Origin of the sequence: Undibacterium sp. FT79W, assembly GCF_014284215.1 — a bacterium.
Taxonomy (GTDB): domain Bacteria; phylum Pseudomonadota; class Gammaproteobacteria; order Burkholderiales; family Burkholderiaceae_D; genus Undibacterium; species Undibacterium aquatile.
In genome coordinates this window covers 230,687-400,609 of the sequence record NZ_JACOGB010000005.1, presented here as the reverse complement: position 1 = coordinate 400,609, position 169,923 = coordinate 230,687, and the positions used below count along the sequence as shown (strand labels likewise).

General features: G+C 49.2%; 153 protein-coding genes, 1 tRNA gene, 2 pseudogenes and 1 riboswitch (1 of these 157 running past the window's edge). Of the genes and pseudogenes, 79 read left to right on the top strand and 77 right to left on the bottom strand.

Annotation, left to right across the window (positions count from 1 at the left end; genetic code table 11):
- The 3 genes from H8K38_RS11450 to H8K38_RS11440 all read right to left on the bottom strand — a co-directional run.
- Positions 1-231: hypothetical protein (locus tag H8K38_RS11450; protein ID WP_186884951.1), on the bottom strand; the 231-nt coding region annotated here is incomplete at its 3' end.
- 495 nt (positions 232-726) lie between these two features.
- Complete coding sequence (locus H8K38_RS11445) at positions 727-2,526, bottom strand: DUF885 domain-containing protein (RefSeq protein WP_186884950.1); 1,800 nt, start codon at positions 2,524-2,526, stop codon at positions 727-729.
- 646 nt (positions 2,527-3,172) lie between these two features.
- Positions 3,173-3,547, bottom strand: a complete 375-nt coding sequence (locus tag H8K38_RS11440) for a helix-turn-helix domain-containing protein (RefSeq protein ID WP_186884949.1) — start codon at positions 3,545-3,547, stop codon at positions 3,173-3,175.
- Positions 3,548-3,646: 99 nt separating this feature from the next.
- On the opposite strand from H8K38_RS11440, the gene H8K38_RS11435 reads away from it, so the two are divergent.
- The gene (locus H8K38_RS11435) at positions 3,647-4,396 is read left to right on the top strand and encodes an SDR family oxidoreductase (RefSeq protein ID WP_186884948.1); all 750 of its coding nucleotides are present in this window, start codon (positions 3,647-3,649) and stop codon (positions 4,394-4,396) included.
- Positions 4,397-4,503: 107 nt separating this feature from the next.
- On the opposite strand, the gene H8K38_RS11430 is transcribed toward H8K38_RS11435, so the two are convergent.
- From H8K38_RS11430 to H8K38_RS11395, 8 genes are all read right to left on the bottom strand, one after another.
- Entirely contained in the window at positions 4,504-5,793 is a 1,290-nt protein-coding gene (locus H8K38_RS11430; RefSeq protein ID WP_186884947.1) for a deoxyribonuclease II family protein, read from the bottom strand.
- Positions 5,794-5,859: 66 nt separating this feature from the next.
- Positions 5,860-6,351 (bottom strand): hypothetical protein, encoded by a 492-nt coding sequence (locus H8K38_RS11425; RefSeq protein WP_255422927.1) that lies wholly within the window; start codon positions 6,349-6,351, stop codon positions 5,860-5,862.
- A gap of 850 nt (positions 6,352-7,201) precedes the next feature.
- The gene (locus tag H8K38_RS11420) at positions 7,202-8,608 is read right to left on the bottom strand and encodes a hypothetical protein (RefSeq protein ID WP_186884946.1); all 1,407 of its coding nucleotides are present in this window, start codon (positions 8,606-8,608) and stop codon (positions 7,202-7,204) included.
- A gap of 196 nt (positions 8,609-8,804) precedes the next feature.
- The gene (locus H8K38_RS11415) at positions 8,805-9,569 is read right to left on the bottom strand and encodes a hypothetical protein (protein WP_186884945.1); all 765 of its coding nucleotides are present in this window, start codon (positions 9,567-9,569) and stop codon (positions 8,805-8,807) included.
- Positions 9,570-9,718: 149 nt separating this feature from the next.
- On the bottom strand, positions 9,719-10,012 hold the full coding sequence (locus H8K38_RS11410) for a DUF3761 domain-containing protein (RefSeq protein ID WP_186884944.1): 294 nt from the start codon (positions 10,010-10,012) through the stop codon (positions 9,719-9,721).
- 870 nt (positions 10,013-10,882) lie between these two features.
- Complete coding sequence (locus tag H8K38_RS11405; RefSeq protein ID WP_186884943.1) at positions 10,883-11,389, bottom strand: hypothetical protein; 507 nt, start codon at positions 11,387-11,389, stop codon at positions 10,883-10,885.
- 1,035 nt (positions 11,390-12,424) lie between these two features.
- Positions 12,425-13,090: a hypothetical protein gene (locus tag H8K38_RS11400; RefSeq protein WP_186884942.1), complete on the bottom strand. Its 666-nt coding sequence runs from the start codon at positions 13,088-13,090 to the stop codon at positions 12,425-12,427.
- A 7-nt stretch (positions 13,091-13,097) separates the two neighbouring features.
- Complete coding sequence (locus tag H8K38_RS11395; RefSeq protein ID WP_186884941.1) at positions 13,098-13,514, bottom strand: helix-turn-helix domain-containing protein; 417 nt, start codon at positions 13,512-13,514, stop codon at positions 13,098-13,100.
- A 78-nt stretch (positions 13,515-13,592) separates the two neighbouring features.
- On the opposite strand from H8K38_RS11395, the gene H8K38_RS11390 reads away from it, so the two are divergent.
- From H8K38_RS11390 to H8K38_RS11360, 7 genes and pseudogenes are all read left to right on the top strand, one after another.
- On the top strand, positions 13,593-13,823 hold the full coding sequence (locus H8K38_RS11390) for a DNA-binding protein (RefSeq protein ID WP_255422926.1): 231 nt from the start codon (positions 13,593-13,595) through the stop codon (positions 13,821-13,823).
- Between the two features lie 225 nt (positions 13,824-14,048).
- Positions 14,049-14,816: a TnsA endonuclease N-terminal domain-containing protein gene (locus H8K38_RS11385; protein WP_186884940.1), complete on the top strand. Its 768-nt coding sequence runs from the start codon at positions 14,049-14,051 to the stop codon at positions 14,814-14,816.
- Positions 14,817-14,832: 16 nt separating this feature from the next.
- On the top strand, positions 14,833-16,644 hold the full coding sequence (locus H8K38_RS11380) for a DDE-type integrase/transposase/recombinase (protein ID WP_186884939.1): 1,812 nt from the start codon (positions 14,833-14,835) through the stop codon (positions 16,642-16,644).
- A gap of 4 nt (positions 16,645-16,648) precedes the next feature.
- On the top strand, positions 16,649-17,506 hold the full coding sequence (locus tag H8K38_RS11375) for a TniB family NTP-binding protein (RefSeq protein WP_186884938.1): 858 nt from the start codon (positions 16,649-16,651) through the stop codon (positions 17,504-17,506).
- A 78-nt stretch (positions 17,507-17,584) separates the two neighbouring features.
- Complete coding sequence (locus H8K38_RS11370; RefSeq protein ID WP_370587090.1) at positions 17,585-18,469, top strand: hypothetical protein; 885 nt, start codon at positions 17,585-17,587, stop codon at positions 18,467-18,469.
- A gap of 3 nt (positions 18,470-18,472) precedes the next feature.
- Positions 18,473-19,378, top strand: coding sequence for a TniQ family protein (locus H8K38_RS11365; protein ID WP_186884936.1), 906 nt, complete (start codon positions 18,473-18,475; stop codon positions 19,376-19,378).
- A gap of 79 nt (positions 19,379-19,457) precedes the next feature.
- Positions 19,458-20,578 (top strand): annotated as a pseudogene (locus H8K38_RS11360) (IS3 family transposase).
- Between the two features lie 19 nt (positions 20,579-20,597).
- Here H8K38_RS11360 and lnt read toward each other — a convergent pair.
- The 17 genes from lnt to H8K38_RS11275 form a co-directional block, all read right to left on the bottom strand.
- Positions 20,598-22,193: an apolipoprotein N-acyltransferase gene (gene lnt, locus H8K38_RS11355; RefSeq protein ID WP_186884935.1), complete on the bottom strand. Its 1,596-nt coding sequence runs from the start codon at positions 22,191-22,193 to the stop codon at positions 20,598-20,600.
- Between the two features lie 10 nt (positions 22,194-22,203).
- Positions 22,204-24,096, bottom strand: a complete 1,893-nt coding sequence (locus H8K38_RS11350; protein ID WP_186884934.1) for a hypothetical protein — start codon at positions 24,094-24,096, stop codon at positions 22,204-22,206.
- Positions 24,097-24,163: 67 nt separating this feature from the next.
- Complete coding sequence (locus tag H8K38_RS11345) at positions 24,164-24,574, bottom strand: hypothetical protein (protein ID WP_186884933.1); 411 nt, start codon at positions 24,572-24,574, stop codon at positions 24,164-24,166.
- On the bottom strand, positions 24,571-24,933 hold the full coding sequence (locus tag H8K38_RS11340) for a DUF192 domain-containing protein (RefSeq protein ID WP_186884932.1): 363 nt from the start codon (positions 24,931-24,933) through the stop codon (positions 24,571-24,573). The genes H8K38_RS11345 and H8K38_RS11340 overlap by 4 nt, the downstream gene beginning before the upstream one ends.
- Entirely contained in the window at positions 24,933-25,631 is a 699-nt protein-coding gene (locus tag H8K38_RS11335) for a TadE family protein (protein WP_222610823.1), read from the bottom strand. The genes H8K38_RS11340 and H8K38_RS11335 overlap by 1 nt, the downstream gene beginning before the upstream one ends.
- A gap of 26 nt (positions 25,632-25,657) precedes the next feature.
- Positions 25,658-26,170, bottom strand: a complete 513-nt coding sequence (locus tag H8K38_RS11330) for a tetratricopeptide repeat protein (protein WP_186884930.1) — start codon at positions 26,168-26,170, stop codon at positions 25,658-25,660.
- A gap of 36 nt (positions 26,171-26,206) precedes the next feature.
- Positions 26,207-27,076: a type II secretion system F family protein gene (locus H8K38_RS11325; protein ID WP_186884929.1), complete on the bottom strand. Its 870-nt coding sequence runs from the start codon at positions 27,074-27,076 to the stop codon at positions 26,207-26,209.
- A 10-nt stretch (positions 27,077-27,086) separates the two neighbouring features.
- The gene (locus H8K38_RS11320) at positions 27,087-27,947 is read right to left on the bottom strand and encodes a type II secretion system F family protein (RefSeq protein ID WP_186884928.1); all 861 of its coding nucleotides are present in this window, start codon (positions 27,945-27,947) and stop codon (positions 27,087-27,089) included.
- Complete coding sequence (locus tag H8K38_RS11315) at positions 27,940-29,721, bottom strand: ATPase, T2SS/T4P/T4SS family (protein WP_186884927.1); 1,782 nt, start codon at positions 29,719-29,721, stop codon at positions 27,940-27,942. Before H8K38_RS11315 ends, H8K38_RS11320 begins: the two co-directional genes overlap by 8 nt.
- Positions 29,722-29,724: 3 nt before the next feature.
- Positions 29,725-31,023, bottom strand: a complete 1,299-nt coding sequence (locus tag H8K38_RS11310) for a type II and III secretion system protein family protein (protein ID WP_186884926.1) — start codon at positions 31,021-31,023, stop codon at positions 29,725-29,727.
- A 38-nt stretch (positions 31,024-31,061) separates the two neighbouring features.
- On the bottom strand, positions 31,062-32,132 hold the full coding sequence (cpaB, locus tag H8K38_RS11305) for a Flp pilus assembly protein CpaB (protein ID WP_186884925.1): 1,071 nt from the start codon (positions 32,130-32,132) through the stop codon (positions 31,062-31,064).
- A 21-nt stretch (positions 32,133-32,153) separates the two neighbouring features.
- On the bottom strand, positions 32,154-32,369 hold the full coding sequence (locus tag H8K38_RS11300) for a hypothetical protein (RefSeq protein ID WP_186884924.1): 216 nt from the start codon (positions 32,367-32,369) through the stop codon (positions 32,154-32,156).
- 17 nt (positions 32,370-32,386) lie between these two features.
- Positions 32,387-33,082: a hypothetical protein gene (locus tag H8K38_RS11295; RefSeq protein WP_186884923.1), complete on the bottom strand. Its 696-nt coding sequence runs from the start codon at positions 33,080-33,082 to the stop codon at positions 32,387-32,389.
- Positions 33,073-33,858, bottom strand: coding sequence for a hypothetical protein (locus tag H8K38_RS11290; protein ID WP_186884922.1), 786 nt, complete (start codon positions 33,856-33,858; stop codon positions 33,073-33,075). Before H8K38_RS11290 ends, H8K38_RS11295 begins: the two co-directional genes overlap by 10 nt.
- Positions 33,859-33,899: 41 nt before the next feature.
- Positions 33,900-34,670, bottom strand: a complete 771-nt coding sequence (locus H8K38_RS11285; RefSeq protein WP_186884921.1) for a hypothetical protein — start codon at positions 34,668-34,670, stop codon at positions 33,900-33,902.
- A complete protein-coding gene (locus H8K38_RS11280; protein WP_186884920.1) occupies positions 34,661-36,052 on the bottom strand; it encodes a pilus assembly protein TadG-related protein in 1,392 nt (463 codons plus the stop codon). The genes H8K38_RS11285 and H8K38_RS11280 overlap by 10 nt, the downstream gene beginning before the upstream one ends.
- An 87-nt stretch (positions 36,053-36,139) precedes the next feature.
- Positions 36,140-36,406, bottom strand: a complete 267-nt coding sequence (locus tag H8K38_RS11275; protein WP_186884919.1) for a hypothetical protein — start codon at positions 36,404-36,406, stop codon at positions 36,140-36,142.
- 476 nt (positions 36,407-36,882) lie between these two features.
- Here H8K38_RS11275 and H8K38_RS11270 point away from each other — a divergent pair, with 476 nt between their 5' ends.
- Positions 36,883-37,941 (top strand): OmpA family protein, encoded by a 1,059-nt coding sequence (locus H8K38_RS11270; protein WP_186884918.1) that lies wholly within the window; start codon positions 36,883-36,885, stop codon positions 37,939-37,941.
- Positions 37,942-38,503: 562 nt separating this feature from the next.
- Here H8K38_RS11270 and H8K38_RS11265 read toward each other — a convergent pair.
- Together H8K38_RS11265 and H8K38_RS11260 are read right to left on the bottom strand one after the other, a co-directional pair.
- Entirely contained in the window at positions 38,504-40,132 is a 1,629-nt protein-coding gene (locus H8K38_RS11265; RefSeq protein WP_186884917.1) for a methyl-accepting chemotaxis protein, read from the bottom strand.
- Between the two features lie 528 nt (positions 40,133-40,660).
- Complete coding sequence (locus H8K38_RS11260) at positions 40,661-41,131, bottom strand: cache domain-containing protein (protein ID WP_186884916.1); 471 nt, start codon at positions 41,129-41,131, stop codon at positions 40,661-40,663.
- Positions 41,132-41,446: 315 nt separating this feature from the next.
- Between H8K38_RS11260 and H8K38_RS11255 the strand changes: the two genes are divergently transcribed.
- From H8K38_RS11255 to H8K38_RS11245, 3 genes are all read left to right on the top strand, one after another.
- Entirely contained in the window at positions 41,447-42,013 is a 567-nt protein-coding gene (locus tag H8K38_RS11255) for a nucleotidyltransferase family protein (RefSeq protein ID WP_186884915.1), read from the top strand.
- A gap of 172 nt (positions 42,014-42,185) precedes the next feature.
- Positions 42,186-42,761: a TMEM175 family protein gene (locus H8K38_RS11250; protein WP_186884914.1), complete on the top strand. Its 576-nt coding sequence runs from the start codon at positions 42,186-42,188 to the stop codon at positions 42,759-42,761.
- A gap of 43 nt (positions 42,762-42,804) precedes the next feature.
- The gene (locus tag H8K38_RS11245; RefSeq protein WP_186884913.1) at positions 42,805-43,683 is read left to right on the top strand and encodes a pirin family protein; all 879 of its coding nucleotides are present in this window, start codon (positions 42,805-42,807) and stop codon (positions 43,681-43,683) included.
- Between the two features lie 200 nt (positions 43,684-43,883).
- On the opposite strand, the gene H8K38_RS11240 is transcribed toward H8K38_RS11245, so the two are convergent.
- Together H8K38_RS11240 and H8K38_RS11235 are read right to left on the bottom strand one after the other, a co-directional pair.
- Positions 43,884-44,324, bottom strand: coding sequence for a ProQ/FINO family protein (locus tag H8K38_RS11240; RefSeq protein ID WP_186884912.1), 441 nt, complete (start codon positions 44,322-44,324; stop codon positions 43,884-43,886).
- A gap of 175 nt (positions 44,325-44,499) precedes the next feature.
- Entirely contained in the window at positions 44,500-45,390 is an 891-nt protein-coding gene (locus tag H8K38_RS11235; protein ID WP_186884911.1) for a LysR family transcriptional regulator, read from the bottom strand.
- A gap of 91 nt (positions 45,391-45,481) precedes the next feature.
- On the opposite strand from H8K38_RS11235, the gene H8K38_RS11230 reads away from it, so the two are divergent.
- From H8K38_RS11230 to H8K38_RS11190, 9 genes are all read left to right on the top strand, one after another.
- Positions 45,482-46,447, top strand: coding sequence for a sodium-dependent bicarbonate transport family permease (locus tag H8K38_RS11230; RefSeq protein ID WP_186884910.1), 966 nt, complete (start codon positions 45,482-45,484; stop codon positions 46,445-46,447).
- A 350-nt stretch (positions 46,448-46,797) separates the two neighbouring features.
- The gene (locus H8K38_RS11225; protein WP_186884909.1) at positions 46,798-47,511 is read left to right on the top strand and encodes a response regulator transcription factor; all 714 of its coding nucleotides are present in this window, start codon (positions 46,798-46,800) and stop codon (positions 47,509-47,511) included.
- Entirely contained in the window at positions 47,508-49,046 is a 1,539-nt protein-coding gene (locus H8K38_RS11220; RefSeq protein ID WP_186884908.1) for a sensor histidine kinase N-terminal domain-containing protein, read from the top strand. Before H8K38_RS11225 ends, H8K38_RS11220 begins: the two co-directional genes overlap by 4 nt.
- Before the next feature lies 1 nt (position 49,047).
- Complete coding sequence (locus H8K38_RS11215; protein WP_186884907.1) at positions 49,048-49,341, top strand: DUF4212 domain-containing protein; 294 nt, start codon at positions 49,048-49,050, stop codon at positions 49,339-49,341.
- Between the two features lie 4 nt (positions 49,342-49,345).
- Positions 49,346-51,385 (top strand): sodium:solute symporter family protein, encoded by a 2,040-nt coding sequence (locus tag H8K38_RS11210; RefSeq protein WP_186884906.1) that lies wholly within the window; start codon positions 49,346-49,348, stop codon positions 51,383-51,385.
- Between the two features lie 70 nt (positions 51,386-51,455).
- On the top strand, positions 51,456-52,880 hold the full coding sequence (locus H8K38_RS11205) for a circularly permuted type 2 ATP-grasp protein (protein ID WP_186884905.1): 1,425 nt from the start codon (positions 51,456-51,458) through the stop codon (positions 52,878-52,880).
- A gap of 1 nt (position 52,881) precedes the next feature.
- Positions 52,882-53,832 (top strand): alpha-E domain-containing protein, encoded by a 951-nt coding sequence (locus tag H8K38_RS11200; protein ID WP_186884904.1) that lies wholly within the window; start codon positions 52,882-52,884, stop codon positions 53,830-53,832.
- 17 nt (positions 53,833-53,849) lie between these two features.
- Entirely contained in the window at positions 53,850-54,656 is an 807-nt protein-coding gene (locus tag H8K38_RS11195) for a transglutaminase family protein (RefSeq protein ID WP_186884903.1), read from the top strand.
- Positions 54,657-54,728: 72 nt separating this feature from the next.
- Positions 54,729-55,619, top strand: a complete 891-nt coding sequence (locus H8K38_RS11190; RefSeq protein ID WP_186884902.1) for a proteasome-type protease — start codon at positions 54,729-54,731, stop codon at positions 55,617-55,619.
- Between the two features lie 26 nt (positions 55,620-55,645).
- On the opposite strand, the gene H8K38_RS11185 is transcribed toward H8K38_RS11190, so the two are convergent.
- The 4 genes from H8K38_RS11185 to purM all read right to left on the bottom strand — a co-directional run bounded on the left by H8K38_RS11185 (position 55,646) and on the right by purM (position 59,427).
- Complete coding sequence (locus tag H8K38_RS11185; protein ID WP_186884901.1) at positions 55,646-56,203, bottom strand: DNA-3-methyladenine glycosylase I; 558 nt, start codon at positions 56,201-56,203, stop codon at positions 55,646-55,648.
- A gap of 93 nt (positions 56,204-56,296) precedes the next feature.
- Positions 56,297-56,668, bottom strand: coding sequence for a hypothetical protein (locus H8K38_RS11180; protein WP_186884900.1), 372 nt, complete (start codon positions 56,666-56,668; stop codon positions 56,297-56,299).
- Complete coding sequence (locus tag H8K38_RS11175) at positions 56,668-58,098, bottom strand: S41 family peptidase (RefSeq protein WP_222610822.1); 1,431 nt, start codon at positions 58,096-58,098, stop codon at positions 56,668-56,670. Before H8K38_RS11175 ends, H8K38_RS11180 begins: the two co-directional genes overlap by 1 nt.
- 285 nt (positions 58,099-58,383) lie before the next feature.
- On the bottom strand, positions 58,384-59,427 hold the full coding sequence (gene purM, locus H8K38_RS11170) for a phosphoribosylformylglycinamidine cyclo-ligase (protein ID WP_186884899.1): 1,044 nt from the start codon (positions 59,425-59,427) through the stop codon (positions 58,384-58,386).
- 154 nt (positions 59,428-59,581) lie between these two features.
- Between purM and H8K38_RS11165 the strand changes: the two genes are divergently transcribed.
- The 9 genes from H8K38_RS11165 to H8K38_RS11125 all read left to right on the top strand — a co-directional run bounded on the left by H8K38_RS11165 (position 59,582) and on the right by H8K38_RS11125 (position 66,555).
- Positions 59,582-60,667 carry an AI-2E family transporter gene (locus H8K38_RS11165; protein WP_186884975.1) on the top strand — a complete coding sequence of 362 codons (1,086 nt, stop codon included), beginning with the start codon at positions 59,582-59,584 and terminating at the stop codon, positions 60,665-60,667.
- Positions 60,664-61,338, top strand: coding sequence for a DnaA regulatory inactivator Hda (gene hda, locus H8K38_RS11160; RefSeq protein WP_186884898.1), 675 nt, complete (start codon positions 60,664-60,666; stop codon positions 61,336-61,338). Before H8K38_RS11165 ends, hda begins: the two co-directional genes overlap by 4 nt.
- 17 nt (positions 61,339-61,355) lie before the next feature.
- Positions 61,356-62,033, top strand: a complete 678-nt coding sequence (locus tag H8K38_RS11155) for an HAD family phosphatase (RefSeq protein ID WP_186884897.1) — start codon at positions 61,356-61,358, stop codon at positions 62,031-62,033.
- The gene (pcnB, locus tag H8K38_RS11150) at positions 62,030-63,397 is read left to right on the top strand and encodes a polynucleotide adenylyltransferase PcnB (protein ID WP_186884896.1); all 1,368 of its coding nucleotides are present in this window, start codon (positions 62,030-62,032) and stop codon (positions 63,395-63,397) included. Before H8K38_RS11155 ends, pcnB begins: the two co-directional genes overlap by 4 nt.
- On the top strand, positions 63,397-63,876 hold the full coding sequence (folK, locus tag H8K38_RS11145) for a 2-amino-4-hydroxy-6-hydroxymethyldihydropteridine diphosphokinase (protein WP_186884974.1): 480 nt from the start codon (positions 63,397-63,399) through the stop codon (positions 63,874-63,876). Before pcnB ends, folK begins: the two co-directional genes overlap by 1 nt.
- A gap of 82 nt (positions 63,877-63,958) precedes the next feature.
- Positions 63,959-64,306 (top strand): DMT family protein, encoded by a 348-nt coding sequence (locus H8K38_RS11140; RefSeq protein WP_186884895.1) that lies wholly within the window; start codon positions 63,959-63,961, stop codon positions 64,304-64,306.
- 63 nt (positions 64,307-64,369) lie between these two features.
- A complete protein-coding gene (panB, locus tag H8K38_RS11135) occupies positions 64,370-65,182 on the top strand; it encodes a 3-methyl-2-oxobutanoate hydroxymethyltransferase (protein WP_186884894.1) in 813 nt (270 codons plus the stop codon).
- Positions 65,183-65,191: 9 nt separating this feature from the next.
- Positions 65,192-65,899: an ABC transporter permease gene (locus tag H8K38_RS11130; protein ID WP_186884893.1), complete on the top strand. Its 708-nt coding sequence runs from the start codon at positions 65,192-65,194 to the stop codon at positions 65,897-65,899.
- Positions 65,896-66,555, top strand: a complete 660-nt coding sequence (locus H8K38_RS11125) for an ATP-binding cassette domain-containing protein (protein ID WP_186884892.1) — start codon at positions 65,896-65,898, stop codon at positions 66,553-66,555. The genes H8K38_RS11130 and H8K38_RS11125 overlap by 4 nt, the downstream gene beginning before the upstream one ends.
- A gap of 26 nt (positions 66,556-66,581) precedes the next feature.
- On the opposite strand, the gene H8K38_RS11120 is transcribed toward H8K38_RS11125, so the two are convergent.
- A complete protein-coding gene (locus tag H8K38_RS11120; RefSeq protein WP_255422924.1) occupies positions 66,582-66,824 on the bottom strand; it encodes a TIGR02450 family Trp-rich protein in 243 nt (80 codons plus the stop codon).
- A gap of 238 nt (positions 66,825-67,062) precedes the next feature.
- On the opposite strand from H8K38_RS11120, the gene H8K38_RS11115 reads away from it, so the two are divergent.
- Positions 67,063-69,237, top strand: a complete 2,175-nt coding sequence (locus H8K38_RS11115; RefSeq protein ID WP_255422936.1) for a gluconolaconase — start codon at positions 67,063-67,065, stop codon at positions 69,235-69,237.
- A 16-nt stretch (positions 69,238-69,253) separates the two neighbouring features.
- Here H8K38_RS11115 and can read toward each other — a convergent pair whose 3' ends face one another.
- From can to grpE, 5 genes are all read right to left on the bottom strand, one after another.
- Entirely contained in the window at positions 69,254-69,922 is a 669-nt protein-coding gene (can, locus tag H8K38_RS11110) for a carbonate dehydratase (protein ID WP_186884890.1), read from the bottom strand.
- Between the two features lie 117 nt (positions 69,923-70,039).
- Positions 70,040-70,648, bottom strand: coding sequence for a chalcone isomerase family protein (locus tag H8K38_RS11105; RefSeq protein WP_186884889.1), 609 nt, complete (start codon positions 70,646-70,648; stop codon positions 70,040-70,042).
- A gap of 288 nt (positions 70,649-70,936) precedes the next feature.
- Positions 70,937-72,055 carry a molecular chaperone DnaJ gene (gene dnaJ, locus H8K38_RS11100; protein ID WP_186884888.1) on the bottom strand — a complete coding sequence of 373 codons (1,119 nt, stop codon included), beginning with the start codon at positions 72,053-72,055 and terminating at the stop codon, positions 70,937-70,939.
- Positions 72,056-72,152: 97 nt separating this feature from the next.
- Positions 72,153-74,087: a molecular chaperone DnaK gene (gene dnaK / locus H8K38_RS11095; RefSeq protein ID WP_186884887.1), complete on the bottom strand. Its 1,935-nt coding sequence runs from the start codon at positions 74,085-74,087 to the stop codon at positions 72,153-72,155.
- A 143-nt stretch (positions 74,088-74,230) separates the two neighbouring features.
- Positions 74,231-74,794, bottom strand: coding sequence for a nucleotide exchange factor GrpE (gene grpE, locus H8K38_RS11090; protein ID WP_186884886.1), 564 nt, complete (start codon positions 74,792-74,794; stop codon positions 74,231-74,233).
- A gap of 342 nt (positions 74,795-75,136) precedes the next feature.
- Here grpE and rfbB point away from each other — a divergent pair, with 342 nt between their 5' ends.
- The 19 genes from rfbB to H8K38_RS10995 all read left to right on the top strand — a co-directional run bounded on the left by rfbB (position 75,137) and on the right by H8K38_RS10995 (position 99,155).
- Positions 75,137-76,204 carry a dTDP-glucose 4,6-dehydratase gene (gene rfbB / locus H8K38_RS11085; protein WP_186884885.1) on the top strand — a complete coding sequence of 356 codons (1,068 nt, stop codon included), beginning with the start codon at positions 75,137-75,139 and terminating at the stop codon, positions 76,202-76,204.
- On the top strand, positions 76,201-77,097 hold the full coding sequence (gene rfbA, locus H8K38_RS11080; RefSeq protein WP_186884884.1) for a glucose-1-phosphate thymidylyltransferase RfbA: 897 nt from the start codon (positions 76,201-76,203) through the stop codon (positions 77,095-77,097). Before rfbB ends, rfbA begins: the two co-directional genes overlap by 4 nt.
- Positions 77,098-77,100: 3 nt before the next feature.
- Positions 77,101-77,646, top strand: coding sequence for a dTDP-4-dehydrorhamnose 3,5-epimerase (gene rfbC / locus H8K38_RS11075; protein ID WP_186884883.1), 546 nt, complete (start codon positions 77,101-77,103; stop codon positions 77,644-77,646).
- The gene (rfbD, locus tag H8K38_RS11070) at positions 77,643-78,548 is read left to right on the top strand and encodes a dTDP-4-dehydrorhamnose reductase (protein WP_186884882.1); all 906 of its coding nucleotides are present in this window, start codon (positions 77,643-77,645) and stop codon (positions 78,546-78,548) included. The genes rfbC and rfbD overlap by 4 nt, the downstream gene beginning before the upstream one ends.
- 154 nt (positions 78,549-78,702) lie before the next feature.
- On the top strand, positions 78,703-79,488 hold the full coding sequence (locus tag H8K38_RS11065; protein ID WP_186884881.1) for a glycosyltransferase: 786 nt from the start codon (positions 78,703-78,705) through the stop codon (positions 79,486-79,488).
- Position 79,489: 1 nt separating this feature from the next.
- Entirely contained in the window at positions 79,490-80,440 is a 951-nt protein-coding gene (locus tag H8K38_RS11060; RefSeq protein WP_186884880.1) for an SDR family oxidoreductase, read from the top strand.
- Positions 80,441-80,447: 7 nt separating this feature from the next.
- A complete protein-coding gene (locus H8K38_RS11055) occupies positions 80,448-81,008 on the top strand; it encodes a sugar transferase (protein ID WP_186884972.1) in 561 nt (186 codons plus the stop codon).
- A gap of 10 nt (positions 81,009-81,018) precedes the next feature.
- Positions 81,019-82,950 carry a nucleoside-diphosphate sugar epimerase/dehydratase gene (locus H8K38_RS11050; protein WP_186884879.1) on the top strand — a complete coding sequence of 644 codons (1,932 nt, stop codon included), beginning with the start codon at positions 81,019-81,021 and terminating at the stop codon, positions 82,948-82,950.
- A 75-nt stretch (positions 82,951-83,025) separates the two neighbouring features.
- The gene (locus H8K38_RS11045) at positions 83,026-84,402 is read left to right on the top strand and encodes a phosphomannomutase/phosphoglucomutase (RefSeq protein ID WP_186884878.1); all 1,377 of its coding nucleotides are present in this window, start codon (positions 83,026-83,028) and stop codon (positions 84,400-84,402) included.
- A gap of 227 nt (positions 84,403-84,629) precedes the next feature.
- Complete coding sequence (gene waaC / locus H8K38_RS11040; protein WP_186884877.1) at positions 84,630-85,601, top strand: lipopolysaccharide heptosyltransferase I; 972 nt, start codon at positions 84,630-84,632, stop codon at positions 85,599-85,601.
- Positions 85,602-85,656: 55 nt separating this feature from the next.
- Positions 85,657-86,646 (top strand): glycosyltransferase family 2 protein, encoded by a 990-nt coding sequence (locus H8K38_RS11035; protein ID WP_186884876.1) that lies wholly within the window; start codon positions 85,657-85,659, stop codon positions 86,644-86,646.
- 49 nt (positions 86,647-86,695) lie between these two features.
- Complete coding sequence (locus H8K38_RS11030) at positions 86,696-87,595, top strand: DMT family transporter (protein ID WP_186884875.1); 900 nt, start codon at positions 86,696-86,698, stop codon at positions 87,593-87,595.
- 3 nt (positions 87,596-87,598) lie between these two features.
- A complete protein-coding gene (gene waaA / locus H8K38_RS11025) occupies positions 87,599-88,879 on the top strand; it encodes a lipid IV(A) 3-deoxy-D-manno-octulosonic acid transferase (protein ID WP_186884874.1) in 1,281 nt (426 codons plus the stop codon).
- Positions 88,880-89,113: 234 nt separating this feature from the next.
- Positions 89,114-91,618, top strand: coding sequence for an adenosylcobalamin-dependent ribonucleoside-diphosphate reductase (locus H8K38_RS11020; RefSeq protein WP_186884873.1), 2,505 nt, complete (start codon positions 89,114-89,116; stop codon positions 91,616-91,618).
- A gap of 1,203 nt (positions 91,619-92,821) precedes the next feature.
- Positions 92,822-95,848 carry an autotransporter domain-containing protein gene (locus H8K38_RS11015; protein ID WP_186884872.1) on the top strand — a complete coding sequence of 1,009 codons (3,027 nt, stop codon included), beginning with the start codon at positions 92,822-92,824 and terminating at the stop codon, positions 95,846-95,848.
- A 227-nt stretch (positions 95,849-96,075) separates the two neighbouring features.
- Positions 96,076-96,834 (top strand): molybdate ABC transporter substrate-binding protein, encoded by a 759-nt coding sequence (gene modA / locus H8K38_RS11010; protein WP_370587089.1) that lies wholly within the window; start codon positions 96,076-96,078, stop codon positions 96,832-96,834.
- Positions 96,835-96,843: 9 nt separating this feature from the next.
- Complete coding sequence (modB, locus tag H8K38_RS11005; RefSeq protein WP_186884871.1) at positions 96,844-97,521, top strand: molybdate ABC transporter permease subunit; 678 nt, start codon at positions 96,844-96,846, stop codon at positions 97,519-97,521.
- 11 nt (positions 97,522-97,532) lie between these two features.
- Entirely contained in the window at positions 97,533-98,231 is a 699-nt protein-coding gene (locus H8K38_RS11000; RefSeq protein ID WP_186884870.1) for a sulfate/molybdate ABC transporter ATP-binding protein, read from the top strand.
- Between the two features lie 111 nt (positions 98,232-98,342).
- The gene (locus H8K38_RS10995; protein WP_186884869.1) at positions 98,343-99,155 is read left to right on the top strand and encodes a TOBE domain-containing protein; all 813 of its coding nucleotides are present in this window, start codon (positions 98,343-98,345) and stop codon (positions 99,153-99,155) included.
- A gap of 15 nt (positions 99,156-99,170) precedes the next feature.
- Here the strand turns inward: H8K38_RS10995 and H8K38_RS10990 are convergent, their stop codons facing one another.
- From H8K38_RS10990 to H8K38_RS10975, 4 genes are all read right to left on the bottom strand, one after another.
- Positions 99,171-99,611: a universal stress protein gene (locus tag H8K38_RS10990; protein ID WP_186884868.1), complete on the bottom strand. Its 441-nt coding sequence runs from the start codon at positions 99,609-99,611 to the stop codon at positions 99,171-99,173.
- An 89-nt stretch (positions 99,612-99,700) separates the two neighbouring features.
- A complete protein-coding gene (locus tag H8K38_RS10985; RefSeq protein ID WP_186884867.1) occupies positions 99,701-101,275 on the bottom strand; it encodes a DHA2 family efflux MFS transporter permease subunit in 1,575 nt (524 codons plus the stop codon).
- A gap of 9 nt (positions 101,276-101,284) precedes the next feature.
- A complete protein-coding gene (locus H8K38_RS10980; RefSeq protein ID WP_186884866.1) occupies positions 101,285-102,409 on the bottom strand; it encodes an HlyD family secretion protein in 1,125 nt (374 codons plus the stop codon).
- A gap of 28 nt (positions 102,410-102,437) precedes the next feature.
- Positions 102,438-103,901, bottom strand: a complete 1,464-nt coding sequence (locus H8K38_RS10975) for an efflux transporter outer membrane subunit (protein ID WP_186884865.1) — start codon at positions 103,899-103,901, stop codon at positions 102,438-102,440.
- Between the two features lie 118 nt (positions 103,902-104,019).
- Here H8K38_RS10975 and H8K38_RS10970 point away from each other — a divergent pair, with 118 nt between their 5' ends.
- Together H8K38_RS10970 and H8K38_RS10965 are read left to right on the top strand one after the other, a co-directional pair.
- The gene (locus H8K38_RS10970; RefSeq protein WP_186884864.1) at positions 104,020-104,637 is read left to right on the top strand and encodes a TetR/AcrR family transcriptional regulator; all 618 of its coding nucleotides are present in this window, start codon (positions 104,020-104,022) and stop codon (positions 104,635-104,637) included.
- The gene (locus tag H8K38_RS10965) at positions 104,634-105,014 is read left to right on the top strand and encodes a cytochrome c family protein (protein WP_370587088.1); all 381 of its coding nucleotides are present in this window, start codon (positions 104,634-104,636) and stop codon (positions 105,012-105,014) included. Before H8K38_RS10970 ends, H8K38_RS10965 begins: the two co-directional genes overlap by 4 nt.
- Before the next feature lie 306 nt (positions 105,015-105,320).
- Here H8K38_RS10965 and H8K38_RS10960 read toward each other — a convergent pair whose 3' ends face one another.
- Entirely contained in the window at positions 105,321-105,827 is a 507-nt protein-coding gene (locus tag H8K38_RS10960) for a hypothetical protein (protein WP_186884863.1), read from the bottom strand.
- Positions 105,828-106,045: 218 nt separating this feature from the next.
- On the opposite strand from H8K38_RS10960, the gene H8K38_RS10955 reads away from it, so the two are divergent.
- A complete protein-coding gene (locus H8K38_RS10955; RefSeq protein WP_186884862.1) occupies positions 106,046-106,645 on the top strand; it encodes a purine phosphorylase in 600 nt (199 codons plus the stop codon).
- 76 nt (positions 106,646-106,721) lie between these two features.
- Positions 106,722-107,033: a hypothetical protein gene (locus H8K38_RS10950; RefSeq protein WP_186884861.1), complete on the top strand. Its 312-nt coding sequence runs from the start codon at positions 106,722-106,724 to the stop codon at positions 107,031-107,033.
- Positions 107,034-107,084: 51 nt separating this feature from the next.
- Here the strand turns inward: H8K38_RS10950 and H8K38_RS10945 are convergent, their stop codons facing one another.
- From H8K38_RS10945 to H8K38_RS10915, 7 genes are all read right to left on the bottom strand, one after another.
- Positions 107,085-107,786, bottom strand: a complete 702-nt coding sequence (locus H8K38_RS10945; protein WP_186884860.1) for an ABC transporter ATP-binding protein — start codon at positions 107,784-107,786, stop codon at positions 107,085-107,087.
- Positions 107,779-108,948 (bottom strand): FtsX-like permease family protein, encoded by a 1,170-nt coding sequence (locus tag H8K38_RS10940; RefSeq protein ID WP_222611392.1) that lies wholly within the window; start codon positions 108,946-108,948, stop codon positions 107,779-107,781. Before H8K38_RS10940 ends, H8K38_RS10945 begins: the two co-directional genes overlap by 8 nt.
- A 56-nt stretch (positions 108,949-109,004) precedes the next feature.
- Positions 109,005-110,243 (bottom strand): efflux RND transporter periplasmic adaptor subunit, encoded by a 1,239-nt coding sequence (locus H8K38_RS10935; protein ID WP_186884858.1) that lies wholly within the window; start codon positions 110,241-110,243, stop codon positions 109,005-109,007.
- 208 nt (positions 110,244-110,451) lie between these two features.
- On the bottom strand, positions 110,452-111,774 hold the full coding sequence (locus H8K38_RS10930; RefSeq protein WP_186884857.1) for a TolC family outer membrane protein: 1,323 nt from the start codon (positions 111,772-111,774) through the stop codon (positions 110,452-110,454).
- Between the two features lie 28 nt (positions 111,775-111,802).
- Positions 111,803-112,126 carry a rhodanese-like domain-containing protein gene (locus tag H8K38_RS10925; protein ID WP_186884856.1) on the bottom strand — a complete coding sequence of 108 codons (324 nt, stop codon included), beginning with the start codon at positions 112,124-112,126 and terminating at the stop codon, positions 111,803-111,805.
- A gap of 24 nt (positions 112,127-112,150) precedes the next feature.
- Positions 112,151-112,801, bottom strand: a complete 651-nt coding sequence (locus H8K38_RS10920; RefSeq protein ID WP_186884855.1) for a protein-L-isoaspartate O-methyltransferase — start codon at positions 112,799-112,801, stop codon at positions 112,151-112,153.
- Positions 112,802-112,992: 191 nt separating this feature from the next.
- Positions 112,993-113,628: a TetR/AcrR family transcriptional regulator gene (locus tag H8K38_RS10915; protein WP_186884969.1), complete on the bottom strand. Its 636-nt coding sequence runs from the start codon at positions 113,626-113,628 to the stop codon at positions 112,993-112,995.
- 668 nt (positions 113,629-114,296) lie between these two features.
- Between H8K38_RS10915 and H8K38_RS10910 the strand changes: the two genes are divergently transcribed.
- The 9 genes and pseudogenes from H8K38_RS10910 (at position 114,297) to H8K38_RS10870 (ending at position 125,172) form a co-directional block, all read left to right on the top strand.
- Entirely contained in the window at positions 114,297-114,731 is a 435-nt protein-coding gene (locus H8K38_RS10910; RefSeq protein ID WP_186884854.1) for a helix-turn-helix domain-containing protein, read from the top strand.
- 318 nt (positions 114,732-115,049) lie between these two features.
- Positions 115,050-115,949 carry a TnsA endonuclease N-terminal domain-containing protein gene (locus H8K38_RS10905; RefSeq protein ID WP_186884853.1) on the top strand — a complete coding sequence of 300 codons (900 nt, stop codon included), beginning with the start codon at positions 115,050-115,052 and terminating at the stop codon, positions 115,947-115,949.
- On the top strand, positions 115,949-118,354 hold the full coding sequence (locus H8K38_RS10900) for a hypothetical protein (protein ID WP_186884852.1): 2,406 nt from the start codon (positions 115,949-115,951) through the stop codon (positions 118,352-118,354). The genes H8K38_RS10905 and H8K38_RS10900 overlap by 1 nt, the downstream gene beginning before the upstream one ends.
- On the top strand, positions 118,354-119,886 hold the full coding sequence (locus H8K38_RS10895) for an ATP-binding protein (RefSeq protein WP_186884851.1): 1,533 nt from the start codon (positions 118,354-118,356) through the stop codon (positions 119,884-119,886). The genes H8K38_RS10900 and H8K38_RS10895 overlap by 1 nt, the downstream gene beginning before the upstream one ends.
- 1 nt (position 119,887) lies before the next feature.
- Entirely contained in the window at positions 119,888-121,663 is a 1,776-nt protein-coding gene (locus tag H8K38_RS10890) for a TnsD family Tn7-like transposition protein (RefSeq protein ID WP_186884850.1), read from the top strand.
- 31 nt (positions 121,664-121,694) lie between these two features.
- Entirely contained in the window at positions 121,695-122,897 is a 1,203-nt protein-coding gene (locus tag H8K38_RS10885; RefSeq protein WP_186884849.1) for a TniQ family protein, read from the top strand.
- 469 nt (positions 122,898-123,366) lie between these two features.
- Positions 123,367-124,134, top strand: coding sequence for an RES family NAD+ phosphorylase (locus H8K38_RS10880; protein WP_186884848.1), 768 nt, complete (start codon positions 123,367-123,369; stop codon positions 124,132-124,134).
- A gap of 261 nt (positions 124,135-124,395) precedes the next feature.
- Positions 124,396-124,608 (top strand): annotated as a pseudogene (locus H8K38_RS10875) (carbohydrate porin); the annotation flags it as partial.
- A gap of 159 nt (positions 124,609-124,767) precedes the next feature.
- The gene (locus tag H8K38_RS10870; RefSeq protein WP_186884847.1) at positions 124,768-125,172 is read left to right on the top strand and encodes a hypothetical protein; all 405 of its coding nucleotides are present in this window, start codon (positions 124,768-124,770) and stop codon (positions 125,170-125,172) included.
- A 263-nt stretch (positions 125,173-125,435) separates the two neighbouring features.
- On the opposite strand, the gene H8K38_RS10865 is transcribed toward H8K38_RS10870, so the two are convergent.
- From H8K38_RS10865 to H8K38_RS10830, 8 genes are all read right to left on the bottom strand, one after another.
- The gene (locus H8K38_RS10865; protein WP_186896447.1) at positions 125,436-125,846 is read right to left on the bottom strand and encodes a DUF4405 domain-containing protein; all 411 of its coding nucleotides are present in this window, start codon (positions 125,844-125,846) and stop codon (positions 125,436-125,438) included.
- Between the two features lie 128 nt (positions 125,847-125,974).
- Complete coding sequence (locus H8K38_RS10860; RefSeq protein ID WP_186884845.1) at positions 125,975-126,802, bottom strand: FAD:protein FMN transferase; 828 nt, start codon at positions 126,800-126,802, stop codon at positions 125,975-125,977.
- Complete coding sequence (locus H8K38_RS10855) at positions 126,799-127,344, bottom strand: FMN-binding protein (protein ID WP_186884844.1); 546 nt, start codon at positions 127,342-127,344, stop codon at positions 126,799-126,801. Before H8K38_RS10855 ends, H8K38_RS10860 begins: the two co-directional genes overlap by 4 nt.
- Before the next feature lie 59 nt (positions 127,345-127,403).
- The gene (locus H8K38_RS10850) at positions 127,404-128,762 is read right to left on the bottom strand and encodes a hypothetical protein (protein ID WP_255422923.1); all 1,359 of its coding nucleotides are present in this window, start codon (positions 128,760-128,762) and stop codon (positions 127,404-127,406) included.
- A 58-nt stretch (positions 128,763-128,820) separates the two neighbouring features.
- The gene (locus H8K38_RS10845) at positions 128,821-130,053 is read right to left on the bottom strand and encodes a cytochrome-c peroxidase (protein WP_186884843.1); all 1,233 of its coding nucleotides are present in this window, start codon (positions 130,051-130,053) and stop codon (positions 128,821-128,823) included.
- A gap of 675 nt (positions 130,054-130,728) precedes the next feature.
- On the bottom strand, positions 130,729-131,445 hold the full coding sequence (locus H8K38_RS10840) for an MgtC/SapB family protein (protein ID WP_186884842.1): 717 nt from the start codon (positions 131,443-131,445) through the stop codon (positions 130,729-130,731).
- Between the two features lie 10 nt (positions 131,446-131,455).
- Positions 131,456-134,227 (bottom strand): magnesium-translocating P-type ATPase, encoded by a 2,772-nt coding sequence (gene mgtA / locus H8K38_RS10835; protein ID WP_186884841.1) that lies wholly within the window; start codon positions 134,225-134,227, stop codon positions 131,456-131,458.
- Between the two features lie 306 nt (positions 134,228-134,533).
- Positions 134,534-135,901, bottom strand: a complete 1,368-nt coding sequence (locus H8K38_RS10830; RefSeq protein ID WP_186884840.1) for a carbohydrate porin — start codon at positions 135,899-135,901, stop codon at positions 134,534-134,536.
- A gap of 1,238 nt (positions 135,902-137,139) precedes the next feature.
- A riboswitch (yybP-ykoY riboswitch) is annotated at positions 137,140-137,250 on the top strand.
- 90 nt (positions 137,251-137,340) lie between these two features.
- Between H8K38_RS10830 and H8K38_RS10825 the strand changes: the two genes are divergently transcribed.
- The 3 genes from H8K38_RS10825 to H8K38_RS18445 all read left to right on the top strand — a co-directional run bounded on the left by H8K38_RS10825 (position 137,341) and on the right by H8K38_RS18445 (position 139,945).
- Positions 137,341-138,345, top strand: coding sequence for a sodium:calcium antiporter (locus tag H8K38_RS10825; RefSeq protein ID WP_186884966.1), 1,005 nt, complete (start codon positions 137,341-137,343; stop codon positions 138,343-138,345).
- Positions 138,346-138,737: 392 nt separating this feature from the next.
- Positions 138,738-138,902, top strand: coding sequence for a hypothetical protein (locus H8K38_RS10820; protein ID WP_186884839.1), 165 nt, complete (start codon positions 138,738-138,740; stop codon positions 138,900-138,902).
- Between the two features lie 776 nt (positions 138,903-139,678).
- Complete coding sequence (locus tag H8K38_RS18445; protein WP_255422922.1) at positions 139,679-139,945, top strand: YkgJ family cysteine cluster protein; 267 nt, start codon at positions 139,679-139,681, stop codon at positions 139,943-139,945.
- 32 nt (positions 139,946-139,977) lie between these two features.
- Here H8K38_RS18445 and H8K38_RS10815 read toward each other — a convergent pair whose 3' ends face one another.
- Positions 139,978-143,328 (bottom strand): PAS domain-containing protein, encoded by a 3,351-nt coding sequence (locus H8K38_RS10815; RefSeq protein WP_186884838.1) that lies wholly within the window; start codon positions 143,326-143,328, stop codon positions 139,978-139,980.
- A 346-nt stretch (positions 143,329-143,674) separates the two neighbouring features.
- Entirely contained in the window at positions 143,675-144,142 is a 468-nt protein-coding gene (locus tag H8K38_RS10810; RefSeq protein ID WP_186884837.1) for a hypothetical protein, read from the bottom strand.
- Positions 144,143-144,585: 443 nt separating this feature from the next.
- On the opposite strand from H8K38_RS10810, the gene H8K38_RS10805 reads away from it, so the two are divergent.
- The 3 genes from H8K38_RS10805 to H8K38_RS10795 are packed head-to-tail and all read left to right on the top strand — an operon-like array spanning position 144,586 to position 148,120.
- On the top strand, positions 144,586-145,431 hold the full coding sequence (locus H8K38_RS10805; protein WP_186884836.1) for an undecaprenyl-diphosphate phosphatase: 846 nt from the start codon (positions 144,586-144,588) through the stop codon (positions 145,429-145,431).
- 3 nt (positions 145,432-145,434) lie between these two features.
- Positions 145,435-147,279, top strand: coding sequence for a DNA helicase RecQ (recQ, locus tag H8K38_RS10800; RefSeq protein ID WP_186884835.1), 1,845 nt, complete (start codon positions 145,435-145,437; stop codon positions 147,277-147,279).
- Between the two features lie 22 nt (positions 147,280-147,301).
- Positions 147,302-148,120: a hydratase gene (locus H8K38_RS10795; protein ID WP_186884834.1), complete on the top strand. Its 819-nt coding sequence runs from the start codon at positions 147,302-147,304 to the stop codon at positions 148,118-148,120.
- Positions 148,121-148,171: 51 nt separating this feature from the next.
- On the opposite strand, the gene trmB is transcribed toward H8K38_RS10795, so the two are convergent.
- Positions 148,172-148,888: a tRNA (guanosine(46)-N7)-methyltransferase TrmB gene (gene trmB / locus H8K38_RS10790; protein WP_186884833.1), complete on the bottom strand. Its 717-nt coding sequence runs from the start codon at positions 148,886-148,888 to the stop codon at positions 148,172-148,174.
- 25 nt (positions 148,889-148,913) lie between these two features.
- A tRNA-Gly gene (locus H8K38_RS10785) sits at positions 148,914-148,987 on the bottom strand.
- Positions 148,988-149,225: 238 nt separating this feature from the next.
- On the opposite strand from H8K38_RS10785, the gene H8K38_RS10780 reads away from it, so the two are divergent.
- Both H8K38_RS10780 and H8K38_RS10775 read left to right on the top strand, forming a co-directional pair.
- Positions 149,226-149,669 carry a thioesterase family protein gene (locus tag H8K38_RS10780; RefSeq protein WP_186884965.1) on the top strand — a complete coding sequence of 148 codons (444 nt, stop codon included), beginning with the start codon at positions 149,226-149,228 and terminating at the stop codon, positions 149,667-149,669.
- Between the two features lie 61 nt (positions 149,670-149,730).
- A complete protein-coding gene (locus H8K38_RS10775; protein ID WP_186884832.1) occupies positions 149,731-150,087 on the top strand; it encodes a DUF1304 domain-containing protein in 357 nt (118 codons plus the stop codon).
- 64 nt (positions 150,088-150,151) lie between these two features.
- On the opposite strand, the gene H8K38_RS10770 is transcribed toward H8K38_RS10775, so the two are convergent.
- Positions 150,152-151,261, bottom strand: a complete 1,110-nt coding sequence (locus tag H8K38_RS10770; RefSeq protein WP_186884831.1) for a phospholipase A — start codon at positions 151,259-151,261, stop codon at positions 150,152-150,154.
- A 52-nt stretch (positions 151,262-151,313) separates the two neighbouring features.
- Entirely contained in the window at positions 151,314-152,057 is a 744-nt protein-coding gene (locus H8K38_RS10765; protein ID WP_186884830.1) for a TIGR00730 family Rossman fold protein, read from the bottom strand.
- On the opposite strand from H8K38_RS10765, the gene polA reads away from it, so the two are divergent.
- The 3 genes from polA to H8K38_RS10750 all read left to right on the top strand — a co-directional run bounded on the left by polA (position 152,058) and on the right by H8K38_RS10750 (position 158,295).
- The gene (gene polA / locus H8K38_RS10760; protein WP_186884829.1) at positions 152,058-154,838 is read left to right on the top strand and encodes a DNA polymerase I; all 2,781 of its coding nucleotides are present in this window, start codon (positions 152,058-152,060) and stop codon (positions 154,836-154,838) included.
- A 707-nt stretch (positions 154,839-155,545) separates the two neighbouring features.
- Complete coding sequence (locus tag H8K38_RS10755; protein WP_186884828.1) at positions 155,546-157,237, top strand: PAS domain-containing methyl-accepting chemotaxis protein; 1,692 nt, start codon at positions 155,546-155,548, stop codon at positions 157,235-157,237.
- 272 nt (positions 157,238-157,509) lie between these two features.
- Entirely contained in the window at positions 157,510-158,295 is a 786-nt protein-coding gene (locus H8K38_RS10750; protein WP_186884827.1) for an ABC transporter substrate-binding protein, read from the top strand.
- 89 nt (positions 158,296-158,384) lie between these two features.
- Here H8K38_RS10750 and corA read toward each other — a convergent pair whose 3' ends face one another.
- The 9 genes from corA to mpl all read right to left on the bottom strand — a co-directional run bounded on the left by corA (position 158,385) and on the right by mpl (position 167,320).
- Positions 158,385-159,359: a magnesium/cobalt transporter CorA gene (corA, locus tag H8K38_RS10745; protein ID WP_186884826.1), complete on the bottom strand. Its 975-nt coding sequence runs from the start codon at positions 159,357-159,359 to the stop codon at positions 158,385-158,387.
- Between the two features lie 176 nt (positions 159,360-159,535).
- Positions 159,536-159,997 (bottom strand): hypothetical protein, encoded by a 462-nt coding sequence (locus H8K38_RS10740; protein ID WP_186884825.1) that lies wholly within the window; start codon positions 159,995-159,997, stop codon positions 159,536-159,538.
- Positions 159,994-160,689: a monofunctional biosynthetic peptidoglycan transglycosylase gene (mtgA, locus tag H8K38_RS10735; RefSeq protein WP_186884824.1), complete on the bottom strand. Its 696-nt coding sequence runs from the start codon at positions 160,687-160,689 to the stop codon at positions 159,994-159,996. The genes H8K38_RS10740 and mtgA overlap by 4 nt, the downstream gene beginning before the upstream one ends.
- Entirely contained in the window at positions 160,689-161,543 is an 855-nt protein-coding gene (gene aroE, locus H8K38_RS10730) for a shikimate dehydrogenase (RefSeq protein ID WP_186884823.1), read from the bottom strand. The genes mtgA and aroE overlap by 1 nt, the downstream gene beginning before the upstream one ends.
- The gene (locus H8K38_RS10725) at positions 161,540-162,433 is read right to left on the bottom strand and encodes a TonB family protein (RefSeq protein WP_186884964.1); all 894 of its coding nucleotides are present in this window, start codon (positions 162,431-162,433) and stop codon (positions 161,540-161,542) included. The genes aroE and H8K38_RS10725 overlap by 4 nt, the downstream gene beginning before the upstream one ends.
- 35 nt (positions 162,434-162,468) lie before the next feature.
- Positions 162,469-164,577: a ribonuclease catalytic domain-containing protein gene (locus tag H8K38_RS10720; RefSeq protein ID WP_186884822.1), complete on the bottom strand. Its 2,109-nt coding sequence runs from the start codon at positions 164,575-164,577 to the stop codon at positions 162,469-162,471.
- A 147-nt stretch (positions 164,578-164,724) separates the two neighbouring features.
- Positions 164,725-165,345: a chorismate lyase gene (locus H8K38_RS10715; RefSeq protein WP_370587087.1), complete on the bottom strand. Its 621-nt coding sequence runs from the start codon at positions 165,343-165,345 to the stop codon at positions 164,725-164,727.
- A 2-nt stretch (positions 165,346-165,347) separates the two neighbouring features.
- Positions 165,348-165,929: a YqiA/YcfP family alpha/beta fold hydrolase gene (locus H8K38_RS10710; protein ID WP_186884821.1), complete on the bottom strand. Its 582-nt coding sequence runs from the start codon at positions 165,927-165,929 to the stop codon at positions 165,348-165,350.
- The gene (mpl, locus tag H8K38_RS10705) at positions 165,926-167,320 is read right to left on the bottom strand and encodes a UDP-N-acetylmuramate:L-alanyl-gamma-D-glutamyl-meso-diaminopimelate ligase (protein WP_186884820.1); all 1,395 of its coding nucleotides are present in this window, start codon (positions 167,318-167,320) and stop codon (positions 165,926-165,928) included. Before mpl ends, H8K38_RS10710 begins: the two co-directional genes overlap by 4 nt.
- A gap of 93 nt (positions 167,321-167,413) precedes the next feature.
- Between mpl and H8K38_RS10700 the strand changes: the two genes are divergently transcribed.
- The 5 genes from H8K38_RS10700 to accC all read left to right on the top strand — a co-directional run.
- Positions 167,414-168,037 (top strand): hypothetical protein, encoded by a 624-nt coding sequence (locus H8K38_RS10700; protein WP_186884819.1) that lies wholly within the window; start codon positions 167,414-167,416, stop codon positions 168,035-168,037.
- Entirely contained in the window at positions 168,034-168,576 is a 543-nt protein-coding gene (locus H8K38_RS10695; protein WP_186884818.1) for a TlpA disulfide reductase family protein, read from the top strand. Before H8K38_RS10700 ends, H8K38_RS10695 begins: the two co-directional genes overlap by 4 nt.
- A gap of 72 nt (positions 168,577-168,648) precedes the next feature.
- Positions 168,649-169,086 (top strand): type II 3-dehydroquinate dehydratase, encoded by a 438-nt coding sequence (gene aroQ / locus H8K38_RS10690; protein ID WP_186884817.1) that lies wholly within the window; start codon positions 168,649-168,651, stop codon positions 169,084-169,086.
- Between the two features lie 145 nt (positions 169,087-169,231).
- Positions 169,232-169,690, top strand: coding sequence for an acetyl-CoA carboxylase biotin carboxyl carrier protein (gene accB / locus H8K38_RS10685; protein ID WP_186884816.1), 459 nt, complete (start codon positions 169,232-169,234; stop codon positions 169,688-169,690).
- 65 nt (positions 169,691-169,755) lie between these two features.
- Positions 169,756-169,923 carry the start of an acetyl-CoA carboxylase biotin carboxylase subunit gene (gene accC, locus H8K38_RS10680; RefSeq protein ID WP_186884815.1) on the top strand. Its footprint extends 1,200 nt past the window's final position, so only the first 168 of its 1,368 coding nucleotides appear in the window; it begins with the start codon at positions 169,756-169,758; its stop codon lies off the right edge, out of view.

Here is a 169,923-nt window from a genome sequence, read left to right as displayed (position 1 = left end):
GCTGGTGACGACCGATGCAATCTGGTCGCCGCCCACGTCACCTATTTCGGTTGTTGGCAAACGCTTTGCTACAACCAAAACGGTTCCTAGTTCGAACGCGGAAGTATCAGATTTATCCTCAGCCCATACAGCGGAAGTGATAAATGTCGCAATAATTGCCGCATTGACTACTCGAATCTTCAATTGGGGACTGGTTGTTACAACGCGCTTTTTATTCTGATGCTTACCCATATGTCTTCTTCCGATAAAATCGTAATAGCAACTTGTATATAACGGTATTTAAAAAAATCGACGGCTTCTCGAAATGCTTGCGGCATATCTCATCGGTCTTCTACGTCGCGGTTAGCCGACAAAATTAGGTTCAATATGTGAAATTCATTGTGTAGGTTTTTTTATTGGCTTGGCAAATGCGTAATATACACTTGCATATAACGCTGTAAAGATTGCACTTGAATTCTCTTGACGAAAATCATATTTCTTAAATTGAAGGTCTTAATTGCGAAGAAACTGCATAGTTTTGCAACCAACAAACATGCCATAAATACATTGCGTGACGCTGAGCCGGCGGCGCCTATCGTCGGATGCGCACGATCGACTTGGTCAAACCGATTCGGTCGGTTCATTGGTACAATTTAGCATCGGCGGCTTTCAGTCGTTTATTGGCTTAGTCACCTGTCCAACGTGCTTCGGCACGAAGCCGCCGCCTCTGCTGACGAAATATTTGGCTTAGTTCTGCGCAACCTGTTTGCCTTGCGCAGGCACGAACTCTTCCATCACAGCCTTGTGCAGCACGGTGGGCGGCACAAGGCCTTGCGACAGCACGAAGTCGTTGAAGGCTTTGCGGTCAAACTTCTTGCGCAGTGCGACTTCGGCCGCTTGACGGGTTTCCATCAGACGCTGGTAGCCGTAGAAGTAGGACGTCGCCTGACCCGGTGCACGGAAGGTGTAGCGCTGCATTTCCTGCGTCGCCATGCCTTCGGACAAACCCACTTCATCCATCAGGAATGATTTCACCCCTTCCGGCGTGATCCCACCCAGGTTGACCATCGGATCGAGGAAGGCGCGGGCGGCGCGCTGCATGCGTGCTTGCAGGGCGAACAACTGGCCGTCCAGCGGTTCATACTGCTGCATCTCGGCTTCCGCATACAGGGCCCAGCCTTCCACGTTGACGCTGTTGAAGGCGAACACGCCGCGTGCGGTCGACACGCCGGTTTCAATCATTTTGGCAAACTGTAGTTCATGACCGGGACGGGCTTCGTGCGCGGTCAGTGTCCAGGTGCCTGCCTGATGGGTGAAGTCGTCGAACACCTTGGACTTGCCGCTGGCGTCAGGTGGCATGCCGGTGGTCAGCACGAACTCGCCATACTCGCCGGTGTTGCCGACCAGGCGCGGCGGATTCATGTGCGGGGCTGGCTGGGCGGCGTTCTCTGCCTGCGAGGCAAGGCGAATTTTGGTCTGGCGTTCCGGTAGTGTCACGATCTTGTGCTCTCGCACGGCCGCTTCGATCTGGCTCAGACGCTCCTGGTACAGCGGCATCACCTTATCCAACGGGATCTGCTGCTGTTTCAGTTCACGCATGACGGCGCGATAATCGGCGTCCGGCAAATTACGCTCCTTGGCGATCAGACCGGCGGTGATGTTCATCTGATTGCGGATTTCAGAGAACGAGGTCAAGGCCTTGGAAATCAGTTCCTGCGGGCTGATGTCCACGCCGAACTGGTGCAGGTTGTCGGCATAGATTTCCGGCGGCAGGCGGTGGTCAGCGCGCGCCAGCGGCAGCAGTGTCTTGCGTACGTAACTTTCGTTATACGAGGTCAGCTGTTTTTCCAGCGCGGCGAAAGCCGGCTGCCAGCCTTCCAGACCGCTCTTTTCCAGCTCGTCCTTGATGCCTTTGAGCAGGGTCGGGCCATCATCCAGCGACTGCATCAGCTCGGCTTTGTAAGGGCCCAGCAGCTTGGGATTGGCGTTCAGACGCTCCTGGGTGCGCTCTTGCGCCAGTTCGGTGATGGGACGGTAGCCCTTGCTCAGACCGGCATACTTTTGCAGGCGGACCACTAGGCTCTTCTGGCGTTCCTTGGGCACGCGCGGGTCCAAAATCTGGTGCACCACGCCAAACAGCAGCTGGTTCAGATCCTGGTAGGGCAGCATCAGCTTGCGCTGCAGGGCGTTCGAGGTCAACTGGTTATGGGCGGTGCCAATCAGGATGTCCAGATCCTGGCGAATCTTGGGGTCGGTCTCCGCTCTCTTGCGTTTTTGCAGTTCGGCCACTACGGCATTGGTGTCCTTAACGCTGGCGTCGTACAGGTCATGCGACATATCGGTAATCATTTCATCGTAGCCATCCACGCCCAGCTGAGTGGCGCTTTCTGGCGAATACTTGACCATCAGGTCCAGCAGCAGTTTGGCGTTGTCATTGCTTTTGGCGACCCAGGCCCGTTCTGCGCCCGTTGCCACGCCAGTCAGTGAGGCAAACGCCAGGGTGATCGCGCCGACGACGGCCCGTTTTTTCCAGAGAGATTTCGACATCGTAGTCCTTTTAGTTATGGGGTGGATAGGTCAAGCGGCGGTAGTATAAGAAAGTCCTCCGTGCAGCCGCAGCTTTATGCGACAGACAGCAGAAATACGGGAATGAACTGTTGTTTGCCCCCCGGTAGACATGGCAATAATTTCTTCCATGATGCCCCATGCCTAAAATCTTCCGTATGATCGGCCCGTTGGCATGCAACGCCACACCGATGCAACCGATCCACTCGTCCAAGGTCGAACGCACCAGCGGTACGCCCTGGCGGGTCGCGATCCACGCAAGCAGGCAAACGGGTGCAATGCCGCCATCGATGATGGCGGCTGGGATCGGCGCCGCAGTGACCGTCTCTCAGGGCCGTCACCCACTTCTTCAATGTGCAGTCCGATATCGAAAGCCGAATCGCGACCGTCTTTACCGATTGCTTCCAGTGGCTGTAAACCGTCACCACCCAATCATCCATATAAGTCGCAGGTGTGATTAAACGACGCACTGTAGGGTGGGCACGGAATCATCGCGTCCTGCGAAAGTAATCCTCTACAACTACTGCAACGGTATCACTCTCGCAAAAGCATTCCATGCACAACGAGAGTTTTTGAGGAAATGCATTGTAAACGCTGGCAGATGTTGGCACATTAGCTTGGAGTCGCGTCACTCACGTATCAACCGATCCCCATGGATTCGCATCCAGCCGGCAAGAGAGTCCAGCGTCTCCCGCAGCGTCTTGCCCAACTCGGTAATTTCATATTCCACTCGTGGCGGGACTTCGGCGTAGATCGTGCGGCAAACCAGTCCGCGCTGCTCAAACAAGCGCAGTTGCCGGGTGAGCTCCTTCTGCGTGATAGGAGCCACCGCACGTTGTAAATCGCTGAAACGTATTGGTTTGTCGATGACGATCAACCTGTACAGGATGGGAATGGCCCATTTACCGGAGATCAGGTTCACGAAGTCCACCATCGGGCAACGGCCAGCAGGTCGGATTTCTGCGGGCGTTATCTGCGCACGCACTTTCTTGAGCATTGCCATAACTATCTATTTACTCCTTTAGTATCTATCAGGTGCCTACTATGCAAAGGATACTACTGATTAGATAATATTGCTTTCAACTCAGCGGATTAACACGGTATGTCAAGACTTCAAGGCAAATACGCTCTGATCACTGGTGGCACCAGTGGCATCGGTCTGGAAACAGCGCGCCAGTTTTTGAAAGAAGGAGCCAGGGTAGCCATCACAGGACGAAACGAAAACACCCTGTTGAACATAGGCCGAGAACTGGGCGATTCGGTACTGCTTTTCCAGAGCGATGCCGGCGACATGGCTGATCAACGCGCGCTGGCGAAACAGATTGCACAACATTGGCCGCGCCTTGATGTGCTGTATGTGAATGCGGGCGATGTGACGCACCGCCCGTTACAGGGATGGGATGAAGCCGCTTATGACAGGCTCATGGACATCAATCTGAAAGGCCCGTTCTTCCTCATCCAGTCCCTATTGCCCTTGCTGGCAAATCCATCGTCCGTCATTCTGTGTGGCTCGGTCAGCGCACATATCGGCCTGCCTCAAAGTAGCGCTTATGCCGCCAGCAAGGCGGGATTGCTGTCACTGGCGCGAACCTTGTCTGGTGAACTGGTCGGACGCGGCATTCGGGTCAACGGCTTAAGCCCGGGTCCGACCGAGACTGCTGCGCTGGGCAAATTAGGTCTACCACCACAGGAAGAGGAAGTCTTGCGTGGGCAGATCAAGAATCTTGTCCCCATCGGTCGCTTGGGCACGCCGTTGGAATTGGCAAAAGCTGCTGTGTTCCTGGCTTCTGATGAGTCCAGCTTTGTCGTCGGTACGGAACTGCAAGTTGATGGTGGCGTAGGTAACCTGTGAACGAACAATTTTTTTTATTGAAAGTGTTTTCAGTTCTCCAACTGGCGACTACTGCATGAAGTTTTTTCCACCGATAGTCGCTAGTGTAAATTGCTCATGCTGAGAAGTTAAGGTCCCGTTGTGGGAGCCACGTCTCCATCCAATAGCGAACGAATGCTCTTCGATAATTCCTGGTTTTGAACAACGTAGAATAGCCCTCCTCTGCCATTCTGACTGCTTCCGCAATTGGCACCGGACAGCACACCTTGTTGGTTCATATCCCCAAAAATAGCAAAATCGGATGCGTCATCGGATACACCAATCTTTGCATGATTAAAGTTGGGACCCGCACCGCCTTTTAAACCAATCTTTGTACCTTCCCACTGACCTGACATAGCGATGGTCACAGGGCCTGGTTGATTTAGTGTGTTATCCCAGCAGGCGATTTCTGTACTTGCTGTCGTTGAGTAAATTTTTGGGCGCATCCACCAGGTCGCTGTTTTAATTGGAACAGAACCGAGTAATGAGGACACCATCTGCCATGGTGGTATATGTTTCTTGGATGGTTTTGAAATCAGACCAATACCACTGGAGAGCTGAAGACGGGTAATCTCCGTGCTGGAAGATCTGACACCCAAGCCGCTGACCAGTTGCTGAATGTCGTCAGGGCCGCCGTTACGGACGATTTGTGGGTTATTGATATCGGTGACGACACTGGCATTTTTCAGTCCTTTTAAAACGCCAATGACATCAGACTTGGTCAGTTTGACAGAAAAGAAATGTTGGCTGACTTTGATATTGTCATCTTCAACGCACCCTAAGGTATTGCCATCTGTCTTTCTGGGAAACTGCTTACTTCCGGAGGCGGGCCATGAGGGTGTTGAGACCTGCAGTACGACACCATCCCCATCCTGATTCCACGCCAGCATTCCTTTTGAATGCCCCCAAGGTGCACCACAACTCTCACCGCATCCGGCGATCTGTGGATCATCATAAAACTGATCGTTCCAGACGACATAGTAATAGGCACCGTTATAGAGCTGATCAAACGTCGCTCCTAAGGGATCAGTGACGGTATCGCCAATACACTCACCACCTTTTTTTAAACTGGGGTTTTCGTTTGTTGCATAGACAAATTGCTGGCTATAAACATAATCCTGAACATCACCGCCAAATCGGCACACCCTTTCGGTCGGTGCTTTAGCGCCGCATCCCGGAAATGTTCCGGCGTTAAATTTAAATGCAAACCACCAATTCACTGGATGTCCCGCTTCGATGAGTGGGGATGGCGATCCCTGACGTTCAGCGTCCTGGGCATAAGTAATCCCCGAGGCAATGATAACAAAGGTGGGAAGTAATACCAGCAAGCTGACTTTGGCGCTGTATCGGCGGACGGTCAGAAGGAAATTCTTTAGCATTTCAGCTCCATTCAATAATGGGAAGGTTGAAAACGTTCCTTAATTCAAGGGAACAAGTGCTGCAGCTTAATTCCAGAGCGGGCAATATGTTTCCAGGCTTTCCAGGTTGTCACTGACTGAGCCGTCTTGTTTCACGATTTTGATGAAGCCATTTGGTTTGTTTGGACTTGGAGTTTTCCCGCAGTCGGTATGAACCCAATGAATACCTTTAGTACCGTCGGTATATTCCTGACCGCAAAGCTCAACACTGTCTCCTACCGCGATTTGCTTTAACGATGGCGGTATTTTTTTGCTGTTTTTGACATATCCATTGGCGAAGACGTTATCAATTGCAACGTCATAAATATCGCCGGATTCATCGACTTTCACTTTAAGATGGGTATGAGAAAGTTCGACACCTTTGAGAAATTTTCCGCTCTTAAACTTCGGCCCAGAAGTCACCTTACCAGTGACATAACTTCCCTTCCCTGTGTCGCAGGCCATCTTGTCATCTGCCCAAGTTACAGATGAGAATGCGATTAATCCAATAACAACACTAGTTAAAATCGACGTTTTCATAGGCACCTCTAAAGAAGTGGATCGGAGAACTACGGAAGGAGTCAGTTCGAGACGGAACGGCAAAATTGATCCCGGATGCAATGCGAAAAAGAACCGGGACACATATAGTATTAACCAAAAACTTATAAATACAACTAGTTTTTTTGATAATTTGCGGTTTGTTGTAAAAAGATATTGAAGTGCAATTCGCAAACGTGACTGGACTTCCCCCGTTCAGTAGACAAATCAAGACTTTACAAACGGCTAAGCTCCGGTGCTACGCTGGACTGCGCAGTGCCGAAGGAGTACGGGAATGGCGGTTAGCTGTGTATTCCAGTAAAAACAAGCCAACCATTCTCGTTGAATGGTAGCTAGTGAATCCGATCCGCAGTAGTCCATTGATTCCAGTCGGATACCGACTGAGGTCGGTTGTAAACAGTAGAGTCCAACGGTTTAGGCGCAAGCGTAATACACCAAACGGTTAATTAACTCAAATGCTTCTTAATACGTTTATCGATGATTTACGGAAATGGTGCATTACGCCTTTGGCTAATACACCCTACCGATTGTAAGTTATTACAGGTTACGAGTTATTTAGCGGGCAGGCGTGGGGGCAGACTGCGCTTAGCGCCTCTTGAATAGTGACTGTTGAAGACTTTGGGTCAGCACACACAACGAGTAAGAACACAGTCGATATATGACTACTCCCAAACTTTATGGCACAGCACATTTTGCTCACTTTCTCGCTCCAATACACCGATGCTTCAAATCGATTTCGGTGGAGTGTGGGCAGAACACAATCACACTCATTGAGCATCCCGTGACGAACTAAATCGCCACGTTTTTATTTCGCTTGCGTCGTGACCGGACGTTAAGGGCTATCAACCGTCGTCACAGTAACCTGCAAATTCGAGACAACGATGATGCCCGAATTAAGAGTAATAGTCTGAATAGGAGCATCTATTGTCAGCGTCACAGTTTGTGCGCCAACTACTTTTATTATGGTTGTTGATGGAGTATAAGGTACTGAACGCGATAGAGTCAGCGCTGAGTTTAGACCATTCAGTATCGCATTAATTATTTTGGAAATAATTTCCTCGATCCAAATTCCAACGTCCAGCATGAGCGTGCCATGGAGCGGAGAAAATTGCATTAACCAAGCCAAACAGGTTTTAAAGTCTATAACTCGCGGATCATTTTGATCGAGAGATGGGCCATTTTCATAAGCCTGGACATTATTAAAACTAATTGTCTGAGTCCCATCAGCATCATTATTTGTTACAGTTACGCTACCGTTCCACCCCTCGGACGCGTCCATAATCCCGTCGATATACAGTTCCTGCGTTAGAAAGTTGTTCGATGCAAACGAAACTTGCAAACTAAGGTCGGTCCGCCTAGTCGTCACAGTAACTTCCAATACGGCCGGATCTGAACCGTTAACGCTGGAATTGATTCTTCCATGTGCATTAGCGCTAACCTTATTTTCCACGAGTTGACTGACCTCATTCAAAATCAATGAATCAGAAACAGCGAATAATAAATTTGAATCGGAAGGCAGAATCATTTGCGGAGAGGACGCCAAGGTCGCTTCCCACGATCCTGTAGGTGCGTCATGATTACTAAGCATGCCGCAGACGACAAGCTCATTGTTACTGTAGATTGTAATAAAATTAAATAACGTGGGTGCAATATAGGATTGGGTTGTGCTATTTAATTCATATTCCCGACTACCAAGGTTAAAACTTTGACCAACCAATTCCGTCAAAGCTGTCGAAAAAAATAATTGAAGAGCGGCAGCATCAGTATCGCTAATCTGCGTAACCTGAACATCCGTGAACACTCCAGATTGAATCGAAAGGCTGTAATTAACCGTTTCCGAATCAGATGTTGATGCCAACACCTCACTCTTTATAACTATTTTGCTGACATCACATGACGCACTGACCAAAGCAGGGCTATTACTCGATATTAAGATCATTTGTGACTGCGCACTAGGATCTGAAACGATACCAATGGGGCCAGTAAAACTGCCCGAAAACGGAACTGAAATATTGAGGCAGTTTGGATTATTAGGATCAATTGAGATATTCGATGAAGACAACTTAAAGGTGAATGTCCACGATACGTTAACAGTTGCCGTCCCATAATCAGTAGTAATTGTTTCCTCACTTACGTTACCGCTCCAGGTATTTCCCCAAAAAAATTCAATCAACTCTCGAACTGCAGTGCTATAGTTTGTCGTTGCGATTAAGAAATCCCAGCCTTGTGTACAGGACATATATATTCCTTTTGAGTCGTGAGAAATTAGTAGGTAACACGTCGATTGCTTCGGCGCTCACAAGGAGCCATTAATATTTGAAGGTCAAGGAATGGCGTGCAAATCTGATTTCAAGGGATTCGCCGCAAACAGCGTCTTCCATAGTCTCGGCGTCAATTCATGCATTCCAGCTTACCTCAGCGTAGACGAGGTCGTGCTAATGACCGAAATTGAAAGCCTCATCTGGAATTACCGTATTGAAAATTGGAAAATATTGAACTTTTGAAAAAGTGGAGAATGAACCGAAATTGGTTTCTTCATCAATTCGGAGCAAGAGGTAATCAGTTTTTGAAACCCAATATGTCACCTTCCCTTTGCTTGAGGGTATTTCAATGCCATGAACCACATTTGCCTTGGTAGATGTAAGTCGTTGAACCCTGAAGCAATCAATGCCTCTCTCAATTCCATCATCGATCCGGTAGGAATCAGATGTTGAGACCCATGTTTCATTTTTCCAAGCGGCTTCATTTAATAATATTGATGGAATGGTGTACGCGGTTCCGCCCGACACACCCGTTGCCCCTGAAATCGCATGTCCAAGACTCTCATGTGCCTCCACCTTGGAGCCGATGGTCCACCATGATTTAACTTCCTTATTTTTCATCCAAACCACATAGCTATCCGTCCCGATCCCACCAGCAGCTGGTTGCGTGAACTCAAACCTAAATTGATCTGGGCGAGAGAAAGTAGTAGTGAAATGTCGCTCAATGGTGTAATTAGTACCTGAGCTCTTGAATTCTGTAAATGAAACACCTTTGTCTTGATATGAATTCATTCCCTTGTAAGTTCCAGCAACCTTTCCCAATACCTCGAGACTGGAAGGGGTAGTTGAGATTGCTTTGTCAGGGTTGATTTCCTCGGCCTGGCAAGAAATCACAAAGGCTGTACCGATGATGAAGGCCTTGAGGTGATGTTTATTCATGGTGACGAGTCTCCATTCGGGTTGAGTGTGCGAGGCCTAAGTTGTTTTAATTTTCATTTATCAACATTAACCATCAATGATTAAAATGTCAACATATTGCAATACCTTGAAAATCGTATGAATATTACCTACAAAAGTTTTCAGCATGACTAAAGCCAGGTAGCCACGCCACCGTGACGGGAGCATGTTCCTCGATGTTTTTTACTAAAACTATAAGACCCGTCACGGCATCGAGCACTGGCACCTTGAGGAATTTTGTTGTCGACACTCTTGGCCGGCGCGTGCACGGTTTGCCCAACTTTATTCTGATAATGCCCATGCGACTTTAACTGAGATTCATCTGGTTCAACTTGCTGAAGTTTTACAGAAGATTGAAGCTCGGCGTAAACTGGCGCGGTAACTCCGAAAGACAACAGCAATGCAAATAGCCAAGCATTTTTCATCGATAGCTTTCAGTTGAGTTACTTCGTACCTGGTTTACCAGTTTCAGGATTTGCATTCCCCTTGGTTGACCAATTATTGGCCTTTGTATGGTCTGCGCTAGACCGGTTATGCGCATCCACGTGAGTGCCATCTTTACGCGTATACCTAGAAACATGTGTCTTGGAATTGCCGGTGCGGGTACCATGACCGCTATGACCACTTTCCCGTGCGGCAACTGGCAGTACAGTGGTAATAATAGCTAAAGCGGTGAAGAATGACGTAAGAATACGCATGTAATTCTCCCAAGTTATTTATCGTTTTATTTGTGTCCATGCGTTTCCGCTTAAAGGACTCAGTTTGTAAGAAATTATAAAAAAAGCTTGCAAAGAATATAAAACAACAATTAACTTAAATGCAATTAATCTAATTAAAATAGATGAACTTTATTGCAGCTTGAAGTCAGATAAACTACAAAACATTCTCAATAGGCGAACTGAGTTCACCCGTACCAGAAATACAGGAGAAACCAGACACTGCCATGAAGATGGAGGAAATGTTGTACGACAGGCTCCCGGAAATGCTGCGACAGCGAACTGAGGTCATAGTATTCAACGTTTCTCGTCAGCCAGAAAACTGAATTGCCCGGAGTTTTTAGGCAGGTTTACGACTACATCCACAAAACGAGTGATAAGCCTTATGTCGTGGATCGTTTTTGGGTGGCGGTTTACGCCCCAAAGCAGACGTCAGCTATAAAACTTCAGAAGCCGTCAGAATGAGACCGCGACCGCAAGTCTGGTTATTCTTGAGCATTCTGATATTACTATGATGATTCTTAACGCCGAGTTGATCGGCACGCTTGCGTGTCGGAATCGAACGAACTGTTAAGGATTTTATGCATTTCTATAACTTCCAAACTGAGCTAATTGCGGTTCTATTTCTTCACCTACAGTACGTGAAATATCGCTTAAACATTCTATTTTCCGAGTAACTTGATTGTCTTCGTCAATCTCAACAAATGACCAATTCGCTGGCTTAGCACTTTCCGGAAACATCAGCTCATCCGAACAGTCAATTTTTGACAATACTGAATCAATTGTACTGATTTGGGTTTCTCGTAATAAGAGAGTAATTTCCTCACGACTAATACCAAGTGAGAGCATTTTTCTTATTAGTGTCGCTTCGGTCTTACTCCCAAATTTTTCTTCACTTTTAAATAGATTGTCAATCCACGCTGTATGACCAACGGGGTAGACGGAACCTAGCCAAACTTCTCTCAAAAATGCGTACGATGTGTATTGGGGTAACCCTTCAGTGATTTCTGACCTAGCCCATTCCTCTGGGTTCTGAGCTCCCAATGCTCGAAAATGTGCTGAAAGTTCAGTTATCTTGGAATCCATTGGACGATCCTTAACGCTGATGTGACGGGGTCGCCGCCGTGAATTTAAATAAGAGTGAAGTCATCATCGGCGACTCCCCGTCGACAGTCCTGTTAGGTTCATTATTCATTCGATTTGCACACAACTATATCGGGCCACTCTTCTTTCCAAGCATCACTTTCGTCTTGCATGTGCAAATGGTCGTAACTCTCTCCCATTCGATCCATTTCATCAGCAGCAACGATAAGGAACTGTGCAATCGCACGAACCGTTTTGGAGTCGGCGGAGAGCGAAACCTCTTTTAGCTCTAGTAATCCGTACTCGTTGAGCGGTTCACCAGCTGGGTATGCATAAGCCTTCGTGTGCAGAACCTAACGTGTTTTAATTTTCATTTTGCAACATTAACCATCAATGATTAAATTGTCAACATTCTTAAATCCCCTTGAAAGCCGCATGAACATTGACTGCATTTTTTTATACTGATAATTAATACAGTATAAAAAAATCGACAAAAACATCATCCCTCAAAAACCGCGCTTGCTGGATCAGCTGCACGAACGTTTGCATTATAAGCATGATATTCCAGGTAAGCCCACAGTTGATATTGTCTAGCGTTAGCAGCATTAAAGGCACGACAAATTCTCAACTCTCGATGCAATTGAGATTTGGATTCTTAAAATTATAGGGAGAGACAATTGATCGATAACGACAGCAAAGCGTCTTCCGCTCTGATTCGGCCTTTGATTTCAGTTAGATACCGACACTCTAGGAATTATCAATTAAATTTAGGGTGACGGCTTTTAATGACCGGCAGCTTATGGCCGAACTCGGACTGTGTCCGTGAGGATAGCATCTTGCTTAGCTGAAAAATGCGCGAAATCTCACAACTTCGAACGGCGATGCCGACAATTCCACGAACATTAGCCGAGCTTCAAGCTATCCGGCTACTGGATCGCATTGAGCCGGAACGAGTGGCATGGTCTGAGCGGGAACAGACGAGTGAAATAGATGAGAATAGCGATCTCGGATTTCTATTTCTTTCCAATGCCACATCAATCAGCTCAATGAATCGCAAAGACACCAAATTTTCTTGTTTCGAAAACCGATTTTTTTCCCGGACCAAATAAAAATACTCGAAATCAGCAACAATTCAGTCGCTCCGGTAATAGCGCAGGTAGGAGTACATCTATCGCTCAGCAAGAAAACGGCTAATGAATAAATGCAAAAGATTGCAACCAACAAAAAAAATACAAAAACAATTAACGCTGTGATCTTTTGAACCGGCCTGATTAAACGAACTTCGATATTCCCCTTTTTATTCACATATAAGTTTGCATCGCTTAGAATTTTTTTTATCTGTTGTTCTTTGAATTTTCCTTCAAGCATTAACCAAATTAACTTCGCAGTAACTAATTTATTTAATTCTCGTCCAAACTTTAATGAAGCATAAGCCGCTATCAATTTGGTTGACGTCCAATCGTAAACATCGCTTTGTTCGCCGTCAGGAAGAATTAAACTGTAACGATTTTTCCAGTAGAGAAACTTCAACGACTTCATTGGATTGACGACAAAGTCCAGCGCGTTAGGTGAATACATTACTGCTCGATAAAGTCCAATTTCTTCAGATTTTCCAACTTTCATTGTGGGGAATGACATTCTCAAGGTCACAATTGATAGGAATAAAGATTCTTTTTTATTCTTTATGCGTTCAAGTATATTCATATCACCATCAATCAATAGACGTTAAAACAGTCCTTTTTCTTTCTGCTTCAATATTTCGTTGACTCTGATCATTTAGTATCGATCGATAGAAGTGAATTAATGCTGTTGTCATCACTCTTGCATCTGGACTGTCACCGAGGTCACGGACCATTTCTAACATCAGTCCAACAGCTTTCTGCATACATTGAAAATCAATTTTTTCCTCGGATTTGCTGCCTGAAAGAACGAAATAAATGTCCACGCCGTTCTTTTCACATTCAATTAAATAATCAGCGTTTGGGCATCTGTCACCGATTTCGTATCTCATAACAGAAAGTCGTCCGACGCCAATTTTTTTCCCAAACTCGGCCTGGGTCAGTCCCAAACGTTCGCGCTCACTCTTTAATCGAGATCCGACAGAACTACTATTATTTAGTAAGCGCATAGATATTAAGAAGAATATTAAATAAGAAATAGTAACATCGTATACTAAATAGAAAATTTAGTTTAGGATACGTATCAAATGAAACCATTTGGATACATAAATTTCACCATGCGTGATCTTGACCCTGAAATTATTAGTAGCACAAAAAATAACTTTGCCGCGCGCGGCGAAAGCATTGCGGAGTGGGCACGTCAAAATGATTTCAATTTGCAATTGGTTTATAAAATCTTGAACGGAAAGAGCAAGGCTCTTCGTGGCGAAAGCCATCGAATTGCAGTAAAACTGGGAATAAAACAAAAATTTGAATAATCCTGTTCAAATAACAGTTATCAAACGCAATCTTTAAAAAAGGAAAAAAATGAGCAAGAAATAGAAAACGCCACTCTCCAAAAAGGCTGAGTGGCGTCGAGTAGATAGAATATACCTACGTGTGGTGCGTCAAGTATCTCTCTCTACTCCTCCCCTGTCAAGCCTCAATTTTCTGATTTTTTAAAAATCGGAAGCCCTTTTTTTGCCTAAATTTTGCGAGGCTCTATGAAACCAAGCAGAAAGGTAGTCACGCGCTCGCCTCACCGAGTTGTTGGACTTATCGCATGCAATTGGCTACAAAAACAACCGATCGAGTACGAGAGTCAACTCGAGAAACGATTTATACAAAAAATTCTACTGACGCAGGGTGTCACAGAAGTCATCCACCAGCCGTTTCAAATTGAATATGGTAATGCATTAGAGAAAAAGTACACACCAGATTTTCTGATTACTTTTCAAGACGGAACAAAGATTGTTGTGGAAGTAAAACCAGAAAAATTCATCCCCAAATTTGCGGATACGTTTGACGCTGCCGGAGACATTCTGCAACAAAGAAATTTCAAATTTTGCGTTGTATCAGAATTGCAAATTGACATTAACGATGAACCGGAGAGTATCGATTTATTACTACGTTATGCAAAAGGTTCATTTCCTCGGTCAAATATCGAAGCAGTAAAGCAATTCATTTCCGGCACTACTACGCGTGAAATCAGCATTAAAGAAGTTTGCGACTGTACAAACAGCAGCATCCATCTTCTATTTCACTTACTTGGAAGAAGGTCACTTCGTTTTAGTAAAGAAATTTCTACGTCACCCAACACACTTATTTTAGGAAATGCAGGAGGAGAATACTATGACAATGTTTTCATTCCAGATTGGCTTAACAATACGCAATGGACTGCAAACTCTCGAGTTCGTCAGAATGATAACGGAGTCGGAAGTTCAATTCGAAGATCCCATCACACGCCGAATCTACACGTGGGCCATTTCTAAAATTACTAGTGAAATTTTGACCGGAAAACTGCAAGTGGTTGGCGGAGTCGAACGAAAAAATCATGACGTCGATTCAAGCAGTGGATTCATTTCATGTATTGATTCACTACCTGAAAAATATAAATTAGATTTTGAATTTAAGATTAAGTTAATTAAATGGCTGCAAAAATGTGGTGTGTCTCGCGGTCGAAGGAAATTAGTCGACGAAAATATAAAAAAATTTTTTGAACTGCACCCCGATATAAAAGTAAAACGTCCATCAGCCTCGGCCGTAATGGGTTGGATGCGCGAGTGGGAAATCTCAAACAACAACCCCGCTTGTTTAATTTCAAAAAATTTCCAACGCAAGCGAGTTACCAATTTATCTGATTTCATTGAACAAGAAGTTCAGAAAGTTTTAAAAGAAGAATATTTTGTACGATCACGTCCAAGCTTAGAGCGTGCTCATACGATGCTAGAGCGTCGCTTGCAAATGTTTCGCTCAAAAGAGCAACGCGATGAAAAAATTCCAGAAGTCAGTATTTCTTCATTAAGAAGACGGGTACAGGAAGTCGATCCATATATAAGGGACACGTTACGCTATGGTGCGTTTTATGCAAAAAATAAGTGGCGCTATTCGCTTCATGGAAACTATACGAATAGAGCTTTGCAAAGACTAGAAATTGATCACACGATATTAGACTTGGTTGTCATTGCGGACGCTAGCGGCATGCCACTTGGACGTCCAGTGATAACAATCATTGTAGATAGCTTTTCTGGCTATCTCGTCGGATTTTACATTTCATTCGCTGGGGCTGGTCTTGCTGCAGTCCTAAATTGCATGAAAGTCGGCTTAATGCCCAAAAATACTTTTACCGATCACGTCAACTTTCTTAAAAATCCTTGGCTAGGCTATGGCGTAGGAGAAATGTATGTTGTTGACAATGGTCTCGAATTTCATTCAAAACAATTTGTGAATGCCGCACTAGAATTGAACACCGATATTCAATATTGTCCAGTGCGACAACCTTGGTTTAAACCTAGCGTCGAACACTTTTTTCGAGAGTTGGGATTTAATCTTCCAGCCGAAGGAAAAGTACAAAAGCCACTTGCAAATTATCTACCGATCAATCCCGCAGAATCCGCAAGAATCTCATTCTCCGAGCTTTGCAACGGATTGCTAAAGTACTTTGTCGACGTCTATCCCACAAAAATAAACTCGAAGACGCTTGAAATACCGTTCGACCTATTCAAAGAAAGTTTTGAATCTACGCCTCCCCCGCTTCTTCCAACGAATCTACAAAGTCTTGGTCTTATCGCTGCACATCAAAAAACTCTTAGTGTTGGTAACGAGGGAATTGTGACTAACTACCTCCGTTTTAATTCTCATGATTTACAGTCAATGAGAAGAAAAATTTCTCCATCATTTAAGACAACTATTAAATATGACCCGGAAGATCTCGGTTATTGCTATGTGCAAAATCCAGTCGATTTAACCTGGCTTTATGTTCCGAATTGTCACCCTGAGTACGCGAACAATCTATCAATGCTACAACACAAAGCAATTCGCGATAGGCTCAAGCAATCTGCCATCCAAGGCGACAAGTACGAGTCACACTTAAGGGCAAAACTAGAATTCATTGAACTATGGGAAAGCATTACGAAGGGGCGAAAAGTCACTAAGGATATTAAAAGTGCTTTGCGATTTGGAGAGCTGACCAGCACAAAATCACTAAGTGTGCCAGAAGTAGTTGAACTCAAAAACAAAAATGATCAACTATTTACAAAAGATGAAATGAAATCTGAGGAAACATCAATACCGAGTTTTTCATCTTACTTCATGGACTAACAGAATGACCGAAAAAGATATTGAAGATACGTTAAATCAGATTCGCCTGATTACGATTATGCACCCTCAATTTAATAATACGTATTCTGGAATTCGCGCTTTGGTCAAACAAAGCCAGCGCTCAGGTTGTCCGACGGGAGGAAGCGTCACGGCACCCACAGGAACTGGAAAGTCTCATCTGATCTCTGTCATTAAGAGAGAATATATCCAAAATTCAGATCTAATTGATTCGAGTAGCGCAGTCATTGCGATATCGGCCTCAGCTTCACCAAACATCGGTTCAATGATCGATAGAATGTTACAAGAGCTTGGACATCCACCAGGAGTTCGCGCGACCCGGCTACAAGACCTTCGCTTATCCATCCTCATTAAAGCTTTGATTGATAGAAATGTACAACTCATCATTATTGACGAATTTCAACATCTTTTTCGAGGAAGGCGTGATTCGAGTGCGAATGAAATTACAGATTTATTGAAGGAAATTACTGACAAAACTCAAATCCCAATTTTTGTGTTTGGTACAGATGAACTTGGAGATCTTTCTCAAATTGATGTGCAATTCGCTTCGCGACTACCTGCTCGTTTTCAAATACGTCCATTTGTGCGAGGAGTTGAATGGCAAGCATTTCTGCGAGCGTTCCATAGGGCTTGCTCCCCCATCAACCTGTCTGTCATTTCAAGTGTAGAAGCCAAAATTCATCTAGCAACAAATGGATCACCAAGAACCTTAAAATTTTTGCTAATCGCAGCAGCCACAGTTGCAATGACCGAAGGACGCGCAACAATTGAAATCAGTGATTTAAGAAATGGATTTAGCCATATCTTCGGAACCTCGGCCTCAAATAACAATCCATTTAATTGATTGATGCGCCCATATCACCGTTTACCCGTGCAATCCCCGATTCTTGAACAAGAATCACTCATGGGGTATGTATTGCGAATGTCTGAAAAAAATCACTTTTCTGGCACTCAGTGGTTATCCAAAGTATTCAAAGTTGAGCGCATTCACCATCTATCGAGAAAGCACGTACCAACCATCGCCTGGCTGTTCGGCGAACAATCAACATCGATGGAAAATCGCTATATTGAAATCAGAATGAGTTCTTCCATGCCGTACGCAAATTTTTATGGGCATTGCGTCAGTCGCCCATTTTTTATCCGACTACGATGTCCACAGGTATGCGCAAGGTGTATCGAAGAAGAACAATTTACTAAAAAGTGGTGGGAAGTCAGCCTTGCGACAGCCTGCTTCAGACATAAACTTTTTTTAATCGAAAACTGCCAACGATGCAAAAAAAATCTTAATTGGAACCGACCTGGAATAGCAATCTGCCAGTGCGGCTTTGATATTAGAGAGTCACGTGTCATTACGTCGACAACTGAAGCGGAAGTGGTTTCTGAATGGATCGCCGCAAAAGTTGAAAATATCTATTCCAACATGATCAATAGTGATTACGATCCCCTGAAAAATTTTAGCAACTTATCTCTGGACGGTGCACTTCGGATTATTTTTGCAACTGGTTTTCGTGAGAATAAAGATCATCAATTAAGTGCAGGAAAAGCAAGGAAAATCCTTTCCATTGACGAAGCAAGTGCATGCGTTGAACGGAGTTTGCACCGATTAAAACAATCTGAAATGACAAGAGATCTACCACTAATTAGAAAGGAGTTTGTCATTTCGGGCCTGGAGCTACTTGCAAAAGAATTTCAATCCATCAATGACGCAAAGTTAGCGATGAATTTGTTAGATATCAGCAGAAATAAAAATAGCCATCAAGCTTCGCTGACAAATTTCAACCCACGGTCACAGCTACAACTGTTTTAACGAATGAACATTTATCTTTACGGAATTCCCCCCTTACAGCAGCGCGAGTCACTATATTCGTGGCTACAAAGACTAGCTCAATCCCAAGGCATGAGCTATACACAAATCACACAACTGCTTGAACTCAGTCGGATCAAAGATATGGATGCACCGAAGCTTCCCATCCATAAGAATACATTTTCGAAAATATCTAACTTCAATGAAGTTTGGTTTCAGGGTCTATTTGCGATCAATAAATCTATTCGCCAATTCAAATCCGTAAAAAAACAACTCCGAATAAATCACGATAAAAAGCCAATCACTTCTGTTTGTTGTGAATGTTTAAAAACAGATGTACTCCCATATTTTCGAATTGAATGGCGTTTCAATTTTTGGAAAGTATGCCCACTTCACGCTATCGAGTTGAACACTACATGTCCACACTGCAATAGTGAAATTATCCTATCCAATTCATTATTAACTGGATTAAATTCCGTCCCAGATCTTCGGTATTGCCAAAGCTGCTTACTTGAATTTTCAAACACGAAAAGCAAGGAGGAAATTTTTCCAGCGTTACAAGATCAGATACAAACTCAAAACAACATGATGGCAAGCATTGTGACTGGCTATTGCCAGATAGTCCCACTAAATAAGCGATTTAATCTGAATATAATGTTTCGCATTTATGAACTGGGAATTCTGCATTCAGCAGCAACTGCAGATTTTGAAGCCCCTGTTTCCTCCGACCAAAGGGAAGCGTTAATAAACTTTATCGCCAGTATGAATAAGAAAATACTCGCTCAGGAGAGGTTACATAATCGAGCAAGAAATTGGAGATCTAGAAATAGAAAAATATGCATTCCAGAATATGAACGAGTTAATTTTTACACAAAACCGAGGTTGATGTACAACGTAAAACAAGAATTTTAATTTATAGAGTACGACGTCTCCCCACATTTGAGTAGCACACGGAATTAGAGTCTAATCCCATCCAGTAAGGAGATTAGACATGAAGAAGCGTTTTTCAGAAGAACAGATCATCGGTTTCTTGCGCGAAGCGGAAGCTGGATTACCACTCAAAGAGCTATGCCGACTGCATGGATTCTCAGAGGCGAGTTTCTATCTTTGGCGCAGCAAGTTTGGCGGCATGAGCGTATCCGACGCCAAACGACTCAAGGAATTGGAAGCAGAGAACGCGAGACTCAAGCGCATGCTGGCGAATTCCTTGCTGGAAAATGAAATCACGAAAGAGGCACTGCAAAAAAAGTGGTGACCGCACCAGCACGACGTGATCTGGTGCGGCATATGGTTCAACGAGGGCTAAGCGAACGCCATGCTCTGCGCATTGCAGACATGAGTGCCAGCGCGTTGCGTTATGAGCCTCGTCCGGATAAAAATGGTGCTCTGAGAGATCGCATCATCGAACTCGCACACCGCCATCGCCGTTACGGCTCCGGGATGATCTATTTGAAGCTTCGTCAGGCGGGCTTGCAAATCAATCACAAGCGTGTTGAGCGACTCTATGCGCAATGCGGCCTCCAGGTAAAACGTCGCAAGCGCAAGAAGGTGCCGGTATCTGATCGGCAGCCATTGATTCGGCCGGATGCTGCCAATCAAGTCTGGTCAATGGACGTTGTCTTCGATTGGACTGCCGAAGGTCGTGCGATCAAGTGTTTGACCATCGTGGATGATGCTACGCATGAGTCGATTGCTGTCGTGGCAGAACGCGCTATTGGAGGATATCCTTTGACACGGATGTTGGATCGGTTAGGTTTCAAGCGAGGTCTTCCCAAGATCATTCGAACTGACAACGGCAAAGAATTCTGCGGTCGTGCCATGTTGACCTGGGCACACCGTCGGGGAGTGCAACTTCGACAGATTGACCCGGGCAAACCGAATCAAAACGCGTACATCGAGTCATTTAATGGAAGATGACGGGATGAATGTCTCAACGAACACTGGTTTGTCAGCTTGGCCCATGCCCACACTGTAATTGAATGCTGGCGGAGGGAATACAACGAGGAACGACCGAAGAAATCCTTGGGTGGGCTGACGCCGTCAGCCTACGCTAGGCAACTGGCCACGAAAGCGGCTACATTAACCCCTGACTCTAAAGCCGGTTGCTACTGAATACGGGGACACGTCGGTACTAACATATACGCACCTTAAATTTCGACTTCCTCCCTAAATAAACGAAAGGTAAAAATATTATTTGTAAGAAACATATAAACAATATAGGTCCATTTCGGAATTGCATAAACGGAGTTTTTCCGGTCATCAACTGAATTTCACCGTCCAATACGCCTGTTACATCCTCTTCTAAAGCATGGCGAATACGACCATGTTGATCAATCATGGCGGTACGCCCCGTATTCGAGGCCTGCACCACCCAACGACCTAATTCAATTGCACGCACCCGGGCTATCTGCAAATGTTGTGCCGGAGCTGCCGAACCAAGAAACCAGGCAAAGTTACTGATACTAATTAAAGTATCGCCATCACCAACTCTGTTTAAAGTCCCGATATCGAATAAATTTTCGAAACATATACTGACGCCTATTTTTTTATTGTTAATCACTAATGGGGCTTGATATGTATTCCCTGAAGTAAAGTCAGAATAATTCTGATCAAGAATTGACTCTATCCACCGGCTCCCTGTTGGAAAGAATTCACCAAAGGGGAGAAGATGTTGTTTGTCGTAACGATAGTCGTAAGCAAGAGCGGATGAACTTCCCGGCATCATTGCAATAGCACTATTCGTAGTCATTAGGCGTTCTTGATTCTGAGTGCTAATAACTGTACCTACCAAGATCGATGTATTTCGGTCGGTGGCAGTCTTTCTCCATGCATCCAACAGTTCAGGTGACTGTGAATGCCATTCGATAGGGATCGCTGTTTCCGGTAAAACTGTCAATTCTGCCTGACTGTCGCTCATCAGTTTTCCATAGGTGTGTATCGCTTGTCTTACGCCAATAGAAGAAAATTTATCTTGCTGCGATAAATTGCCTTGCATTAATCTTACCCTCAATGTCCCTTTACCCTCAGTCCATTCTATGCGTTGCAAACCTTGTCCTGCAAGATATAGCGCCGTCAAACTCAAGATTACTACTGGAATTATTTTTGTATATTCCCGCTGCTCCAATTCTTTGCAGACACTCGCCAACATTGCTGCACACAAGGCACTAAGATAAGTTAGGCCAAATATTCCGGCAATCGATGCAAACGACGACAGCGGGCCACTCGCCTGAGCATATCCCGTTGCTAGCCAAGGAAAGCCAGAAAATATATTGCCACGGAACCATTCAGATAATGCCCAAACAGATGCAGTAGTCCCACAACGTAACAGAAAATAATGAGGCTGTTCTGATCCATATTTATTTAGCGCGGATAACCCCCCCGCGGCAAGAGCAGGAAATAAACTCAAATAAACGAATAACAAACTACTCAATAAAAAAGCAATGCTCCAACTGGTATGCGAATGTCGGACAATAGCGGGAAGTACCCACCACATACCAAAAATGAACCAGCCTAAGCCAAAATAAAATCCGATACAAAAACCTTCAGCAATGCGCGCCTTCGGTAACAAAAATAAGCCAGAGAGACAAATTATCTGAAACCACCATGCTTCAACTGGCGCATAAGCGACAGTCATTAAGCCTCCAAATAAAAAAGCTAAAAGATATTTGATAAGCTTTTTTTGAAAGCAATACGTCTCTCTCTCTGATTTCTGACTACGTCCCGTCATGTCAATGAGCTTATGCTCCGCCGGGGAACGTTACTTTGACACTGAGCGGCGTAACATTTCCATTCGGAGTTTTAATTTGAAGAATGGTACTTCCCGTAAGACGTTTTGTGCCACTATCAAGGCAAACGCTAGTGCTTGGTTTAACGGGAATCAGATGTACGGACCCCTGATCACCTGTTACATAAGCGCCGCTATAAGTCGGAGCAATGTTAGGCACGCTGGACGGAAAAATATCAGTGATTTCTAATTGATCCAGAGCCGCAGCGCTCAATACAGTACCATTTGGCATAGGATTAAAGTGCCCGTCACTGATACGTAGACGCAGTAACATCGCTGAGCAACCACTATTAGTTAAAGTTATACCATCAGATACAGGAACGCTGCTGCCATCATCCAGTATTCTGGCGATATTGCTGGCAAAACTACCACTGAGAAAAATTGCCGTCTGGCCAGTCAACGCTGTGCTGGCATTGAGAGAAGAGACGGTAATAGTTGCCAGCCCCGCACGTTTTTGTGGAGCGGTAGCATCACTGTTATAACGAGGATTCTGGCTGCGAAATGTGACTACACATCCTCCATTCTGAGTATTGCACCCTCCGCGCGATGCGCTACCAATCGCACCACTATCGGTTTGAAATACCACCGGCGTATTATCTGCGACGGGATTTCCGAACCGATCAGCTAACAACAAACTAACTGTAGTCTGAGTATCGTCATAGTTGTAGCCTTCAATGTTATAGTTTGCTGCACTAAGTGAAAATGATGTTTGTGTCGGTAAACCAGTTGACACCATAATCGTGTCTGAAATCGAAGATACCCCATTTGCCAGTGTCGCCTGCACTCGCAAAGCGGTTGGCTCTACGCCAGAGTTGACGGTTGTCGTCACTGTTCCATTGCTGTCACTGACATCAGATGATTTATTCAGCGTGACAGTTTTTGTCGAGATGGTCGTAAAACTGACTGTCTGATTTGGCAGGGAATTCCCAAACTGATCGATAACACGGAATTTGATCGTTGCAGTTTCAGTGCGCCCAGACCCGCCTGCACCCTTGATCACAATCGATTTATCTGCCGGAATAATCTGGCCGACCTCTAGCGAACTCGCATCAGGTGATAACACCTGGATTTGTGTGGTCGCGGAAGTTGTTGCACCGGTAATCGCAGCTGACAAGGTATCCGTCTGTCCGCAACCAATATCCCGGTAAGTCAGTTGCGCCCGACCATTCACGGTCGACACACTGGCGGGAAAACTTGCTTTGCCAGCGACTGCACAATTTGATGTCAGACTGATAGAAACGGGGCTAGTGCTAAAGAGCGCGCCGTCACTCTTGACATCTAGAGTGATGATAGTCGACGCATACGCTTTCAGCAGAATGGGGCTAGTCACAGGTGTAACGAAATTCAAACTGAGCTTACTGTCGCCGACCATAAATGTCGCCTGTGCCTGTACGCTGTTACCGGCATAACTGGCGACTGCCTTCAGCACACCTGCGCCATATGCCGTCAGCGAGGCTGGAGACAATTTCAACTTTACACTGCCATCGGCATCTGTCATCAAACTACCTGAGCCCGGTTGAAATCCGACTAGCGTCAAATCCGAACTAAACGCCAACAGCGTATTCGGTATCGGTGCCCCCTTGCTATCAACGATACGGGCAGTGGCAATCAAGGGACTGTTAAATGTGGTGACATTACTGGCCTTACCACTAATGTCTGAGAGGCTGATGCTTAACACCGCCGCGTTGACAGGTGAACTAACAGAACCGATGGCAGGTTTTTGTCCAGGTGCATCGGCACCGCCACCACCACAAGCACTTAACATCATGCTGAACACACTGCTCAGAACTGCTGTTAACATCACATTCCGCCACTGACCTATTGCTGCTTTTGTTTTCATTTTCATATTAATCCCTGCTGATAATCCTGTTTATCCTGCTTTTTCGCCTGAAATAAATTTTTCTGAGCCCAAATTAAGGGAGCAATGCACCCAACTCACGCTTTAATGCTGCAATGTTTTCGAAGTGTCGATGTAATACACTGACAGGTTCCTGACGCACAAGCGCGACATCGGCACTACGCTGTTCGTTTTCCAATTCTTTCCGCAAAATAGCGCGCCGGTCGTTATCCCGCTCCTTTTGCGTTTGCGGGCTTACCGTTGGAAAATTCACCGGTCTTACTGCAGAACCAGCCTGACTTACGCGACCATGATTCGATATCCGTTTGCTATTCTCTATTTGCTGATTTACTGTCGGCGACACATTACTCATCAACGTCACACCAGAAGCTGGATCGACATAAGTAAATATTTCGGCACGCAGATCAGGATGTGCACAAAAGAACAACATTGCGGCAATACAGCTATGATTAAACTGAATTCTCATATATTCACTGGCCGCTGAAACATGTCATTGCGTAGCAGAGACTGCCCCGTCTGTAACTGATAGCGTTCAGCTGCGCCACTATTGAGTTCAAGGCAGGCATAGGCTTGCCGAGCCAGCGCAAATCTCCAAGGTCGCAAGCGATGTACGATCTTGATAATGTAGCCATCTCGATCAATAAACACGACATCAATCGGAAACCGCATAAATGCCGTATGGATATCTGAACAAGGGACAATCAGCAAAGCACGATCATCGTGCAGCGAGCGTCGTCCCATCAAGCCTAAAAATCGTGTAAAAAAACTGTCGGCGACATCGATCTGGAGGTCACTAACCGCGATATGTTTGCTCCAGTTGCTCATCAGAAATTGCTCTGTAACGGTGGCGTAGTCATACGTATGACGGCCTGAGAAACGATAGGAATACCACGTCGGTTATTCGGCGGCTTTCTGGCGTAACACAAGCGATCATTGATTGATGTACTGAATTGTTCCAGCAATAGTCCGACCGCTTCATCAATCATAGGAAATACCATCTCGTAACAATATCTGACTTCGATTTTTAATAACAAGGCATCTGCTCTGGTCTCTTGGGAAGAAGAACCAACGCTCATATCGTTCATCAGATTAGTCACAGGAATAACACGGCCGCTACCATGTGGATTTTGTATAGAAAAATCATTGAAGGCAGCTTTGCTCGGATTCAACACTGTCAAACTGTTCATCGACATCGCCCAATCAATAGCGGCACTGGCATATGCAGCCGACATGACCGTCGAAAAATTGCCATTGCTGACGTCGCGCAAACCATTGCTACCCAATGCACCCAAACCGCGGGCAACATATAAAGGGCTCAAAGCATTCAATAAACCCCGCTTCATTTCAGACTGATCTCCTCCCGATGCTGCGCCAGCGCGAGCCGCCGTAAATGTCGCCAGATTCACAGTATTTTTTGCAACAATGAACAATCCCATTTGCATGACGGCCATGATCAACGGGATCAACACAAAAAAGGCAACGACATAAAATTCGACGGTCGTCGCACCAGATTGCTTTTTCAATATTTTGTAAAACGAAATTACCATGATTACTTGGTCAGCGAAGTCTGGCTTTTTGTAGGCAGATTCAGCGTGTGTTCAACATCTGCAATCAGCGAGCGCAGCGCTGAGCGATTCGCATCCGATACTTGGTCGCTTTGCAGCGCCTTTTGTGCAATCACTCTGAATTCCAATAAGTGGGTCATCGCCAAATTCGCATAGGTTTTATCCATTTTCGGATCTGCGCGAATAGCTTCTTCAAACGCGTGCTGCGCCTGTTGCAGCTGGTCACTGCGCAAATACGCAATCCCCAGACGGAACCAGGCGGGAGCCACAGTAGGATTGGCCTTCACAACGGTCTGATACAGCTGTATCGCTCTGAGGTAATCCTGTACCGCCATGGCCTGCTCCGCATTGGCGCTGATCTGGCTAATTTCTACTGGCGTCAGCGTTTGTTGCTGTCCTATATTTTCAGAGTTTCTTGCACGGTTGGCGCAAGCACCCAAGGTCGTGCTGATCAGCAGAATCAATGCTACTGAAACTATTTTTTTGGTTACTGCCATAATGCCTCGCTCAATTAAATTCGTCGTTGAAATTCTTCATTGAAATGCGTTCATCATCTTCATTCCGATCGGAAACCCGAGTACGACGAAGGTGCAAGGGAAAATACATAGAATCAAGGGTCCCAACATTTTTACTGGCGCTTCCATCGCTAGTTTCTCAGCCCGCGCAAAACGCTCATTCGTACGCTGAGTCGACTGCGCACGAAGAACCGACCCCAGACTGGCACCAGTTTTTTCCGCTTGCACCAATGCACTCGTCAGCGAGGTAACAACTGATATATCCATACGTTCTTCCAATGTTCGCAAACCATCTATCCTGGTACGACCAGAACGCACTTCACGAAGCAAGCGGGCGAAAGCACGTTTCAGCGGTGAATCGGGTGTTTTTTCGACGGCGATATTGATACCGACAGTCAGATTGCAACCCGACTCAATTGCCAGAGTAAGCATGTCAAGAAAATTTGGCAGTCCTTTTAATACCTGAATTTCGACAACTTTGATTTTGTCGCGCAACCAGATTTCGAGATAAAAAAAACCGAAGACCATTGCGCAAGCAGGCAACATCAAACCGCCTGAGCCCAGCCACAGAGCAAGCAGCCAAGTAATAAGAAAGAATATCAACGCATACACAATCCTTGACGCGAACCACTGCTGAGGGGACAGCGCATAATCGAGTTCAACTTTGCGCAGTCGGCGAATGGTTTTTTCGCGATACTCAACCGATAAATAACTACCAACGTAGTACGTCACAATAGTGATCAACGGCCAAATGCGTTGCAGCATTTTGGGAGGTTTATCTGCGTAGGTCCGGTCTTCTTCTGGCACCGCGTTGACAATCCGTAGTACAAACCAAATGCTAAAAATTATGGTTAGCGCAAACAACATTGGCAATAAAATTTCTATCATATGACTTCCCTCAAACGTCAATACGCACGATTTTTCGTATCAAAATAAAGCCGACAAATTCCAGCATAAAGATGACACTTAAAACACCGTAACCTAATAACGTATTAAACAGCGGTGCCATCGCTTCTGGCTCCATCGCAGTCAACGCCCACATCAGAAAGAGCGGCAGACAACCGACGATAATTCCCTGCATTTTTCCTTGCGACGTTAGGGCATCTATTTTGTCTTCCATCGCCAGTTTCTTACGCATGGTGTCAGCAAGGCGCTCCAATGCTTCAGTAAGATTGCCACCCACTTCACGCGCAATTCGCATGCTGGTCGTAAACATCGTATATTCCTGCGACTCTATCCTTTTTTCCAACTCTTCCAGCACATCGTCAAGCGAGACACCCATACGCAACTTACGGACAACCAATCCAAATTCCTGATTGGATGGTTTCGGTAATTGCTCGGCCAGCAATCCCAGCGCCTGCTGCAAGCTCATTCCTGAGCGCAAAGCCCCCACCAGGGAATCAAGCGTGTCCGGCAACTGTCGTATCAGGGTTTTTCGACGTTTTTCTTTTAATCGCTTATGGAAAAATGATGGGCCAAACAAGCAAAAGGCGGCACCGCCGATTGCCAGCAAAAGATTTCCGGTAATGATGAGCAACAACAACGGAACGATGAAAGTAGCAGTTGCACTTATTTTTATCAGGATGGCTGTGTCCAGAAAAATGAACATGTCAGATAACTTTAAGCTAGTGCTGCTCAAGACATTATCCCGATAGCGCTGTATCAGATGATGCCCAAGTTTCCATACGACGTAGGCGAACAGAATCGCACTCAGCGCAAATCCCAATGCAAATACGGATGGCAGAAGAGGACTAAGCATTGCCAACCTGCCCCGACACATGACGATTCATTTCTTCATTGTCAGCCCCGAAGATAGACAGATCAAGATCAACACCCTGCTCACGCAACTCTTCGTAGAAGGTCGGCACATAGCCGCATGGCATAAACTGACCTCGAACTTTGCCATCATCAAAAAATCCCAAACGCTGAAAGCGAAATATTTCCTGCATTTGAATCACACCGCGCTCCATCCCGGTGATCTCTGTAATACTGGTGACTTTACGAGTACCGCAAGCAAAACGGGTTTGCTGAACGATGATCTGCACGGCAGAAGCAATTTGTTCTCGAATCGCTGTGACGGGCAAATCCATGCCAGCCATCAAGACCATGACTTCAAGACGAGATAACATATCCCGCGGCGAATTAGCATGGGCTGTAGTTAGCGACCCATCGTGGCCAGTATTCATTGCCTGCAACATATCCAAGGCTTCACCACCACGACATTCGCCTACCACAATACGATCCGGGCGCATACGCAGCGAGTTTTTTACCAGTTCGCGGATACTCACCTGCCCTCGTCCTTCGACGTTGGCTGGACGTGCTTCCAATGTAACCAAATTATCGTGATAGAGCTTTAACTCAGCTGCATCTTCGATAGTAACAATACGCTCGAATGGTGGAATCAGATTGGATATAACATTCAGTAAGGTCGTCTTACCTGAACCGGTACCACCAGAAATAATGATGTTCTTTTTCTGCTCAACGCAAATTCTCAGGAAACGTACCATCCCTTCGTCAACCGATCCGAATTTGACCAAATCGTCGACTTGTAAGCGACGCTGGGCGAACTTACGAATCGATACTGAAGGACCTTTTAGAGCAATCGGACGAATGACGATATTTACCCGTGAACCATCCTTCAGACGCGCATCACATAGCGGTGTTGATTCATCGACCCGCCGACCGATAGGCGAAACAATCCTTTCAATCACACCCATCAACGCTTTCTCACTACTGAAAGCGATATCGGAACGGCGTGACTGCCCGGCTCTTTCGACAAAAATATCTTCCGCACCGTTTACCATAATCTCGGTCACTGAAGGATCAGCTAACAAGCTTTCGAGCACACCCAGTCCAACCGCTTCATCCAGTACAAACTTTTCAAGCTCATGCGGGTCAGTCTGTGCTGGCAACGGCAATTTATCAATCAACTCTTTAATTAGCTTACTTGCAACTGCACGCAATTCCACATCACCCATGCGCGTCACGTCTTGCCGACGCAGATCCAATGTCTTAATTAACTCCGCATGCAAAATGCCGGCATTCGTTGACAACGCTAACTGATGCGCACGATCTTCTACACTTAATTGAGTCGTCAGTTTTTTTTCCTCGGCAACGCTTTCTGGTGGAGCGTTGCTTTCAGCCATCGTCGGAGGACGCTTAAGTGGTAATACCTCTGCAGTTGCAATATCTGAACTTGGATTCATAAACGCAGTATCTGCGTTTATGCTCTGCATTTTATTAGCACTCAAGGACTTGATCCGTAGAGTTTGCCCACTGACGACAATCACATCCTCAACTCTCAAAGGGCCATAACGCACGATACGTTCACCATTGACAAAGACGCCTGTAGGGCAACCCAGATCAACAATACTGAAAACCCCACTACTTTCAGTCAACACCCGCAATGCGCGCTTACCTGCAGATGCCGGTAAGGGAATCAACGATGCCGCGTCGCAACCGAGAATACAAGTGTTTTCAATACGATATTCCTGTGCGACACCATCATGCCGCTTCGATTCAACTGTCAACATAACTTACTCCGTGATGGACAAACTGGATGCTGGTTTCGGTAACATCTCGCGATCACGTATGTTTTTATTCGTATCGAATAACTTCTGCGCATTAATATCTTTGACTTCCTTATCAGGATCTGGCGTCGCCTGTATCAGCCTCGGGGTGATGATGATCGCGACTTCGCGTTTGGAAATATTACTGCTCTTGTCTCGGAACAGCCCACCCACCAACGGGACATCGCCCATTCCCGGCACTTTTTGCGTGTCGGCAGATTTTTCATAGGAATACAAGCCATTCAGAACCACGGTTTCGCCTTCCTTAGAATTGAATTCAGCAGTCGATTTCCGTTTCAAAAATCCAGGAATACCGAGTACGCTCACCGATTTGTCAACGCTGCTGACTTCAACGTCCACCTTGGCGTAAATTGCCCCGGATTTATCTGTAACCGGCGTGACTTCGAGAATGATGCCGTATTCTTTAAATTCGACGTTGGTCTGTCCAAAGCCACCTACGATAGGAATAGGGATTTCTCCGCCTGAAACAAAGCGTGCTTTCGACCCACTGCGAGTCGTCAGGCTTGGCGCAGCCAATACCTCAGCTTCACCATCTTGTACCAGTAAATTGATTCGGGAAGTGATCAGCGACGCCATCGTGACAAAGCCTTTCGGCGGCCAGACCTTGCCAGGCAAGGGTACCTGTGTGAGGTCTAGACCACTGGATTGCACACCAGGAACGTAACGGTAGAGATCATTGCTATACAAATCTGCCAGCACGCCAGCATGCGGACCGTTTACCGACGAATCCCAGCGTATTCCAAGATCGCGTGCACCTTTGGTGCTTAACTCTACAACTTTGACGTCGAGATAAATCATTTTCTCCCAGCCAATTTTTCCAATGAAATTCACAACGTGTTCTGCATACATTTTCGCAATGGCCTGCGCTCTTTCCTGATTAACGTCGCTCACCATTTCGCCTTCTAGCACGATCTTGGAACCTGCTATTCTAGCTTTGACATTTTCGACATTAGCAAGCAGGCGATTAACGTCATCCAGAATTTTTTTCATATTTGCTTCTAATACAAATACGGTCATTTCCTTTTGGCTGCCATCTTTCATCCACAAATGTAAAGTTGAAACGCCTGGCGTTTCAGCCAGAATAAGCAACTGATTTTGCGAAACAATAGATACGGAAATAATCTTTCCGTTACCGACAGCAATGCGGGTGACGGCAATGGGCAATACTTGCGCTTGTCCGCTAAACAGTTCAATTTCGTTTGTTGAAGATGCCGCAACAGCCTCAGTCATAACACTCGATAACATGAAACTGATTATCAATAAAATTACTTTAATCACGTCATTCATCCGTTTTTACTATTACGTTTTGAAAAAGGAGTATCACTGGTTGGTACAGGCTGCGATGTAATACCTAAACGACTCTTCACATCCAGAGAATTAACGGCAGCATTTGCAGACGACTTCTCAACCTGTGGTTGCATCAGTGTGCCCAGCGCCTCTGCTAACGGATTTTTTCCAACTTCACTCTGCATTTTTACACCACCTGTTTTCCCTGTACCACCGACAATAATTTCAACAAACTCGGCTGGATTACTACGATGGTTTTGCGCAGTTTGCTTAAATGTTGCCTCGTCCAGTACCATTTTCCCCAACGCCTTTTTGTCGTCTGGATTTCGCAGAATCGCCGTCAACTGGCCTAATTTTTGACCTAATAAAATTTGTTGTGCATCGGTCGGATTCACTTTCAATGTGACTGTATTAAAGTCAACATCGATTTCCTTTTGCGCGCCATTTTCAGTTCTTATGGTCTGCTTTTTGGTAATTTTCCCCGTTGCAAGAACGGGCACTGACTGTAAAATCAGACGCACATTTAACTGTTCTTTCTGCGTGCCACTGATAAACTCTGCGGCGTTGAACTGACTGCTTGGGGTTCCGTTCGGAACGGGTGACGAGCCTGTAAACATCAAATCAATAATGTCACCAGGGATCAGCATCCCTGAAATAGAACTGATTTCATCAACTGGAAACGTGATTGCACGTTCACCGCTCTGGATCGTTGTAGACAAGGCTGCACGGTCACTACGTTCGAGCCCTCCGCGGTCAATCGGATCACCGGGTTTCACCGCGTTGATCAATCGCTGGCCAGCAATGGCATCCAAAGCTTCCGGCTCAATCACACTACTGGCAAGATAACGTTCTGGAATCGAACGAACCGCAAGATTGTCTGCAGATAAGGTGCTACCTGCTGGTAACTCAACTGCAGCAACAATCACTTTTTTCGTTTTATAGGAGCCCGCAAGACGCGACTCAGCCTGCGACAAATAGGAACGCAGGTAGTATTGCGCACCGACGAAGCACAAGATGCCCAAGGTAACAGCACCACCTAGTAACAGGGTATTTTTTGAGATTTTCAAGGAAATGAACTGACAAGTAGATTAAAAAATAGAAATCAGATAACTGAATCCACGAAAAAACGTAGCGATCGAACGCGCCAGATAATCAGCAGGCGCCATGTTGTTAGTCAGTTCGTGAGGAACGAACAGAACCGCCACCAGCACACCGGTCACAATCACATATTCGATCATCGCCTGACCTTGCTGAGATTGTTTGCCAGTTGTGCCGGAGCTGAATCGGGTTTTACTTGTCGCCATAAATCAAAACCTTTTCTCTATTTGGACTGCACTATCGTATTCATCATTAACAAAGTGCCAGCTTTCTGCGCACTCAGGCTGGCATCGAATTCCTGTCCATTCCGGTTCGCAGAAAATGTCGTTAGCGTGGCACTTTTTTTCAGCACGTGACGCTCCCAACCTGCTGCTTTCAGAGACGCTTCCAACGCGCTGACGGAAGCGTCAATAGAACGCGGTGACACAGCGATGACTTGCTGTGATACTTTCCCTGCATCGCTCGAGTCGATAATCGATACGGTCTGAACATCTGCAGGCAAACGTACCGCCAACTTCGGTTCAGTAGTCTGCTGCGGCGACGTTAGCGCGACATAGCCTTCGACTTTTGCACCACTTATTTCACGTATTTGAAAACTTCTGTGCTGATTGCCTATGGTTTGATTCAACACGGTCCAACTGGCATTTTTTGTTCTTGTCACAGGATTTCGTTCAGCTTGCTTTTGCCAGTTGTCTTGTACTTGATTCAGCACACTCTCCATCGGCAAATCGGCTGTGAACGCTTTGATTTTCATTGGCGTGCCGTTCAAACGCAAATCTTCGCCTACGGCTTGCAGGCGCAGGCTGTCAGGTGTGTCCTGCCAACCTGCATTACATGGCAAAGCGAATATCAAGAATGCGCCGATCGGCAAACAGCGATATAGCTTTTGCGCATTGAGGCCAAAATGCGTCAATAGCATGGGCCACCTCCTTGGTACACTGGCAGCACGGAAGAACCCGATAATCGATCCGCAGGAACGATGTCTGGACAAATCTGCCCCGGTTTGAACTTCGAAAAGCTCGGTTCCAGTATTGCCAGAAAACCGTCGACGACGCTCAGTAAACTGCTGATATTTTGTAATGCAGACGCTGGTGTATAAGCGCGGGTTCGCATCGCAGTTTGTCTGGAGCCGTCAGCATCCCAACTATCAGTGACTAATGACGAGGTTTCTTTTAGCGTCAGATTTAATTGATTCAGCGGCGCAGGTAAAGCGGCGATATTGTTTAATTTGACGTTGACGGTACTAGTGTATAAACCACCCTGATTCAGCGCCTCGCCACCTGTCAGCTTACCAACAGTTTTGTCAAGCGCGCCAATCGAATTGGCAATCGCTGCTGCGGCTGTTCCTGGCAGAGCTGCAGCCGCTGTTGCGACTGTCACATCTTTCGGTTTATCAATCAGCCGTTGCTTATCGACATGATCGGTCCAAAATGCGGTCTGTCGCCCCCAACTCTGACCATTGCTTTTCATGTCCGCGGCCTTATATGTATTCTGATTCCAGCTGAATATCCGTGCGCGGATTTGTCCTTCAAGTTTGGTATCCGAGAAATTGGCGTTATCGTGCACAGTCCTTTCCCATGCAGCATAGCGGGCCGCTTGGATCGTATGCGCCTGAATATCATGGAATTTACCAAGATATAAGATGCCTAAAAAAAGGCTGATTGCGACGCCGACAAATACCAGAAATTCCATCATGGCTTGTCCTTGTTGAAATCGACTGTGCGCCAACTGTGCCATTATTTGATATTGAAAACCTTGGGGTCTATGGACGCGCTGACTTTCACCGAAACCGGTTCAGTAATGACGACACCGAACTGATCTTTTGCAGTCAATGCCCTGACATAACCAGCCACGTATTTACCGTCGTGGCCGATAAATTTGGTCGAACCCTGAGTTTCAATCATGCAAACCTGACCTGCAATTTGCGTCGTCGCACTTTCTGGCAAGCATTTCAATTGAATGCCATTGACCACCTTGGCATCGGTATAGATTGCGCTATTTTCCTCGCCACCTTTAGTCTCTGCTTGCACAGGCTGCGAGACACGCTCGCCATTTTCCTGAACATCAATGTGATAGCTGTTTCCGTTGTTCACAACACGTAATGTTTCCGTTTTTGCGATCGACGAGGCACAGCCGCTTTCCGGAGTCATGTCGACCTTGATGACGTTACTGACCGTTGTATGCGAATAATTTTTTCCATCGCTGACGTATGTATCTTTATCGATAATGAAATCAGCTGGAATATCAACAAACGGCTTCACTGGCAGATTTTTTATTTGCGCGAAACCGACGCAGGCGTCATACCCATTTTTATACCAGTCGCGATACTGCGCAAGGTTCTCAGGTTTTGTCACCGTTACCACCTCGTAACCCGATCCCGCTGAGCTACTGTTATTGCTATCCGGATTGGCTGAACTGCCGGAATTACTCCCACAAGCGGTAATGCCAATCACAAATGTCAGAACAATGCTTTTCTTGAGTTGACTATGGTTTTTTCTTAACCGCATGTGGAATCTCCACCTAATAAATTTGGAATTGAGATTAATCCCTTGCTGGCATCCACGATCATGCGTGCATCTTTGCCATCAGTCGCTAGGGAGGCTCTCCAGTAAGGATTAAACAGACTCGGATATTCTTCTTTTCCGTCTTGACGCGGGGAGCGGTAGGGTCGCTCAAATGACACGCAAGCAGTTGCCAACGCATACACGCCGCTACCTCCAAAATTGGGATCAGCGCTTAATTTGCTACCATCAATTAATGCAGCATTGGCTTTGAGAGCCGTGCCAGCGACCGGTATGGCTTCTTTTTTGATGACCACTTCGACAGAAAATGGCAATTTATAAGGATCTTTCGGTTGATAAGGCGGCTTTTTCAGATCTTTGAGATCGCGATATCCCTGAAATTCCGTTTTTATATTTTTAGAATTTTTTCCGTTTGCCTCAGAGTTCGCCAGTCGGCCATCTTGGTTACTCCATTCATTAATGTTGCCATGACGGCCTACCTGACTTTTTGAATTCGGAGAATAAGACTGCGCCCCCCCCCAACCTAACGGAACACGAGTATCCCATCTCCCCTTCACAAAATTCCAACTGGTACGCAGTTCTGCTGAATCTAAGCCTTTCCATGAATCAAAATTGATCAAGTCTGTTCCACCTTGTTTGCGCAATTCAAACACCGGCCATAATCCAGCTTTCCAATCGCGTGCGGTTGTGAAACCATCGCGTGAATCTAATGTAACCTGACGAATTCGGGTGCGCCCCTCACGACCACCCGGACCGCTAGATTTACTATATGTTTGGGTAAAACCGAGCCACTTCCGCTCATTATTTAAAAACAGTCCCACATTGGCCGGAGATAACTCGGCGCCGTTTAAGCGTGCGACGTTTAATGCCAGGTCTTGTGCTACGGCAGTACCAACTGCATTTAACCCTACCTGGCCGACCTGATGTTCAATCAAATTCAATCCGCGCATCGCGATATCGGCAATTGGCAAAGCGCGCTGAACAGCAGTGTCGATACCACTAATCACCCGCTGCACAGCCGAGGTAGCCGCGCCCAGATACGGAACAAATCGTGTAATGTAATTAACGTTTGTGACGAAGCGATCAAGGTAAGAAGTCCACGACCTGAGACTGACGGATTGTGCAATCGTTACCTCATTCACAACCATCGCACGATTCATATATGCTTCAAAATTCAATGTTCTGGCCTGCCAGACTGCACCGCTATATGCTGCCGCATCGGCCGCATTCATTGCCCGCATCTTGGAATTGGTCACTTGTCCAGAATTGAATGCAACAAGAAAAAGAGCAACCATCGCTGCCGCAAAGCCCATAAATATGACCAATGCCTGCCCACGGATGACTTCTTTTTTGTATTGCACTGCCATGTTTAGACTCAAGTGAAATTCAAAACATCACCGGAGCTCAAAGCTCCGGTCATTATTTTTACAAAGTAAAATCTTGAACAAGGTCAATTAGTTACTATCTTTCTCAAACTCTTTCAGATTCTTTTCTTTAGAACCTTGTTCAGTTGCCTTAGAGCCGGCATCTGTAGTTGCCGATCGTGAACCGCCACTGGCATTACCCGCCAAGGTTGCTGCGGCTACCGCGGTTTGCCCGCGAATTACGCCACCAAATGCTTTGTAAACGCCAATAGCAGCAATAGCAATTAATGCAACAATAATGATGTATTCAGTCATGCCTTGACCGAGCTGACGACGACGTGAAGTGAATGTATTCATAAATTCTCCGACGATTTATCCAAAAAAAAAGAAACGACTTAATGCCCAGAAATAATAGTGCAATATAAGAATTATTTTTTGACAATTACATTAATTTACATTTCTTTCAAATATGTAAATTTTCTTTATTCCAAAGATAAATAGTGCTATACAGATCAATTACTTAGTATCGTTTAGCATATTTCTTGTTGCTTAAAATAGTCGCAGAGAATGAAGCCTGGCATTAGAATTTCTCTCACTCTTTTAAAGGAAAACTATATGAAATATCGTTCTTTAAAATAAATAAACGATAACTTTTCGCCTAAAATACGTTACAAAAAAGAAAATTTCTTACATCTCTTTTCTTTTAATTTCTTAAAGTTACATTTTTCTTTTTTTCCTTTGGCTTCTAGTCGTTAAGCTATGCCTTTTAGCTAAAAACGGTTTGTTGGACAAACACCAGAACAGATTTTCTCCACTTATTCAATCCATTGATCATGCGTCTCTTTCCATTAGCTCTCTCCGTCTTCCTTGTCGCAGCCTTAAGTATTACGGGCTGCAAGAAAAAACCGGCAGATATGCCGGTAAGCACCCATAATTCAGCGAGCAGTAGCAGCGTCGAAACTGCTGCAACGAACACCAATTCCGTAACTCCTGCTCAGTCATCAGCCAGCCCTACATTTGATGTCAATACGGTACCGGTCTCCGGTATAGCGTTACCGCCATTTCCATATCTCGACTATCCAGAGAAACTGGAAAATGGCTATCGGCATAATAATCAGGACTCGAATTTCGATGAAGTTCAGTTGATTGCGGGACGGGATATGCGCAAGGTGGAAGGAAAAGTTTCACGGCGATTTTATCCACACACGACAATTGGGATGTCAGCAACAGGCTCCGTAAAAAATTACGAAAATGCGATCAAGTCGCTCGGTGGAGTAAAAGTGAATGAGATCACGCCAGTTGATCCCGCTTTTCTGAAATTACATAACGAAGACGAGAGCACGCTAGCCAAAAAAATGCATTTACCAGGAATCCGAAATGGTGGTCAAAATTACCAGGTATATCTGCTGCGTACCGACAAGACCAATATCTGGTTTATCGTGTCGATTTTCGATGATGAATCGTCTACCTGGTTAGTCACTGTTGAAGAAAAAGCCCTGGAACAAAGCGTCGGTCTCGTTAAAGCAGATGCGATGGCCGCAAGCCTGCAAACGCAGGGGCATATTACGCTTTATTTGTCATTCGATACCGACAGTGATGTCATTAAAACCGATAGCAAACCCGTCGTCGATGAGATCGTCAAATTGTTGCGGGCTGACGAAAAATTGCAGTTGAATATCGAAGGTCATACGGACAACGTTGGTGCTGCCGCTCATAATAAAACTCTGTCACAGGCGCGGGCGCAAGCCGTCGTTAAAGCGATCACCTCACAAGGGATAAACCCGACGCGCCTTAACGCTATTGGCATGGGTGCTGAGCGACCGTTACAAGACAACTCTAGCGAGGCAGGACGGGCAAAAAACCGCCGTGTTGAGTTGGTGAAACTGAAGTAGCGCGAGATAAATGCGACCGAAACAGTGAGATCGATAGATCCTCGCTGATTTTACGCTGTCGGAAACTTAATTACACCTAACAAAAAATAAGGGGCTGAACAAGCCCCTTATTTTTTAATCCATAAAAACCGATCGTCAGGACGCAATTACAGAATGGTTTTCGTTCATTAGTACGAAAACTTTCGATAGATATCGATGTCACGACCGGTGGTATTACATGGCACGTGAACGATGATTATTTTCTGAATGTAACCCGCCCGAAAAATCGAGCCACGGATAACAAGAGTTCTTGATGGAGCTTTTATGCAAAAGATGAATCAGAGTCACTGCTAGGCTTTGCACTTGAGACATTGGCTTCCAGCACAAATAATTTCCAAAGATGTTTTACTGAAATTGAGCCCTATGTTTGTCCTATCCGAAAAATTCAGAGTTAGCTGAACGAAATCCATAAAAGTTCAGAGTTAGCTGAATTATTTGTTCAGAATTCATTATTCAGCCAAAATATAAGTCATTGATTTTCATAAAAATGCAGTTCAGAGTTATCTGAACTTCGACAAATATGTCATTGCCCGCTCAAATATGTGGTGTGCGGATGCGTGCCGACAGCGGCATTTTTTGCCACTCTTTTCATGGTTTGCTGATGATCTCCCTGATTTAGCCGGAAGACACTGACTACGTTGGACAAATTCGCGGCCTGTTCTTGTAAGCTTTGCGCTGCGGCTGCGGCCTGCTCTACAAGTGCGGCATTTTGTTGCGTCGTGTTGTCCATTTGAATGATGGCTTGATTCACTTGTTGTATACCTGCCGATTGTTCTTTGCTGGCGTTGTTGATTTCACTCATGATGCCGGTAACATGCTTAACGCGATCGACAATTTCCGTCATGGTTGCTCCGGCCTGATCAACCAGCTTCGTTCCCTGATTCACTTTATCAACCGAGTCATCTATCAGTTGTTTGATTTCCTTCGCCGCGCTGGCGGAACGCTGCGCCAGATTCCGGACTTCCGACGCTACTACAGCAAATCCACGTCCTTGCTCACCCGCCCGCGCAGCCTCCACAGCCGCATTGAGTGCAAGGATATTCGTTTGAAAAGCAATGCCATCAATGACCGCAATAATATCGACAATTTTTTTCGATGATGTGCTGATATCGCCCATCGTGCCAACGACTTGCGAGACAACCGTACCGCCCTGAATCGCTGCATCTGCCGCTGCATGTACGAGTTGATTTGCGTCATGTGCATTCTGCGAATTTTGCTGCATCGTGCTGGTCAACTCCTCCATTGACGATGCGGTCTCCTCAAGTGATCCCGCCTGGGATTCTGTTCTGGAGGACAGATCCATATTCCCGCTGGCAATTTCGGTAGAAGCAGTGACGATGGTATCCGTGCTATCTCGAACCTCGGCCACAATTTTCCGCAAACCTTCGTTCATATCTTTTAATGCCATCACCAACTGACCTGTCTCATCGCTGGAGTCAATACGAATGTCACTCGTCAGATCACCATCCGCCACGCGGCGTGCAAGCACTACTGCTGAATTTAATGGCCGGGTGATACCTATGGTCAGATACCATGCACAAAAACTACCTATCAGCAAAAACAGGACGATCAGAGTCGTAATAAGGATGCGGCTGCTGGCCGCAATGGCATCGACTTCCTTACTGAGATGATCCACCTCTTCCTTCTGAAAATTAAGATAATCGAGTAAGGCTTTTTGAAAGGCGTCAGACATTGGTATGAATTTTTCAAACAGTTTATTCATCTCCTCTGTCTGGCCTTCTTTTTTGGCCTTTAAAATCTGGTCTCTGGTGCTGACGTAGGACTTACGTACAACAACGATGTTTTCCAGAAGTTGTTTTTCGTCAGGCGTATCGACGTTACTTTCCAGGTATTTCTGAATTTCATTATTTCGCGTGGTTGAGGTCTTAACGTCCGCAGAAAAAAAATCGCCTAATGATTCATCAGAACTTTTAACAACCGCCAAAGTACGCTTTAAGCCCGCAACGGTAACCCTGTACCACTCCTCTGTTAGACGCTCTTTTTTTAAAGGCTCCTGCATCATCGCCCTCGTACTACTCGCCACCTCGTTCAGTCGCCAAAGACCTATGCATGAAGATATTGTTGCCAATAAAAGTACTATCCCAAAACCAAAACCGAGTCGCGTACCGATAGGCAGATCTTTAATTTTCATCTTATCCTCACAAGTTAATTGAGCAGAGCGAAACTGGTTACAAAAGCTGACGACTGAGCGGATCACAACGGCAACAGGCATACTGTCATGCTCATATTACGCCTTGATATCGCTATAAAAAACTAATACATGCAAACATCAAACATACGTCCGTACTTCCTATGTATTTTTACGACAAAGCATACGAAGCAATGGCACTTTTATTTCCTACGGCTAGCGTAACGGATAACGAGAAGTGAAAACTCACTCCATTGGGAAAAATCAAATTAACAATGAAGCTGTGTGAGGAAGTTCAGTTTCAGACTGAAAATGAAATGCAAGGCTGTCAGTACCTGGCAACAGAAACAGCGCAGACTATCCAGAAGCGCTTCTGCTCCCTAAAGTAGCTAAACAATTTGGAAGTATTGAAAAGAATTTGATGCATCAGACTGGCCGCGTTGATGCATCGCAAAAGTAACGGCCAATCTGATAAGAAATGAGGTACAAGCGCAGTATTACGAATTACAAAAAAAAGTGGAACCCTCAGAATTATTTATAAATTCCACAGGCAAAGTACACGTCATCGACGCGCTCAACATAGGTACTTTTTTGTTCCAATGCTTTGGTCACAGGATTTGGCCATCTGTAATCAACCCAGCCCTTACCTTCTTTACTGGCGGCGACATCATTGATTTTTTTTACAAAGAAAACACCATCGCCATCACGCAATTCTCCCAATGGCTTACCTAGTAACTTAGGATTACCGCCATGCGCCAACGTCACGCCACCTGGTTTCACCGATCCTGCAAAAACGTAAAGATCTTTGTAGATGAACTGTCCCTTAGGATCGTTCACCGCAGCATAGGTTTTTTCCGGACCGTTGGCTTTATAAAAAGCGATGACTTTTTTGATCATTTCAGTTGCTTCCTGTGCTGTCGCCCGATCTGCGGCAACAGCCGCTCCGTGGGCAAGCAATGACAGGGAACAGGCGAAAAGAATACTTTTAAGAAATTGTCTCATGTTGACTCCGTTATATGTTTTTTAAGTTTATGTGCTCAGACACGTCTGCTATGCAGCAATATGAATACTGCTGAAACACCAGAAAATACCTCAGCGAATACCGATCTGCTTTACAAAGTGTTCTGTCACGCAAAAAACAATAACAGATTTCTTTATGGCAATGTGAGTGAAATACTGATCGCACGATTAAAATTCATTTGCTCTCTTTAACTTTGGGCTGAACACAACAAGGAGCAAGGCAAGACAAGTAAAACTTCGACAAATTCCCTTTACTATCCGCCATTGGCATTACCGACAGTTAATAGCGTCAGCAATATGAATATCAATACAAAAATAAACGACTGGATCAAGGCCGATCCAATTCGTTGGCGAGCATTAGAAGTTGCTGCTGCGCTAGAGCTGAAAGACTGGTGTCTGGCGGCTGGCTTCGTGCGCAACTTAGTCTGGGATAAACTGCATCATTATCCGCAACCAACGCCTTTATCAGATATTGACCTGATTTACTTTGACCCATCGGATATCTCTCCCGAACGAGATGCGTTTTTTGAGACGTCATTACGCTCACGATCTGCACTGAACTGGTCAGTCAAAAATCAAGCCAGAATGCACTTACGGAATAATGATCATCCCTATCTGAATACTCTCGATGCGATGTCGTACTGGGTAGAAATTGAAACCGCAGTCGGTGTTCAGTTAAGCGTTACCGGTGAATTGCTGATACTTGCGCCATTCGGGCTGAACAGACTGAGTCAACTGACAATCACACTAAACGATAAGCGTCCGAAACCTGCAGATTTTTACGCCAGAATCACCGAAAAAAGATGGCTGGAAACATGGCCGCAGTTAAAGCTTGTCAACAACAGTTTGCTGACAGATATATAGATGCTTTCAGCGTACCGATACAACAAGCTCCCGACAGTGAATCGCCGCAGCGGAACGATAATGTCGCGTTTGCAGTAAGATAAGTCAGCATCGGCCTGATCAGGCGTGAAACGGTTCATCCGAATTGGCGTTTCATTCAAAACGAATACTTGTTTTTTTATCTGGAGAACCCATGGGGAAAAATCGCCTGGAAGCATTCAGTGACGGTGTTATCGCCGTCATTATCACCATCATGGTATTGGAAATGAAAGCACCGCATGGCGAGAGCTTTGCTGCACTGATTCCCGTTATTCCTATATTCCTGAATTACGTACTGAGTTTTATTTACGTCGCGATTTATTGGAACAATCACCATCATTTAATGCATGTGACACAGAAAGTGACTGGCGGCGTCCTTTGGGCAAATTTGCACTTGCTATTCTGGTTGTCATTATTCCCCTTCGCTACTGCGTGGATGGGCGAAAATCATTTCGCCAGTGACCCCACCGCAATATATGGCGCGGTGTTATTTATGGCCGCGGTTGCCTATTTCATTCTTGAGCAAGTGATTATTGCCAACGAAGGTTCGGCATCACCTTTAAAAAAAGTACTGGGTCGCGACCGTAAAGGAAAAGCCTCCGTGATTCTGTATGGAGCCGGTATTGCAGCGTCATTCTGGGTACAGTGGATTGCGCAAGGACTCTACGTTTTGGTGGCATTGATGTGGCTCATTCCTGATCGCCGTATAGAACGCGCCAGCAATCACTGAGTTGGAAAATCTGAATCCGAGCATAGTCTGGAGAAACGCCACCATGAACAATTTACTTCGCATCCCCGGCAGGGCCACTCATCTTGTCGATGAATTTCCTGTTCGCCGTTTGTTACCGGCAGCCGCCAGACGCTCCATTGGTCCGTTTATTTTCTTCGATCACTTCGGCCCCACCACACTCGCAGCAGAGAAAAATAGTGATCTTGGAGTTCATCCGCACATCGGGATAGCGACCGTCACTTACTTATTTGAAGGCAGTCTGCTGCATCGAGATAGTCTGGGTACGGTGCAAACGATTACACCCGGTGCGATTAACTGGATGACGGCAGGCCGGGGAATTGTTCACAGTGAGCGCACAGTTGACACTGAACGTGGGAAAGAACGCCGTCAGCATGGTTTGCAACTATGGGTTGCGCTACCACCGGATCAGGAAACTGTTGCCCCATCATTTCAGCACGTGGCCGCCGCCGATTTACCGCTGATTGAACTGGAAGGCGGCGTACAGATCAGAGTATTAGCCGGCAGTGCTTTCGGCAGGACAAGTCCGGTAAAAACGCTGTCTGCCACGCTTTATCTTGATGTTTATCTGCCACCCAGACATGAATTTACGCTACCGGTTCTGGCATCTGAAATGGCTCTATACAGTCCCGAACATGTCTTAGTGATTGACGATCAGGAGGTCGCAGGACAACAACTGATCGTGCTGCAACAAACACCGGTCAGGCTATGTGCGGGGTCGTCTGGCGCGCGCCTGGTCGTCTTCGGCGGAGCGCCATTAGAAAAACCGGTACGCATGTGGTGGAATTTTGTATCAACCGATCGCGGCCGGATTGCAGCAGCGGCACAGCGATGGGACAAAGGTTTGTTTGAACAGATCAGTGACGATCAGGATCTGATCACTGCACCGCCGTGGAAAGAGTAAGTGGCAGGCGGATGCAAGCGCTGTCACTAAGTTGGCTGCTTTTCAAGCATCATACTTACCCCGCTTTGCTGACACATGGGCAGCATAAGCAGCGTCAAAGTTTTGAAGCAATAACAATACTGCGATTGCGCTGACATAAAAAAGGAGACACAGCGAATGCCGTTGCCTCCCGATGTCACCAATATGGAAATCAAAAATAATTACTTAGCGAATTTCTGCGCAAGCTGGTTGATTTTTTCTGCTCTCTTTTGCAGTTTTTCTGCTTCCTCTGCAGCTGCTTGCTGTTCACGTTTAAGTTTTGCTTCAGCCTTCGCACGTTCAGCATTATTCTTTGCACGCTCTTTCAGCATTTCTTCTGCATGCGTTTTATGCGTCTCTTCTAACGGTTCTGCCGGATTGCCATCGAGATCAAAACGTGTCGTCGCTTTAATGGTCTTTTGCAGATATCGGGTCGATTTCGTATGATAAGCAAGCACCATCCGTAAAACTTTGCGCGGGGTCTCCGGCAATCTGGCAAGGATTTGCTTGTCGATGCCTATAGCCAACGGCTCATGATTGAGAAACACCGGAAATGTCTCTTTTAAGGTGCTCAACAGGGCTTGCGCATCAGAAACGGGAATGGACTTGCTTTTGGTATTCATGACTTTAGAGAACTTTATTACAAAGGAGCAAAGCATAACATAGTGGTTCAGCACTTACCTTCAATAGTCAACTCTGCCGCCATAGGAAAATAGCCGCTGTCAGAAAAAATGCTGAATGATGTGCGCAACTGACAACAAGCAAAAACTGAAAAATAAGTTCGCGCAAGCAGCCATTTCAATCTTGCGCATGCGCTTGCAGATATTCAAGGAACGAGGTTGCGACTGGCGATAATCGCTTCCCTTTCAGATAAACAATATACCAGCTGGAATGCACGGGAAAGCTGCTGACCTTCAATACTGTCAGAGATTGATCAACTAAATGTTCACCCAACGCGTGTGCAGATAAAATCGCCAGTCCCATTTCTCCCGCGACCGCTTGCTTGATGGCCTCGTTACTGCCTAACTCCAGTCGCACGAGCGGGGTAAAGCCTTGTGCGGAAAAATGCTGATCGCAAGCGAGCCTGGTACCCGATCCTTTTTCACGCAAAATAAATCGCTCCTCGCTGAGGTTTTCCAGCGAAATCCGCTTACGTTTTGCCAAAGGATGCGACAAAGGCGCAATCACCACCAGCGGATTTGGCAAAAAGACCTGCTGTACAACGTCAATATCTTTTGGCGGGGCAGACATAATATATATGTCATCGCGGTTATCGCGTAAACGCTGTAAAACGCCATCACGATTTTGCACTTCCAATGCAATATCAATTTCCGGAAAATCACGACAAAAAGTACCCAGTAACCGGGGAACAAAGTATTTTGCCGTGCTGACTACCGCCACCCGCAAACGTCCACGCTGATAGCCTTTCAGACTATCGATACGTTGTCCAAAAGACGACCACTCGTCCGCTAACGTGCGCGCAGTTTTTGCAAGTTCTTCACCTGCCTGGGTAAGAAAGATTTTTTTGCCAATGACTTCATACAATGGCAAACCGATTTCTTCCGTCAGCTCACGCATCTGCATAGATACAGTTGGCTGCGTAACATGAAAGCTGCGTGCAACGCCACTGATACTGAGCTGTTCAGCCAGTTCCGCAAACAAACGTAATTGACGGAAAGTGACATTCATAGATTTTTACTGATGATCATAGCGATAAAAATTGATTTTACCTGATGATTTAGCCTGCGTAGTATGAGGCCTGAATTTTGAAGGGGAATTTATGTCCAGTTTGCGCGATCCAGCTATTTTATTTTTTATCTTCGGTATCTTTGCCGGCCTCATCCGCTCTAATCTGAGCATTCCTACACATATCTCCCGATTTTTATCGCTATATCTGTTAATGGCGCTGGGTTTAAAAGGAGGATTTGCACTGAATCATTCCGGCTTAAATTTACAAATCATGAGCAGTCTGGGATGTGCTGTTTTTCTGGCGCTGCTGACACCAGCGCTTGGATATTTTTTACTGAAGCGGATTATTCCTGCGCTTGATGCCACCGCAATCGCCGCCACGTATGGTTCTGTCAGTGCAGTTACGTTTATAACCGCTGTTCAATATCTGGAAAGCAGACATATAGAATATGGCGGCCATATGGCAGCGGCGATGGCGTTAATGGAATCGCCTGCCATTATTTTTGCCGTCATTTTGTCGAATACCATCCGGCGTAGGGAAACGTCGACGCAAATGGGAACGCCGTCTTCGGTCAAAGGTGTTTTGCATGAATCGCTGACAGATGGCGCGCAACTATTGCTGTTAGGCGCGATGCTGGTTGGCATCCTATCCGGCGATGCAGGTAAGGCCGCCATGCAACCGTTTTCCGGCGATTTATTTAAAGGAATGCTTGCTTTTTTCCTGCTCGATATGGGGCTGATGACAGCAAAAAGCCTCGGCAACATCAAAGGCAATTCGCCCTTGGTGATCAGCTATGCCATTCTCGCCCCGCTCTGCCACGCAACTATTGCGTTAATGCTTGCCGTGTTGCTGCAAATTCCGTACGGCGATGCCGGATTGTTGATGGTACTGGCTGCGAGCGCCTCATATATCGCGGTTCCGGCTGTGCTGCGTTACGCCATACCAGAGGCATCACCATCGCTTTATCTCGGCATGTCTCTCGGCATCACTTTCCCACTGAATATTTTGCTAGGCATTCCCGTTTATATGAACGCGGCAAAATTTGTTCTGGGCTAGTCATGATCGTTTTCAGATCTGACTCAAGCAAGCAAACTTACTTGCGTCTGATTTCCACACTGTCTGAACCTGCCACATTCAGCGATGCGCTTGAGAGGACAGATGGAAATCCAGACATATTAAAAATTTATTGTGCCTTTAAATCTACGCAGCCCTGAATTGGGCTAAAGTTGAGCTAATATTAATGGCTGGGAATGGCAATACAGATAACGGCCAAGATTGTTATCTGGAATCACCTTTGCAAACCCGCGAGACCTTACATTATCCCAAAAAATCAGAAAAATCGGTCGGCGGCACGGATACCATTTATCCATTTCCCATCAGAATCAACTTGGTTTGGAATATTCATTATGCGTATTTTATTAGCAGAAGACGACAGCGTGCTGGCAGACGGACTGACCCGCTCACTGCGGCAATCAGGTTATGCGACTGACTGCGTCAGCAACGGACAGGAAGCGGATTCTGCGTTATCGACTCAGGACTTCGATTTACTGATTCTGGATCTCGGCCTGCCAAAAATGAGCGGATTGGAAGTACTGCGCCGTTTGCGCGCCCGCAATTCACATCTTCCGGTACTGATCCTGACTGCTGCTGACTCAGTAGAGCAAAGAGTAAAAGGACTGGATTTAGGTGCTGACGATTACATGGCTAAGCCGTTTGCCTTATCCGAACTCGAAGCACGCGTCAGGGCTTTAACACGACGCGGTGCTGGCGGCGGCCCCACTGTTATTAAACACGGGCCGCTGAGTTACGATCAGGTTGGCAGAATTGCATATATCCACGAACAGATGCTGGATTTATCGGCACGCGAACTGGGTCTGCTGGAAGTATTATTACAAAGAACCGGACGCCTGGTCTCGAAAGAGCAACTGGTCGACCACCTTTGTGAGTGGGGAGAGGAAGTCAGCAATAACGCGATCGAAGTGTATGTGCATCGTCTGCGTAAAAAAATCGAAGTCGATGGTGTCAGAATTGCGACAGTCAGAGGATTAGGTTACTGCCTTGAAAAATTTTTCGTCGCCCCGTCAGCGAAACCAGCCAATCCAGATGCCGGACAACAATGAGTACAGACAGCAGCGTCGCTAATACTTCATCGAATTCTGCGCCCACTGCGTCAGAAAATATATTGTTGCAGCAGCCGGAAGAAAAAATCCAGCGCTCGTTGTTTGGCGAAATTCTTGACTGGATGCTGGCGCCGCTGTTACTGCTGTGGCCTATGAGTATTGCCATTACCTATCTGGTGGCAAAGTCGATTGCAAATCAGCCTTTCGACCGTGCACTGGAAGACAAGGTGCTCGTGCTCGCACAACAGGTCAAAGAATTTGATGGTCAGGCGATTACCCAATTATCCAAACCGGCACGCGATATTTTGCGGGCTGACGATCTCGATAATATTCATTTCCAGATAAAAAATGCCAAGGGGGATCTGATCGATGGCGATCAGGATATTCCTGCACCTGCCGATGAAGAACGACCTGCGGCCGGCAACATCCAGTTCAGAAATCTGAGTTTGCGCGGTATCGATTATCGCATCGCGTACAGTTATATCGATTTAACGCCACCGACCAAGAAAACGGTCAATCCTGAGTCGTCGCAGATCATGATACAGGTCGCGGAAACGCTGGAAAAACGCGCTGTTCTGGCGAATGAAATTATTAAAGGTGTGGTGCTGCCACAATTCATTATTTTGCCAATCGCGCTGGCACTAGTCTGGTTCGCGCTAAGCCGGGGCTTATCGCCGCTGGCCGAATTGCAACAACGCATACGCGCCCGCCGCCCGGATGATCTTAGCCCTATCGATTCGCGTCAGGTGCCGGAAGAAATCACGCCGCTGGTTAATTCATTAAATGACATGCTGGCACGTCTGGCGCAAACGATAGACATTCAAAAACGCTTCATCGCGGATGCTGCGCACCAGATGAAAACACCGCTGGCGGGTATGCGTATGCAATCTGAACTGGCATTACGACAAACCGATCAGGAAGAAATACGGCGCTCACTATTGCAGTTATCGACCAGCTCAGAAGCAGCAACCCGCCTCATCAATCAATTGCTGACGCTGGCTCGCGCAGAAAACCTGACCCCGGCCACCCGACCTCTGGAGCAGGTGAACTTAAATGAACTGGCGATGAATGTCGTTCGGGACTGGATACAGGCATCATTTGCAAAAAAAATTGATCTGGGTTTTGAGCAACCCGATTTTCCCATCATCATATTTGCGAATCCATTGATGCTGCGGGAAATGCTGAGCAATCTGATCGACAATGCGATCCGCTATACCCCTGCAGAACACAGTATTACTGTCAAAGTCAGCATGAATGAACAGCAGGCGCTGGCGATCATCGAAGTAGAAGACAATGGTCCCGGCATCCCGGTCGCTGAACGTGAACATGTATTTGAACGTTTTTACCGCATCCTCGGCAGCAATGTACAAGGCAGCGGACTTGGTCTGGCCATCGTCAGGGAAATCGCCCAGCAACATGGGGCGCAAATAGAAATTCTAGATAACCCTCATCCTCAGGACCCGCAATTTCCCGGTACCGTTTTCCGCATTTCGTTCAGATTAAACCCCTTTGATGAATTCATCGGCGAAGCGTGAAATGAAGACGCCATCGACATCGACACCGGAAACAAAGTCTGCGCCACATCATTATTGGCGACGCACCAAACGGCTGACTACGGCTCTGTTGTTATGTTGGGGATTGCTCAGTTTTTTTAGTCTGTTTTTTGCGCGGGAACTATCCGAATGGCATTTCTTTAACTGGCCACTGTCGTTTTATCTGGCAGCACAAGGATTGACGCTGAGTTACGTTCTGATCCTCGCGATTTACTCGATAGGCATGCGCTGGATACAACACCCCCGACAAGACGATAAAAACGATAAAGACGAATAAGCACATGTCGCCACAAAAACGATTTACACAGAGATTAACGTCCTACTATCTTTGGTATACCTTACTTTTTTTTATCTTTCTGATCGTCTTGACGATACTGGAAAAAGAAGGCGTTCCACGGGTCTGGATAGGCTATCTGTTTATGTTCGCCACCATCGTTATTTACGCTGGCATAGGCTTGGTCAGCCGAACCTCGGACATTGCTGAATACTATGTCGCCGGAAGACGAGTGCCAGCAGTATTTAATGGCATGGCAACCGCAGCGGACTGGATGTCTGCCGCCAGTTTTCTGAGTCTTGCCGGCGGGCTGTATTTACAAGGCTTTGATGGACTGGCCTATATCATAGGCTGGACCGGTGGATTTTGTCTGGTTGCGATGCTGATCGCACCCTACATCAGAAAATTCGGCCAATACACGATTGCAGATTTTCTGGGTACGCGATTTTCAGGTAAACCACATACCAATATCGTGCGTATTCTGGCGGTACTGGCGACAGTGTTCATTTCTTTTATCTATGTCGTGGCGCAGATTTATGGCGTCGGTCTGATCACTTCGCGCTTTACCGGAGTCGATTTTTCTGTCGGTATTTTTCTGGGATTAGCCAGCATACTGGTTTGTTCATTTCTGGGCGGTATGCGTGCCGTCACATGGACGCAGGTATCGCAATACATCATCATCGTGATCGCATTCATGATACCGGTCGCCTGGCTGTCAGCCAAACATACGGATAATCCATTTCCACAAATATCCTATGGTGCATTTTTACCAGAGCTGGCAAAAAAGGAAGCTCAGTTTGATAAGAGCCCCACGGAAAAAGAAGTCAGGGACATTTATAAATTACGTGCAGACGAATACGATAAAAAAATTCAGCAGTTGCCTGAATCATGGGAATCCGGGCGCGCCGAGCTGCAAAAAAATCTGGAAGAATTAAAAGCCGGGAATGGCTCATTAATTGCGATCAAAACCGCCAGTCGTGCACTGGCGAACTACCCAGCATCGCCAGCTGATGCAAGAAATAGCTGGGCGGAAGCGCGCAATTCCTATCTGTTGAAATCCAGGCCGGGCTTTGCACAATACACGCCTTATGCTGCCAAAGATAAGGCTGAATCCGATATCAAACGAAATAATTTCATGGCGCTGGTGTTGTGTCTGATGATGGGTACCGCAGCCCTGCCCCACGTGCTGACACGCTATTACACTACACCCTCAGTGACAGAAAGCAGAGACTCCGTATTCTGGTCTTTGTTTTTCATTATGCTGCTGTACATCACGATTCCTTCGCTGGCGATACTCGTGAAGTACGATATCTATAACTCGCTGGTTGGCAGCGAATTCTCCAAGTTACCTTCGTGGGTCACGTATTGGGCAAACATTGACAAACTTAACCCGTTGGTCAGCATCACCGATATCAATAAAGACGGCATAGTGCAACTTGCGGAAATCGTCCTTGATGGCGATATCATCGTTCTCGCCACGCCGGAAATTGCTGGCTTACCTTACGTTGTTTCCGGTCTGGTCGCTGCTGGCGGGCTGGCGGCGGCACTGTCAACGGCAGACGGATTGCTGCTGACTATTTCAAACTCTTTGTCGCACGATATCTATTACAAGATTATTGACCCCACGGCATCTACACAAAAGCGGGTGACGATTTCAAAATTACTGCTGCTGGTCGTTGCGCTGATTGCGGCCTATGTGGCATCCCTCAAACCAGCCGATATTTTGTCACTTGTTGGTGCGGCCTTTTCTGTCGGCGCATCGACACTGTTTCCCGCACTAATATTGGGCATATTCTGGAAGCGCGCGAATCGTCAAGGCGCTGTTGCGGGCATCATCACGGGCTTTTTTGTCTGTATTTTTTATATGGTATTCACCCACCCATTATTTGGTGGTAGTCCGGCCAATCAATGGTGGCATATTGCACCGATATCAGCCGGCGTATTCGGTGTTCCTGCAGGATTCATTGCCATGGTGATCGCCAGCCTGATGACACCCGCACCCGATCACCACACTACGGAACTGATTGACTATATCCGCGCGCCCTGATCACACGATGGAGTTTGCTTGGCACGCTTCTTGATATAGCTAAGTTGACTCAGTAATCGTGGAATGGGACATGGCAAAATTCTTTAATGAAATGACGGCCGAGACCATCGGCACAGCAGATTCGACGCGTGAGCATTATCGCGAATTCCATCACTGGTTAGCGAAGCAATCGCCGGAGCGCCTGCAACGCAAACGCGCCGAAGCCGATCTCAGTTTTCGTCGCGTCGGCATTACCTTCGCTGTCTATGGCGACGATGCGGGCACAGAACGCCTGATTCCTTTCGACATCATTCCCCGTATTATCCCCGCCAAGGAATGGGCGCTACTGGAAACCGGGCTGGTACAGCGAGTGAAGGCATTGAATATGTTTATTCATGATGTCTATCATGATCAGAACATCATTAAAGCCGGGATTATTCCACCTGAACAGATCTACAAAAATGCGCAGTACCGGCCTGAAATGCAAGGCGTTTCTGTTGCATCAGATATCTATGCACATATCGCCGGCGTCGATATTGTGCGTGCCGGCCAAGGTGAATTTTACGTATTGGAAGATAATCTGCGCGTACCATCCGGCGTCTCCTATATGCTGGAGGATCGCAAAATGATGATGCGGCTATTTCCTGAATTATTCGCCAAAAACAAGATTGCTCCGGTAGACCATTACCCGGATATGTTGCTGGATAATTTGCGCTCAGTGGCGCCGATGGGAATCGACAATCCAACCATCGTCGTCATGACGCCAGGTATGTATAACTCCGCCTATTTCGAGCACGCATTTCTGGCGCAACAAATGGGGGTTGAGCTGGTCGAGGGTAAAGATCTGTTTGTTGACGATAACGCCGTGTATATGCGCACGACGCGAGGGCCAAAGCGTGTGGATGTAATTTATCGCCGGGTCGATGATGATTTTCTTGATCCGCTCGCATTTCGCCCGGATTCATCACTTGGTGTTCCAGGTTTATTATCGGTCTATCGCGCCGGTCGCGTGACCCTTGCCAACGCGATTGGCACAGGGGTTGCTGATGATAAATCGATTTATCCTTATGTCACGGATATGATCAAATTTTATCTGTCTGAGCAACCGATACTGAATAATGTGCCAACGTATCAGTGTCGCAAACCGGATGATCTTTCCTATACCCTCGCCCATCTTCCTGAATTGGTCGTCAAAGAAGTTCATGGTGCAGGTGGCTATGGCATGCTGGTTGGCCCGGCTTCAAGCAAACAACAAATTGAAGATTTCCGTCAGCGCCTGCTTGCCAAGCCAGAACGCTATATCGCGCAACCGACGTTAGCTTTGTCGTCATGTCCGACTTTTGTCGACAGTGGCATTGCTCCGCGCCATATTGATTTGCGGCCATTTGTATTGTCTGGCAAGACGATATCAATGGCACCCGGCGGACTGACCCGGGTCGCGCTGGAAGAAGGTTCATTAGTCGTGAATTCGTCACAAGGTGGCGGCACCAAAGACACCTGGGTATTGGAGAACTGACATGCTGAGCAGAACCGCTGATCATTTATTCTGGATGGCGCGCTACACAGAACGCGCTGAAAACACCGCCCGCATGCTGGACGTGAATGTGCAGACGTCCATGTTGCCGCAATCTGCAGAACATGCAGAAAATGGCTGGCGTGCCATGTTGGGTATCTCGGAGTTGCAATCGTCGTTTGATTTCCACTATGGCATCCTGACCAAAAAAGATGTGCTCGATTTCATGGTGCGTGACCCGATGAATCCATCCTCGATTGCGTCCTGTTTAAAAGAGGCCAGAGAAAACGCACGTGCGGTGCGCGGCACGCTGACAACCGAAGTATGGGAAACCCAGAATGCAACCTGGTTATCGATGCAGGAAAAACTCGCGAGCGGCATCGTTGAGCAAGACCCCAGCCAGTTCTTTGAATGGGTCAAATACCGTTCACATTTATCGCGCGGTGTGACGCTGGGAACGATGTTAAAAGATGAAGCGGTTCACTTCATACGCCTCGGAACATTTTTGGAACGGGCAGATAATACCGCACGTATTCTGGATGTGAAATTCCACGGCACGAAAGCTAAGGGACAGCCGAAGGACAGCATACAAAAGGATTTTTATTACTGGGCAGCATTGCTGCATTCCGTTTCCGGATTCGAGATCTATCGCAAGGTGTATCGCGACGTCATCACACCGGAACGCGTGGCAGAATTACTCATGTTACGGGGCAATATGCCGCGGTCTTTACTCGCATGCATGGATGAAGTCGTTGCCAACCTCGCGGTGGTCAGCAATGATGTCTCAGCAGACACCGAGCGTTTCGCCGGAAAGCTGCATGCGGAATTAAAATTTGCCACCATTGAAGACATTCTGAACGCCGGACTACACAACACGCTGACGGAATTTCTGGAGCGTATTTTTGAATTAGGCAATCGCATCAGTCGTGATTTTTTAGTACCTCTGGCTGCCTGAAAGCACCAACGTTCACTATGCAACTCCATATCCGGCATCAGACCAAATATATCTACTCCGCACCGTCGTCATACACGATACAGCAATTGCATCTGACGCCACGTACGGAGTTGCATCAGCATATAGCGCAGTGGAGCATTGTCGCTGCCGGACATCGACATGCATACACTGATGCGTATGGCAATCAATCTCATACGTTGACCATTACTGAACCACATCTGGAAGTCAATATACTGGCGTCGGGCATCGTCAATGTCAGAAATCCGGATGCCGGACGTATCACCGACGCCGAACCATGGTCGCCACTAATATTCACCATTCCCACCCAGCTCACGGAAAGCAGTGCGGAAATTCAGGCGTTTGCGAAACGCTCTTTACCTCGGGAACAATCGGCCTCCAGCCGTGAGCTCCTTTATCTTGCAGAGCAGATAAGGAATGCGGTTGCCTATCAGACCGGCAGCACTGTCGTTACCACTACAGCCAACGATGCCTTGTTAATGGGACGAGGCGTGTGTCAGGATCATGCTCATTTATTTCTCGCTTGCTGTCATGTCATGGGCATACCTGCCCGCTATGTCTCAGGATATATCGATCCGGAATCCAGCGATCATGCTGAAAGCCATGCCTGGGTAGATGTCTGGGCACAAGACCATGATTATCACGGCTGGATCAGCATCGATGTGACCCACGTCAGACTGATGACAGACTCTTATTGCCGCCTTGCTATCGGTCGTGATTACGATACGGCTGCACCGGTTCGCGGCATACGGCGCGGCGGCGGTATTGAAACATTAACGGTCAGCGTACAGGTGACGCCGCAATAGCGTGTTGCATGACAGTTCAATGATGGCCTGAGGTAAAATCCTGACTTATACATACTCTACTCACGATTTAATATGACTTACTGTGTAGGCATACGCCTCGATGCTGGGCTGGTTTTTCTCTCTGATTCCCGCACGAATGCGGGCGTGGATCAGGTCGGTACATTCAGAAAAATGTCTGTCTTTGAGAAAGCGGGCGAACGCATGATGGTGTTGATGACGGCGGGGAATCTGTCGATTTCACAGTCCATACGCGAATTACTTTCTGAGTATCAGGATGCGAATGGCAATACGATCTGGAACGTCCAAAGCATGTACGATGCTGCGCGTATTCTTGGTGAAGCCGTGCGTGTCATACATCAGCGTGATGCCAAAGCCTTATCCGAATTTGGCATCGACTTTAATGTCAGCCTGATGTTTGGCGGACAAATCAAAGGCGAACGTTGCCGGCTGTTTCAGATTTATTCTGCCGGCAATTTTATTGAAGCGCACAACGAAAACACTTACTTTCAGATCGGTGAGGCTAAATACGGCAAGCCGATTCTTGACCGCGTCATCACCCCCGCAACCAGCCTTGACGATGCGGCAAAATGTGCGTTGATTTCTATGGATTCCACGCTGCGCTCTAATATCTCCGTCGGTCTGCCCTTGGATCTGCTGGTCTATGAAGATAATCATCTGGCAGTATCACGCTTCGTCACCATCGATGAAAAAAATCAGTATTTTCAGATGATCAGAAATAGCTGGGGGCAACAATTAAAAACCGTCTTCGAAGGAATAAAAGCGCCGGTCTGGGATATCAAAGCTTCCGCAAGCAATCTGACCGGGCATCAACCATCAGCTTCAGCGGCCAATGCTCATAGCAAACCTGTGATGGTTGCGCATCCGGATAAAACTTCCGGTACGTCCACAATGGGAAGCCTGCAATCCTTCGCGGAACAACGCAGCAATCCGCATCAACACTGATACTTTCTTTGTACTAAAGTAGTCGCTCAGACTGAGGACTGGCGCCAGTCGCAGTCTGCTGCGTGATCCTGCACCATACCGATGGCCTGCATATACGCATAGATTATCGTTGAGCCGACAAACTTAAATCCTCGTTGGCGCAGATCCTTGGAAATACGATCAGACAATGGCGTCGTTACTATGCGCTCACCATGATTCAGTATCGGTTTGCCATCGACATATGCCCAAAGATACTTATCCAGACTGCCTACCTCCTCGCATAGTTGCAGATACGCTTTGGCGTTACTGATGGTCGCTGCGACTTTTAAACGATTACGCACGATGCCCGGATTGGCCAGTAATTCCGCCACCTTTTCGGCGTCGTACTGTGCGATTTTTTTTGCGTCCCAGTCATCAAAAGCAATGCGGTAACTTGCTCGCTTATTCAAGACGGTTTCCCAGCTTAATCCAGCCTGAGCACCTTCCAGATTCAACATTTCAAACAAACGGTTTTCATCATGACATGGGCGCCCCCACTCGTTATCGTGATAGGCAATGTATAAGGGATTGACTGAGTTGGCCCAAGAGCAGCGTTTGACGTTCATCTTTCATTTTCCAATCTGTACGTGATCAGTTGGGATATCGATCATCAACTTCCGGCCGGAGATGCGCGAAAGTTGATGTTCTCATTACCTGATTTATTTCACCTGACAGCGGGCTGTATTCAAAAGGCGACGTTGTCCCGAGTTCAGATGAACCAGCCAGCATTGCGTGCCATTCGTCTCTAGCCTGAAGCGATGCGGTATTTCCAGATCACGCCCTTGTATCAGCTCACCATACTGGTTCGTCTGATGTTTGCGCTCAATGATCACTTCGCTGCTTTGTATGAAATCAGAAGCAGATAAAGTGACGTCAGAAAAACCGCTCATACTGCTGATGGCAGCACCTAACTCCTGCATCACTACAGCATCAGAAGCCAGCAATACCGCCGCTTTGTCAGGGGAAGCAGCAGTGAACTGACATGCCGACAGCATCAGAATACTGGCGGCAAAAGTAAGCTGATATCTCATCAGTGTGGCATCGCCGCGAGAATACGCATTTCCTGACTTGCCGGACGTATCAACTCATAACCGGGCTCGGCACCAAGCACATTGGCACCAGCAGAATTAGCCGGGCACAAACCTGTCTGACGATAAGATAAAGCCGTTTTGAGCATCGTTTCATTTGCGTCGCCACGCAGATGAGTGACATCGTCGGACGCTTTGCAGGTCGGTGAAAAGCCGTCAGCATAATCACCAAACCCTTTTTGATTCACACCTTTAAACTGAATCGCGAAATAGGTGTACGAGCAATTGTCCTGAGGAACGAAACCATAAGGTTTACCACGTGTCAGATCGCCGATCAGATCAACTGCAACATCAACTCCGCGCAAACTGTTAATAATCGATTCGCTGGCGGAAGCGGTATTCCGTGTGACCAGCAGGGTGACACGTTTTAAACCCAGATATGGAAGCTGCTCGTTCGCCGTCGTGACCGCATAGAACGGATATACCGTATTTTTTGCAGCGAGCTTGTCATTGTAAGTCAGCTTTTCAAATATCAGTCCGTTGGTCGTTGCCGGCCCGGCGATCATATATGCCAGCTGACTCGCAACATACAACAGGCCACCGCCGTTGTAACGCAGATCGATGACGAGATCCGTGACGTTTGCTGCTTTCAGTTGCTTGATGGCGGCAATCAGCTCCGCTTCGGATTTCGCGATATGTGTATCAAACGTGAAATAGCCAACCGTACCAGATGCAGTTGGAATAGTCTTCACATTCAACACTGTTGACGTCGAATATGTCGCAGGAGTCAGACTAATCTCTGCGGCGCCGTTGAATCCTAATTTATGCGCCACCACTTTGGTTGGCGAGAGGATTTCATTCAACGCAGCTACGCCGTCAGCAGTCGCCTCTGTGGCAACAACGCCATCAATCGAAGTAATGATATCACCACGCTTGATCCCGGCCAATGCAGCAGGGGAACCCGGCGCGACATCAGCGGCGAGAAACATGCGTGACGGTGCCGTACCTTTTGCCATCCATTTAATACCGTAGTCCTGAGCGATACCTGATGATGACGCATTCCAGGAGGCGGTTGTCTGCGCCCCGTGAAACTGATCAACACTCGCTCCGGAACTGGTTTTTGCATTCGTTTTCAGTACATCGAAGTAGAGTTGTGGCGTCGCATAATTTGCGGCCACGATATTGGAAGGTATATCGGCGTACCAGAGATAAGTTTCGTCGACAAACGAACGTAAATAAGATTTTTCGTTCTCGACGGTACCCTGACGATCGCTGGTATTAGCGCGGGGATTGGCACAAAGATTTGCCAACGTGGATGATGGCGGAAAACCTGAATTACCCGGTGGCGTAGTGGTGCTATCACCACTGTTACCGCCTCCACCACCACATGCGGCCAGAATACTCAACAAGCTCAGTGAGATTATTTTTCTCATTTTAATTAATTAATTAACATTTAAGTGACCTTTAACAAAATCCAGTTTCAGATTCTGCACCGAACAACAGCAAATAAAGTGTAAGTTAATTAATTAAAAATGAGCAAGTTGATTATTAAATTTATTAAATCAAGGAAAATCAGGGACTAAAACTATTTCCCTGATTTACCTTTTGTTTGATTCAAAAACTGACGCAATTTATCCCGGCAAGGGATAGTGGCGCAGACAGTGCCAATGTAGGGTCAAAAGTCGCAAGGCCGCTTGGGCGTTGCATAAGTTCTACGCTTAAACAACGATAGTCGGATGTTCATTGCCTTCGCGGGCACGAATTTCACCGATACGATAAACCGATTCGCCAGCGGCGCTCAGTTGTGCCATCGCTGCATCTGCGTTTTCAGCAGACACAATCACCACCATCCCGATACCACAGTTGAATACACGATGCATTTCGGCATCTGCCACACCGCCGTGTTGTTGCAGCCATGTGAATAATGGCGGCAGAGTCCACGCATCTTTATGCAGGACCGCAGTCAGTTTGTCACCCAGCACGCGAGGCACATTCTCGACCAGACCACCGCCAGTAATGTGTGCCATGCCTTTGACTTCCAACGATTCCATCAGGGCCAGCAAAGGTTTCACGTAAATACGTGTCGGTGCCATCAGTGCATCGCCCAGGCTGCGTCCGTGGAAATCAGCATTCAGATCAGGATTAGCCACTTCGATAATCTTACGTACCAGAGAGAATCCATTGGAATGAATGCCGGAAGAAGCCAGACCCAGAATCACGTCGCCCGGCTGGATTTTGCTGCCGTCAATGATTTTAGATTTTTCAACCGCACCGACCGCAAAGCCGGCCAGATCGTATTCGCCATCCGGATACATGGAAGGCATTTCAGCAGTTTCACCACCGATCAGTGCGCAGCCAGCTTGTTCGCAACCGAACGCCACGCCTTTGATCACGTCCGTGGCGGCCGCCACATCCAGTTTGCCGCAGGCGAAATAATCGAGGAAGAACAAAGGCTCAGCGCCCTGCACCAGAATATCGTTGACACTCATCGCGACCAGATCGATACCGACCGTGTCATGTTTGTTGAGGTGAAATGCCAGCTTCAGCTTGGTACCGACGCCATCGGTGCCGGAGACCAGCACAGGCTCTTTGAATTTTTTGCTGACTTCAAACATCGCGCCAAAACCACCGATACCGGCCATGACGCCTTCGCGCATCGTGCGTTTTGCAAAAGGCTTGATCGCATCGACCAACGCGTCGCCAGCAACCATATCGACACCGGCGTCGGCGTAAGAGAGAGAAACAGGGGTAGAAGTGCTCATGATATTCGTCAGTAGGGGGCTTGAGGCGGTAAAATAGGAAAATTGCCAGAAAACTCCGGCAAAACCGCTATTTTAACAAAATGACTGCGTATTGACCTATATTTGGGCGATACGTAACAAGCCGACAACTTATTTGCAAGCACACCATCTGAAAATGCCATTTTCTTTTTCGCCAGAACAAAAGCAATCCCTACTCTGGATCCTCGTCGGTGCAGCGTGTCTGCTATTGCTGTCGTTGCTGGGTCCGGTGTTAATGCCATTCATCGTCGCCGCGATACTCGCGTACGTACTCAACCCGTGGGTCGATAAACTGTGTGCGCTGCGATACAAAAATCTGCGTCTGCCACGCACAGTGGCAGCCACGCTGTTGATTATTTTCGTCATCGCTGCGGCGTTGGCGATGGTATTGATTATCGTGCCTATCCTGCAAAAAGAAGCGCCGCAGTTACAAGAACAGATACCGCGTTTTTTTGACAAATTCGATCAGGTGATTTCGCCGCTTCTGGCGCATTACGGATTCACGATACGCCTGGACAGTACCGGAATTAAAACCTTGCTAACCGAGCAAATGGCTGGCAGCGGCGACGTCATCGGCAAGGCGGTATTGTCATCGATACGCGTTGGCGGCACTGCCCTGCTCGGTTTGCTGGCGAATTTATTACTGATTCCGATTGTGCTGTTTTATCTGTTGCTGGACTGGCACCCGCTGATCCACAGGATCGCGCATTTCATCCCGCGTCGCTGGGTGCATGGAGCGAACAATGCCGTGAATGAGGTTGACGATATTCTTGCTCAATATTTGCGCGGACAAATTCTGGTGATGATCGTGCTCGCTGCGTATTATGCGATCGCACTGAGCATCGCCCGTTTCGATCTGGCGCTGCCGGTCGGTATCATCACTGGTTTTCTGGTGTTTATCCCTTATCTCGGCTATGGCATAGGACTGGCGCTCGCCCTGATCGGCGCGGTCTTACAATTTAACGATCTGAGCGGCCTGATTTACGTCGGCATTATTTATGGCTTCGGACAATTTTTAGAATCATTCATACTGACGCCACGTCTGGTCGGTGAACGCATCGGCCTGCATCCGCTGACCGTTATTTTTGCACTGATGGCGTTTGGTCAGTTATTTGGCTTCATCGGCATTCTGGTTGCCTTACCGGCATCGGCAATTATCTCGGTAGCCGTCAAACATATACGCAGCTCTTACCTGAACAGCCCTTTTTATCGCCAGCCATGAGGCAACTTTTACTCGATCTGGATGCGCAAAAACTGCCATCCCTTGCTACCTTTGTGGTCGGACAAAATGCCGAACTGGCGCAATTGCTGGGTTTATTCTCGCAGCGCATTGCGAGTCAGTACGGCGAACGCTCGGTCTATATCTGGGGTGAAGCCGGAGCGGGTAAAACCCATCTGCTGCATGCCCTCGCAGATCATCCGGATTCCCGCTACATCCCCGCCAATGCGCCGGAAGAAGCATTTGATTTCAGCGATGAAGTCAGCCTGTACCTGCTTGACGACTGCGAACAATTATCGCCACTGAACCAGATTGCGGCGTTCAATCTGTTTAATGAAGCCCGGGCGCGCGGCGGTTTTCTGGTGGCAGCTGGCAACCATCCGCCGATGATCTTGAATGTGCGCGATGATTTACGTACCCGCTTTGGCTGGGGGCTGATTTATCAGCTCCATGAACTCACCGACGAAGATAAGATAGACGCCTTGGAACGTGCTGCGCAGGCACGCGGCATCCAGTTATCGGCAGGCGTGTTACCCTATCTGATCACGCACTACCGGCGCGACATGAGTTCATTAACCGCGATGCTGGATCAGCTCGATCATTATTCGCTGGTCACCAAGCGCCCGATTACCTTGCCGCTCCTGCGTGAACTGATGCTGCAACAACAGCCCTGAATCCGGAATACAACAGCATGCCCAATATTGCTTTATTTGATCTCGACCACACCCTGATTCCTATCGATTCCGATTATGAATGGGGCCAATTTTTATGCCGCGTCGGCGCGGTCGATGCCGAAGCATTTGCCAAACGGAATGCCGATTTTTTTGCGCAATATCAGGCAGGCACTCTGGATCCGGTGGAGTATCTGGAATTTGCACTCGGCACGCTGGCACAATTTCCACGCAAGAAAATTGACGAGCTGCATCTGCAGTTCATGCAGGAAGTCATACAGCCTGCCTTGTTACCGGCCGCGTTTGATTTACTGAAAAAACATCAGGATCAGGAAGACCTGATCGCGATTATCACGGCGACCAATCGCTTTGTCACCGCCCCGATTGCACAGGCATTAGGAGTACCGCATTTACTGGCTGCCGAGCCTGAGCTCGATGCCGCCAACAATATCACTGGTAAACTGCTGGGCGTGCCGACTTCGGGCGCCGGCAAAGTCATCCATTTACAGGACTGGTTAGCAAAACAAGAAAAACAACTCAGTGATTTTGGCAGCAGCCATTTTTATAGCGACTCCCATAACGATATCCCTTTACTCGAGGTCGTGACACATCCTGTCGCCACCAATCCGAATGCCAGATTGAGCGCACATGCGCTGGCAAAAGGATGGCCTCAAATCCAGCTGTTCGACAAACAATGATCAAGAAATTTATTCGCAAAATACTCGGCGTGAAAAGCGCCCCGGAAGCTTCCGTAGCTGCCGTCAGCAATCGCAAGCCAACTGTGCTGAGCGCGAAAGAGCATGGCATCAATCCGCAACTGGTGTCGGCGAACGCGATTCGCGTGACGCAGACCTTGCAGGACAATGGTTTCAAAGCATTCATCGTTGGCGGTGCCGTGCGCGATCTGCTGACTGGCGTAAAACCGAAAGATTTTGACATCGCCACCAACGCCACGCCAGAACAAGTCAAACGCCTGTTCCGGCGCGCCTTTATCATCGGCCGTCGTTTCCAGATCGTGCACGTGATGTTCGGTCAGGATCTGCTCGAAGTCACGACCTTCCGCGGCCCATCCAACGATGCAGCACCCAAGGATGAACATGGTCGCGTGCTGCGTGACAATACCTTTGGCGAGCAGCACGAAGATGCGGCGCGACGCGATTTCACCATCAATTCGATGTACTACGATCCGGCCTCGCAAACGGTGCTCGATTACCACGGCGGCATCAAAGATATCCGTAAAAAAATCCTGCGTATTATCGGCGTACCGGAAGCGCGTTACCGCGAAGACCCTGTGCGTATGCTGCGTGTGGTGCGCTTTGCCGCAAAATTACAATTTACGATAGACCCAGCTACGCAGGCACCGATCGCGGTGATGGCACCGCTGATTAATAATGTGCCGGCAGCACGCGTCTTCGATGAAATGCTTAAACTACTGACCAGCGGCCATGCCATGGCGTGTCTGCAGGAACTGCGCAAAGAAGGCCTGCATCACGGTCTGATGCCTTTGCTGGACGTGGTGTTGGAACAGCCTATGGGTGAGAAATTCATCACGCTGGCGCTGGCGAATACCGATGAACGCATACAACAGGGTAAACGCGTTTCACCAAGTTTCCTGTTCGCCTCGCTGTTGTGGCATCAGGTGCTGGAAAAATGGGAAGCCTATAAAGCTGCCGGCGAATTCCCGATTACGGCACTGCATCTGGCGGCCGATGATGTGCTGAATACGCAAACAGATGCGCTCGCGATTCAACGAAAAATCGGCGCCGATATGCGCGACATCTGGGCGATGCAGCCGCGCTTCGAAAAGCGGGTGGGCAAAACGCCGTACAAAATGCTAGAACATCAGCGCATGCGGGCGGCCTATGATTTCCTGTTGCTGCGTTGCGCCTCGGGCGAGATCGATGCCGAGATCGGCGAATGGTGGACTGCCTTTATTAATGGCGATGCCGATGAACGTGAACGCCTGATTAACAGCAAACCCAAAGCCCCGGCGGGTGCCAGTGCAGCGAAAAAGCGCAAACCACGGCGCCGTGCGCCACGTAAGGCGGCAGCGCAGGAATGATGCTGGCTTACATCGGTATTGGTGCGAATCTGGGCGATGCACAGGATACGGTGCGGCAAGCCATCGCCCGCCTTGACCAGATTCCGGCAACGCAGTTGCAACGCGCCTCGTCGCTGTACAGCAGCGCGCCAATTGATTCCAGCGGTGATGATTACGTGAATGCCGTGGCGGCCATTACCACGAGCCTCAGCGCTAACGATTTATTACTGGCCTTGCAGGAAATCGAACTGGCATTTGGTCGTGAGCGTCCTTACCGTAACGCCCCGCGCACGCTGGATCTGGATTTGCTGTTATATGCGGATCAGCAAATCGCGACAGAGCAACTGAGCGTGCCGCATCCGCGCATGACGGAACGTGCATTTGTGCTGCTACCGTTGCTGGAAATCGCAGCGGAAATCGACATCCCCGGTCAGGGGCCGGCGCAGACGTTTGTTGCCGGGGTCGCACAGCAAGCGATTTTCAGGTTACCGGTGGGCTAAATCGGTTTAAATATACTCCCCCCAGTATGTTTTAAGCCCCTTTAAAATCAAGGACATTAAGCCATTTTTACGGGATACTCCCATGCAAATACCAGTTATCGTACAAACTGCCGGCTTGTTAACGCTGTCAAACGTCTTCATGACCATCGCCTGGTACGGGCATCTGAAGAATTTATCCAGCAAAACCTGGTGGATCGCTGCGCTGATCAGCTGGAGCATTGCGCTGTTCGAATACCTGCTGCAAGTACCGGCGAATCGTATCGGTTACACTCAGTACAGTCTGGCGCAGCTCAAAATTTTGCAGGAAGCGCTGACGCTGATCGTATTCGTGCCGTTTGCGATGTTCTATATGGGACAACCATTCAAACTCGATTATGTCTGGGCAGGCTTATGTCTGGTCGGCGCGGTTTATTTTATTTTCAGGAATTAGGGCGCGAGCGCCTGATGACGCTGTCAGCGACAACTCCTGACAGCTTTACCTTTGGAGAAACACATGGCGGAATATTTGCAAGACCGTAAAGCAGTCAGCATTCCCGGCTTAATGTCTATGCGTGAGCAAGGCAACAAGATCACGATGCTGACTTGCTACGATGCCAGCTTTGCCTCATTGATGGATAGATGCGGCGTCGAAGTATTGCTGATCGGCGACTCGCTTGGCATGGTCTGTCAAGGACATCAATCCACGCTGCCAGTGACGATTGCCGACATTGCCTACCACACCGCATCTGTTGCACGCGGCAATCAGAAAGCGCTGATCGTGGCCGACATGCCGTTCGGCAGTTATGCCACACCGGAAGCCGCATACAACAATGCCGTGCCGCTGATACAGGCCGGCGCACAGATGGTGAAACTCGAAGGCGGAACCTGGTTGCTGCCAGTCATACAATTTTTAACTGAGCGCGCGATTCCGGTCTGCGCGCATCTGGGGCTGACGCCACAATCCGTACATCAGCTCGGCGGCTATAAAGTCCAGGGTAAAACCACCGCCGCCGCCGATTTGCTCAAAGCAGAGTCACTCGCAGTGCAAGCCGCCGGTGCCACCCTGCTGGTGCTCGAAGCGATTCCTGCCGCGCTCGGCAAAGAGGTCACCGACGCATTGACGATTCCGACCATCGGTATCGGTGCCGGTGCGGATTGCTCCGGTCAGGTGCTGGTGATGCACGATTTGCTCGGCGTTTTCCCAGGCCGTAAAGCGCGTTTTGTGAAAAATTTCATGGAAGGTCAGACCAGTATTGATGCGGCAGTGGCAGCGTATGTCGCGGCAGTGAAAGATCAGTCTTTCCCCGGACCAGAACACTGCTTCTGATTGGCATCGATGAATATCAGCATCGCGATTCAGGACGCGTTTATCCTCTTGTTCAGCGGCGATGAAACGCTGTGGAATATCGTCTGGGTATCGCTGAAAACTTCGCTGGTCGGTTTAGCCTTTGCAACACCGCCGGCGCTGCTGCTCGGCTATGCCATTGCGAGCCACGCGTTTCCTGGCCGCCGTATCGCGATCTGGCTGGTGCAGGCCGCCCTGTCGCTGCCGACGGTGCTGATTGGCTTATTGTTGTATCTGCTGTTAAGCCGTCAGGGCTTGCTCGGCTCATGGCATTGGTTGTTCAGTCAGACCGGCATCATTGCGGGTCAGGCCGTCATCGCATTTCCAGTCCTGACCGCATTCACCCTGAGCGCGGTGCAATCGGCCGATCCACGACTGGCGGAAACCGCGATCACGCTGGGCGCGAATCGCCGCCAGGTAATGTGGACGGTGCTGCATGAAGTGCGTTTCGGCGTGATGGCGGCGCTGATCAATGGCTTTGGACGTGTCTTATCGGAAGTGGGCTGCGCCATGATGGTGGGCGGTAATATCGCTGGCGAAACCCGCACCATCACAACCGCAATCGCTCTCGAAACCAGCAAAGGTGAATTTGCGCAGGGTATTGCGCTCGGCATGGTCTTGATTGCACTGGCCTTGGTCATGAATGCGGCGCTGATGCTGTTGCAGGGCGACACCCGGAATGCGGAGCAATTGCAATGAGCACACTCTTACAAGTACGCGGTTTGCGCAAATCGTTCGGGCAGCGGCACCTGCTCGACATTGCCGAACTGAACATCGAACAATCGCGCGCTTATGTGCTGACGGGCATGAATGGCAGCGGTAAAAGTACGCTGCTACGCATACTCTCAGGACTCGAGCAGGCGCAGATAGACGATGTGAAATACCTCGATAACGCAACGACGTTTGCGCCGTATCCGCGCCACTTACGTACCGACATCGTCTATGTGCACCAACACCCGGTGATGTTTTCCGGCACGGTCGCCGAAAACATCGCCTATGGTTTGCGTTTAAGAAAAGCGGAGAATATCGAAAAACAAGTCGCGCTCGCGATGTGTTGGGCAGGCATACTGCATCTCAGTGATCACGATGCGCGGCATTTATCCGGTGGCGAGAAACAAAGAGTGGCACTGGCACGTGCCAAAGTGCTGGAACCACGTTTGCTATTGCTGGACGAGCCAACCGCGAATCTGGATGGCGAAGCGCGGGAACAGGTGATCGCCCTGATCCCGACGCTGACACAGGCGGGCAGCAGCGTGGTGGTGGTCTGCCACGACCGCGAACTGATCGCCCTGCCCGACATGCACAGATTGAAATTACGCGACGGCAAACTGGAACTCCGCATTACGGGCACATAAGCACGCAGTCAGAGTCAGCGTTAGTTTCAGTGCCAGCCCCGTTTCCACAGGCGCTCATCCTGTAATTCGCGCCACGGAATCTGGCGCACCTCTTTGCTGTACACCGCTTCGATTTCGATCAACTCTGGCGGTGCATCAGACAACGCGGCTGACTCAGGCTGAATCACTTTACTGACAATGAAATGCTTTTGCTTCGCGACGACTTGTACCGCCGTCCATTTCGACAGTAAAAGTTTTTTCGGTTGCAGGCTGATTTTCATCGTTTTCATCTCATCTGGTCGCAATAAGGGATTAATTTCAAGCGTCCCATATAGCATGCGCCTGCTGGCACGAAATGCCGCCAGAAGCCAATGCGGATGCTGATATCGGGTAGCACTATTTACAAAATCAGACTGCATTCTGGCATGAATTTCCGTCTGTCGTTGCCAGCGCCGTATGGCTGGTGATCTGCAGGTAAATACGCTAAGCTGCGACACTCATATACCCATATTGGAATCTCAGGTGGCAATGCATTTCTCGAAACCGGCACTGATCACAACGCTGGTGATTACTCTGCTGCTTGGCAGCGCTGCTTACTTTTTCTCACCATTCTCCGGCAATCAACACCGTGACAGCCTGATGGCAAACATCGGTAAAAAACTGATAGGAAAGCCGCGACTCCAGCCAACGTCCACCGACTGGCAGCCGCACGTGTTACGTTTCGCTGGCGATGGCACTGCGGGAAAACGTGACGGCGCGGCATTGCAGGCACGTTTTGCTGACCCTTTCGGCATGGTGCAGGATCAGGAAGGCAATCTGTATGTCACTGATGCCGCCGACAACAATGTGATACGCCGTATCGCCCCCGATGGTCAGGTCAGCGTCTATGCCGGGGGCAAAGAAGGTTTCGCCGATGGCGAACGTATGCAGGCTGCTTTCAATACACCTTCCGGCATCGCCATCGACAAACAGGGCAATCTGTATGTCGCCGATACCGGCAATCATGCGATACGCAAAATCTCCAGCCAGGGACTAGTCACAACATTGGCAGGCAACGGCCAAGCTGGCGATCGTGATGGTGATGGCACTTCGGCGCAACTGAACGCACCTCTGGCCGTCGCTGTTGATGCCGACGGCAACGTCTATGTAGCTGACACCTATAACGATAAAATTCGCCGCATATCGACCGATGGTAAAGTCAGCACCATCGCTGGCGGTAAGCAAAATGGCTTGCTGGATGGCGCTGCCAGCGATGCCTTATTCGATACGCCGTCTGGCATTGCAATCAACTCGCACAAGGATCTGATCATCGCCGATACGCGCAATAACGCGATTCGTAAACTAACGCAGACGGGTATTGTCAGCACGCTGGAGCAATCCGCCAGCAACGATAAAAATGCGCTGATGCGACGCCCGGTCGGGCTGGCCATCACGCATGATGATCACGTTTATATCGGAGAAAGTGGCGAAGGCCGGATTTTGCATCTGACGCCAGACGGCATACTCAGAGGCGTCACAGGCATCGATGTTGATTTTGTCGCCGGTGACGAGAAAGTCTTACGGCTGTCTTCACCAAGCGGTTTGCTGGTGACAACGGCTGGCGACGTCATGGTCGCAGATTCGGGCACGACATCGATTTACCACCTGACATCAGCGCAGCCAGCCACGCCGGAGCAAAGCAGATTTCCGGCGACCAGCCTTGACCTGCAAACGATGTTTGGCGGTCAGACTTTTCCGTGGCCCCTAAAGCCATTTCACACAGCACACGAAGTGGTCGGCACAATGGGAGAGGTGCGTGGAAGAACGGATGGTGAAGCACGCGATCATTTTCATAGCGGGCTTGATATACAAGGTAATCTGGGCGCGACCGTGTATGCCGTTGCCGACGAAAAGGTGCGTCATCCTGTCACTGCATGGGGATATGGCACGCTGAATGAAGGAATCAATATTGATCATTTTTCTTACATCCACATGAAAGCAGGACGCGACCGCGACAATCTGCTGATCGATGCCCGGCGCTTTCAGATCTTGAATGATATGCAGGGAAAGCCAGCTGCAGTCAGAATTCCGCGCGGAACAAAATTTAAAACCGGGGATACTTTAGGTAGTATCAACCGTATGTACCATGTCCATCTGAATTACAGCCTCGGCAGCGGCGAAATCAATCCCTTAGCCTTGCCGTTCCCCGGCTTTAAAGATGAAACAGAACCGATGATTGAGTCGATACAAATCACAAACGATCAGGGACAACCGCTGAAACGGAAGCAGGATAATCGCCTCCTCATCCCGCGCCAGAGCCCGCCATTGAATCTGCTTGTCGATGCGTATGACCAGAGCGATGACAATCTGTCGCGCAGACGACTGGGCTTATACAAGATAGGCTATCAATTCCTGCATGCGAATGGCAAAGCTGTCGCCGGTTATGAGCAAGCATTGATGACGATAGAATTTAATCAGTTACCGCCTGATCGCTCGTCTGTCAAAGTCGCCTATGCTGAGGGCAGCGGCATTACCGTGCATGGCAACGCCAAAACCCGCTTTTTGTATCAGGCCAGTAATGTCGTGCGTGATGGCTACGCCAGAAATGCTCACCTGCCTGTAGATAAACTGGCTGCCGGTGATTATATTCTGCGGATTTTTGCCGCAGATTATGCCGGCAACGTGGCCAGATCTGGACGCGATCTGGCCATCAGAATTGAATGAAGCGGATATATGTTGTTCAGTCCTGATACCGGGTCAGACTCGCGGCAAACTGGGTGGCAAGCATTTCCGGCGAACTGACCGCCATTCCCAGTGGATTTAATAAGCCATCCTGAATTCCATAGACCCAGCCGTGCACAGTCAGTGTCTGGCCGCGCTCCCACGCATCCTGAATCACGGTGGTCTGGCACAGATTGACGACTTGTTCGATCACGTTCAGTTCGCACAGGCGGTCTGCCCGCTGTTTTGTATTCAGTGTTTCACCAAGATAGCGCTCATGCTTCTGATGCACATCCTGTACGTGACGCAGCCAGTTATCGGCCAGACCGACACGCCGCCCGGTCATCGCAGCATGCACGCCTGAGCAACCATAATGACCGCAGATGATAATGTGTTTGACGCCCAGAATATCGACTGCAAACTGCAGCACAGAGAGGCAATTTAAATCTGAATGAACGACAACGTTGGCGATATTTCTGTGTACAAATAACTCGCCAGGTAACAGCCCCAGCAATTCATTGGCAGGGACCCGGCTGTCAGAGCAGCCTATCCACAGATATTCAGGATTTTGCTGGGCTGCGAGTTTTTTAAAAAAATCAGCATCCCGGTTGGAGATTGCCTGCGCCCATTGACGATTATTTTCAAATAACTGTTCCGGAGTTAATTCGGCACGATTTTTCTCGGTCATCATCCTGTCCTGATATTGAAAACAGGCGTGATTCTAACCTTTATGCAGGTAAGCTGCATAAACAGAAAAAGCCATACCCAGGCAGGTACGGCTTTCTCTGTTTCAGATCAAGGTAAATTAACGATACATATTTCTGTCGTCAGGCTCAGCCAGCATCGCTTTCTTCAAGCCGCTGTCAACGGGTTTTTCACCTAACCAGATGCGCAGCAATGCGTTGTTAAATCCGATGTCAGGGTAAGGTTCACCCATTTTTTTTCCATTTAAATACACCACCGTACCAACGCCGGGAACCCAGTCGTTCACCATGACATCCCCTTTTTTCAATTCAGGAACGGATGCAAACAACTCGCCGAAACGGAGAAACTGCGAAGTGAATTTCACTTTTTCTGCTTTGTCTGTATTTTGTTGTATACCTTGCATAAAGCCGCGGCCAAAATCTTCGTTACTGAGATCGCGCAGCATCACTATCGTGACCCGACGCGGGCCTTGCGAAGCAAGTACTTCAGGTACGGTATTTTTCTTGTCTTTGAGGTACAGGCCCGCTGCGTACACTTTGAAAATAGCTTTGTAACGGATCCCGGCTCCATTCAGTTTCAGATCGGTGTTTGCAACATGCACCGTATCTTCAAATTTGGCACCCGCTATATCCACGGTACCGGCATTTGCTGTACTGAGCAGGGTCAGACCCAGCCCGGCTAACCAACATTTATATTGATTCCAACGCATTTTTGTCTCCTGTTGATATTTTATTGATTCCAGATTGATCAGGCTTGGCAGATAAGATGCTGTCGCTGATAAACCCGGGCACCGCTACTTATAATGTAGTTTTTATATTGGCTCTTTAGCTTAACCGATTCCCGGGCGTATCGTCAGCGCTGATTTTGGAGTCCGCTCTCTAATTTAGCAGCAAATCTATCCGCCTGATGCCCGCATCAAAATACAGATCTCCGACAACACGGGAAGTAAACGTTAAAAAGCCCCGTTCAACATCAACGGGGCTTTTTTTTAGCAAAATTATTCAAAGAATTTTTTTACTTTATCCATCCAGGTTTTACTTTGGGGGTTGTGCTTCGCCCCACCTTCTACCGTCAACTGCTCAAAATCTTTCAACAACTGCTTTTGCTTTTCAGTCAGCTTGACTGGCGTTTCTATCACAACGTGACAGAACAAGTCACCGGCATAACCAGAACGTACGCCCTTCACGCCTTTGCTACGCAAACGGAAAGTTTTACCTGACTGCGTTCCTTCCGGTACAGTGAACGATGCTTTGCCACTCAGCGTAGGTACTTCAATCTCGCCGCCCAGAGCCGCTTTCACAAAGGAAATTGGAATTTCGCAATGCAGATCATCGCCTTCGCGCTGGAACACCGGATGCTGCTTGATATGTATCTCTACATACAAATCACCCGGAGGCCCGCCGTTGACGCCAGGTTCACCGTTACCCGATGAACGGATACGCATGCCATCGTCTATCCCGGCTGGAATTTTAACTTCCAGTGTCTTATTGCGCTTGATACGACCAACACCTGAGCAAGCGGTACATGGATCAGGAATCATTTTCCCTGTGCCATGACATTTAGGGCAGGCTTGCTGGATACTAAACAAACCTTGCTGCATGCGCACCTGACCGTGCCCGCCACAAGTGGTACACGTTACCGGTGACGTACCGGGTTTTGCGCCGGAGCCGTGGCAAGTATCGCACTCATCCCAGCTAGGCACGCGTATCGTCGTATCAAATCCGTTAGCGGCCTGCTCGAGTGTGATTTCGAGGTTGTATCGCAAATCAGCACCGCGATATACCTGAGGACCCGCACTACGACGGCCACCGCCGAAAATATCACCAAAAATATCGCCGAACGCATCAGCAAAACCACCTGCACCGCCGCCACCGCCGCCACCCATATTCGGATCAACACCGGCATGACCGTAACGGTCGTAGGCATCCCGTTTCTGGCTGTCGGAAAGCATCTCGTAAGCCTCTTTGGCTTCTTTGAATTTCTCTTCGGCAGACTTATTATCCGGATTGCGATCCGGATGGTACTTCATCGCCAGCTTGCGATAAGCCTTTTTAATTTCGTCTTCTGAAGCGTTTTTACCGACGCCGAGAATTTCATAAAAATCACGCTTCGCCATCTCTTGTTAACCTCTGTATTAAGCGCAAACGCCGGGCCAGCAACGCAAGCGCGAGCCACCCGGCGAGTGATGACGGGCAAGCCCGTCAGACTGGGGATTACTTATTGTCTTTCACTTCTTTGAAGTCTGCATCGACAACATCGTCATCTTTAGCTTTTGCATCAGCGTCCGCAGTACCGCCCGCTGCACCAGCCGCAGCTTGCTGAGCCTGCATATCCGCATAGACTTTTTCGCCCAGCTTCTGAGCTGCTGTCGTCAAAGCACCAAGCTTCGTATCGATCTCAACTTTGTCGCCGGTTTTCAACACATCTTCCAACTCTTTGATCGCAGCTTCGATTTTTTCTTTCTCGCCTGCGTCCAATTTGTCGCCATGTTCAGCCAGCGCTTTTTTGGTTGAGTGTACCAATGCATCACCCTGATTGCGGGACTCAGCCAGTTCTCTGACCTTTTTGTCTTCTTCCGCGTTCAGTTCAGCATCTTTCACCATTTTCTGAATTTCTTCTTCAGTCAAACCGGAGTTTGCTTTAATGGTGATCTTGTTTTCTTTACCGGTTGCTTTGTCTTTTGCACCTACATGCAAAATACCATTCGCATCGATATCGAACGTGACTTCAATTTGTGGTGTGCCACGTGCTGCTGGTGGAATACCTTCCAGATTGAATTCGCCCAGACCTTTATTGCCAGCAGCGATCTCACGTTCACCCTGGAACACTTTGATCGTTACCGCAGGCTGATTATCATCTGCTGTCGAAAACACCTGACTGAACTTAGTCGGGATGGTCGTGTTTTTCTGTATCATCTTCGTCATCACGCCGCCCAGAGTCTCGATACCCAGCGACAATGGTGTCACGTCCAGCAACAACAGATCTTTACGATCGCCAGACAATACAGAACCCTGAATTGCTGCACCGACCGCTACTGCTTCGTCCGGATTCACGTCTTTACGTGGCTCTTTACCGAAGAACTCTTTAACCAGTTCCTGAACCTTAGGCATACGGGTCATACCACCAACCAGAATGATGTCGTCGATATCAGATACTTTAACGCCAGCATCTTTAATCGCCAGACGGCAAGGTTCGATGGTTTTCTTAACCAGCTCTTCGACCAGCGCTTCCAGTTTGGCGCGCGTGATTTTCAAGTTCAGATGCACCGGTGCGCCATTCGCCATCGCGATATATGGCTCATTGATTTCAGTTTGCTGTGCGCTTGACAGTTCAATTTTTGCACGCTCAGCAGAAGCCTTGATACGTTGCAAAGCGATAGGATCTTTGGACAAATCCAGACCGTTGATCGTTTTGAATTCTGTGATGATGTAATCAATGATACGTTGATCGAAATCTTCACCACCGAGGAAGGTATCGCCGTTAGTCGACAATACTTCAAACTGCATTTCGCCATCAACGTCTGCAATTTCAATAATGGAAACGTCGAAAGTACCACCACCAAGGTCATACACAGCAATCTTGCGATCGCCTTTTTCTTTTTTATCCAGACCGAACGCCAATGCAGCAGCCGTTGGTTCGTTGATGATACGTTTCACGTCCAGACCAGCGATACGGCCTGCATCTTTCGTCGCCTGACGTTGCGCATCGTTGAAATAAGCAGGAACGGTAATGACCGCTTCTGTCACTTCTTCACCGAGGTAGTCTTCGGCGGTTTTTTTCATTTTGCGCAAAACTTCAGCGGAAATCTGCGGTGGCGCTAATTTTTTATCGCGCACAGAAACCCACGCATCACCATTGTCTGCTTTGGAAATCGTGTAAGGCATCAGGCTGATGTCTTTTTGCACTTCTTTTTCTTCAAATTTACGACCGATCAGACGTTTGACCGCAAATAAAGTGTTTTTCGGATTTGTCACTGCCTGACGCTTTGCAGAGGCGCCGACCAGAATCTCGCCGTCTTCCTGATACGCGATAATCGATGGTGTCGTGCGCGCACCTTCTGCATTTTCAATCACTTTCGGCTGGCCGCCTTCCATGATCGCAACGCAAGAGTTGGTTGTACCCAAATCAATACCAATCATTTTTCCCATGATATTTCCCTTAGAATGTAGATTTTATTTGTCAATGTTGGTGAGTCGGTCTGAATTTAGCAGCAAAACCAACTCGTCTGTTCCGGATATAAGGTAAAAAACCCGCTTTTCAAGCGTTTTATGCGGTTTTTTTTACGTTTTTCTTACTTTCCTTGCGCAACGGTCACTAAAGCCGGGCGCAAAAGACGATCAGCAATCGTGTAGCCTTTTTGCAGTACAGTCACGATAGTGTTGGCCTCTTGCTCTGCCGGAACCATAGAGACAGCCTGATGTTTAGTAGGATCAAGTTTTTCCGCCTGCGCCGGATTCACTTCCAGCAAGCGATTTTTTTCAAATGCAGAATTCAATTGCTTCAGCGTAATTTCCACGCCTTCTTTTAAAGAATCAATGGATGGTGTTTCCACTTTCAAGGCCATTTCCAGACTATCTTTGACGGGCACCATTGCTTCAGCAAAACCTTCAATCGCAAATTTATGTGCTTTCGCGACATCTTCCTGCGCACGGCGACGGATATTTTCACCATCAGCTTTGGCGCGCATAAAAGCATCCTGCAGCTCAGCAACCCGCGCTTCTAACTCAGCAATTTTTGCTGCTGCGTCATTCGCTGGATCATTTTGCTGCTCTACAACAGTCTCCGCAGCTGCAACTTCAGCGCTCTCAACTGCAGTAGCAGGGTTTTCAACCTGACGATTTTCTTGTTCTTGCATCCTGTTTCTCCATTCAAATACACGTTACACCTGTAAATAGGGCTGATTTTGATTATTTCAAGGGATACCTGGCACCCTAAATCGACAATTCATATTGCAAACGGCATATGTATGCATCATTGGAAAGTCAAAAATCAAGGCAGCCCGATTAGCAAAATGAAAGCTTGAAATGCGGGCAGACATGAAAAACACTATTCCCGACATATCAAAACCACATTAATGCAAATAATTGTTACTAATCTTACAGCGTAAAATCATCACAAAATAGAACGACTTCAGGCTTATCTCAAGTAAAATCGCGGGTTGGGTATTAAAAATAAGCGGTTCAGACAGGGGTTAGTTATGATTTTCGTCACAGGCGGCGCTGGATTTATCGGCGCTAATTTTGTATTAAGTTGGCTGGCACAATCTGATGAGACAGTGCTCAATTATGACAAACTGACTTATGCTGGCAATTTAAACAATCTTACAAGCTTACGTCACGATAACCGGCATATTTTCGTCCAGGGTGACATCTGCGACGGCGACAAACTGACAGCATTGTTTGCAGAGCATAAGCCACGTGCGATCGTGCATTTTGCGGCAGAAAGCCATGTAGATCGCTCGATTCATGGTCCGGCAGCTTTCGTCACAACCAATGTTAATGGCACGTTCAGCCTGTTAGAGGCTGCGCGGGCTTACTGGAACTCACTCGAAGCTCAGGAAAAAAAGGACTTTCGTTTCCTACACGTATCAACCGACGAAGTGTATGGAACGCTGGGTCCGGAAGATCCGCCATTCAGCGAAACAACTGCTTACGCGCCGAACAGCCCGTATTCTGCATCGAAAGCAGCATCCGATCATCTGGTTCGCGCTTATCACCATACTTATGGCATGCCAGTCTTAACGACAAACTGCTCGAATAACTATGGTCCTTATCATTTTCCGGAAAAACTGATTCCGCTGATTATTACCAACGCCCGCGCAGGTAAGGACTTGCCGGTGTATGGCGATGGTCAGCAAGTGCGTGACTGGTTGTTTGTGACAGATCATTGTGCAGCAATCCGCCGCGTCCTTGAAGATGGACGCCTGGGCGAAACCTACAACGTCGGCGGCTGGAACGAACAGACTAATCTCAGCGTCGTTCATACCATTTGCGATTTACTGGACGAATTACAACCTAAAGCACAAGGCAGTTACCGCGATCAGATCAAACACATCACTGACCGCCCGGGCCACGATCGCCGCTACGCTATTGATGCGCGCAAAATCGAACGCGAACTCGGCTGGAAACCGGCTGAAACGTTCACGACTGGCCTACGCAAAACAGTGGAATGGTATCTCGCCAATGATGCGTGGGTCGCGCAGGTACAATCCGGCGATTACATGAAATGGGTTGATCTGCAATACAGTAACAAGGAACAAGCATGAGTTTTACATCAAGTACCCGCAAAGGCATTATTCTGGCCGGTGGTTCCGGCACACGCCTCTACCCGGTCACACAGGCAATCTCCAAACAACTGCTGCCGGTATACGACAAACCGATGATTTATTACCCGCTGACATCGCTGATGCTGGCAGGGATTCGCGACATTCTGATTATCTCGACACCGCAAGATACGCCGCGTTTTTCTGAGTTGCTTGGCGACGGTTCTCAATGGGGTATTAATCTGCAATATGCAGTGCAACCGTCACCTGATGGTCTGGCGCAGGCCTTCATTATCGGCAAAGAATTTATCGGCAATTCTCCTTCTGCGTTGATTCTGGGCGACAACATCTATTACGGTCACGATTTCGAACCACAATTACGCAATGCCGATGCCAGAAATCAGGGCGCAACCGTGTTTGCTTACCACGTGCATGATCCTGAACGCTATGGCGTGGTTGATTTTGACGCTAACAAACAAGCACTCAGCATTGAGGAAAAACCAGCAAAACCTAAGTCGAATTACGCGGTGACAGGCTTGTATTTTTATGATCAGCAAGTATGCGATATCGCCGCCAATATCAAACCATCGCCACGCGGCGAACTTGAAATTACCGATGTCAATAACGTTTATCTGAAACAAGGTGAACTCAACGTCGAACTGATGGGACGTGGCATGGCATGGCTCGATACCGGCACCCACGAATCCTTGCTGGAAGCAGGTCAGTTCGTCGCGACGATAGAAAAGCGCCAGGGCTTAAAAGTTGCCTGTCCTGAAGAAATCGCCTTCCGCCGTAACTACATCAGCGCCGCGCAGCTCGAAACGCTGGCACAGCCGTTGAAGAAAAATGAGTACGGCCGTTATTTGTTGAACCTCTTAGAGAAAAAGACGTTTTAAACCATGAAAGCTATTCCTACCAATCTGCCGGAAGTCATGATCATAGAACCGAAAGTATTCGGTGACGAACGTGGTTTTTTCTTCGAGAGCTTCAATGCGAAAAAGTTTGCTGAACTGACGGGTGTCGATGTTGAATTTGTTCAGGACAACCATTCACTCTCAGCAAAAAATATCCTGCGCGGCCTGCACTATCAGATCAAACAGGCGCAGGGAAAACTGGTGCGCGTAGTGACCGGCGAAGTGTTTGATGTGGCTGTTGATATCCGCAAAAGCTCACCACGCTTCGGCCAGTGGACCGGTGTCGTTCTGTCCGCAGAAAATCAGCGTCAACTCTGGATCCCGCCTGGCTTTGCACATGGTTTTGTTGTGCTCAGCGATAAAGCGGAATTCCTCTATAAAACCACAGATTACTGGGCGCCGGAATACGAACGCTCATTGCAATGGAATGATCCTGCAATTGGTATTGAATGGCCGATTCAGGGCGAACCGGTCATGTCTGCTAAAGATCAGCAGGGAAAACTGCTCGCTGATGCCGAGGTATTTGAATGAAGATTTTATTGACCGGCGTCACGGGACAGCTGGGCCATACTTTACAGCAGCAACTCAGTACGCAGCATGAAGTGATCGCCCCTGATCGCAGCCAGCTTGATTTAAGCGATGCAGCTGCGATTACTGTTTTTGTTGATGCGATACAGCCAGATCTGATTATCAATCCGGCCGCCTATACCGCGGTCGATAAAGCAGAGTCAGAAACTGAATTAGCAGAAGCGATCAATGTGACAGCGCCAGCGGCCTTTGCTGCGGCAGCAAAAAAACACAATATTGGTCTGATTCACTATTCGACAGATTACGTCTTTGACGGCAGTTTGCGCGATGCCCACGCCGGTTTAAAAAGTTATACAGAAACAGAAACAACTCATCCGTTGAATGTGTATGGCACAACGAAACTGGCGGGCGAGCAAGCCATTATCGCCAGTGGCTGCCGTCATCTGATTTTCCGCACCAGCTGGGTCTATTCGCGCTTCGGTAAAAATTTCCTGCTGACGATGTTACGGTTGGCGAATGAGCGTGACGAACTGCGTATCGTCAACGACCAGTGGGGAGCACCCACATCGGCTAAAGCCATCAGCGACGCCACTTGTCAAATTCTGGCGCAACTGTTGGCCGCACCGGATAGCTCACAATGGTGGTCGCAAAATCAGGGTTTATATAATCTGACGACAACCGGACACACAAGCTGGTGTGGCTTTACCGAAGAAATTCTGCGTCAGGCGGCTAGCCGTGGTTTGCTGAACAAGCCAGCACCCGTTGTGCATGGAATTCCAGCCAGCGAATACCCGACACCAGCAACAAGACCGGTCAATTCCTGTCTGAACACAGATAAAATCAGCCGCACTTTCGGATTGACGTTGCCATCGTGGCAAACGGCGTTGACGGATAGTCTGGCATAGATACTGGTAAGGAATAGTTCATCGCGGGCAAAGCGAATGCTGTTACTCTGTACGCCAACACAGCAATCGCATACGCCGCGCGTCGTGACAGCACAGTAAAGCAGATGCCAGCAAGCATGCCCTCACACCCAAATATGAATGGAATCGTTCACTTATGATTCATGTTGCCATCATCAGTCATGGACATGAAGATCTGCTGATCTCAACCCGGCTGGGCGGATTACTTGGCCAGCATGACGATATCCATCTGTGGCTCAAAGATAATCTGCCATCCGCAAAATTAAAAGACTACTGCCACCAGCACGGTGTCTCTTACACCGATGCCTCTGCAGGACTGGGCTTCGGTGCGAACAATAATTTTCTGTTCCGGCAAATACAAAATAGTGTCGGCTTGCGCTCAGGCGACATATTCGTCGTCATGAATCCGGATATTTCCATCACCCCGGATACGCTCAGACAACTGGTTGAAGAAATGCAGCGTGATCAGTTTCCACTGGCAACCCTGAATCTGTTTAAAGATGAAAATCACCTCAGGACTGATGCGAATATCCGTTTGTTTCCGGATTTTCTTTCGCCATTGCGTATGGCCGTCGTACGCTCGCTGACGCAGGCCTACGATAAAGAAAAAATCACAGCGCCGTTTCATGCAGACTGGGCTTCGGGCGCGTTTTTAGCGTTCGATGCGCGCCATTACGAAGCGCTGCAGGGCTTCGATGATCGCTATTTTATGTATTTTGAAGACGTCGATCTTTGCTATCGCTCGTATCTGATGTTGGGAAAAGGTGTGCGTTATTACCCGCAACTGCAGGCAGTCCATTTTGCGGCACATAAAAACCGCAGTCTGTTGTCGCCCCACGCGAATTGGTTTATCCGCAGTTTCCTGAAATTTTTATCGCGTAAATATTTTGTCTATTCACGCCGTACAAGCGGCGCGCGCTGATATGGTCCAGCGTATCTTCATTACCGGTGCGAGTGGATTTGTCGGGCAGGCAGTCGCCAGATATTTTCTTGGGCAAAATCGCCCACTGATCTGCCCTAGCCGTCAGCCGCTCAGCTATCAATCCCCACTGATGGCAAACCCGCTGATTCCGGAGCTTTCTCCTGATCTCGACTGGTCTGCTCATTTGCATGAGATTGACGCGGTGATTCATTGCGCGGCCCGTGTGCATGTGATGCACGAGTCCGCGGCTGATCCGCTGGCCTTGTTCCGTCGCGTCAACGTCGACGCCACACTGGCGCTGGCCAGACAAGCGGCAGTGGCGGGAGTGCGGCAGTTTATTTTTATCAGTTCCGTCAAAGTCAACGGCGAGCTGACGCAACCGGGAAAACCGTTCAGCGAAAAAGATGTATCCCTTGCCGAAGACCCGTACGGCATATCGAAGTGTGAAGCAGAAATTGCCCTGTTGCAGCTGGGTGAGCAAACCGGTATGGCAGTAACGATCATCCGGCCACCGCTGATCTATGGGCCAGGCGTGAAAGCGAATTTTTTAAGCATGCTACGCTGGGTTAAAAAAGGCATACCGCTGCCGCTGGACAGCACCAGAAACAAACGCAGCTTTGTTTATCTCGGTAATCTGATCAGTCTGATCGATACCTGTCTGCATCACCCGCATGCGGGGCAAGAAATTTTTCTGGTCTCCGATGGTCAGGATTTATCGACCGCTGAATTATTGCAGGCGTGCGCCAAAGCCTTGCAGGTGCCATCACGCTTGCTGCCGTGTCCACCATCTTTACTCACGCTGGCGGCGACGCTGGCCGGAAAAAAATCTGTTGCTGATCGCCTGTGTTTATCATTGCAAGTCGATATCACCAAGGCGAAAACATTGCTAGGCTGGACTCCGCCCTATACTGTGGAACAGGGACTGGCCGCTACCGTGACACAATTACCATAACACTATGTTGAAACGTTGCTTTGACCTGCTGCTCGCTGTATGTGCCACACTCATATTGCTGTTGCCCATACTGATCACCGCTTTGTGCGTGAAGCTGACTTCGCGCGGCCCTGCCGTTTACTGGTCGGATCGTGTTGGCAAGAATAATGTCATTTTCAAGATGCCGAAATTCCGCAGCATGCGCATAGACACGCCCGCAGTTGCCACGCACTTGTTGAGTAACCCGGATCAGTATCTGACGCCGATAGGTTCGTTTCTCAGAAAATCCAGTCTGGATGAATTGCCGCAACTGTGGAGTATCCTGAACGGCGATATGAGTTTCGTTGGCCCGCGCCCGGCGCTGTACAATCAGCATGATCTGATTGCCTTACGTACTGAAAAAAACGTCCATACGATTCCGCCCGGCTTAACGGGTTGGGCGCAGGTTAACGGTCGCGATGAATTACCGATTCCGGTGAAAGTGGAACTGGATGCCTATTATCTGCAACATCAGTCATTTCTGCTGGATATGCGCATATTGCTGATGACCTTTTTCAAGGTTTTGCGTCGCGACGGCATTACGCATTAGGACAAACTTCATGCTGCAAACACTACTCCATCTCCCCCGCCTGCAGAAGCAAATCATGGCCGCTGCGCTTGATGCGCTGTGTCTGCCGCTGATCTTCATACTGGCGATCTGGTTGCGTTACGATGGTTTTAACGCCGAATTGTTCCGGCATTATTTCTGGCTGATCGTTTCTATCCCTGTTGTCTCCATCCCCATTTTTATCCGCATCGGTTTATACCGTGCAGTGATTCGTTTTATCGATCAGAAAATTATCAGCGTGATCTTTATCGGTGCCAGCACATCAGTTCTGCTGCTGGCCTTCATCGGCGTGATGCTGCACATCATGCCGATTTCACGCGCGATCTTTGGCTTTTTCTGGGCCGGTTCTATCCTCTATCTCGGTGCCAGCCGTTTTCTCGCACGCAGCTGGTTTCTGCGCGCCGATATGGCAGACAACGTGATTCACGTCTGCATTTACGGCGCAGGAAAAGCCGGAGCGCAACTCGCTACGGCATTACGGGCTGGCGGTGAACATATCTGCGTTGCGTTTATTGATGACAATGAAAAAAAACACCGCTCAACGATCGCTGGTATCCAGATTTACAGCCCGGCAGAAATTGATGCGCTGGTCGTTAAATTAGGTATCAAACAGATTCTGCTGGCGATACCCTCGGCCAGTAAAACCCGGCAAAAGCAGATACTGAATCAGCTCGAACATCTGAAGCTAAAAATTAAAGTCACGCCTTCTATACAAAGCCTGGTCAATGGCGAACTGCGTGTTCAGGATGTGCGCGATGTTGAAATTGAAGATTTGCTGGGCCGCGATCAGGTCGAGCCGGATACCCGCCTGCTGAGTACCTGCATCACCGGCAAACATGTGTTGGTCACCGGCGCGGGCGGCTCTATAGGTTCAGAACTGTGCCGCCAGATTCTGCGTCAGCGTCCCCAAAAGCTGGTGTTGCTAGAGATGTCCGAATACGCTTTATATGCAATCGAGCATGAATTGCTGTCGCTGCGCGCTCAGCTTCATCTTGATGTCGAGATACTGCCGTTTCTCGGCACGGTGCTTGATGCTGCCAAGCTCGACAGAATTTTTGCAGCCTGCAATATTGACACGTTGTACCACGCCGCTGCCTACAAACACGTGCCGCTGGTCGAACACAATCCGGTCGAAGGCATACGCAATAATGTGTTCGGTACGCTGGCGGTGGCGCAAGCAGCGATCAAGGCGAAAGTGGCTAACTTCGTGCTCATTTCCACTGATAAAGCAGTGCGTCCGACGAATGTCATGGGTACCAGCAAACGGCTCGCGGAATTAATTTTGCAGGCATTTTCGCATGGCCAGCACAGCACGCGTTTTTGTATGGTGCGCTTTGGCAATGTGCTGGGCTCGTCAGGCTCAGTCGTGCCGCTGTTTCGCAAACAGATCATGGCAGGTGGCCCGATTACTTTGACGCATCCTGAAATCACCCGCTATTTCATGACCATCCCTGAAGCGGCGCAACTCGTGCTGCAGGCGGGAGCCATGGGCGAAGGCGGCGACGTCTTTGTGCTTGATATGGGTGAACCTGTACGCATTATCGATCTGGCGCGCCGCATGGTGCATCTGAGCGGGCTGGAAGTGAAATCAGAAACAACGCCGCAGGGAACGATAGAAATACAGCACGTCGGCCTTCGTCCCGGTGAAAAATTGTACGAAGAACTGCTGATCGGCGACAACGTTGAAGGCACCAGCCACCCGCTGATTATGCGTGCACAGGAAAATGAAATTCCCTGGGAGCAATTAAGCCGTGCTCTGAATGAGCTTGAGCAAGCCTGCACCGCGTTTGACTATGAACAAATACGTACGCTGTTGTTAAAAACAGTGGCAGAATACCAGCCGCAATGCGGCATCGAAGATCTGATCTGGCAAGCATCCCATGTCAATTCAGGCAGCATGACCGACGTAAAAGTTCTGCATTAAGTCCTGCATTAAGTTCTGCATTAAATAGCTATTTACAATTCCCGTCATCACTTCATTTTGATCAGCAAGGTTGCTATGTCTCTACTTTCCCCCAGCATTTTCAAGGCTTATGATATTCGCGGCATTATCGGCAAAACGCTCGATGCTGATGTTGCTTACCTGATTGGTCAGGCATTCGGCAGCGCCGCCGTTGCCAAAGGTGAAAAGACCGTCGTGATTGGCCGTGATGGTCGCTTGTCCGGCCCCGATCTGATCACCGCACTCGCCAATGGTTTGCAATCCACCGGCGTCGATGTGATCGACCTCGGCGTCGTCGTCACACCGATGGTGTATTTCGGCACCAATGTGCTGGGTGCGACATCCGGCATCATGGTCACCGGCAGCCATAATCCACCGGATTACAACGGCTTCAAAATGGTGCTCGCCGGTGAAGCGATTTATGGCGATGCGATTCTGGCCTTGTATCAGACCATACTGAAAAAAGAATTTGCTCAAGGCAGCGGTAGCTACCGTACCCACGACATCAGAGCGGCCTATCTTGAACGCATTATCGGCGACGTTAAACTGGCGCGCCCGATCAAGATCGCCGTCGATTGCGGTAACGGTGTGGCCGGTGCATTTGCGGCAGATCTGTATCGCGGCATGGGTTGCGAAGTGATCGAATTATTCTGCGAAGTCGATGGCACCTTCCCGAATCACCATCCTGATCCGGCGCATGCTGAAAACCTGCAAGACCTGATACGCTGCCTGCAAACCACGGATGCTGAAATCGGGCTGGCCTTTGATGGCGATGGCGACCGCCTCGGTGTCGTGACGAAAGATGGTCAGATCATTTACCCTGATCGCCAGTTAATGTTGTTTGCCGAAGATGTGCTGACACGCAATCCTGGTGCGCAGATTCTGTATGACGTCAAATGCACGCGCCATATCGCTCCGTGGGTCAAAGCGCGCGGCGGTGTGCCGCTGATGTGGAAAACCGGGCATTCGCTGGTGAAAGCGAAATTGCGTGAAACCGGGTCACCGCTTGGCGGCGAAATGAGCGGGCATATTTTCTTCAAAGACCGCTGGTATGGTTTTGATGATGGCTTGTACGCCGGTGCCCGTTTGCTGGAGATTCTGAGCCGCGTTGCGGACATGACCGCAACTCTGAATGACTTGCCGCAATCAGCCTCAACACCGGAACTGCAACTGAAATTAGCGGAAGGTGAGAATTTCCAACTCATCGCCGCAATGCAGGCGAATGCCAATTTCCCGGGTTCCGATGAAATCATCACGATTGACGGTCTGCGGGTTGAATATCCAGATGGCTTCGGTCTGGCACGCTCTTCGAATACGACACCGGTGATCGTGATGCGTTTTGAAGCAGAAACGCCAGCCGCGCTGGCACGCATACAAGCGGCGATGAAACAGGCAGTGCTGGCGGTGAAACCGGATGCGGTGTTACCGTTTTAAGGTGCTGAAGTCTTTACTGGCCTGATAATGGCCAGTAAAGGCAAAAAAGACCTTTAAAATGCCCTAAATATACTCCCCCCAGTATTTTCTACAGCCCAATGTTTATAAGGACATGAAGGCGAAAATATAAAAAATGAGGGGGAGTATATGAAAATAGCTCAAAATTACCCGCTACATCTGATCCGTTCTTCTTTTAATTTGTCCTTACCTTTGTTGCTGACAATCTCGTGAAAATTCTGCTGGTCCGTGTTTCTTCCCTTGGCGATGTGCTGCATAACATGCCAGTTGTCAATGATCTGCTGCGCCATTTTCCTGATGCGCAGATCGATTGGGTGGTCGAAGAAGCCTATGTGAATCTGGTGCGTCTGCATCCGGGTGTGCGACACGTCATCCCTTTCGCCTTACGGCGCTGGCGCAAGAGTTTGCGCTCGGCCGCAACACGCGCAGAAATCGCCGGTTTTTACCGCCAGTTACGGCATGACGCCTACGATCTGATCCTCGACACCCAAGGGCTGCTGAAAACCGGCCTCATCATGGGCATGGCACGCAAAACGCCAAACGGGAAAAAAGTCGGTCTGGCGAATGGTACCGAGGGTTCCGGTTACGAAGGCATTTCGCGACTATTTCATAATCTCAGCGTACCGGTCGATAAACACACCCATGCCGTCTTGCGCGGCCGTCTGGTCGCCGCTGCAGCGGCTGGCTACGTGGTTAACACACCGGCCAGTTTCGGCTTGCGCATTCCAACAGGCGATACTAGCTGGAAACCAGCGACACCCTACGTGGTCTTTTTCCACGGTACCGCAGGAGCAGCAAAGAAATGGACGCGGGAAAACTGGATAGCAATTGCCGCGTATCTGCGACAATACGAGTTACCTATTCTGCTGCCATGGGGTAGCCCGGCCGAAAAAGCCGAAGCCGAAGCGATGGCCGCCGCGATGCCGAATGCAACGGTGTTACCGGCGCTCTCCATGCAAGACGCCACCATCCTGGCGCAATCCGCCGCACTCGCGATCGGTGTCGATACCGGCCTGACGCATATTGCAGCCGCTTACGAGACGCCGACCATAGAAATTTACTGCGCTTCACCAAAATGGAAAACGGAAGGAAACTGGTCGCCGAAGATCATCAACCTCGGTGATAATGGCGCACCGCCCGCCGTCGCTGAAGTCGAACAGGCGATACAGCAATTACTATGACAACGCAGCCGCTGTCAGCACCTCCGGCAATTTGAACTGAAAAGAATATCACCGCATGCAAGCCGCTCCCTCATCGCCTACTCCCAAAGTCAGCGTCGTCATCGTCAACTGGAATGGCGGCGACTTGCTGCAACGCTGCGTCACCGATCTGTGCGCGCAAAGCTATCAGCCGCATGAAATTATCGTGGTGGACAATGCCAGCAGCGACGGCTCCGGTCATGCAATCGAACAGGCATTTCCACAGGTCAAAGTGATACATGCGGGCAGCAATCTGGGCTTTGCGGCGGGAAATAATCTCGCCGTCAAACTGGCATCGCCCGACAGCGAGTGGATCGCTTTGCTGAATCCGGATGCGTTTCCTGAACCGGACTGGCTCAAAGCCCTGGTGGATGCGGCCGTTGCGCAGCCGGAATTCGCGATCTTCGGCAGCCGTCTGATGGATGCCAACACACGTACCCTCCTCGATGGTGTCGGTGACGCGTATCACGTCAGCGGGCTGGTCTGGCGTGAAGCGCATGGCCAACCATTGCAGCCGTCATTTTTAGAACGCCGGGAAATTTTTTCGACCTGCGCCGCGGCTGGTTTGTACCGGCGCGATGTGTTCGATGCGATTGGCGGTTTTGATGAAGATTACTTTTGCTATGTCGAGGATATTGATCTCGGCTTTCGCTATCAGTTGCTTGGCCACCGCTGTTTGTATGTGCCGGAGTCGGTTGCGAATCATGTCGGCTCGGCATTAACCGGCAAACGCAGCGATTTTTCTGTGTATTACGGCCACCGCAATCTGGTCTGGACTTTCGTTAAAAATATGCCGGGCATCCTGTTCTGGCTTTGTCTGCCTTTGCATTTATTGCTGAATCTGATCACGGTTGCCTACTTCATCAAAGTTGGTCAGGGCAAGGTCATTCTGCGCGCCAAGCGTGACGCCTTGTACGGCTTGCCGGACACCTGGCGCAAACGCCGCACGATACAGTCGCAACGGGTCGCCAGCATCAGCCATATCTGGCGCTTGCTGAACAAGAAACTCAGCCGCCGTGCGACTTAGGGTATAGTCCTGCTTCTTCAGATTTCTGCATTATTTTCTTTTTTACCACATGACTATCCGCAAGAGCCTCGACGGCAACGCCATCGGTCTGATGTTACTGCTGTGCCTGTGCTGGGGTTTACAACAAGTGGCGGTCAAAATGGCCGCGCATGCCATCAGTTCCACACTACAACTCGGCTTGCGCTCTGGCATTGCTGCCGTGTTAGTACTCGCTTTAATTTCGCTCAGAAAAATTCCGTTCACGCTGACGGGGCCGCATCTGCGCCCGGGTTTGCTGGCGGGTCTGCTGTTCGCAGGCGAATTTCTGGCGGTCTCGTACGGACTCAATTTCACCACGGCATCGCACATGTCGGTGTTCTTATACACCGCGCCCATCTTCACGGTGCTTGCACTGCACTGGCTGATTCCGGCAGAACGCCTGCAGACGCGGCAATGGCTGGGGATATTGATGGCCTTTGGCGGCGTCGCCATTGCGTTTTCCGGCGCGTTTGGCAATAACCCGCGCGCCATGCATGACATGCTGATCGGTGACAGTTTCGGTATTCTGGCGGCACTGCTGTGGGCATCGACGACAGTGGTGATACGTAAATCGAGCTTATCTGAAGCTGAGCCGACGACCACGCTGTTTTATCAGCTCGCCGGTGCTGCGGTCGCACTGACCGCGATTGCGTTTGCGCAGGGCGACAATGTGTTTGCAGCGTGGGATCAAGCCGCCTGGATCAGCATGTTATTTCAAAGTGTGGTGGTGGCTTTTGCCAGTTATCTGGCGTGGTTCTGGCTGATGCGCCGCTATCTGGCATCGCGCCTGTCTGCGTTTTCGTTTCTGACGCCGCTGTTTGGTGTCGCGGCGGGTGTCGCGCTGATGAATGATGTCGTCAGCCCGCGCTTTGCAATTGGCGCCGTGATGGTACTCAGTGGTATCGTGCTGGTGAATTTCAGAAAAAACTAATCCATGCGCCTTCTTTATTCTTTCGTCTGGGGTTTATCGCTGCCCTTCGCCGTATTCCGTCTCTGGTGGCGTGGTCGTCGCGAGCCGGGTTACCGCCAGCATATCGCCGAACGTCTGGGATTTTTCCCTGCTTATCAAAAGCAGGCAACGATCTGGGTACATGCGGTATCGGCTGGTGAAACACGCGCCGCCGAGCCCTTGATACGGGCATTGCTCGCAAGCTATCCGCAGCATCATCTGTTACTGACGCACATGACCGCGACCGGACGTGAAACCGGCGGCAAGCTGTTTGCCGATGTATCGTCACGGCTGACGCAGGCATTTTTGCCGTATGACATTAACTGGATGATGCGCCGTTTTCTGCGACATTATTCTCCGCAATTGTGCGTGCTGATAGAAACGGAAGTCTGGCCGAATCTGATTGCTCAATGCAAAGAATTGCAGGTGCCGGTCACGCTGGTGAATGCACGACTGTCAGAAAAATCGCTGAACAAAGCACGCCGTTTGTCGGCCCTGATGCTGCCCGCGGCACACGCGATCAGCGCGGTTGCAGCGCAGTCAAATCCGGATGCGGATCGCTTACGTGAACTGGGCATCAGCGAACCGCAAGTCACAGGGAATATGAAATTTGATGTCACCCCGCCAGCGCTGATGGCGGAACGCGGCATTGCCTTACGCCGTAGTTTTGGCGAACGTCAGGTCATCTTGTGCGCCAGTACCCGCGACGGCGAAGAAGAACTGATACTCGCCGCGTTTCAGGAACAGTTTCCGTTGCTGACAGAAAAGCCGCTGCTGATCATCACACCGCGCCATCCACAACGTTTTGATCAGGTGGCAGGCATGCTGGAAACGCGTGGCATCGCGCATGTACGCCGCTCCACACTTGATCACGACACAGTCGCGCCGATTGCCAGCAACGTACAGATATTGCTGGGTGACACCATGGGTGAAATGTATATGTACTATGCCGCTGCTGATGTCGCCTTCGTCGGCGGCAGTCTGGTGCCACTGGGCGGACATAATCTGATCGAAGCCTGTGCCATGGGTAAAGCCGTGCTGACGGGGCTGCATACCTTTAATTTTTCCGAAATTACCGATCAGGCCATTGCAGCCGGTGCTGCTTTGCGGGTTGACGGTGCGCGGAGTATGCTACGCGAAGCGCTTGCCTTACTTGGTGATGATAAAAAACGTAACGATATGGGACAACATGCCTATGCGTTTTTTTTACAGCATCAGGGCGCAACCGCCCGCACCATGGCAATTCTGGCACCATACCTGAGCTGAGTCACAGAATCAGGGTCTTTTCAGCATAGCAATTACTTACTGGCAAAATTACTGCATCAGTAAGACTTGAAACAAGAAATGATGAACAGGCAGGGATTTTGTCTGCCTTGATACCCATCAAGGCAAATCAGCCCCTGCCCCATATACTGAAGCGCTGCCCATCATAGTGGCGCTGGCTTTAAGACAATAATCGATACGATAATCTGTAATCCTCACTGAGAAATTAATCCGATAATGAATGCGAACGTACAACTCCCGGGAATCACTGACATGGCGCCACAGGAAATCTCACTCGATGTTTTATTAGAAAAATACGCGAAGGGCGAAGAAGCCACTATTCATGATGTGCAGGCACGCGTCGCCAAGGCACTCGCCAGCGTAGAACAAGCGGACGTGCAGGCCTATTACGAAGAAAAATTCTTATGGGCGCAAAAAAATGGTTTTGTTCCGGCCGGCCGTATCAATTCCGCAGCCGGTATGGATTTACATGCGACGCTGATCAACTGTTTCGTACAACCGGTCGGCGACTCGGTATCCAGCCCGACGGATGGCAAACCCGGCATTTATGCGGCATTGGCGGACGCAGCCGAAACCATGCGGCGCGGCGGCGGTGTCGGCTACGATTTTTCCAGCATTCGCCCGAAAGATGCGCTGGTGCGCGGTACACGTTCGCGCGCCTCCGGCCCGGTATCCTTCATGCAAGTGTTTAATGCCTCATGCTCGACGGTTGAATCTGCCGGTGCGCGGCGTGGTGCGCAAATGGGCGTGCTGCGCGGCGATCATCCCGATATTCTGGAATTTATCCGCTCGAAAGACGAAGGCGGCCTGACCAACTTTAATATCTCCATCGGCGTCACCGATGAGTTCATGCAAGCGGTTGCTGACGACACAGATTTCTGCCTCGTGCACAAAGCAGAACCGAGCGAAGACCGCAAAGCCGCAGGCGCCTACCAGCGTGAAGACGGTCTGTGGGTCTACGAAACACTGCGCGCCCGCGATCTGTGGGAAGTCGTCATGAAATCGACTTACGACCATGCAGAGCCAGGCATTCTGTTCATGTCACGTATGAATACAGAAAACAATCTGTATTACTGCGAAAAAATCGAAGCGACTAATCCTTGCGCCGAACAGCCTTTGCCGGATTATGGCTGCTGCTGCCTCGGATCTATCAATCTGACACGTTTCGTAAAGAATCCCTTCTCGCTCGGCACCAGCTTTGATTTTGATGCATTTAAATCCGTCATCACAGTGGCGACCCGCATGCTCGACAATGTGCTCGATGCCACCGCATGGCCACTCGATCTGCAAAAAGCCGAAGCAATGTCAAAGCGCCGCGTCGGCCTTGGCTTTCTCGGCATCGGCAGCACTCTGGTGATGCTGGGCATACGCTACGATTCCGACGAAGGCCGCGAATTCGCCCGTCAGGTATCTGAAGTTCTGCGCGATACGGCGTATCTCGCTTCCGCCGAACTGGCAAAAGAAAAAGGCGCATTCCCCTTGTTCGACAGCCAGAAATATTTATCCGGCCAATTTGCACAACGTCTGCCGAAGACAGTTCGTAAAGCCATAGAAAAAAATGGTCTGCGCAATTCTCACCTGCTGTCGATTGCACCAACCGGCACCATCACACTGGCATTCGCAGACAATGCATCGAACGGTATCGAACCGGCGTTTTCATGGGTCTATAACCGTAAAAAGCGCATGGCCGTTGGCGACGCGCGTATTTATGAAGTCGCCGATCACGCCTGGCGTTTATACCGTGCGATGGGACATGACGTGTCCGACGACAACAAATTGCCGCATCAGTTTGTCACCGCGCTGAATATGTCTGCCAGCGACCACATGAAAATGCTGCAGGTCGTGCAGCCTTACATAGACTCGGCGATCTCGAAAACAGTGAATGTTCCGGCCGATTATCCATACGAAGACTTCCAGAATTTGTATATGGACGCATGGCGCGCCGGACTCAAAGGTCTGGCAACCTACCGACCAAACAGTATACTCGGCAGCGTCTTATCGGTCGCCAGCACAACACCGGAACCGGAAGCAGCCACGGTGCTTGCGCATCAGCCGCATGATGAAGATTTGCTGCGTAAACAGTTTGAGGGACGTCCGTTCGGCGATCTGGAATCAATCACCTCAAAAGTGCAGTACACCACCTATGAAGGTAAAAAAACGGTCTACCTGACCGTCAGCTTCATACACGTGCAAGGTATGGTCGGCGGCGAACTGATCACGATAGAACGTCCGTTTGAATTCTTCATGCCAGCCGGTCAGAAAAACGATGGCCAGCAATGGATTTCCGCCAGCATGCGTCTGCTGTCGATGGCGGCGCGCTCAGGTGGTTCGATTGCAAAAGCCTTGGCCGATATGCGTGAAGTCGTGTGGGATAAAGGCACCGTACGCTGCGGCATGCTGACCAAAGACGACGGCTCGCAAGCGCCGCTGTTCCACGAATCCGAAGTGGCTGCCATCGGTTACGCATTGCAACGCATACTGATGAAACGCGGCTTTCTGGACGCCTCCGGTAATCAGATTCCGGTGCATGTGCTAGCCGAGAAATTTAAATCCCGCCTGCAACAATATGGCGTCAATGATCTGACTTACGTCGCGGAAACTGCGCCGGTATCGTATATCCCCAGTGGAAAAAAATGCCCGGATTGCGGTGCGTATGCATTGCAAAAGATAGATGGCTGCAGCCGTTGTGTTTCCTGCGGCTACGTCGGCGCTTGCGGCTGAGCACACCACTAGCCGGATACATTCAGAAGCCTTCACCTGCTCGCTTGAGCGGGTGAAGGTAAAAAAGCAGTCCTCGTTGTATTTCATTGAGACTAACGAAAAATTGCCCCGGCAAGGCAATATAAAGACGGCACCCAACCTACACGCCAACCAGATGCACACATGACGTCATCTCACGGTATTGTTCAAATACCCTCAGCAAATTGCCTTGAACGCATCTTCGTACATAACCATCCCCTGATACTGTCAGCAGTCTCGTATTAGTCACATACTCATACGTCTATTTTTAAAAAAACAACACTGTCGGGACTTCGGTGGTAATTTTCATTGTTGCAAAAATAAAAACTGTACAATGGAATCCTCATCTGTGCTTTACCGCTCACTTTTCCGCAGTCAATGCTCGCATTGAGCTCTGATAGTGCATCAATGCGCTGGCGTTGCAGACACATCTTTTCCCCCGTTTCGCTCTATTTATTTGAAAGTCGCGCCATGCTACAACGCATCTTTTCGATAAGATGGCTGGCTTTTGCCAGCCTCTTCATCACCATACTCAGCACGGCGCTACCGGTGCATGCAGACCCAATTAGTTTCAATCCAGCCCAGGGTAGCAACTACACTTGCACAGTAAACACCAATTGCACCATCAGCCTCACATACGGCTTCGCTGGAACAATTAGTAATTTTAATGCGAATTTTCCAGCTTCACTAGCAAATGGGTACGGAGGGCAGTTGAATGGGATAACTAAAACTGTTTCTTTTAATTTCACTGCTTTAAATACTGGAACGTACCAAATAGACATTATTTTATTTGATACCAACTCCGTTCAATATCCGGTGACCTACAACCTTGTTGTGATTCCAACGCCGCCCATGAGTTTTAACCCAGCCCAAGGTAGCAGCTACTTTTGTACAGTAAACACCGATTGCAACATCAGCTTCGCATACGATTCCACAGCAAGGGTTAACGATATTAGTCCAAATACTCCCGCTTCAGTTCAACCGCGCCAAGGGCAATATAATACGGCCGCTCAAACTGCTTCTTTTAATTTCATTGCTTCAAATACGGGAACGTACCAAATAGAAATGATTTTGGATAGTCGCAGCTCCGGTCGATATTCGGTGACCTACAACCTTGTTGTGACTCCACCGCAGATTTTGAGTTTCAATCAACCTAGCCCGCCCCCGATCACTGCCGGCAATGGCATGACAAATCCAGCAACATCAACGCTCAGCGGTGGCAGTTATGGTGCGATCAGCTACAGCAGCAGTAACCCCACCATCGCCACGGTGAACGCCAGCGGTACCGTCACGACACTGAATGCGGGAACGGTCACAATTACCGCAACACAGGCAGCCGTCACAGGAATAAACGCACTGTCGACAAAGACTTACAGCCTCACCGTTAATCCCGTGCCTGTCCCCGTTTTAAATTTCAATCAGCCGGGGCCGCTCGCAATAACTGTCGGCAACAGCCTGACAAATACTGTGACGTCGACATTGACTGGCGGCAGTTATGGCGCGATCAGCTACAGCAGTAGTGACTCCACCATCGCCACAGTGAACGCCAGCGGCGCCGTCACGACGCTAAATACGGGAACGGTCACAATTACCGCAACACAGGCAGCTGTCACAGGAATAAACGCGCAGGTGGTCAAGACTTACAGCCTCACCGTCAACCCTGTGCCTGTCCCCGTTTTAAATTTCAATCAGCCGGGGCCGCTCGCAATAACCGTCGGTAACAGCCTGACAAATACTGTGACGTCGACATTGACTGGCGGCAGTTACGGCACGATCAGTTACAGCAGTAGTGACTCCACCATCGCCACGGTCAACGCCAGCGGCGCCGTCACGACGCTAAATACGGGAACGGTCACAATTACCGCAACACAGGCAGCTGTCACAAGAGTGAACGGACTGTCGACAAAGACATACAGCCTGAGTGTTATTGATGTACCTGTGCTGCGTTTCAGCCAAGCGGGGCCGTTACAAGTCACATTAGGTAATAGCCTGGCGAATGTCGCGACCTCCACGCTCAGCGGCGGCAATTATGGTGCAATCAGCTACAGCAGCAGTAATCCCGCCATCGCCACGGTCAATTCCAGCGGCACCGTCACTACATTGAATGCAGGGGCAGTGACAATTACGGCGACGCAAACAGCGGTGAACGGAGTGAACGAACAGGCTATACAAACCTACGCCTTAACGGTCACGGCATTACCATTACCAGTACTCAGCTTCAGCCAACCAGGGCCGTTACAAATCACTATCGGTAACAGCCTGACGAATGTCGCTACCTCCACGCTCAGCGGTGGGAATTTTGGGGCGATCAGCTATAGCAGCAGTAACCCCGCCATCGCGAGTGTCGATGGCGTTGGTAAAGTCTCTGCACTGGTATCCGGCAGCGTGACCATTACGGCAACACAGGCAGCAGTCAAAGGTATCAATGCACAGACATTGGCGACATATAGTCTGAGTGTTGGTAAGAATGTGCAGACCGCATTGGTGTTGAACGCCGATAAACGCGCCATCTATAAATCGACAGGCAAAGCAATCATGGCAGTCTCTGGCGGTTCCGGCAGCGGCGCGGTCAGTTTTGCCATCACATCTGGTGCTTGCAGCTTGTCTGGCAATATCCTGTCAGCGGGTAGTACCGCCGGCACATGTGTTGTCACCGCGACCAAAGACGGCGAAAGTAATTTCAATCCGGCAACGGCCAGCATCAGCATTGAAATTCAGAACCTCACTGCTTCTGCTGTAACGATAGGGACATCCCAATCACAGGTGTTGGATGGCGTTGCTGTGACGTTGACTGCGGCAGTGAGCCCGGCAACATCGACGGGTTCAGTCATCTTTATGGACGGACAGGTAAATCTGGGAAGCGTGCCATTGGCAAATGGTTCCGCCGCGTTAATGACGAAAAATCTGTCGGTCGGTGCTCATTTAATTACTGCGCTCTACTCTGGCGACGCGATAACTGCTGGTGCGAATAGCACGGTGTTGAATGTCGTCGTAGGCAAACGCCCTGATCCTGTGAGTAATGCTGTAGTGAAAGCGACGGCAGTTGCAGCGGCTAATATCAGTCAGCGCTTCACTGAGACGCAGATCACGAACGTGTATAGCCACGTTCAGATTCTGCATAGCGACTTTTCGATTAAAAACCGCTTTGGTATCGGACTCAACGCCCCTGGACTGGATATGTTCAGAATGGCTGTCAATAAAATTTCTGACAATCTGACTGCAAGCAAGGACACCTTCGGTAACGATTCGTACCGTCTGAGTCCGAAGGATTCCACAATGGCGAAAGCGCCATTTGCCAAAGGTGAAGCCTTCCATGCAGATGGTGGTAACAATGAAGAAGAACCAGCAAAAAATAATGAATTGCTGCAGATTGCGGGTAAGCCAATCGGCATCTGGACGGCGGGTAATATCGACGTTGGTGGCATTGGTGCACAAAATGGTAACCGGACAAAATTCTCCAGCAACGGCCTGACTATCGGTTTGGATATGATGTGGAATCCCAAGCTGATCATTGGTGCATCGATTGGCTATGCACGTGACACAGCAACCATGGATACACTGGGGAGCGAAAGCAAATCCAGACAATGGTCTGGCATGTTGTACGGCACGTACAAGCCAGAGAAACAGTGGTTTGTGGACGGTGTCGTAGGTATGGGCAAGCTCAATTTTGATAATCGTCGCTGGGATGAGGTCAATAATCAGTTGCTGGCGGGCGAGCGTTCAGGTCAGGTCAGTTTTGCATCGACGGCGCTGACACGCGATATCGCGATGGGCAATGATTTACATATTCAGCCATTCGGACGTCTCGATGTATTGCATGCCAGACTGGATGCCTACAACGAGCGCGGCAGCGTTTTAGCTCTTTCTCTGAATAATGCCCGCAGCACTACCACTGCATTGACTGGAGGTTTGACGATTGCAAAAGACCTGTACTACGAGTTTGGTCAGGTTTCACCATCGTTGAAGCTGCAATTGCGTCACCGCACCAGCGGTGATATGGATCAGTCTATGTATTACACAGATCTGGGTGCAGGCAGCACTAATTACAGTTTCGTCGTCGTTGGTTTACCGGAAGATATCCAGTCTGTTGGTCTGGGTCTGAATGTCAGATCGCGTCGTGGTTTAACAACCAACTTTAGTTGGCTAGGTTCTATGGGTGCGAATACCTATCGTGCTAACAGTTTCAGGGTCGATTTCCGGCTTGGATTCTGATCAGACTCTTATCCTTGAAAACACCAGCTTACGAGCTGGTGTTTTTTTTGCGAAAAAGCACGACCAGCCCTGCCCCGATATTGAGACAACGATCAGGTGGCTCCCCCCTTATGCTCCCGGTTTTTCTTTCTAAACTGACCTGAGTCAAGATTATCCGGGCTCGCTCTTTGATAGCGTTATATATAAGTGTATATTACGACTTCTGTTCAACTCACCGGAGCTGTCACGTGCAAACGAAAACCTTGAAACGCCTGATGTTGGCAACTTTACTGGTCGGGGTTTCAAATCTCGCCTGTGCGGCAGAAATCACTGTTTCGGCAGCAGCCAGTCTGACCAATGCGTTCAAAGAAATTGCACAGAATTATCAGGCGCAATATCCGGATGCGAAAGTCTCCCTGAACTTTGCGGCGTCAGGTGCCTTGTTGCAGCAAATCGCCAAAGGCGCACCGGTGGATGTGTTCGCCTCGGCAGATCAGGAGACCATGGATGCCGCAGAAAAACAGGGCTTAGTAATGGCGAGTGACCGTCATGATTTTGTGCGGAATGCGCTCGTTCTGATCGAACCAGCCGACAGTAAAATCGCAATCAAACGACTCGACGATCTGAATCAGGCAAATATCAAACGCATCGCGATTGGCAATCCGGCCAGCGTGCCCGTGGGGCGCTATACCATGCAGGCGTTGGAAACGGCAAAACTGTGGCCAGCACTCGAAAGCAAAACTATCAGCACGCAAAACGTACGGCAATCGCTCGATTACGTTGCCCGCAACGAGGTTGACGCTGGCTTCGTTTATGCGACGGATGCCGCAATCATGAAAGACAAAGTCAAAGTCGTGCTGGAAATACCGACTGCCACGGTGATCAGTTATCCGGTTGCCCGCATCAAAAATAGTGCTAATGCAGAAGAAGCGAAGCGCTTCATCAACTATCTGCTGTCCGCACCGGGGCAAACGGTGTTGACAAAATACGGATTTAAGAAAGGCTGATCGTCTGGTATGGATGTCGCATGGAACGCGCTGTTGCTGTCGCTGAAAGTTGCCGGTTGGGCGACCGCATTGAATCTGGTTGCGGGTATCGCTGTCGGCTATCTGCTGGCGCGCGTTCGCTTTCCCGGGCGCGATCTGCTCGACACCTTGCTGACCTTACCAATGGTGATGCCGCCAACGGTGCTTGGATATTACCTGCTGGTCTTACTGGGACGCCGTAGCTGGCTCGGTGCATGGCTGCAGGATCATCTTGGCATCAATCTGATCTTTACCTGGCAAGGCGCAGTGATTGCCGCAGCCGTCGTCGCGTTTCCATTGGTCTTTAAACCGGCACGAGCCGCCTTTGAAGCAATCGACGGACAACTGGAACAAGCTGCGCGCGTACTGGGTATTTCAGAAATAGGTATTTTCTTTCGTGTGACCCTGCCACTGGCATGGCGCGGGATTCTGGCCGGTGTGTTGCTGGCATTCGCACGGGCATTAGGTGAGTTCGGTGCGACCTTGATGATCGCCGGCAGCATCCCTGGTAAAACACAAACCCTGTCTATCGCCGTGTATGAAGCCGTGCAGGCCGGGCAGGATGATGTTGCCAACACGCTGGTGTTACTGACCTCCGTCGTCTGTATCAGCGTGTTACTGCTGGCAGGAAAACTGGCGCCGGGGCGCATCGCACATCGCTCTTCATAATGGAATGGCCTATGCAGTTTGATCTCCACATTCAGAAAACGCTGATCTCAGGCACACGTAGGTTTGATCTCGACATTCAGTTCGCCAGCAATCAGCAGCGCGTTGTCATCCTCGGCGATTCCGGCGCGGGCAAGAGCCTGACCCTGAAAGCGATTGCCGGATTACTGATGCCAGATCGCGGACATATCCGTCTCGGCGAGACAACTTTGTTCGATCATCAGCAGCGCATTCATCTGGCACCGCAAAAGCGGAATATTGCCTATCTGTTTCAGGAATACGCTTTATTTCCGCACCTGAACGTGCGCCAGAATATCGGTTTCGGACTGACGCCGGGCTGGCGTAATCCAGACCGGCAACGCAGCAATGAAAAGGTCAATCATTGGTTAGCTGCGCTGGATTTACAAACAGTCGCCGATCAGCTTCCACATGAACTTTCGGGCGGACAAAAACAGCGTACGGCGCTGGCGCGGGCACTGGTTGCAGAACCCCGGGCTTTGTTACTGGATGAGCCATTCGCTGCGCTGGATCCATCTTTGCGTATTCTGATGCGCAAAGAACTCGATACTTTGCAAAGTACATTGCAAGTACCGATGATATTGATCACGCATGATCCGGAAGACGCCCATGTCTTTGGCGATCACGTTGTGCATTTGCGTGATGGGAAAATTCGTCATGATGATGCACCGGTCGTACTCAGCCAATGCGTATGAACAATGACGTTCTCACAGCTGACGAAGAAAAGGGCAACGTGACTTCAGCGCTGCTGCTGATACTTCCGACACTGCCAGTTTCTGGCAGATGTTTTTAAGACGGGTGTTTGTATGACGAGCAAAGAGAAAACGATAGCCTTACATGGCTCGGTCTGGATGACCGTTGATGGAGAAAATTTCGGCGGCAAAGGCAGGATTGCCCTGCTGGCGCAAATCGCCGCTTGCGGCTCGATCACACAAGCGGCCAAAGCCATGAAGATGAGCTATAAAGCCGCCTGGGATGCGATTGACAGCATGAACAATCTGGCGGGCGAACCGCTGGTTGAACGACTGACCGGTGGCAAAGGCGGCGGTGGCACAAGGCTCACACAACGTGGTCAGCAACTGGTCGATAACTTCCACATCATCGAACAGGAACATCGTGATTTTATCCGGCAACTCAGTCAGCAAGCGGATGGCATCGCCGACGATTTTTTACTCATCAAAAAAATGAATATGAAAACCAGCGCCCGCAATCATTATCTGGGCAAAGTCACGCACATCAAACTGGGCGCGGTGAATGATGAAATAGAACTGACGATTGCAGGCGGGCAAAAAATTGTCGCCGTCATTACCCATGAAAGCACGGAAGAGTTGGGTTTACAGCCGGGTTCAGAAGCATTTGCGCTGATCAAATCGTCGTCCATCATCGTCATGACAGAAAATCAGAATACCCGCTTATCGGCACGCAATCAGTTAAGCGGCATCGTCACACGCATACAACCGGGTGCCGTGAATACCGAAATTATCATCACGATGGACGGCGGCAGTACACTGGCTGCCATCATCACCAATGACAGCTGCACCGCGCTGGGCTTGCAGACCGGCACACCTGCCACCGGCATATTCAAAGCCTCCAGCGTAATACTGGGTGTGCCAGCATGACAGGCGACGATTAAATCAACGATAAACCAATACCGGTATAGTCGAATGTGTGAGTACCTTCTGCGTTTCGCTGCCGAGTAACAAGGCATCCAGCCCGCGCCTGCCGTGAGAAGCCATGAAAATTAAATCACAGCCATGCAGCGTTGCAGCCTCGATAATTGCAGCATAAGGCTGCTCTGCAATCTGCGACAACGTTGTGCACGGAACACCCTGTATCTGCGCCTGCTTTTCTGCCGCAGCAAGAATTTCCTGACTGATGTTATTCGCGATGTTGCGCAGAGTTGCTGGCGTCTGCGCAGAAAAAATGCCACCCAGCCCATCGTACATGGTAGCGGCTTGCGCGGCACAGAAAAAACTGATGCGCGCACCAGACTCTTTCGCAAACAACACCGCTTTTTCTATGGCTGCCTGCGATAGTGCAGAGCCATCCGTGGGAACAAGAATATGTTGGAACATGAGAATTCTCCTGTCATCCGTGAGAAATTAAATGAAAGGACTGACCGGCATCAGATACACCGGTCAGTCGCCTGTCGAACGGGTGTCGTCTAGTGTCCGCCCGCTCCCGGCTCGACCACTCTGGTTGGTTTCGGCGCCAGCCAGATCACCGACGCAGCAACCAGAAATGCGACAGCGATACCCATCATTAACTGGTTCGTCGCCAGCATCACGCTTTGACTGGTAACCAGAGAATCGATGGTTCCCCGAACCGCATCAATTGCCATTCCTGAGCTTTCCAGCATTTTTTGTACACTCAGATCGGTATCGGTGAGCCCGACCAATTCGGCATGATTGCGGGAAATCTGATCATCCCAGATGGTTGTCACCATTGAGGTCGCGAACGCACCGGATAAAGTCCGTAAAAAATTCATCAGACCCGCGGCAGAATCCATTTCACGTTCCTCGACACTGGCCATAGCGAGCCCGGTTGTCGGGATGAAGAAAAATGGCAAACCTAAACCCATGAACATCAACGGCATGGCAATGTCCCAGTAGCCCATATCTGTCGTGGCAAAAGTGCGCCACAAGGTCATCAGCCCCAGCCAGGCAACGCCGCCAAATACCAGCCGGCGCGGATCTGTCTTCGACGACAAGCCAGCCGCAAGAGGTGCAACAAAGACAGCAAAAATACCTGTCCATGCCGTTACCATGCCTGCCTTGGTTGAGGTGTATCCCATGAATGCCTGCAACCATTGTGGCGTCAACACATTCGCAGCAAAAAAGGCAGCAAACGCGACACTGATCGTGAGTACGCTGACGGAAAACCCGCGATGCCGGAACACCCGCAAATCGACAATCGGATGCTTTTCATGAAACTCCCAGATCAGAAAAACGACGAAACCCACCGCCGCCACCAGACTGAGCAAAACGATTTCCGTCGAGGCAAACCAATCGAGTTCTTTTCCTTCATCCAGCACCAGTTGCAAAGCACCGACCCAGATCACCAGCAATGCCAGCCCGACTTTGTCTATCGGATTGAGCACCGGCGCTTTTTCATAGCGTTTGAGTAATTGCCACGCCATCGCCGCACATAAAACGGCAATCGGCAGATTGATATAAAAAATCCACGGCCAGGAAAAATCATCACACAGATAACCGCCAAGAATCGGGCCCAGCACCGGAGCGATCAGAGTCGTCATCGACCATAAACCTATCGCTGCCGGTGCTTTTTCTTTCGGAAAAATCCGCAGCAATAAAGTTTGCGATAACGGCATCAACGGGCCGCCCGCAAAACCCTGACAGATACGCGCAAATACCAGCATGCCGAGAGAATTGGCGAGGCCGCAAAGGCCAGAGAAAATGCCGAACATCGCCATCGCTATCGTGAATACACGAACAGCACCAAAACGCGCTGCCAGCCAGCCGGTCAGCGGCACAGTGATGGCCTCTGCCACGGCATACGAAGTAATCACCCAGGTGCCCTGACTGCTGGTCGCGCCCATTGCACCAGCGATGGTCGGTACGGATACATTCGCAATCGTCATATCCAGCACGGCAATAAAATTGGCGGCCGCCAGAATGATGGCGGCGAACCAGAGCATGCCGCCTGTCAGCGGCGCATCTTCTGACGCGCTCCCCGCTGGCGTACCGGATGCTCCGCTCTGCAAAGCATAGTTTTTCATGTTGCCTCCTTAGCGTTGCTGCTCACGGGTATCAATGCGGGCGCTCATGGAAAGGCCGACTTTCAGCGGATGGGCTTGCAGCTCTTTGGAGTCGAGCTTGATACGTACCGGTAAACGTTGTACGACTTTGATCCAGTTACCAGTTGCGTTCTGCGCCGGAATCGCGGCAAACGCTGCGCCCGATCCACCCGAAAAGCCTTCTACTATGCCGTGATAAGTCACGCTGCTACCGTGGATATCCGCCTGCAATGCAACCGGCTGACCGGCACGAACATTTTCCAGTTGTACTTCTTTGAAGTTCGCATCAACGTGCATCTCCTGCACTGGCACAACCGACAACAATGGCACACCGGACGACACGCGCTGACCGAGTTGAGCCTGGCGTTTAGCAACAATGCCATCGACCGGTGCGCGCACAATGGTGCGTTCCAGATCAAGCGCAGCCTGATCGCGGCGGGCGCGGGCAAGAGCAACTTCCGGATTATTTTCTTCACTGACATTAGCGATCAATACGGCATTGGCCTCACGTGAGCCAAGCGCCATAGTTTGATTTGCCTGCGCCTGCGCAGCGGCGGCGCGGTTCGCTTCCAGATTCGCTTTCGCAGTTGTAAAAGCATTCTGTACACGGGTCAGTTCATCACCGGAAACCGAGCCTGAGGCGGCCAATGCTTCGCGGCGTTGCAGATCAATTTTTGCCCGCTCGAAATCGGCTTCCGCCGCACGCAGCTGCGCCGCTGCTTTTTTCTCATCGGCTTCGCGGGCAGTGATCTGTGCTTTCAGACTGGCATCATTGGCGACAAATCCTCTGACCCGGCGTACAGCACGATTCAGATCAGCCTCGGCCTGCGCCAGTGCCAGACGCGCATCCGCAGGGTCGATCCTGACCAGGATCTGGCCTTTTTTTACCGCTTGGGTATCCGTGACTAATACTTCGTTAATCGTGCCTCCGACGGCCGATGTCACCTGCGCCACTTCGACTGCAGCGTAGGCGTTATCGGTAGAGACAAAATGCGAGCCATACGTGAACCAGTAAACACCTGTGGCGATCGCAGATAAAGCTACGACACCTGCGACACCGCCCAGTAATTTATTGCGTCTTTGTACTTTGTTTGCGTTCAGATTCATTTCAGACATGGTAAAAATCCTTCAGATAATTTTTAAATTAAGTATTTGCCGGGGACTGGTAACCGCCGCCGAGTGCGCGTTTCATCGCGACATCGAGAGTGAAGGCACGCACCTCCAGCGTGGTCAGTGCGCGCAGGTTGATCAGCAGACTATCTTCCGCGGATAAAACTTCGAGATACGTTGCCAGACCACCCTGATAGCGATTTTTTGCAACGCCGTAGGCATCGGTCGCCGCCGCAACACCTTGTTTGCTTTTCATCAGTTGCGCACTTAATGCCTGCTGGCTCAGACCGGCACTGGCCACTTCCTGCAAGGCCTGACTGATAGCCCGGTGATAGTTCGCCACAGCTTCGTTATAGCTGGCGGTGCTGCTGCGTAACTCACCCTGCAAGCGACCTGCGGTGAAGATCGGTAAAGAAATCGCCGGGCCGATACTGCCGGTGGAGGAACCACTTTTACTCAGCATATTCAGATCCAGCGATTGCACGCCTATGAATGCCGAGAGATTGATATTCGGATAAAACTCTGCTTTTTTCTGATCTATGCTGTGCGCACTGGCTTCGGCTTGCAGGCGTGCCGCAACGATGTCCGGGCGGCGTCCCAGCAGATTTGTCGCCAGTTCCGCAGGAAGACCGGTGGACGCCTGTAAATTCACTGTAGGACGGGAAATCGCCAGCGCACGGTCAGGCCCTGCACCCAGCAAGGCAGCAATCCGATAGCGCTGCAGACCAATTTGCTCTTCGTTTGCCAACAACTCCGCTTCGGCACTGATCAGTCGCACTTTCGCTTCACTCAGCCCGCCTTTGGTTTCCATGCCATAGGCAAACCGGTCGGCAAACATCTGGACGGTTTTCTGACGTATCTCTACCGAGCGTTGCAGCGTGTCGCGCAGTACGAATAATTGCGCCAGATCGGCGTACTGACTGGCGATGGCCGCGGCAAGAGTCAGACGCGCCTGTGCGTATTCGGCGCGGCTGGCTTGCTCCTGTGAAGTCGCCGCAGCCAGTGCGGCACGATTTTTACCCCAGAAATCCAGCTCCCAGCTGACATCTAAAGTCGCACGCCCATAATCATTCCAGCCATTCGGCGTCATCGACTTTGGCGTCAGATAGTTGTAACTCATCTTTTGCTCGGTAATCGATGCATTGGCATTGACCTGCGGCTTTGTTGCCGCATTTTTTACCTGACTGAAGGCTTCTGCTCTTGCCAGTCGTGCGGCAGCGGCGCTCATGTCCGGCGCATCACGCAAGGCTTCGTCAATCAAAGCATTCAGTTGCGCATCCTGATATGCCTGCCACCAACGTTCATCTGGCCAGATGCTGGTAGCGGAGGTAGTCGTTGCGAACGCGTTTGCAGCAGGAAAATCAGCGCCAGTCTTCATTGATAAAGTTGGTTCTGACTGCGGCAACTGGGCGCAGCCGCCTAGCGCCAAAGTCAGCGCCAGCAGCAATCTGCTGAGCGTAATCGGAGGTAAAAACCCGGGTGAAGATATAGAAGACATAAGAAGTTCTCTCTTTCATTCATTACTGTACCGTACAGTACGTTTTACGAATTATAGCAACCGCATGCTAAAATGAACAGGTCGGTACAGTTATTTATTTTTGAGAGATGCTATTGACATGAAAATGAAAACCGAAGCAAAACGGCAGGCCATACTGAGCGTGGCGGCACAGGCTTTTCAAGAGTTAGGATTTGAACGGACGTCGATGTCGGAAATCTGCGCCCGGCTGGGAGGCTCGAAAGCAACGCTGTATAACTACTTCGCGTCAAAGGAAGAGTTATTTTTTGAAATCATGTACAAGTCTGCCGAGACCAAGCGCCAGGCAATGTTCGATGCATTCGACCAGACCAACACAGACATCACCGATGCCTTGCGTTACTTTGGCGAACATCTGCTGTCATTTCTGTATTCGCCAGAAATCATGGCGCAACGACACATGGCAATTACAGCGCCAGGGCAACTTGGCAAACTGCTCTATGAACGCGGCATTCTGAGCAGCCAGAGCATTATCACGAACTTTCTGCAAGACGCCATGACACAAGGAAAGCTACGCCAGGGAAATGCGGCAGTCGCCACTTTGCAATTACATGGTTTGCTGGAAGCGGAATTAATTAATCCATTTCTGTTCAAGCTGCTGGAGCATGTCAGTGAAGCAGAAATCAAAGCAATGACAGCCAGAGCAATCGATGTCTTTATGGCGGCCTACGCACCACAAAACCCGGCGCAGACGACATGAGTCTGATGAGACAACGCTGCCTGCTTCTGCTAGTCATGGCAATGGTTTCGCCGTTTGCGGTCGCCGCAGGAAATGTCGAGGCGGGCAAATTGGTGTTCACATCGCGCTGCGCGTCCTGCCATCAGATCGGTGCTTCCGCACACGGCGGCTTTGCGCCACAACTGAACGGCGTGATCGGCAGAACAGCCGGTTCGACCATTGATTTTAAATATTCACCCGCGATGAAAAATGCAAAGCTGGTATGGACAGAAAAAAATCTGCGCGCTTTTCTGCAAGCGCCGGAAGATGTCGTACCCGGCACGAAGATGCGCTTTTATGGCATGAGCGATGACAAAAAAATCGCCGATCTTCTGGCCTACTTGCGCAGCTTTCAGTAAGTCAATCTCAGCGAGCGCCGCTGCTTCTGCAACATAATGCAATCAAGCAGTATGGTTGCGGCAAACCCGGTTATCAGCAACGATACAATTGCGCGGCAAGACCCGTCTGTACTGCTGCACAATACCCCTGTTTTTTCATAAAATAGGGGAGTATCAGCCAAAACATGCCAGATGTCCTTATAAACAAAGGCGGTCAGAATATACCCCCCGGGAGTATATTCTGACCGCCTGAAGCCATTCCAGAATGCCCGGGCACAATGCCTGCGCTAAAACCGCCACAGACATCGTTCGCCAGCCACTGGCAGATTAATCGTTATGCTGCCCTCTGCCGTGCCCATTATCGTGACCACGCCCATTTCCCTGACCACGGTCATTATCTTTACCGCGACCGTGTTCGCGATTATCTCTGTCATCGCGGCCATCGTAACCACGGTTTGGTCCGTTGTTATAGTCGCGGTGTGGTTCACGATACTGACCGTCACGATAGCGAGGCACCACCTGGGTGTTATACCAATTCTCGGTCACAAAATAAACCGGCCTGCCACAAGCGTCATAACGTGAACAATGCTTATCCCAATGTTTGCGATGACCGGGAGGCACAACCAGATACAGCGGCGGCAATGGCGCGGGGCTGTGATAAACGATGCGGGGTTCGCGATAAATTAATTGCGGCTGCGGAAAATTACCGACATCCAGTTGCCCGTAAAAACCCGGCTGACCAAATTGCACCGATAAATTAACATTCTGCGCTGACGCCGACTCAACACTCAGCAATGAGGACGCAAGCGCCGCGAATAAAATGATTTTTTTCATATAAGCTCTTAAATTGTCTCTGCTGCTGTCAGCGAAATGAATGGCAACCAGACAAGCATCATCATGCTATTTCGATGCGGTTTAGTTGAAAATGCCTGTACTCCTTATAACGCGCTGCTGAGAAAAAGGTTTACAGCATTTTGTTGATTTGCGACATGGCAGCCGATAACGATACGCAATACCTTACACCCTTTCTCCTTGAATCCGACTCTCCTCCTATGAAGATCATTGTTCTGTTTCCTACTCAAACCGAAGCCAGCCTGTTTCAACGTGATGATGTTATCAGTATCGTTTCCGGTGTCGGCCTGACGGCGACCACGTATGCGACCGTCAAAGCGATACATGAGCACCGCCCGGACATGCTGATTTTGTCCGGCATTGCTGGCGTATTCCCTCATTCACGTTTCAAAATCGGCGATGTTGTGCTGGTAGAAAGTGAAGTAGAAGCCGATCTCGGATTTTTCACACCGACAGGTTTTGTCCACATGGCGCATCTGCCGATAGAGATGGAATTTGAACGCCGCCACACCTTGCACTGCGAACACATCCCCGCCGGACAACCCTTTCCGCTGGCACATGGTATTTCCGTCAATGCAGCCATGGCGCCGTTTATCGACAACAGCAAATGTGATATCGAGAATATGGAAGGTGCCGCTTTTTTCCATATCTGCCAACTGGAAAAGCAGAAATTTCTGGAACTCCGGTCAGTCTCAAATTACGTTAAAATCGGCGACGATCAATGGGATATGCTCGGTTCAGTGCAAGCAATGACTGCGGGTTTGCATCAATTGATCAATCATTTGCAGACAAACGAATAAAGCACTTCCCTGGCAAGACAGTTCAGGCCGGGGAGAGCTAATTCTCCGGCACACTTACGCAGAAGGAAATCATCCGATGAGGTCATTACCTGTCATGGAATTTGCTCACAGAATCATGGTGTCGGCACTCTCTGCGTGGATTGCCTGGAGCGCCATTATTGCGATTGCTGCACCGTACCGCCCCGAAGGTTTTTTATTGATACTGTTCATGTGCTCGCTGGTGCTGGTCTACCTGACGTGCGTATGGGCGGTCACACCATTGATTTCCCGTCAGTTGTGGTTACTCTGGAAAGTCATTGCGCAGGCCTGCGTTGCGTTGGTGCCATTCATGCTGATCGTCGTCTTCGGACATTTTATCGGTCTCAATGTCAGAAACTGGTTCAGCTGAGCACTATCTGAACCAGCCGAATCAGCAAAATCAACAGAGCCGGTCTTACGTTTAAGTCATGGAAGAAATCGACGGAGCGATTCTTCCGTCGACCAACTCTATCGTGCGATCACAACGTTCTGCCAGCTCCATATTGTGCGTCACCATCAGAAACGTGGTGTGTTGATCGGCATTCACTTTACGCATCAGCTCAAAAATAGCGTCAGTGGATTTGGTGTCGAGATTACCGGTCGGCTCGTCTGCAAGTATCAACGGCGGATTCAGTGCCAGCGCCCGCGCAATCGCCACCCGCTGTTGCTGACCACCCGACATATTTCCCACCAGACTATCCTGCCATTGCCTCAAGCCCACTTCAGCTAACAAATGCTGCGCCCGTTCGCGCATACGATCATCCGGACGACCATTCTGCATCAGCATAGGCATCATCACGTTTTCTGTCGCACTGAACGCAGTGAGCAGATAATGCGACTGAAAAACAAAGCCGATCGCCTGCCCGCGTAACTGCGTCAGCCGCGCCTCATCAAGATTGCCGGTATCCTGCCCGGTCATGATCAATTGCCCGCCACTGGGACGATCCAGTAAGCCTATGATATTGAGCAAGGTGCTTTTACCGGAACCTGAAGGTCCGATCAGTGCGGCAAACTCGCCCTGTTGCAGGTGTAAATCGATATCAAACAACACCTGCGTTTCTGCCGGCGTGCCGACAGCATACGATTTACAGACTTGTTTAAGAAGGAGGACAGTATCAGCCACGGATCGCCACCACAGGATCAAGTCGCGCGGCACGCACCGCCGGGGTCGCCGCAGCAAGCACACCGGCCAGCATCGCCAGCAATGCGCTCCAGACAAAAAACTGCCAATCGACGTTAATCACAAACATCGGCGTGCCATCCGGATTTCTGGCAACGATTTTCCACATCGCCAGTAAGCCAACTGCCATCATAGAGCCGATCACAGATCCCGCTAAACCAACCAGCGCACCTTGTATCAGAAATATCCGCCGCACCTGCCCGCGGCTGCCGCCCATCGCCCGCAGGATGCCTATGTCTTTTTGCCGCTGCACAACCGACACCACCAGCACACTGGCGATCCCCGCTGCCACCGACAGCGCAACGAAAACACGGATCAATAAACTGGAATAGGTCTGCGCCCGCATCGCCAGAAAAAACTGGCTGTTGGTGGTAATCCAGCTCAGCGCGTTAAGCCCCGTACTGTTGGCAATAGATTGCGCAATATCCTCTGCGCTGTAGGGATCATGCACCGTTAATTCTATGCTCGACACGCCACCGACCATATTCAATAAATTCTGTGCGGTCGACAACAGCACATACACGTTGCGCTGATTGGCAGCGCGGCTACCCAGATCAAAAATGCCGACGATATTCAATATCAGACTGGTGCCTGCTGCTGAATTGAGGCGTAATTTATCACCGAGCCCAACGCCCATGTCTTCCGCCAGTTGCGTGCCTATCATGACGTCGGTATTCGTCAGGCGAAAAACGCCGGCGGTTATTTTTTCTGAGAGCGGCACGATCTTGTTGTATTGCTCGGGCAGAATACCAATCACTGACACCGATTGCGTGGCGCTGCCGCGCACCACCAGTGCCGGTCCGGTTGTGGTTGGCGAGACGGTCACAACGTCGTTGCGAGCCTCGACCTGATCGCGGATTTTTTGCCACTGGTCGATGGTATTCACACGCTGCGACGGTTTTTGTATCGTCGTCACGATCTGCTGTCCCGGTGCAGCAAGCAGTACCGGCGTCGCCTGCTGCTTGGGTCTTTCGAGCGTGATATGCGGCTGCGAACTCAGCACGCGGCGAAATAAATTGGCCTGCAAGCCAGCCAGTAAGGCCGACATAAACACAATCACGCCGACACCGATAGCAACCCCGAGAATAATAAACAGAGATTGCATGCGCCCCTCCCGCAAAAAACGGGTGGCGACTATCCACTCAAAAGGAAGCCAGCTATTCATGACTGCGGATTTTTCGTGACGACAGGACGTACCCGCTGCCCCGCCTCTATCGTCATATTTGTCGCTGGCAATACGACGTCATGCTGATCCAGCCCGGAAGCTATTTCCACGCTTTTATCGCCGCGTATGCCTATTGTCACCGGACGCCGGACTGCGCGGCCATCCACCACAGCCATCACCCACGGATGCAGCGTACTCGCATCACGGATCGCTTCCACATTCAGCGATAAAGCATTCTGACTTCTGGCGACTTCTATCTCCACCGATACCGTCATGTCCTGCGTCAGAAACAGCGGTGGTTTTAATACGTTCAATTTGACATTCACTGAGCCCCTCTGCGCGTCTACGCCGGGGTTAATATACGCAACTTGTACCGGAAATTTCTGCCCGGGATAGGCATCAGTCACGCCGAAGGCAGACTGCCCCATACGGATGTAACGCAGATTCTTTTCATCGATCTGCACCACTAACTGGCTGAATCCTGCGGGTGATAACACCATCAGGATTTTGCCCGGTTGTACGATATCGCCACGCTCTACGTCTCTGGCAATCAGGACGCCATCCACCACCGCCGTGATTCTGGTGTGCTCAAGTTTGGCCTGCGCTGCCGCCAAATTCGCTTTCGCCTGCTGTAATCCGGCAACAGCGAGTTGATAATCGCTGCCGTCGGGCTTACTCGATTGCAGCTGGAATTGCGCGCTCTTTAACTGACTTCGCGCAACATCGAGTGCGCGCTGCGCCTCATCGAGTTGCGCCTTACCGACAAAACCCTCCGCAACCAGCTCGCGGGTGCGCTGATATTGCTTATCGACGTTAATCAGATTGGCCTGCGCCTGTACCAGCACTTGCTCCGCAGTCGGCTGCGTCAGTTGTTGCAACTGCCTGAGTCTGACCTCGGCTTGCCGGACATTCGCCTGCGCCAGCTCCAGCGCTGCTTTTTCGTCGGCAGCAGCCAGCTCTATCAACAGATCCCCAGCTCGCACAGTCTGCCCTTCTTTGACGGGAACAGCAGCAACGCGCCCGGTAATTTGTGTACCGACATCCACTCTTGCAGGTGTCGCCACCCTGCCGCTGGCAACCACGGTTTGTACTAATTCACCGCGTTGCAAAGTAAAGACCTCCAACCGGGGACCAAACAGCGAGGAGGAAAAAATCAAACCTGACAGCAAGATCAATCCGGCCAGAACAAAGACTGGTAGCAGCCAACGCTTATTCAAAAACCCGGGCAACGCCATAAATGACTTTCATAAGTAAATCGGTAGCCAGGCTGGACGACAACATCTGTGTACCAGCGATCAGCACCTATGATACGTCAGTGTTCACCCTGCGCTAAAGTACAAATTGATATGCAACAAACTGGCATGATCAAAATCAAAAAAGCCCGCATTCAGCGGGCTTTTTTGTTGTCGGACTGTTGTCCTGGAATCGACTTACTTTTTGTTTTTAGCGCTGCAACAAAGTATTTACTTCAGATAAATCTTCTTCTTTCAATGTACCCGCTGCCGACTTCAGACGCAGACCATTCATGATGGTGTCGTAACGCGCTTTCGCCAGATTCTGACGAGTGGTGTACAACTGTTGTTGCGCATTCAGCACATCGATATTGATGCGGACACCAACCTGATAACCGAGTTTATTTGAATCCAACGCAGACTGACTGGAAATTTCTGCTGCTTCATATGCTTTAACCTGTGCCAAACCGCTGGTCACGCCGGTATAAGCCTGACGCGCGCCTTGCGCTGCGCTGCGACGATTTGTCTCCAGATCGTTACGGGCTTTTTCTTGCAAGGCAACTGCTTCTTTGACTTTGCTGTCAACCGCAAAACCGGCAAATAATGGAATGCTCCATTGCACACCGATCGTCGTCGGTTTCACAACGCCGGTGCCGGTCGAAGAAGCTCCACCTGTTGCAGTACGGCCGGTACTCGCCACCAGATCCAGCGTAGGATAATGTCCGGCGCGGTTTCTTTCAATTTCACGTTTCGCGACTTCAACTGCAACTTCGGAGGCGACAACATTGAAGTTTTGTTTTTCGGCAGAGCTGACCCACTCATTCACCGCTGCTGGCTGAGGTGAATTCAGTTTTACGCCGGCTTTCAGTGTCGCCAGTTCACCCGCTTCCTTACCAATGATTTGCTGTAAGGCTGAACGTTTGACCTGCAGATCACTTTGCGCAGCGAATTCCTGTGCCGTTGCCAGATCGTAACGCGCCTGTGCTTCATGCGTATCGGTGATGGTTGACGTACCGACTTCAAAGTTGCGTTTCGCTGATGCCAGTTGTTCTGAGATCGCCACTTTTTGCGCCTGCAATGTTGCCAGCGTATCTTGCGCGGCGAGCACATCGAAATAGGCCTGACCGACCCGTACGATCAAATCCTGTTTTGCCTGAGCAAACTGCGCTTCGCTGATCACGACAGACAATTTACCTTGTTCGTATTGTTGCCAGTTCGCCCAGCGGAACAAAGGCTGCGACAAGGCAAGCGACCAGGTATTCGAGAAGGTCGTAAAATTGCGATCCGCATTCGCAATATCTGGTTGTGATTCGACGCGTGAACGGGTATCACTTCCGTTCAGACCTATCGTTGGCAGCAAACCAGCACGTCCCTGAACTGACTTTTCCTGACCAGCCGTCAGCGAGGAACGGGCGCTCGCATATTGAGGGTCATTCGCCAGAGCATCCTGATAAATTTGCAGCAAATCAGTAGCATTCGCACTCAGCGACAGGAAAGCACTTGCAAGCAGTGCAGCAACAACTGGATTACGCATGAAACACTCCGAATAAAAGTTAGTTATGTTAATAGGTCGGCATAGCCGGATCGACTTGCTGTGCCCACGCATGCACACCACCAGTCAGGTTAATCACTTTGCTGTATCCCCGGTGTTCGAGGAAATGAGCGACTTGCATACTGCGACCACCGTGATGACAAATACAAACAATCGTCGCATCCTCATCCAGCTCATTCAAGCGCGCAGGAACTGTCTGCATAGGCATCAGTTGAGCGCCCTCGATATGACAAGTTTCATACTCGCCGGGTTCCCGGACATCGAGTAAAAGCGGAGATTTTTTACTGCTATCAGTCAGCCATTGCGCTAGTTCTTGTGCGGTGATGTGTTGCATACGTTTTCTATTTTGACTAACAGATCAGAATTTGAATTGTGAGGAAGGTACGGCGCCCGGTGCTGCCGCAACCACCGTATCAAACACACTGCGAGTGTCGTATGCGGCATCAGCAGAGCGGGTGATCAGTTCTGCTTGCATGACCGGCAAGCGACCAACAATTGCCAGCAAACGACCGCCGATATTCAATTGCTTTTTCAGTGTGTCAGGTACCGATTCCACGGCGCCGGCAACCACGATCACGTCATACGAACCTGTATGCTGACCGGACAATCCGTCTGCCAGTAAAACGCTGACATTCCTTACGCCATCTGCCGCCAGATTTTTTTCAGCAAGTTCTTTCAGCACCAACGATGTTTCCAACACAGTCACGTGGCTGGACATAGAAGACAGCAAAGCTGCCAGATACCCGGATGCAGCGCCGATCAGCAGCACAGACTCCTGTTTTTTAAGACCCAATTCCTGAACGATGCGCGCCTCCAGTTTCGGACTCATTGCTTTAGAGCCGTCCGGCAATGGCAATTCCGTATCAAAGAAAGCCAGTGTTTTCTGGTCTTGCGGAAAATAGTTTTCCCGCTTCACCACAATCAACATATCCAAAATATCCTTATCCAACACGTTCCAAGGACGTATTTGTTGTTCAATCATGTTGAAACGGGCTTTTTCGATATTCATTTGTTCACTCGATTGCATAAATTAAAGGAACCCGCATTTTATCAAAGCACTGCTCTGTATGCCGGTTTGATTCCGGTATTCAGCGATATTTAATGTCTTTTCAGTACGCTGTTTTCTGTTTAAGCAGACACCGGAATCATTCAACAGGTAAAATCTCCAGAGCCACCATTGGCGCGTCAGCCGAGCCACATTTATCCCTGCCGTATCAATAAACTATTCCAGGCCATCTGGATGTAATGCTCCAGATAGACGTTGAGTTTTTCTGGCTCGATCTGGCACACACATGACGAGTGCTTCCACATCATCATCATGATCACCGGCGCAATCAACAATCTGGTATCGATTTCCAGATCGATATTCCGGATCTCACCACGCTGCATTCCCCGCGCCAGCACCGTTGCCAACAATGCCTCACCGCGGGCAATCACTTCATCCTGATAAAACCGTGCAAGCTCGGGGAAATTTCCGGCTTCCCCCATCATCAGTTTTGGCAAACCGGATAACTTAGTTTCTCCCGCATTGCGCCACCAACTCAGTGTCAACTCCCGGAACAGACTTTCTGTATTACCTTCAAAAGCCGTGATCATCCCCTCAGCTTCACCCAGCAGCGGCACGATGTTTTCGCGCACGACTGCTTTGAACAAATCTTCCTTGCTTGAAAAATACAAATACAAGGTTCCTTTGGAGACGCCTGCGGCTTTCGCAACATCATCCAGACGGGTCGCAGCGAAACCGCGCTCAACAAACAGATTTAACGCAGCAGCAAGCAATTCCTGAGGACGAGCTTCTTTGCGGCGCTCCCATTTCGGTTTAAACGGACATGACATCATAACGATAACTTTTCACTGAATCTCAACACAGTACGCACCGTCAGGTCATATACAAACATAACAACCATTGATTGATGCACACTGCCTTTGTAAGTATAAATAACTTACCCATGAGTCAGTAATGTAATCCGCCGTCCAGGTAGCGTCAAGCAGCGATTCCTGTGTTACGTCCGAATAGAATCTTGAACGGAACAATAAAGTCTTAAATATCAAGTAATAGTCAAACAATAAAGTCTTGAACAGTCGCTAGCCCACTATTGAACCTAATTCGCAATGCTCGTTGAATTAAGCAACCACAATAGAGGCTATTACATCTATTACGCATATTCAGCTGACTTTGAAATAGTTGCAGTACTTACATTTGCAATTGATCTTCAGCTACTTTGCCGAGCAACTTCGATTATTACAATCGCTATGCGACAGGATGCAAAAATAAGTAGATCAAACATATAAATTTCGGAACAGACTGCAGACATATAACAGCCGACCTTTAGAGAAAAATAAAGAAAACCCTTCAACTTGCGAGGAAATTTATAAGCAGTCCTTTTTAAAGTGGAACAAAGAGGTGCCATTTATGAAAAAAGCAAAAAATCATGGTTGACAAAGGAAGAAACACGTCCATAATATTTCTAATATCAGAAGTTATAACTACTATTTTTTAATATATGAGTCCATTTTCTATAGTGTTTCGCGAATTGCGCATTTTTAGCGGCTTGCGCCAAGCAGAATTCGCAGAAAAACTTGGGTGCGAACAAAGTTATATTTCCGCAATAGAAGTCGGCACGAAAGGTCCGCCGCCCTCAGACTTTCTTGTCAGGTTAATTACACAATTAGATCTTGATGCGCAATGGGAGAAGCGCCTGTATGACTCTATAGAAATGTCCCAACGGAAAATCGTTTTACAGAGCGAGGCACCAGAGGCTCATTACAAGATGTTTAACGAATTGAGACGTCAACTAGATACACTCCATCCCACTCAAGTTGAACTCATTCAAATGGCTCTAAAACTTCCCGAGTCGATGACCCAAAAGAGGTTGCCAGTGTCATTGCTTCCAAGACGAAAAACCGAACGTAAGAAGAATAAAGAAACCGAAATATGAAGTGGAATAATCTAACTGGGTTGCTCCACCAAAAAAAGGTCAGGAGTTCCTGAATTTCTCCAGGCGATACCCCTTACCTTCGAATATTAAGTAAATACATTTTTACTTGCATTAAATTATGCAGTTTTAAAGATATATTTACTTATATTTTTTGATCTATTTTAGTTGCATACGGAAAATCTATATGCGAACAACGTAGTCATTGAATAACGGGGGGGGCTGCAAGTGAATATTCAGGAACAAATTGATGTGCACTCATCTGACTGGTCACATTTAGGAGAATCACTGCCAACAGAACCTTACCCGAAGCGAAGACGCATGAAAGGAATGACATACAAAAAATTGTATGCGCATATACGACTCGGGCATGGGATAGGCCACGGTACCGAATACAAACCTTGGTTGACACTACGACGAAAAAATCCATCTCCCACTTCAAATCAAGTTGTATCGTTCATGCCGCCGCTGCAGCGGACAGCTCATTATTTTTCACGCGGGGAGTACCACACAGCACTTTTACTTCTATGGCTAGGAGTTCTAGATTTACGTGAGCAATTTCCAATTTGGCCGGTTGCACACCCAAATCCATTGAATGGGGCTCCGGGCGCTCTTACGGCAAACTTAAAGTGGTCAAGAGGACTAATCGCTATCGCGAAGGAAGCAAATATTGAACATGGCCATGAAATTGGCTCCAGTCAGCCGTATGTTGCCAGTCTAGATCTTGTAGCGACGATCCCAAGGAATAATGGCATAGGGCTGTCGATATTTTCATCCAAACCAATTAGTGAGCCCAGTTCCCAGATCAAATGGCGAACACTTGAGAGACTTGAACTTGAACGAAGATACGCGGCTGAACTGGGGGCCCAATATTTCATATCAAGTTCAGCGCTTATTCCCATGCCCATTGCAGGACAACTAGAGTGGTGGCTGGACTGTTCCACTCTACACTTTGCACCTGAATTACTACCGCTGGCGTCTCAATTCGCCAGTGTAATCAGTTCACACTCTGATTTAACACTGAGCGAAGCCATCGAATGCGCAGCAAATGCAACTTTTATCAATATAGATAATGGTTGGTTGCTGTTTAGGCACTGTGCATGGAAGCAGTTGATCGACATTGACCCTTCTTCCCGAATTTTAACTTCTCACCCTTTACGTGGCGGAGGGGTTGAACTGCGCAACAAACTTCGTTTAAGGCTATTTGGGGAGACCTGGTAATGAATGAATTGTCATATTCTCAGGAAAAAGGACCAATTGATCCCGGCGAGATACTGATTGGCATTGAGCCAGACTCACCACTCCAAGGGCCTTATCGCGTTTTGAATCTTATACCAAAGCAAGATCGAGTTGTGATGATCCCAATTCCAACTGGACCGAGGCAAACTTCCTCAGCACAACAAGCTAACTATTATGCACTAGGGTTTGAGTCATTCCCATTAAGTCAAATTAACCTCCTACTTTTAGCAAAAAAAATTCAGAAAACGACCGTCGAGATACCGAATCATTGGCGACTCAGCGATTCCGATCTGCGCAAACTATCTCCCCCAAAAAATGATCCATCCTTGTCTCATGAAGACCGATTAAAATCTCCTCTCGAAATCAAGCGAGATTTCAAGTTTGAACTTATCAAACCGCTTCTACCCACCGACTTTAGTTCAGGTGGCCCCCGTCTCCCCGATCTTACTTATCTTGATGGATTAGTTAGGAATCGTGCTCGCGAAGCAGGGGTAAGTCCCGGTCAGGTGTTTGACGCATTGCACCGATTCTATGCTTTTGGTTGCATTCTCAATGCACTCCTGCCCAATACCATAAGTAAAAGCGGGGCTCCTGGAAAGCGCCGGCTAGCAAAAAACGGCATCAAACTCGGTAGAAAAAACGCGGCGGCCAAAGCTGGTAACACGGATTTAGCTGGCCTCATATTAAGCGAAAAAGATACTCAAAATTTGGAAGACGGATACCTGATGTTCGTCAAACCGGGAACTTCTATCAAGCAAGCATTTTTGTCCATGAGCAGTACTTTCTACAGTAAAGGATATACTTATAAGTGCGGCCATTTAACTCCAGACTTGCTGGAAGCACACCTTCGTCCAACAATAAAGGAATTCCGACACCATGGGCCGCTCGCTAAAGATGCAACCGCTGCAGCACGACGCCTCATGGGTGAAGGTGAATGGGCTCGCAATTATCGGCCTCTCACTGGCACCGCGTGTGACGGCATTTACGCTATCGCTCAGGTCGGTTCGCTTGATGCATCACCAATCGATGTGAATTGTGTTTCTTGTCTGGATCCATTGCAGCCTATTGGCATAGGGCGAGGACTGTTCGTGCGAGACGCATGGCTGGGACTATATTTTGGTTGGCAAATTGGCTTAGACAACTTAAGAACAGATGATGCAAAGTTGGCGATTCTACGCGCAGCAACCGACAAAACATCCACACTGGCAAGATACAATTTAGATTTACCTGCGGAAGATTTTCCCTCACTCTTCTTTTCCAAATACCTTTCCGATAATGGAGAACTGCGCAGTTGCAATGGTATAGAGTCTATTGTTGATGGACTCACCTCTCGTATCGAATTCATCGCAAGTGGTCGGGCAGATAGAAACAGTCCGTCTGAAAGTGGGCATCATTCGCGCCACCGTGGCTTTGACCATCAACTTACGGGAACAACCCATGGTCGAAAAGCAAAACGTGGTGAGCCACTAGCCATCACCAAGGCTATTCTTTCACGTTACGAATACATTCGGTTGCTATTACTCTGGATTCACTGGGCAAACACAAAGCAGGAACTCCCCCTTCATATGATACCAACTGAAATGCGGCGAGAGTTTGCAATCAGCGGCATATCTCTACCTCGGACAAGAATCGGAATTTACAGATGGGCCAAAGCCAATGGGTACATATCTGGAAAACCAGTCGATCCGACTTATCTCAAAGCGCACTTACTTCCGACATTTACTGCAAGCGTGCAACGCAACGGCTTAGTACTGCATCGTCCCGATACAGGGAATACAGTGGAGCTATTACATGGAGCAAGATTCAACAGTGAGTATGTTGCGTATTCAGGAATAGTACGAGATGCAATTTCGAAAGGAAAAAAACATATTTCCGTTCGAGCAGACCCAGACGACCTTTCACACATCATTCTCCTCGATATGAATGGCTTGCACGTCATACCAAATGTCAAGGACGACGCAATACTAATTGCCGAGGGTAGTATCCATGACCTATGCGCAACAAACAACTTACAGAAAGTACTTAATGTAGAAAGCACATCATCGCGGGATCAGGCGGAGATTGACCAGCAAGCATTTCGGCAAGAAACAGAAGCGGATGCAAAAACGAGGAAGAAGGTAGCGCAAAGTACTCGAATTGGGCACAAGGCATCAGACTCCAAAATAGCAAGCGTGCGCATCGCCCGTAAAGCGGAAAAGCGTGCTGACATCGACAGCGAAATTCGCAGGATCAATGATTGTAATGATGGATCTGAAAATTCAACCCAACAGTCTGCCAAATTTCCAAAGTCAATCTCAACTCAATTTTTGGCCCCTGGCAACACAAATCGTATTGTCGAATTGATGAAAAATCGCCTAACAAAATTCAATACTGAAAGGAAATTCTGATGGACAATACCGTGAACAAACCAAGCCAATGCCCATCTGGAAATCCATTTCTTGATCGACTCGACGAACATCTGAGTACCAACAATTTAGAAGAAAAACTTCAAAGCTGGCCACTCGCTAAACTCGATATGAGAAATCTTGATCTTCAAAGCCGTCATGACCTCCTTGATCGCCTACAAGAGCAGATGTTTGAACCCACTCTTACTTCTTTAGATACTGCAACCCGGCTCTACAGAATGATACGTCGCGGCTACATTGGCCGAGACCCGACCTTGGTTCAATCGAGAGCAAGAGCGATGACTATCGCTCGCTGCGCAGGAAAAGATTTACGCGACCTTCCTTGGTTGCCATGTTCAGCAAAAGGAATGCGAATTAGTGGAGTCACAGGGTTGGGTAAGTCTTACGAAATCTTGCGAGCATTGAAACAATTACCGCAAAAAATAGAGCACGGAAAATCGTATGCGGCAGATTGGAATCACCTGACGCAGGCAACTTGGCTCCACGTAGCGATGAGTCACGATGGATCTATCGGTGGGCTGCTGTTACAGATTCTGACCGCACTTGATCTTGCGATCGGTACAAGCTATTCGTCGGAGCGCAGTTTGACAAACCTGAGTAATGAAAAACTTGCCGTGCATGTCGGTATCATTCTGATTAATCATGGGGTAGGTGTACTAGTCATCGACGAAATACAAAAGAGAAATTTCTCTGGTGGCACACGTGGCGGCTTAGCCGCAACTTTTTTCCTCCGCCTGCTCAATTTCGGCGTACCTATCGTACTAATGGGAAATCCCTTAGGAATGAATAGTCTCGACACATTTTCCCAAGATATGCGCCGTGTTGGATCAGCTGGCAGTATAGAAATGCATCCATTAGAAGAAACCGACTATGATTTTACTGACTGCATTGCTCCAGCATTGTGGCGCTACAACGTGATGCCGGAGCCATCACCAATATCGGATACTAATGGATCATTACTCTTTAAATATTGTGGAGGTATAAGAGATTACGGTGCGCGAATACGCGCCAGCTCACAACGACTCGCTCTTGACATGGGTGAATCATTTGTTACGGAAGAGCACATGCAAGAAGCATTCTATGGACCTGACTTCAGCCAAAGAGATAGGGATCTCATTGCGGGCTTCAGAGACAAAAATCCCATTATTCTTCAACAATTTGAAGATATTCCTTGGGAGTTTTATGCAATGCGATGGGGTTTATTTCCGTCTCAAGACCAAGATAAACAATCATCACTAACAAAAAGTGGCGGCGTTAGTGTGTCAGTACAGGAAAAAGAATCAACACCAACGGTTAAAGCACGAAAATCAGTGGCACAGCAAGCGACTGAGACTGTAAAGCGAAATAGGACAAGAAAAGAAAATCAGGAAACTAGCAGGGAAAAAATAAAGAGTACGCTTGAATCAAGTGACATCAGGCGGGATGGTCTTCAAGAATACCTCATTAGTAGTTTAGAGCAGCTAAGGTCAAGTGAAAGTCGCGGCAACAACGATTTCCAACCTAAAGGAGCCTAACATGTTCGTCGAAATGACTTCTCCTGCAAATCAATTTCTGCCGTTCTTTCCGGCCGGCATGCCAGACGAAACAATTGAATCAAGAATAAGTCGGTACCACATATTGCGAGGGCAACCAACCGCCAAGATTACATACCAACAATTATTCAATGCTCCCCCTTTTAGCCTCACCACACTTGTGCAGCCACATCTTGACAAACTAGCCTCTAAATTACCTGGTTCAGCAAAACACAATCTTCAAACAATACAAAATGAAAATACGTTATTACCGCTATGCCAGCACTTTTCCGGCACTCAGGTCTCATTGACAAATCCCGCTTCAAACGTTGATATACATGCGATAGAGCTGCCACGACGAATAAAGGGAAGCTCCTCAGTCACACATATGTGCCCACAATGCCTTGTACAGGACGAACAAGAATATGGTTGTGCATACATTCATCGTTCGCACCAGATACCAGGTGTAACCATTTGCTGGAAACACCAGTGTAAGCTTCTTGATCGTTGTCCTGCTTGTAGCTGCCCCTTTGCGCGCCGTAACGAATTGATCCTTTCGGCATGGCTGGGTTGCACATGTGGTTATGTCATTGGAGACCACCCAAAATTAATTGAAGAGCCTGTGAAGGAAGTGGAGGTTGGTTTCGCGAATTTTACAAAGACACTATTAACAACAGAGCCGATTCTTTTAAGCACAGAACAACTTGCCAATTTGTATAAAAGGAGAGCCATCGAACTAGGTTTCGGAAGGGGTGTAGATAAACTCAATCGCGGTTCTTTGTTTGCACAACTTGAGGATTATTTCGGAATAGAACTACTATCAAAAATTGACGCCGCGTATAGTTCTGGTAAAACTAGCGGCTGGTTTCATGTGGTCGGCACTTCGGCCGCAGCTGAATCCCCTTTGTATCGCCATCTGTTGCTTGCATATTTCCTATTTCGTGATGCATCCCTATTTCTTGATAAGGCACGCTCCAGCGTTATCACACCCCCATTGAGCGAAACGCTTAAAACCCCACAATCACTCGAGCAAGTCGAGGACGATTTGATCCACGATTTGGTGAAAACAGCAATGCGCTATGGTTGTAATGCGCAAGCACTTTGGAAATATAACTTTGGGGCAATGAAGCGACTAGTAAAAATATTACCAACAGCCTGCGAAGTTATCGATACTCGCCTTAAAGATGAAGGAGAAAAAAGAGAACGAGATTCAAAAGAAGCAATGCTCAGGAAGAAAAAAGACGAAGTACAGGACGTACAATGGGCAGCAGCCATTAGGTCTACATGCAAAAATCTATATGAGGAAAACAAAAGGCCAATTCGTGTGTCAAAAAGTAGGTTAATAAAACAACCAAAACTAAATGGACAAACCAGAAATTGCACTACGTGGCCGAATAAAGATCGGTTTCCACTTACAATTGCAGCTTCGCTGGAATGCATGGAGTCAACTTGGCACTTTTATGCACGGCGACTTCTATGGACGGTTTTATCTCTTCCTGATCCAGAAACCTCGGATCACGTTATTATTAAGCTCAGTGGACTCGAAGTACATAAAGCGAGAGAAGTCCTCAAATACTTTGCAGATATACCCCGCAGTAGCGGGACGTCAATGTCCATTATCAATACGATACTCAATATTCGTGGAATTAAAAATGACTGGGCAGGCCCATGTCCTGAGCGTACATTTTACAAAGCTGGTAGAGCCTACCAACTAAGAACTTCACGTCGAGGCTCAATTGGCAGACCAGCCAGCGCCCCAGCCACGTCTTCGCAAATATGAGAGTATTTTTTCGCCTCTAAACAGAAATTTCATGCGACTCAACGCGCTCCCGATTCTTCGAGAGGATGAAACACTATATAGTCTTGCAGCGAGAATTAGGTTGGCAAATGCAGCCAAAGATGATCGCGATGCTTGTCGGAGTATGTTTGGCCATTCAAAGAACACAAGAGTCTCAGACTATCCGGTAAACTTGATTCATTTTTGTGATATGACGAACGGTTGTTTTGGTGATCCATTGTCAATTCTCGCAACGATGACGCTAGTGAAATTTTTCGAAGAGATTGGTGGGCATCCGTGGCATGCCGGCAGTTCAGTCAGACCAATAGAAATTGCCGGATACGGATTATCGACGCTTTCAAATGGCAATATCCAAACGTGGAAATTTTGCAAGGACTGCATGACATCAGACCTAAGTATTTTTTCAATAGCGTATTGGCGGAGATCACATCAATTGCCGACCTCATTTTTTTGTCAAATACATGGCACCGTATTAAGCAGGTCGTTGGTACATCCTTACACCCGTCACAACCGTTTTATGTTTCCCGATGACGAAGTTGCTTCAAGTGAACAATATTGCACCGCCACCACTTCTGGAAATGAGGATATATTGTGGAGACTCACACAATTAGGAATAGCCATTCTGCATCAACGGCAATCATCGTTGAGTTCTTCGTCGACATTACCCGAAATATCGCATTCGGCCATTTTGCGAGCAATAAAAGAGCGTGGGCTATTTACACAAAATGGATCACTTAGACTAAAGGACTTCTCAACTGAGTTAATGAATAAATATCACTTCTTACGGCCACATCCAGAATTCTCGAATGCTCTTTCTGAGAAAAGCATCGACATCCTAGGACGTAATCTGCGAAGTGCCGGAAAATGGCGAAGCGTTGCCCATCGCTTGCTGTTAATTGACTGGCTTTTTGGCTCTTGGGTATCGTTTCATCAGCAATGCAAATGGCAACACGTCATGGATCAGTCATTCCATACAGCTCCGGCAAAAGTTCGTTCAAAGGAAATTTTTGATGAAAACTCAAATTTCCGATCGCAACAACATTTGCACCGAGCAGCTTGCATTAATTTTTTGACCTCGAACAAAATCGCGAAGCGCAGCATATTCGCGAGGGCCGCGTCACACTCGTTCCGTTGGTTATTGCGCTATGATAAACAATGGCTTGACCAACACTTTCCAGTCTGTCGAAGAAAGCATCTACAAAAAGAAATGTTTTAAGAACTTCCCCTGACTCCTACGTCTTCACTATTGCTAATCCCTTCATTTTCGTCAGACAGCTTGGCCTTAAGTGATAGAAGGTCGCGATGGTCGCAAAGCCTGCACAGGCGAGGCTAACACCGATTCCATAAGTATGAACTGTTGCCTGCGCCATCGCACTTCGGGAAAATGGCTTCACCTTCTTTTTTGCATGGCCTCCGATGTGACTGGTAAATTTCACCATACTCAAGAAAAACACCAAATTAATTGCGTATGCGAATCAGTTCTCTCATTTCTCATCTGAAAATTTCCGAGCAAGTGATATTCCGCATATTTTTCAGATTGGCAAATGCTATCCTTTGGGACACCGACTGAATCTGGCCAACAACCACCGTTCCTCCTATTGATTGTCTAGCGTAAATGCGCCGGCAGAGTGAGAGGGCTTTGCTACACCATGGGTTATCAGCAAACTACCTGAAGGAGGAAGAACTTGGAATTTAAGAGCCACAATGATTTCAATACTTTTCAACGGCACGTGCGCTTCGAGCGACGATATGTTCACACTGCGCCTATCGTGGAATTTCTCGCTGCATTAACGGCGACGCTCCCTGGACGTACATGTTCCCTATCCAAAGGTGCCGAGCTTTATCGAGCCCAGATTGGCTATGATAAAGATCATGTAGAAGGCGACGTTATCATCACCGGATTTAGCGAGCAGCGTATGAAACCGAACCACGAATTCTGCGGCGAGGGCCGCGCTAATCCTCATGGTATCGCCTATCTCTACCTTTCTAACCATTTAGATACGTGTATGGCCGAAATGCGGCCGCAGCTTGGACAAATGCTTTCGGTTGCTCAGTTTAAAGTTCAACGAAACTTACATTTAGTTGACTGCTATTCAGTTGAGCAGGAGTTTGGCGATATTGAACTAATCTTTTCCCCACCAACCACGCAGGAAGGGATTCGCAATGCCATTTGGTGGCAAATAAATCAAGCATTCAGTCGCCCAATTTCACGCGGAGACACTAGCTCGGATTACATTCCGACCCAAATTCTCGTCGAGTTTTTCCGCCATCATGGTTTTGATGGCGTATGTTTCAAAAGCGGATTAGGAGAAGGTCACAATTTCGTGTTGTTCGATTTGACCGCAGCGGAGCTGATCAATTGCGGGGTGTATGACGTCAAGGCAGTCAAGTATGAATTCGGAGAATGCACAAATAGGTATTACAAGAAGAAACACTTAGAGAATCTTTCCTAATTTGCACTAGCCCGGACTTAATCTGACACGAGCATTAGATGGGTTAAAGTTCCGATCGGTCAATATCGGTCAAATGTGGCCTAACAGTTTTCGATAGAAATATGGGCCAAAAACAAAAGAGCTAATTGAAGTGCTAGCCAAACTCGTTTCCTTACCAGAGGGGAACGATGAAAGGCACTGGAGCACATAGATACTTCGTGCCCAAGACCGAACGATAAAGTTGGCATTGCCGGTACGGTTAACTCCTTATCGCCCAATGCCAAAGCGTATTTCTCTACTGGCGGCATTGGTATTTTGATCGGAGACGGCCAACTGAACTACGGTAGAGAAAAAATTATCGAAACCTATTACTCGGCAACGCTGGCTAAAAATCTGAAACTCTCTTTCGATTTTCAGCATGTGACGAATCCGACCTATAACCGCGACCGCGGCCCGTTCTCAATTTACGCAGTTCGCTTGCATGCTGAACTATAAACAGGAAGATATTTTATTGCTGGAATACATATCGTTACAACTAGGTCGATAATGTTGTCATCCACTGTGACTTAAACCCGTTAATTGCTCAAGACATCGCAATTCAGCAAATACGCTAACGATGCTTAAGCCCAGTAATCACTTTCAGGAGCCATCACCATGAAATCTAAAATCATCCTCGCCGTATTGGCAACTGCCTTCTCTATTTCTGCTTTTGCACAAACACCTGGTACTTCACCAACAGATCAGGTGAAACAAGATAACAAAGCAATTCGCCATGAGAGTCGTGAAATCGGTAAAGATAAACGCGATATCAATCACGACAAAAAAGAAATCGCTCAAGACCGTAAAGAACGGAATACTGATCAACGTGCAGAAGATCGTGATGTAAAAAATGGCAACGTTGCTGGCGCGGAGAAATTAGAGAAAAAACGTGAGCATGAACAACGCGAAATCAATCATGAAAAGCATGACCTGAACAAAGATAAAAAAGAACTGAAACAAGACCGCAAAGAGCGTAAAGAAGATGTCAATAAACGCAATAATGATGCTTCGAAAATTTGATGATGCCACCAGAATGAAATGATGCTTTGCTGATCAGTCAGAGCAGTCAGAGCAGTCAGAGCAGTCAGAGCAGTCAGATGGACGATAAAAGGGGAATAAAATTCCCCTTTTATTATTTCAATGCTTCCTATTTTTATGTACCAAAAGGCTATTGCGCGTTTGGACTTTCAATTGTCGAAAATACCCAACCGAGTGAACGCGGACTCTAAAGCCGGTTGCTACTGAATACGGGGAGACGTCGGTGATGTTTTCCGTACTAAATTTTATTGATTTCCAACCTGACTCAGCTTGCGGCCGCTGATGATATGAAAGCCCAACATCAAAGGTAGCGTTAAACCAATTGTCCAGTGTGCAGTTGACCAATAAGGACGTAAATCTTCGCTGGAAAAGTAATAAAGAGCATAACCAGTCAACGCCAGCCACAGCAAAATCAGTATCATGCTCCAGCCAGTATTCCGGTTGCGTTGTGCACGATGAGCACGACGTATGTGCTGGAATAGCAACCCCCCTACTAGAAAACTCAGTGGAATAATAAGCCCACCATGAGCTTGCATGGACCAGTGTTCCAGCGGGTTTATATTCTCGCCAAACTCTCCCATCGTCCGTAGGAAATAACGAGCCAGCAACCAGGTTACGCCACTGATAAACAAGGTCGCGACCAAACCATACAACATATATTTGTGCCAAGCTTCCAATTTAAATTGTTGAGCCGTAGCAAGTGCTAGAGGGCGATGATGCAGGCTATGTTTATGAGTGTGCATAATTGATAAACAAGAAGGGGCGATCAGGATATGAGACAGGGTCAAATGATAAAAGCTTCAGCATCATACCGACGCAAGCATGGATGTTGCACATTGCCACTGACAGCAACTACCTTGGTCAGGGCGTCAGCCCAAAGACAAGCAAGAGCAATGACAGTATAGCTGTGCTGGTCAACGATCGCTTGCTCCGTTGATGGGTGCAGCAGCGCACTACGCTTTTTACCTGCCATGTCCTTACAAGAGAAATAGCTGGCTGATGTTGCCAGTGCACGTTCTGCCAATAGCACTTGCCCTATCATGTTTTGCGGCTGCTTTGGATCGCGTATCAACACAGTCTGGCTCTGTCCGAGCACACGCAAATCACCGCCAGCATTGACGCAGGCATGCTGTACTCCACATGACTGCAGGGCTGCGATAGCGCAATCAACCGCATAGCCCTTGGCAATGCCGCCAAGATCCAGCCAGTCGTCTGCATGCTTGCGGACTTGCGTGGCAGTCGGCAAGCTATACATCTCACCTGGTTTGTTTACTTCACCAGCAATGAGTTTGGCAGGTGCCGGCAGATAATCCCAGGCCACCAGTTGCCTGGCGACGCGCACATCAAACAGGCCATCAGAGTGCAGATGCACATCCCTGGCAGCAGCCAATACGGCGGCAGTGTGCGGGTGAATGTCGAGCAGGCTGCCAACAGTAGCGCGGTTATAGCGGCTGATGTCACTGTCAGGCGCATGAAAGCTCATGAGATTGTGAATGGCATGAATGGCAGCAAAGCCTTCCTGAAAGGCGGCCTGTAACTGCATATCATCTACCGCGTCACCGATACTTATCTCCACAAAAGTCCCCAGGGCTGGCTGGGCGCGGCGTTTCATTTTTTGAGAGCGACCTGGGCAATCGCGGCGATGCGCCGCACGCCATCGGTGACATGCACGCAAGACAATGTCGCACCACTGATGTTGGCAATACCCTCGCCTATTGCCAGGCCGCTGGCCGCAGTCTTGCCGACAAACTGCTTGCGCCAGTTGGCATTGCGTATCTCAAAGCCATGGCTTTCGCGGTAAGCCAGTATCTCTACCTGACGCACGCTGGCGTCTGTCTGCAAGCCGACTGCATACGAGATCAGCTCAAACTTGCCGATGACATCGTCAAAGACGACATGGCCGAGCAGCTTGTCGTCCTTGTAAGCAGCAACAGCACGCCAGCTCACTGAGCGGGCTGGCAGGCCAGAGAGTTTTTCTACCTGCTTCATCTGTGCCGCATCGAGTTGCAGCGGCACAGGCTTGAAGCTGCTGGCCTCGGGAAAGATCGCCGCCTGCGCCTGCTCCACCGTCAGGTATTGCGTGGCAAAGGCACTGCCGCTGATACCAGCTACATCGGCGACAGCAAGCAGGGATAAGGGAACAAGCCGGTTCATCAATATATCTTCAAGAGTTCATCAATGAGCACATGATAATGCACATTGCAGAGTACATCTTAGAACGAATAACCAGCGCCAAGGTTAAAGCGGTCACGGCTGCTGTCTTGTTTGAACTTCTGGTAATCAGCTTTCAATACCACACCTTCGCCTATCTTGAAGCTGGCACCGAAGGTCGTCACTTTTTCATCCGGGCTGGCTGCCACACCCAGGCCCAGCGGCACAAAGGCATACGACTTGGCGGTATTAAACTGCTCATAACGCAGGAAAGGTGTCAGGCTGTAGTCTTCATTCTTCCACAACTGGTAAGCACCCTGCAGATACCAGCCAGCAAACGCAGATGGTACGGGATTAGGCTGGCCAACAAAGGTCAGGTTCAGATCACCCGTATTGCTGATGGTGCCGCGTGCATACAGTGCTGTCAGGTCCAGCTTGCCGGGGTTATAGCGGGCATGCAAATCCCACAGAGTGAGTCTGGCATCGTTGGCAGCAAAGTCTGTTGTTGCATGACCTATCTTGCCTGTGAATACCGAGCCACCGAGCAGCAAGCCAGGCACGCCGCGCCAGTTGACTGCACCATGCACACTCAGGTCACGCGATTTGGCAAACTGGCCTTCTTGGTGAATTGCACCCAGAGGTGATTCGCGACCATCGCCAGAGCTGGCATCCCACTTGGTGAGGTTAAAGCCTGTGGTCAGACCCAGATCCCAGCTCAGACCATTGTCATGCGAGCCGGACAAACCCAGGCCCACTTCACGCCAGGTGGAAGGGATGATCGCGGTTTCTACAAAATTACGGTGCACGCCATAGTAAGCCGTTGGCTCATGGCTGGTATTCAAAAAGCCCGCAGGGATCAGGAACAGACCCGCCTTGCCAGACAGGCCAGGTTTGATTTCATGTTCTACATACAGTTGCTCGACTGCGGCTTCACCGTTATCACCCTTAGAGGCAATCGCGTGTTCCCACTCGAATTCAGCCACCATCTTGGTTTTTTCATTGAAGCGGTGAGTAATGCCAATGACCGCGCGACCCACATCCGTCTGCGCCTGGTTGCTGGCCTCACGTGGGCGGGTGTAATTGATTTCACCATAGCTGCTGATGACGGTTTGTGCCGTCTGTGGCAATACTCTGACGCTGTCTGTGCCTGGTATAGATGCGGCGGATGCCAGCGGCGCAATCGCGCCAGGTGATTGAGCCTTGGCCGCATTGCTGATCATCACTTCCTGCTTTTGCTCTACTACTTCTGTCTTCTTGCGCGTTGCGGCCAGCTCAGACTTGATAGCTTCGAGCTCGGCGGCGAGTTTTTCTATTTTTTGCAGCAGTTCAGCCTCACCTGCATGTACAGGGGCCGCGAACAGACCAGTGATCAGGGCTGCTGTGGTGACTTTGGCAGCTTTGATAAAGATGTTTTTTTTCATGATGAATTTCCAGTTTTTTAAATTCTTTAAATTTGTTATGTGATGAAGAGACCGTGTATCAAGGCTTGTAACCATCGTTTAATGTGCCAAGGAACTTGACGACATCATCCACTTCATCAGAAGTCAGGGCAGCAGCCATGCCACGCTGGCGGTTGTAAGGCACTTCTGTCGTATTCACATTGGCGATATACAACGCAGGCAAGTCATTGAACTTGAGGGCATTGCCATCAGCTCCATAAGGGAACCACTCTTCAGGATTGGTATCGCGGCGCACATAAAAATTCACCGCATCGCGCAGGCTCTTGAATTTGCCGTTGTGGAAAAACACTTTACGCGTTGCCACATTGCGCAGCGTAGGCACCTTGAAAGCGCCGCACAGCGCACTACGTGTCACCAGATCCTTACGGTCAGGACCGCACAGGCCAAGATCGAAGAAAGCAGGATCAGCATTGGCCGGTATATCCATATTGCGCGGCACGCCGAGGTTATCGTAAGTAAAGTCAGTGAACAAAGGCGAAGCACCATCTGCACCCTTGGCACTCAGATGGCAAGACGCGCAATTGCCCTTGATAGGATTATTGAACAGCGCAAGCCCACGCAACTCGGCATCACTGAGCTTGGCACGGCCAGCAAGAAACTGGTCATACTTCGAATCATAAGGATGAAAGTCGCTATCTTCTTTCTGATACTGCTGCAACGAGAACAGGATACGTTCAAACGCCGTATCGGCATTGTCAAACACGGTTACACCAAAGGCCGTCTTGAACTCATTTACATAGCTGGCTCTTTGCAACTTGGCGACCACATCTGCACGGTCTTTATTGGCCATCTCATGCGCCGCCAGGAAAGGCGTCTCTGCCTGCTGCGCCAGGGTATTGGCTTTGCCATCGCGGGTAAAACCGCCAGTGGGCGTACCATCCGCCGCAAAAAAGAAGGCCGGGTTCAACTCCAGATAACGTAACGACGGCACCGCCCGCGTACCCGGCACATCCAGGTTCGGCCCACCGAGTTGCACCGCCAGATCATTCTTAGGCGCATGTGCATTATCAGCGTCATGGCAAGTTGCACACGACATCTTGCCGGAAGCTGACAGGCTCACATCTTTGAAGATTTTCTCTCCTATCTGCGCCGCAGCACTCATGCCGGCCCCCTTCGCAACAGACGTGCCATTACTTACTGGACTATCAGTACCACCACAGGCGGCTAAGCTCAGGGCAAGAGCTGCGAGGGAGATGCAATGGATTTCGCGGGAGGAAAAGAATGCTGCAACAGTCTTTTTAATGAATAGCATCGTTAAATCCATAAGTTTGTCTTGATAATTTAACTTAAATACAAATGAGAATGATTGTTATTATAAATTGATGTTGTGTTTTTAAGCTAGTATTAATCCATGTGCTTGAAGATTTAAAACGAATGCGTACAATTTTTATAATGAAATGCAATCTGACAAATAACCTAATCGAGCTGGCATACACAATGCGGAATTCAAATCAGTTCACAGATATTGCAAACGTTGGTTCAAAGTGGGCGAGTTATTAATTGCAACGTTTACGGCAGTGAAAAGCTATTAAGATGCGCGCGACAGCATGGAGACTTTCTTGCTGCTTTTACCGCAGTGAACATTGAGTAGAGTAGTGGGCGCCAAGAATAACTAACAACAGCAGTCAGGGGATAGTGCTCGACTGTGAGGAAACGTTTGAGACAGGGCAAAGGGTGGTGAAGCTGTGAGGTTCAACCCTCGGTGGCTCTGGATCAAGCTTGTTCTTCTGGCAGAGATTTTGCGGGAGCAGTAATTTCATCCATCAGCGTAAGCCAGTGTATTGCCTGCTCGCGACTTTCCCCGCACGTCATTGGTTCAGGCTGTAATGACGAGCACACGGCTGGTTGCTCCGGCTTTCCGAAAATTAGGTAGCGATTATCTTCCCCGAGTTGGGTACATAGGGTAATAAGCAAACATTTTTAAGTCCTACTCTGTCGTACTCGGACTCCAAAATGCCTGTCTGACCGTGGGCGACACAGCGAGGCGCTGCACCAATGCGTCCAGCTCGACGCCTTCGACGGAGGTAGCTGCAAGCGTCGCCTCAATCTCAACATCATCCTCTCCAAAAGCATGAATATCGAGGTTCCGAATCGGGTAGCTGCAGCGTTCCAGTTCGCCTTCCAATATCGCCAACACGTCTTTCTGGCTCTCGCGGTTAGCAATGACGTAGACCGTATTGGTGACTTCAACCGAGATTATGTCGAGTGGCTGACGGTTGATCGAGTTAACGATGGGACGCAGGAGTGTGTTCGCAGCCAGCACAAACAACGTTCCCATTACTGCTTCGAGAATCAAATCAGCTCCGGCGGCGGCGCCGACGGCAGCCGAGCCCCACAGTGTCGCGGCCGTGTTTATGCCGCGCACATTGCCTTCCTCGCGCATGATGACGCCAGCCCCCAAGAAGCCGATGCCTGAGACAACGTAGGCCACCACGTGAACGGCCCCTTCGTGACCACCCAACCGGTTGGCCATATCAACAAACACTGCCGCCCCCACCGCCACCAACACGTTGGTACGCAGGCCTGCGGTACGCTGCCGGTATTGCCGCTCGAAACCTATGAGCCCGCCTAGAACAAAGGCGGTCATCAAGCTCACCAGCGTATCGAGCAAGGAAATAAGGTTGATGTTTTGAATTGCAAGCATGTTCTTACCCTCATTGCCAGCCATAACGGCGTGTGTAGAATCCCTTCACGGCCTGAGTCAGACCAATGTAGGCCAGAAGGATCACGGGTAGAAAAACGAAGTACAGCGGCGGCAACGCTTGCAGCTTGAAGTAGTTCGCTAGCGGCCCCATCGGCAGAAAAATCCCGACGGCCATGATGATTCCCGTAGTTACCATGAGCGGGGTCGACGCATGACTTTGGATGAACGGTAGCTTGGACGTACGGATCATGTGCACGATCAAGGTTTGCGTTAGCAGGCCAACGATGAACCAGCCTGACTGAAACAGAGTCTGCTTTTCCGGCGTGTTGGCCCCGAATACGAACCACATCATCAAGAAAGTGGTAATGTCAAAAACAGAACTGATTGGACCGAAAAACACCATGAAACGGCCTACATCAACAGGTTGCCAGCCTTGAGGCTTCTTCAGCAGTTCCTCGTCCACGTTGTCGAAAGGGATAGCGATCTGAGAAATATCGTACAACAGGTTTTGCACCAAAAGGTGCATCGGCAGCATCGGCAAGAACGGAATGAAGGCGCTGGCCACCAGCACCGAGAACACATTGCCGAAGTTGGAACTGGCAGTCATCTTGATGTACTTAAGCATGTTGGAGAAGGTACGCCGACCTTCCAACACACCTTCTTCCAGGATCATTAAACTCTTTTCCAGCAAAATGATGTCAGCCGCCTCCTTTGCAATGTCGACCGCCGTATCGACCGAGATGCCGATATCGGCAGCACGCAGGGCTGGCGCATCATTAATGCCATCTCCCATGAAACCAACTACATGGCCGTTGCTCTTAAGCATCCGCACAATGCGCTCTTTGTTGGCGGGCGTGAGCTTGGCAAAGACATTGGTTTTCTCCACAGCCATTGCCAACTTGCTATCATCCATGCGCTCGATATCGGAACCCATCAGAATAGTTTCTGGTTTAACTTTGATGCCTACCTCGCGGCACACTTTTTCCGTGACCAATTCGTTGTCTCCGGTAAGCACCTTAACAGTCACACCGTGCTCGGCCAAAGCTTTTAGCGCCGGAGCCGCGCTGTCCTTAGGTGGATCAAGGAATGCAACGTATCCGATCAAAGTCAACTCGCCTTCATCTGCAAGACCATAGGTGTCCTTGGTCGGTGGCAACTCCTTAGCAGCAACGCCAACCACACGCAAACCTTCTTCATTAAGGTTTGCAGTAATTTGACGGATGCGGTTCAGCAGTTCCGGTGTGAGGGATTCCACTGCCTCGCCATGACGGACCTGGGTGCAGACAGACAGAATTTCTTCTACGGCTCCTTTGGTAATCAATAAGTGATGCTCATCATGTTCCGCGACCACCACCGACATCCGACGGCGTGTGAAGTCGAATGGAATTTCGTCCACCTTACGGAAGGCTGTGGCAACTTCCAATACGCTGTGCACCTCAACATGTTCTAATACGGCCACGTCAAGCAGATTTTTCAAACCCGTCTGGTAGTAGCTGTTGAGGTAAGCCATCTCCAACACTTCGTCGGAATCCAGTCCCCAAGCATCAATGTGGCGCGATAGTAAAATCTTGTCCTGCGTCAGCGTGCCGGTTTTGTCAGTACAGAGTACGTCCATGGCACCAAAGTTCTGAATCGCGTCCAACCGCTTGACGATGACCTTCTTGCGCGACAAAATTACCGCCCCCTTAGCGAGGGTCGAAGTGACAATCATCGGCAGCATTTCGGGCGTCAAGCCAACGGCGATGGAGAGAGCAAACAGCAGCGCCTCCATCCAGTCCCCTTTGGTAAATCCGTTGATGAACAGTACCAATGGAGCCATGACGAACATGAACCGGATCAAGAGCCAACTGATCTTGTTGACACCCGACTGAAACGCCGTTGGCGCGCGGTCTGTGGCAGTTACCCGGACGGCCAGCGCACCGAAGTAGGTGCTGTTGCCGGTCGAAATCACGATGGCCGTTGCTGCGCCGGAAACCACGTTAGTGCCCATAAAAACGATGTTGTCTAACTCCAGCGGACTGACTGCGTTTGTGTCCGACAGGAACGTGAATTTCTCTACTGGCATAGACTCACCTGTCATAGCGGATTGCGCGATGAACAGGTCTTTGGCCGTGAGCAAGCGGCAGTCCGCCGGAATCATATCGCCTGCAGATAACGCAACCAAATCGCCGGGTACGAGTTGCTTGATGGGCACCTCAATGCGATGCGCCGCTTTGGGGTGTAATGCAACATCGAAATACTTTCTGGCCTCTTCCGCAGCGTCTTCCGAGGGGTCGCGTCGTATTACAGTTGCCGTATTGCTCACCATTGCCTTGAGCTCGTCAGCTGCCTTGTTGGATCTAGACTCTTGCCAAAAACGCAAAAATGTTGAGAGCACCACCATCGTGCCAATCACGAGAGCGGCTTTCATGTCGTCGGTCGCATAGGAAACGACGACCAGCAATGTAAGCAGCAGGTTGAACGGGTTTTTATAGCAGTGCCATAGGTGCATCCACCAAGGCAAAGGCTTTTCGTGTTCGACTTCGTTTAAGCCGACACGCTCACGGACAGCTTCAGCCTGTCCTTCAGTGAGACCGTCGGCGTGGCTATCAAGTGTCTTGAAAAGGGCCTCGGTATCGCTCTTAGCTGCGGCTACGAGCGTTTGCGCAAGTGTGGCAGGCACCTCGCGGCTCGCGCCAGTTTGGTTCAGAGCATCCAGTAGAGCGAAGCGCCGAAAATGCCGAGCAATATGGCGGGTGCGAAGGAAGCCTGCGAAGATTTCTTTGAGGATGGTGAAGTTCATTTTGTATTCCTTATCGCCACCATCCTGAAATAATCAAGGTGGTGGCAGTCGAGACGGACAGTCCATAGTGTTTTCAAAATTCCGTATGCAGTCCCACTTAGGCGATATTGGCAGACCCTCGGTCAACGTTGTAGCCTGAGTTGTTGATGTGTCGCCAATTCAGCAACCTGCATGCACTGATTGATTTTCGTGGCGCGATATCTTCATGCAAAATTGTATTGAAAAAGCCGTCATGTTGGTCATCGAGAACGGCGCTTTTAGTTTGCGCGACCATTTTCAGATTTGTTCTCATAATTTCAACCTTATTTATAACTCTGCATGCAAGCGAACTCCATAAATCGAAAATGGACCACGATCACGGTTATACGCCGGGTTTGTGACGTGTTGATAATCAAGAGTGAGCTTTAAATTTTTGGTCAAAGATGTTGAATAGAAGGCTTCGACAATCTTTTCCTTGCCATAATTTAATTGTCCATCTCCGACTAAAATACCAATGCCACCTGCGGTAAAGTAGGCTTTTGCTTCTGCTGATAAGGCATTTACTGCTGCAGCAATACCAATCTTGTCGCTTGCTCTTCCCCAGCTAGTTCCTTGCAATGAAAAACCACCCGAAATCGAACGATTGATGTCAGTAAATTCATAGGCTTCTTTTTTTCCACTGTTGACACCCATGCGAGCAAATACACCTAAATCGTTCGTCAGTTCTTGTTCAAAATTTAGTGTGATACCCGGGTTAGAGCTGTCATGGCGAACAAGGGAAGTATCAGGCGTGGCATTAGTCAGTTGTCCAAGTCGAACTGCATCACGGTAATCCCCCATCCTACCAACGTTAACAAATGCTAATAGTTTGATTTTTCCTGGGTGCCCATCCCACTCATGGCGGTGTTCGAGTTCAGCCACGAAACTATGCTGATGAAAATGAAATCCCACCACCTTTTGATTTGGAACTTCAGACATTTGGAATGCGCCACCACGCAGACTCCACTTATCTTGATTCCATTCAATCGTCGCACCGTTCGTAAAACCCCAGGAATCCGCCGCATAGTCAAATGTGCCCGAGTCGATAATTGACCAGTTTAAAAAGTCAGATCGTGGATCATGCGCGTAACTATTATTATCAAAAATATCAACGACCGAGAATTTACCAACAGTTATGACTATATTATTTGTACTTTGCGTCGACGCCAATTGGTTGGTACTTTCTTCGACTTTTTGTTCATCACCACTCAATGAAATGACGTGACGTACAAATGCGCGTGGTAGGCGAAGATAGGGACGATTCTCGCCAATTTTGTAGCCCTCTCCGTTCGGAAACCCAGCCATTCCCACCGTGTTGCTTAAACCAAAACCTTGATCTATCTCTGGGTTTAACCACAGCTCAGTATTTTTCCCTAAACAGCGACCGAGAAACAAGGTTATGTCAGTGGTATTTGTATTTCGAGCAGACGGATCCATGCTGTTTGTACCGCTGTATGGTGCAGTAAAATCAGGATGCCATTGATTTACATAGGTCATTTGCCAATGGGTACTCCATTCATCTAACAGAAAAGATGGCGTAGTGAGAATCGCATTATTTTCAGGTGCAATATCTGCTGCGCACGCAGTCATGGTAATGCCCGAAAAAGTGACGAAGACTGAGCACACTGCAATCTTTATTTTAGTGATTTGAAACATAACAAAACTCCGCAAAAATGAACGAATTAAAAAGCGTTTTTGTCGGCTTAAGTTCAATTGTCAATTGATCGATGTTTGCGCGCACGCAGACGGTGCTCATCATTGACGAATAACCCCAATGATGAAAATCTAGATCAATATCGAAACAAATAACAATGTGCTATATGGTCTCGACGAATTAGTTTGGAGGTCGGTAGTGAGAAAATAATTTCCACTGTTTGGATACCGCCATCTGCATGTAGCAAGACGACGGCAAGAGAATTCTTGGCAGGTCGTGCTACGGCAGAGTCAAAATTAATAATCGACAACTATAACAATCTGAGCTTATGCCCACGAAAAACTCCATTGATTGAATACTGTTTAAATGCACTTCAGAAAATGAAATGCAATACAAATTTATATTGATGATTAACGGCTTGAATGTGATTTTGAGACCAACATACCGTAGATCCCACTACCGCTTCTTACGCTGCGGTTTGAAAATCGATGATTGCTTTTAATTGTCGCATCTACTTGCTTGCTCGACCAACCAAATGTCCAGTTAACGACTCTGTCCAACGTACGGCTTGAGGATGTGAAACGTGTAATTTCTAATTTTTTCATTTTTATACTCACTTGAAAAAGAAACTCGTACAAATGAGAAGTTCGGTGTGATATCGAACTTCTCTCATTTTCAATGACCTTCAAATCTGGAGTTCACTTTGTATGAAATGTTTAGTGATCCAGAACGAGGTAAGTTCAAAAAGCAAAAAGTGTCTCTTGTCCAAGTAGAAAAAAACTACTTAGTTACGGCGAATGTGTTTGAATAGCCTATTAGTTGCAAGTGCAAAAATAGATAGTCACGCAAACGCGCAATGCGGCAAACGGTAAGTGGGGATGACGACGTGAAGTCGTTGACACTACAGCTAACTCTTAGCTGTAGCAGAGAAATGACTGCGAAGCTTAAGCGATGTTGGCTGGGGTGTTACCCAAATTTAGCAAGCGACAACTGCAACTGTCCAAGATCAAAGCTCCATATTTTTTCGATGCAGAATTTTAGTTTTTACTTCAAAAGTGTGTCAAGCAATAAAACCACATTCAGGCAATTTAATTTGTCTTTTTAAATAATGATTCTCAGCTACCTGAATAACCAAGAGATTCCCAGCATATAGCATCCCATAAATGGCTTGTGACTTCGGCGAGAAGCATTTTAGTGGCAATGAACCATATCAATATTTAAAAAAAACAGTAAAATGCGGGCTATTGTCATTGGGGAGTAGCCATCTTTAGCAGCCCCGCTAAAGAGATCACGTCAACAAACTTGAGACCTCATGTCTCATGGCGTGCTCAGCCTCTGTATTAGGAGAGCTAGGCGAGACCTTTGGCCGCATGCGTTTTGCCAGCCGGGCAAGTCGCATTTGCGCGCCATTGGAATCTTACTTGCCCGGCACAATAACTTCATGTTCCTGACACTTATCCTATTTTTTTCATCTGCAGGTGCCATCTATTTAGCCTGCGAATACTTCGTCAACGGTATCGAATGGTTCGGTCGTCGTTTGAATCTCGGTGCAACTGCCGTTGGTTCTGTGCTCGCCGCTTTTGGTACGGCATTGCCTGAAAGTGCGGTAACCTTTATGTCCGTTGTGTTTGGTACCACACCAGACCAAAAGGATATTGGCGTTGGTGCAGCCATGGGAGGCCCTCTTGTTCTCGCCACACTGGGCTATGCCGTCGTTGGTTTGGCCTTACTTTTTCATCGTCGGCGACTCGAACGGGATACGCATCATATTCACGCCGACCATGTTCGTTTAAGCCGGGATCAAGTTGCATTTCTTGCGGTGTTTGTGGTGAAAGTTGGACTCGGTTTAGTCGCTTTTGCGATCAAGCCTTGGTTGGGCATACTTTTCTTGGCAGCCTATGCAATCTACGTATGGCGCGAAATTCAAGAGAGCGATACCGCACCTGAAGAGGAGGAGATCGAGCTCCTTAAAATCCGCCCGTCCGAATTAGAACCTTCCCTGAAATGGGCTGGCTTGCAGGTAACGCTTGCTTTGATCGTGATTAGTGCAGCATCCCATGTTTTTGTTGGGCAGCTTGAGAGTATCGGTACAAACTTACAGTGGCCACCGCACCTGGTGGCATTATTGCTGAGCCCAGTGGCAACTGAGTTGCCAGAGATGATGAATGCACTTATCTGGATACGGCAAGGCAAAGAGCGCTTAGCGCTAGCTAATATTTCCGGAGCCATGATGATTCAAGCGACCATCCCCAGCGCTTTAGGCATCTTTTTTACTCCATGGCTCTTCGATGGCCCCCTGGTGGCTGCAGGCGTATTGACCACCTTAGCAATTGTATTTCTGTGGCAGCTTTTTAGGCGTGGCGCAGTCGATAGTCGTGTGCTGATCGCTGTTAGTGCTTTATACGGCGTTTTTGCTTTGCTTATTGCCTTCTATTTTCCACGCTGATTGCACTAGCAGAGACAAGTATCAGACTTCTCAGGTTGAACGTCGTCTACAGCTTCGATAGTCTAACTTTTAGCTTTGGGAGAGCCGCATCAAGCGATAAAATGCCCTCCCAAAAGGTCGTTCCGGGAGCAATACACGTAGTGTGAAACCAGTAACGCCAATCGATGCCCCAATTGATGCTCTACCACCTCAAAGAGGTAATCCTTGAAGTCGAGTAGATCCTGTGCATGGTTGCTCGATACATTGAGCAGCGGGCTGGACTGTGGATAACATGCTAAATTGATGGTTGGTATAATTTTATTAATTATCAGTAGATTGATGTGTAAAAATGAGAGTATGCGAAATACTTGAAACACCCTACAGTCCTCATTCAACCTAGCGTCAGGTCGGTTATGCGGCTACCCAAATATCTTTTCAAACTGGTCTACGACCCTTCAGAAAACAAGAGATGGGCTTACTGGGTCGAAAACATCGACAACACAAAAGCAGGAAAATCGATCACCTATGAAGAACTAGTCAAACGCACCGGCATACAGTTCTTTACTGAGAGAATGTAAGTGACAAAATAAAAAACCTGTTCATTGACATGAACAGGTTTTTTCACCAGCGTTGAATGTCCGTTCTTGGCCGAACTCGGACTATGTCTGTGCAAGATAGCATCTTGCTTAGCTGAAAAATACGTGAAATCTCACAACTTCGAACGGCGATGCCGACAACTCCACGAACACTAGCCTAGCTTCAAGCTATCCGGCCACTGGACGGCATTGGGCTGGAACGAGTGACATGGTTTAAGCGAGAACAGCCGGCGGAAATAGATGAGAATACGCAATTTAGTTTGAGACCCTAAATTTAGAAACAAATTATCCAGAAAAATAGGTCAATTTTAAGCACAAATTAACACTAATTGATTCAAGAATATATTGTCGTAAGCAGCGCAAAATCAGAAGAAGGCTATTTCTGTTCAAGTTGTAACATAGCACGCCTAAGCAAAGACGAATGCTTAACTCTTTGATTTTAAAGACGACTCATTCAAGACTATATTCGGATGAAACATCCTGCGCATCATGCTAGAAAGACAGCGGCAAAACCAGGCAAATGCGACAAAATGCCAAAATCTGCACTTAAAATGATGAATTGACGGCATCACCTGCATGCAGGTATTAGCCGTTCTACCAAGCGCAACGCCATCGCACCCTGGCTCATTAATCATTGGATGTCTAAGCAAGTATGAAAAGAATTCACGGTCGTAAGCCAACACGCGCAAATTCAGAGAATGCTGTTAACGCATTCCACAGAACAATATCCGCCCAGTCCGCCTTATCCCAAAAAAAGGATGCGATCCATGCAGTGTCGTGATGCTTGCGGTGCGTGCTGTATCGCACCATCGATTTCCAGCCCGATACCTGGCATGCCTGAAGGGAAGCCTGCAGGCGTTAAATGTATACAGCTGGCAGACGATCTGCGATGTCTGATTTTTGGGAAGCCTGAGCGACCTGCCTGCTGTTCGGGCTTGCAGGCGTCACATGACATGTGCGGAACAAATCGCGAACACGCAATGTTATGGTTGCATGAACTGGAAAAAGCGACCGCACCGCGATGAACATCATGCAAACGCTGAATCCCGCACTGTTCTTATTTCTGTGCCTTTACGATGCGGTTGCGTCCACCGTTTTTAGCCCGATATAGCGCCGCATCGGCCTCCGCTAAAATGCTCTCGGGGCTGCCATTCAGCGCTGCGATACCTCCGCTCAGAGTGATTCTGATGCAATGGCCTTCACCGGAATCGATCTTGCTGTCTTCCAGAGCAATACGTAAACGTTCAGCGACCATCATGCCGTCTTCAGCGCTGGTATTCGGTAACAGCACAGCAAATTCCTCGCCCCCCAGACGGCCGGCCAGATCGTCTTTACGCATGGTATTGCCGTGCAGAAGACCGGCAAGGTAAACCAGCACTGCGTCGCCGGCAGCGTGACCAAAGCTGTCATTCACATGCTTGAAGTGATCAAGGTCGAGCATAATCAGCATGCCGCCTTTTCCGCCTTGCGCGATCAATGTCAGCTCTGCCTGCAGACGCGCCATGAAGGCGCGGCGATTCGCCAATCCCGTGAGCGCATCAGTAGTCGCTAAATACTCCAGATTCTGCTCATGGCGTCGCCGCTCGGTGACGTCACTGACGATCATCAGGCGACCAATATTGTCGTCGCCGTTTTTCAGCGGAATCAGATTAATTCTGATGGTGCGGCCATCCGGCAAACTGTATTCGCCATCTTCGACAGATTCTTGGAATGTATCCAGAATGTCTTGCGAAATCATTTTGCGAAAGGCTTCCCGGTTGATCCCGGTCAGCGCCACAGGAGGCGTCTGCACCCCCAGAAGATCACAGATCACTCGGTTCGCCACAACAACGTCACCATTCTGATTTTGCGCCAGAACGCCACCCGGAAAATGTTGTATGACTTCAAATAAGTGCGCGCGGGTACTGCGTAACGCATCCTCTATCCGCCGGCGCTCGGTGGTATCGACCATGGTCCATATCAGATCACCCTCAGGGTTATCGGGATCCAGCAAACTGCCACGAACCGCAAACCAGCGCAACTCACCACCAACGATAAACTGTTGATAATCAATATTGATACCGCCATCCTGCCGCACCGTTCTGTAATAGCCGCCAAAGGTATCAAAAGAATCGTCGTCAGGATGGATGATGCGAATACTCCTGCCGGTTAATGCTAAGCCATCTTCAGAAAACGTATCAATTGCACGCTGATTTGCCAGACGGATAATGCGCTGCGAGGTAGTCACAAACAAAGCCGCCGCCGCATTATCAAGCAAGGCACGGCGCAAGGTTGTATCGGCCATGCGCTGACTGATGTCCGTCTGCGTTCCTATGACCTGTAGTCCTTTGCCATTGAGTTCCTGCGTAATCTGGCCGCGTATTTCTACCCAACACCAATCACCTTGTGATGTCAGCAGACGGGTTTCAACATGAAACGGCTCACTGCGCTCTATTTGCGCCTGTAATTGCTGTAGCACGCTCGTTCTGTCGTGCGGATGCAGCCACTGGCTCCAGTCATCAAATTGAATAGTGTCATCGTGTGCCGGATAACCCAGCATTTCATGACAACGCGCATCGAGTTGGATCTGACCGCTGCCAAGATCCCAGTTCCACAGACCATCCTGCACCGCCAATACGGTCAGGCGTAAACGTTCTTCGCTTTGTTGCAAGGCTTCATGCTCTGCATGTTGTTTGGTCACGTCTTGTATATAACCGTGCCACAAGGTATTGCCGTCAGCTTCACGCTCAGGATTAGAGCATCCGGCTAACCAGCGTATCTCACCGTTATCACGGACAAAGCGATATTCGTTGAACCAGGGTGTCAGCGCACGGGCGGATTCGTCAATACTGGCGCGCAGTTGCGGCTGATCCTGAGGATGAACGTGCTCAAGCAGAAAAGCAATATCCTTTGCCGCTTCTTCCGGCGTCGTATCGTAAATATCCACAATATGCGGACTCGCATACGGGAAATAGCCGCTACCATCAGGGCGTTGGCGATATTGATAAACAACGCCCGGTACTTGCGCCACCAGTTTGGTCAGGCGTTGCTCTAATTCTATGCGCGCAGCCTCGACTTCACGACGCGCGGAAATATCGGTAAAAATACCAAACACCTTACGTGCCCGGCCATCTTCGTCATGCAGAATCACCCTGCCGCGCGCACTGATCCAACACCATCCGCCATCGCTACGCAGCATTCGATGTTCGTTCTCAAAGTTATCGGTTTTACCGTGGCGTACCTGTTCCAATTCGGCATACACCGCTGGCCAGTCATCCGGATGAATCAAACGCCGGATACCCTCAATACTCTGTTCAAGGTCGTCCGGAGTAATGCCCAATATGAAATGAATGCGACTATCGATGTTCATGTGGTCGTTACTCAGATCCCAATCCCAGACACCGAATGCGCCGCCTTCCAGCGCCATCTCGAAACGCTGCATATGCTCCTGCAGCAACATCTGTTTGCGACGCACGCGCTCGAATAAGGAAACAATCCACAACACGGCAGCCAGAATAACAAGCGTACCCAGCGCATTTCTCCAGCGGCTGTCAGAAATCGCCTCATGTAAATTCTCCAGTGCACGCTCACTATCGAGACCGACGCTGACCACGAGCGGATAGTTTTTCAAGCGGTTCCAGGCGTAGTAACGCTCAACACCATCAACCTTTGCCTTGACATGATATTCCCCCTGGTTTTTTTGTGGCATACGCACAAATTCACGTTCCGGCGCGACCCATTGCGTCATCGCCTTATCCTGCATGACCGAGCGCGCCAGGTAGCTGCCATCGTTGCGCACGACAAATGCGACATCGCTGCCGCCGGAAAACACCTCACGGAAATAATTGGAAATGTAATCGGGTGAGATGGAGAGCACCAACACACCGGCAAATTGACCGGCACGCTCCACCGGGTAAGAAAACTGAAGCGACCATTTGCCTGAAACGCGCCCCATGATCGGACGGCTGATAAATAATTTTGCAGGGCCACCATGTGTATGCGCCAGGAAATGCTCACGGTCTGCAATCGACACTTTAGGTGCTGCGCCCTGCGGGTCGGACAAACTCGAATAAACGAGATTTCCACTGACATCGGCGACGGCAATTTGCAAGATGCTGTCACGCGGAAAAGTCTTGAGCGCGGTCTCAACTGAACGCGGAAAATCCGGTGCACGGTCAGTTACGAACTTCGTTGCGAGCGTGTGTGCCAGATATTCGAGACTGGCGATCGACGAGCTGACCTGCGTCACCATCGCCGCCGACATTTGCACTGCTCGCAAACGCGTCTGATATTTATTGTCCTCTAATTCAGAGGCCTGATAACGCAGCAACTGCGTCCAATACAATGCGCATAGCAGTAATGCCAACGCAATCGCAATGAAGGGACGTAAAAATGCACGGTGACGGGGGAAAATTCTGCTGGATATCATTTTAATCATGCTTTCAACTACCGGGTATTCACATTCGGTAGCTTTCTGTTTCGCACGCATTGACCTCAACACGTGCAACTAAGTTCAGAATAAGCGATTTATTGACGAAACAGAACAGAGCAAAAACTCTATCTTTGCGGAAACGACGGCTAAATCAAATCATAGACACAATGATTGACATTTAGTCGTCAAAAATAGACGGAAATGTGCTTCCAATTTAGTATCGGAAAAAGAAAATGCACCGTCAGCAATTGACGATGCATTTGAAGAATAAAGCGAAGAATAGCGTCATTCCAAAAATGGAATATCGAGAAATTAAGTGGCCGCAGCGCCAGCTTATTTCTGATTACATCAGGCGCATACGCATAGTGTCGCCATTCAGAAAGAAAAGCGACACACCATCGTCGTGCGCTTTCACCAGATCGACCTGTTGTTCGAGTACCGTTGCATAGATTTTCTTGCCATCTGCACGGAAAATTCCGAACCAGCATTTGCTATTGGAAATCAGCTTAGAGACTGAACGTGCCGCCAGAAATAAATACTCACTACCACGCACGTTCATGCTGGCACTCAGTATCTGCCCACGCGCAAATGGCGTTGGCAGATGCGCCGAGATAATCCGTGCACCCTGATGATCAACTTCCATCACTGCACCTTTGGTCGGCCGGGACGGCTTCACTACAAATTGATACGGCCCCATATTTGTTGGCACCTTCGCCGCAATTTCTGCGGTTTCCGGAAAATCCTGAAAATACGTCTCCGAATTTGCTTGCTGCTTCAGGGAAGCGCTGGTTTGTATGCCGGATTTTTGCATGGTGATATCTCCTCTGCTGGCAATGATGTGCAGACATCTGCATTCGTTTTCCATCTCGTCACTCAACAAGGCGATCACGATGGAGGAGTAAAGTATCTTTAAACCACACAAGAACAACAATAATTTTTAATTAAGTATTAAATTCCGATACCACGCGTAGCAATATATGCACGGCATTGCTTACCCTGCCCAGACCGCGCTACACAGGCAAAAACATACTCCCCCCAGTATCTAAAACAGCCCAGCAAATACGCTGACATTAGCTGCATTATTGAAAAACAGGGGGGGAGTATGCATTTCTGGCCGTATTTTCCGGGTCACGGGCGGCAAAAACCGGAATTGAGTCGCGTCTGGCATGTTAAGCTTCGTGCCTGCTAAAACTGCGGCTTCCGCCCGGTTCCACATCGCCCGATTCAACATCGATTACACAAGTGAATAACGCTATGGATTTACTGCTCGCCGTTAAAATTATCATCATGGGCATCGTCGAAGGCCTGACGGAATTTCTGCCTATCTCTTCCACCGGTCATCTGATCCTGACCGGCAGCCTGTTGAATTTCACCGGCGAGACGCAAAAAGTATTTGAAATCGTGATTCAGGCTGGCGCTATTTTCGCCGTGTGCTGGGAATACCGCGCCAAAATTGCCTCGGTGTTGTCTGGCCTCGGCAGCGCCCCCAAAGCGCGCAAATTCACGCTCAATTTGCTGATCGCCTTTTTTCCGGCCGCGATTCTGGGCCTGCTGTTTTCCAAACACATCAAAGCCGTGCTATTTGCACCGGTGCCAGTAGCGCTCGCCTTCATCGTCGGAGGCCTGATTATTTTGTGGGTAGAACGCAATCAGAAAGGTGCCGACACGCATGATGACAGCCATGCGCGGATACAGACGGTCGATGACATGACACCACTCGATGCGCTCAAGATCGGCGTCGCGCAGGCGTTTGCGCTGATCCCCGGCACCAGTCGTTCCGGCGCCACCATTATCGGCGGCATGCTGTTCGGCCTGTCACGCAAAGCGGCAACCGAATTCTCCTTTTTCCTGGCGATACCAACGCTGCTGGGCGCCACGGTTTACTCGCTCTACAAAGCCAGAAACGAATTGTCGATGGCAGATTTGCCGATGTTCAGTCTGGGTACCGTGGCGGCGTTTATTTCCGCGTTCTTTTGCGTACGCTGGCTGTTGCGCTACATCAGCTCACACAATTTCAATGTGTTCGCCTGGTACCGCATCGCATTCGGCATCATGATTCTGATCACCGCATATACCGGCATGATTCAATGGGTTGATTAAGCAGTGTCATCAGCAAGTTATCCCGCCAATACGGTTGATCAGGCGCAGCACCTGCTGCAAACCGTTTTTGGCTATCCCGCTTTCCGTTCGCAACAAGGCCAGATCGTAGAACATGTCGTGCACGGTGGCGATGCACTGGTACTCATGCCGACCGGCGGCGGTAAATCGCTGTGCTATCAGATTCCGGCACTGATCCGTCACGGCGTTGGCATTGTTGTGTCACCACTGATCGCGCTGATGCAGGATCAGGTCGATGCGCTGGCCGAAGTCGGCGTACGCGCAGCATTTCTGAATTCCACCCAGAGTTTTGACGAGATCCTTGCGGTTGAAAAAAAGATGCGCGAAGGCGAGCTCGATCTGGTCTACATCGCGCCCGAACGTTTGCTGACGCAACGCTGCCTGGAATTGCTGGAAGTCGTCGATATCGCCTTGTTCGCGATTGACGAAGCGCATTGCGTATCGCAATGGGGACATGATTTCCGTCCTGAATATATCCGTCTGTCGATACTGCACGAACGCTTTCCGCAAGTGCCGCGCATTGCACTGACGGCCACCGCCGATCAGCAAACCCGCGATGAAATCATCCATCGTCTGCGTCTGGAAAATGCGCTGCAATTTGTGTCTTCGTTTGATCGCCCGAATATCCGTTATCAGATCGTAGAGAAAGGCAACGGGCGTAAGCAGTTGCTGGATTTCATTCAGGCGCAGCATGCGGGTGACGCCGGTATCGTGTATTGCCTGTCGCGCAAAAAAGTCGAAGAAACTGCCGAATTTCTGAATGAAAACGGCATCACCTCCCTGCCCTATCACGCCGGTATGGACATGACGGAGCGCAGCCGCAATCAGGCACGCTTTCTTCGCGAAGACGGCATCGTCATGTGCGCGACGATTGCGTTTGGCATGGGGATAGATAAGCCGGATGTGCGTTTCGTCGCTCATCTGGATCTGCCAAAAAGCGTCGAAGGTTATTATCAGGAAACCGGACGCGCCGGACGCGATGGTGCCAGCGCCAATGCCTGGATGGCGTATGGCTTGCAAGACGTGGTGCAGCAGCGCCGTATGATCGATGAATCGGAAGCCAACGACACCTATAAACGCGTGCAAGGCGTCAAGCTCGATGCCATGTTATCGCTGTGCGAAACCCTGAATTGCCGTCGCGTACATATTCTTGATTATTTCGGACAAGCATCCGAACCCTGCGGCAACTGCGACACCTGCCTCAGCCCGCCGACTTCATTTGATGGCACGATCGCTGCACAAAAAATTCTCTCCACCATTTACCGCGTCGATCAGCGTTTTGCTGCTGGTCATATTGTCGATATCTTGCGCGGCATCGATACCGAGCGCGTGCAACAGTGGCGTCACGAACAGTTGTCAACCTATGGCATAGGATCAGACAAAAGCGAAGCCGAATGGCGCGCGATTCTGCGCCAATTGATTGCACTCGGCCTGATTGCCGTTGACTATGAAAATTACAGCTCACTGAAACTGACCGAAGCATCGCGCGCGGTCTTACGCGGTGAAACCAAAGTTCAGTTGCGGCAATACAAAAAAGCAGAAAAAGCGGTGAAACATAAACGCCAGTCTGCGAAAGATTATGCGGAAGCCGAGCTCGGTGCAGAAGAACAGGCCTTGTTCGACAAGCTGCGCTGGTGGCGTGTCGAAACAGCGCGTACGCATAATGTCCCTGCGTATGTGATATTCCCCGATGCCACATTGCGCGAAATCGCCCGCAACGCACCGCAAACACTGACCGCGCTGCGTGCGATTTCGGGCGTCGGTGATAAAAAACTCGACAGTTATGGCGCAGAAATTTTGCAATTGATTGCAGAACTGCACGCGACCTGACATGACAATGGAGCATCTGGATATGCCCTCTTTTCAATCGGATCAACAACAGCGCTTTTCTGAAGCGGCAGCTATCCTGCTCCAACGCAGGCGTCATGGCAGCAAAGGCGAACGATTACCAGAGTCCAGCCGCCCGCAAAATCTGGATCAGGCACTGGCGATACAAGCAGAAGTCAGCGCGCAATCTGGTGACAAAATAGCCGCATGGAAATGCGGAATGCCGGGTGCAAATACGGTCGTACTCGCACCGATTTATGCCAACACCGTTTTTCAAGAAGCTGACACCTGCCCGGTCTGGAGCGATCAGCCATGCGCACGCATAGAACCGGAACTGGCCTTTATTCTCGGGCGTGATTTACCGCCTCGCGCAGAGTCTTATACGGTTGCCGAAATCGATGCGGCTATCCGGGAAACACGACTGGCGCTGGAATTGATAGGCACGCGTTACAGCGATCCCGACGCTGCTACTTTTGCCGAACATCTTGCCGATGGATTGTTTAATCAGGGCTTATATCTTGGCTCGGTGATTCATACAAACATTCACACCGACATTCATACCGACGATGCGGCAAACTTACAAACGATGCTGATAAAGATCAGTTGCGCCGGACATACGCCACAAGAATTTTCCGGTGTGCATCCGGCAGGTAACCCGCGTGCGCCGCTGTATTGGCTGGTGGAGTTTCTGCGCAACCGTGGTCAGGGTTTGCGGGCAGGTCAGGCCATTATTACCGGCTCTTATGCCGGCAGCCCCGATGTTCCGTTGCATGAAGATATCAGCGTCAGTTTCGGGCTGCTCGGTGAATTGCATGTGCGTTTTATCAGTAAAACGCCAGCATAAAAAAAGGCAGCTCAGATTAACTGGCTGCCATTATTTAAGCTACTGCTGATATTATTTTTTACGGAACACCAGATCCCACACACCATGCCCTAAACGCAGACCACGGTTTTCAAATTTGGTCACCGGACGATAGTCAGGACGCGGCGCATAGCCGTCTGCCGTATTTTCCAGCGCAGGCTCGGCACTCAACACCTCAAGCATCTGCACGGCGTATTCTTCCCAGTCAGTCGCACAATGCAGATAACCACCAGACGCCAATCGTGACGCCAATAATTGCACCAATGGTCCCTGTATCAGGCGGCGCTTATTGTGACGCGCCTTGTGCCACGGATCAGGAAAGAACACGTGCACACCATGCAAAGACGTTGGCGCAATCATATTGGTTAAGACTTCGAATGCATCATGCTGAATAATGCGCTGGTTTTGCAAGCCCATCTCATCGGTCAGTTTCAGCAGACTGCCAACGCCCGGCGTGTGTACTTCAACGCCGATGAAATTTTTCTCAGGCATGCTGGCAGAAATCTTGGCACTGGTTTCACCCATGCCAAAACCAATTTCAAATACCGTCGGCGCATGACGGCCAAAAGCCGCGTCAATATCAAGTAGCTCTTTTTTATACGGAATACAAAAACGCGGCCCCAGAGTTTCAATCGCACGCGCCTGCGCATCAGACAAACGTCCGGCGCGGGTCACAAAGCTGCGGATGCGGCGCTCAGTAGGGTCATAAAACAGCGGTTTGCTGCTGTCAGCAGGCTTGGAATCAGGCATACGGGAAATCAAAGGAAGAATTTACTGGAGCGGGTGAAGGGAATCGAACCCTCGTATGAAGCTTGGGAAGCTGCCGTTCTACCATTGAACTACACCCGCGAAACCGCCATTTTACGCGGGTTTGACTATCCTTGGCAAACCGCCAGCCGCCTGGCTGACGGTCACGGAATCCGGAATGATGAATGCGTGCGATGTCTTAACATCACCACAGCAGGTTCCGATTTCATGCGTTAAAACGTGCTGGCGGCTTGGATAGTCAACTTAGGAAGCCGTCCAAGATCGCCTCAGAACGGCTAAACAGCTACAATCAGACTTTATGTCTTTTTCCAGAATTCCCATGGCTCGCCTGCAATTGCATTTCCCTGAAGACCAGTATTACTACTCCACTCAGCTCACCGTTCGCGTTACTGATATCAATGGTGCTAACCATCTCGGTAACGATTCCATGATCTCGATGATTTCTGAAGCGCGTGCCCGTTTCTTGTTTGAGTTCGGTATCCGGGAAACGGCTCAGGATGGCATCGGTATTATCGTCACAGACTTGGCGACAACCTATAAAGCCGAGGGACATGCGCGAGACCAGTTGCTGTTTGAAGTCGGCGTGATGGATTTTAATAAATACGGCGGCGACATTACTTTCCGCATCAGCCGCCCGGCAGATCAGGCGCAGGTCGCAATGGCAAAATCAGGTTTTGTATTTTTTAATTACCAGTTGGGAAAAGTCGTTCCTATGCCGGAAGAGTTTAAAAACAAATTTAATCGCGTTAACTGGCTGGACTGATGCTCAAAAATGCAAGATCCGTTATGATCATCATAATTAATAATATAAAAGGAGCATCTGCATGTCTTTAATCGGAAACGTCATCGTTGGGCTGGTTGCGTTATTACATGTCTACATTCTGATACTGGAAATGTTTTTATGGGAAAAACCAGCTGGACTGAAAGCCTTCAGGCAAACCAAAGAATCCGCCGCTGCCACCAAAGTGCTGGCAGCAAATCAGGGTTTGTATAATGGATTTCTCGCCGCTGGCTTATTCTGGGGACTCAGCCTCGGCAGCGCCGGACATGATGTGAAGGTGTTTTTTCTTGCTTGCGTTCTGCTTGCCGGTTTGTACGGTGCGGCAACCGCCAGCAAGAAAATTCTCTACATCCAGGCATTGCCCGCCTTGCTCGGTCTGATACTGCTGAATGTCGCCTGAGCCTGCAGTTTCGTCATTCATCTCCAAAAAAGCCCGTCAGTTATCAACGACGGGCTTTTTTTTATCAACGCCACTCGACCAGAGAAATGCCGAGGCCAAACCGGTTTTGCCGGAAATTGTAATCAATCAGACTTTCGCCATAACCACTGAATATCTGAGCATATCCATGCAAACCAGCAACCAGCGGAAATGCCCATTCCAGCTGAACGGAACCACGGGATTCTTTCCCAGAACGCAAACTATGCCTTCCCTGAAAAGTAAAAATATGTTCGCCGGTTTTGCGGGTCAATAACAACTCACCCCGGCCAATATAATTTTCAATGCCTGGATTATCATCTGCACCAGCCGTTTCCTTGATGCGCCACCAGGGACGCAGACTGAGGCTCCAATCGCCACGCTCGGCGGCGACTTCACCAATCACACGATTCCAGCTGCGTGACAGAGGCAGGGAACGGCCATTCGACTGGTGGTTTAAACTGACCGAAGCCATGCGTCCATGCCAGCCCATGACTTCAAACGGTGTGGAAAATACCGCCATCAGTTCAGGCTCATAATTCGTTTCGCGGAATGGTCGCGACAAATCGTCGTTGTACACCTGCCAGCGTGAGGATTGCGTATAGCCGCCCCAGATCGTCGCGCGGTCGCCAAATAAACCGTCAATAATCTTGGACTTAAAACTCAACTGGAATTTTGCTTCGGCAGGGCTCAGTCCCATCGCATCGGACTGATGCCCCGGAGTTGGCGAGAATGGCGCTTTGTTGATCCGGCTACTGTAGGTCGCTGGCAAGATGTACACAGGTTTATACAAACGCGGTAAAAACCGTGGATTTTTATTCGACGGATCAAGATCCCAGCGCTCGGTCAATCCATCGACCCGCTCGCTCAGAAACGAGCGCGGCGCCTCACCTTCTGCAACAACGGCAACCGGTGCAATAGGTGAAACGACGGTTTCCGCTGTCATTGCAGGTGCAAGATTAACGGCATTTGCACCCGCCACACTCTTATTCCTGTTATGCAATTGATCGTAACAGGCGAGTCTCTCTGCATCGTTTGCCAACTCAACGCAATTACTCTGTGCGGCAGCATTCAGACATGGTGCCATCAGCAACAGCGCGCTCATCGGCCATATCTTCTGACACGGCTTATTTGATTTATTCGTTTTATTCTGTTTCATTGCATTTTTTCTTGTCTGGCATCATCATTGGCGGACATTTCTTGTCCTGTGATTACAAGTACAACATGCGTTGCCGTTCGTCTTCAGAAGGCTCGATATCGCGTGCTTCGTAGAAGGCAAAAATCGCATCGACAATATTTGCGGGCTCATCAATCAGATGCACCAGATTCAGATCCGACGGCGCAATCATGCCATTGCCCGCCATCTGTACCCGGATCCATTCCAGTAAGCCGCTCCAGAAACTGGTGCCCACCAGAATCACGGGTATATGCCGCGTCTTGCCGGTTTGGATCAGCGTCAACACTTCGCTGACTTCATCCATCGTGCCAAAGCCGCCGGGAAACACAACATACGCATCCGCATATTTAACAAACGCCACTTTGCGGGCAAAAAAATGACGAAAACTGAGGCTGATGTTTTGCCAAGGGTTTGTGCGCTGCTCGTGCGGCAATTCGATATTCAGTCCCACCGATGGAGAAGCCCCTTCGTATGCGCCTTTATTCGCAGCTTCCATAATGCCGGGACCACCGCCGGAAATGACGGCAAAACCCTGATCTGACAAGCGCCGGGAAAGGTCCACACAGAGCTGATAGTATTTGTCTTCCGGTTTGGTTCTGGCTGAACCAAAAATAGTCACGGCCGGGCGTATCGTCGAAAGGCGCTCGGTGGACTCGATAAACTCTGCCATAATCGTGAACATATGCCACGATTCACGCGCTTTTAAGGCGGTTGCCTTATCTCTGTCGATAATCTGGCGCAACCTCGTTACATCTTTTCTGTTTCCGTTTCCGTTCATATGCAAAATACCCTGTTATTAGTTGATGGCTCAAGTTATCTGTACCGAGCCTTTCACGCCATGCCCGATCTGCGCAATCCGCAAGGAGAGCCAACCGGCGCCATCTACGGCATCATCAACATGCTACGCCGTTTGCGCAGTGATTATCCGGCAGCATACATGGCATGTGTATTTGATGCAAAAGGCAAAACTTTTCGCGACGACTTGTATCCAGAATACAAAGCGCAACGCGCGGCCATGCCCGATGATTTACGTCTGCAGATAGAACCGATACACGAAGCCGTCAAAGCCATGGGCTGGCCCATCCTGATGGTCGAAGGCGTCGAAGCCGATGACGTGATTGGTACACTCGCGGTTGAAGCAACAGCACGCGGCCTGAACACCATCGTTTCTACCGGTGACAAAGATCTTGCTCAGTTAGTCAATCCCCACGTCACCCTGATCAACACCATGAGCAATGAAAAACTCGATGAAGCAGGCGTACTGGCAAAATTCGGTGTACCACCTGAGCGTATCATCGATTATCTGACGCTGATCGGCGATACCGTCGATAACGTTCCGGGTGTGACCAAATGCGGCCCCAAAACAGCGGTCAAATGGTTGAATGAATACGATAGTCTCGATGGTGTGATCGCCAATGCCGACAAAATCAAAGGCGTGGTCGGCGATAACCTGCGAGCTGCATTAGACTGGTTGCCGCAGGGTCGCGTGCTGATCACCGTCAAAACGGATTGCGATTTATCAGCACATCATATTTCTATCGATGAATCGCTGGTCGCGAAAGAAGAAAGCAAAGAAGCGATGCTCGCGTTCTACAAACGCTATGGTTTTAAAACCTGGCTACGCGAATTATCCGGTGACGCAACGGCAGGTGCGACGCCGTTAAGTTCAACAGCAAAAACCACTACTGGTTCAGGTAATACGCCGGCACAGGCGGGCTTATTCAATGACGACGGCGCAATACCTGCAACCGTTATCAGCAATTACGAAACTGTGTTAACCGAAGCCCAGCTTGATGCCTGGATCGCACGCATCAATGCTGCCAGCCTGACCGCTGTCGATACCGAAACAACCTCGCTCGAACCGATGACAGCGCAACTGGTCGGGATTTCTCTATGCTGCGAAGCAGGTCATGCCTGCTACATTCCTGTTGCACATCAATATGCAGATGCACCGACACAACTGTCGCGCGCATCGGTGCTGGAAAAACTCAGGCCGTGGTTAGAAGATGACAGCAAAGCCAAGGTCGGGCAAAACCTGAAATACGATACGCATATTTTTGCAAATCATGGCGTCGCTTTGCGCGGCATCGTCCATGACACCCTGCTCGAATCTTACGTCTTTGAGTCGCATAAATCGCATAACATGGACAGCCTTGCGCTGCGCCATCTCGGCAAAAAAACCATCAGCTTTGAAGACGTCTGCGGCAAAGGCGCGGCACAAATCTGTTTCGATCAGGTCGAGCTGCAACGGGCGACAGACTATGCCGCAGAAGATGCTGATATCACACTGCAATTGCATCTGGCGATGTGGCCAGAAATCGAAACAGACGCCAGCTTGCAACGCGTCTATCACGACATAGAATTACCGACTTCGGTCGTCCTGCAAAAGATAGAACGCAACGGCGTCCTGATCAATAAAGACTTGCTCAATGCTCAGTCAAATGAAATCGGCAAACGCTTGCTGGAGCTGGAACAAAACGCCTACGAACTGGCAGAACAACCGTTCAATCTGAATTCCCCCAAACAGCTCGGTGAGATTTTCTTTGGCAAACTGGGTTTGCCCGTCGTCAAAAAAACACCATCCGGTGCGCCGTCGACGGATGAAGAAGTTTTACAAAAACTTGCGGAAGATTACCCGCTGCCCAAAGTATTGCTGGAATACCGAGGCCTCGCAAAACTCAAATCGACATACACCGACAAACTGCCGAAAATGGTCAATGCGCAGACAGGTCGCGTGCATACCAACTATGCGCAGGCCGTTGCCGTGACTGGTCGGCTGGCATCGAATGATCCGAATCTACAAAATATTCCGGTACGCACGGCAGAAGGCCGGCGTATCCGCGAAGCCTTTGTCGCAGCACCTGAGCATGTGATTATTTCCGCTGATTATTCGCAAATCGAATTACGCATCATGGCGCATATTTCCGGTGATGCCAGCTTACTGAAAGCCTTTGCCGATGGCGAAGACGTGCATAAAGCCACCGCCGCTGAAATTTTTGGTGTTGTGCTTGATGATGTCACGAGCGAGCAACGACGCTACGCGAAAGTGATTAATTTCGGTCTGATCTACGGCATGAGCGCGTTTGGCCTCGCCAGCAATCTCGGCATAGAACGTGCGGCGGCACAAAGCTATATCGACAAATATTTTCAGCGCTATCCCGGCGTTGCGCAATACATGGCCGATACCCGCACCAAAGCCAAGGCTCATGGCTATGTCGAAACTGTGTTCGGACGGCGACTGTGGCTGGCAGAAATTAACAGCCCGAATGGCCCGCGTCGTCAGGGCGCCGAACGTGCAGCGATCAATGCGCCTATGCAAGGCACTGCTGCCGACCTGATTAAACTCGCCATGATTGCAGTGCAAAACTGGCTGGAAAACGATCACTTGCAATCAAAGATGATCATGCAAGTCCACGATGAACTGGTGCTCGAAGTACCGGAATCTGAACTCGAACTGGTACGCAAAAAATTGCCAGAACTGATGGCGAATGTGGCGCAGCTGCACGTTCCTTTGCTGGCAGAAGTCGGTATAGGAAAAAACTGGGAAGAAGCACATTAAAGTGCATTAATTTCCGCGACATCTCCTTTATATATGCGGCTGCTGGCAGCGTTTCATGCCAGCAGCCGCATATATATTCAACATAGCCAACGATAATAGTTGCCCATAATTGCCGACTATTGATACTGCCTCTGGTGCGAACGCATTGTTTAGCTCAAGTCACCGACAGCACGCCCATTTTTGTCTGATTAACGTCATACGTTAATCCCTTCGTTTACCTTGAAACGTTAATTAAAGTTAAGTCTGTCAGTCCTTTTTGCAGCAAATAAGATCCGTTCCTGCCTGTGAAACAGCCAGATTGGCACTGATCACACCCATCCTCTTGCAACTGCATTTAACTTTGCACGTCAATAGCGACGCAATAAATTTCGACATATCCACTGAGCAACTTTCCTTTTACAGGCAAAAAATTTACTTATTGTCAGCTATATTTTCTTGGCGTAGAGTCGAAAAGGAGCAATTTTTGATCGCTGAAAATGTTCCGCACTCTGGCATTCTGAGTGTGTTTTTTAATGCATATCACCTGCTTAGGTACTCTGATTTTTGACATTAACCTGTAAGTCACATCGTTCTTTTTTTATCAAATACGCAGAGTGATATTGAATGTTTCAATGCGTCTCAAGCTGTACAAAGCAGTACTGAGAATTTATGTTGAACCAAACAGGATGCGGAGATTCCAGCCGCTCAGATCATGAAAGAGGAATACCATGCGTTTAAATATGCCTGTCAGTCAGAATGAACATCCGATCAGTGATACAGAATCAATTGTCTCGACCACCGACTTACAAGGAAACATTACTTACGCCAATCCTTATTTCATTGAAGTCAGTGGTTTTACAACAGATGAGCTGATAGGTGCACCACAAAATATTGTTCGTCACCCTGACATGCCCGTTGAAGCCTTTGCCGATTTATGGAGCACAGTTAAATCCGGCTTACCATGGACCGGTATCGTAAAGAATCGCTGCAAAAATGGCGACTATTACTGGGTCTGTGCGAATGTCACACCGGTGATTGAGGAAGGTAAGCCAGTCGGCTATATGTCGGTACGTACCAAGCCATCGCCCCGACAAATCAGTGACGCAAAAAAATTGTATGCAGAACTGAAAAACGGCAACCCGAATAATATCCGCCTGCATCAGGGTGGCGCTCGCAGTAATAATTTTATTGCCCGGTTACGTTCTCGTTTCAGGTTCTCCATCAATCATCACCTCGCTCTGACCGCGGCTCTGATGGTCACTTCTTTTATTTTTACGCTGATCTGCAATTTTGTGGCGATAAACCCGGCGACTGAAAGTCAATGGCTGACAGGGCTGCTGTTTCTGTCCACTTTCAGCGCGCTGTCATCGTGGTACAACTTTCACCGGGCCGTCACGATTCCCAGCCGACGGGCGCTGGAGGCCTGCAAAATTATGGCGGGCGGCGACCTGACCGGCGAAATCAATACCAGCCGTACCGATGATCTGGGACAGGTGTTACGAATGCTGAGACAGTTACGAATTAACCTGCACTCTATCGTCGGTGATGTCCTCAAGAATGCAGAAAAAATAGGGCTGGCAACCAAAGAGATTGCGGCGGGCAACCTGGATTTATCCAGCAGAACTGAATCGCAGGCATCCTCGCTTGAAGAAACCGCCGCCAGTATGGAGCAGTTTGCATCGACCGTATCGCAAAACTCTGACAACGCAACACAAGCCAGCACCATGGCGAACGAGGCCTTACATATCGCTGGCAGCGGTGGGGAAATTTCAGATCAGATGGTCGCGACGATGGATGACATCAGCCATTCCTCCAAACGCATGATAGAAATTACAGGCATCATCGAAGGTATCGCATTTCAAACGAATATTCTGGCGTTGAATGCTGCGGTCGAGGCTGCCCGCGCAGGCGAACAGGGACGCGGCTTCGCCGTCGTGGCATCAGAAGTGCGTAATCTGGCGCAACGCAGCGCGTCTGCATCAAAAGAGATCAAAGAACTGATTGATGAATCCATGCAAAAAATTCAGACAGGTTCGTCGCTCACCAGTAATGTCGGCGGTGCCATGCGGGAAATTATCACCACAACGGAAAAAGTAACGAGCGTCATGGGGGAAATTGCCTCAGCTTCACAAGAGCAACGTGCAGGCATATTGCAAGTCAATGACGCGGTTACGCTGATGGATGAGGTGACACAGCAAAATGCCGCATTGGTAGAAGAAGCGGCAGCCGCAGCAGCGAGCCTGGAAACCCAGACTACAACGCTGGTCAGTGCATTATCAGTTTTCAAGCTGACTCATCGTTCGTCGCAGACATCAGCAAAACACGTGTCATATGCTCAGCAATCACGCACAAAAGCAGTACCGCGTTCCACATCTGTGAAAAATCGTCAACCTGTTACGCAGATAGAACAGCTAAGCTGAGCACCGCCTCCCCTGGAAAACCCGCGTATCAGGACTGATCTGGCGTGGGTTTTCTTTTTTTCTGGTGTAACAGCATGCGCCATCTCTCAAAATAACTTACGGACGCCGTGATCGTCACTACTTAGTGACGCAAACGACATCGACCATCGACGCTTTGAATTGTGAAAAAATGCAGAGAGCAGGAAAAGTGAAAATCAGGTCTATGTAATTCCGTCAAAATAAGTCAATATGATGATCAATAGCGATCAATATTTATCTCCAACCATATCTGCATGACGATCCGTAGTACAAGCAACATCACTGTACGTTTTTTGCGTTTGCTGCTGTTGTTCGTTTTTATCACTGGCAACAGCCTCGCGGCTGCGAGGGCTGAAACGATCACATTGATTGGTGAGGATGACTGGTACCCATACTCCGGGCTAAAAGACGGCAGGATTCGCGGCTTTGCCGCCGACATCATTGAAGCCGCGTATGCCGCTGCTGGTATTCAGGTCAAATTTACATCGGCGCCCTATTCACGTTGCCTGATGCTGGCACAAACTGGTCAAGCGCTCGGCTGCTTCGACAGCTTGCAAGATGCCAAACTTGCCTCGCTGTTTATCTTTCACAAAGAGCCAATATTCAAAGCTGTCATCGGAATTTATGCCAGAGAAAACGATAAGCTGCCAGCCATAACCAGACTGGATCTACGCGGACATCAGGTTGGCGTCACCCACGGTTATACCTACGGCAGCGACATCGAGAGCGATGCTGGAATAATTCGGGAAACCGCACCGTCTGATCTGTCAAATTTACGTAAATTATTACGCGGAAGGTCGGATTATTCACTGGTCTATACCAGAGTTGCCGATCACCTCCGCGTCACTCATCCGCAAGAATTTCAGGGGAAGATTAAGCAGGTCGGTGTTGCGCTGGAAGACAAGCTGTTTGTCAGCTTTTCAAAGTCCTGGCCGGGAGCCGCCCGCTACGCACAGTTACTCGACAGTGGCTTGGTTACGATCAGGGCAAACGGAGCGTACGCAAAGATAGAACAAAGGTGGCAAACGCCACCGCCCTGACCCCGGCTGAAGCGGATATTGATGTGATATTTTGATCCAGCCTATGCGAGCCGTTCAGAGGATAGAGCTGCGCTGCTATCCCACAGCTTTTATTTTAACCAGCCGCGACGACGGAAATACCAGAACGGTGTGATCGCTGATGCCAGCATCAGCAGCAGAGCGAATGGATAGCCAAGCTCCCAGTCCAGTTCCGGAAACCAGCCTTTGAAGTTCATGCCGTAAATACTGGCAATCAGCGTCGGCGGCAGGAAAGCCACACTGGCGACCGAGAATATCTTGATAATCTTATTCTGATTGATATTGATGAAACCGACGGTGGCATCCATCAGGAAGTTGATTTTATCGAACAGAAATGAGGTGTGGCCATCGAGGGATTCAATATCGCGCAAAATCTGACGCGCTTCCTCAAACTGATCTGCATTCAGCAACCGACCACGCATCAGAAAACTGACGGCACGACGCGTATCCATCATATTGCGGCGGATACGCCCGTTCAGATCTTCCTCTTGTGCGATCGAATTCAGCGCCGCAGCGGCGTCCTGATCGCTGAAATCTTTTTGCAGCACAGCGCGGCTGACATCTTCCAGATTCTGATAAATACCTTCCAGCGCATCCGCAGAATACTCGGCATCGGTCGCATACAAATCCAGCAGTACATCTTTGTAATCGTTAATAGAACCGGGGCGTGAACGGGCACGCATGCGGACCAGACGGAACACCGGCAAATCGGTATTGTGTACAGAAAAGAGAATATCGCGCGCCAGAATAAACGCGACTGTCACCGTGCGTGCTGGCTCATCGTCTTCGTTTTCATCGATCAGAAAATCGGTGCGTAAATGCAGATCACCGCTATCAGCTTCGTAATAACGTGCAGACGCTTCAATATCTTTGACTTCGTCTTCACCCGGCAAAGTCACGCCGTAGATACTTTTGACCCACTCGCGCTCTTCTTCATTCGGGTCTGTCAGATCCACCCACACCGGCAAGGTATTTTCAAGATCGGCACGATTTTCGATATTAATCTGACTCAGCCGTCCATTGTGTAAAACGAAAACATTAATCATGGGCAATTCCGGTAAAACCTGCTAAGGGTGGGGCCGGGCGGGCAGTGCACTGATCGCTATAGTTGCGGCAAATTGCTGCAAGACCCTGCCTGACTTAAAATTTCTATGTTCGCGTACATCCTGCGAACAGCGCGCAAACAATAAAAAATATGCGCTCTACATTTGCGCTGCGACTGTCAGCGCTGTGCCTTTTGCAAGGCTTTTTCCAATGCTTTCAATCGCAAGTCTTGCTCAGCATTGCTGGCAGACGCTTCCTCAACCGGCGGTGGAGGTTTGACAAATCCCTTAGCATCATTGAGCTTGATATTTTTACTGGTCGGATTACTGTCAAGACAGGCGGTATCTGAATATACGGTCTTGCCATCGATGGTACAACGACGCACGCCAGACTCAACCGTGGCTGCCTGGCGAACACCGCTGCTATTTTGACCCGGCAAACTGAGTTCCTGCATGCCCGTGACATTTTTTAATTCATTACCGATCACGTTCGCCGACTTTCCCCATTTCGACCAGACATCCTGCATAGGTAAATGTCCGTAGCGTATCGTGTATAAAAAGCCCATCGATACTAAGCCCAGTAACATAAACAAAACAGAAATCCAGATCAGACTCAGACCGCGTTGTCGTTGTAAATTCATGGTACCTCCGCGTAATTCATACGTTTTAAAATTAACTCAGTCCTTCTCTGTAAGTATCCGGACCCCTGATTTTTATCAAAGTAGCGGGGCTTCGGCAGCATCACCGCTAAACGCGCCGCTTGTGCCGCACCCAGATTTGCCGCACTGATGTGGTAATAATGCTGGGCTGCTGCTTCGGCACCAAATACACCAACGCCCCACTCGACCGAATTCAGATAAATTTCTAATATCCGGCGCTTACTCATGCAGGCTTCGAGCATGTAAGTAATGACCAGCTCCTGTCCTTTGCGCAAATAACTACGCTGACCCGATAAGAACAAATTTTTTGCGAGTTGCTGCGTGATCGTGGAACCGCCGGAAACCACCTTGCCCTTTTTCTGATTCTTTTCGTAGGCCTTTTGCATGGCTTCCCAATCGACACCTTCATGATCCACAAAAGTATCATCTTCCGAGGCAATCACCGCGCGTTTCAGATGCGTGGAAATGCGGTTATACGGCACCCATTTATGCTGTAACTGCGCATCCGGATTTTTTTCCTGCAACACGCTGAGTTGCTGGCGCATGAAACTGGTGGAAGAAGGATTGAAATTAATCCACCAGCAAATCTGCAACAAAAAATACGCTTGCAGCAAAATCACCAGCAGCAGCGGCACCGCAACCAGCCAGAACAACAATCGGCGGAATAATTTCATTACGCCTCCGCAGTGGCATTCAATGCTTGTCGCAAATCAGCCAGCACCGTTAATGTGTCCGGCCGCACTCCGCGCCAGATAAAAAAAGCTTCCGCAGCCTGCTCTACCAACATGCCAAGGCCATCGCGACATTGCGCGCCGTGCGCTGCTGCGAAACGCAGAAATGCCGTTGGCTGCGCGCCATACATCAGATCGTAAGCCAGCGTTCCGGTATCAAACAAGCTGCCCGCCAGTGGCGGCACATCGTCATGCAAACTGGCAGAAGTCGCATTGATGATCACATCGAAATGGCCTTCAACATCGGTAAAAGTCCGGGCAAAAACCGGAATCTGAGGCAAATATTGTTGTGCCAGTTGCTGCAGCTCCTGCGCCTTCGATAAGGTGCGGTTGGCGATCACCAGTTCTGCCGGCAATTGCTCTAGCAAAGGTAATAAGCTACCGCGAGCCGCGCCCCCTGCCCCGAGCAAGAGAATGCGTTTGCCCTGCAGAGGTACGCCCGCATTACGCACGATGTCGGTCACCAGTCCGATGCCGTCCGTGTTGTCACCCAAAATTTTTTCGCCATCAAAGCGCAAAGTATTGACTGCACCTGCGGCAGCGGCACGGGTCGTTAATTCAGTTGCCAATGCGCAGGCGTCCAGCTTGAATGGCACAGTCACATTCGCACCTTTACCTCCCTGTTGCCGGAATGTCTGCACACTGGCAGCAAAGCCATCCAGCGGTGCCAGCAAACGCTGATAGTCCAGCGCCTGGGCAGTCTGCGCGGCAAAGGCGGCGTGGATATACGGCGACTTGCTGTGCGCAACAGGATTGCCGATCACGACATAGTGATCTGGCGTTACGGTGTGACTCATTTTTTACCTCCGCGCAATTCTGTTTCTAACTGCTGATCACGCGTAAATTTAAAGCGGGTGATGACCACCCATAAATCGTCTTTATCGTCCGAGCGCATGTTTTGCGGGAACTTGCCAAACGGTGCCGCACTGCGCACGATACGCAACGCGGCTTTATCGAGCGCTTTATTGCCAGACGATTTTTCTATGCGCGGGCCGCCTTCTTTTTCATAAATGGTGCCATCCTGAAAAATCGGGATATACACAATCAATTCGCCATAAAGTTTCTTCCCTTCTTTTTGCGGGAAATTCAGGGTGCCAAAATCTTCTATGCGTTTTTGCAGCTCTTTGTAATACATTGCATAGCCAACTTTTTGCGTACTTGGCGTGATGAAGGTTTTACGCGGACGTTTATTCTGATCTTCGATGGTCTGCGAAATCTCTGCTGCCATCCGGGCTAACGCTTTGCTGGTATCGAGATCGTCGCTGCCTTTATTCGGTGTACGGCTGTCATCGAGGCGACGTTTTTCTTGCTGCGGCAAGCGGAAATTTTCTTTACGTTTAGCCTGATCAAGCAATTGCTGTTGCTGCTGTTCCAGCTCTTCTATGCGTTTGGTGGCGGTACGGATATTGTCGCCATCTTCGCTTCTGTTCATATCCGGCAACGGCGATTTACTGCGGCCGCTGTCATGGGCGCCGCCGCCATCTAGATCGGCTTGTGCCAGCGCATCTGCTTTCAACGGCTTGCGGTCGTGTTTGGAATTCACCAGTATCACTTCCAGCCCGGGGTCTGCGGCCTGCGTTTCTGCAGGCTTGGGTGCGACGAAATGAACCAGCAGCAATGCCGCATGAACGACCACGGAAATGGTAACCGCAATCGTGAGTATCAAATTATCAAACACGGATTTCATGGGCATGCTATCTGTCTTTTCTGTCGCGCTATTCATTACTCGGCTTGTGGCTGAATGTTGTCACTATCACTGCTGTTGTTGCTACTACTGTCTGCATCTGACACGGCTTCCTGATTGCCGGTTGCAGTACTACCATCATCCGGCAATGCATCGACCGCATTTTCCAGTGCATTTTCAAGTTCGGCATCCATTTCAGCTTCCAGCACTTCATCTTCACCGATCTCTGTGACGGTTCCCAGCACTTCGAGTATGCGTGCCTCAACGCTGAGATCGACTTCATCCCAACGCAAAATATCGAGTCGGACTTGCGCGCCACGCGCAGTCTGCGGCATGCCTGGCAAGCGGATCACCAGCGGAATCTCAACCAGACGCAGAATCTCGTCTTTCAACACCACCGCATCGACCTGACGCGCCTGCTCCTGCTCCAGCCAACGCAGGCACCAGTAACGTTCCATATTGGTCTGGAAGTCGTTGTACGCAGAATACGCTGCATCAAAGCCGGAAACGATCGCAAACAAATCGGCATCTTTCGGTTTGAACGGTGCCACCAGCGGCGCAGTCACACCGTGTTGTACGCAAGCGATGATCTGCCACTGGTTCACCAAATCCGTGTAACGGCGCAATGGTGATGTACTCCATGCATACTGATCCACGCCCAAGCCCTGATGCGGTGCCGCGTGCGTCAGCATACGGACTTGCATGCGGCCGGCCCAGCCGCCCTGACCACGGCCACCCGCCACTCCCTGCGCGCGATAAATGCCGGGGATGCCGTGATCCGCCATCAATTTCCCCCAGGTGCTGTTGGCGAAAATCATCAGCTCCGCAACCATCTTGTCGAGCGGCGCACCACGTTTGCGACGGACAATACTGACGACATCGTCTTCGACATAAAAATTGAAATCGACGCGATTGGTTTGTTCCGGCTTCATGCCGAAACTTTCACGCTTCGCCATACGTCCCTGTTCCAGCACCAGCGCCCATTTCCAGATCTGCGCAATCTCGGCTTTATGCGGATAATCGCCAGCATCGTTCGCCAGATTTTCTTCGGTCACCAGCGCATCGAGATCGTTATGCCGCAAATTCGACGCCATCGGTACCGCTTCAACTTTAGTTTCCGTGCTGATGACGGACCAGTCGGCGGTATCCAGCGTTGCGTACAGCGACAACGCTGGCCGTGTTTGCCCGGCACCAAGCGTGTAGGTGTCGACCAGCTCATCTGGCAACATGGTGATTTTGTCGCCCGGCATATACACGGTCGACATGCGCGCCCGCGCCAGCTGATCAATCGCGTCGCCGCGTGCCACACCTAAGGCCGGTGCGGCAATGTGGATACCGACGCGCAGCTTGCCGTCACCCAGATCAACGACGGAAAACGCGTCGTCAATTTCAGTCGTCGTAACGTCATCGATAGAAAATGCCTGCACATCGGCGACCGGTAAATCGGTCGGTAAGGCCGGTATAGTAATCGCCGGAAAACCCAGACCTTTGGGGAAATGCTCGAAATAAAATTTCGCCAGATGCAGCTCTTTCGGGCTGCGGATGCCGCCGGTCGCCAGCATCAGGCGTGAGGCCGACATTTGCAGTGCATCGCAAGCTTCTGCCAGCGCTTTGTATTCGATCGTGTTTTTATCGGGCTTGAACAGGAGTTGTAAAGCGAGTGGTTTCATCGCTTCCGGCAAACGATGCTGCTTCAGCTCTTCCACGTAGCCAGCTTGTATCAGCAATTGCTGTTTTTTCTTTTCGATACCGGCGAGTGCGGCTTTCAGCGATGCTTCCGGCGCGGCCTTGTAACGGCCACGGCCTTTTTTGTAGAAATACACCGGTGCCGAATGCAATGCAAAAATCAGGCTGGCGGCTTCGACCGGCTGCGGTGCGTGACCAAAATATTCAGCGCCGAGTTCAGCGAAGCCGAACTCTTCCTGACCGGCGACTTCCCATAAAAATTCGAGGTCAATATCTGCAGCAGCGGCGCGTGCCTGCTCTATCAGCGTGACCGGATCAGGCGCCGCGAATTGCAATAACACATCTTTGGCTTTGATTTTGCTGCGCTTACCGCTCGCCAGTTCGACCTGATAGGCCTCGCCTGCCTGCGACATCATGCTGCCCGCTTTAAAATCGCCAGATTCTTCAAAAAATAAATTCATGCAAGACTTCTTTTCTTCATTTTTACGTCTGTATTTTTATCAATCGGGGGGAGTATCTTGTATTTTCAGCCTAATGTCTTTGTATTTAAAAGGCTTTTAAAAATACTCCCCCCAGTATATTTTTCTGGTTTTTCCCCGTTTTCAGCGTCAGCGCAGTTTGCGCACTGTTTCCGGCAACTTGTGCGGCAATGTCAGCACAGCGGGCAAAAACACCTCAGTCACCAACAGGCAGGCACCTTTGCGCCAGAATAAGGAGCGTCGCGCCGTCAGACTGCGTTCTGCCGACAGCCGCGGCAATGCCCGCACGATGCGACGCATCAGCGGGTGCGTCTGATGCAAGCGGGCATACGATAATGTGCCGCGCACCACCTGCGGATCATTAAACAAGGTGCTGCCTAAAGAACGCTCTCCCAACCCCTGAAACAAAGGCCATTGCGTTGCCGTTGCACTCAGCGGCACCACGGTATGGCCGTAAATCATCGCTTCACCATCGCAGCGCAGTATCACTTCGCGCTCATGCACCTGACGCCGTTGCGGTAATCCGATCACAGCGTACTCATCTGGCAGACACAGCGCCTTGTGCTGCGACAAACGCTGCACGCGGAATTGCGTACAACGTGCGGTCAGTCTGGCCGTCAGTGAGTCACGGTTGGTCAGCCAGTCCTGCATCGCCGGCCGCCGGTCGATGGTGTTGACGTGCTCAACCCAGTGCGCCATTGCCGCATGGCGGAATGCGGGAATCAGAGCACTTGCGCCAAAATCACGCACGGTCAGACCTCATCATCACAAAAAGCCATGACCAGACCGAGATAATCAGCGAACTCCGCAATGCCGTGGTCGCTGCCTTCGATGATTTTCTGTTTTGCTCCCGGATAATGCGCAACCATTTCACGCCAGTCGAGCACTTCATCGCCGGTTGCTGCCAGCAAAAAATAACGTTCAGGCCGGGTAATTTTTTCGACTGCCAATGCCCGCAATTGCGCGACGTATTCCGCTTTGAATTCAAACACTTGGTCGCTGTGATAATACGTCGTCACACCGACATAACTTTCCAGATCGCGTGGCGGTTTGACGGCAGGGTTCAGCAGCACGGCTTTGCAAGCATATTTTTCCGCCAGCCAGGTCGCATAGAAACCACCTAACGAAGAACCTATCACCGTCAATTTGGCCCGTTGCGCCGGATCAGCTTTGGCAATGATGGCTTCTGCCTGCGCAATTGCCTCGGCAGGTGATGGCGACAGCGCCGGACAAAAAAATTCATACGCGCGTCCCAGTGCCTGCATATATTGCTGCATCACCCGCGCTTTGTAAGACTGCGGTGAGGAACGAAAACCATGCAGGTAAACAATCATGCTGCGGCAACCTCAGCCTGCGCGCGGGCTTTGAGCACATCGAGTAATTTCTGATGCACGCCGCCAAAACCACCGTTACTCATGATCAGCACATAATCACCGGGTCGCGCCTGACGGACGATCGCTTCAACCAACTCGGGGATCACGGAAAAAGTCGCCAGCTTGTTACCCAGCGGTGCCAGTGTTTCTGCCAGATCCCAGCCGAGCGCATCTTTGCCTTCATGCGCACCAAAACCAAATACCAGATCGGCTTCTGCCAGACTGCCGGGCAGCGCTTGTTTCATGGTGCCGAGTTTCATGGTATTCGAACGGGGTTCGAGCACAGCCAGAATGCGGGCGTTACCAACTTTGCGGCGCAATCCGGCGACCGTCGTCGCCACTGCGGTCGGGTGATGGGCGAAATCATCGATCACGGTAATGCCGTTTTCGACGCCGCGCACTTCCATGCGTCGTTTGACATTCACAAACTGCGCCAGCGCTTCAATGGCAATCTCAGGCTTCACACCGACATGGCGGGCGGCAGCAATCGCGGCCAGGGCGTTCTGGCGATTATGTTCACCATTCAGTTGCCATTGCACCGTACCCTGACATTCATCGTTGAAAAAGACCTCGAAATCCTCACCGTCTTTTAAGACGATGCGCCATTCCTGTTCGTTGCCGAAAAATTCTTTCTCGCTCCAGCAACCGCGCTGCAGCACGCGTTGCAGCGATGCATTCTGGCCATTGACGATCAAACGACCAACGCCCGGCACTGTACGCACCAGATGGTGAAATTGCGTTTCTATCGCACCGACATCAGGAAATATATCGGCGTGGTCGTATTCCAGATTATTCAGAATCGCCGTCTTGGCGTGGTAATGCACGAACTTGCTGCGCTTATCAAAGAACGCGGTATCGTATTCATCGGCCTCAATCACGAAAAAATCTGAAGCGTGGTTACCTTGCAGACGCGCGGAAATGCCGAAATTCAAAGGCACGCCGCCGATCAGGAAACCCGGGGCGTAACCGGCATATTCGAGTATCCAGGTCAGCATCGCCGAGGTCGTGGTTTTGCCATGGGTGCCAGCTACCGCGAGTACCCACTTATGGCGCAGGATATGATCGCCCATCCATTGCGGGCCGGAAACATAGGGCAAGCCGCGATTCAGAATTTCTTCCATCAAAGGATTGCCGCGCGACACGACATTACCGACCACGTACAGATCCGGCTCCAGCGCGATTTGCTCGGCACCGAAGCCCTGCGTGAGCGTAATGCCCTGCGCTTCCAACTGTGTGCTCATCGGTGGATAAACGTTGGCATCACAGCCCGTTACGGTGTGTCCGGCTTCCTTTGCCAGCACAGCCAGCCCGCCCATGAACGTGCCGCAAATACCTAAGATATGAATGTGCATAATTTAACTAAATTTCAGAATCCCGCAATTCTACCTGACTGCGCCCGTGTTTCCCTATGCACAAAGGCGCAGATGTTAGGTTATGATGCCGCCATGATGATTCACACTCCCAACGAAGCCGAAGCCCTGCGGGCTGAAATCGCCATGCTGGCGGCACGCATGATCGCTGAAGACGGCGCAGACTATGCGACCGCCAAGCGCAAGGCTGCCAAACAGTTGCTGGGTAACCGCAAAATCAAGGGCGATGTCCTGCCAGACAATGCGCAGATCGAGCAGGAAGTCCGCGAATACAATGAACTCTTCTTTGGCGACACGCAGCCGCAAAGGCTGCTCCATTTAAGACAACTCGCTGCCGGACTGATGGAAGAACTGGCGCGCTTTCATCCGTATCTGGTGGGCGCAGTGCTGAATGGAACGGCGGGCAACCATACCGACATCTATCTGCATTTATATACAGACAATACCAAAGACGTCGCTATTTATCTGCTGAACAGGGATATTCAGTTTGAAGTCTCAGAGCATTTCAATAATCGCAATGAAAGCGTGGAAACCCTGAGTTTCCTGCGTGAAAATGAGGGCGTACACCTCGTCTTGCATGACCATGATGCGATCCGTAACGGCGGTGGCAAGAGCCTGGAGCGCGCCAATTTGCAGGCATTGAAAGCACTGATGCAGGAAACTGCGGACCAATCTGTCGGAAAGAAAGACCTGATATGAATAAACGATTTATCTCCATCGCCCTGCTTTGCGGCACATTATTCGGCGCGCTCGGTATTTACGCCGGAAATCTGAAGACAGCGCCCGAAACACCGCAAGGCGATGCCGTCAAACAATTAATGGCAAAGACTTTGCCAGACAGCAATGGCAAGCAACAATCCTTAGCACAATGGAATCAACGCCTGCTGGTGGTGAATTTCTGGGCAACCTGGTGCGCGCCTTGCGTACAGGAAATGCCGGAATTATCGGAGTTGCAGCAGGAATTGAAAGGCAAACCGGTACAAATCCTTGGCCTTGGCATAGACAACCCCACCAATATCAGCGAATTCGCGAAAAAACTGAACGTCAGCTACCCGCTGTATGTGGCCGGACTCGATGGCAGCGAATTATCGCGCCAACTCGGAAATAAGGCGGGCGGCCTGCCATTTACGGTGCTGATTTCCGCTGATGGCAAGGTGCTGAGAAGCTATCTGGGTCGCCTGAAGATGAATGAGCTGCGCGCCGATATCGCCAAATTTTCTGCGGAAAAGGCCAAGTAAGTTGATTTTTCCTTGCCAATTTGCTGTCATTAGCGGCAAAATGCGGCCATCTTCGTCAAATTGAATGTGACTATGGCGCGCAAACTATTGCTGCTGAATGGCCCCAATCTGAATTTACTAGGCACCCGCGAGCCTGCCGTTTATGGCTCGACCACGCTTGCCGACATTGAATCCGCGGCACAGGCACAAGCCGCTGCCGCTGGCGCTGAACTGATCAGCTTTCAAAGCAATCACGAAGGTGCGCTGATCGACAGAATACACGCCGCGCGCGCTGAAAAAGTCGATGCGATCGTGATTAATCCCGGTGGACTGACCCACACCAGCGTCGCCCTGAGGGATGCGCTGGCAGGCGTTGCCATCCCTTTCGTCGAAATTCACATCTCGAATATTCATCAGCGCGAGAGCTTCCGTCACCATTCTTTTCTGTCCGCCATCGCCAAAGGAGTGATTTGCGGCCTCGGTACCGACGGTTATCGACTGGCTATTGATTTTTCTCTAAAAAATATCTAATTTCGCTCTTCTTCGTGCATTTAACGAATATTTTCGTTTAATTTAATGTACAATCACTTTTTTTCCGGCATTGCAGGAACGTCAGAAACGTTCTATATTGCGCGCTCTCATTAATTCAGAACTACTTTTTTCTAGGGGATTCCACATGGATTTAAGAAAACTCAAAACCCTGATTGACCTCGTTGCAGAATCGGATATCGCCGAACTCGAAGTCACAGAAGGTGAAGGCAAAGTCCGTATCGTTAAATCTTCGGCATTACCTCAGAATCAAGTGGTCATGATGCAGCAGCCACAACAGCAACAGATGGCACCAAGTGCAGCGCCAGTTGCTGCCGCGCCAGTCGTCGCAGCGGCACCGGTTGTACCGGAAGGCAATATCGTGAAATCCCCGATGGTCGGTACTTTCTACCGCTCATCCGCTCCAGGCGCCGCACCTTTTGCAGATATCGGCAAAAGCGTCTCCAAAGGCGATACGCTGTGCATTATCGAAGCAATGAAATTGCTGAACGAAATCGAAAGTGACTTTGAAGGCACGATCAAGCAAATACTGGTGGAAAACGGCCAACCAGTTGAATTCGGCCAGCCTCTGTTCGTCATTGGCTAATTCCGGCAACGTGCCAGATGTCACTGCACTCATAGCAGCAACCATTGCCACAGCAAAGTTAAATCATGTTTGAAAAAATTCTTATCGCCAACCGTGGTGAAATCGCGCTCCGTATTCAGCGCGCCTGCCGCGAGATGGGCATTAAAACCGTGGTCGTGCATTCCGAAGCCGACCGCGAAGCAAAATACGTCAAACTCGCCGATGAATCTGTTTGTATCGGCCCTGCCGCTTCT

Excerpts from the sequence above, each read along its gene's own strand:
- H8K38_RS11445 (WP_186884950.1), bottom strand. The coding sequence starts at position 2,526 with ATGTCGAAATCTCTCTGGAAAAAACGGGCCGTCGTCGGCGCGATCACC.
- H8K38_RS11440 (WP_186884949.1), bottom strand. The coding sequence starts at position 3,547 with ATGGCAATGCTCAAGAAAGTGCGTGCGCAGATAACGCCCGCAGAAATC.
- H8K38_RS11435 (WP_186884948.1), top strand. The coding sequence starts at position 3,647 with ATGTCAAGACTTCAAGGCAAATACGCTCTGATCACTGGTGGCACCAGT.
- H8K38_RS11430 (WP_186884947.1), bottom strand. The coding sequence starts at position 5,793 with ATGCTAAAGAATTTCCTTCTGACCGTCCGCCGATACAGCGCCAAAGTC.
- H8K38_RS11425 (WP_255422927.1), bottom strand. The coding sequence starts at position 6,351 with ATGAAAACGTCGATTTTAACTAGTGTTGTTATTGGATTAATCGCATTC.
- H8K38_RS11420 (WP_186884946.1), bottom strand. The coding sequence starts at position 8,608 with ATGTCCTGTACACAAGGCTGGGATTTCTTAATCGCAACGACAAACTAT.
- H8K38_RS11415 (WP_186884945.1), bottom strand. The coding sequence starts at position 9,569 with ATGAATAAACATCACCTCAAGGCCTTCATCATCGGTACAGCCTTTGTG.
- H8K38_RS11410 (WP_186884944.1), bottom strand. The coding sequence starts at position 10,012 with ATGAAAAATGCTTGGCTATTTGCATTGCTGTTGTCTTTCGGAGTTACC.
- H8K38_RS11405 (WP_186884943.1), bottom strand. The coding sequence starts at position 11,389 with ATGGATTCCAAGATAACTGAACTTTCAGCACATTTTCGAGCATTGGGA.
- H8K38_RS11400 (WP_186884942.1), bottom strand. The coding sequence starts at position 13,090 with ATGAATATACTTGAACGCATAAAGAATAAAAAAGAATCTTTATTCCTA.
- H8K38_RS11395 (WP_186884941.1), bottom strand. The coding sequence starts at position 13,514 with ATGCGCTTACTAAATAATAGTAGTTCTGTCGGATCTCGATTAAAGAGT.
- H8K38_RS11390 (WP_255422926.1), top strand. The coding sequence starts at position 13,593 with ATGAAACCATTTGGATACATAAATTTCACCATGCGTGATCTTGACCCT.
- H8K38_RS11385 (WP_186884940.1), top strand. The coding sequence starts at position 14,049 with ATGAAACCAAGCAGAAAGGTAGTCACGCGCTCGCCTCACCGAGTTGTT.
- H8K38_RS11375 (WP_186884938.1), top strand. The coding sequence starts at position 16,649 with ATGACCGAAAAAGATATTGAAGATACGTTAAATCAGATTCGCCTGATT.
- H8K38_RS11370 (WP_370587090.1), top strand. The coding sequence starts at position 17,585 with ATGTCTGAAAAAAATCACTTTTCTGGCACTCAGTGGTTATCCAAAGTA.
- H8K38_RS11365 (WP_186884936.1), top strand. The coding sequence starts at position 18,473 with ATGAACATTTATCTTTACGGAATTCCCCCCTTACAGCAGCGCGAGTCA.
- lnt (WP_186884935.1), bottom strand. The coding sequence starts at position 22,193 with ATGACGGGACGTAGTCAGAAATCAGAGAGAGAGACGTATTGCTTTCAA.
- H8K38_RS11350 (WP_186884934.1), bottom strand. The coding sequence starts at position 24,096 with ATGAAAATGAAAACAAAAGCAGCAATAGGTCAGTGGCGGAATGTGATG.
- H8K38_RS11345 (WP_186884933.1), bottom strand. The coding sequence starts at position 24,574 with ATGAGAATTCAGTTTAATCATAGCTGTATTGCCGCAATGTTGTTCTTT.
- H8K38_RS11340 (WP_186884932.1), bottom strand. The coding sequence starts at position 24,933 with ATGAGCAACTGGAGCAAACATATCGCGGTTAGTGACCTCCAGATCGAT.
- H8K38_RS11330 (WP_186884930.1), bottom strand. The coding sequence starts at position 26,170 with ATGGCAGTAACCAAAAAAATAGTTTCAGTAGCATTGATTCTGCTGATC.
- H8K38_RS11325 (WP_186884929.1), bottom strand. The coding sequence starts at position 27,076 with ATGATAGAAATTTTATTGCCAATGTTGTTTGCGCTAACCATAATTTTT.
- H8K38_RS11320 (WP_186884928.1), bottom strand. The coding sequence starts at position 27,947 with ATGCTTAGTCCTCTTCTGCCATCCGTATTTGCATTGGGATTTGCGCTG.
- H8K38_RS11315 (WP_186884927.1), bottom strand. The coding sequence starts at position 29,721 with ATGTTGACAGTTGAATCGAAGCGGCATGATGGTGTCGCACAGGAATAT.
- H8K38_RS11310 (WP_186884926.1), bottom strand. The coding sequence starts at position 31,023 with ATGTTATCGAGTGTTATGACTGAGGCTGTTGCGGCATCTTCAACAAAC.
- H8K38_RS11300 (WP_186884924.1), bottom strand. The coding sequence starts at position 32,369 with ATGGCGACAAGTAAAACCCGATTCAGCTCCGGCACAACTGGCAAACAA.
- H8K38_RS11295 (WP_186884923.1), bottom strand. The coding sequence starts at position 33,082 with ATGCTATTGACGCATTTTGGCCTCAATGCGCAAAAGCTATATCGCTGT.
- H8K38_RS11290 (WP_186884922.1), bottom strand. The coding sequence starts at position 33,858 with ATGATGGAATTTCTGGTATTTGTCGGCGTCGCAATCAGCCTTTTTTTA.
- H8K38_RS11285 (WP_186884921.1), bottom strand. The coding sequence starts at position 34,670 with ATGCGGTTAAGAAAAAACCATAGTCAACTCAAGAAAAGCATTGTTCTG.
- H8K38_RS11280 (WP_186884920.1), bottom strand. The coding sequence starts at position 36,052 with ATGGCAGTGCAATACAAAAAAGAAGTCATCCGTGGGCAGGCATTGGTC.
- H8K38_RS11275 (WP_186884919.1), bottom strand. The coding sequence starts at position 36,406 with ATGAATACATTCACTTCACGTCGTCGTCAGCTCGGTCAAGGCATGACT.
- H8K38_RS11270 (WP_186884918.1), top strand. The coding sequence starts at position 36,883 with ATGCGTCTCTTTCCATTAGCTCTCTCCGTCTTCCTTGTCGCAGCCTTA.
- H8K38_RS11265 (WP_186884917.1), bottom strand. The coding sequence starts at position 40,132 with ATGAAAATTAAAGATCTGCCTATCGGTACGCGACTCGGTTTTGGTTTT.
- H8K38_RS11260 (WP_186884916.1), bottom strand. The coding sequence starts at position 41,131 with ATGAGACAATTTCTTAAAAGTATTCTTTTCGCCTGTTCCCTGTCATTG.
- H8K38_RS11255 (WP_186884915.1), top strand. The coding sequence starts at position 41,447 with ATGAATATCAATACAAAAATAAACGACTGGATCAAGGCCGATCCAATT.
- H8K38_RS11250 (WP_186884914.1), top strand. The coding sequence starts at position 42,186 with ATGGGGAAAAATCGCCTGGAAGCATTCAGTGACGGTGTTATCGCCGTC.
- H8K38_RS11245 (WP_186884913.1), top strand. The coding sequence starts at position 42,805 with ATGAACAATTTACTTCGCATCCCCGGCAGGGCCACTCATCTTGTCGAT.
- H8K38_RS11240 (WP_186884912.1), bottom strand. The coding sequence starts at position 44,324 with ATGAATACCAAAAGCAAGTCCATTCCCGTTTCTGATGCGCAAGCCCTG.
- H8K38_RS11235 (WP_186884911.1), bottom strand. The coding sequence starts at position 45,390 with ATGAATGTCACTTTCCGTCAATTACGTTTGTTTGCGGAACTGGCTGAA.
- H8K38_RS11230 (WP_186884910.1), top strand. The coding sequence starts at position 45,482 with ATGTCCAGTTTGCGCGATCCAGCTATTTTATTTTTTATCTTCGGTATC.
- H8K38_RS11225 (WP_186884909.1), top strand. The coding sequence starts at position 46,798 with ATGCGTATTTTATTAGCAGAAGACGACAGCGTGCTGGCAGACGGACTG.
- H8K38_RS11220 (WP_186884908.1), top strand. The coding sequence starts at position 47,508 with ATGAGTACAGACAGCAGCGTCGCTAATACTTCATCGAATTCTGCGCCC.
- H8K38_RS11215 (WP_186884907.1), top strand. The coding sequence starts at position 49,048 with ATGAAGACGCCATCGACATCGACACCGGAAACAAAGTCTGCGCCACAT.
- H8K38_RS11210 (WP_186884906.1), top strand. The coding sequence starts at position 49,346 with ATGTCGCCACAAAAACGATTTACACAGAGATTAACGTCCTACTATCTT.
- H8K38_RS11205 (WP_186884905.1), top strand. The coding sequence starts at position 51,456 with ATGGCAAAATTCTTTAATGAAATGACGGCCGAGACCATCGGCACAGCA.
- H8K38_RS11200 (WP_186884904.1), top strand. The coding sequence starts at position 52,882 with ATGCTGAGCAGAACCGCTGATCATTTATTCTGGATGGCGCGCTACACA.
- H8K38_RS11195 (WP_186884903.1), top strand. The coding sequence starts at position 53,850 with ATGCAACTCCATATCCGGCATCAGACCAAATATATCTACTCCGCACCG.
- H8K38_RS11190 (WP_186884902.1), top strand. The coding sequence starts at position 54,729 with ATGACTTACTGTGTAGGCATACGCCTCGATGCTGGGCTGGTTTTTCTC.
- H8K38_RS11185 (WP_186884901.1), bottom strand. The coding sequence starts at position 56,203 with ATGAACGTCAAACGCTGCTCTTGGGCCAACTCAGTCAATCCCTTATAC.
- H8K38_RS11180 (WP_186884900.1), bottom strand. The coding sequence starts at position 56,668 with ATGAGATATCAGCTTACTTTTGCCGCCAGTATTCTGATGCTGTCGGCA.
- H8K38_RS11175 (WP_222610822.1), bottom strand. The coding sequence starts at position 58,098 with ATGAGAAAAATAATCTCACTGAGCTTGTTGAGTATTCTGGCCGCATGT.
- purM (WP_186884899.1), bottom strand. The coding sequence starts at position 59,427 with ATGAGCACTTCTACCCCTGTTTCTCTCTCTTACGCCGACGCCGGTGTC.
- H8K38_RS11165 (WP_186884975.1), top strand. The coding sequence starts at position 59,582 with ATGCCATTTTCTTTTTCGCCAGAACAAAAGCAATCCCTACTCTGGATC.
- hda (WP_186884898.1), top strand. The coding sequence starts at position 60,664 with ATGAGGCAACTTTTACTCGATCTGGATGCGCAAAAACTGCCATCCCTT.
- H8K38_RS11155 (WP_186884897.1), top strand. The coding sequence starts at position 61,356 with ATGCCCAATATTGCTTTATTTGATCTCGACCACACCCTGATTCCTATC.
- pcnB (WP_186884896.1), top strand. The coding sequence starts at position 62,030 with ATGATCAAGAAATTTATTCGCAAAATACTCGGCGTGAAAAGCGCCCCG.
- folK (WP_186884974.1), top strand. The coding sequence starts at position 63,397 with ATGCTGGCTTACATCGGTATTGGTGCGAATCTGGGCGATGCACAGGAT.
- H8K38_RS11140 (WP_186884895.1), top strand. The coding sequence starts at position 63,959 with ATGCAAATACCAGTTATCGTACAAACTGCCGGCTTGTTAACGCTGTCA.
- panB (WP_186884894.1), top strand. The coding sequence starts at position 64,370 with ATGGCGGAATATTTGCAAGACCGTAAAGCAGTCAGCATTCCCGGCTTA.
- H8K38_RS11130 (WP_186884893.1), top strand. The coding sequence starts at position 65,192 with ATGAATATCAGCATCGCGATTCAGGACGCGTTTATCCTCTTGTTCAGC.
- H8K38_RS11125 (WP_186884892.1), top strand. The coding sequence starts at position 65,896 with ATGAGCACACTCTTACAAGTACGCGGTTTGCGCAAATCGTTCGGGCAG.
- H8K38_RS11120 (WP_255422924.1), bottom strand. The coding sequence starts at position 66,824 with ATGAAAACGATGAAAATCAGCCTGCAACCGAAAAAACTTTTACTGTCG.
- H8K38_RS11115 (WP_255422936.1), top strand. The coding sequence starts at position 67,063 with ATGCATTTCTCGAAACCGGCACTGATCACAACGCTGGTGATTACTCTG.
- can (WP_186884890.1), bottom strand. The coding sequence starts at position 69,922 with ATGACCGAGAAAAATCGTGCCGAATTAACTCCGGAACAGTTATTTGAA.
- H8K38_RS11105 (WP_186884889.1), bottom strand. The coding sequence starts at position 70,648 with ATGCGTTGGAATCAATATAAATGTTGGTTAGCCGGGCTGGGTCTGACC.
- dnaJ (WP_186884888.1), bottom strand. The coding sequence starts at position 72,055 with ATGGCGAAGCGTGATTTTTATGAAATTCTCGGCGTCGGTAAAAACGCT.
- dnaK (WP_186884887.1), bottom strand. The coding sequence starts at position 74,087 with ATGGGAAAAATGATTGGTATTGATTTGGGTACAACCAACTCTTGCGTT.
- grpE (WP_186884886.1), bottom strand. The coding sequence starts at position 74,794 with ATGCAAGAACAAGAAAATCGTCAGGTTGAAAACCCTGCTACTGCAGTT.
- rfbB (WP_186884885.1), top strand. The coding sequence starts at position 75,137 with ATGATTTTCGTCACAGGCGGCGCTGGATTTATCGGCGCTAATTTTGTA.
- rfbA (WP_186884884.1), top strand. The coding sequence starts at position 76,201 with ATGAGTTTTACATCAAGTACCCGCAAAGGCATTATTCTGGCCGGTGGT.
- rfbC (WP_186884883.1), top strand. The coding sequence starts at position 77,101 with ATGAAAGCTATTCCTACCAATCTGCCGGAAGTCATGATCATAGAACCG.
- rfbD (WP_186884882.1), top strand. The coding sequence starts at position 77,643 with ATGAAGATTTTATTGACCGGCGTCACGGGACAGCTGGGCCATACTTTA.
- H8K38_RS11065 (WP_186884881.1), top strand. The coding sequence starts at position 78,703 with ATGATTCATGTTGCCATCATCAGTCATGGACATGAAGATCTGCTGATC.
- H8K38_RS11060 (WP_186884880.1), top strand. The coding sequence starts at position 79,490 with ATGGTCCAGCGTATCTTCATTACCGGTGCGAGTGGATTTGTCGGGCAG.
- H8K38_RS11050 (WP_186884879.1), top strand. The coding sequence starts at position 81,019 with ATGCTGCAAACACTACTCCATCTCCCCCGCCTGCAGAAGCAAATCATG.
- H8K38_RS11045 (WP_186884878.1), top strand. The coding sequence starts at position 83,026 with ATGTCTCTACTTTCCCCCAGCATTTTCAAGGCTTATGATATTCGCGGC.
- H8K38_RS11035 (WP_186884876.1), top strand. The coding sequence starts at position 85,657 with ATGCAAGCCGCTCCCTCATCGCCTACTCCCAAAGTCAGCGTCGTCATC.
- H8K38_RS11030 (WP_186884875.1), top strand. The coding sequence starts at position 86,696 with ATGACTATCCGCAAGAGCCTCGACGGCAACGCCATCGGTCTGATGTTA.
- waaA (WP_186884874.1), top strand. The coding sequence starts at position 87,599 with ATGCGCCTTCTTTATTCTTTCGTCTGGGGTTTATCGCTGCCCTTCGCC.
- H8K38_RS11020 (WP_186884873.1), top strand. The coding sequence starts at position 89,114 with ATGAATGCGAACGTACAACTCCCGGGAATCACTGACATGGCGCCACAG.
- H8K38_RS11015 (WP_186884872.1), top strand. The coding sequence starts at position 92,822 with ATGACAAATCCAGCAACATCAACGCTCAGCGGTGGCAGTTATGGTGCG.
- modB (WP_186884871.1), top strand. The coding sequence starts at position 96,844 with ATGGATGTCGCATGGAACGCGCTGTTGCTGTCGCTGAAAGTTGCCGGT.
- H8K38_RS11000 (WP_186884870.1), top strand. The coding sequence starts at position 97,533 with ATGCAGTTTGATCTCCACATTCAGAAAACGCTGATCTCAGGCACACGT.
- H8K38_RS10995 (WP_186884869.1), top strand. The coding sequence starts at position 98,343 with ATGACGAGCAAAGAGAAAACGATAGCCTTACATGGCTCGGTCTGGATG.
- H8K38_RS10990 (WP_186884868.1), bottom strand. The coding sequence starts at position 99,611 with ATGTTCCAACATATTCTTGTTCCCACGGATGGCTCTGCACTATCGCAG.
- H8K38_RS10985 (WP_186884867.1), bottom strand. The coding sequence starts at position 101,275 with ATGAAAAACTATGCTTTGCAGAGCGGAGCATCCGGTACGCCAGCGGGG.
- H8K38_RS10980 (WP_186884866.1), bottom strand. The coding sequence starts at position 102,409 with ATGTCTGAAATGAATCTGAACGCAAACAAAGTACAAAGACGCAATAAA.
- H8K38_RS10975 (WP_186884865.1), bottom strand. The coding sequence starts at position 103,901 with ATGTCTTCTATATCTTCACCCGGGTTTTTACCTCCGATTACGCTCAGC.
- H8K38_RS10970 (WP_186884864.1), top strand. The coding sequence starts at position 104,020 with ATGAAAATGAAAACCGAAGCAAAACGGCAGGCCATACTGAGCGTGGCG.
- H8K38_RS10965 (WP_370587088.1), top strand. The coding sequence starts at position 104,634 with ATGAGTCTGATGAGACAACGCTGCCTGCTTCTGCTAGTCATGGCAATG.
- H8K38_RS10960 (WP_186884863.1), bottom strand. The coding sequence starts at position 105,827 with ATGAAAAAAATCATTTTATTCGCGGCGCTTGCGTCCTCATTGCTGAGT.
- H8K38_RS10955 (WP_186884862.1), top strand. The coding sequence starts at position 106,046 with ATGAAGATCATTGTTCTGTTTCCTACTCAAACCGAAGCCAGCCTGTTT.
- H8K38_RS10950 (WP_186884861.1), top strand. The coding sequence starts at position 106,722 with ATGAGGTCATTACCTGTCATGGAATTTGCTCACAGAATCATGGTGTCG.
- H8K38_RS10940 (WP_222611392.1), bottom strand. The coding sequence starts at position 108,948 with ATGCAATCTCTGTTTATTATTCTCGGGGTTGCTATCGGTGTCGGCGTG.
- H8K38_RS10935 (WP_186884858.1), bottom strand. The coding sequence starts at position 110,243 with ATGGCGTTGCCCGGGTTTTTGAATAAGCGTTGGCTGCTACCAGTCTTT.
- H8K38_RS10930 (WP_186884857.1), bottom strand. The coding sequence starts at position 111,774 with ATGCGTAATCCAGTTGTTGCTGCACTGCTTGCAAGTGCTTTCCTGTCG.
- H8K38_RS10925 (WP_186884856.1), bottom strand. The coding sequence starts at position 112,126 with ATGCAACACATCACCGCACAAGAACTAGCGCAATGGCTGACTGATAGC.
- H8K38_RS10920 (WP_186884855.1), bottom strand. The coding sequence starts at position 112,801 with ATGAATATCGAAAAAGCCCGTTTCAACATGATTGAACAACAAATACGT.
- H8K38_RS10915 (WP_186884969.1), bottom strand. The coding sequence starts at position 113,628 with ATGTCATGTCCGTTTAAACCGAAATGGGAGCGCCGCAAAGAAGCTCGT.
- H8K38_RS10910 (WP_186884854.1), top strand. The coding sequence starts at position 114,297 with ATGAGTCCATTTTCTATAGTGTTTCGCGAATTGCGCATTTTTAGCGGC.
- H8K38_RS10905 (WP_186884853.1), top strand. The coding sequence starts at position 115,050 with ATGAAAGGAATGACATACAAAAAATTGTATGCGCATATACGACTCGGG.
- H8K38_RS10900 (WP_186884852.1), top strand. The coding sequence starts at position 115,949 with ATGAATGAATTGTCATATTCTCAGGAAAAAGGACCAATTGATCCCGGC.
- H8K38_RS10895 (WP_186884851.1), top strand. The coding sequence starts at position 118,354 with ATGGACAATACCGTGAACAAACCAAGCCAATGCCCATCTGGAAATCCA.
- H8K38_RS10890 (WP_186884850.1), top strand. The coding sequence starts at position 119,888 with ATGTTCGTCGAAATGACTTCTCCTGCAAATCAATTTCTGCCGTTCTTT.
- H8K38_RS10885 (WP_186884849.1), top strand. The coding sequence starts at position 121,695 with ATGCGACTCAACGCGCTCCCGATTCTTCGAGAGGATGAAACACTATAT.
- H8K38_RS10870 (WP_186884847.1), top strand. The coding sequence starts at position 124,768 with ATGAAATCTAAAATCATCCTCGCCGTATTGGCAACTGCCTTCTCTATT.
- H8K38_RS10865 (WP_186896447.1), bottom strand. The coding sequence starts at position 125,846 with ATGTTGTATGGTTTGGTCGCGACCTTGTTTATCAGTGGCGTAACCTGG.
- H8K38_RS10860 (WP_186884845.1), bottom strand. The coding sequence starts at position 126,802 with ATGAAACGCCGCGCCCAGCCAGCCCTGGGGACTTTTGTGGAGATAAGT.
- H8K38_RS10855 (WP_186884844.1), bottom strand. The coding sequence starts at position 127,344 with ATGAACCGGCTTGTTCCCTTATCCCTGCTTGCTGTCGCCGATGTAGCT.
- H8K38_RS10850 (WP_255422923.1), bottom strand. The coding sequence starts at position 128,762 with ATGAAAAAAAACATCTTTATCAAAGCTGCCAAAGTCACCACAGCAGCC.
- H8K38_RS10845 (WP_186884843.1), bottom strand. The coding sequence starts at position 130,053 with ATGCTATTCATTAAAAAGACTGTTGCAGCATTCTTTTCCTCCCGCGAA.
- H8K38_RS10840 (WP_186884842.1), bottom strand. The coding sequence starts at position 131,445 with ATGCTTGCAATTCAAAACATCAACCTTATTTCCTTGCTCGATACGCTG.
- mgtA (WP_186884841.1), bottom strand. The coding sequence starts at position 134,227 with ATGAACTTCACCATCCTCAAAGAAATCTTCGCAGGCTTCCTTCGCACC.
- H8K38_RS10830 (WP_186884840.1), bottom strand. The coding sequence starts at position 135,901 with ATGTTTCAAATCACTAAAATAAAGATTGCAGTGTGCTCAGTCTTCGTC.
- H8K38_RS10825 (WP_186884966.1), top strand. The coding sequence starts at position 137,341 with ATGTTCCTGACACTTATCCTATTTTTTTCATCTGCAGGTGCCATCTAT.
- H8K38_RS10820 (WP_186884839.1), top strand. The coding sequence starts at position 138,738 with ATGCGGCTACCCAAATATCTTTTCAAACTGGTCTACGACCCTTCAGAA.
- H8K38_RS18445 (WP_255422922.1), top strand. The coding sequence starts at position 139,679 with ATGCGATCCATGCAGTGTCGTGATGCTTGCGGTGCGTGCTGTATCGCA.
- H8K38_RS10815 (WP_186884838.1), bottom strand. The coding sequence starts at position 143,328 with ATGATATCCAGCAGAATTTTCCCCCGTCACCGTGCATTTTTACGTCCC.
- H8K38_RS10810 (WP_186884837.1), bottom strand. The coding sequence starts at position 144,142 with ATGCAAAAATCCGGCATACAAACCAGCGCTTCCCTGAAGCAGCAAGCA.
- H8K38_RS10805 (WP_186884836.1), top strand. The coding sequence starts at position 144,586 with ATGGATTTACTGCTCGCCGTTAAAATTATCATCATGGGCATCGTCGAA.
- H8K38_RS10795 (WP_186884834.1), top strand. The coding sequence starts at position 147,302 with ATGCCCTCTTTTCAATCGGATCAACAACAGCGCTTTTCTGAAGCGGCA.
- trmB (WP_186884833.1), bottom strand. The coding sequence starts at position 148,888 with ATGCCTGATTCCAAGCCTGCTGACAGCAGCAAACCGCTGTTTTATGAC.
- H8K38_RS10780 (WP_186884965.1), top strand. The coding sequence starts at position 149,226 with ATGGCTCGCCTGCAATTGCATTTCCCTGAAGACCAGTATTACTACTCC.
- H8K38_RS10775 (WP_186884832.1), top strand. The coding sequence starts at position 149,731 with ATGTCTTTAATCGGAAACGTCATCGTTGGGCTGGTTGCGTTATTACAT.
- H8K38_RS10770 (WP_186884831.1), bottom strand. The coding sequence starts at position 151,261 with ATGAAACAGAATAAAACGAATAAATCAAATAAGCCGTGTCAGAAGATA.
- H8K38_RS10765 (WP_186884830.1), bottom strand. The coding sequence starts at position 152,057 with ATGAACGGAAACGGAAACAGAAAAGATGTAACGAGGTTGCGCCAGATT.
- polA (WP_186884829.1), top strand. The coding sequence starts at position 152,058 with ATGCAAAATACCCTGTTATTAGTTGATGGCTCAAGTTATCTGTACCGA.
- H8K38_RS10755 (WP_186884828.1), top strand. The coding sequence starts at position 155,546 with ATGCGTTTAAATATGCCTGTCAGTCAGAATGAACATCCGATCAGTGAT.
- H8K38_RS10750 (WP_186884827.1), top strand. The coding sequence starts at position 157,510 with ATGACGATCCGTAGTACAAGCAACATCACTGTACGTTTTTTGCGTTTG.
- corA (WP_186884826.1), bottom strand. The coding sequence starts at position 159,359 with ATGATTAATGTTTTCGTTTTACACAATGGACGGCTGAGTCAGATTAAT.
- H8K38_RS10740 (WP_186884825.1), bottom strand. The coding sequence starts at position 159,997 with ATGAATTTACAACGACAACGCGGTCTGAGTCTGATCTGGATTTCTGTT.
- mtgA (WP_186884824.1), bottom strand. The coding sequence starts at position 160,689 with ATGAAATTATTCCGCCGATTGTTGTTCTGGCTGGTTGCGGTGCCGCTG.
- aroE (WP_186884823.1), bottom strand. The coding sequence starts at position 161,543 with ATGAGTCACACCGTAACGCCAGATCACTATGTCGTGATCGGCAATCCT.
- H8K38_RS10725 (WP_186884964.1), bottom strand. The coding sequence starts at position 162,433 with ATGAAATCCGTGTTTGATAATTTGATACTCACGATTGCGGTTACCATT.
- H8K38_RS10720 (WP_186884822.1), bottom strand. The coding sequence starts at position 164,577 with ATGAATTTATTTTTTGAAGAATCTGGCGATTTTAAAGCGGGCAGCATG.
- H8K38_RS10710 (WP_186884821.1), bottom strand. The coding sequence starts at position 165,929 with ATGATTGTTTACCTGCATGGTTTTCGTTCCTCACCGCAGTCTTACAAA.
- mpl (WP_186884820.1), bottom strand. The coding sequence starts at position 167,320 with ATGCACATTCATATCTTAGGTATTTGCGGCACGTTCATGGGCGGGCTG.
- H8K38_RS10700 (WP_186884819.1), top strand. The coding sequence starts at position 167,414 with ATGATGATTCACACTCCCAACGAAGCCGAAGCCCTGCGGGCTGAAATC.
- H8K38_RS10695 (WP_186884818.1), top strand. The coding sequence starts at position 168,034 with ATGAATAAACGATTTATCTCCATCGCCCTGCTTTGCGGCACATTATTC.
- aroQ (WP_186884817.1), top strand. The coding sequence starts at position 168,649 with ATGGCGCGCAAACTATTGCTGCTGAATGGCCCCAATCTGAATTTACTA.
- accB (WP_186884816.1), top strand. The coding sequence starts at position 169,232 with ATGGATTTAAGAAAACTCAAAACCCTGATTGACCTCGTTGCAGAATCG.